This is a genomic window from Novosphingobium kunmingense (assembly GCF_002813245.1).
Classification (GTDB): domain Bacteria; phylum Pseudomonadota; class Alphaproteobacteria; order Sphingomonadales; family Sphingomonadaceae; genus Novosphingobium; species Novosphingobium kunmingense.
Genome location: NZ_PHUF01000004.1, coordinates 362,834 through 586,659, shown reverse-complemented (window position 1 = coordinate 586,659; position 223,826 = coordinate 362,834). Strand labels below are relative to the sequence as shown.

The 223,826-nt window shown below is 66.6% G+C and carries 212 protein-coding genes, 4 tRNA genes and 1 pseudogene (2 of these 217 running past the window's edge); 110 read left to right on the top strand and 107 right to left on the bottom strand.

The features are described from left to right. Positions 1-827, bottom strand: the 5' portion of a protein-coding gene (locus B0I00_RS12215; RefSeq protein ID WP_232730221.1) for a pyridoxal phosphate-dependent aminotransferase. The gene continues 340 nt to the left of window position 1, outside the view; the window shows 827 of its 1,167 coding nt (coding positions 1-827); the start codon lies at positions 825-827; its stop codon lies beyond the left edge, outside the window. Then, a complete protein-coding gene (gene pabB / locus B0I00_RS12210) occupies positions 824-2,608 on the bottom strand; it encodes an aminodeoxychorismate synthase component I (RefSeq protein ID WP_100867642.1) in 1,785 nt (594 codons plus the stop codon). The genes B0I00_RS12215 and pabB overlap by 4 nt, the downstream gene beginning before the upstream one ends. Positions 2,609-2,719: 111 nt before the next feature. Between pabB and B0I00_RS12205 the strand changes: the two genes are divergently transcribed. Both B0I00_RS12205 and B0I00_RS12200 read left to right on the top strand, forming a co-directional pair. Next, positions 2,720-4,294 carry a helicase HerA-like domain-containing protein gene (locus tag B0I00_RS12205; RefSeq protein ID WP_100867641.1) on the top strand — a complete coding sequence of 525 codons (1,575 nt, stop codon included), beginning with the start codon at positions 2,720-2,722 and terminating at the stop codon, positions 4,292-4,294. A gap of 102 nt (positions 4,295-4,396) precedes the next feature. Then, positions 4,397-7,060 carry a M1 family metallopeptidase gene (locus B0I00_RS12200; RefSeq protein ID WP_100867640.1) on the top strand — a complete coding sequence of 888 codons (2,664 nt, stop codon included), beginning with the start codon at positions 4,397-4,399 and terminating at the stop codon, positions 7,058-7,060. 3 nt (positions 7,061-7,063) lie between these two features. On the opposite strand, the gene B0I00_RS12195 is transcribed toward B0I00_RS12200, so the two are convergent. From B0I00_RS12195 to B0I00_RS12175, 5 genes are all read right to left on the bottom strand, one after another. Further along, the gene (locus tag B0I00_RS12195; protein WP_100867639.1) at positions 7,064-8,488 is read right to left on the bottom strand and encodes a sensor histidine kinase; all 1,425 of its coding nucleotides are present in this window, start codon (positions 8,486-8,488) and stop codon (positions 7,064-7,066) included. 7 nt (positions 8,489-8,495) lie between these two features. Further along, the gene (locus B0I00_RS12190) at positions 8,496-9,227 is read right to left on the bottom strand and encodes a response regulator (protein ID WP_100867638.1); all 732 of its coding nucleotides are present in this window, start codon (positions 9,225-9,227) and stop codon (positions 8,496-8,498) included. Between the two features lie 22 nt (positions 9,228-9,249). Then, the gene (locus B0I00_RS12185) at positions 9,250-9,843 is read right to left on the bottom strand and encodes an EF-hand domain-containing protein (protein ID WP_232730220.1); all 594 of its coding nucleotides are present in this window, start codon (positions 9,841-9,843) and stop codon (positions 9,250-9,252) included. Positions 9,844-10,032: 189 nt separating this feature from the next. After that, complete coding sequence (locus B0I00_RS12180; protein WP_100867637.1) at positions 10,033-10,404, bottom strand: VOC family protein; 372 nt, start codon at positions 10,402-10,404, stop codon at positions 10,033-10,035. Positions 10,405-10,456: 52 nt separating this feature from the next. Further along, on the bottom strand, positions 10,457-12,274 hold the full coding sequence (locus B0I00_RS12175; RefSeq protein WP_100867636.1) for an aminopeptidase P family protein: 1,818 nt from the start codon (positions 12,272-12,274) through the stop codon (positions 10,457-10,459). A gap of 38 nt (positions 12,275-12,312) precedes the next feature. On the opposite strand from B0I00_RS12175, the gene B0I00_RS12170 reads away from it, so the two are divergent. Both B0I00_RS12170 and B0I00_RS12165 read left to right on the top strand, forming a co-directional pair. Continuing rightward, positions 12,313-14,370, top strand: coding sequence for a S9 family peptidase (locus B0I00_RS12170; RefSeq protein WP_100867635.1), 2,058 nt, complete (start codon positions 12,313-12,315; stop codon positions 14,368-14,370). Further along, positions 14,363-14,770 (top strand): acyl-CoA thioesterase, encoded by a 408-nt coding sequence (locus B0I00_RS12165; protein ID WP_100867634.1) that lies wholly within the window; start codon positions 14,363-14,365, stop codon positions 14,768-14,770. The genes B0I00_RS12170 and B0I00_RS12165 overlap by 8 nt, the downstream gene beginning before the upstream one ends. Here B0I00_RS12165 and ald read toward each other — a convergent pair. Next, complete coding sequence (ald, locus tag B0I00_RS12160) at positions 14,767-15,882, bottom strand: alanine dehydrogenase (protein WP_100867633.1); 1,116 nt, start codon at positions 15,880-15,882, stop codon at positions 14,767-14,769. The genes B0I00_RS12165 and ald overlap by 4 nt on opposite strands. Positions 15,883-16,017: 135 nt before the next feature. On the opposite strand from ald, the gene B0I00_RS12155 reads away from it, so the two are divergent. Genes B0I00_RS12155 through B0I00_RS12140 form a run of 4 tightly spaced genes read left to right on the top strand, consistent with a single transcriptional unit; the run spans position 16,018 to position 18,895 of the window. Further along, positions 16,018-16,479: an Lrp/AsnC family transcriptional regulator gene (locus B0I00_RS12155; RefSeq protein ID WP_100867632.1), complete on the top strand. Its 462-nt coding sequence runs from the start codon at positions 16,018-16,020 to the stop codon at positions 16,477-16,479. Positions 16,480-16,494: 15 nt separating this feature from the next. Further along, positions 16,495-17,616: a DUF2157 domain-containing protein gene (locus tag B0I00_RS12150; protein ID WP_100867631.1), complete on the top strand. Its 1,122-nt coding sequence runs from the start codon at positions 16,495-16,497 to the stop codon at positions 17,614-17,616. Further along, positions 17,613-18,101 (top strand): GDYXXLXY domain-containing protein, encoded by a 489-nt coding sequence (locus B0I00_RS12145; protein WP_157812554.1) that lies wholly within the window; start codon positions 17,613-17,615, stop codon positions 18,099-18,101. The genes B0I00_RS12150 and B0I00_RS12145 overlap by 4 nt, the downstream gene beginning before the upstream one ends. A gap of 26 nt (positions 18,102-18,127) precedes the next feature. After that, on the top strand, positions 18,128-18,895 hold the full coding sequence (locus tag B0I00_RS12140; RefSeq protein WP_198519242.1) for a kinase: 768 nt from the start codon (positions 18,128-18,130) through the stop codon (positions 18,893-18,895). On the opposite strand, the gene B0I00_RS12135 is transcribed toward B0I00_RS12140, so the two are convergent. Together B0I00_RS12135 and B0I00_RS12130 are read right to left on the bottom strand one after the other, a co-directional pair. Continuing rightward, positions 18,892-21,249: an FtsK/SpoIIIE family DNA translocase gene (locus tag B0I00_RS12135; protein WP_100867628.1), complete on the bottom strand. Its 2,358-nt coding sequence runs from the start codon at positions 21,247-21,249 to the stop codon at positions 18,892-18,894. The genes B0I00_RS12140 and B0I00_RS12135 overlap by 4 nt on opposite strands. Before the next feature lie 80 nt (positions 21,250-21,329). Next, positions 21,330-21,884: a thiamine phosphate synthase gene (locus B0I00_RS12130; RefSeq protein WP_100867627.1), complete on the bottom strand. Its 555-nt coding sequence runs from the start codon at positions 21,882-21,884 to the stop codon at positions 21,330-21,332. On the opposite strand from B0I00_RS12130, the gene B0I00_RS12125 reads away from it, so the two are divergent. Beyond that, positions 21,883-22,545 (top strand): YggS family pyridoxal phosphate-dependent enzyme, encoded by a 663-nt coding sequence (locus tag B0I00_RS12125; protein ID WP_100867626.1) that lies wholly within the window; start codon positions 21,883-21,885, stop codon positions 22,543-22,545. The genes B0I00_RS12130 and B0I00_RS12125 overlap by 2 nt on opposite strands. Here B0I00_RS12125 and pyk read toward each other — a convergent pair. After that, positions 22,542-23,996 carry a pyruvate kinase gene (pyk, locus tag B0I00_RS12120; protein WP_100867788.1) on the bottom strand — a complete coding sequence of 485 codons (1,455 nt, stop codon included), beginning with the start codon at positions 23,994-23,996 and terminating at the stop codon, positions 22,542-22,544. The genes B0I00_RS12125 and pyk overlap by 4 nt on opposite strands. 65 nt (positions 23,997-24,061) lie before the next feature. Between pyk and B0I00_RS12115 the strand changes: the two genes are divergently transcribed. The 4 genes from B0I00_RS12115 to B0I00_RS12100 all read left to right on the top strand — a co-directional run bounded on the left by B0I00_RS12115 (position 24,062) and on the right by B0I00_RS12100 (position 26,434). Beyond that, on the top strand, positions 24,062-24,397 hold the full coding sequence (locus tag B0I00_RS12115; protein WP_100867625.1) for a DUF1244 domain-containing protein: 336 nt from the start codon (positions 24,062-24,064) through the stop codon (positions 24,395-24,397). A 44-nt stretch (positions 24,398-24,441) separates the two neighbouring features. Continuing rightward, the gene (locus B0I00_RS12110; RefSeq protein WP_100867624.1) at positions 24,442-24,678 is read left to right on the top strand and encodes a DUF2312 domain-containing protein; all 237 of its coding nucleotides are present in this window, start codon (positions 24,442-24,444) and stop codon (positions 24,676-24,678) included. 69 nt (positions 24,679-24,747) lie between these two features. Continuing rightward, positions 24,748-26,052, top strand: a complete 1,305-nt coding sequence (locus B0I00_RS12105; RefSeq protein WP_100867623.1) for a metal-dependent hydrolase family protein — start codon at positions 24,748-24,750, stop codon at positions 26,050-26,052. A 64-nt stretch (positions 26,053-26,116) separates the two neighbouring features. Then, positions 26,117-26,434, top strand: a complete 318-nt coding sequence (locus tag B0I00_RS12100; RefSeq protein ID WP_100867622.1) for a heavy metal-binding domain-containing protein — start codon at positions 26,117-26,119, stop codon at positions 26,432-26,434. Here B0I00_RS12100 and B0I00_RS12095 read toward each other — a convergent pair. Continuing rightward, positions 26,431-27,186, bottom strand: coding sequence for a CPBP family glutamic-type intramembrane protease (locus B0I00_RS12095; RefSeq protein ID WP_157812553.1), 756 nt, complete (start codon positions 27,184-27,186; stop codon positions 26,431-26,433). The genes B0I00_RS12100 and B0I00_RS12095 overlap by 4 nt on opposite strands. A gap of 84 nt (positions 27,187-27,270) precedes the next feature. Between B0I00_RS12095 and B0I00_RS12090 the strand changes: the two genes are divergently transcribed. The 4 genes from B0I00_RS12090 (at position 27,271) to B0I00_RS12075 (ending at position 29,464) form a co-directional block, all read left to right on the top strand. Beyond that, a complete protein-coding gene (locus tag B0I00_RS12090; protein WP_100867620.1) occupies positions 27,271-28,035 on the top strand; it encodes a YebC/PmpR family DNA-binding transcriptional regulator in 765 nt (254 codons plus the stop codon). Continuing rightward, positions 28,032-28,520, top strand: coding sequence for a crossover junction endodeoxyribonuclease RuvC (gene ruvC, locus B0I00_RS12085; RefSeq protein ID WP_100867619.1), 489 nt, complete (start codon positions 28,032-28,034; stop codon positions 28,518-28,520). The genes B0I00_RS12090 and ruvC overlap by 4 nt, the downstream gene beginning before the upstream one ends. Positions 28,521-28,527: 7 nt before the next feature. Next, positions 28,528-29,031 (top strand): nucleoside deaminase, encoded by a 504-nt coding sequence (locus B0I00_RS12080; RefSeq protein ID WP_232730219.1) that lies wholly within the window; start codon positions 28,528-28,530, stop codon positions 29,029-29,031. Positions 29,032-29,125: 94 nt separating this feature from the next. Further along, positions 29,126-29,464 carry a hypothetical protein gene (locus B0I00_RS12075; RefSeq protein WP_100867618.1) on the top strand — a complete coding sequence of 113 codons (339 nt, stop codon included), beginning with the start codon at positions 29,126-29,128 and terminating at the stop codon, positions 29,462-29,464. 60 nt (positions 29,465-29,524) lie between these two features. On the opposite strand, the gene B0I00_RS12070 is transcribed toward B0I00_RS12075, so the two are convergent. After that, a complete protein-coding gene (locus tag B0I00_RS12070; RefSeq protein WP_100867617.1) occupies positions 29,525-30,061 on the bottom strand; it encodes an acyloxyacyl hydrolase in 537 nt (178 codons plus the stop codon). 131 nt (positions 30,062-30,192) lie between these two features. Here B0I00_RS12070 and ruvA point away from each other — a divergent pair, with 131 nt between their 5' ends. The 3 genes from ruvA (at position 30,193) to B0I00_RS12055 (ending at position 32,882) form a co-directional block, all read left to right on the top strand. Next, positions 30,193-30,792, top strand: a complete 600-nt coding sequence (gene ruvA / locus B0I00_RS12065; protein ID WP_100867616.1) for a Holliday junction branch migration protein RuvA — start codon at positions 30,193-30,195, stop codon at positions 30,790-30,792. Continuing rightward, positions 30,789-31,835 (top strand): Holliday junction branch migration DNA helicase RuvB, encoded by a 1,047-nt coding sequence (gene ruvB / locus B0I00_RS12060; RefSeq protein WP_100867615.1) that lies wholly within the window; start codon positions 30,789-30,791, stop codon positions 31,833-31,835. The genes ruvA and ruvB overlap by 4 nt, the downstream gene beginning before the upstream one ends. A gap of 210 nt (positions 31,836-32,045) precedes the next feature. Beyond that, positions 32,046-32,882 (top strand): PEP-CTERM sorting domain-containing protein, encoded by an 837-nt coding sequence (locus B0I00_RS12055; RefSeq protein ID WP_100867614.1) that lies wholly within the window; start codon positions 32,046-32,048, stop codon positions 32,880-32,882. Between the two features lie 45 nt (positions 32,883-32,927). On the opposite strand, the gene acnA is transcribed toward B0I00_RS12055, so the two are convergent. The 10 genes from acnA to B0I00_RS12000 form a co-directional block, all read right to left on the bottom strand. Next, positions 32,928-35,603 carry an aconitate hydratase AcnA gene (gene acnA, locus B0I00_RS12050; RefSeq protein WP_100867613.1) on the bottom strand — a complete coding sequence of 892 codons (2,676 nt, stop codon included), beginning with the start codon at positions 35,601-35,603 and terminating at the stop codon, positions 32,928-32,930. A 131-nt stretch (positions 35,604-35,734) separates the two neighbouring features. Beyond that, the gene (locus B0I00_RS12045; RefSeq protein WP_332870773.1) at positions 35,735-36,628 is read right to left on the bottom strand and encodes a DMT family transporter; all 894 of its coding nucleotides are present in this window, start codon (positions 36,626-36,628) and stop codon (positions 35,735-35,737) included. A 51-nt stretch (positions 36,629-36,679) separates the two neighbouring features. Further along, a complete protein-coding gene (gene mmsB / locus B0I00_RS12040; RefSeq protein ID WP_100867611.1) occupies positions 36,680-37,549 on the bottom strand; it encodes a 3-hydroxyisobutyrate dehydrogenase in 870 nt (289 codons plus the stop codon). Beyond that, a complete protein-coding gene (locus tag B0I00_RS12035; protein WP_100867610.1) occupies positions 37,546-37,803 on the bottom strand; it encodes a hypothetical protein in 258 nt (85 codons plus the stop codon). The genes mmsB and B0I00_RS12035 overlap by 4 nt, the downstream gene beginning before the upstream one ends. Then, positions 37,800-38,582 carry an enoyl-CoA hydratase-related protein gene (locus tag B0I00_RS12030; protein WP_100867609.1) on the bottom strand — a complete coding sequence of 261 codons (783 nt, stop codon included), beginning with the start codon at positions 38,580-38,582 and terminating at the stop codon, positions 37,800-37,802. The genes B0I00_RS12035 and B0I00_RS12030 overlap by 4 nt, the downstream gene beginning before the upstream one ends. Beyond that, positions 38,579-39,622 (bottom strand): enoyl-CoA hydratase/isomerase family protein, encoded by a 1,044-nt coding sequence (locus B0I00_RS12025; RefSeq protein ID WP_100867608.1) that lies wholly within the window; start codon positions 39,620-39,622, stop codon positions 38,579-38,581. Before B0I00_RS12025 ends, B0I00_RS12030 begins: the two co-directional genes overlap by 4 nt. Further along, on the bottom strand, positions 39,619-40,764 hold the full coding sequence (locus B0I00_RS12020; protein WP_100867607.1) for an acyl-CoA dehydrogenase family protein: 1,146 nt from the start codon (positions 40,762-40,764) through the stop codon (positions 39,619-39,621). The genes B0I00_RS12025 and B0I00_RS12020 overlap by 4 nt, the downstream gene beginning before the upstream one ends. A gap of 26 nt (positions 40,765-40,790) precedes the next feature. Further along, the gene (locus tag B0I00_RS12015; RefSeq protein ID WP_100867606.1) at positions 40,791-41,102 is read right to left on the bottom strand and encodes an I78 family peptidase inhibitor; all 312 of its coding nucleotides are present in this window, start codon (positions 41,100-41,102) and stop codon (positions 40,791-40,793) included. 16 nt (positions 41,103-41,118) lie between these two features. Further along, positions 41,119-41,622: a hypothetical protein gene (locus tag B0I00_RS17065; RefSeq protein ID WP_157812552.1), complete on the bottom strand. Its 504-nt coding sequence runs from the start codon at positions 41,620-41,622 to the stop codon at positions 41,119-41,121. A 66-nt stretch (positions 41,623-41,688) separates the two neighbouring features. Beyond that, on the bottom strand, positions 41,689-43,188 hold the full coding sequence (locus tag B0I00_RS12000; RefSeq protein ID WP_100867603.1) for a CoA-acylating methylmalonate-semialdehyde dehydrogenase: 1,500 nt from the start codon (positions 43,186-43,188) through the stop codon (positions 41,689-41,691). 92 nt (positions 43,189-43,280) lie between these two features. Here B0I00_RS12000 and B0I00_RS11995 point away from each other — a divergent pair, with 92 nt between their 5' ends. The 3 genes from B0I00_RS11995 to B0I00_RS11985 are packed head-to-tail and all read left to right on the top strand — an operon-like array spanning position 43,281 to position 45,771. Next, positions 43,281-44,177, top strand: a complete 897-nt coding sequence (locus B0I00_RS11995) for a LysR family transcriptional regulator (RefSeq protein ID WP_100867602.1) — start codon at positions 43,281-43,283, stop codon at positions 44,175-44,177. A gap of 47 nt (positions 44,178-44,224) precedes the next feature. Further along, positions 44,225-45,007, top strand: a complete 783-nt coding sequence (locus B0I00_RS11990; protein ID WP_100867601.1) for a cytochrome b/b6 domain-containing protein — start codon at positions 44,225-44,227, stop codon at positions 45,005-45,007. After that, complete coding sequence (locus B0I00_RS11985; RefSeq protein ID WP_100867600.1) at positions 45,004-45,771, top strand: molybdopterin-dependent oxidoreductase; 768 nt, start codon at positions 45,004-45,006, stop codon at positions 45,769-45,771. The genes B0I00_RS11990 and B0I00_RS11985 overlap by 4 nt, the downstream gene beginning before the upstream one ends. Here the strand turns inward: B0I00_RS11985 and B0I00_RS11980 are convergent, their stop codons facing one another. The 3 genes from B0I00_RS11980 to B0I00_RS11970 form a co-directional block, all read right to left on the bottom strand. Continuing rightward, entirely contained in the window at positions 45,772-46,365 is a 594-nt protein-coding gene (locus B0I00_RS11980; RefSeq protein WP_100867599.1) for a thermonuclease family protein, read from the bottom strand. 19 nt (positions 46,366-46,384) lie between these two features. Then, positions 46,385-46,768, bottom strand: a complete 384-nt coding sequence (locus B0I00_RS11975) for a thermonuclease family protein (protein WP_100867598.1) — start codon at positions 46,766-46,768, stop codon at positions 46,385-46,387. Positions 46,769-46,855: 87 nt separating this feature from the next. Next, positions 46,856-48,193: a NupC/NupG family nucleoside CNT transporter gene (locus B0I00_RS11970; protein ID WP_100867597.1), complete on the bottom strand. Its 1,338-nt coding sequence runs from the start codon at positions 48,191-48,193 to the stop codon at positions 46,856-46,858. A gap of 147 nt (positions 48,194-48,340) precedes the next feature. Between B0I00_RS11970 and B0I00_RS11965 the strand changes: the two genes are divergently transcribed. From B0I00_RS11965 to B0I00_RS11935, 7 genes are read left to right on the top strand one after another with little or no spacing between them, the layout of a single operon-like run. Continuing rightward, a complete protein-coding gene (locus B0I00_RS11965) occupies positions 48,341-49,012 on the top strand; it encodes a queuosine precursor transporter (RefSeq protein WP_100867596.1) in 672 nt (223 codons plus the stop codon). Between the two features lie 57 nt (positions 49,013-49,069). Next, entirely contained in the window at positions 49,070-49,981 is a 912-nt protein-coding gene (gene argB, locus B0I00_RS11960) for an acetylglutamate kinase (RefSeq protein ID WP_232730218.1), read from the top strand. 35 nt (positions 49,982-50,016) lie between these two features. After that, the gene (locus tag B0I00_RS11955) at positions 50,017-50,535 is read left to right on the top strand and encodes a hypothetical protein (RefSeq protein ID WP_157812551.1); all 519 of its coding nucleotides are present in this window, start codon (positions 50,017-50,019) and stop codon (positions 50,533-50,535) included. Positions 50,536-50,568: 33 nt separating this feature from the next. Then, positions 50,569-50,856 carry a YggT family protein gene (locus B0I00_RS11950; protein WP_100867594.1) on the top strand — a complete coding sequence of 96 codons (288 nt, stop codon included), beginning with the start codon at positions 50,569-50,571 and terminating at the stop codon, positions 50,854-50,856. Continuing rightward, complete coding sequence (gene folD / locus B0I00_RS11945; RefSeq protein ID WP_100867593.1) at positions 50,853-51,749, top strand: bifunctional methylenetetrahydrofolate dehydrogenase/methenyltetrahydrofolate cyclohydrolase FolD; 897 nt, start codon at positions 50,853-50,855, stop codon at positions 51,747-51,749. The genes B0I00_RS11950 and folD overlap by 4 nt, the downstream gene beginning before the upstream one ends. A gap of 9 nt (positions 51,750-51,758) precedes the next feature. After that, positions 51,759-52,451: a Cif family virulence factor gene (locus B0I00_RS11940; RefSeq protein WP_100867592.1), complete on the top strand. Its 693-nt coding sequence runs from the start codon at positions 51,759-51,761 to the stop codon at positions 52,449-52,451. Position 52,452: 1 nt separating this feature from the next. After that, on the top strand, positions 52,453-53,073 hold the full coding sequence (locus B0I00_RS11935) for a MarC family protein (protein WP_100867591.1): 621 nt from the start codon (positions 52,453-52,455) through the stop codon (positions 53,071-53,073). 6 nt (positions 53,074-53,079) lie between these two features. Here B0I00_RS11935 and B0I00_RS11930 read toward each other — a convergent pair whose 3' ends face one another. Then, on the bottom strand, positions 53,080-53,685 hold the full coding sequence (locus tag B0I00_RS11930; protein WP_100867590.1) for an LON peptidase substrate-binding domain-containing protein: 606 nt from the start codon (positions 53,683-53,685) through the stop codon (positions 53,080-53,082). A gap of 12 nt (positions 53,686-53,697) precedes the next feature. Then, positions 53,698-54,594, bottom strand: coding sequence for a tetratricopeptide repeat protein (locus tag B0I00_RS11925; RefSeq protein ID WP_100867589.1), 897 nt, complete (start codon positions 54,592-54,594; stop codon positions 53,698-53,700). 193 nt (positions 54,595-54,787) lie between these two features. Between B0I00_RS11925 and B0I00_RS11920 the strand changes: the two genes are divergently transcribed. Then, positions 54,788-54,862: transfer RNA gene (locus B0I00_RS11920), tRNA-Gly, on the top strand. A 56-nt stretch (positions 54,863-54,918) separates the two neighbouring features. On the opposite strand, the gene B0I00_RS11915 is transcribed toward B0I00_RS11920, so the two are convergent. Further along, on the bottom strand, positions 54,919-56,109 hold the full coding sequence (locus tag B0I00_RS11915) for a CaiB/BaiF CoA transferase family protein (protein ID WP_232730217.1): 1,191 nt from the start codon (positions 56,107-56,109) through the stop codon (positions 54,919-54,921). Next, positions 56,106-57,593: an aldehyde dehydrogenase gene (locus B0I00_RS11910; RefSeq protein ID WP_100867588.1), complete on the bottom strand. Its 1,488-nt coding sequence runs from the start codon at positions 57,591-57,593 to the stop codon at positions 56,106-56,108. Before B0I00_RS11910 ends, B0I00_RS11915 begins: the two co-directional genes overlap by 4 nt. Positions 57,594-57,918: 325 nt before the next feature. Here B0I00_RS11910 and B0I00_RS11905 point away from each other — a divergent pair, with 325 nt between their 5' ends. Next, entirely contained in the window at positions 57,919-60,339 is a 2,421-nt protein-coding gene (locus B0I00_RS11905) for a TonB-dependent receptor (RefSeq protein WP_100867587.1), read from the top strand. A 53-nt stretch (positions 60,340-60,392) separates the two neighbouring features. Here the strand turns inward: B0I00_RS11905 and B0I00_RS11900 are convergent, their stop codons facing one another. Together B0I00_RS11900 and B0I00_RS11895 are read right to left on the bottom strand one after the other, a co-directional pair. After that, positions 60,393-61,031, bottom strand: coding sequence for a TetR/AcrR family transcriptional regulator (locus B0I00_RS11900; RefSeq protein WP_100867586.1), 639 nt, complete (start codon positions 61,029-61,031; stop codon positions 60,393-60,395). A 15-nt stretch (positions 61,032-61,046) separates the two neighbouring features. Next, complete coding sequence (locus tag B0I00_RS11895) at positions 61,047-62,258, bottom strand: acyl-CoA dehydrogenase family protein (protein ID WP_100867585.1); 1,212 nt, start codon at positions 62,256-62,258, stop codon at positions 61,047-61,049. Between the two features lie 112 nt (positions 62,259-62,370). On the opposite strand from B0I00_RS11895, the gene B0I00_RS11890 reads away from it, so the two are divergent. Next, positions 62,371-63,495 carry an acyl-CoA dehydrogenase family protein gene (locus B0I00_RS11890; RefSeq protein ID WP_100867584.1) on the top strand — a complete coding sequence of 375 codons (1,125 nt, stop codon included), beginning with the start codon at positions 62,371-62,373 and terminating at the stop codon, positions 63,493-63,495. Here B0I00_RS11890 and B0I00_RS11885 read toward each other — a convergent pair whose 3' ends face one another. Continuing rightward, complete coding sequence (locus B0I00_RS11885) at positions 63,496-65,103, bottom strand: GMC family oxidoreductase (protein WP_100867583.1); 1,608 nt, start codon at positions 65,101-65,103, stop codon at positions 63,496-63,498. A gap of 91 nt (positions 65,104-65,194) precedes the next feature. Between B0I00_RS11885 and B0I00_RS11880 the strand changes: the two genes are divergently transcribed. The 7 genes from B0I00_RS11880 to B0I00_RS11850 all read left to right on the top strand — a co-directional run bounded on the left by B0I00_RS11880 (position 65,195) and on the right by B0I00_RS11850 (position 73,063). Continuing rightward, positions 65,195-65,515, top strand: coding sequence for a 2Fe-2S iron-sulfur cluster-binding protein (locus B0I00_RS11880; protein WP_100867582.1), 321 nt, complete (start codon positions 65,195-65,197; stop codon positions 65,513-65,515). Positions 65,516-65,576: 61 nt separating this feature from the next. Then, a complete protein-coding gene (locus B0I00_RS11875; RefSeq protein ID WP_100867581.1) occupies positions 65,577-66,764 on the top strand; it encodes an aromatic ring-hydroxylating oxygenase subunit alpha in 1,188 nt (395 codons plus the stop codon). A gap of 14 nt (positions 66,765-66,778) precedes the next feature. Continuing rightward, positions 66,779-68,275, top strand: coding sequence for a class I adenylate-forming enzyme family protein (locus B0I00_RS11870; protein ID WP_100867580.1), 1,497 nt, complete (start codon positions 66,779-66,781; stop codon positions 68,273-68,275). Between the two features lie 15 nt (positions 68,276-68,290). Continuing rightward, positions 68,291-69,499 (top strand): cytochrome P450, encoded by a 1,209-nt coding sequence (locus B0I00_RS11865; protein ID WP_100867579.1) that lies wholly within the window; start codon positions 68,291-68,293, stop codon positions 69,497-69,499. Further along, positions 69,499-69,921, top strand: a complete 423-nt coding sequence (locus B0I00_RS11860) for a Zn-ribbon domain-containing OB-fold protein (RefSeq protein WP_232730216.1) — start codon at positions 69,499-69,501, stop codon at positions 69,919-69,921. Before B0I00_RS11865 ends, B0I00_RS11860 begins: the two co-directional genes overlap by 1 nt. Then, positions 69,918-71,078: a thiolase C-terminal domain-containing protein gene (locus tag B0I00_RS11855; protein ID WP_100867577.1), complete on the top strand. Its 1,161-nt coding sequence runs from the start codon at positions 69,918-69,920 to the stop codon at positions 71,076-71,078. The genes B0I00_RS11860 and B0I00_RS11855 overlap by 4 nt, the downstream gene beginning before the upstream one ends. A gap of 185 nt (positions 71,079-71,263) precedes the next feature. After that, entirely contained in the window at positions 71,264-73,063 is a 1,800-nt protein-coding gene (locus tag B0I00_RS11850) for an acyclic terpene utilization AtuA family protein (protein ID WP_100867576.1), read from the top strand. A 4-nt stretch (positions 73,064-73,067) separates the two neighbouring features. Here the strand turns inward: B0I00_RS11850 and B0I00_RS17060 are convergent, their stop codons facing one another. Next, the gene (locus B0I00_RS17060; protein ID WP_198519224.1) at positions 73,068-73,907 is read right to left on the bottom strand and encodes a hypothetical protein; all 840 of its coding nucleotides are present in this window, start codon (positions 73,905-73,907) and stop codon (positions 73,068-73,070) included. A 704-nt stretch (positions 73,908-74,611) separates the two neighbouring features. Here B0I00_RS17060 and B0I00_RS11840 point away from each other — a divergent pair. The 6 genes from B0I00_RS11840 to B0I00_RS11815 all read left to right on the top strand — a co-directional run bounded on the left by B0I00_RS11840 (position 74,612) and on the right by B0I00_RS11815 (position 91,682). Further along, the gene (locus tag B0I00_RS11840) at positions 74,612-84,883 is read left to right on the top strand and encodes a DUF5801 repeats-in-toxin domain-containing protein (protein ID WP_100867574.1); all 10,272 of its coding nucleotides are present in this window, start codon (positions 74,612-74,614) and stop codon (positions 84,881-84,883) included. A gap of 73 nt (positions 84,884-84,956) precedes the next feature. Next, positions 84,957-85,640 (top strand): OmpA family protein, encoded by a 684-nt coding sequence (locus tag B0I00_RS11835; protein ID WP_157812549.1) that lies wholly within the window; start codon positions 84,957-84,959, stop codon positions 85,638-85,640. Positions 85,641-85,657: 17 nt separating this feature from the next. Next, a complete protein-coding gene (locus B0I00_RS11830) occupies positions 85,658-87,055 on the top strand; it encodes a TolC family protein (protein WP_100867572.1) in 1,398 nt (465 codons plus the stop codon). Positions 87,056-87,163: 108 nt separating this feature from the next. Further along, positions 87,164-89,296, top strand: coding sequence for an ATP-binding cassette domain-containing protein (locus B0I00_RS11825; protein ID WP_100867571.1), 2,133 nt, complete (start codon positions 87,164-87,166; stop codon positions 89,294-89,296). After that, positions 89,293-90,423, top strand: a complete 1,131-nt coding sequence (locus B0I00_RS11820) for a cell wall hydrolase (RefSeq protein WP_232730215.1) — start codon at positions 89,293-89,295, stop codon at positions 90,421-90,423. The genes B0I00_RS11825 and B0I00_RS11820 overlap by 4 nt, the downstream gene beginning before the upstream one ends. Next, complete coding sequence (locus B0I00_RS11815; protein WP_100867570.1) at positions 90,420-91,682, top strand: HlyD family type I secretion periplasmic adaptor subunit; 1,263 nt, start codon at positions 90,420-90,422, stop codon at positions 91,680-91,682. The genes B0I00_RS11820 and B0I00_RS11815 overlap by 4 nt, the downstream gene beginning before the upstream one ends. An 83-nt stretch (positions 91,683-91,765) precedes the next feature. On the opposite strand, the gene B0I00_RS11810 is transcribed toward B0I00_RS11815, so the two are convergent. Beyond that, on the bottom strand, positions 91,766-92,743 hold the full coding sequence (locus B0I00_RS11810; RefSeq protein WP_198519223.1) for a transglutaminase-like cysteine peptidase: 978 nt from the start codon (positions 92,741-92,743) through the stop codon (positions 91,766-91,768). Positions 92,744-92,876: 133 nt separating this feature from the next. Here B0I00_RS11810 and B0I00_RS11805 point away from each other — a divergent pair, with 133 nt between their 5' ends. The 3 genes from B0I00_RS11805 (at position 92,877) to B0I00_RS11795 (ending at position 94,607) form a co-directional block, all read left to right on the top strand. Then, complete coding sequence (locus tag B0I00_RS11805) at positions 92,877-93,434, top strand: hypothetical protein (protein WP_100867569.1); 558 nt, start codon at positions 92,877-92,879, stop codon at positions 93,432-93,434. 64 nt (positions 93,435-93,498) lie between these two features. Further along, on the top strand, positions 93,499-94,119 hold the full coding sequence (locus B0I00_RS11800; protein ID WP_100867568.1) for a 6-phosphogluconolactonase: 621 nt from the start codon (positions 93,499-93,501) through the stop codon (positions 94,117-94,119). Continuing rightward, entirely contained in the window at positions 94,107-94,607 is a 501-nt protein-coding gene (locus B0I00_RS11795; protein WP_100867567.1) for an NUDIX domain-containing protein, read from the top strand. Before B0I00_RS11800 ends, B0I00_RS11795 begins: the two co-directional genes overlap by 13 nt. On the opposite strand, the gene dinB is transcribed toward B0I00_RS11795, so the two are convergent. Then, positions 94,561-95,694 (bottom strand): DNA polymerase IV, encoded by a 1,134-nt coding sequence (dinB, locus tag B0I00_RS11790; RefSeq protein ID WP_100867566.1) that lies wholly within the window; start codon positions 95,692-95,694, stop codon positions 94,561-94,563. The two genes, B0I00_RS11795 and dinB, sit on opposite strands and share 47 nt — an antisense overlap. A 52-nt stretch (positions 95,695-95,746) precedes the next feature. Between dinB and B0I00_RS11785 the strand changes: the two genes are divergently transcribed. Further along, positions 95,747-97,000, top strand: coding sequence for a multidrug effflux MFS transporter (locus B0I00_RS11785; RefSeq protein WP_100867565.1), 1,254 nt, complete (start codon positions 95,747-95,749; stop codon positions 96,998-97,000). Here B0I00_RS11785 and B0I00_RS11780 read toward each other — a convergent pair. Beyond that, entirely contained in the window at positions 96,970-98,523 is a 1,554-nt protein-coding gene (locus tag B0I00_RS11780; RefSeq protein ID WP_100867564.1) for an acyl-CoA carboxylase subunit beta, read from the bottom strand. The genes B0I00_RS11785 and B0I00_RS11780 overlap by 31 nt on opposite strands. Before the next feature lie 145 nt (positions 98,524-98,668). On the opposite strand from B0I00_RS11780, the pseudogene B0I00_RS17405 reads away from it, so the two are divergent. Both B0I00_RS17405 and B0I00_RS17420 read left to right on the top strand, forming a co-directional pair. Beyond that, positions 98,669-99,256, top strand: a pseudogene (locus B0I00_RS17405) (c-type cytochrome); the annotation flags it as partial. Then, positions 99,230-99,544, top strand: a complete 315-nt coding sequence (locus B0I00_RS17420; protein WP_232730234.1) for a c-type cytochrome — start codon at positions 99,230-99,232, stop codon at positions 99,542-99,544. The pseudogene B0I00_RS17405 and the gene B0I00_RS17420, both read left to right, overlap by 27 nt. 62 nt (positions 99,545-99,606) lie before the next feature. On the opposite strand, the gene B0I00_RS11770 is transcribed toward B0I00_RS17420, so the two are convergent. Together B0I00_RS11770 and B0I00_RS11765 are read right to left on the bottom strand one after the other, a co-directional pair. Continuing rightward, the gene (locus B0I00_RS11770) at positions 99,607-100,272 is read right to left on the bottom strand and encodes an RlmE family RNA methyltransferase (protein WP_100867562.1); all 666 of its coding nucleotides are present in this window, start codon (positions 100,270-100,272) and stop codon (positions 99,607-99,609) included. Next, positions 100,269-101,483: a Ppx/GppA phosphatase family protein gene (locus tag B0I00_RS11765; RefSeq protein WP_232730214.1), complete on the bottom strand. Its 1,215-nt coding sequence runs from the start codon at positions 101,481-101,483 to the stop codon at positions 100,269-100,271. The genes B0I00_RS11770 and B0I00_RS11765 overlap by 4 nt, the downstream gene beginning before the upstream one ends. Before the next feature lie 157 nt (positions 101,484-101,640). Between B0I00_RS11765 and B0I00_RS11760 the strand changes: the two genes are divergently transcribed. The 3 genes from B0I00_RS11760 (at position 101,641) to B0I00_RS11750 (ending at position 107,655) form a co-directional block, all read left to right on the top strand. Then, a tRNA-Gln gene (locus B0I00_RS11760) sits at positions 101,641-101,714 on the top strand. A 296-nt stretch (positions 101,715-102,010) separates the two neighbouring features. After that, entirely contained in the window at positions 102,011-106,561 is a 4,551-nt protein-coding gene (locus B0I00_RS11755; protein ID WP_100867561.1) for a beta strand repeat-containing protein, read from the top strand. Between the two features lie 98 nt (positions 106,562-106,659). Beyond that, positions 106,660-107,655, top strand: a complete 996-nt coding sequence (locus tag B0I00_RS11750) for an LOG family protein (protein ID WP_100867560.1) — start codon at positions 106,660-106,662, stop codon at positions 107,653-107,655. On the opposite strand, the gene thiD is transcribed toward B0I00_RS11750, so the two are convergent. From thiD to glmM, 3 genes are read right to left on the bottom strand one after another with little or no spacing between them, the layout of a single operon-like run. Then, entirely contained in the window at positions 107,579-108,433 is an 855-nt protein-coding gene (gene thiD, locus B0I00_RS11745) for a bifunctional hydroxymethylpyrimidine kinase/phosphomethylpyrimidine kinase (protein ID WP_100867559.1), read from the bottom strand. The genes B0I00_RS11750 and thiD overlap by 77 nt on opposite strands. After that, positions 108,433-108,660 (bottom strand): DUF1272 domain-containing protein, encoded by a 228-nt coding sequence (locus tag B0I00_RS11740; RefSeq protein ID WP_100867558.1) that lies wholly within the window; start codon positions 108,658-108,660, stop codon positions 108,433-108,435. Before B0I00_RS11740 ends, thiD begins: the two co-directional genes overlap by 1 nt. Then, the gene (glmM, locus tag B0I00_RS11735; protein WP_100867557.1) at positions 108,657-109,997 is read right to left on the bottom strand and encodes a phosphoglucosamine mutase; all 1,341 of its coding nucleotides are present in this window, start codon (positions 109,995-109,997) and stop codon (positions 108,657-108,659) included. The genes B0I00_RS11740 and glmM overlap by 4 nt, the downstream gene beginning before the upstream one ends. A gap of 103 nt (positions 109,998-110,100) precedes the next feature. Between glmM and B0I00_RS11730 the strand changes: the two genes are divergently transcribed. Then, positions 110,101-111,360: a dicarboxylate/amino acid:cation symporter gene (locus B0I00_RS11730; RefSeq protein ID WP_100867556.1), complete on the top strand. Its 1,260-nt coding sequence runs from the start codon at positions 110,101-110,103 to the stop codon at positions 111,358-111,360. Here the strand turns inward: B0I00_RS11730 and B0I00_RS11725 are convergent. Next, the gene (locus B0I00_RS11725) at positions 111,357-112,484 is read right to left on the bottom strand and encodes an AI-2E family transporter (protein ID WP_100867555.1); all 1,128 of its coding nucleotides are present in this window, start codon (positions 112,482-112,484) and stop codon (positions 111,357-111,359) included. The two genes, B0I00_RS11730 and B0I00_RS11725, sit on opposite strands and share 4 nt — an antisense overlap. A 69-nt stretch (positions 112,485-112,553) precedes the next feature. Further along, the gene (locus B0I00_RS11720) at positions 112,554-113,717 is read right to left on the bottom strand and encodes an N-acetyltransferase (RefSeq protein ID WP_408635235.1); all 1,164 of its coding nucleotides are present in this window, start codon (positions 113,715-113,717) and stop codon (positions 112,554-112,556) included. Between the two features lie 134 nt (positions 113,718-113,851). Between B0I00_RS11720 and B0I00_RS11715 the strand changes: the two genes are divergently transcribed. After that, on the top strand, positions 113,852-114,931 hold the full coding sequence (locus tag B0I00_RS11715) for a fatty acid desaturase family protein (RefSeq protein WP_100867554.1): 1,080 nt from the start codon (positions 113,852-113,854) through the stop codon (positions 114,929-114,931). Positions 114,932-114,935: 4 nt separating this feature from the next. On the opposite strand, the gene lptG is transcribed toward B0I00_RS11715, so the two are convergent. Beyond that, positions 114,936-116,033, bottom strand: a complete 1,098-nt coding sequence (gene lptG / locus B0I00_RS11710; protein ID WP_100867553.1) for an LPS export ABC transporter permease LptG — start codon at positions 116,031-116,033, stop codon at positions 114,936-114,938. Then, entirely contained in the window at positions 116,033-117,247 is a 1,215-nt protein-coding gene (gene lptF, locus B0I00_RS11705; RefSeq protein ID WP_100867552.1) for an LPS export ABC transporter permease LptF, read from the bottom strand. Before lptF ends, lptG begins: the two co-directional genes overlap by 1 nt. Before the next feature lie 137 nt (positions 117,248-117,384). On the opposite strand from lptF, the gene B0I00_RS11700 reads away from it, so the two are divergent. Next, positions 117,385-118,092 (top strand): VIT1/CCC1 transporter family protein, encoded by a 708-nt coding sequence (locus B0I00_RS11700; RefSeq protein ID WP_100867551.1) that lies wholly within the window; start codon positions 117,385-117,387, stop codon positions 118,090-118,092. Positions 118,093-118,096: 4 nt separating this feature from the next. On the opposite strand, the gene clpS is transcribed toward B0I00_RS11700, so the two are convergent. The 3 genes from clpS to B0I00_RS11685 form a co-directional block, all read right to left on the bottom strand. Continuing rightward, entirely contained in the window at positions 118,097-118,489 is a 393-nt protein-coding gene (gene clpS, locus B0I00_RS11695; protein WP_232730213.1) for an ATP-dependent Clp protease adapter ClpS, read from the bottom strand. Positions 118,490-118,632: 143 nt separating this feature from the next. Next, positions 118,633-119,433 carry a phasin family protein gene (locus B0I00_RS11690; RefSeq protein ID WP_100867550.1) on the bottom strand — a complete coding sequence of 267 codons (801 nt, stop codon included), beginning with the start codon at positions 119,431-119,433 and terminating at the stop codon, positions 118,633-118,635. A 136-nt stretch (positions 119,434-119,569) separates the two neighbouring features. After that, positions 119,570-121,438 (bottom strand): PHA/PHB synthase family protein, encoded by a 1,869-nt coding sequence (locus B0I00_RS11685; RefSeq protein ID WP_100867549.1) that lies wholly within the window; start codon positions 121,436-121,438, stop codon positions 119,570-119,572. A 206-nt stretch (positions 121,439-121,644) separates the two neighbouring features. Between B0I00_RS11685 and B0I00_RS11680 the strand changes: the two genes are divergently transcribed. From B0I00_RS11680 to B0I00_RS11665, 4 genes are all read left to right on the top strand, one after another. After that, complete coding sequence (locus B0I00_RS11680) at positions 121,645-122,844, top strand: LL-diaminopimelate aminotransferase (RefSeq protein ID WP_100867548.1); 1,200 nt, start codon at positions 121,645-121,647, stop codon at positions 122,842-122,844. Between the two features lie 112 nt (positions 122,845-122,956). Continuing rightward, entirely contained in the window at positions 122,957-123,664 is a 708-nt protein-coding gene (locus tag B0I00_RS11675; protein ID WP_100867547.1) for a winged helix-turn-helix domain-containing protein, read from the top strand. 20 nt (positions 123,665-123,684) lie between these two features. Then, positions 123,685-124,497, top strand: a complete 813-nt coding sequence (locus B0I00_RS11670) for a crotonase/enoyl-CoA hydratase family protein (protein WP_232730212.1) — start codon at positions 123,685-123,687, stop codon at positions 124,495-124,497. 68 nt (positions 124,498-124,565) lie between these two features. After that, entirely contained in the window at positions 124,566-125,390 is an 825-nt protein-coding gene (locus tag B0I00_RS11665; protein WP_100867546.1) for a hypothetical protein, read from the top strand. 3 nt (positions 125,391-125,393) lie between these two features. Here the strand turns inward: B0I00_RS11665 and mobA are convergent, their stop codons facing one another. The 3 genes from mobA to B0I00_RS11650 are packed head-to-tail and all read right to left on the bottom strand — an operon-like array spanning position 125,394 to position 127,872. After that, the gene (gene mobA, locus B0I00_RS11660; RefSeq protein WP_100867545.1) at positions 125,394-125,921 is read right to left on the bottom strand and encodes a molybdenum cofactor guanylyltransferase; all 528 of its coding nucleotides are present in this window, start codon (positions 125,919-125,921) and stop codon (positions 125,394-125,396) included. Continuing rightward, positions 125,918-126,754, bottom strand: coding sequence for an S-formylglutathione hydrolase (fghA, locus tag B0I00_RS11655; RefSeq protein WP_100867544.1), 837 nt, complete (start codon positions 126,752-126,754; stop codon positions 125,918-125,920). Before fghA ends, mobA begins: the two co-directional genes overlap by 4 nt. Before the next feature lie 5 nt (positions 126,755-126,759). Further along, a complete protein-coding gene (locus tag B0I00_RS11650; RefSeq protein ID WP_100867543.1) occupies positions 126,760-127,872 on the bottom strand; it encodes an S-(hydroxymethyl)glutathione dehydrogenase/class III alcohol dehydrogenase in 1,113 nt (370 codons plus the stop codon). A 94-nt stretch (positions 127,873-127,966) separates the two neighbouring features. Between B0I00_RS11650 and B0I00_RS11645 the strand changes: the two genes are divergently transcribed. From B0I00_RS11645 to B0I00_RS11620, 6 genes are all read left to right on the top strand, one after another. After that, positions 127,967-129,352: an RNB domain-containing ribonuclease gene (locus B0I00_RS11645; protein WP_100867542.1), complete on the top strand. Its 1,386-nt coding sequence runs from the start codon at positions 127,967-127,969 to the stop codon at positions 129,350-129,352. A gap of 77 nt (positions 129,353-129,429) precedes the next feature. Next, a tRNA-Cys gene (locus tag B0I00_RS11640) sits at positions 129,430-129,503 on the top strand. 11 nt (positions 129,504-129,514) lie between these two features. Continuing rightward, a tRNA-Thr gene (locus B0I00_RS11635) sits at positions 129,515-129,590 on the top strand. A 90-nt stretch (positions 129,591-129,680) separates the two neighbouring features. Beyond that, positions 129,681-130,454, top strand: a complete 774-nt coding sequence (locus tag B0I00_RS11630; protein ID WP_100867541.1) for a class II aldolase/adducin family protein — start codon at positions 129,681-129,683, stop codon at positions 130,452-130,454. 13 nt (positions 130,455-130,467) lie between these two features. Further along, a complete protein-coding gene (locus tag B0I00_RS11625) occupies positions 130,468-131,004 on the top strand; it encodes a (2Fe-2S)-binding protein (RefSeq protein WP_100867540.1) in 537 nt (178 codons plus the stop codon). Positions 131,005-131,040: 36 nt separating this feature from the next. Continuing rightward, positions 131,041-132,321: an NADH:flavin oxidoreductase/NADH oxidase family protein gene (locus B0I00_RS11620; RefSeq protein ID WP_100867539.1), complete on the top strand. Its 1,281-nt coding sequence runs from the start codon at positions 131,041-131,043 to the stop codon at positions 132,319-132,321. Here B0I00_RS11620 and B0I00_RS11615 read toward each other — a convergent pair. Further along, complete coding sequence (locus B0I00_RS11615) at positions 132,318-134,420, bottom strand: TonB-dependent receptor (RefSeq protein ID WP_100867538.1); 2,103 nt, start codon at positions 134,418-134,420, stop codon at positions 132,318-132,320. The genes B0I00_RS11620 and B0I00_RS11615 overlap by 4 nt on opposite strands. Before the next feature lie 137 nt (positions 134,421-134,557). Here B0I00_RS11615 and B0I00_RS11610 point away from each other — a divergent pair, with 137 nt between their 5' ends. Continuing rightward, complete coding sequence (locus tag B0I00_RS11610; protein ID WP_100867537.1) at positions 134,558-134,902, top strand: arsenate reductase family protein; 345 nt, start codon at positions 134,558-134,560, stop codon at positions 134,900-134,902. 7 nt (positions 134,903-134,909) lie between these two features. Here B0I00_RS11610 and B0I00_RS11605 read toward each other — a convergent pair whose 3' ends face one another. Next, on the bottom strand, positions 134,910-136,268 hold the full coding sequence (locus B0I00_RS11605; RefSeq protein WP_408635237.1) for an MFS transporter: 1,359 nt from the start codon (positions 136,266-136,268) through the stop codon (positions 134,910-134,912). 130 nt (positions 136,269-136,398) lie between these two features. Here B0I00_RS11605 and B0I00_RS11600 point away from each other — a divergent pair, with 130 nt between their 5' ends. Beyond that, complete coding sequence (locus B0I00_RS11600) at positions 136,399-137,025, top strand: class I SAM-dependent methyltransferase (RefSeq protein ID WP_100867536.1); 627 nt, start codon at positions 136,399-136,401, stop codon at positions 137,023-137,025. Positions 137,026-137,027: 2 nt separating this feature from the next. Here B0I00_RS11600 and B0I00_RS11595 read toward each other — a convergent pair whose 3' ends face one another. Beyond that, positions 137,028-137,834: a glycerophosphoryl diester phosphodiesterase membrane domain-containing protein gene (locus B0I00_RS11595; RefSeq protein ID WP_100867535.1), complete on the bottom strand. Its 807-nt coding sequence runs from the start codon at positions 137,832-137,834 to the stop codon at positions 137,028-137,030. A gap of 64 nt (positions 137,835-137,898) precedes the next feature. Here B0I00_RS11595 and lipB point away from each other — a divergent pair, with 64 nt between their 5' ends. Together lipB and B0I00_RS11585 are read left to right on the top strand one after the other, a co-directional pair. Further along, complete coding sequence (gene lipB / locus B0I00_RS11590; protein ID WP_100867534.1) at positions 137,899-138,567, top strand: lipoyl(octanoyl) transferase LipB; 669 nt, start codon at positions 137,899-137,901, stop codon at positions 138,565-138,567. Between the two features lie 7 nt (positions 138,568-138,574). Then, positions 138,575-138,880, top strand: a complete 306-nt coding sequence (locus B0I00_RS11585; RefSeq protein WP_100867533.1) for a hypothetical protein — start codon at positions 138,575-138,577, stop codon at positions 138,878-138,880. A gap of 51 nt (positions 138,881-138,931) precedes the next feature. Here B0I00_RS11585 and B0I00_RS11580 read toward each other — a convergent pair whose 3' ends face one another. Both B0I00_RS11580 and B0I00_RS11575 read right to left on the bottom strand, forming a co-directional pair. Next, positions 138,932-139,798: an HpcH/HpaI aldolase/citrate lyase family protein gene (locus tag B0I00_RS11580; RefSeq protein WP_100867532.1), complete on the bottom strand. Its 867-nt coding sequence runs from the start codon at positions 139,796-139,798 to the stop codon at positions 138,932-138,934. Between the two features lie 6 nt (positions 139,799-139,804). After that, positions 139,805-140,899 carry an alkene reductase gene (locus B0I00_RS11575; protein WP_100867531.1) on the bottom strand — a complete coding sequence of 365 codons (1,095 nt, stop codon included), beginning with the start codon at positions 140,897-140,899 and terminating at the stop codon, positions 139,805-139,807. 59 nt (positions 140,900-140,958) lie between these two features. Here B0I00_RS11575 and B0I00_RS11570 point away from each other — a divergent pair, with 59 nt between their 5' ends. Continuing rightward, the gene (locus B0I00_RS11570) at positions 140,959-141,846 is read left to right on the top strand and encodes a DMT family transporter (protein WP_100867530.1); all 888 of its coding nucleotides are present in this window, start codon (positions 140,959-140,961) and stop codon (positions 141,844-141,846) included. A 194-nt stretch (positions 141,847-142,040) separates the two neighbouring features. Further along, positions 142,041-143,717 carry a M10 family metallopeptidase C-terminal domain-containing protein gene (locus B0I00_RS17360; protein WP_100867529.1) on the top strand — a complete coding sequence of 559 codons (1,677 nt, stop codon included), beginning with the start codon at positions 142,041-142,043 and terminating at the stop codon, positions 143,715-143,717. 70 nt (positions 143,718-143,787) lie between these two features. On the opposite strand, the gene nadA is transcribed toward B0I00_RS17360, so the two are convergent. The 6 genes from nadA to B0I00_RS11535 all read right to left on the bottom strand — a co-directional run bounded on the left by nadA (position 143,788) and on the right by B0I00_RS11535 (position 148,115). Then, the gene (nadA, locus tag B0I00_RS11560) at positions 143,788-144,774 is read right to left on the bottom strand and encodes a quinolinate synthase NadA (protein WP_100867528.1); all 987 of its coding nucleotides are present in this window, start codon (positions 144,772-144,774) and stop codon (positions 143,788-143,790) included. Positions 144,775-144,791: 17 nt separating this feature from the next. Beyond that, positions 144,792-145,598, bottom strand: a complete 807-nt coding sequence (locus tag B0I00_RS11555) for a hypothetical protein (protein WP_232730211.1) — start codon at positions 145,596-145,598, stop codon at positions 144,792-144,794. A 92-nt stretch (positions 145,599-145,690) separates the two neighbouring features. Beyond that, positions 145,691-146,368 (bottom strand): DUF4230 domain-containing protein, encoded by a 678-nt coding sequence (locus B0I00_RS11550; RefSeq protein ID WP_100867527.1) that lies wholly within the window; start codon positions 146,366-146,368, stop codon positions 145,691-145,693. Beyond that, positions 146,350-147,255 carry an MBL fold metallo-hydrolase gene (locus tag B0I00_RS11545; RefSeq protein ID WP_100867526.1) on the bottom strand — a complete coding sequence of 302 codons (906 nt, stop codon included), beginning with the start codon at positions 147,253-147,255 and terminating at the stop codon, positions 146,350-146,352. Before B0I00_RS11545 ends, B0I00_RS11550 begins: the two co-directional genes overlap by 19 nt. A gap of 61 nt (positions 147,256-147,316) precedes the next feature. Next, positions 147,317-147,778 (bottom strand): DUF1465 family protein, encoded by a 462-nt coding sequence (locus tag B0I00_RS11540; RefSeq protein WP_100867525.1) that lies wholly within the window; start codon positions 147,776-147,778, stop codon positions 147,317-147,319. A gap of 139 nt (positions 147,779-147,917) precedes the next feature. After that, on the bottom strand, positions 147,918-148,115 hold the full coding sequence (locus B0I00_RS11535) for a YdcH family protein (protein WP_100867524.1): 198 nt from the start codon (positions 148,113-148,115) through the stop codon (positions 147,918-147,920). A 204-nt stretch (positions 148,116-148,319) separates the two neighbouring features. On the opposite strand from B0I00_RS11535, the gene B0I00_RS11530 reads away from it, so the two are divergent. The 5 genes from B0I00_RS11530 (at position 148,320) to tilS (ending at position 153,990) form a co-directional block, all read left to right on the top strand. Next, positions 148,320-148,475, top strand: a complete 156-nt coding sequence (locus B0I00_RS11530; protein WP_100867523.1) for a YdcH family protein — start codon at positions 148,320-148,322, stop codon at positions 148,473-148,475. A gap of 113 nt (positions 148,476-148,588) precedes the next feature. Next, complete coding sequence (gene ptsP / locus B0I00_RS11525; protein WP_100867522.1) at positions 148,589-150,868, top strand: phosphoenolpyruvate--protein phosphotransferase; 2,280 nt, start codon at positions 148,589-148,591, stop codon at positions 150,866-150,868. A gap of 149 nt (positions 150,869-151,017) precedes the next feature. Continuing rightward, positions 151,018-151,869 carry a helix-turn-helix domain-containing protein gene (locus tag B0I00_RS11520; protein WP_100867521.1) on the top strand — a complete coding sequence of 284 codons (852 nt, stop codon included), beginning with the start codon at positions 151,018-151,020 and terminating at the stop codon, positions 151,867-151,869. Positions 151,870-152,018: 149 nt separating this feature from the next. Further along, positions 152,019-153,041 (top strand): tetratricopeptide repeat protein, encoded by a 1,023-nt coding sequence (locus B0I00_RS11515; protein WP_198519221.1) that lies wholly within the window; start codon positions 152,019-152,021, stop codon positions 153,039-153,041. Positions 153,042-153,093: 52 nt separating this feature from the next. After that, entirely contained in the window at positions 153,094-153,990 is an 897-nt protein-coding gene (tilS, locus tag B0I00_RS11510) for a tRNA lysidine(34) synthetase TilS (RefSeq protein ID WP_232730209.1), read from the top strand. On the opposite strand, the gene B0I00_RS11505 is transcribed toward tilS, so the two are convergent. Together B0I00_RS11505 and B0I00_RS11500 are read right to left on the bottom strand one after the other, a co-directional pair. Beyond that, entirely contained in the window at positions 153,987-154,637 is a 651-nt protein-coding gene (locus B0I00_RS11505) for a 2-hydroxychromene-2-carboxylate isomerase (RefSeq protein ID WP_100867519.1), read from the bottom strand. The two genes, tilS and B0I00_RS11505, sit on opposite strands and share 4 nt — an antisense overlap. Further along, complete coding sequence (locus B0I00_RS11500; RefSeq protein ID WP_100867518.1) at positions 154,634-155,677, bottom strand: NAD(P)-dependent alcohol dehydrogenase; 1,044 nt, start codon at positions 155,675-155,677, stop codon at positions 154,634-154,636. Before B0I00_RS11500 ends, B0I00_RS11505 begins: the two co-directional genes overlap by 4 nt. A gap of 99 nt (positions 155,678-155,776) precedes the next feature. On the opposite strand from B0I00_RS11500, the gene B0I00_RS11495 reads away from it, so the two are divergent. Further along, entirely contained in the window at positions 155,777-156,559 is a 783-nt protein-coding gene (locus tag B0I00_RS11495) for an SDR family oxidoreductase (protein WP_100867517.1), read from the top strand. Here the strand turns inward: B0I00_RS11495 and B0I00_RS11490 are convergent. Continuing rightward, positions 156,556-157,194: a L,D-transpeptidase family protein gene (locus B0I00_RS11490; RefSeq protein ID WP_100867516.1), complete on the bottom strand. Its 639-nt coding sequence runs from the start codon at positions 157,192-157,194 to the stop codon at positions 156,556-156,558. The genes B0I00_RS11495 and B0I00_RS11490 overlap by 4 nt on opposite strands. Before the next feature lie 139 nt (positions 157,195-157,333). Here B0I00_RS11490 and B0I00_RS11485 point away from each other — a divergent pair, with 139 nt between their 5' ends. Then, positions 157,334-158,443, top strand: coding sequence for a phospholipase D-like domain-containing protein (locus B0I00_RS11485; protein WP_100867515.1), 1,110 nt, complete (start codon positions 157,334-157,336; stop codon positions 158,441-158,443). On the opposite strand, the gene B0I00_RS11480 is transcribed toward B0I00_RS11485, so the two are convergent. The 6 genes from B0I00_RS11480 to B0I00_RS11455 all read right to left on the bottom strand — a co-directional run bounded on the left by B0I00_RS11480 (position 158,440) and on the right by B0I00_RS11455 (position 168,524). After that, entirely contained in the window at positions 158,440-161,211 is a 2,772-nt protein-coding gene (locus tag B0I00_RS11480; protein WP_100867514.1) for a phosphoenolpyruvate carboxylase, read from the bottom strand. The genes B0I00_RS11485 and B0I00_RS11480 overlap by 4 nt on opposite strands. Then, positions 161,208-161,822 carry a bifunctional 4-hydroxy-2-oxoglutarate aldolase/2-dehydro-3-deoxy-phosphogluconate aldolase gene (gene eda, locus B0I00_RS11475; protein ID WP_100867513.1) on the bottom strand — a complete coding sequence of 205 codons (615 nt, stop codon included), beginning with the start codon at positions 161,820-161,822 and terminating at the stop codon, positions 161,208-161,210. Before eda ends, B0I00_RS11480 begins: the two co-directional genes overlap by 4 nt. After that, a complete protein-coding gene (locus B0I00_RS11470; protein ID WP_100867512.1) occupies positions 161,819-162,796 on the bottom strand; it encodes a glucokinase in 978 nt (325 codons plus the stop codon). Before B0I00_RS11470 ends, eda begins: the two co-directional genes overlap by 4 nt. Further along, positions 162,793-164,607 (bottom strand): phosphogluconate dehydratase, encoded by a 1,815-nt coding sequence (gene edd / locus B0I00_RS11465; protein ID WP_100867511.1) that lies wholly within the window; start codon positions 164,605-164,607, stop codon positions 162,793-162,795. The genes B0I00_RS11470 and edd overlap by 4 nt, the downstream gene beginning before the upstream one ends. Further along, the gene (gene zwf / locus B0I00_RS11460) at positions 164,600-166,039 is read right to left on the bottom strand and encodes a glucose-6-phosphate dehydrogenase (RefSeq protein WP_100867510.1); all 1,440 of its coding nucleotides are present in this window, start codon (positions 166,037-166,039) and stop codon (positions 164,600-164,602) included. Before zwf ends, edd begins: the two co-directional genes overlap by 8 nt. A gap of 109 nt (positions 166,040-166,148) precedes the next feature. Beyond that, positions 166,149-168,524, bottom strand: coding sequence for a putative bifunctional diguanylate cyclase/phosphodiesterase (locus B0I00_RS11455; RefSeq protein WP_100867509.1), 2,376 nt, complete (start codon positions 168,522-168,524; stop codon positions 166,149-166,151). Between the two features lie 204 nt (positions 168,525-168,728). Between B0I00_RS11455 and B0I00_RS11450 the strand changes: the two genes are divergently transcribed. After that, a complete protein-coding gene (locus B0I00_RS11450) occupies positions 168,729-169,928 on the top strand; it encodes an aromatic ring-hydroxylating oxygenase subunit alpha (protein ID WP_100867776.1) in 1,200 nt (399 codons plus the stop codon). Then, complete coding sequence (locus B0I00_RS11445) at positions 169,925-171,523, top strand: phytoene desaturase family protein (protein WP_100867508.1); 1,599 nt, start codon at positions 169,925-169,927, stop codon at positions 171,521-171,523. The genes B0I00_RS11450 and B0I00_RS11445 overlap by 4 nt, the downstream gene beginning before the upstream one ends. Here the strand turns inward: B0I00_RS11445 and B0I00_RS11440 are convergent. The 7 genes from B0I00_RS11440 to B0I00_RS11410 form a co-directional block, all read right to left on the bottom strand. Beyond that, positions 171,477-172,784, bottom strand: a complete 1,308-nt coding sequence (locus B0I00_RS11440) for an amino acid permease (RefSeq protein ID WP_100867507.1) — start codon at positions 172,782-172,784, stop codon at positions 171,477-171,479. The genes B0I00_RS11445 and B0I00_RS11440 overlap by 47 nt on opposite strands. Next, entirely contained in the window at positions 172,781-173,260 is a 480-nt protein-coding gene (locus B0I00_RS11435; protein WP_100867506.1) for a YbaK/EbsC family protein, read from the bottom strand. Before B0I00_RS11435 ends, B0I00_RS11440 begins: the two co-directional genes overlap by 4 nt. After that, positions 173,257-173,721 (bottom strand): low molecular weight protein-tyrosine-phosphatase, encoded by a 465-nt coding sequence (locus B0I00_RS11430; RefSeq protein ID WP_100867775.1) that lies wholly within the window; start codon positions 173,719-173,721, stop codon positions 173,257-173,259. The genes B0I00_RS11435 and B0I00_RS11430 overlap by 4 nt, the downstream gene beginning before the upstream one ends. Beyond that, a complete protein-coding gene (locus B0I00_RS11425; protein ID WP_100867505.1) occupies positions 173,714-173,992 on the bottom strand; it encodes a hypothetical protein in 279 nt (92 codons plus the stop codon). The genes B0I00_RS11430 and B0I00_RS11425 overlap by 8 nt, the downstream gene beginning before the upstream one ends. 3 nt (positions 173,993-173,995) lie before the next feature. Continuing rightward, entirely contained in the window at positions 173,996-175,549 is a 1,554-nt protein-coding gene (gene ubiB / locus B0I00_RS11420; RefSeq protein ID WP_100867504.1) for a 2-polyprenylphenol 6-hydroxylase, read from the bottom strand. Between the two features lies 1 nt (position 175,550). Next, entirely contained in the window at positions 175,551-176,282 is a 732-nt protein-coding gene (locus tag B0I00_RS11415; RefSeq protein WP_100867503.1) for a class I SAM-dependent methyltransferase, read from the bottom strand. 66 nt (positions 176,283-176,348) lie between these two features. After that, on the bottom strand, positions 176,349-176,879 hold the full coding sequence (locus B0I00_RS11410; RefSeq protein ID WP_100867502.1) for a DUF1993 domain-containing protein: 531 nt from the start codon (positions 176,877-176,879) through the stop codon (positions 176,349-176,351). A 119-nt stretch (positions 176,880-176,998) separates the two neighbouring features. Here B0I00_RS11410 and mutM point away from each other — a divergent pair, with 119 nt between their 5' ends. From mutM to B0I00_RS11390, 4 genes are all read left to right on the top strand, one after another. Then, complete coding sequence (gene mutM / locus B0I00_RS11405) at positions 176,999-177,814, top strand: bifunctional DNA-formamidopyrimidine glycosylase/DNA-(apurinic or apyrimidinic site) lyase (RefSeq protein WP_100867501.1); 816 nt, start codon at positions 176,999-177,001, stop codon at positions 177,812-177,814. Between the two features lie 105 nt (positions 177,815-177,919). After that, positions 177,920-178,180: a 30S ribosomal protein S20 gene (gene rpsT, locus B0I00_RS11400; protein WP_100867500.1), complete on the top strand. Its 261-nt coding sequence runs from the start codon at positions 177,920-177,922 to the stop codon at positions 178,178-178,180. Positions 178,181-178,700: 520 nt separating this feature from the next. Further along, entirely contained in the window at positions 178,701-180,146 is a 1,446-nt protein-coding gene (gene dnaA / locus B0I00_RS11395; protein ID WP_198519220.1) for a chromosomal replication initiator protein DnaA, read from the top strand. Positions 180,147-180,243: 97 nt separating this feature from the next. Then, positions 180,244-180,864, top strand: coding sequence for a LysE family translocator (locus tag B0I00_RS11390; protein WP_100867498.1), 621 nt, complete (start codon positions 180,244-180,246; stop codon positions 180,862-180,864). A gap of 4 nt (positions 180,865-180,868) precedes the next feature. Here B0I00_RS11390 and B0I00_RS11385 read toward each other — a convergent pair whose 3' ends face one another. Together B0I00_RS11385 and B0I00_RS11380 are read right to left on the bottom strand one after the other, a co-directional pair. Then, positions 180,869-181,639, bottom strand: coding sequence for an SDR family NAD(P)-dependent oxidoreductase (locus B0I00_RS11385; protein ID WP_100867497.1), 771 nt, complete (start codon positions 181,637-181,639; stop codon positions 180,869-180,871). Between the two features lie 3 nt (positions 181,640-181,642). Then, positions 181,643-183,334 carry a class I adenylate-forming enzyme family protein gene (locus B0I00_RS11380; RefSeq protein ID WP_100867496.1) on the bottom strand — a complete coding sequence of 564 codons (1,692 nt, stop codon included), beginning with the start codon at positions 183,332-183,334 and terminating at the stop codon, positions 181,643-181,645. Between the two features lie 108 nt (positions 183,335-183,442). Between B0I00_RS11380 and B0I00_RS11375 the strand changes: the two genes are divergently transcribed. After that, on the top strand, positions 183,443-184,216 hold the full coding sequence (locus B0I00_RS11375; RefSeq protein ID WP_198519219.1) for a HesA/MoeB/ThiF family protein: 774 nt from the start codon (positions 183,443-183,445) through the stop codon (positions 184,214-184,216). Here the strand turns inward: B0I00_RS11375 and B0I00_RS11370 are convergent. After that, positions 184,202-184,918: an NAD-dependent deacylase gene (locus B0I00_RS11370; protein ID WP_100867773.1), complete on the bottom strand. Its 717-nt coding sequence runs from the start codon at positions 184,916-184,918 to the stop codon at positions 184,202-184,204. The two genes, B0I00_RS11375 and B0I00_RS11370, sit on opposite strands and share 15 nt — an antisense overlap. 35 nt (positions 184,919-184,953) lie before the next feature. Here B0I00_RS11370 and dapB point away from each other — a divergent pair, with 35 nt between their 5' ends. From dapB to nth, 3 genes are read left to right on the top strand one after another with little or no spacing between them, the layout of a single operon-like run. Beyond that, positions 184,954-185,682 carry a 4-hydroxy-tetrahydrodipicolinate reductase gene (dapB, locus tag B0I00_RS11365; protein ID WP_100867495.1) on the top strand — a complete coding sequence of 243 codons (729 nt, stop codon included), beginning with the start codon at positions 184,954-184,956 and terminating at the stop codon, positions 185,680-185,682. Further along, a complete protein-coding gene (locus B0I00_RS11360; RefSeq protein WP_157812548.1) occupies positions 185,679-186,455 on the top strand; it encodes a potassium channel family protein in 777 nt (258 codons plus the stop codon). The genes dapB and B0I00_RS11360 overlap by 4 nt, the downstream gene beginning before the upstream one ends. Further along, positions 186,452-187,105 carry an endonuclease III gene (gene nth, locus B0I00_RS11355; protein WP_100867493.1) on the top strand — a complete coding sequence of 218 codons (654 nt, stop codon included), beginning with the start codon at positions 186,452-186,454 and terminating at the stop codon, positions 187,103-187,105. Before B0I00_RS11360 ends, nth begins: the two co-directional genes overlap by 4 nt. Here nth and B0I00_RS11350 read toward each other — a convergent pair. Together B0I00_RS11350 and dapE are read right to left on the bottom strand one after the other, a co-directional pair. Beyond that, entirely contained in the window at positions 187,102-188,469 is a 1,368-nt protein-coding gene (locus B0I00_RS11350) for a dicarboxylate/amino acid:cation symporter (protein WP_408635234.1), read from the bottom strand. The two genes, nth and B0I00_RS11350, sit on opposite strands and share 4 nt — an antisense overlap. Before the next feature lie 66 nt (positions 188,470-188,535). Next, positions 188,536-189,678 (bottom strand): succinyl-diaminopimelate desuccinylase, encoded by a 1,143-nt coding sequence (dapE, locus tag B0I00_RS11345; RefSeq protein ID WP_100867771.1) that lies wholly within the window; start codon positions 189,676-189,678, stop codon positions 188,536-188,538. A gap of 52 nt (positions 189,679-189,730) precedes the next feature. Here dapE and B0I00_RS11340 point away from each other — a divergent pair, with 52 nt between their 5' ends. Then, positions 189,731-190,192, top strand: coding sequence for a cupin domain-containing protein (locus B0I00_RS11340; RefSeq protein WP_100867492.1), 462 nt, complete (start codon positions 189,731-189,733; stop codon positions 190,190-190,192). 7 nt (positions 190,193-190,199) lie between these two features. Here the strand turns inward: B0I00_RS11340 and B0I00_RS11335 are convergent, their stop codons facing one another. Both B0I00_RS11335 and B0I00_RS11330 read right to left on the bottom strand, forming a co-directional pair. Continuing rightward, the gene (locus B0I00_RS11335) at positions 190,200-190,868 is read right to left on the bottom strand and encodes a glutathione S-transferase family protein (protein WP_100867491.1); all 669 of its coding nucleotides are present in this window, start codon (positions 190,866-190,868) and stop codon (positions 190,200-190,202) included. Between the two features lie 47 nt (positions 190,869-190,915). Then, entirely contained in the window at positions 190,916-191,947 is a 1,032-nt protein-coding gene (locus B0I00_RS11330; RefSeq protein ID WP_100867490.1) for a TauD/TfdA family dioxygenase, read from the bottom strand. Between B0I00_RS11330 and B0I00_RS11325 the strand changes: the two genes are divergently transcribed. Genes B0I00_RS11325 through B0I00_RS11315 form a run of 3 tightly spaced genes read left to right on the top strand, consistent with a single transcriptional unit; the run spans position 191,946 to position 194,537 of the window. After that, on the top strand, positions 191,946-192,920 hold the full coding sequence (locus tag B0I00_RS11325; RefSeq protein WP_100867489.1) for a hypothetical protein: 975 nt from the start codon (positions 191,946-191,948) through the stop codon (positions 192,918-192,920). The genes B0I00_RS11330 and B0I00_RS11325 overlap by 2 nt on opposite strands. Continuing rightward, on the top strand, positions 192,917-193,336 hold the full coding sequence (locus tag B0I00_RS11320; protein WP_100867488.1) for a VOC family protein: 420 nt from the start codon (positions 192,917-192,919) through the stop codon (positions 193,334-193,336). Before B0I00_RS11325 ends, B0I00_RS11320 begins: the two co-directional genes overlap by 4 nt. A gap of 16 nt (positions 193,337-193,352) precedes the next feature. Continuing rightward, positions 193,353-194,537, top strand: a complete 1,185-nt coding sequence (locus B0I00_RS11315; protein WP_100867487.1) for an acyl-CoA dehydrogenase family protein — start codon at positions 193,353-193,355, stop codon at positions 194,535-194,537. Positions 194,538-194,545: 8 nt separating this feature from the next. Here the strand turns inward: B0I00_RS11315 and yihA are convergent, their stop codons facing one another. The 6 genes from yihA to B0I00_RS11285 all read right to left on the bottom strand — a co-directional run bounded on the left by yihA (position 194,546) and on the right by B0I00_RS11285 (position 198,531). After that, positions 194,546-195,190: a ribosome biogenesis GTP-binding protein YihA/YsxC gene (gene yihA, locus B0I00_RS11310; RefSeq protein WP_100867486.1), complete on the bottom strand. Its 645-nt coding sequence runs from the start codon at positions 195,188-195,190 to the stop codon at positions 194,546-194,548. A gap of 4 nt (positions 195,191-195,194) precedes the next feature. Further along, complete coding sequence (gene yidC, locus B0I00_RS11305; protein ID WP_269800240.1) at positions 195,195-196,970, bottom strand: membrane protein insertase YidC; 1,776 nt, start codon at positions 196,968-196,970, stop codon at positions 195,195-195,197. Between the two features lie 52 nt (positions 196,971-197,022). Next, complete coding sequence (gene yidD / locus B0I00_RS11300) at positions 197,023-197,232, bottom strand: membrane protein insertion efficiency factor YidD (RefSeq protein ID WP_100867485.1); 210 nt, start codon at positions 197,230-197,232, stop codon at positions 197,023-197,025. After that, the gene (rnpA, locus tag B0I00_RS11295; RefSeq protein ID WP_100867484.1) at positions 197,229-197,597 is read right to left on the bottom strand and encodes a ribonuclease P protein component; all 369 of its coding nucleotides are present in this window, start codon (positions 197,595-197,597) and stop codon (positions 197,229-197,231) included. Before rnpA ends, yidD begins: the two co-directional genes overlap by 4 nt. Before the next feature lie 8 nt (positions 197,598-197,605). Continuing rightward, entirely contained in the window at positions 197,606-197,740 is a 135-nt protein-coding gene (rpmH, locus tag B0I00_RS11290) for a 50S ribosomal protein L34 (protein WP_039388288.1), read from the bottom strand. 107 nt (positions 197,741-197,847) lie between these two features. Then, positions 197,848-198,531, bottom strand: coding sequence for an alpha/beta hydrolase (locus B0I00_RS11285; RefSeq protein ID WP_100867483.1), 684 nt, complete (start codon positions 198,529-198,531; stop codon positions 197,848-197,850). A 151-nt stretch (positions 198,532-198,682) separates the two neighbouring features. On the opposite strand from B0I00_RS11285, the gene B0I00_RS11280 reads away from it, so the two are divergent. Both B0I00_RS11280 and B0I00_RS11275 read left to right on the top strand, forming a co-directional pair. Beyond that, entirely contained in the window at positions 198,683-200,191 is a 1,509-nt protein-coding gene (locus tag B0I00_RS11280; RefSeq protein WP_100867482.1) for a YifB family Mg chelatase-like AAA ATPase, read from the top strand. Between the two features lie 38 nt (positions 200,192-200,229). Next, entirely contained in the window at positions 200,230-201,486 is a 1,257-nt protein-coding gene (locus B0I00_RS11275; protein WP_100867481.1) for a serpin family protein, read from the top strand. Here B0I00_RS11275 and B0I00_RS11270 read toward each other — a convergent pair. Both B0I00_RS11270 and B0I00_RS11265 read right to left on the bottom strand, forming a co-directional pair. Next, positions 201,483-201,803 (bottom strand): WYL domain-containing protein, encoded by a 321-nt coding sequence (locus B0I00_RS11270; protein WP_100867480.1) that lies wholly within the window; start codon positions 201,801-201,803, stop codon positions 201,483-201,485. The two genes, B0I00_RS11275 and B0I00_RS11270, sit on opposite strands and share 4 nt — an antisense overlap. 70 nt (positions 201,804-201,873) lie before the next feature. Continuing rightward, positions 201,874-202,383 carry a winged helix-turn-helix transcriptional regulator gene (locus B0I00_RS11265; RefSeq protein ID WP_198519218.1) on the bottom strand — a complete coding sequence of 170 codons (510 nt, stop codon included), beginning with the start codon at positions 202,381-202,383 and terminating at the stop codon, positions 201,874-201,876. Positions 202,384-202,579: 196 nt separating this feature from the next. Between B0I00_RS11265 and B0I00_RS11260 the strand changes: the two genes are divergently transcribed. Beyond that, entirely contained in the window at positions 202,580-202,924 is a 345-nt protein-coding gene (locus B0I00_RS11260) for a CC_3452 family protein (RefSeq protein ID WP_100867479.1), read from the top strand. A 76-nt stretch (positions 202,925-203,000) separates the two neighbouring features. On the opposite strand, the gene B0I00_RS11255 is transcribed toward B0I00_RS11260, so the two are convergent. The 3 genes from B0I00_RS11255 to galE form a co-directional block, all read right to left on the bottom strand. Continuing rightward, a complete protein-coding gene (locus tag B0I00_RS11255) occupies positions 203,001-203,612 on the bottom strand; it encodes an HAD family hydrolase (protein WP_100867768.1) in 612 nt (203 codons plus the stop codon). Positions 203,613-203,712: 100 nt separating this feature from the next. Next, on the bottom strand, positions 203,713-203,838 hold the full coding sequence (gene ykgO / locus B0I00_RS11250; RefSeq protein WP_003046794.1) for a type B 50S ribosomal protein L36: 126 nt from the start codon (positions 203,836-203,838) through the stop codon (positions 203,713-203,715). A gap of 71 nt (positions 203,839-203,909) precedes the next feature. Next, complete coding sequence (galE, locus tag B0I00_RS11245; protein WP_100867478.1) at positions 203,910-204,917, bottom strand: UDP-glucose 4-epimerase GalE; 1,008 nt, start codon at positions 204,915-204,917, stop codon at positions 203,910-203,912. A 146-nt stretch (positions 204,918-205,063) separates the two neighbouring features. Between galE and B0I00_RS11240 the strand changes: the two genes are divergently transcribed. The 4 genes from B0I00_RS11240 to B0I00_RS11225 all read left to right on the top strand — a co-directional run bounded on the left by B0I00_RS11240 (position 205,064) and on the right by B0I00_RS11225 (position 207,892). Further along, positions 205,064-205,765, top strand: coding sequence for a DUF4136 domain-containing protein (locus B0I00_RS11240; protein WP_100867477.1), 702 nt, complete (start codon positions 205,064-205,066; stop codon positions 205,763-205,765). 63 nt (positions 205,766-205,828) lie between these two features. Further along, positions 205,829-206,422, top strand: a complete 594-nt coding sequence (locus B0I00_RS11235) for a DUF4136 domain-containing protein (protein WP_100867476.1) — start codon at positions 205,829-205,831, stop codon at positions 206,420-206,422. Further along, positions 206,419-207,567, top strand: coding sequence for a M14 family metallopeptidase (locus B0I00_RS11230; RefSeq protein WP_100867475.1), 1,149 nt, complete (start codon positions 206,419-206,421; stop codon positions 207,565-207,567). Before B0I00_RS11235 ends, B0I00_RS11230 begins: the two co-directional genes overlap by 4 nt. Before the next feature lie 82 nt (positions 207,568-207,649). Further along, positions 207,650-207,892, top strand: a complete 243-nt coding sequence (locus B0I00_RS11225) for a hypothetical protein (protein ID WP_100867474.1) — start codon at positions 207,650-207,652, stop codon at positions 207,890-207,892. Positions 207,893-207,933: 41 nt separating this feature from the next. Here B0I00_RS11225 and B0I00_RS11220 read toward each other — a convergent pair whose 3' ends face one another. Genes B0I00_RS11220 through B0I00_RS11210 form a run of 3 tightly spaced genes read right to left on the bottom strand, consistent with a single transcriptional unit; the run spans position 207,934 to position 209,576 of the window. Then, positions 207,934-208,353 (bottom strand): cytidine deaminase, encoded by a 420-nt coding sequence (locus B0I00_RS11220; protein WP_100867473.1) that lies wholly within the window; start codon positions 208,351-208,353, stop codon positions 207,934-207,936. Between the two features lie 13 nt (positions 208,354-208,366). After that, positions 208,367-209,068 carry a glycoside hydrolase family 25 protein gene (locus B0I00_RS11215; RefSeq protein ID WP_100867472.1) on the bottom strand — a complete coding sequence of 234 codons (702 nt, stop codon included), beginning with the start codon at positions 209,066-209,068 and terminating at the stop codon, positions 208,367-208,369. Positions 209,069-209,093: 25 nt separating this feature from the next. Then, positions 209,094-209,576: a UPF0262 family protein gene (locus tag B0I00_RS11210; protein WP_100867471.1), complete on the bottom strand. Its 483-nt coding sequence runs from the start codon at positions 209,574-209,576 to the stop codon at positions 209,094-209,096. 127 nt (positions 209,577-209,703) lie between these two features. Here B0I00_RS11210 and B0I00_RS11205 point away from each other — a divergent pair, with 127 nt between their 5' ends. From B0I00_RS11205 to B0I00_RS11195, 3 genes are all read left to right on the top strand, one after another. Further along, the gene (locus B0I00_RS11205; RefSeq protein WP_100867470.1) at positions 209,704-211,212 is read left to right on the top strand and encodes a replicative DNA helicase; all 1,509 of its coding nucleotides are present in this window, start codon (positions 209,704-209,706) and stop codon (positions 211,210-211,212) included. Between the two features lie 112 nt (positions 211,213-211,324). After that, positions 211,325-211,669, top strand: coding sequence for a DNA-directed RNA polymerase subunit omega (gene rpoZ, locus B0I00_RS11200; protein ID WP_100867469.1), 345 nt, complete (start codon positions 211,325-211,327; stop codon positions 211,667-211,669). A 122-nt stretch (positions 211,670-211,791) separates the two neighbouring features. Then, positions 211,792-212,562, top strand: a complete 771-nt coding sequence (locus B0I00_RS11195) for a hypothetical protein (RefSeq protein WP_198519217.1) — start codon at positions 211,792-211,794, stop codon at positions 212,560-212,562. A 4-nt stretch (positions 212,563-212,566) separates the two neighbouring features. On the opposite strand, the gene B0I00_RS11190 is transcribed toward B0I00_RS11195, so the two are convergent. Continuing rightward, positions 212,567-212,938 carry a hypothetical protein gene (locus B0I00_RS11190; protein WP_157812546.1) on the bottom strand — a complete coding sequence of 124 codons (372 nt, stop codon included), beginning with the start codon at positions 212,936-212,938 and terminating at the stop codon, positions 212,567-212,569. Between the two features lie 94 nt (positions 212,939-213,032). Here B0I00_RS11190 and B0I00_RS11185 point away from each other — a divergent pair, with 94 nt between their 5' ends. Beyond that, entirely contained in the window at positions 213,033-214,076 is a 1,044-nt protein-coding gene (locus B0I00_RS11185) for a DUF3667 domain-containing protein (protein WP_100867466.1), read from the top strand. A 23-nt stretch (positions 214,077-214,099) separates the two neighbouring features. Here the strand turns inward: B0I00_RS11185 and ftsH are convergent, their stop codons facing one another. Together ftsH and B0I00_RS11175 are read right to left on the bottom strand one after the other, a co-directional pair. Then, positions 214,100-216,043 carry an ATP-dependent zinc metalloprotease FtsH gene (gene ftsH / locus B0I00_RS11180; RefSeq protein ID WP_100867465.1) on the bottom strand — a complete coding sequence of 648 codons (1,944 nt, stop codon included), beginning with the start codon at positions 216,041-216,043 and terminating at the stop codon, positions 214,100-214,102. A gap of 89 nt (positions 216,044-216,132) precedes the next feature. Then, positions 216,133-216,531, bottom strand: coding sequence for a DUF4345 family protein (locus tag B0I00_RS11175; RefSeq protein WP_100867464.1), 399 nt, complete (start codon positions 216,529-216,531; stop codon positions 216,133-216,135). Positions 216,532-216,636: 105 nt separating this feature from the next. On the opposite strand from B0I00_RS11175, the gene B0I00_RS11170 reads away from it, so the two are divergent. Next, on the top strand, positions 216,637-218,304 hold the full coding sequence (locus B0I00_RS11170; RefSeq protein ID WP_100867463.1) for a bifunctional phosphopantothenoylcysteine decarboxylase/phosphopantothenate synthase: 1,668 nt from the start codon (positions 216,637-216,639) through the stop codon (positions 218,302-218,304). Then, the gene (gene dut / locus B0I00_RS11165) at positions 218,258-218,740 is read left to right on the top strand and encodes a dUTP diphosphatase (protein ID WP_100867462.1); all 483 of its coding nucleotides are present in this window, start codon (positions 218,258-218,260) and stop codon (positions 218,738-218,740) included. Before B0I00_RS11170 ends, dut begins: the two co-directional genes overlap by 47 nt. A 61-nt stretch (positions 218,741-218,801) precedes the next feature. Here the strand turns inward: dut and B0I00_RS11160 are convergent, their stop codons facing one another. The 4 genes from B0I00_RS11160 to secB all read right to left on the bottom strand — a co-directional run bounded on the left by B0I00_RS11160 (position 218,802) and on the right by secB (position 222,834). After that, positions 218,802-219,506 (bottom strand): DUF4136 domain-containing protein, encoded by a 705-nt coding sequence (locus B0I00_RS11160; protein WP_100867461.1) that lies wholly within the window; start codon positions 219,504-219,506, stop codon positions 218,802-218,804. 159 nt (positions 219,507-219,665) lie between these two features. After that, on the bottom strand, positions 219,666-220,685 hold the full coding sequence (gene trpS / locus B0I00_RS11155; RefSeq protein ID WP_100867460.1) for a tryptophan--tRNA ligase: 1,020 nt from the start codon (positions 220,683-220,685) through the stop codon (positions 219,666-219,668). A 15-nt stretch (positions 220,686-220,700) separates the two neighbouring features. Beyond that, positions 220,701-222,269 (bottom strand): murein biosynthesis integral membrane protein MurJ, encoded by a 1,569-nt coding sequence (gene murJ, locus B0I00_RS11150; RefSeq protein WP_100867459.1) that lies wholly within the window; start codon positions 222,267-222,269, stop codon positions 220,701-220,703. 40 nt (positions 222,270-222,309) lie between these two features. Beyond that, the gene (gene secB, locus B0I00_RS11145) at positions 222,310-222,834 is read right to left on the bottom strand and encodes a protein-export chaperone SecB (protein ID WP_100867458.1); all 525 of its coding nucleotides are present in this window, start codon (positions 222,832-222,834) and stop codon (positions 222,310-222,312) included. A gap of 253 nt (positions 222,835-223,087) precedes the next feature. Here secB and B0I00_RS11140 point away from each other — a divergent pair, with 253 nt between their 5' ends. Both B0I00_RS11140 and mltA read left to right on the top strand, forming a co-directional pair. Beyond that, positions 223,088-223,726 (top strand): Tim44/TimA family putative adaptor protein, encoded by a 639-nt coding sequence (locus B0I00_RS11140; RefSeq protein WP_100867767.1) that lies wholly within the window; start codon positions 223,088-223,090, stop codon positions 223,724-223,726. A gap of 8 nt (positions 223,727-223,734) precedes the next feature. Then, positions 223,735-223,826: the 5' end (the start) of a murein transglycosylase A gene (gene mltA, locus B0I00_RS11135; protein ID WP_100867457.1), read on the top strand. Its footprint extends 1,111 nt past the window's final position; the window shows 92 of its 1,203 coding nt (coding positions 1-92); its start codon is at positions 223,735-223,737; its stop codon lies beyond the right edge, outside the window.

Below are 223,826 nucleotides of genomic sequence, written 5' to 3'. Positions count from 1 at the left end.
TGGCTGATCGAGCAAGGGTTGCCCGAGGAATGCGACTGCAACTTGGCCATGGCCTTGATCAGCCATTCCGGACCAGCGCTGACGCCGATGCGGAAGCCGGTCATGGCGTGGCTTTTCGACACGCCCGATACGGTGAGGATCCGGTCCGCTAGATCGGGACACAGCGCGGCCAGCGTGGCGTGCGCGCCGGGCGTGTAGCGCAGCGGCGCATAGATGTCGTCGCTCATCACCAGAACCTGCGGATGCCGGCGCAGCACCTGGGCGAATGCGGCCAGGTCTTCCGCCGAATAGACCGACCCGGTCGGGTTGCCGGGGCTGTTGAGCAGAAGCCAGCGGGTGCGCGGGGTGATCGCCGCCTCGAGCAGATCAGCCGTGATGCGGAAGCCTCCGGCGGCATCGGTCTGGAGCGGCACGACGGTGGCGCCGGCAAAGCGGACGATCTCGGGATAGCTGACCCACCACGGGGCGGGGATCAGCACCTCTTCGCCCGGATCGAGCGTGGCGAGAAGGGCGTGGAAGATCGCCTGCTTGCCACCCGCGCTGACAATCACCTGCTCGGGCGCCGCGGCAATGCCGAGGTCGCGTTCGAAATGCAGGGTCGCCGCCTTGCGCAGCGCCAGGGTTCCCGCGACAGGGGTGTAGCGGGTCTGCCCTTCGTCGATTGCGCGCTTGGCGGCTTCGGCAACGTGCGGCGGGGTGGCGAAATCGGGCTCGCCCACCGACAGGGAGATGATGTCGCGGCCTTCCGCGCGCAGTTCGCTGGCGCGGTCGGTCATCGCGGTCGTGCGCGAGGGCGCGATGCGCGACAGGGCGGCAGAAGTCCTCAAAGCAGGCGCGCCGGCATCAGGCCGCGCAGCGCGTTGCCGATGAAAAAGCCCTGCTCGAGGTCGGCCAGCGTCAGGTCGTCCTCCACCGCGCGGCCGGCCTCGACCATCGAGCGGCGCAACACGCCGGGCAGCAGGCCGAGGGCGAGCGGCGGGGTGATCAGATGCTCGCCGCGCTGAACGAAGACATTGGTGAAGCAGCCTTCGGTGATCCGGTCGTCATCGCGCAGGAACAGGGCCTCGTCCGCGCCGGCCTGTTGCGCGATGGCCAGGCCGTCCTCGTAGAAACCGCGGTCGCTGGTCTTGTGGCGCAGGCGCCAGTCGCCCGGATCGACCGGCAGGCGCAACACGGCGCAGATCGCGGGTGCGGGCAGTGCGGCGGGCAGGCCCGAAAGGTCGAGCGTATAGGCCCCGCTGCGCGCGACGCTGAGGCGCAGGCGCGAAGGCGCCTCGGCCTCGAAGCACAGCGCCTGGATGGCGTTGCGCACGGCATGCCGATCGAAGGCAAAGCCCAGTTCGGCCGCGCTAGCCTTGATCCGTTCGAGATGCAGTTCAAGCAGCGGGATGCCCTCGTCGGGGGTGAACCGCATCGTCTCGATCAGGTCGGCACCGGTGGCACCCAAACGCACGAACCCCCCTTTGATCAGACATTCGCGCCATTCCGGCAGCATGTCCGAATCCGCCACGATCGCCGAGCCCACGCCCAGCACGGCGCGCCCCCGGCCGTTCTCCTCCGGCGTCAGGCGCAGCGTGCGAATTGCCACATTGAACGCGGTCTCGCCAGAAGGATCGATTCTGCCGATCGCGCCGCAATAGGTGCCGCGCGCGTCGCGCTCGTGCTGCTGGATCAGTTCCATCGCGCGGATCTTGGGCGCGCCGGTGATCGATCCGCAGGGAAACAGCGCGCGGACAACATCGGCGGCGGTGCGGCCCTGCTGCAGCCGGGCAGTCACCGTGGTCACCATCTGGTGGACCGTCGGATAGCTTTCGACCGCGAAGGGCGCATCCACCCGGACGCTGCCGGCTTCGGCGACGCGCGACATGTCGTTGCGCAGCAGATCGACGATCATCAGGTTCTCGGCCCGGTCCTTGACCGAGGCGGCCAGTTCGTCGCGCAGCGCAACGTCTTCGCCCGGTGTGCGGCCGCGCGGGCGGGTGCCTTTCATCGGTTTTACGCGAACGGCACCGTCCTTGACGGCGAAAAACAGCTCGGGCGAGAGGCTGAGCAGCCAGTGCGATCCGTCGAACACCACCCCGCCATAGCCCGCCCCGGCCGCCGGGCGCAGCCGCGCGTAGAGCGCCAATGGATCGCCGCGATAGGATCCCGCCAGCGGAAAGGTGAGGTTCGCCTGGTAGATGTCGCCCGCCGCAATAGCCTCCTCCATTGCGGCGAAGGCGCGGGCGTAGCCGCCCGGTGACAGCGCGTGATCGAGCGGGCCGACGCTCGCCGTACCCGGCGCGCGCGCGGCGAGCCAGGCGGGCACCCGGTCGGCCGGGATCGTTTCGTAGCCGGTAAAGGCGGCAAACCACACGAGCGGGCCGTTGGCGCCGGTGCGCGACGCGGCAAGCGGCTCCAGCCGGGTTTCCAGTGCAAGTCCTGCCTCGTAGGCGAGATAGCCGGCAAGGTGGTGGCCCGCGGCTCGCAGCGCCTCGATCCGTTCGAGTGCAGGCCTCACATCCTCGGCGCGTCGCGCGACGACAACCTCGACCGGATCGGCATAGAAGCGCGCCGCGCTCGCCCCTTCGGAACGTGCATCGTCGAGCAGGATCAAGGGGCTGGCCATTGCGAAGCGGCTTCTAGCGGGGCTTTGCGCCACATGCAAAAACCCTCTCGCGCGGGTTCGCTCACCGGTCTATCCCGATACGTCTTGGCGAGCAGCGGAGCACGATAGGCAATGGATGAAATCTTTCTGGGGCTGGCAGCCAACGGCGAACGGCAGGTTCTCAAGCTGGGCAAGGCCAACCGCCACGGACTGGTCGCCGGCGCGACGGGGACCGGCAAGACCGTGACCCTGCAGACCATGGCCGAGCAGTTCTCTGCCGCCGGCGTCCCGGTGTTCCTGGCCGACGTGAAGGGCGATCTGTCCGGCATTTGCATGGCCGGCAGCGACAGCTTCGCCCACGCCGACAAGATCAAGTCGCGCGCTGCCGAGCTGGGCATCGAGCCCTTCGAATACCATGACAATCCGGCCGTCTTCTGGGATCTTTACGGCAAGAAGGGCCACTCGATCCGCACCACCGTGTCGGAAATGGGGCCGTTGCTGCTGTCGCGGCTGCTTGGTCTCAACGACACGCAGGAAGGCGTGCTGACCATCGCCTTCAAGTGGGCCGACGACAACGGGCTGCTGCTGCTCGACATGAGCGACCTGCAGCAGGTGCTGGTCGCCTGCGCCGAGAACGCGAGCGAGCTTGCGACGACCTATGGCAACATTTCGAAGGCCAGCGTCGGCACGATCCAGCGCCAGCTGCTTGCCTTCGAAAGCCAGGGCGCAGACCTGTTCTTCGGCGAACCCGCGTTCGAGATCAACGACTTCATCCGCGTCGACGACAGTGGCAAGGGGATGGTCAACATCCTGGCCGCCGATCAGCTGATGCAGAGCCCCAAGCTCTACGCCACGTTCCTCCTATGGCTGCTGTCCGAACTGTTCGAGGCGTTGCCCGAAGTCGGCGATCCGGAGAAGCCCAAGCTGGTGTTCTTCTTCGACGAGGCGCACCTTTTGTTCGATGATGCCCCGCAGGCGCTGTTCGACAAGATCGAACAGGTCGTTCGGCTGATCCGCTCGAAAGGTGTTGGCGTCTATTTCATCTCGCAGAATCCGATCGACATCCCCGAAAAGATCGCCGGGCAACTGGGCAACCGGGTCCAGCACGCGCTGCGCGCCTTTACCCCGCGCGACCAGAAGGCGATCCGCGCGGCCTCGGAAACATTCCGCATCAACAAGGACCTCGACGTCGAAACGGCGATAACCGAACTCAAGGTCGGCGAAGCGCTGGTCTCGACGCTTGACGAAGACGGCGCGCCCACGATCGTCCAGCGCACGCTGATCGTCCCGCCGCGCAGCCGTCTGGGGCCAGTGACCGACAAGGAGCGCGCGATCATCCAGTCGATCAGTCCCTTCGACGGCAAGTACGACAATGCCGTGAACCGTGAAAGCGCGGCCGAAGTGCTGAACCAGAAGGCCGCCGATGCCGCCGCCGCCGCCCAGGTGGTCGAGGAACAGGGCGAAGCCGCCCAGCGCGCCCAGCCGCGCGCCACGCCCTCGATGTGGGAAAAGGCCGGCAAGGCCGCGATGGGAGCGGCCGCCGCCTCGGCCGGGACGATGGTCGCCCGGCAAATGACCGGGCGCCGGTCGAGCGGGAACATCGGCGCTTCGGCTGCCAGTGCGGCGGCGAATGCCATCGGCACGGCGATCGGCGGGGCCATGCTTGGCCGTTTCGCGCGCGGACTTCTTGGCGGGCTGCTGCGCTGATCGACGCGCCAATGCCCTTCGTCGAGGGGCATGGTTTCAATTGCAACCCGTTTGGGCAAGGCCGCCGGCTACGTGTTTTGCGTATCCAAGGGGTCTACAAGAATGCGCCGTCTGCTAGTCGCTAGTTCGATCATTGGCCTGGCTTGCGGGGCACCGGCCCTGGCCCAGGCCGCGCCGGCGCCCGTCGCCGAAACCGTTCAGGTCCCGCGCGGCCAATTGAGCGATGCGGTAAGGCCCACCGCCTATCGCCTCGATCTTACGGTCGATCCCGACAAGGAGCGGTTCAGCGGCGCGGTTGAAATCGACGCGACGCTCAAGGCGCCGAGCATGACGATCGATCTTCATGGCCGCGATCTCGCCATGAAGAAGGTCGTCGCGATTGTTGGCGGCAGGACCCTTCCCGGCACCTGGGCGCAGGTCGATCCCACCGGCGTTGCCCGTCTGACCTTTGCCGAACCCCTGCCGGCCGGCCCCGTCACCTTCGCTTTCGCCTATGACGCGCCGTTCAACACCGGCCCCGCCGGGCTGTTCCGCGTCAAGGTGGGCGAGGAGTGGTATTCGTGGTCGCAGTTCCAGTCGATCGACGCGCGCGCAGCCTTCCCCTCGTTCGACGAACCCGGCTTCAAGCAGCCCTTCACCGTGACCCTGCGCACAAGGCCGGGCCAGGTTGCGGTCAGCAACGCGCCCGAGGTGTCGAAGGTTCTGGAAGGCGGGCTCGAGGTCCACCGCTTCGCCCCGACCCTGCCGCTGCCGACCTATCTTGTTGCCATGATGGTCGGGCCTTTCGCCACGGTCGAAGGCACCGTGCCGCCGACCCCGCAGCGCGCGACCCCGCTGCCGTTGCGGATCGTCACGACGCAGCAGAACAAGGACAAGATGGCCTTCGCGCTCGAAGGATCGAAGGGCATCGTCAAGCACCTCGAAGCCTATTTCAACCAGGGCTTCCCCTATCCCAAGCTCGACCAGATCACCTCGCCGATCATGCCCGGCGCGATGGAGAACGCGGGCGCCGACCTTTACGCCGACCCGATCCTGATCATGGACGATGCCGCGCCTACCGTACAGAAGCGGACCTTCGGTATGGTGGTGGCGCATGAACTGGCGCACCAGTGGTTTGGCGATCTCGTCACCCCGGCGTGGTGGGACGACATCTGGCTCAACGAAAGCTTCGCCAACTGGATGGGCTTCCGGATCGGCGGCGAATGGCGGCCCGATCTCAACATCGGCGCGGGCGGTCTTGGCGAGGGCTTTGCCGCGATGAACACCGACGCGCTGCTGGCCGGGCGCGCCATCCACCAGCCGATCCCGACCAATGAGAAGATCGACGAGGCCTTCGATACGATCACCTACGGCAAAGGCGGCCATGTCGTGGCGATGATCGCCGGCTACATGGGCGACGACAAGTTCCGTGACGGGGTGCGACGCTACATGGCAGCGCACCGCTATGGCAACGCCACGAGCAAGGACTTCTTCGCCGCCATGGCCGAGGCCGCGGGCGATCCGCGCATCGTGCCCGCGATGCAGAGCTTTACCGACCAGCAAGGCGTGCCTCTCGTGACTTTCGCCAGGAACAAGGGCGGGCGATACACGGTCACGCAGAGCCGCTATGCGCGGCTCGGCACCACGGCACCCGAGACGATTTGGGGCGTGCCGCTCTGCGTGAGGCCGCTGACCGCGACGACCCAGACCTGCCAGCTGCTGACCGAGAAGAGCGCTCCGCTTGCCTTTACCGGCAAGGGCACGGTCATGCCCAATGCCGGCGGCACCGGCTATTACCGCTTCGAGGTGCCGGCGCAGGACTGGGCGGCGCTGATCGCCAGGGCCGACACGCTTTCGGCCGGGGAAGCGCAGGCGCTCGACGATTCGCTTTTCGCCAGCTTCCGCGCCGGCCGCGCCTCACCCGATCTGCTGATCGCAGCGGCCCAGCAACTGGCCAGGAACAAGGACAGCTATGCCAGCGCCGCCGGCTTCGACACGTTGCAGGCAGTCTATGGCAGCCTGATGGACGAACCCGCCAAGGCTGGATACCGCCGCCTGCTGGAACAGACCTTCAAGCCGCGTCTTGCCGCGATGGGCTTCGACCCGGCGGCCGGTGCCTATGCCGCTGAAGACCCGGAAGTGTCGGAAAAGCGCGCCCAGATCGTGCGGCGCCTGGCCGGCACCGCGCGCGATGCCCAGCTGCGCAAGCAGATCGGCGATGCGGCGCGGGCCTACCTTGGCGGCAACAAGGCGGCGCTCGACCCGCTGTGGCTCGGCACCGGGCTTGGCATCGTGATTGAGGACGGCGGCCTCGCCATGGCCAAGGAAGTCGCGGACAAGGCCCTTGCCTCGCAGGATCCGGTGTTCCGCCCGGTGGCGCTCGGCGCGGTCGGCGGCAGCGGCAAGCCCGAGATCGGCACCTGGGTGCTCAAGGAGTTTTCCGACAAGCGCCTGCGCACCAGCGAACGGCTGGGCCTGATCGGCAACGTCGTGGCGAGCGAAGGCACGCGCGACCTCGGATTCGATTGGCTCAAGACCAACCTCGACGCGCTGCTCGACAGCAAGACAGGCGGCGGGATCTTCTTCGCTTCGCGCATGCCCGGCGTGGTCGGGGGATTCTGCTCGGTCGCCCGCGCCGACGAGATCGCGGCGCTGATGCGGCCCAAGCTTGCCGGCAAGACCGGCGCGCTCGAACTGGAGCGCACGATCGAACGGGTACGCAGTTGCGGCCGTCTGAAGGAGGCGCGCGCAGCCGAGGTATCGCGCGCCTTCGCCGCGTTGAAATAAGGTTCAGGCCGGCGGCAGGACGATCGTCGCGGTCAGGCCGGCGACCGCGCCGGTCGCGTCGCGGCGGTTGGCAAGGTCGAGCCGGCCGCCGTGCTGTTCGGCGATGGCGCGGGCCAGCGCCAGGCCCAGGCCCGCGCCGCCGGTGGCCGAATTGCGCGACGGATCGCCGCGGCGGAACGGCTCCTGCATGGTGGCGATATCGGCATCGGGAATGCCGGGACCGTCGTCCTCGACCGTGATGGCGATCCCGTCCGGGCGCCGCGCGACCGCGATTCGCGCGGCCTTGCCATAGCGCACCGCGTTGGAGACGAGATTGCGCACCGCGCGGCGCAGCCAGGTGGGGCGCAGCGGAACGACGATGCGTTCGCCCTCGGCCAGGGTGACCGGTTCGCCCAGGTCCTCGAACTCGTCGGCGACCTGCGCGATCAGGGCGGAAAGATCGGTCGGCTCGCGAGGGTCGCTGGGCCGGCCGACCCGGGCCAGCGACAGGATGTCGTCCAGCGTGCGAACGATGTCCTCGATCGTCGCTGCCATGCGCTCACGCTCGGCATCGTCGTCGACGCTTTCGATCCGCACCCGCAGGGCCGCAAGCGGGGTCTTGAGGTCGTGGCCGATCGCGCCGAGCATCACGTCCTTTTCGTCGAGCAGCGAGGAAATCCGCCCCTCCATCGCGTTATGCGCGACGATCAGGCGGCGCACGTCGTCGGGGCCTTGCGGTTCGATCTGGCCGTCCGGATCTCGGGTGCGGGCGAAGTGCTCGACCCGCCGGGTCAGCGCCTGCAACGGGCGGGTCAGCCGGCCCAGCACTACCGCGATCACCCCGACCAGCAGGGCGTAGAGGAGAAGAGTCTGGCTGACGAGCGTCAGGCCGGGGCGAAATCCGGCGCGCGGGACAAGCACCCGGCTAACCAGCCATTGCGGCTGGCCTTGCGGCCGCACCGCCGCCAGCATGACGCGTTCGGGTGGAGCCAACTTGCCTTCGCGTTCGGCCTTGCGGCCGCCGCGCTCTCGTTGCACCAGCCGGCGCTGGGCAAGCGGATCGTCGCGCACCCTGCGCTGGACGACGATGATTTCGGCCGCGTCGATTCCTTGCGCGGCGAGCCAGCTGCGCAGCTCGGCCTCGCCATCGGTGTTGCGGCGGTCATCGGGAAGCACGGTGAAGCTGCCGAGTGCCTGTACGCCCATGCCGCGACCGGGGTGGCGGCGTTGCGGCCCGTCGGGGGAGGGCACCGGCTCGTCTCTGCGCGCGACAGGCATAAGGCGCATGGCCGCGGTGTGAATCAGCGCGTCGTTGCGGCGATCGACCTGTGCGGAATAGAGCAGCGCGGCGCTGATCCCCTGGGCCAGCAGCAGCGCCAGGGCGATGGCCAGCAGGAGTTGGCCCTGCAGGCTGCGCGGCCAGATCCGCGAAAGTCCGCGCGCTTCCATGGGGAACTCAACCGACTGCGGCAGTGCGGCGCACGTCGGCGGCCAGCATGTAGCCGCCACCCCAGACCGTCTGGATCAGGGTCGGGTTGCGGCTGTCGACCTCGATCTTGCGGCGCAGGCGGCTGACCTGGTTGTCGACCGCACGGTCGAACAGGTGAGCTTCGCGGCCCTGAACCATGTCGAGCAGCCTGTCGCGGTCGAGCACCTGGCGCGGGTGTTCGACGAAAGCCATGAGCAGGCGGAACTCGACCGACGAAATCGGCACCAGCGCGCCGTCGGGCGCGGTCAGCCGGCGCTTCAACGGGTCCAGCATCCAGCCTTCGAAAGCGAAGACCTCGTCCTCGGCCGCGGCAGGACCACCCTTGGCTGCGCGGCGCAGGACCGAGCGGATCCGGGCGACAAGTTCGCGCGGCTCGAAGGGTTTGACGACATAGTCGTCGGCGCCGATCTCAAGCCCGACGATCCGATCCATCGCCTCGCCCCTGGCGGTCAGCAGGATGGTCGGAATCGCGCGCGATTCGGACAGGTGCCGGCAGAGCGACAGGCCGTCCTCCCCCGGCATCATGATGTCGAGAAGGACGATGTCAGGGTTGGCGTCGCGCAGATGGGTGCGCGCCTCGGCCGCGCTGGCGGCTTCCGTCACGCCGAACCCCTGGCGCGCCAGATAGGCAGCCAGGGGCTGGCGCAGGGCCTCCTCGTCGTCGACGAGGAGGATGCTGGGGTTGGCAGTTTCGTCCATCAGTGCCCCAACCGCCCGTGCCTCAGTTGGCTGCCGGAGCGGCGGCGCGCTTGGCCTGCCATTCGGCGCGCATCTTGGCCATGGCGGACTTGCGCTCGTCCGGGGTGACGCTGCCGTCGCGGTTGGCATCGGCCTTGTCGAAGTGGGCCAGAGCCGCGGCGACGGCCTCGGTCTTGGTGATCGCGCCGTCCTTGTTGGCGTCGGCCATCTTCATCATGCCGCCATGTCCGCCTCCGTGTCCGCCGCGGTGCCCACCGCGCATGCCCATCTTGTGACCGGCATGGTCACCGCCCGTTGCAGCGCCATCGGGGCGCGGCTTCCTCTGGTGGCCGGCCGCCATCTCTTCGGGCGAGATCTGACCGTTCTTGTCGATATCGAGCCTGGCAAAGCGTTCCGCCTGGCGCGCCGCGCGGTCGGCCTGATCGATCTTGCCGTCCTTGTTGGCGTCCATGCGGTCGAACATGGATTCGGCCTTGGTCTGGGCCTGAGCCCGCGTGATCGTGGCATTGGCATCGGGCTTGGCCCAACCGCGCTGATCCTGGGCATGGGCAACACCGGCCAGGGCCAGGGCCACGGCAGCGATCGAAAGGCCTTTGGTCATCGTCTTCATCGTCATCCTCCGAACGGAAAAGGGTGAAGCCGCGGGACCCACAAGGGGAGGGGAAAGAGCCCCGCGACTTCCTGTGCCCCTTCTAGGACCGGTCTGTCGCGACAGTATGCCGCTTTCGGCCCTTTGTGTCGCCAATTGTCGCAGGTTTGCCCGGCCGTTCACCCGCCGGTTATCGAGCCGGCGCCGGGCCGTACCTCAACCCATGACGAAAGCGTTGAGCTTGTTGCCGTCGGGATCGCGGAAATAAGCGGCATAGAACCCACCGTCGCCGCGCGGGCCGGGCGCGCCTTCGTCGCTGCCGCCGTTGTCGAGGGCGATCCGGTAGAGCCGATCGACCTGCTCGGCGTCCTTCGCTTCCAGGGCCGCCATCACGCCATTGCCGACCGTCGCCTCTGCGCCGTCGAACGGCTTGGTCGCGGCGATGCCGCAGCCGCCGCCCGGCGTGCCCCAAGCGATGAAGGTGTCGAACTCCATCATCCGGCCCGTGCCCATCTCCGCGGCAATCGCGTCATAGAACGCGGCCGCGCGGGCCAGGTCGTTGGTTCCAAGCGTCACGTATCCGATCATCGTCCATCTCCTTCCGCGAGTCGAATGGAACATTACGAGAACATGGATCGCCTCACAAGGGCGCGCAGGCGCCTCGCAGCCATTCCAGCGCATCGCCATGCAATTGCGGGGAAAGAATCTGCCAGACCTTGGCGTGATAGGCGTTCCACCATTCGACCTCGTCGCGGGTCAGCATGCTGTCATCGACCAGGCTGCGATCGATCGGCGCGGGGGTCAGCGTTTCGAAGCCGAAGTATTCGCCCTCCTGCCCTGCGATCTCGCGCGGTTCGACCAGTACCAGATTCTCGGTTCGGATCCCGAAATCGCCGGCTTTGTAATAGCCCGGCTCGTTCGACAGGATCATGCCCGGCAGCAGTTCCTGCCCGGTGCCGGCCTGCCCGCCCGCCGCCTTGGCGATGCGCTGCGGCCCTTCGTGGACCGAGAGGAAGCTGCCGACGCCGTGGCCGGTGCCATGGGCGTAATCGACGCCCGCCTGCCACAGCGCATAGCGCGCCAGGCTGTCGAGCTGGCTACCCGCCGTTCCCTTGGGAAAGACGGCGAGGGCCAGCATGATGTGGCCCTTGAGAACGCGAGTGAAGCGGTCCTTGTGCTCGGTGGTCGGCTCGGCCAGGCCATCTTCGCTGCCGATCCACACCGTGCGGGTGATGTCGGTGGTGCCGTCGGCATACTGCCCGCCCGAATCGACCAGATAGACCGAGCCCGGCTCGATCGGAATGTTGGACGCTTCGTCCACCTTGTAGTGCGGGCTGGCGGCATGGGCGCCGGCGGCGCTGATCGTGTCGAACGACAGATCCTTGAGCAGGCCGGTTTCCTCGCGGAAGGCCTGCAGTTTCGCCGCGGCGGACAACTCGTCCTGTCTGCCCTTGGGTGCCTCGACGCTCAGCCAGTGGAGGAAGCGGGCGATTGCTGCGCCGTCGCGGGCCTGGGCGGCGCGCTGGCCGGCCTGTTCGACCTCGTTCTTGACCGCCTTGGCGAGGACGGTCGGGTCGGTCAGTTCGACGACCTGCGCCCCGGCGCCTTCAAGCGCGGCGAAGACCGCCTGGACCGAGCGTTCGGGATCGACCGCGACCTTCTTTCCGGCCAAGGCCTGCAGCTGCGGCACGAAAGCCTCGCGCGGGCGAATCGTCACTGCGTTGCCCAGGTGCGCACGAAGCTCGGGCGTGACCTTTTCCTCGGCGATGAACAGTTCGGCTGTGCCGTCGGCGTGGGCGAGGACGAAGCTCAGCGCCACGGGCGTGCGATCGACGTCGCTGCCGCGGATGTTGAGCAGCCAGGCCACCCCGTCGAGCGCCGAGACCACTGCCGCGTCGAGGCCGCGCGCGGTGAGCCATTCGGCCACCTGGCTCCGCTTGGCCTCGCTCGACTGGCCGGCGTGCTCGGTCGGATGAACCATTGCCGGAGCGAGGCTGGGGGCCGGACGGTCCTGCCAGATCGCGTCGATCGGGTTGCCCTTGGTCGCGACAAGTTCGGCGCCCTTGGCCTTGAGCGCCGCGCCGGTCTGATCGACCCACGGCTTGCCGTGCAGCCAGGCGTCGTAGCCGATCCGTGCACCTGCCGGCGCGTTCGCGGCCAGCCACTCGGCCATAGAGGTGGCCGGCACCGACTGGTATTCGAACAGACGCGCGTCGACCTGCTCGCGCACCTGCAGGGTATATCGTCCGTCGACGAAGACGGCGGCCCTGTCGGCCAACACTGCCGCGCTGCCGGCCGAACCGCCGAAGCCGGTCAGCCAGGCGAGCCGCTGGGCATAGGCGCCGACGTATTCGCTCATGTGTTCATCGGAGATCGGGATCACGAAGCCGTCGAGCCCGCGAGCCTTCAGTTCCTTGCGCAGCGCGTCGAGCCGCGCCTCATGGGTGTTCATCAGCATGTCTTGCAGTCCTTTGGCCCCCACCATAGAGCCAAGCCATGACTCTTGCCACACCCCCCATCGCAGCTAGAAAGCCCTTTGTCCAAACCCACCACGGGATCCAGGTGGCGGACAATTACGCCTGGCTGCGCGATCCCGGCTATCCGGTGGTCAAGGACAAGGAGGTGCTGGCCCACCTCGAGGCCGAGAACGCCTGGTTCGAACAGCGCATGGCGGGACAGAAGGACGCCATCGACGCGCTGTTCAAGGAGATGCGGGCGCGGATCAAGGAGGCCGACAAGTCGGTCCCGCAGAAGGACGGCGACTGGCTCTACTGGATCGAGTTCGAGGAAGGCGCGGAATACAAGAAATGGTGGCGAAGGCCCGTCGCCGGCGGCCCCGACGAACTGATCCTCGACGAGGTCGCGCTGGCCCAAGGACACGACTACTTTCGTCTCGGCGCGATTTCTGTCTCGAACGACGGCAAGCTGCTCGCCTGGTCGGTCGATGACAATGGCTCGGAACGCTTTACCGCTCGGATCAAGGTTATCGCCACGGGCGAAGTACTGGCCGACGAGATTCCCGGCACCCTGTCCAGCCTGGTCTGGGTCGCGCAGGACAAGGGACTGGTCTATTCGCTCGCCAACGACCAATGGCGCACCGACAATGCGCGCCTGCACTGGCTCGGCCAGCCAAGCTCGAGCGATGTCGAGCTTTACCACGAGGACGACGAAGGCTTCCGCGTCGGCTCCTCTCTTTCGGCCAACGAGGAATGGCTGATCATCGGGACGTCCGACCACGAGACGAGCGAAGTGTGGCTGGTCCCCGCCGCCGATCCATTGGCGGCCCCGATCCTGGTCAAGGCGCGCCAGACGGGCGTCGAATACGATGTCGACCTGCGCGAAGGCACGGTCTTCGTCCATGCCAACGACACCCACGAAAACTTCCGCCTCGCCACCGCGCCGCTGTCCGATCCCGGCAACTGGACCACGCTGATCGAGGGCAGCGATGCCTTCTACCTGACCGGCTTCGACCTGTTCCGCGACTTCTACGTGATCGAGGGCCGCCGCGCCGGACTCGACCAGATCGAGGTGCGCTACTACGACGATCCCGCGCGGGTCGAACCGATCGCTTTCCCCGAAGCGAGCTATGTCGCGGGGCTGGGCGACAACCCCGAATGGGCGGTCACCACGCTGCGGCTCAGCTACGAATCGATGGTCAGCCCCGCCTCGGTGCTGGATTACGACGTGGCCGCCCGCACCCTGACCACGCTCAAGGTGCAGGAAATCCCTTCGGGCTACGATGCCTCGCTCTACGCGACCGAGCGGCTGGAAATCGCCGCGTGCGACGGGACGCCGATTCCGGTGTCGATCGTCTACCGCAAGGACCGGGCGCCGGGCGGCCCGCTCCACCTCTACGGTTACGGCGCCTATGGCATCGCCATCGACCCGGGGTTCTCGACCACGCGGCTCAGCCTCGTGGATCGCGGCTTTGCCTATGCCATCGCCCACATCCGGGGAGGCGACGACCTCGGCCGCGCCTGGTACAAGGCGGGCAAGCTGGAGCGGCGCGCCAACACCTTCACCGACTTCGTCGACGTGGCCAGGGGGCTGATCGCGCTCGGTTATACCAAGACGGGCAGGATCAGCATTTCGGGCGGATCGGCGGGGGGCGAACTGATGGGGGCGGTGATCAATTCCGATCCCGACCTGTGGGGCGCGGTCGTGGCCCACGTGCCCTTCGTCGACGTGCTCAACACGATGCTCGATGCCAGCCTGCCGCTGACCCCGGGCGAATGGCCCGAATGGGGCAACCCGATCGAGGACAAGGCCGCCTTCGAGCTGATTCGCAGCTACAGTCCCTACGACCAGGTCAAGGCCCAGGCCTATCCGCCGCTGCTGGTGACCGCCGGGCTCAACGATCCGCGCGTCACCTACTGGGAGCCCGCCAAGTGGGTCGCCCGCCTGCGCGAATTGAAGACCGACGATAACGAGCTGCTTTTGAAGACAAACATGGGTGCGGGCCACGGCGGCAAGTCGGGACGGTTCGAAAGCCTCAAGGAAACGGCAGAGGAGTTCGCCTTCGTGCTGTGGCAGCTGGATCCGGGCCATGCCTGAACGTTTCGGCAAGGCCTTCGCTGCGGACGCATCGCACATCGACGAACTGGGTCACGTCAACAACGCGGTCTGGGTAGAATGGATCCAGGACATCGCGACGTCTCACTGGGCCGCGGTCGCGCCCGAGGCGCTCCGCGAAACCTATATCTGGGTCGTGACAAGGCACGAGATCGACTATCGCGGCAACATCGGTCCGGGCGAGACGGTCAAGGGTGAAACTTTCCTGCCGGCGCCGCCCACCGGCGCGCGGTTTGACCGGCGGGTCGATTTCCGCAACGCCGAGGGCAAGGTCATCGTCAGCGCGCGCACAACCTGGGCGATGATCGACCGCGCCACCGGACGCCTCGCGCGGGTGCGCGAGGACGTCCTGGCGCCGTTCCGCCCCTTCATGGGCGATTAACCGAGCAGGCTTTCGGTCGGGACGTAGTCGTAGCCGAGATCGCCGGCGACCGCTTCGTAGGTGATCTGGCCCTCGTGGACGTTGAGCCCGGCGGCCAGGTGCGGGTTGGCCTTCAAGGCAGCCTTCCAGCCCATGTCGGCAATGCGCAGCGCGTGGGGCAGCGTCACGTTGTTCAGGGCATAGGTGCTGGTCCGCGCCACCGCGCCGGGCATGTTGGCAACGCAGTAGTGGACGATGCCATCGACCACATAGGTCGGTTCGGCATGGGTGGTCGCCTTGCTGGTCTCGAAGCAGCCGCCCTGGTCGATCGCAACGTCGACCAGCACCGCGCCGGGCTTCATCGTCTTCAGCATGTCGCGGGTGACGAGCTTGGGCGCCGCAGCGCCCGGCACCAGCACCGCGCCGATGACGAGATCTGCCTCGGCCACTTCGGCGGCGAGAGCGGCGCGGCCCGAATAGAGCGTGCGGGCGCGGCCTTCGAAATGGCTGTCGAGCCGTTCGAGCACACCCGGATCGCGGTCGAGTATGGTGACGTCGGCGCCAAGGCCCACGGCCATCTGCGCGGCGTTGAAGCCGACCACGCCGCCGCCGATCACCACCACCTTGGCGGGCAGTACGCCCGGCACGCCGCCGAGCAGCACGCCGCGCCCGCCGTTGGCCTTTTCGAGCGCCGTGGCGCCGGCCTGGATGCTCATGCGCCCGGCGACCTGGCTCATCGGCTTCAGCAGCGGCAGCGAATTGTCGACGCCGGTGACCGTTTCATAGGCAATTGCCGTGACGCCCGACCTGACGAGATCGGCGGTCTGTTCGGGATCGGGCGCGAGGTGCAGATAGGTGTAGAGGATCTGGCCCTTGCGCAGCTGGGCGCGTTCGACCGCCTGGGGTTCCTTGACCTTCACCACCATCTCGCATTCGGCGAAGATCTCGGCCGCGGTGGGCTTGATCGTGCCGCCCGCGGCGCGGTAGTCCTCGTCCGACGCGCCGATGCCGCTGCCGGCGCCGGTTTCGACCCAGACTTCGTGGCCATGGGCGACCAGTTCGCGCACGCTCTCGGGCGTCAGGCCGACGCGGTATTCGTGGTTCTTGATTTCCTTGACGGTGCCGACGCGCATCGATGCTCTCCGGTAAAAACGCTGTGCTGCCAGGATACGCCGGTTTGCGGCGAATGTTTCACCGAACTTTGCCTCGACGGGGCGCATTCTTGGCGATAAATCCCGCACTTAAGATAAAAATCGGGATTAAATATCATGGACAGGGCCGACATCGCGATCCTTGAAGCGCTGCAGGATGATTCCTCGCGCTCGGTCGCCCAATTGGCGGACCTTGTCGGCGTGTCGTCGTCGGCCTGTCACCGCCGGATCAAGGCGCTGGAAGAAGGGGGGATCATCACCGGCTATGCCGCGCAGGTCGACAGCGGGCGGCTCGGGCTGAAACTTCAGGCCTTCGTCGAAATCACCCTGACCAGCCAGAGCCGCGAGGCGATGGACCGGTTCGAGCGCGCCGTGGGCGATTTCGACGACATCCTCGAATGCCACCTGATGAGCGGGCAGGCCGACTATCTGTTGCGCGTGGCGGCGATCGATCTCGAACAGTACGACCGCATCCACCGCGATTGCCTGGCGCGGCTGCCGGGAGTCTCCTCGATGCGTTCGGCCTTTGCGATCCGGCGGATCAAGCGCTGGCAGGGCTATCCGGTGCCGAGGGGTTGAGATAGGAACGGCCTTGTGAACGAGCGCAAGTTGAACGCCTGGGTCGAGGCCGGCCTGATCGACGCCGCAGCGGCGGGCCGCATTCGCCAGTTCGAAGACGCGCACAGCCGTCCGCTCGCTCTCTGGGCGGTGATCGGGATCGGCGCGCTGGCGATCGGGCTGGGGCTGATCTCGGTCGTCGCCGCCAACTGGGACGCAATTCCTGCCACCGTGCGCCTCGGCATGCACCTTGCCATCCTGTTCGGTACGGCGGTCGCGCTGTGGTCGTTACGGCTGAACGACAGTTGGACCGAAGAGGCGCTGCTGTTCGTCTTCGGCGCCCTTGGCCTCACTTTCATGGGCCATGTCGGGCAGGCCTATCAGACCACCTCGCCGTTGTGGCAGCCGCTGACGGTGTGGCTGGCGTTGTTCGGCGCGCTGTTTCTGCTGCGCGGGGCTAGCTGGCTGACCGCGCTGGGGCTTGGCGGGACGCTGATTGTGGCGGTGTGGGACTTTGCCCTGCAACAGGAGGCTCGCGACGGCTCGTTCCTGGTCTTCGCGCTGCCGACCGCGCTGCCACTGGTGCTCGCACCGCTGGGAGTGGTCTTGCGCGCTCGCTCGAGCCGGACTGCGTTCTGGCGCCGGATCGAACAGATCGGCTTTGCCTATGCCCTCGTCGGTGCGAGCCTGGTCGCGATCCTCGCCGGGGTGGATCGCTTGTCGCGCGGCGGGGACGGGATCCGCCTGCTGCTCGCCTTCGTGACCTGGGGTGTGGCCGGCCTCGGCGCGGCAGGCTTGGTTTACAGAGCGAGGCCCGACCGGTCGGGCGAGGCGGCGGCGGGAATGGTGGCGGCATCCGGCGTCGTCACCCTGCTGGCGTGGCCTCTATCGGGACAAGCGATCGGCGGCGCGCTGCTGTTCATGGCGCTGTGGGTTGCTGTTGCGGCGCTCGCGCTGCGCGGCGGCTGGCGAAGCTTGTTCCAGATTGCGGTGGGGGCCCTGGCGCTGCGGCTGATCGTGCTGAGTTTCGAGCTGGAGAACGACCTGTTGTCGAGCGGCGCGGGGTTGATCGTCAGCGGGCTGCTGATCCTCGGCATTGCTTGGGTCGCGGTGCGGGTAGCGCGCCGATACGCCCCGCCCCTGGAGGTGGAGGCTTGAACCGCGCGCTGCTTCATGGCGTGGCCCTGTTGCTGCCGCTGCTGGGCCTGGGCGGGATGTGGTTGCAAGAAGAGCGCCTCAGCCGCCAGGGCACCGAGTGGGACGTGCCAATCCAGGGCTATGACCCGCGCGACCTGTTGCAAGGGCACTATGTGCAGTTCCAGTACGATTGGCCCGCCAGCAACCTTGCCGAACCGGAACGGGTCTATGGCGTCAACGCGCTCTGCTTGACCGGGACTGCCCCAACTATCGCCCGTGTGCGGATCAGGCGGGACGACGAGGACTGCACCCCCTTCGTGCGCGAGGGCGAGGGATCGAGCGGACGGCTTTATGCATCGCAGGGCGAGGCGCTGCGCCTGCAAAGGGACCTGCGAGACCCGACCAGGCAAGGCGTGGTCCGCATCCGCCTGCGCCCCGATGGTCACCTCACCCCGCTTCGCATCAGCTTCCGTCCGCGCGCCGCAAGGCAGCCGGCCTCGCCGTGATCGCCGATCCCGACCTTGTCGGCACCCTGCTGGCGCGGATCGCGCATTGGCGGCAACCTGGCCTCTACACCATCGGCATCTGCGGGGCGCAGGGATCGGGCAAGACCACGCTCGTCGCCGCGTTGGCCGAACAGCTGGCCTTGCGCGGGGTGAAGGTGGCGACCCTCTCGCTCGACGATCTCTACCTCGGCCGGGAGGAGCGCCAGGAACTGGCGCGGACGATCCATCCGCTGTTTGCCACCAGGGGCGTGCCGGGGACGCACGATCCCGGGCTTGGCCTTGCCACGGTGGACGCCCTCAAGCGAGGCGAGGCCGCGCCGCTGCCGCGTTTCGACAAGGCCAGCGACGACCCCCTGCCGCGGATCGAATGGCCACCTGCGCCGCCGGGAACTGAGGTGCTGCTGCTTGAAGGTTGGTGCCTTGGCGCCACGCCACAAAACGAGGCGGCCCTGGCCACGCCGGTCAACGCGTTCGAACGCGAGGAGGACCCGGACGGGACCTGGCGGCGTCACGCCAACGCACGGCTGGCAGGCGACTATCAGCCCCTGTTCGCAGCGGTGAACCGGCTGATCCTGCTTGCCGCGCCATCGTGGGAGGTGGTCGCTGCCTGGCGCGAACAGCAGGAAGCGGACCTGCGGATGCGGGGCGGCAGTGCGGTGATGACGCCCGAGCAGATCGTGCGCTTCATCCAGCACTACGAGCGGCTGACCCGGCACGTGCTTGCGACCATGCCGGACCATGCCGACTTGACCGTGCGCCTCGACGAAGGCCGCGCGGTGCGCGCCATCGACTAGAGCGGGCTGCCGTCCTTGTCGCGGTAGATCTCGCGCCGGCCGACGTGGTTGGCAGGCCCGACGAAGCCGTCCGCCTCCATCCGCTCGACCCATTTTGCCGCCGTGTTGTAGCCGACGCCAAGCTGTCGCTGCAGCCACGATGCGCTGGCCTTCTGGCTTTCGAAGACGATCTGGCAGGCCTGGCGGTATTTGCGTTCCTCCGGGCTGTCCGATGCGGTCGCGTCGAGGTCGTCAAAGCCGAAGCCGCCGTCCTCGGGCTCCTCGGTGACCGAATCGACATATTCGGGACTACCCTGGCCGCGCCAGAAATCGGCGATCATCTCGACTTCTTCGTCGGACACGAAGGGGCCGTGGACGCGGCGGATCGGATCGGTGTTGGGCTTGTAAAGCATGTCACCCTTGCCCAGCAGCTGTTCGGCACCCTGTTCGCCCAAGATCGTGCGGCTGTCGATGCGGCTGGTGACGGCAAAGCTTATGCGGGTCGGCAGGTTGGCCTTGATCACACCGGTGATGACGTCGACCGAAGGACGCTGCGTCGCCATGATCAGGTGGATGCCGGCGGCGCGGCTTTTCTGGCTGAGGCGCTGGATCAACACTTCAACTTCCTTGCCGACCGTGACCATCAGGTCAGCCAGTTCGTCGACGATCACCACGATCTGCGGCAACGGCTGGTAATCGAGCTGCTGCTCCTCGAACAATTCCTCTCCTGTCTCGCCATCGAAACCGATCTGGATGCGCCGGCCGAGCGGCTTGCCCTTGGCCTGCGCGGCGCGGACCTTGTCGTTGAAGCCGGCGAGGTTGCGCACCGAAAGCTCGCTCATCTGGCGGTAGCGACGCTCCATTTCCTCGACCGCCCACTTGAGTGCGCGGACCGCCTTGGCCGGTTCGGTCACCACGGGCGAGAGCAGGTGGGGGATGTTGTCGTAGCTTTTCAGCTCGAGCACCTTGGGATCGACCAGGATCATCCGGCACTGCGCGGGGGTCAGCCGGTAGAGCAGCGACAGGAGGATGCAATTGAGGCCGACCGACTTGCCCGACCCGGTCGTGCCCGCGACCAGCAGGTGCGGCATGGCGGCCAGATCGGCCACGATCGGTTCGCCTGCGATATCCTTGCCGAGGATGATCGGCAGCATGCCCTTGGCCTGGGCGAACTGTTCGCAGCCGACCAGTTCCTTGAAGCTGACCATCTGGCGGTCGGCGTTGGGTAGTTCGATGCCCATGACCGTGCGGCCCGGAATCGAGGATACGCGAGCCGAAATCGCGCTCATGTTGCGGGCGATATCGTCGGCGAGGCCAATAACGCGGCTTGCCTTGATGCCGGGCGCCGGCTCCAGTTCGTACATGGTCACGACCGGACCGGTCCGGACGGCGGTGATCTCGCCCTTGACGTTGAAATCGTCGAGCACGGTTTCAAGGAGGCGCGCGTTGCGTTCCAGCGCCAGCTTGTCGATCTTCTGGCCCGATTGCGGCGGCGGATCCTTGAGCAGGTCGAGCCCCGGCAGTTCGAAGGTGTCGAACAGATCGCCCTGACGGCTGGCAGCGCCGATCTGCGCTGGCTTGGCCGGGCGGTTGGGATCGGTGATTTCCGGCGGCTTGCGCGGGGCGGCGAGGGGCACCGGCGCGCTGCCGCGATCGTCGCGGGCCTTGCGGTCGCGGACGACCGGAATCGGGACCGCGGCGCCCAGGCTGTCGAGCCTGGGTCGGCGGGTCAGCGCCAGCGGCAGGGTGAAGAGGCTGCCCCAGTCAATCGCGAAAACGCGGCCGGCCAGCACCGCGCCGCCGGTCAGACAAGCGAGGCCCGCAACCGCGATGGCCCAGAACTGTCCGGCTTCGGGCAATTGCGCGGCCAGCCAGCGGATCCCGCTCGACCCCAGCAGGCCAGAGACGCCGCCGAAGGACGCGGGGAAGGAGCCGCGCGTTTCGGTGACGATCAGCGACAGCACGGACGACAGCATGGCCATGGCGAGGAGCAGGGTCAGGATCGGGCGCCACCAGGCATGGTCGGCGTGGGGCAGGTTGCGGTCCTCTTCCTCGACCAGGCGCAGCAGCTTGCGCGCCATGACGTACATCAGCGGCAGGAACAGCACCGATACCGGGCCGAACAGGAACAGCGCGCGTTCCGCCACCCAGGCGCCGGCGCCGCCCATCCAGTTCTGCGCCGGTCCCGCCGCAGCGGTCGAGGCGCTGGGATCGGTCTGGTGGTAGCTCAGCAGCGCAAGGGCGAAGAACACCATGCCAAGGCCGAGGAGGACCGCCCCGCCGATCTCGGCGCTGCGCCGCACGGCACGCCGCAGCACCGCGCGCCAATCGACCCGCGCGCCGCGCTGTCCCGCAGAAACCGGATGTGTTGCCATGAAGCTCCCCTTGTCAGGCCCGCTTTATGCGCTCTGCACTGACTCCGCGTCAAGAATCCGCGGATTTGCGGCGAGTCGCTTCACCGCAAAAAGGCGTCTATCGCGGCCCAGCGGGGCCACTTCAGACGCTTTGCGGCGTGGCCGTCCATGCCGCCCAGTGCGATGACCGGAACTTGCGAGCGTGCCGCGATCAGCCGGAAGCGCAGCGGGCCAAGGATTGCCTTGCCGGGATGCGAGCGCGTCGGGAAAGCGGGCGAAAGCAATACCGCATCGGCGCGGGCGGCCCGGCGCATTTCGCGCAGCGAATGGATCGCGACCAGCCGGGGCACGGCCGGCCCACCGGCAAGCGTCGCCGGTGAACCATAGGCCGCGTCCGCACCCCAGCGCCGTGCCATGCGCGCATCTCCGGCCAAAGCAACCAGGTGACCGCGCGCCCATGCGAGGCGCTTCAGTCGGTCGAAGCGCTGCCGGCGGTCCGCCTTGGCCAGGTGATAGTGCCTGACGATCATCCCGCTCCCGCGCGGCAACCGGGCGAGCGCCCGTTCGATCGACGCGTCATTGCGCGCATCCGAAACGATCCACACTGTCGGCAGGGGCTTCATTCGCGCCATTGCCCCGCTATAGCAGCGCGCCATGACCGATCCAGCCACACGCCTCTCTGAAATCCAGTCCCGCATCGCGAGCGCGAAAAGGATCGCACGCCGCACGGACGAGGATGTGACGCTCGTTGCCGTCAGCAAGACTCATGCTGCCGAGGCGATCGAACCGCTGATTCTGGCTGGCCAGCACGTTTTCGGCGAAAATCGAGTGCAGGAAGCGCAGGAGAAGTGGCCCGCCCTGCGCGAACGCCATGTGGGGATCGAGCTGCACCTGGTCGGCCAGCTTCAGTCCAACAAGGCCGATGATGCAGTGGCGCTGTTCGACTGCATCCATTCGCTCGACCGTCCTTCGCTGATTGGCGCGCTGGCCAGGGCGATGGACAGGGCGGACCGCCGCGTGCCCTGCTTCGTTCAGGTCAACATCGGCGCTGAAGAGCAGAAGGGCGGCTGCGCCATCGCCGATCTCCCTGCGCTTCTTGCCGAAGCGCGCGGTGCGGACCTGCCGGTAATCGGCCTGATGTGCGTACCCCCGCTTGGAATCGAACCCGCGCCGTTCTTCGCTCTGCTCGACAAGTTGGCGCGCGACAATGGCCTTGCAGGCCGCAGCATGGGGATGAGCGACGACTTCGAAACCGCGATCATGCTGGGCGCGACGCACGTGCGCGTCGGCTCCGCCCTGTTCGGCGCGCGAGGTTAAGCCTCGCGGTTCTTCAATTCGTCGCCGGTCAGGGTCACGACGTGCAGCAGATTGGTCGATCCCGGGGTGCCGAAGGGGACGCCGGCCAGCGCGATCAGCTTGGATCCGGCCGTGCCGAAGCCGTGGCGCAGCGCCATGCGTTTGCCCTTGCCGATCATTTCTTCGAAGCTGCCGATGTCCTTGGTGCTGACAGCGTGCGCGCCCCATAACAGCGCCAAGCGCCGAGCGATCTTTGCCGAAGGGGTCAGAACCAGCATCGGCGCGGCGGGGCGTTCGCGGGCTACGCGGCGGGCCGTGCTGCCAGACCCTGTGAACACGATGATCCCGGCGATCGGCAGGCTCTCGGCAATGCTGGCGCAGGCGTTGCTCAGCGCGTCGGCGGTGGTCGTGTCAGGTTCGACCTCGGCAAAGCTGACCTGGCGGCGATAGCCGGGATCGCTTTCCACCTGGCCGGCAATGCGGTGCATGATCGTCACCGCCTCCTCTGGCCAGGCCCCGCTTGCGGTTTCGGCCGAAAGCATCACCGCGTCGGCCCCGTCATAGACCGCGTTGGCCACGTCCGAAACCTCGGCCCGGGTCGGGGCCGGGCTTTCGATCATCGATTCGAGCATCTGCGTCGCGACGACGACAGGCTTGCCCGAACGGCGCGTCATGGCGACGATGCGCTTCTGGATCGGGGGCACTTCCTCGGGATTCAGTTCAACGCCAAGATCGCCGCGCGCGACCATGATCCCGTCGGCCAGCTCGACGATTTGTTCAAGCCGATCGACTGCGGCCGGCTTTTCGATCTTGGCCATCAGCGCGCCGTAACCGCCCATCAGGCGGCGCGCTTCTGCTACGTCCTCGGGGCGCTGGACGAACGACTGGGCGATCCAGTCGGCCCCATGTTCGATCGCGAAGGCCAGGTCGCGCCGGTCCTTGTCGGTGAGCGCCGGGATCGGCACCACCGCATCGGGCACGTTGACGCCCTTGCGGTCGGAAATGACCCCGCCGACTTCGGCCGAGCACAGGATCGCGTTCGGGCTGGCCTGGATCACGCGCAGCTTCAGCTTGCCGTCGTCGATCAGCAGGCGCTGACCTTTCTTGAGGATGCCGAACAGTTCCGGATGCGGCAGGCAGACGCGGTTTTCATTGCCGGGTGCGGGATCGCGGTCGAAGGTGAAATGGCCCGAATGGCGGATCACCGCCTTGCCGCCGGCAAACTGGCCGACGCGCAGCTTGGGGCCTTGCAGGTCGCACAGCACCGCGACCGGGCGGCCGACCGCCCTTTCGACGTCGCGGATCGCGGAGATAGTGGCAGCGTGGGTCTCGTGATCGCCGTGGCTCATGTTGACGCGGAAAGCGTCGGCGCCGGCGCGCAGCAGCTTCTCGATCATTTCGGGGCTGCGGCTGGCAGGGCCCAGCGTCGCGAGGATCTTCACCTTGCGGCCGCGCGGATCGATCTTGGCCATCATCTTCCTTCCGTTTCAACTGCGCCCTATGGCAAAGGGGCGGTGAAAGACCAAGGACCCATGCCATGAGCTGCTCGGAAAATACGAATGCGACCGCGGGCGATCCGCTCGACGAGCTCGACGATGCCGTAGCCGCCGCCGCGTTCCGCCGCTTGGTGCGCCATTTGCGACACCGTCATGATGCGCAGAACCTGGATCTCATGATCCTGTCGGGCTTCTGCCGCAATTGCCTTGCGGACTGGATCCGCGAGGCTGGCGCGCCCTATGACAAGGAAGGCGCGCGGGCGGTGATTCACGGCATGCCTTCCGCCGACTGGAAAGCACGTTTCCACAGGGAAGCGACGGATGACCAGCTTGCTGCCATGGCCGAGAGCTTGAAGAAGAACGCGCCCGCCTCCTAAGAGCGCGCTCAACCGATTCTCATCTTACTGGAGCACCCCCCACCATGGCCGAAGCCACCGACGACCGCCTGCGCCTTCTGATCGAGCGCATCGAACGCCTCGAGGAAGAGAAGAAGGGCATCGCCGACGACATCAAAGACGTCTACGCAGAAGGCAAGGCGGTCGGCTACGATGGCAAGATCATGCGCCAGATCGTCCGGCTCAGGAAGATGAAGCCCGACGACCGCGCCGAGATGGAAATGCTGCTCGACACCTACAAGGCGGCGCTCGGCATCGGCTGACCGGCGAGCCCCTTGCGCCGCCGGCGCGCGGGGCTAACCTCCCTCCCTGAACGAGAGGGAGGATAAAAGATGCGCGGATTGAAATGGATAGTGGCTGCGGCCGCGGCTTGCGGCGCCGTTGCGGCGCAGGGTCAGGCCGGTGGCTCGGTGGTCTACATCCAGGCCGGCAAGGTGCTCGACCGGCCGGGCCAGCAGCCGCGCGGCGCCTCGACGATCGTGGTGCGTGACGGCAAGGTGGCCGAATTGCGCGATGGGTTCGTGGCGCCTGAAGCCGGGGCGACACTGGTCGATCTCAAGGATCGCTTCGTCCTTCCGGGCCTGATCGACATGCATGTCCACCTGTTCAGCAGCGGCGATCCGTTGACTTCGCGGCTCGAAGCCATGAACCGCGACCGCGAGGACGAGGTGTTGCAAGCCTCGGCCCGTGCCAGAACGACGCTGCTGGCCGGTTTCACCACGGTGCGCGACCTGGGCGGTCCGCCGCGCGGCATTCGCGCGCTCCGCGATGCGATTGCCCGCGGCGAGCTGACCGGGCCGACCGTGGTCAACGCGGGCGAGATGATCTCGATCTCCGGCGGTCATGGCGACATGGGCGGGCTGAGCGAGGAAGCCTACGACGCGTTCCATCCGCGCGATTACAACAATGTCTGCAACGGCCCCGATGATTGCCGCCGCGCCGCGCGCGAACAGGTGCGGCTTGGCGCCGACGTGATCAAGTTCGCCGCGACGGGCGGCGTGCTGTCCAATGTCGCCGGCGGCCTTGGCCAGCAGATGACCGATGCCGAAATGAAGGCGGTGATCGACACGGCCCACGGCTTCGGCCGCAAGGCGGCGGCCCACAGCCATGCCAAGGAAGGCACGCTGGCCGCAGTCAACGCCGGGGTCGATACGATCGACCACGGAACGTTCCTCGATGAAGCGACGGCCAAGGCGATGGTCGCCAGGGGCACCTGGCTGGTCCCGACCATGCTGGCCAGTGCAACCGCCGTGGAGAACGCGCGCAAGGGCGTGCTGCCGGCGGCGGTGCTGCCCAAGGCCGAGGAAGCCGCCGCAGCAGCGCGCGCCAGCCATGTGCTGGCCGTGCGGATGGGGGTCCGGATCGCCTTCGGCACGGACACCGGCGTGTCGAAGCACGGCGACAATGCCAAAGAGTTCGCGCTGATGGTCGATCGCGGGATGACGCCGATGGCGGCGATCGCCGCGGCAACGACTGGCGCGGCCGAAGCGCTGGGCCAGAAGGACAGGCTGGGCCGCATCGCGCCGGGTATGGCGGCGGATATCATCGCGGTTGCCGGCGATCCGCTCGCCGACGTGCGGCGGCTGGAAACGGTCGGCTTCGTGATGAAGCAAGGCAAAGTGATCAAGCAGGACTGATCCCCTTGCGGCGCGGTGGCGGGCCCCTATCTCGGGCGCTCAGTCAACGGGAAGGGAATGACCCATGCTTTCCACCACTACCGCCGTCGTCGAAGGCCGTCCGGTCCAGCAGTATCTCGGCATCGTCACCGGCGAGGTGATCGTTGGCGCGAACCTGTTTCGCGACCTGTTCGCCAGCGTGCGTGACATCGTCGGCGGGCGGTCGGGCAGCTACGAGGACGTGCTGGCCCGCGCGCGCAAGCAGGCGCTCGAGGAAATGGAAGGTCAGGCCTCGGCTTTGGGCGGCAACGCCGTGATCGGCGTCGACATCGACTACGAGGTGCTCGGTTCCAACGGCTCGATGCTGATGGTCAGCGCTTCGGGCACGGCGGTGGTTCTTTAGCCGCCGACCGTCCCCGACATCAGCGCCAGGCCGATCGAGCTGCCGTTGGCCAGCATGTGCGCGAGGATCGCCTGCGCCAGGCCCAGCTTCTGGCGCAGGTAACCCAGCACTAGCGCGGCCCATAGCTGCGGCAGGACCAGCGGCAGCATTGCCAGGCCGAAGGTCGGGTAGTTGGTCAGGTGGAACAGCGCGAAGCCGATGGCGACGCCGTAAAAGATCCATGCAAAGGCGCGCGCGAACCAGCCGAGCGGCGCGGGTCGCTTGCGCAGCAGTGCCCAACCAACCGGCGCGGCGACCATGGCGGCAAGGATCACTCCGCCCGCCAGAACGACGTTGGCGAGAGCCGCGGGCTGCATCAGCACCAGGCCGGCCGCCGCCGCGCAGGCCAAGAGCCACAGCGCGCCGGCGCTGCCGCGCTGCCAACCCCTGAACAGCAGTTCTTCGGCAACCGGGGCGACGATCACTGTCACCGGAACCAGCCATTCCCGCGGAAAGTTGTCGAAGGCGGTCGGCGCGGGCGTGCCCATCAGCTTGTGCCACAGGCCGAGGAACGGCAGCAGTACGGCCAGCAGCCCGAAGATCAGCAGAAAGGTCAGCACGGCCCAGCGTTGCATCCCGCCGTTTCGCCAGCCCTGCGGATCGAGGATCGCAGGCGCGCGCAGAAAGGCGGCGAACTCGGCCAGGATATGGCGGACGGTGGGGGCAGGGGTCGGATCGGTCACGCCGGCCTCGCTACCCTCGAAAGCTTTCACCTTGGTTGCCTCCCCATTCTTGCCCAATGGCCCCCGCCCGGTGTAAGGGCGCGCGCAACTCCCTTCCAGCCGAAACAGGACGCCATGGCCGGCCATTCCAAATTCAAGAACATCATGCACCGCAAGGGCGCGCAGGATAAGAAGCGCGCGGCGCAGTTTTCCAAGCTCTCGCGCGAAATTACCGTCGCCGCCAAGATGGGCATGCCCGATCCGGACATGAACCCGCGCCTGCGCGCCGCGGTGCTTGCCGCGCGCGCCCAGTCGATGCCCAAGGACAACATCCAGCGCGCCATCGAAAAGGCCAGCAAGGGCGACGGCGAGAACTACGAAGAAGTGCGTTACGAAGGCTACGGCCCCGGCGGCGTGGCGATCATCGTCGAGGCGCTCACCGACAACCGCAACCGCACCGCCACCAATGTGCGCACCGCCTTTGCCAAGAACGGCGGCAACCTGGGCGCATCGGGAGCGGTCAGCCACGGCTTCGAGCGCCTTGGCCTGATCGAATACCCGGCCAGCGCAGGCGACGAGGACAAGGTGCTCGAAGCCGCGATCGAGGCCGGCGCCGACGATGTCGAAAGCGACATGGGCGACGGCGACGAGAACCCCGGCGGCCACCAGATCTGGGTCGCGGTCGAGCACCTTCACCCGGTCGCGCGCGAACTGGAAAAGGCGCTGGGCGAAGCCGAAGGCGTCAAGCTCGCCTGGCGGCCCAGCCTGAAGACCGAGGTCGGCGCGGACGATGCGGCGACCCTGCTCAAGCTGATCGACGTGCTCGACGACGACGACGACGTCCAGACCGTCTGGGGCAATTACGAAATCCCCGATTCGGTGATGGAGAAGCTGGCCTGATCATAATCGGCCTCGACCCCAGCCTGTCCTGCACCGGCTGGGGGGTCGTCGCGAAAAGCGGCAACCGGTTGACCCACATTGCCAACGGGCAGGTCAAGACCGATGCCCGCGCCACGCTGCCCGAACGGCTGGTCACGCTCGACCGCGAACTGACCGACGTGATCCTGCGCCACCGTCCCGATTGCGGGGCGGTGGAGGAGGTTTTCGTCAACAAGAACCCGCAATCGACTCTCAAGCTTGGCCAGGCCCGCGGGGTCTGCCTGCTCGCCCTGGCCCGCGCCGGCCTGCCGGTAAGCGAATACGCCACCCGGCTGGTCAAGAAGGCGGTGGTCGGCACCGGCGGCGCGGACAAGGCGCAGGTCCAGGCCATGCTCGGCGTGCTGCTGCCGGGGGCCAAGGTGGCGGGCGCCGATGCTGCCGATGCGCTGGCCGTCGCCATCGCCCACGCGCATCTGGCGGGAACGAGCGCACTCCTCGCCCGTTGATCGGGGCATGAGCACCCCGGCGCGCAGCGACGAAGAGTGGATGGCCCGGGCGATATTGCTCGCCACGCAGGAAAAGGGCACCGATCCGGCGAACACGCCGATTGCCGCCCTGGTGGTGCGCGGTGGGCAGCTTGTCGCCGAGGGCGTCAACCGCACGGCCGAACATTGCGACCCTACCGCTCACGCCGAGATCGAGGCTTTGCGCGCGGCGTGCCGGGCCGTCGGCACCATGCAGGTGCGCGGCGCCACACTGTACACCACGCTTCAGCCCTGCGGCATGTGCACAATGGCGTCGATCTGGGCGGGGGTGGAGCGGATCGTCTTCGGCGCCGGGCGCAGCGACGTGCACCGGATGTATTTCGAGGATCGCCATCTCGACACGGTCGATTTCATCCGGGACGCCTTCAAGAAGGATCTGACGCTCGACGGCGGCGTTTTGCCACACGAGTGCGCGCGGCTGTATTTCGGGCCGGAGGACGACGTGCCCGAAGACCAGCAGGCCAACACGTAGGCGCCTGCCTTGCTGCAGCCTGAACCCGCGCGCCAGTGGTCATTCAGTGTCGGTGGGCTAGGGCGCGCCATTCGAGTTTCAGCGGGAGCAGCCCATGCGATTTGCCAAGTCCCTTACCCTTGCCGCCGTTGCCGGACTGGCGCTGTCGGCCTGCACGGCCAGCCGCTATCAGATCAGCGACGCGCTGATGCGCTATGGCATGAGCGAGAACAAGGCGAGCTGCGCGGCCGAGTTCCTGCGCGGACACCTGTCGACCCGCCAGGTCGATCGCCTGGCCGACGCGGCGCGCTACTATAACGGCAACGGCGCCCTGACCTTCGGCGATCTGGTGCGCGTCGCCGCTTCGCTGCGCGACACCGAAACGGCGGTCCAAGTGGGCGGCGCCGCGCTGGCCTGTGGCCTTGCGGCGGACATGGTCCTGCCGCGCTTCTGACGCCTTTGCCGGCATGTCGATAGAGGGCCTGGAAGCAGCCGCTTCCGGGCCCTTTTCGTGTCAGTTGAGCTTGTAGACCAGCCGCGCGCCGAGGAAATCCATGCCGGGGTTCTGGCCGCTCAGCAGGGTGGCGTGGCTGACGTGGACCCAGCTTGCCTCCAAGGCCACGCGGTCGTTCAGACGCGCGCCCAGCGCCAGTTCGGGCTCGAACAGCACGCGCGAGCCGAGGTCGATCCGCTGGGGCCCCGCGAACTCGCGGATGCGGTCGCTGTGCAGGGCAAGTCCGATTCCAGGCCGGACATAGATCGCGTCGCCCAGCTTCCAGCTCAGTCCCACCGCGCCGAGGCTGGTCGTGCGATCGAGGCCGATCTGGCCGTGTGCATAGATCGACGGCTTGCCGATCACGGCCAGCGCCTCGATCGGATCGCTGCGCAAGCCGAACTGCACATCGTGACCACCCACTTCGCCGTTGTCGAGGCTGGTCGGCAGATCGACGGCATGGAAACTGGCGCCAAGGTAAACCTCCTGCGCCGCGGCAGGCGCGGCGACAAGGGCCAGCGTCACGGCGGCGAGGGGCAGATGGCGGCTGATCGGCATCGCAATTCCCTTGAATGACAGATGTTTGCCAGGCCTTAGCCGATTGGGCTTGCGGCGTCCTGAACAATAAACCTGTTCGCGCCTTGTTCCCGCCCCTTGTGCCCGAGGCGACCGCGCGATAATCCCGGGCCATGATCGCCCGCCTGTCCGGCCTGCTTGACGATTTCGGCCCCGACTGGGCGGTGATCGACGTGAACGGCGTCGGCTATCTCGTCCATTGCAGCGCCAAGACGCTCGACGCGCTCGGCACGCGGGGGGACCGGGTGACGGTCCACACCGAACTGCAGGTCTCGGAAAACGACATGCGCCTGGTCGGCTTCGCCAGCGGCGAGGAACGCGCCTGGTTCCGCCTGCTCACCGCGGTGCAGGGCGTCGGCAGCAAGATGGCGCTGGCGGTCCTTTCCGCGCTTAGCATCGAGGATCTGCAGCGCGCCTGCGCCGCCGGCGACGCCGCCATGATCGCCCGCGCCCAGGGGGTCGGGCCCAAGCTTGCCGGCCGCATCGTCAACGAACTGAAAGACAAGGCCGGCGGACTGGCGACGGTCGCCGGCGTCGCGATGGCCGCCGTCCCCGCCGGATCGGCCAGCGCCGATGCCGTCTCGGCGCTCCAGAACCTTGGTTTCAAGCCCAATGTCGCGACGCTTGCCGTGGCCCGCGCGATCGAAGAACTGGGCGAAGGCGCGGCGCTCAATGACCTGATCCGGGTCGGCCTGAAGCGGGCGGCGGGATGAGCGACAACCCGCTCCTCACCCCCGCGCCGCAGCCAGAGGATGCCGATGCGGCGCTCAGGCCCAAGACGCTTGCCGAATTCGTCGGGCAGGCCGGGGCGAAGGACAACCTCAAGGTGTTCATCGACAGCGCGCGGTCGCGGCGCGAGGCGATGGACCATGTGCTGTTCTACGGCCCGCCCGGGCTGGGCAAGACCACGCTGGCGCAGATCGTCGCGCGCGAACTGGGCGTGGGCTTTCGCGCAACGTCGGGGCCGGTCATCGCCAAGTCTGGCGATCTGGCCGCGCTGCTGACCAATCTCGAAGCCGGCGACGTCCTGTTCATCGATGAAATCCATCGCCTCAATCCGGTGGTCGAAGAGGTGCTCTATCCCGCGATGGAGGATCGCGCACTCGACCTGATCATCGGCGAGGGACCTTCGGCGCGCTCGGTGCGGATCGACCTGCCGCCCTTCACCCTGATCGGCGCGACCACGCGGCAGGGTCTGTTGACCACCCCCTTGCGCGACCGTTTCGGCATTCCGGTGCGATTGAACTTCTACACCGTTGCCGAGCTTGAGCGCGTGGTGACGCGCGGGGCGGGGCTGCTCGGCATCGGCATCGACCCGGGCGGCGCGCAGGAGATCGCCCGTCGCGCCCGCGGTACGCCGCGCGTTGCGGGGCGGCTGCTGCGCCGGGTGCGCGACTTCGCCCACGTCGGCGGCGACGCCGCGATCACGCGCAACCTGGCGGACGGCGCGCTGACGCGGCTCGAGGTCGATTCGCTTGGCCTCGACGCGCAGGACCGGCGCTATCTCCACATGATCGCCGATATCTACAAGGGCGGCCCGGTCGGCGTCGAAACGCTCGCCGCGGGCCTGTCCGAACCGCGCGACACGATCGAGGACGTGATCGAGCCGTACCTGATCCAGCTGGGTCTCGTCGCCCGCACCGCGCGTGGCCGATGCCTAAACGACCGGGGCTGGCAACACCTGGACCTTGCCCCGCCAAGCGGCAGTCAGGTCGGCCTGTTCGATTCGGGCGATCCGGCTGGCACCATGGGCTAAGCCGTTAACCGCACGTCAGTTGACGGTCCCGAAACAGGACACGGCGGCCGAAGCCGCGGTCTGTCGCGCGATTCCGGTCCGATGAGGCAGCGGATTCAAGGTTAATGCGCTAGGCGGTTTACCTTTATTCCTTTCATTTGCGGCAGACCTGTTCCGTTTCCCGGCACTCCCGCCGGTACGCAGGCGCGAAGGGCGTAAAAGGCAGAACCTATGTCCGTCAGGATGGCCATTGCGAAACTTGCAGCCTTCGCGGCCGGCGGCGCCGTGATCGGTGGCGGGGCCGTCCACGTGGCCGAGGCACCCGCCAAGCGCGTCCAGTACGTCAAGCACGCCAAGGCTCCGGCCAAGGCAAAACGCAAGATCGTCCGCCAGGCCAAGCCGGCCCCGCGCCAGACCAAGCGTGCCCGCCGCGTCATCACCCGCACCTATACCTGCGCGCCGGGCGAACCGTCACCGCAGCTGGCCGTGGCCATGCCTTACCTGCCGCCGCTGCCGCCCCAGCCGATGCCCGAAGGTGGCGGCGGCGGGCAGACCGTGGTCATCGGCGGATCGAGCGGTCTGGGCGGCTTCGGTGGCGGCTTTTTCGGCGGCTTCTTCGGCGGAGGCGGCGGGTCGAGCGGCAGCGTCGTCATCACCTCGACCACCACGGGATCGACCTCCAGCTCCACGTCCAGCTCGGGCGGCTCGACCTCGACCACCACCGGCGGGGTGACTTCGAGCTCGACGACTTCGACCGGGGGCGTGACTTCCAGTTCGACGACCTCCACCGGCGGGGTCAGCACCTCGACCTCGACATCGACGTCATCAGGCAATGTAGCGTCGAGCACATCGACGTCGTCATCGACCTCGACCAGCTCGTCGAGCTCGACAAGTTCGTCGACCTCAACCAGCTCTGGCGGCGGTGACGGCGGGGAAGATCCGCCTCCGCCTCCCCCGCCCGAAACCTCGACCAGCAGCGGCACAGAGGTGCCCGAACCGCCGATGCTGGTGCTGTTCGGCGCGGCCGCCGCGGCGATGCTCGGTCGCCGGCGGCGCCGCAAGACCTAGCGGCGACCCAGGCCGGAACTTTCGCTTTGGCTAAGGCAGCCGGACTTAGGAGGCCAGCTTGCGCAGCACGTAGTGCAAGATGCCGCCGTTGTTGAAATACTCGATCTCGTTGGCGGTATCGATGCGGCACAGCGCGGTGAAGGTGAAGGTCGATCCGTCCTTGCGGGTGACTGCGACGGTCACGTCCTGACGCGGGGTCAGGCTGGCAACGCCCAGGATCGTAAAGGTGCAATCGCCGTCGAGGCCCAGGGTCTGCCGGGTCTGGCCGTCCTTGAACTGCAGCGGCAGCACGCCCATGCCGACAAGGTTCGAACGGTGGATGCGCTCGAAGCTTTCGACGATCACCGCGCGCACGCCCAAGAGGTTGGTGCCCTTGGCCGCCCAGTCACGCGACGATCCCGTGCCGTATTCCTTGCCCGCGACGACAACCATCGGCACGCCGTCGGCCTTGTTCTTCATCGCCACATCGTAAACCGGCAGTACCTCGTCGCCGTAGCGGCTCATGCCGCCTTCGATGCCGGGGACCATCTCGTTCTTGATGCGGATGTTGGCGAAGGTGCCGCGCATCATCACGTCGTGGTGGCCGCGGCGCGCGCCGTAGGAGTTGAAGTCGGCCTTGGCGACCTGGTGCTCCATCAGCCACTGGCCGGCGGGGCTGTCGGCCTTGATGTTGCCGGCCGGGCTGATGTGGTCGGTGGTGATGGAATCGCCCAGGATCAGCAGCGGCTTGGCATCGACGATGTCCAGCACCGGGGCCGGGGTCATGGTCATCCCTTCGAAGTAGGGCGGGTTGGCGACGTAGGTGCTGCCGGCGCGCCACTGGTAGGTTTCGCTGCCGGTCACGTCGATCGCCTGCCAGTGCTTGTCGCCCTTGTAGACGTCGGCATAGCGCGCCTGGAACATCTCGCGGGTGACGCACGAGGCCATGGTGCTGGCCACTTCGAGGTTGGTCGGCCAGATGTCCTTGAGGAACACGTCCTGGCCGTCCTTGCTCTTGCCGATCGGGGTCGCGACGAAATCGTCGATCACCGTGCCCTTGAGGGCGTAGGCGACGACCAACGGCGGGCTGGCGAGGAAGTTGGCGCGCACGTCGGGCGACACACGGCCTTCGAAGTTGCGGTTGCCCGAGATCACCGCGGCGGCGACCAGGCCGTTGTCGTTGATCGCCTTGGAGATCGGTTCGGCCAGCGGCCCCGAATTGCCGATGCAGGTGGTGCAGCCGTAGCCGACAAGGTTGAACCCGATGTTGTCGAGATGCTGCTGGAGGCCGGCCTTGACGAGGTAGTCGGTGACGACCTGCGATCCCGGAGCGAGCGACGTCTTGACCCACGGCTTGGGCTTGAGGCCCAGTTCGTCCGCCTTCTTGGCGACGAGGCCGGCGGCGACCAGCACGCTCGGGTTCGAGGTGTTGGTGCAGCTGGTGATGGCCGCGATCATCACGTCGCCATCGCCCACGTCGAAGTCCTTGCCTTCGACCGGAACGCGGGCGTTCACCTTCTTGTAGACCTCGGCCATGTCCTTGGCGAAGACGTCATCGACCTGGGTCAGGTCGACGCGGTCCTGCGGGCGCTTCGGACCGGCAAGGCTGGGGACGACGGTGCCCATGTCGAGTTCGAGAGTCGAGGAGAAGATCGGATCGGCAGCCGATGCGTCGATCCAGAAGCCCTGCTCCTTGGCATAGGCTTCGACCAGGGCGATCTGCGCTTCCTCGCGGCCGGTCAGGCGCATGTAGTCGAGCGTCTTGTCGTCGATGCCGAAGAAGCCGCAGGTCGCGCCGTATTCGGGCGCCATGTTGGCGAGCGTCGCCCGGTCGGCAAGGCTGAGCGAGGCAAGGCCCGGGCCGTAGTATTCGACGAAGCGGCCAACCACGCCGTGCTGGCGCAGCATGTTGGTGCAGGTCAGGACGAGGTCGGTGGCGGTGACGCCTTCCTTCAGTTCGCCAGTGAGCTTGAAGCCGACGACTTCGGGGATCAGCATCGAAACCGGTTGGCCAAGCATCGCCGCTTCAGCCTCGATCCCGCCGACGCCCCAGCCCAGCACGCCCAGACCGTTGATCATCGTGGTGTGGCTGTCGGTGCCGACGCAGGTGTCGGGATAGGCCACGGTCGCGCCGCTCTGGTCCTGGCTGGTCCACACCGCCTGGGCGATGTTTTCAAGGTTGACCTGGTGGCAGATTCCGGTGCCCGGGGGCACGGCGTAGAAATTGTTGAGGCTCTTCGATCCCCACTTGAGGAAGTCGTACCGTTCCATGTTGCGGTGGTATTCGATCTCGACGTTTTCCTCGAAGGCCTTGGGATGGCCGAATTCGTCGACCATGACCGAGTGGTCGATCACCAGGTTGACCGGGACCAGCGGGTTGATCTTGCTGGTGTCGCCGCCCAGCTTGGCGATCGCGTCGCGCATGGCGGCGAGGTCAACCACGCAGGGCACGCCGGTGAAGTCCTGCAGCAGCACGCGGGCCGGGCGGTACTGGATTTCCTCGCTCGATTCGCTGGGGTTCTTCTGCCAGTCGATCACCGCCTGCACGTGGTCGGTCGAAACGGTGAAGCCGCCGTCCTCGAAGCGAAGAAGGTTTTCGAGCAGGACCTTCATCGAGAAGGGCAGGCGGCTGACGTCGCCCAGCTTGGCCGCGGCCTTGCTCAGCGAATAATAGGCGTAGTCCTTGCCGCCGACGGTGAGCGTGCTGCGCGTGCCGAGCGTGTCCTGTCCGACCTGAGTCATCCCGCGTGTTCTCCTGTAGATGTGAAACCTGCGCGCCGAAGCGCCCTTTCGCAGCAGCAGCAGGTCGGTTGTCGGCGCCGCCGATGCGCGCGTTTCGTTTCGAGGTCAAGGGTGGCTGGCGCAATAATCCGTCAAAGTGCGGTCTGTTCGGTGTGCCCGCGCGCGGCGATCCAGCAACCGACCACGATCAGCACCGCGCCGGCCACGGTGGCCGGGGTCAGCGCCTCGCCAAACATCACCCAGCCGGTTACCGCCGCCCAGAGGAAGGCAGTGTATTCCATCGGCAGCAGCACCTGCGTTTCGGCGCGGGCATAGCCCCAGGCGATCAGCATCAGCGAGAGCATGGCGAGGACCGCCGACAGGGCAATCGCGCTCCACTGCGCCACAGGCAGCAGGTGCCCGAACCATGGCGCGAAGGGCAGCAGGGCAAGGCCAGTGAACACCGCCTGGAACAGCGCGATCTCCACCGGATCGGCGATCTGCGCCTGCTGGCGCTGCAGGATCAGGTTCCAGGCGTAGAGCGCGGCGGAGAAAAGGATTGCGGCGATGCCGAGGACCGCGTCGCGATCGTAACCACCTTCGCCCAGCCGCGCCGCGCAGATCACGATCACGCCCGAGAGGCCAAGGAGCGAGGCCAGCACGGCCCGGCGGGCCACCCATTCGCCCAGCAAGATCGCCGCGAGGTAGAGCGCGATGAGCGGCGCGATGAACGAAATGGCGATACCTTCGGCCAGCGGCAGCTTGGTGATGCCGTAGAAGAAGCTCACCGCCATGCCCGCCGTGTTCGCGCCGCGCAGTGCGTGCAGGCGCAGCAGCGCGGCCTGCGGCATGGTTCCGCCGCGCAGTTTCCAGGCCGGCGCCATCAGCACGACGCCCGCTGCCGAGCGCCACAGCATCGCGCTATAGGCGCCGATCGCCAGGCTGGCGCTTTTCATCAGCCCGTCCATCACGGAAAAGCTGGCGATCCCGGCGGCGACCGCCAGGAACGGCATCAGGTGATTGTGACGTTTGTGGCCGGCAGGCACGGCGGATCTCCCCTGCCGGAGCGGTAGGGGAGCCGTGCCGCCGGGGCAAGATCACAGCGTGCGGATGATGCCCGAGAAGTCGGCACCGCCGTTGCCGGACGCCGCAAAGGCTTCATAGAGTTCCTCGGCGCGCTGGCCCATCGGCACCTTGGCTCCGACCGAAGTGGCCGCCTCCATCGCAAGCTTCAGGTCCTTGAGCATCAGCGCCGCGGCGAACCCGCCCTGGTAATCGTTGTCGGCCGGGCTTTGCGGGCCGACGCCTGGGACAGGGCAATAGTAGGTCATCGACCAAGACTGGCCCGAGGCCTTTGACGAGATGTCGAAGAAAGTCTGTAGGTCGAGGCCGAGCTTGTCCGCCAGGGCGAACGCCTCGCAAGTGGCGATCATCGTCGCGCCCAGGATCATGTTGTTGCAGATCTTCGCGGCCTGGCCAGCGCCCGAGGCACCGGCGTGGATCACCGCCTTGCCCATCGCGGCCAGAATCGGCTCGGCGCGGGCAAAGGCTTCGGCCGTGCCGCCGACCATGAAGGTCAGCGTGCCGCCATTGGCCGCGGCGATCCCGCCCGAGACGGGCGCATCGACCATGGCATAACCAGCAGCTTCGGCCGCCGAGGCGACCTTGCGGGCGGTATCGACATCAATGGTTGAGCAATCGAGCAGCAGCGCGCCAGCTGGAGCCTGGCCGATCACATTGGCGGTGTAGAGGCTCTCCACGATCTTGCCGTTGGGCAGCATCGAGACCACGGCATCGACGCCCTGCACGGCCTCGGCCACGGTCGGGAAGACCGCGCAGCCATTGCCCGTGGCGCGCTCGGTCGCTTCGGCGCTGAGATCGAAGGCGTGGACTGTATGCCCGGCCTTGACCAGGTTCGCGGCCATCCCGCCGCCCATGTTGCCGAGGCCGATGAAGGCGATTTTCATAACACACCCAACTCCGAGAGAAATCCAAAGCCGCCAATGAAGATCATCACCGGGCCGAAAAGCGACATCATCACCAATTGGAAACGCTGAAGCCACCGATCGAAACCCGTCACTGGCAGAGGCTCAGCGCCAGTGACCTTCAAAATACCCGCCTCAAGAATGCTGATGTTGTCATCGTCGCGGCGCCGCCAGCCAAGAGCGGCAAGCCAAGTGAAGAGCGCACCAACTCCAAACAAGGCGAGTGCGACGATCACTTACCCTTCCACACCCCGGGGCGCTTCTCGATGAAGGCGCCCATGCCTTCGACCTTGTCCTCTGTCGCGGTGAGGACCTGGAAGATCCGGCGCTCCATGATCAGGCCCTGCTCCAGCGTCATCTCGTAGGCGGCGTTGACGGCTTCCTTGTTGGCGATGACGGCGAGCGGCGGCATGGCGGCAATCTCGGCGGCGAGCTTGACCGCCTCGTCGACCAGGTTGGCGAGCGGCACGACGCGCGAAACGAGGCCCGAACGCTCGGCTTCCTCGGCACCCATCATCCGCCCGGTCAGGCACATTTCCATCGCCTTGGACTTGCCGATGGCGCGGGTCAGCCGCTGGCTGCCGCCCATGCCGGGGCCGACGCCCAGCTTGATCTCGGGCTGGCCGAACTTGGCGTTTTCGCTCGCGATGATGATATCGGCCATCATCGCCAGCTCGCAGCCGCCGCCCAGGGCAAAGCCGTTGACCGCGGCGATCCACGGCTTGCGGGTGGTCTTGACCAGGTGGCTGGTCCAGCGGCTGAAGAAGTCCTGCGCAAAGAATTCGGCGGCTGGCTTCTCGAACATTTCCTTGATGTCGGCGCCGGCGGCAAAGGCCTTTTCGCCCGCGCCGGTGAGAACGGCGCAGCCCTGCGAGGCATCGGCTTCGAACTTGGCGAAGGCGTCGATCAGGTCTTCAAGAACCAGCGAATTGAGGGCGTTGAGCGCCTGCGGACGGTTGAGCGTGATCAGCGTGACCGCGCCGCGCTGTTCGACAAGGATATTTTCATAACTCATAGCGGTTTCCATTCCTCATCGGCGGGGAGGGGGGCGAAGATGCTGTCGATCAGCGCATCGCTCACGCCCTCGGGGGTGGCGGGGTCCCACTGGGGGGCATTGTCCTTGTCGACGATCACTGCGCGGACGCCCTCGGCAAAGTCGGGCAGGGTCAGGACGCGGCTGGCCACGCGGTATTCCATGGCCATGTTCGCGGCAAAGTCGGCGCATTTCAGGCTGTCGGCCAACTGGCGCAGCGCGACCTTGCAGGTCTGGGGCGATTTGGTGCGCAGGGTTGCGAGTTCCTTGGCCGCCCATTCGCTGTCGTCGGCTTCGAGGCCGGCGAGAATGTCCTCATAGCGGTCCGAGGCGAAGTGCCGGGCGATGGCCATGGCGTTGCCTTCGATCCGCGCCGGCGGCGGGGTCACGGCAAGGGCGGCGAGCACCTGCGCCGGATCGTGCCCGTGGGTCAGCCGCTCCTTGGCTTCGGCCAGCGCGTCGTGCGGCAGGTAATGGGTGGCAAGGCCGGCCCATTTGCACTCCGCGCCGTCGAAGCGCGCGCCGGTCAGCGCCAGGAACTGGCCGATCCGCCCCGGCAGCCGCGACAGGTACCAGCCGCCGCCGACGTCGGGGAACAGGCCGATCCCGGTTTCGGGCATGGCATAGCGGGTGTTCTCGGTCGCGACGTGGAACTTGGCGGGCTGGGAGATCCCGACCCCGCCGCCCATCGTGATCCCGTCCATGAAGGCGACCACCGGCTTGGGGTAGGTGAAGATCAGGTGGTTGAGCTGGTATTCGTCGTGGAAGAACTTGCGGCCCGACACACCATCATCGTTCAGGGCCGAATTGCGCAGGAAGGCGATATCGCCGCCCGAACAGAAACCGCGACCCTCGGCATGGTCGATGATCACGACCTGCACCGCCGGATCGTCCCGCCATTCGAGCAGTGCCGCCGTCATGGCGTGGACCATGTCGAGCGTCAGGGCGTGGATCGCCTTGGGCCGATTGAGCGACAGGAACCCGGCGGCGCCGTCGCGGCGGATCAGGACCTCGTCAGTCATTGGCGCAGCAGGTCCCGGCCGACGATCATGCGCATCACCTGGTTGGTCCCTTCAAGAATCGAATGGACGCGCAGGTCGCGCCAGAAGCGCTCGATAGGATAGTCGCGCAGATAGCCGTAGCCGCCGAACAATTGCAGCGCATCGTTGACGATCTTCGATCCGCTGTCGGTCGCCAGCCGCTTGGCCATGGCGGAAAACCGGCTCTTGTCGGGCGCGCCTTCGCTGACCTTGCAGGCGGCAAGGTAGAGGAGCGCGCGCGCGGCCTCGAGATCGGTCGCCATGTCGGCCAGCATGAACTGGGTGTTCTGGAAGTCCGAGATCGGCTGGCCGAACTGCTGGCGGTCCTTGGTATAGGCGATCGCCTCGTCGAGGCAGCGCTGCGCCCCGCCGAGCGAGCAGGCCCCGATGTTGAGCCGGCCGCCGTCGAGCCCCGCCATGGCGAAGCGGAAGCCCTCGCCTTCGGCGCCGACGCGGTTGGCCACCGGCACGCGGCAGTCCTCGAAAATCACCTGCGCGGTCGGACTGGCGTTCCAGCCGAGTTTCCTTTCGGGCGCGCCGAACGACAGGCCGGGCGTGTCCTTTTCGATGACGAGGCAGGTGATCCCGCCCGACTTGTGCTCGCCGGTACGGACCATGGCGACGTAGATGTCGTTGTAACCCGCGCCCGAGATGAACTGCTTGGTGCCGTTGAGGACATAGTGGTCGCCGTCGATCCGGGCGCTGGCCTTGAGCGCGGCGGCATCGCTGCCCGAACCCGGTTCGGTCAGGCAGTAGCTGGCGATCTTGTCCATGCTGACCAGATCGGCAAGGAACCGCGCCTTCAGTTCCGCCGAACCGAAGCTGTCGATCATCCAGGCGGCCATGTTGTGGATCGAGATGTAGGCGCTGGTCGCCGGGCAGCCATAGGCCATGGCTTCCATGATGAGCGCCGCATCCAGCCGGCCCAGCCCGATGCCGCCCGATTCCTCGGACACGTAGATCGCGCCGAAGCCCAGTTCGCCGGCGGCCTTCCAAACCTCGACCGGATAGTGGCTCTTCTCGTCCCACTCGGCGGCAAACGGCGTGATGCGGTCGGCGGTGAACTTGCGCGCCATGTCCTGGATCGCAAGCTGGTCTTCGGTCAGCGCAAACTGGTTATGCATTTCTCTATCGTTCCCCCCGGCGGCGATCAGCTGCAGGCGACGCTGGCGATCGTCATAGCGTCGTCATAGCCGACGGTCAGCCGTCCGTACTTGAATTCCATCGTTACCATTGTCCGGGGCGGAACCCAGCGGATTTCGGCGGCGTTCGTCGCCCGCAACATCGCGGCGCCCGTCTGGGTGCTGGCGGTTTGGCCGATGAAGGCCTGTCCCGGCGCGGCCTGGCAGTGGTTGACCTGGCTCGTCGGTCCGGGCGCAGCATCGCTGGCGGTCGTGGCACAGGCCGACAGCGCGGGAACGGCGGCAAGGACCAGAATGATGCCGGCAGTCCTGGCAGTCATCGACGTCTCTCCTTCCTCACTTGCAACGCGCGTAGGTGCGCGCACCCGGCACGGCATCGCTGCCGAACTCTTCCATCACCAGCTGGTTCGCGGCGGGCCGCACTTCCAGCAGGGCGTCGCGGTTCCATTGCATGCCTTCGCCCTCGTAGGCGAGCGTGGCGCGAAGCCGGGTGGCACTGCTTTCCTTGACCGTGCGGATCGTGGCAACCGATTCGTAGAAGCGGATATCCTTAGCGCCGATGGTGAGAAGCGTGCGGGTGTCGCCGGGCCGGGCGGTGCAATCCGCCGCGGTCAGGCCCCAGCGCCCCTGCATCGCTGCCGGGAAGTTGGTGCCAGCCGGCGGCGTGGCCGGGCTGCTTGGCGTCGGCGAAGGGGATGGCGATCCGGTTTCGATCGGCGAAGAAGAGGCATCCGACGAACCGGTCGCCTCGTCGGACGGGGCCGGCACCGGCGCCGTGCTGTCACAGGCGGACAGGGCAGCCAGCGCTATGAGTGCGGCGGGCAAGGCGATCTTGGGCATCGGGCTCTCCATCGGATGCAGCTGATATTCGACACGAAACGTGCGATCTTCAGCAGCAGTTCCCCCTCATCCCATGGTCGGGATGACGAAAGCGTTCGATCCGTCGCCGCCGCCGTCGGGCCAGCGCGCGGTGACCTTCTTGGCCTTGGTCCAGAACTTGAGCCCCTCCATGCCGTACTGGTCGGTGTCGCCGAAGCCCGAACGCTTCCAGCCGCCGAAGCTGTGGTAGGCGACCGGCACCGGGATCGGCACGTTGATGCCGACCATGCCGACATTGACGCGGGCGGCAAACTCGCGGGCGGCGTGGCCGTTGCGGGTGAAGATCGCCACGCCGTTGCCGTACTGATGCTTGCTCGGCAGCGCGAGCGCTTCCTCGAAATCCTTGGCCCGGACCATCTGCAGCACGGGGCCGAAGATCTCGTTCTGGTAGCTGGTCATCTCGGGCGTGACGCGGTCGAGCAGGGTCGGGCCGACGAAGTAACCGTCCTCGTGCCCCTGCAGGCTGAAGCCGCGGCCGTCGATCACCAGTTCGCTGCCTTCGTCGACCGCGGTCTGGATCCAGCGCTCGATGCTCGCCTTGTGCTGGGCCGTGACGACCGGGCCGTACTGCGCCTCGGGATCGCTCGATATGCCAATCTTCAGCGCGTGGATCGCCGGGATCAGCTTGGCCTTGAGGCGTTCGGCCGTATCCTCGCCCACCGGCACCACGACGGGCAGCGCCATGCAGCGTTCGCCTGCCGAACCGAAGGCCGCGCCGCACAAGTCGTTGACCACCATGTCGAGATCGGCGTCGGGCATGACGATGCCGTGGTTCTTGGCCCCGCCCATCGCCTGGACGCGCTTGCCCGCCGCGACTCCGCGCGAATAGACGTACTGCGCGATGTCCGACGAACCGACGAAGCTGACCGCGCCGATCGCCGGGTGATCGAGGATCAGGTCGACCATTTCCTTGTCGCCGTGGACCACCTGGAACACACCCTCGGGCAGGCCCGCCTCGACGAACAGTTCTGCTATCCTCACCGGAACCGAGGGATCGCGTTCGCTGGGCTTGAGGATGAAGGCGTTGCCCACCGATACCGCCATGGCGCCCATCCACAGAGGGATCATCGCCGGGAAGTTGAACGGGGTGATGCCGGCGCCGATGCCGATCGGCTGGCGCATCGAATAGACGTCAATGCCGGGGCCGGCGCCCTGGGTGTATTCGCCCTTAAGCACGTGGGGCAGGCCGCAGCAGAACTCCACCACCTCGAGCCCGCGCTGGATGTCGCCCTTCGAATCGGCAATCACCTTGCCGTGTTCGGCCGAAAGTAGCGCGGCCAGTTCGTCCATGTCGCGTTCGATCAGAGCCTTGAACTGGAACATCACGCGGGCGCGGCGCTGCGGGTTCCAGGCGGCCCAGCCGGGCTGCGCAGCCTGGGCGGCGGCGACCGCGCGGTCGAGCGCGTCGGCGCTGCCGAGAACGACCTCGGCCTGCTGTCCGCCGTTGTTGGGGTCCATCACCGGGGCCTTCCGCGCCTGCGCCAGGCCGCCCGTGCCGCCGACAATGTGATGATCGATCGTGCGCATGCCAGTATCCTCTCGAGTCCTGTCTTGGCAAAGGCCCTGCACCCTGCGCGCGATGCAGACAAGTCGCAATTTTGCGGCTATGACCTGCAATCATGCAGGCACGTGACTGGAGTGACTATCAGGCCTTCCTCGCCATCGCGCGGGCCGGGCAACTGGCCAAGGCCGCGCAGGCCCTGGGCGTCGATGCGACGACCATGGGCCGCCGCCTGCGCCGGCTCGAGGCGCGGCTCGGCGCGACACTGTTCGAACAGAGCCGCGAGGGCCAGGTCCCGACCGAGGCGGGCGAAGCCCTGCTGGTCCAGGTCGAAGCCATGGCCCGCGCCGCTGCGGCGATCGGCGAAGGCGGCGGCACGGCGGCACTGGCGGGAGCCGTGCGGATCAGCGTACCCGAGGGGCTGGGCGGCTGGTTCCTCCCGCCCCGCGTTCCGGCTTTTGCCCAGGCCTACCCGTACCTGACGCTCGATCTTGTCGCCAACAGCGGCCTCCTCAGCCTGACCAAGCGAGAGGCCGACGTTGCCGTCACCCTGTCGCGGCCCAAGGCTGGCCCGGTGATCGCGCGCAAGCTGGCGGACTATGCCCTCCGTCTCTACGCCAGTCCGGCCTACCTTGCCCAACGCGGCCAGCCCCGCCGCGCGGTGGACCTGGCGCTGGGGCACCGGCTGATCGGCTATATTCCCGACCTGCTCTACGATCCGGCGCTGAACTACCTGGGAGAGATCCATCCCGGGCTGGAGGTGCGGCTGCGGTCTTCGAGCATCAACGCCCAGCACCGGCTGATTGCGGCCGGGGCCGGGATCGGCGTGCTGCCCTGCTTCATCGGCGATGCCGACGGCTCGCTCGTCACCGTCCTGCCCGAGCGGCGCATCACCCGCAGCTTCTGGCTGGTCACGCACAAGGACACCCACAACCTGGCGCGGGTCCGCGCCGCGCGCGACTGGCTGGGCGATGCGGTGCAGCAGGGCCGCGATGTGCTGCTGCCGGGGACCTGACCCAAGGGACGTTGGCCCGGGCTGCGCGCGTGGTATATCGTTGCGGGATGGATGGCCCGACCGAAACACCCGAACCCGGCACTGGTCCACGGGGCGGCGACCTTGTGCGCCGGCACGGCTGGCCGACGCGTGTCTGGCACTGGATCAATCTCGCCGCGGTGACCGTCATGCTGATGAGCGGGCTGATGATCTTCAACGCCCACCCGAGGCTGTACTGGGGCGAATACGGCTCGAACGCGCGCGAATACAGCGATCCGGCCTGGCTCGACTTGACGGGGCTGAGCGGGCGCACGGCCTTTCCCGGCTGGGCGACGATCCCGACCGATTACAGTCTGGCCGATGCGCGGCTGTGGCATCTGGCCTTTGCCTGGGTACTGGCGCTGGCTTTCACCGCCTACCTGTTGTGGCTGCTGATCGGCGGCCGCGCGCGGCGCGACCTGACGCCCAGCCGGTCCGAATTGGCCCCGGGCCACCTGCTGTCCGACATCGCCCAGCACGCCCGGCTCCGTTTCCCCAAGGGAGCGGCGGCGCTGCGCTACAACGTCCTGCAGAAGCTGGCCTACTTTGCTGTCCTGTTCGTACTCCTGCCGGGGGTGATAATGACCGGCCTGACCATGTCGCCCGGCCTCAACGCCGCGTGGCCGCTGCTGCTCGACCTGTTCGGCGGGCGGCAATCGGCCCGCTCGCTGCACTTCCTGTTCGCGGGCGGCCTCGTCGTCTTCTTCGTCGTTCACGTGGCTATGGTGGTGCTGGCGGGGCCGTTCAACGAGGTGCGTTCTATGATCACCGGCTGGTACCGGCTGCCGCGCGAACGGGGCGAGGAGGCATGAGGGACGACAGCGGACTCTCGCGTCGCCGCCTGCTCGGCCTTGCCGCGGCCGGCACTGGCGGGTTGCTCCTCGGCGGGTGCGACCAGCTCAATCGGTCACCGGGCTTCCGCAGCCTTCTCGAAGGGGCGGAAGGGCTCACAATGCGCAGCCAGCGCCTGCTGATGGGCGATGCCCTGGCGCGCGAATACGGTGCGGCGGACATCTCCCCGGCGTTCAAGGCCAACGGCAGCCTGGGCGTGACCGACGCGGCCTATCGCGCGCATCTGGCCCAGGGTTTTGCAGGCTGGGCGCTGAGGGTCGACGGGCTGGTACGACAGCCGCTCCTGCTGCCGCTGGCCGCGCTGAAGGGCTTGCCGCAACGCACCCAGATCACCCGGCACGACTGTGTCGAAGGGTGGAGCGCGATCGGCAAGTGGCAGGGGCCGCAGCTGGCCGCCGTGCTGGCCCGCGCCGGACTTCTGCCAGAAGCGCGCTATGCCGTGTTCCACTGCGCCGACGTGCTGGGCGGCGCGCCCTATTACGAATCGATCGACCTCATCGATGCCTTCCATCCGCAGACGATCCTGGCCTGGCGGATGAACGACGCCCCCCTGACCGAGCGCCACGGCGCGCCCCTGCGGCTGCGTGTCGAACGCCAGCTTGGCTACAAACACGCCAAGTTCGTCATGCGGATCGAACTGCGCGCCGCGCTGGCCGGGCTCTACAAAGGCAATGGCGGCTTCTGGGAGGATCGCAGCGGCTATGCCTGGTACGCCGGGATCTGATCAGCACCACGGCCGGCGCGCGCCGCCAGCATAGGGCCGGGCGAAGCCGCCGTCGATCATCTCCTGCGCCAGGCTCTGCAGCGAATTGTCGGAGCGCACCCGGACCAGATTGAACAGTTCACGGGAATATTCGTCCACTTCGCCCGTGCCGGTGAGGAAGAACGGGCCCTGGTTGGCCAGCGCCACCAGCCGGTCGCGCGCGGCAAGGCCCTTGGCGGCTTCCTCGACGCAGCGCGGCGGAGAGATCTCGGGCGCGTCGATCCCGATCACGCGGATGGTGCGGGCGCCGACCTTGATCGTGTCGCCATCGATCACGCAGGTTTGCGCCGGCCCCGCGCCGCAAGCGGTGACCGGCGGATCTATGCGCTGGCTGCGGGCATCGGGTGCCGTCGCCCGTTGGGGCAGTGCCGACCAGTAGGTCCAGGCCAGGATCGCAACGAACAGGATCGGCAGGATCCACAGCTGCAGCCGCTTCTTCAGCGGTTTGCCCGGCTTCGCTCCCCGCCATGCATTGGTCGGCAGGACGTGGCCGTAATCATCGGGTTTGGTCCAGGTCTTGCGCTTCTTGCGGCGGAAGGGAATGAGATCGCCCATCGCCCTATCTATGGCGGGATCACTCGCGCGCGGCAAGCCGCACGCACCAGTCCGACCGGCGTCCGCGCCACGGTTCGGCGAGTCCTTCGGCGACGAGCTGCGCGCCGAGCGAACGGCCCTCTCGCCGCGCCACCCGCAGCAAGCGGCCGTAGCGGTCGGTCGCGCGGCCCTCGACCGACAAGGCAAAACCGCCGCCCAGAAGCTGTGCCAGACGCGCCTTGGCCCGTTCGCCCAGCGCGCGTTCGGCGGCGCAGGCGGCCTGGTGCGTTTCGGGCGCGTTGATATCGGCCAGGCGGATCTTCTCGCCTGCCAGCCAGAAGGTGTCGCCATCGACGACGCAGGTGTCGCGCGGGGCACTGGTGCAGAGGGCGAAGGCCGCGACGGCACCGGTGATGGTCTCCATCCCCGCGACCTCGCGCAGGGACGGGGCATCGCACTATCCGGGAAACTGCGTGGTTTCGCTCCGGTACGGAGGTAAGGACCCCGCGTTTCAGCCCGCGGCGAGCATCAGGAACAGCCCGGCGAGCGCCGCGCTCATCAGATTGGACAGGCTGCCAGCGGCAAGCGCCTTCAGTCCCAGCCGGGCGATGACCGGGCGCTGGTTGGGCGCAAGCCCGCCGGCAACGGCCATCTGGATCGCGATCGAGCTGAAGTTGGCGAAACCGCAAAGCGCGAAAGTGACGATCGCCTGGGTCTGCGGCGAGAGGTCGGTGGCACCGCCCAGATCGATGAATGCGACGAATTCGTTCAGCACCACCTTGGTGCCGAAAAAGCCCCCGGCGCGCATCGCTTCGGCCCAGTCGGGCGCGCCCAGGAGGTAGAAGATCGGCGCGAAGACATAGCCAAGCACCTGCTGAAACGAGAGGTCGGGCTGACCGAACCAGCTTCCCGCCCAGCCGAAGATGCCGTTGGCCAGCGCCACCAGCGCGACGAAGGCCAGGACCATGGCGCCCACCGCCACCGCCAGCTTGACCCCGGTCTGCGCGCCCTGGGCTGCGGCCATGATGATGTTGGCGGGGCGTTCCTCGTCGTGATCGACCGCGACGGGTTCGTCGGCATGGACGCCGGGCTGCGCGGCAACGTCCTCGCGGTTGAGCGCGGCGGCGGCAAGTCCGGCCGGCGGCGGGGCCACCTCGACCGCGTTGCCCGCACCGGCGCTGCCCACGGCGGGGCGCGAATCGGGCATGATGATCTTGGCCATGACGATCCCGCCGGGAGCCGACATGAAGGCGGCGGCCACCAGATAGTCGATGCGGATGCCCATCGAGGCGTAGGCGGCCAGAATCGTGCCCGCGACGCCGGCCATGCCGACGCTCATCAGGCAGAACATCTGCGACTGGGTCAACGATGCGAGGTAAGGGCGGATCACCAGCGGGCTTTCCGATTGCCCGACGAAGATGTTGGCCGCCGCCGACAGGCTTTCCACCCGCGATATACCGGTGATCTTTTCCAGTCCGCCGCCGATCCACTTGATGATCAGCTGCATGATGCCGAGGTAATAGAGGATCGAGATCAGCGCCGCGAAGAAGATGATCACCGGCAGGGCGGCGATGGCAAAGCTCTGCCCGCCGATTTCTGGCTTGGCCAGCGGGCCGAAAACGAACTCGGTCCCGGCGTGGGCATAGCTGAGCAGGGCCGAAACGCCACCAGCGACAGCCTGCAGCACGCGGTTGCCCCACGGCACGTAAAGCACCAGCGCGGCAAACCCGGCCTGCAGCGCAAAGGCCGCGCCGACCACGCGCAGGCGGATCCCGCGCCGATCGGACGAGAGCAGGACGGCAAGGCCGAGGATCAGCGCCATGCCGGCAAGACTGAGGAGGATTTTCATGTCTGGATGCGGTTCCGCTTGAAGTGCCCGTTGCCGGCAGGGTGGTAACGCCTTTGCGGGCCTAGTCAAATTGCGCTCGGCGCGGGTCTGGGGAACAATTGCGCGGGCGCTCTTTTCGGCGGGGCGCACCCTCGCTAAGCCGTCGCGATGGATAGACCCGCCGAGGCCCCCGGGGCCATGATCCCCAAGTCGCTGTTCGTGTTTTCCCTGCTTTACGGCGGCCTCTGCGTGCTGGCCGGCGTCATGGGGGTCAAACTGGCGGCGCTGGGCGACTGGCCGCTTCTCGGCAGTCTCGCCGTGGAAAGCGGGATCTTCGCCTTCCTGTTCCTGGTGATCATCTCCAGCGCGGTCGCCGAACTGTTCGGTCAGGACCGTGCCAACCAGCTTGTCCGTTACGGCTTCGTGCCGCTGATCGTCTCGATGGTCATGCTGACGCTGGTTATCCGCGTCGTGCCGCCGGCGCCGTTCTGGCCCGATCAGGAACCCTTCGCCAAGCTGCTCGGCCAGGGCGTCCGGATGCAGTTTGCGGGCCTGATTTCCTACGGCACCTCGCAGACGCTCAACGTCTACCTGTTCAGCCGAATCGCAGGCGGCCAGGGCAAGGCGCTGGTCCTGCGCGCCTGGCTCGCCTCGATGCTGTCGCAGATCGTCGATACGATCCTGTTCATCACGATCAGCTTCTACGGCCAGGACATGCCGCTGATGGAGATCATGACCGGCCAGATCATCTCCAAGCTGGTCCTCTCGACCATCATGGTCCCGCCGATGATCGTCGTCTTCGTCAAGCTCGGCCAGTGGATGGACGGCCGGAAAGCCTGATCGCGGCGTCCGAAAAGGGTTCAATTCCCGGCAAAGCGGAGTAAAGGGCGCAGCGCTATGTCGCACACGATGGACCCCGCCGCCGAGCGCACGCTCAACCTAGCCAAGGCCGAGACGCTGATCGAGGCGCTGCCCTATCTGCAGCGCTATGCCGGTCGCACCTTCGTGGTGAAATACGGCGGCCACGCGATGGGGGATCCCGAACTGGCGCGCGACTTCGCCGAAGACGTGGTGCTGCTGAAGGCGGTCGGGATCAATCCGGTCGTCGTCCACGGCGGCGGCCCGCAGATCGGCGCGATGCTCAAGAAGCTGGGCGTCGAAAGCCGCTTCGTCGATGGGCTGCGGGTGACCGACAAGGCCACCGCCGACGTCGCCGAAATGGTCCTGTCGGGCGCGATCAACAAGGAACTGGTCGGCTGGATCGCCGGAGCCGGGGGCAGGGCGATCGGCATTTCGGGCAAGGATGGCGGGCTGGTCACGGCAAGCAAGGTGCAGCGCACCACCAAGGACCCGGACAGCAACATCGAACAGGTCGTCGACCTGGGCTTCGTCGGCGAACCGGAAACGGTCGACACGACGATCATCGAGACCTGTTGCCAGGCCGGCATGATCCCGGTGATCGCGCCGATCGCGGCGGGCAGCGACGGCGAAACCTACAACATCAACGCCGATACCATGGCCGGGGCGATCGCCGCGGCGCTGGGTGCGGCCCGGCTGTTCCTGCTGACCGACGTCGCCGGCGTGCTCGACAAGGACAAGCAGCTCCTGACCGACCTCACCCCCGCCGATATCGAGCGTTTGCAGCAAGACGGCACGATCAGCGGCGGGATGATCCCCAAGCTCGAGACCTGCGTTCACGCGGTCGAGGCCGGATGCGAGGCGGCGGTCGTTCTCGACGGGCGTGTGCCGCACGCGATGCTGCTCGAATTCTTTACCTCTCGCGGTGCAGGAACGCTGATCCGGGCCTGACCGTCAGGCTTCTTGTGGAACCGAAAGGCATGCTCATGGGTCTAAGGACCATGCTGTCGCGCATGTTCGCCATCACCGTGATGTCCGCCGTTTCGTTCCACCTGTCGGGCTGCGACCGGGTGGTGAAGGAAGGCGGCCAGGCAGAAGCCGGAGCCTCCGCCGCGCCGACCTCGTCGACCGACATCCTGCCCAGGGCCGTACCGCCATCGACCTCGCGCGACCCGCAGGAAGTGCTGCTGTCCTGGGCCAAGGCGGTCAGCCTCAAGGACTGGCCCACGGTCTACGGGTACTGGGGCGACAAGGGTGCGAAAAGCGGCATGACGGTCGATCAGTTCACCGCCGCTTGGAGCAAGCTTCAGCAACCCGACCTCGAGATCGGCCAGGGGCGGCAGGAAGGCGCGGCGGGATCGCTGTTCTATTCGGTGCCCGTCACCATTGTCGATGGCGGTCGCCGCATCCCGGGCGAAGTGGTCCTGCGCCGGGTCAATGACGTCGATGGCGCAACGCCGGAACAACTGCGCTGGCATATTGAAAGCACGACGCTCAGGCCCTAGTGCGGGGCCCGAAGGGAAAACGCCTTGCTTCTGATGTCGATCCTGTCGGCGCTGAGCTATCTGATCTTCATTGTTCGGATGGTGCTCATCTGCCAGTTCATTCTCTACCTGCTCATCGCGTTCAACGTCATCGACCTGCGCAACCGGTTCATCGCCGGGCTGTGGGAAGCGCTGAACGCCGTGCTCGAACCGATGCTTGGACCGATCCGGCGGCGCATGCCGGCAGTTGGCGGCATGGACTTCTCCTACATGGTCCTGCTGTTCGGGCTGTGGATCCTGCAGACGATCATCGGGACGATCGCCGCCTCGGTCGTCGTATGACCGCCAGCGTCATCGACGGTAAGGCTTTTGCCGCCGGACTGCGCGCCCGCGTGGCAGACCAGGCGGCCCGGTTTGAACAGGCTGCGGGCCGCAAGGCCGGCCTGGCCGTGGTGCTGGTGGGGGAGGATCCGGCCAGCCAGGTCTATGTCGCATCGAAGGCGAAGCAGACCGCCGAATGCGGCATGGCCAGCTTCGAGCACCGCCTGCCGGAAGACACTACGCAGGCCGATCTGCTCGCCCTGGTCGATGCGCTCAACGCCAATCCGGCGGTCGACGGTATCCTTGTGCAATTGCCCTTGCCCCGGCACCTCGACGAACAGCAGGTCGTCGCCCGGATCGATCCCGACAAAGACGTCGACGGGCTGACACCCCTCAGTTCGGGTCGTCTCGCCCTGGGGCAGCCCGGGCTGGTGCCCTGCACGCCACTTGGCAGCCTGATGCTGCTCAAGGACCGGCTCGGCGACCTGTCGGGGCTGGACGCGGTGGTGATCGGGCGCTCGATCCTGGTCGGCAAGCCAATGGCGCAGCTGCTCCTTGCTGAAAACTGCACCGTCACCGTGGCGCACAGTCGCACTCGCGATCTTGCCGAGGTGGTGCGTCGCGCCGATATCGTGGTCGCTGCGGTTGGTCGTCCGGAAATGATCAAGGGTTCCTGGATCAAGCCCGGCGCGACGGTGATAGACGTTGGCATCAACCGCCTGCCGCCCGAAGAGGGCAAGACCAAGGGGCGCCTTGTGGGCGATGTCGCCTATGCCGAAGCGGCCGAGGTCGCCGGTGCGATCACCCCGGTACCGGGCGGGGTCGGCCCCATGACCATTGCGGTTCTGCTGCGCAACGCGCTGGTCGCCGCGCACCGCAACGCTGGTGTGGCGCTCGACGACAAGGCGTTGTAAAAGCGCGCCATGACGCGCGCACTCATGGGCCTTGCCGCCCTTTCACTTTGTCTTTCCGCGACTTCGACGCAGGCGCAGAATCGCGGCCCCGCGCGCGGCTATGCCAATCCCAGCGCGGTCGTCGCCGCCGAGATCGCCTTTGCAAAGCTGGCCCAGGAGAAGGGTCAGTGGACCGCCTTCCGCGCGACCGCGACCAAGGACGCGATCATGTTCGTGCCGCAGATCGTGGCGGCGCAGGCCTGGCTGAAGGGCAAGGCCGATCCGGCAAGGACGGTCACCTGGCAGCCGCACCAGGTGTGGTCGAGCTGCGACGGCAGCCTCGCGGTGACGCGCGGCGCCTGGCAGGGTGAAAACGATACGGCCGGCTATTTCACCACGGTCTGGCAGCAGCAGAAGGACGGCAGGTACAAGTGGGTCGTCGACATGGGCGAACCGCTGCCCATGGCGCTCGACGCGCCCGAAATGATCAACGCCAAGGTTGCCGATTGCCCGCCGGGCTATCGTGGCAAGCCGCCCAAGGCCAGCAAGGCGCCGGCCGCGCCGCTCGATCCGTTCAAGCGCGGCGGAAAGTCGCTCGACGGTACGCTGGCCTGGGACGTCGCGGTCGAAACCGACGGCGCGCGCCGCTTCGTCGTGGCCATGGCCAGCGCCGGACAGATGGTCACGGTTCAGGACCTGCAGGTCGAAGCGCCCGCGAAATAACATGGCCGAACTGTTCCTGTCCGCTTTCGTCACGCTGTTCGTGGTGATCGATCCGCCCGGCTGCGCGCCGATCTATGCCGGTCTGGTATCGGGCGCGACGCAGCGCCAGGCCACTGTCATGGCGGTGCGCGCCTGCCTGATCGCGACGTTGATCCTGATTGTCTTTGCCCTGTTCGGCGAAGACCTGCTCCACGCACTCCATATAGAACTCAATTCGTTCCGGCTTGCCGGCGGCATCATGCTGTTCCTGATCGCGCTCGACATGGTGTTCGAGAAGCGCACCCAGCGGCGCGAGGAACGGGCCGAAAAGATCAAGTCCACGCCGGAAGTGGAGGACGTTTCGGTCTTCCCCATGGCCATGCCGATGATCGCCGGGCCGGGCTCGATCGCCACGATCATGCTGTTGATGGGCCGCGCGCAGGGCAGCGAGCAGACGGTGGCTATCCTCGGCGCGCTGATCGCGGTGATGGTTCTGACCGTCGCAGCGCTGATCGCGGCCAAGCCGCTGATGCGCCTGCTCGGATCGCAGGTCGAAGCGGTGATAACCCGCCTGCTCGGCGTGCTGCTGGCCGCGCTCGCTGCGCAGTATGTGATTGACGGGCTGAAAGCGGTGATGGGCTGAACCGGCCTATTGCAGCGTAACCTCTCCGTCGTCGCTGTCGCGGCGGCCGAAGAACTGCATCAACTGGATGAGCAGCTCGCAACGGGTGGCAAGGTCCGGTGCCTCAAGCAGGGCTTGCTTGGCGGCGGCGTCGAAGGGGGCGATCTGGCTGACTCCGTCGATCAGCGAGCGATCGTCGAGCCGTGTGACAGCGTCCCAGTCAACCGAATAGCCCTGGGCATCGGCAAAGCGGTGCGCTTCGCGCTCGAACCCGGCGCGCTCGACCGGAGACAGGGCAGCGTCTTCATCCTCGGCAATCAATTCGCCCTCGATCTGGCGGAAAGGTGTGGCGGCATCCAGCTCGCGCAGGATTCGGAAGCGCGATTCGCCTTCCAGCACGATGTTGAAGCGACCGTCCTCCAGCGCCTCGACCTCGCCGATCCGGCCGAGGCAGCCCACCTCGAACAGCGGCGCGCCTTCGACGGGGCGTTGCGGCTGGATCATCCCTATGCGACGGTCGCGGGCCAGCGCGTCCTTGATCATTGCCCGGTATCGCGGCTCGAAGATGTGCAGCGGCAGTTGCAGGCCTGGAAACAGGATCGCGCCGGGCAGGGGAAAGATCGAGATGCGCAAGGCTGAAGGCCCCTATCCGAACAGGATCAGCGACAGCTTGCGCCGAGTGGCGGCGACCCACGGATCCTCCAGCCCGACGGCTTCGAAGATCTGCAGCAGCTTCGCCTTGGCCGCGCCCTCGTTCCATTCGCGGTCGGCGGCGATCGAATCGAGCAGGCGCTGGGCCGCGCCATCGCGGTCGCCTGCGGCAAAGGCCGCTTCGGCATAGGCGATCTGCGCCGCATGATCGTCTGGCGCGGCATCGGCCGTAGCCTTGAGCGGCGCCAGTTCGCTGTCGTCGGGCTTGCTGCGGGCCAGTTCGAGGGCGGCCAGCGCGCGGTGCATTTCCGCATCGCCGCGCAGGCTGTCGGGGATCGCTGCCAGCACCATGTCGGCCTGGTCGAGTTCCCCCGCCAGGACCAGCGCGCGCACCTGCCCGCCGATCGCCGCGCCGCTGTCGGGCGCGATTTCGGCGATCTGGGCAAAGATGTTCGCTGCCCGCGCGCCGTCGCCCTCGGCCAGCGCCGCCTCGCCCATGTCCAGCAGCGGTTCGATGTCCTGCGCCGGGGCGCCACCCTTGACCGGGAGCTGCGAGAGGAGCTGGTCGAGCATCTGTTTCAGCTGGCTCTCGGTTCGCGCGCTGGTCAGGTCGGCCACCGGCTGGCCCTGGAACAGGGCATAGACCGTGGGGATCGAGCGCACCTGGAACTGCGCGGCGATAAACTGTTCCTCGTCGACATTGACCTTGGCCAGGATCACGCCCTTGTCGGCGTAATCGGCTGCGACCTTTTCCAGCACCGGGGTCAACGCCTTGCACGGCCCGCACCACTCGGCCCAGAAGTCTAGAATCACCAGCGAGTGCATCGACGGTTCGACCACCGCCTTGCGGAACCGGTCGACGGCCTTCTGTTCTTCGAGGTTGAGGCCCATGCTCGCCAAGGGGGTTCTCCGTCTGCAGGTTTCGGTGATGCGCCAATGTGGGGCTTTGCGTGCGTTTGTGAAGGGACAAAGCGCGATTGACCCTCGTTGCAACTTTTTGGCTTGGCAAGGCAATAGGGCAATGCTAACGGCGCGCCTCACCCCGAACCCATGGCCGTTCCGGCAAGGGTTTGCAGGCGTTCGAGCGGGCGTAGCTCAGGGGTAGAGCACAACCTTGCCAAGGTTGGGGTCGAGGGTTCGAATCCCTTCGCCCGCTCCAGTTTTTCCATGCATCGCGATAGTGGCGGGCTATCTCCAGGCGGGCCAGCGTGCGGCTCAGCCGGATGGCTGGCCGTTCCATCGGGCATCAGCGTGTTCGCCCAGCCGCGGCGGGGGCAATGGGTCGATTCCGGGCCGTGCCGAAAAGGCGACGGGGGCACGCATTTCCACATAGCCGCCTTCGCTGGGATGCTGGCGGCGGCGAAAGAAATCGACCCCGTTCAGATGCGGGTCGTCCAGCATGGCATCAAGATCGCGCACCGCCTGGGCGGGGATCTGGGCCGCGGCGCAGCGGCCAAGCAGGTCTTCGGTCGTGAAGCGGGGGGTCAGCGCCGCCATCCCCTGGTAGAGCGCGGCCTGATTGCGCACGCGGTCCCGCGCGGTGGCGAAACGGGGCTCGGCCAGGAAGTCAGGCTCGTCCAGCAGCGCGAAGATCCGGCTCCAGGCGTCGTCGGTATAGGCGACGATGCTGATGTGCCCGTCGCTGGTCGGAAAGGGCTGGCGGTCGGGGTCGAGTTGGCGGGCATAGCCCGCAGGGCCGAGCGCGGGCGTGAAGCTGCGCCCTCCCAGGTGCTCGCTGAGCATGAAGTGCGAGAACGCTTCGAACATCGGGACCTCGACCCGCTGCCCTTCGCCGGTGCGCTGGCGATGTAACAGCGCGGCCAGCGAGGCATAGGCGGCATGGAGCCCGGCCACCTTGTCGGCGATCAGCGAGGGCAAATAGCGCGGGCGGGCGTCGCCGTCGACGCGCGGCAGCAGCGTGGCCGTGCCCGTTGCGGCCTGGATCACGTCGTCATAGGCCTGCAGGTCCGCATAGGGGCCGTCCTGTCCGAATCCGACGCAGTGGACGTAGACGATATCGGGATTGATCGCGCGCACCGCTTCGTAATCGAGACCGAGCCGCTCGAGCGCCTTGCCGCGCACGTTGACGACGAACACGTCGGCCTTGACCAGAAGGTCCTTCATCCGGGCGAGGTCGTCTTCCTGCTTGAGGTCGAGCGCGAGCGATCGCTTGCCCCGGTTGAAGGCCATGAAGCCCGGCGACATGCCCGGCGTGGCCGCGGCCCTGGCCGACCAGCGAAAGGCGTCACCCGATCCGGGGCTTTCCACCTTGATCACGTCGGCGCCAAGGTCGGCCAGCGTCTGCGTGCAGTAGGGTCCGAACACGACCGTTGTCAGGTCGAGGACGCGGATGCCCTCGAGCATGGCAGGAGCCCCGTCGCCCGCGACGTTCGCGGCGCTGGTCATTGCGCCAGCGCGGACGGCACGTGGGGCAGGAAGACGGTCTTGACCTCGGTAAAGGCTTCGAGGCCCTCGCGCGCGCCTTCGCGCCCGACGCCGGATTTCTTGAAGCCGCCGAACGGGTTGGTGAGATCGTATTCCCGCCCGTTCTGGGTGAAGGTGCCGGTCCGTATGCGCCGCGCGATCGCATAGGCGCGATCGGTGTCGTGGGTGTAGACGCCGCCCGACAGGCCGAAGTCGCTCGCGTTGGCGATGGCGATCGCCTCTTCCTCGGTGTCGTAGGGGATGACCGCCGTGACCGGGCCGAAGATCTCCTCCTGGGCGATGGTCATGGCGTTGTCGACGCGGTCGAACACGGTGGGCTGGATGAAGTAGCCGCGATCGAGGCCGCCAGGTCGCTCGCCGCCGGTCACGATCCGCGCGCCTTCGGCCCTGCCGCGGGCAACATAGTCCATGACCTTGGCATGGTGGCGCTCCATCGCAAGTGGCCCCATCTGCGTATCGGCGGCCAGCGGATCGCCGACCCGTGTGGCTGCCATCGCCGCTGCCAGACTTTCGACATAGTCGTCGTGCCGCGAGCGAGGCACCAGGATGCGGCTGAAGTTGATGCAGGCCTGCCCGCACAGCAGGGTGACCAGCGGGGCGAGCGCCGGGCCGAGGCCCGCCGGGTCGTAGTCATCGAGGACGATGGCGGCCGATTTGCCGCCAAGTTCCATCGTGTAGCGCGCCATGCGCGAGGCGCAGATCTGGGCGATGTGCATGCCGACGCTGCTCGATCCGGTAAAGGCCACCTTGTCCACTCCGGGGTGGCGAACGAGCAGGTCCGAAACCTCGCGGTCGGCGGGAAGCAGGTTGACCACGCCGGGAGGCAGGTCCGCTTCTTCCGCCGCCTCGGCCAGCAGGAAGGCTTCGAGCGGCGTTTCGGGCGAGGGCTTGAGGATGACCGTGCAACCGGCGGCGAGCGCCGGGGCCAGCTTGACCAGCAGGGACGCCAGCGGCCCATTCCACGGCGCGATGGCGGCGACCACGCCGACCGGTTCGTTCACCACGACGGCGGTCTTGCAGACCATGCCCTGCGCGGGCCGAACGTCTTCGAACGGATAGCTCTCCGCCATGGCGGCGTAGTAGTCGAGCAGGCCGGCCGCGCCGGCGCTGGCCCCTGTGGCCATCCAGGCGGGGACGCCGACCTGGCTCAACCAGCAACTGTCAAGTGCGGTCCCCCGCCGCACCAGCGCGGCCGAAAGCTTGCGCATCGCCTCTGCGCGCGCCGATGCCGGCAGCCGGGGCCAGGGGCCGTCGTCGAAGGCTTTCCGCGCTGCCGCGACTGCCGCCTCGACCTCGACCGGCCCGGCCGCGACGATGTCCTGCAAGGGCGCTTCGGTAGCCGGGTTGACCGGGCGAAGGCGGCTGGTTCCGGCAACCGTCTGCCACCGCCCCCCGATGAACAGGCGGTCGGGATGGGCCGTTACGGCCAATGACGAGTCGAGCATGGGGTTCCTCTTCCGATTCTTCTCACGGTTCACGTGCCGACACTTATTCTAATGAACGTAGATAATCGTGCAAGGGGTGATCGGGGTTGTCGTGAGGCTGCGCAAAACTAGGGTTAGTTGATAATTGGACGAGTAAAAAAATGACGCCAAATCATATACAAACGTCCTCGCCAGTCCCTTCGTCGAGGCAGTGTCGTTCATTATCTATTGACATTAGAAAACGATCGGTGAAATTTGCCGCCGAACGATGAGATCGGATCGACCGGATCGCACAAGGCGAACGGCGATTGTCGGCTGCCACAGGCGCCGGAATTGGGAGGAAGCTATGTCGTCGCGTCTGAAGATCGCGCTGTTTGCACTGTCAACGTCGCTGTTCACCCCGGTTGCGGCCTGGGCCCAGTCGGCGGAACCGCAGCCGGCCGACGAGACCACCGCCTCGAGCGAGACCGAGATCATCGTCAGCGCCCGCCGCCGCGACGAGCGATTGGTCGACGCGCCTGTCGCGATTACCGCGCTGAGCGGTGCGGAGCTTCAGGACAAGTCGATGACGCGCTTTGCCGACATCGCGACGCAGGTGCCTACCCTCATCGCGGGGCGCGCGGCCTCGGGTTCGTCGGCCAGCATCTTCCTGCGCGGCGTCGGTTCGACCGCACTGAGCGCCGGCTTCGACCAGTCGGTATCCTTCGTCGTCGATGGCATGCCGATGAGCCGCGGGCGCGAAATCAACCTCAGCCAGTATGATCTGCAGCAGGTCGAAGTGCTCAAGGGTCCGCAGGCGCTGTTCTTCGGCAAGAACACAACCGGCGGCCTGATCAACGTCATCACGGCCGGTCCCGGCAACCGGTTCGAGGCGGCGCTGCGCGGCGGTTATGGCTTCGAGGCGCGCGAGAAGTACGCCGAAGGCTATGTTTCCGGTCCTGTCAGCGACACGTTGGGCGCGCGCCTCGCGTTTCGCGCCTCGGACAGCGAAGGCGCGCTAACCAACACCGCGGCCAAGACCTATCTCGATCCGCTTGGCATGGCGCGGCACCGCAATGCGGAACGCCGCGGCGGCGGACGCACCCTGAGCGGCCGACTGACGCTCGACTGGCATCCCAGCGATACGGTCAACTTCGTCCTGAAGACAGGCTACACCGACCAGAAGGATGGCGGACCGACCGACATCCTGGAACGTATCTGCGGCGGTGGGCGGACCACGCCGGCAACCATGAACGGCGTTCCGCCGAGCCCCAACGCGGACTGCAAGGTCGATGGCCGGTCCGACAGTTCGACAATCCCGACCCAGGTCGCGGCGGCCAATTATCGCTATGCGGGCGATGGCCACATGTACGCCCGGCTCAAGTCCGGCTTCGGAATCCTGACCGGCACGATCAACACCGAAGTGATGGATGTGACCTCGATCACCTCCTATTACCGCTTCCGCCAGACCGACCTCAACAACGTCGCGGGCGAAGCCTATCCGGCGACCTTCAGCCAGCTTGCCGATTACGAACAGTACGGTGAGGAGCTGCGCTTTCAGACCAAGTTCGATGCACCCATAAACGCGCTGTTCGGGATGTTCTATTCACACGGCAAGTTCGTGTTCAACACCGATGCCTATATCTTCCCGGTGCCGATCAGCCCGGTCACCAACACCTATACGACCTTCAAGCGCGACGATGGCTTTTCCTCGGATTCGATGTCGGCCTTCCTCCAGGTGACGGCGAACCTCGGCGAACAGTTCGAGCTATCCGGGGGCGCGCGTTACAGCTTCGAAGCGCGCGATTCCTATCAGGTGTCGCTGCCGGCCCATCTGGGCTTCGCGGCGTTCTTCCCGAGTGGCATCCGCCTCGACGACCGCTTCCGCGACAACAATTTGTCGCCCGAAGTCACCCTGCGCTACAAGCCGTCGCGCGACCTGACCTTCTACGCGGCCTACAAGCAGGGCTTCAAGTCGGGCGGCTTCAACATTTCGCAGACGCTGACCCCCGCGGCCACCGTTGCCGCCGGCAGCTATGGCTCTGAAACCGCGAAGGGCGGCGAAGTGGGGATGCGGGCGATCCTGCTGGACGGCGACCTGTCGTTCAACACGACTGCCTACTATTATGACTACAACGACCTTCAGGTGCAGAACTTCGATCCGGTCACGATCGGCCAGGTCGTGGCCAACGCCGGCACGCTGCGCACCAAGGGCATCGAAGCCGACTTCACCTGGCGCGTTTTGTCGTTGCCCGGTTTCAGCCTCCGCGGTGCCGCAGCCTACAACCACGCCCAGTTCTACGACTACGTCGGGCAGTGCTACGGCGGTCAGACCGTGGCCCAGGGTTGCAACCTGCTGCTGGCAGCCGGCGCCTATACCAGCCAGGATTACGGCGGTCGCACGCCGCCCAAGGCACCGCGTTTCGGCGGCTCGCTCGGCTTCACGTATGAAATGCCGATTTCGTCGAGCGATATCCGGCTGGTGCTGTCGGGCGACATGGCCCACACCTCGAGCTACAACTACACCGATACGCTGCGGCCGGATTCGATCCAGCCGGCCTTTACCAAGTTCGACGCCAGCATCCGCCTGAAGGGACCCGAGGATCGCTGGAGCGTCGCGGTCATCGGCCGAAATCTGACCAACAAGCTGATCGTGACGGCCGCCAACGACATTCCCTTCGCCGGCGGTACCGGAACGGGGACGACGGGCACCGGACTGCTGGCCGACATGTCGGCCTTCGTCGAAAATCCGCGCGAAGTGTTCGTGGAAGTCGGCTTCAAGTTCTGATCGGTCTCTCCCGATCCGCAAACCGGACGGGCGGCCAGCAATGGCCGCCCGTTCTATTTGGGGCCGTAGCGGGCGCGAAAGCCGTCGATCAGGCTGCGCAGCGATTCGACGAAGATCGCCTCCTCGTCCCCCGGGCCGCTTGAGATGGCGCGGGCGAACAAGGGAAAGCGCTCGACATCGAAGGCGGGGATGGCCGGGGTGTGATAGGTCGCGGCAGCAGCCGCGAACAGCGACGAGCCATAGGTCAGCTTCTCGATCGCCTCGCTGATGACGATGTGATGCTGGGCCGGGAACGGGCAATCGGCCAGCGCGTGTTCGTAGGCCGACAGCATCAGCCGGCGCGGGAAGAAGCGCAGCATCAACGGCGCGGCGTTGGCGTGGCGCAGGATCACGCGGCGGGTCGCCAACGAAAGCCCGACCATGCGGTCTTCCCAGCACGCGTCCTTGTCGGCATTGGCACCCACTTCGCGCAGCAGTTCGAGCGCGACGAGTTCGAGCAGCTCGTCCTTGTCCTTGAAGTGATAGTAGAGCGAGGGTGCAGACACCTTCATCGCCCGCGCGACCGCCTGAACGCTCAGCGCCTCGAGCCCGTCGCGATCGATCACCTTGATCGCGGCGCGCACCGCAGCATCGCGGGTGATCAGGGGCTTGAGCGGCCGTCCCGCGCGGGTCTTGGTCTTGCTTTCGGGCACGGCTTGTCCTGTCGGTTAGAGCCCCAACTGGGCCTTTGCGATGATGTTGCGCTGGATCTCGTTCGAACCGGCATAGATTGAACCGGCCCGGTCGTTCAAGTACTTGAGCGGCGCGATCGCGGCTTCGCGCGGGCCCTGCCAGCCGGCCTGGTGGGGTATCCGGTTGGGACCGCCAGCCGCACCCGCGTCGGGCTGGAACGTCAGTGCGTAGGGACCTGCTGCCTCGATGGCGAGTTCGGTCAGATGCTGGCTCAATTCGGTTCCGAAGATCTTCATTGCCGAGCCGCCGATCCCCGGTCGGCCACCCCGCGCGGCGGCGGTCAGCATCCGGAACTCGTAGACTTCGAGGATATCGATTCGCACCTGTGCGGCGGCCAACCTCGCAGCGAAAACGGGGTCGTTGCCCGGCGGATCGGCTCCTTCGGCCGCCAGCTGCCGGATGCGGTCGAGCCGCACCTGAAGTCCGGGAGCATAGGCGCTGCCGCCACGCTCGAACTCGAGCAGGTACTTGGCGACCGTCCAGCCGTCGTCGATCGCGCCGACCGCATTGGCAACCGGCACCCGCACCTCGTCGAAGAAGATCTGGTTCTGGATATGCTCGCCCGACGTCATGATGATCGGCTGCACGGTTACGCCGGGGCTATCCATCGGGATGAGCAGGAACGTTATGCCCAACTGCGGCCGGTCGAACTGGCCCGTACGCACCAGACAGAAGATCCAGTTCGCAACATTGGCATGGGTCGTCCAGATCTTGGTGCCGGTGCAGACGAAGTGATCGCCGTCGCGCACTGCCCGCATCTTGAGCGGGGCGAGATCCGATCCCGCATGGGGTTCGGAATAGCCCTGGCACCAGAAGTGTTCGCCGGTGAGGATGCGGGGCAGGAAGTGCGCCTTCTGTTCGTCGGTGCCGTGCCCGATCAGCGCCGGGCCGCACATCGCGATGCCCATGGGCGAGGTCGGCGGTGCGCCGGCCCGGGCCGATTCGCGCGCAAAGATGTAGCGCTGGGTTACGCTGAACCCGCCGCCGCCGTATTCGACCGGCCACGAAGGCGCCGCCCATCCCCTGGCATGGAGCCGACGCTGCCATTCCAGCGACGCGTCGTGATCGGCGTAGACGCTGGTCATCCAGCGACCCGCGGCGCGCAGGTCGTCGTCGAGGTTGTCGTCAAGGAAACGGCGGACGTCGTCGGTAAACTCCAGGTCGGCCTTGCTCCACGACAGTTCCATTGCAGCACCCTCTCTTCGCTTGCCAGTTTATCTTATACCATTAGATAATGAGGTCAAACCCGGCGAACCCTTTGCGCTTGATCCGGGAAACGGAAGGGATGCAAACGAGGCCATGGAATTCGAACTGAACGATGAGCAGCGCCAGTTCAAGGCGTCTCTCGACCGCTTCCTCGAGACCGGTCGGGCCTTCGGCGCGGACAAGCTCGACCTGCGCCAGGGCGACGGCTGGCGGCCGCAGGTCTGGCAGGACCTGGCGTCGCAACTTGGGGTGCTGGCGGTCGGACTGCCCGATCGCCTGGGCGGCTTCGGCGGCGGCGTTGAGCAAATGGTGGTGATGGAATCTGTCGGCCGCGCACTGGCGCCCGAACCGGTGGCGGAAACGCTCTTACAGGCCGCGCCGTTGCTCGCGCAAAGCGAATCCCCGGCGGCAGACGCCCTGCTGCAGGGGATCGCAGCCGGTTCGGTGCGCATCGCGCTCGCCATTGGCGAGGACGGCGTGCGCGACGACTTTCGCGCCATCGCCTGCTCTGCGCGCGATACCGACGCCGGCTGGCAGATCGACGGCGCCAAGCAGATCGTGGTCGGCGCGCCCTGGGCCACGCACCTGCTGGTTGCCGCTCGGCACGCGGGACAGGCGGGCGACGCGACGGGCCTGTCGCTGTTCGTGGTTGCGGCTGATGTTCAGGGGCTGGAGCTTCGGCCTTACCGGATGCTCGACGAACGCTGGGCCGCCGATGTTTCCCTGGACGGGGTCGAAGTGCCGCGCGAAGCCCTGATCGGGGTGGAGGGCGACGGTCTCGCCTTGCTCGAGGAGTGGCGTGACCGCGCGATTGCCGCGGCCAGCGCCGAAGCCTGCGGCATTCTTGAAAGGCTGGTCGAGGAGACTGTGGCCTATGCCAGACAGCGCGAGCAGTTCGGCCAGACGATCGGCTCGTTCCAGGCCCTGCAGCACCGGATGGTCGACATGCACCTGCAGCTCGAACTCGCGCGATCGGCGGCACTTCTTGCGTGCCAGACGCTGGACGAACCGGCCGACGTGAGAGGAAGGGCGGCCAGCGCGGCCAGGCTGACCGTGGCGCAGGCGTGCCGCTTTGTCGGGCAGAATGCGGTTCAGATCCACGGCGGCATGGGCATGACCGACGAGCTGGCGATCGGGCATTTTTTCAAGCGCGCGACGGTGATCGAGCATTCGTTCGGCAGCGAGGGGTTCCACCTTCGCCGGCGCGCGGCGGGTTGATCACCCGCGCGCGGTGCGGTCGCGCAGGATGATGTCGGCGGCGCGCCAGGCCATGGCCATGGTCGGGCCGTTGGTGTTGCCGGAAGGAATGACCGGCATGATCGCCGTGTCCATGACGCGCAGGTTCTCAACGCCCCGGACCCGAAGTTGCGGGTCGACGACCGAATCCGGGTCATTGCCCATGCGGCAGCTGCCGACCGCGTGATAGCCGCAGGTGCCGAACCGGTCGTAGGCCGCAAGGATTTCCTTGTCGGTGCGATATTGCGGCCCGGGCGAGGTTTCCTCTGCGATCAGCGAGGCCAGCGGTTCGGTTGCCAAATAGGTGCGAACCGCGCGAACCAGCGCGACCATCTCGGCGCGGTCCCTTTCGGTGGCGTGGTGGTTGGCGGACAGGCCGGCGGGTGCATCGGGATCGGTCGTCGTTATGTGGATCGCACCGCGCGAAGTCGGGCGCAGGGTGTAGGCGGTGACGTGCATTCCCGGCACCTTCTCCACCTGGGTGCGATCGTCCATGTTGAAGCTGAAGGGCGCGACCAGGATCTGGGCGTTGGGCCGATTCTGGCCCGGATCGGTCTTGAGCCAGCCGACGATCTCGTAGGATGCGGCCGACATCAGGCCGTCCATGCCGAGGAAGTACTTCAGCGCGTTCTTGACCAGACGCCAGCCCCCGTACTCGCGGTTGTGCGAAATGTCCTGCCTGAGCCGGCTCTGGATCAGTATCGCGCGATGTTCGATCAGGTTTTCGCCGACCTGTGCATTGGCCTGGACAACGGGAATGCCAAGCCCGGACAAGAGCGCCGGATCGCCCACGCCGGAGCGTTCGAGGATGGCAGGGCTGGCCAGGGCGCCGCCGCACAGGATCACTTCGCCGTCGGTCAGGATGTCCCGCACCGCGCCATCGGCGACGACGCGGACGCCTATGGCGCGTTTGCCTTCGAACAGCACCTTGTCGGCCACGGCATTGGTCATCACGGTCAGGTTGGGGCGGCGCATGGCCGGCTTCAGGAACGCCTTCGCCGCGCTTTCGCGCTTGCCCTTGTAGACCGTGCGCGGGGCATAGCCGATCGCCACGGCATCGTCGGGCTCGTTCATGTCGCGCTTGCTGCCCCAGCCGAGCGCGTGACCGGCGGCAACCTGCGCATCGCTGAGCCGGTCGCGGTGCGTTGGCAAGGTGATGTGGATCGGACCCGAATTGCCGCGCGTCGCGGCAGCACCCAGTTCGTGATTCTCCAGCGCGGCATAGGCCCTGCCGATGTGCTCCCACGACCAGTCGTCGCTCGACAGTTCGGCGATCCCGTCGAAATCGGCCGGCATGCCGCGAACGTACATCATGCCGTTGATCGAGGTCGACCCTCCCAGGACACGCCCGCGGACCCAGTATTCGGGCTTGTTGGCCGTCGAAGCTTCGGGCCGGCTCTCGTGCGCCCAGACGTGTGAGGGGTCGGCCATGACCTTGGCGATACCCTTGGGCATGTGGATCAGCGGATGGCGATCGGCCGGGCCGGCCTCGAGAACGAGTACGCGGTTCGCCGGATCCTCGGACAGGCGATAGGCCAGAACCGATCCCGCCGCGCCAGAACCTACGATGATATAATCGAAACCGGCCATTCCGCTCTCCACCCGCCGTCTTGTTGCGGCATTATCTAATTGACATAGATAATCGGCCTGCGCAACTGTCCCGGTAACGGGAGATGGCAGGATGGTTCGCGTAAGATATCGCACGGCAGACGGGATCGAAGGGGCGTTCGACGCATCGCCGGGCCTGTCCCTGATGGCGAGCGCCAAGGCCGCCGGTATAGACGGGATCGAGGCTGAATGCGGCGGCTCGATGGTTTGCGCCACCTGTCAGGTCTACGTAGCCGAGGCGTGGCTCTCCACACTCGAACCCCCCAGTGAAATGGAAGCGGAGATGGTCGAATACACGCGCCATCCCCGGCCCAATTCGCGCCTGTCGTGCCAGATCGTGATGAGCGAGGCGCTTGACGGCATCGAAATCGAGCTGCCGCCGTCGCAGCGATAAATCTATTGGCAATAGATAAAAGGGCTGATAGATTCGCCCGCAGGGAAAGAGGATCGATTCCATGAACGCCACAGCCACCGCTGCACCGACCGAACGAGCCCTTCTGCAAACGCTCGACATGTTGAGCGAAAGCCAGCAGCGCGCGATCCGGCGCATCGCCCCGCATGACGCGGCGACGGTCCCGACCATCGAGGCGCGGCGACCGGTCTCGACCTTTACCGGGGAGGATTTCTTCCAGCTCGAGCAGCAACGGCTGTTCCGCAAACAGGCCGTGCCGATCACGGTTTCGGCCCGCATCGCCGATCCCGGCAGCGCGGTCGCCCATGACGGCTACGGGATTCCCTTGCTGGTGACCCGCGACAAGAACGGCGTGTCGCACGTGTTCCTCAACGCCTGCACCCACAAGGGCGCCAAGCTGATCGACGGCTGCGATGTTGCCAAGGGCAACAGGTTGACCTGCCCCTATCACGCGTGGACCTTCTCGACCGACGGCAAGCTGATCGGCGCGGCGCGCCCGGAAACCTTTGCCAATCTCGACAAGTCGTCGCGCGGCCTTGCCGAACTGCCTTCGCGCGAAGCGGGCGGGATCATCTGGGCCATGCTCGACCGCCATGCCGCGCCCGACTTTTCAGGCGTCGACGATCAGCTGGCGGCCGATTTCGATGCGTTCGAACTGCCCGGCCTGCACGTTTACGGGCACAAGCAGTTTCACCTCGACGCCAACTGGAAGCTGGTCCTCGAACCATTCCTCGAAGGCTATCACGTGCAGCGCCTCCACGCGAGCACGGTGGGCCCGCTGTTTGCCGACGTCCCCAACGTGGTGGATACGCTGGGGCTCAACATCCGGCAGATTTCCGGGAAGATGAACTTTACTCCGGACTGCCTCGATATCCCGGGCGAGAACATTCACGCGTCGGTGACCCACGCCTACAACGTGTTCCCGAACTGCGTCGTGGTCACCAGCCCCTATTACATCTCGGTGATGTTCCTGATGCCGACGGCAGTGGACAAGACGACGGTCGACTACTTCATGCTGACCCGTCGCCCGCCCGACAATCCGAAGGGCGCCGAACTCTACCGCAAAAGTTACGAGATGATTGTCTCGGTCTTTGGCGGAGAGGATTTCTACGCAGCGCAGTTGTCGCACGCCGGTCTTGCCACCGGAGCGATCGACGACGTCGTCTACTCCGGGCTCGAGGCGACGATCCCGCTGTACAACGAGATCCTGGATCGCGTGCTGGCGAACTGAACGGACCACCGGACGTGCTGACAATCCACAGTGCCCTTTCGTGGTGGGCCAAGAGCCGGCCCGATACGCCCGCGCTCGTCCTCGGAGGCGACCGCGTGACCTATGGCCAACTCGTGCCCTGGATCGACCGGGTGGCGGCACGCCTGATCGACCTTGGGGTCGAGCGCGGCGACCGGGTCAACGCCTGCGCCGCCAACGGGATCGACTATTGCGTCCTCGCCTTTGCGGCCATGCGCGCAGGCGCGGTCATCGCCCCGCTCAACACCCGCTTCACCGCACACGAACTGGCGGAGATCGTGCAGGATCATGCCCCGCGCCTCATTTTCGCAGGCGACGATCAGGCAAGCAAGTTCACCGGTTGCGGGGTGCCCGTTCACGCCATGGCGGAGGTCGACGGCCTTCGCGGCGGCGCGTCCGTCGCTCCACCGCGTGAGCCCTACCCGGACGACTGCGTCGTGATCATTTCGACCAGCGGTTCGACGGCCAAGCCCAAGGGCGTGATGTTCTCCAACCGGTCGATGTGCGACTACGCCATGGCCGCGGCGATGGAGGACGGCGTCCTTCGCGACGGAGGCGGCGTGATCATCGTCGCGCCGCTCGCCACTTCGGCCGGCATGGTGCAGGTCGTCCACTATTCGGTGCTGGGCTGCACGCTTTACCTCGAGCCTGTCTTCGTGGCCGAACGTTTCCTCCAGATCCTGGTCGAGGAGCCGATCGTCAGCTTTGCCGGCGCACCCGCATTCTTCGAACGAATCGCGGCCTGCGAAGGGTTTGCCGAGGCCGACCTGTCGCACATCCGCATGGTGACCGCGGGCGGCGCGCGGGTCACGCCCAGATTGTTCCAGACCTGGGCCGCCAAGGGCCTCCATATCCGCCAGACCTATGGCCAGACCGAGGCCGGCGGCAATTCCACTGTCATGCCCGAACGCTTTGCGGCCGAGTTTCCGGAAAAGGTCGGCTGGGGCGGAATGTTCACCCATCACCGCGTGGTCGATGCGAGGGGCAACGACGTGCCCCCGGGGGTCGAGGGCGAGATCCTGATCCGCGGGCCGGGCATGATGATCGGTTACTGGAACAACCCCGCGGCCACGGCGGAAACAATCCGCGACGGTTGGCTGCACAGCGGCGATATCGGAGTGATGGACGAACGCGGTCTCCTGACCTTCATCGACCGGATCAAGGACATCATCGTATCGGGCGGTCTCAACATCTCCGCCGCCGAGATCGAACGCGCCGTGCTCGAGTTTCCCGGCGTGGAGGAAGTCGCGGTGATTGCCGCGCACGACGACCGGTTCCAGGAAACACCCATGGTGGCGCTCTATCCGAATGCGCCGATCGATGTTGCGGCGCTGATCGCGCACTGCAACGGCCGCCTCGCCGACTACAAGGTGCCCCGTTACGTCGCCGTTCGCGACGAGCCGCTGCCGCGCCTTGCGACCGGCAAGATTTCCAAACCCGCGTTGCGCGACGAATACCGCGACGCACACCTGACCCTTCCGCGGGTCCGCTGAGCGAAAGTCCCGATCATGGCCACACTGGCACGCGTCATTCCGCCCAACGTTCGTCCCGAACAGGTGTTCGATTTCGACATTTATGCCGATCCGCGCATCGATGACGATGTCCAGGGCAGCTATTCGGCTGTCCTCAAGGCGGCTCCGGACATCTTCTGGTCGCCGCTTAACGGTGGACACTGGGTGGTACAGCGCCACGACCTGATTGCCGAAATCGTCAAGAACCCGACGGTCTTTTCAGCGCGCGAGATGCAGATCCCGCGGGTTGAGAATCCGCCGTTCTTTATCCCTCTCAGCGTCGATCCCCCTGAAAACGTGCCGTATCGCCACGTCCTCATGCCCAAGTTCTCGCCGCGCGCGGTCTCCGAAATGGAGCCCAGGATGCGCGCCATGGCGGCCGAGATCGTCGCCGAGGTCGCGGACAAGGGAAAATGCGATTTCATCCACGACGTGGCCGCACGCTTTCCGGTGTCGGTGTTCATGGAGGTCATGGGCCTGCCGCTCGAACGGCTGCACGATTTCCGCAGTATTGCCGACACCTATTTCAAGGCGCGTACGAGCGAGCAAATCCAGGCGAGTTCGCAGCAGATCTTCGGGATCTTCAACGAGCTGCTGGACTACCGGCGCGACAATCCGGGGACGGACCTGCTGACGCATTTCCTTACCGTCGACATGGGCGAAGGACGGCGGCTGAGCCACGAGGAAATCCTCGCGATGTGCTTCGTCCTGTTCCTGGGCGGCATGGACACGGTCACGAATGTCACCGGTTTTTCGGTGCAGCACCTTGCCGGCGACCCGGCCTTGCAGGCCCGCCTCGCCGCCGATCCCTCCCTTGCGGGCAAATTTGCCGAAGAAGGTCTGCGGATGTTCGGCGTCATCGGGACGCCTCGCCTTGTCGTGAAGGATTTCGATGATCACGGCGTCGCCTTCCGCAAAGGCGAAATGGTGCTGTGCGCCCTGTGGCAAAGCGGCCGGGACCCGGCCAAGCTGGACGATCCCGACCGCTTCGATATCGATCGCGGCGCCATGCCGCACTACAATTTCAGCACGGGTCCCCACCTGTGCCTGGGCCACGCGCTGGCGCGCACCGAAATGCGCATCCTGGTCGAGGAATGGATCAAGCGCGTGCCTTCGTTCCGGGCCGTGGAAGGCGCGCATCACGGGTTCCGGATCGGGACCGTGATCGCCCTGGAATCGCTCCCCCTCGAATGGACCGTCGCCTGATGGCCGCTTTCTCCTATGCGACGGCGACGGGTCCGCTGGGCGCCGAAGGGCCCTATTGGGATGCTCTGCTCGACGGTCACCTGAAGCTGCCGCGCTGCCGGGGGTGCGGGGCGTGGCACTGGCCCGCTGTCTGGCGCTGCGGCGAGTGCGGTTCGTGGGACCACGAATGGGTCGAACGAGCGCTGACCGGCACCGTTTTCAGCCATACTCGAACCCACCATGCCTTTGCCGGGACCGAAGCCTTTGACCGTCCGTTCACGACCGTGCTGGTTTCGCTGACCGAGGTGCCGATCCGTCTTATCGGCGTCCTGGAAGGGTCCGAAGAGGGCTTGCGCATCGGGGCCGAGGTAGAGGGCCGGATCGACCGGACACGTTTCGGCACCCATGACATTCCCGCGCTGCGGTGGAGACTGGTGGCATGATCAATCCCAGCGGGCTGACGGCCGTGGCCGGGATCGGCTATCGCCAGTACAAGCGCGGGACGGCCCCGCTGCCCGAACGCGGCGTTCTGGTCAGCGCGATCGTCGATGCCTGCAACGACGCCGGTTTCGACCCGGCGCTGATCGATGGTTTCGTTTCCTACGGCGACGACAAGAACGAACCGGTGCGCCTGATGCCTGACCTGGGCATGAAGCACCTGAACTGGTCGGCGCAGGTCTGGGGCGGCGGCGGCGGCGGCGTTGCCGGGGCGTTCGGCCTGGCCTCGGCTGCGATCCTCACCGGGCAGGCCAGGGCCGTCGTCGTGTTCCGCGCCCTCGTCGAGGGCAACAGCGGGCGCCTCTCGACTGCGGTGATGGCGCATCACCTCAACGATCACATGGTCTCGGCCGGCATGGTCGCGCCGGCACAGTTGTGCGCCATGCGCGCCCAGCGCCTGTTCGAGCATCACGGCGTTCCGACCTCCGTGTGCGAGGAGCTTGTCCGCGCGTCCTACCATCACGGCAGCCGCAACCCCGAAGCCGTTGCCTTCGGGCACGAATACGACGCTGCCGAGGCGCGCACGTCGCGCTGGATCGCAGAGCCTTTCCGCCTGTTCGACTGCAGCCGCGAAAACGACGGCGCGGGAGCCTTGCTGCTCGTTTCGAGCGAGCTGGCCAGGGACCTGCGCAAGCCGCCCGTGACCTTGCTTTCGGTGGCCCAGGGCGCCGAAAGGGGCTGGGGCGACCTGCTCGAGAACGACCGCGAAGACCTTTACCCGACAGCCGGGTTCGGCGCGATCCGCCAGCGGCTCTACGACCAGGCCGGACTGACCCCGGCGGATATCGACGTCGTCCAGCTTTACGAGAACTTCAGCGCCCAGGGCGTCGCCTCGCTGATCGACCACGGCTTCTGCACCTACGAGAACGTGACGGAGGTCGTGCGCTTCGAAAACCTGATCGCCGATGGAGGCAGGCTGCCGGTCAACACGTCGGGGGGCAATTTCGCGCACGGTTTCGTGCATGGCATCGGCTGCGCGATCGAAGCGATCCGCGTGCTCAGGGGGGAAACGGCCAATCCCGTTGCCGGGGCGAAGACCTGCCTCCTTGCCGGTGGTCCGGGCTCTCCCACCGTCAGTTCAGCGATCTTCGGCATCGGATAGTCCCTGGCGTCTGACGGAATGGCCCGTCCTGGCCGCCGGGCGCCCAACCAGCTCCACGCCGGAGAAGGTCCGTCTGCTGACCGAGCCAGGCGCGCGGAGCGTTCTTTTTTGTATGTTCGGTACGCTCACGGGTTGATCCGGCGCCCTTAGGCAGCAAGACTGACCGGGATCGGGAGAGCGAACAAATGACACGAACGGTACGGATCGGCGGCGCATGCGGGTTCTTCGGCGATTCCAGCCTGGCGCCACGCCAGCTGATCGACGCCGGGGTCGATTACCTGATCCTCGATTATCTGGCAGAAGCGACGATGTCGCAGCTCGGCATGATGAAGCGGCACCGTGCCGACCTCGGCTATGCTACCGATTTCACCGAATGGGTGTGGAAGGACAACCTCCAGATCCTCAAGCAGACGGGCACGAAGATCGTTACCAATGCCGGCGGGGTGAATCCGGCGGCCTGCGTCGCTCGCATGCGCCATTTCGGGCAGGAAGCCGGGCTCGATTTTCGCATCGCCTTTGTCGAAGGCGACGACCTGCTCGACCGGATCGACGAACTCGCCGACCAGACCGAGATGTTCGTCGGCTCTCCCTTTCCGCCGCGCGAGCACATCCTGACCGCCAACGCCTATCTCGGCGGCGGGCCGATCGCCCGGGCGCTGGCGGCCGGAGCGGACGTCGTGATTACAGGGCGCTGCGTCGATTCCGCGCTGACCCTGGGTATCCTGATGCACGAGTTCGGCTGGACCGGCGCCGATCTCGACAAGCTCTCGCAAGGGTCTCTGGCGGGTCACGTCATCGAATGCGGGGCGCAAGGGTCGGGCGGGCTATTCACCGATTGGGAGGACGTCCCCGACTGGAGCAATATCGGCTATCCGATCATCGAATGCGCCGCCGATGGCAGTTTCGTGGTGACCAAGCCGGCTGGAACGGGCGGCCTCGTGACGCCGGCCGTGGTGGCCGAGCAGATCCTTTACGAGGTTGGCGATCCGCAGGCCTACATGCTGCCCGACGTGGTCTGCGATTTCGCGCAGGTCAAAGTCGAACCGGCCGGGCCGGATCGCGTTCGTGTGACGGGGGCCACCGGATACCCGCCGACCGGCTGCTACAAGGTCTGCGTCACCTGGGCCGACGGGTTTCGCAGCATGGCCTTCATGCCGGTCGTCGGGCGCGACGCGGCGCGCAAGGCGCAGCGCCAGGCCGAAGCCGTGCTCGAACGGGTCAACCGGATGCTGCGCGATCGCAATCTCGGGCCGTTCCGGGCCTCGCGGATCGAACTGCTCGGCACTGAATCGAGCTATGGCGCCAATGCCCGCGCGCTCGGCACGCGCGAGGTGATCTACAAGCTTGCGGTCGAGCATGACGATGCCGAGGCCTTCAAGCCGTTCTTGCGCGAATTCGACAGCCCGACGACATCGATGTCGGTCGGCACAACCGGCTGGTTCGGCGCCCGAGCCGAGGTCAAGCCGGTCATGCGCGTCTTCTCGGCCACGATTCCGCGCGAGGCGGTAGCGGTGCACGTGCAGTTCGAAGGGCAGACGCTTGATGCAGGCGAGGGCCGACCGGCTGCAACCTTCGATCCGGCCCTGATCGAGCGGCCAGCGCCTGGCCATGCAGCGGAAGGCGGAGAAAATCAGGCGCTAAGCGAGGTCCCGCTGATCGATCTCGCCTGGGCACGCAGCGGGGACAAAGGCGATGCCTTCAACGTCGGGGTGATTGCGCGGCGGCCCGAATACCTGCCGTGGATTCGCGCGGCGCTGGACCCGGCCGCTATGCTCGACTGGTTCGCGCACGAATTCGAACGCGCCAGCGACAGCGCCGTCCACCGTTACGAGGTGCCCGGCATGAATGCCATCAACCTCCATTTCCTCAATTCGCTGGGCGGCGGCCAGTTCGCCAGCTTGCGCCTCGACCCGCTGGCCAAAGGCAAGGCACAGCAACTGCTCGACATGCCGGTCAAGGTGCCGAGCGCGCTGGTCGGCCGCTAGGTCGTCAGGGCGCGACGCTGATCGCGATGCTGTTGGCGCCGGCGTTGTACTGAACTTCGAACCCGGCGCTGCGCAGGTCGGCGAAGCTGACATAGTCCTGAGCGCCGCTGGCGAGCGAAAAGCGCGCCAGGGCGTCGGGATCCATCTGCGCCGAGACCAGGCTCAGCAGGTCGCCGACTTTGACCGAGGGCTTCATGTCCGGCCCGATGCGCACGGCGATGTCGCCGCCGGACTGCCCGCCGACACTGATCGCGGTCTGGTGGTACAACACTTCGTCGATCAGCCGGGTCGTGGTGCGCGCCTTGCTGGCGGCAGGAGCGGTCCTGCCTGCCACGGGCGTGACCTTGCGGGCGGCGGCGAACCGTCCCTCGCGCGGCACCGACTTGTGATAGTCGGCCAGATCGAACTTCCGCAATTCGGGCGAGCTGACCAGTTGAAGCGCCGGAGAGGTGGACGCTGGCGCCGGCGCCACGGCGGTCTCGACCAGCGGCTGGACGACCGGTACGGCGGCGAAGTTGACGGTTTCGGTTGCCGGGACAGACTCGGGAGCCGCTTCGAGCACCGCCGTCGGCACCGAGCCAAGGGGCGCGGGCCGAGCCGTTGCAGCAAGCAACGGTGCTGAGACGGGAGCCTCCCACACTTCGAGCGGCTGCTCGACATCAAGTGGCACTCTTGCCGGGGATGGCGCGACGGCCATTGCAACGCTCTGGCGGGCAGGGGTGGCTTCGGGGCCCCGGGTCGCCGTGGCAAGTGCCAGAGGTCGGACCGGAGCGGCCGGTGGAGCGAACCGGATCGACGCGTCGATCCGCTCTGCGCCCAATGACATTGCCGGAATGGCGGTCATGCTCTGGGTGGACGTGCCCCCTGCCAGGCAAGCAGCAAGGGCTACCGCTCCGAATATCGGGCGGTCATACGGCAGCGCGAGCGAAGGGCTGATCGAATGCATTTCGGGGTCCCCTGAGCCGAAATCGGCCGCCAAATTGTCCGTCGAATCGGCAAAAGGAGTCAAATGCCAAACGCAAGGCGCCACTTCTGCGGTGCAAAGTTCTGTAATTTAAGGATAGTGTGGAAACTCGTCAGTTAACGAACTGGTCCTGCGGCGGCAATTTGCGTCACTTTGGAACGACTTTCGCTTCGGCTTTGCGAATCGTGGTTAACGGTGCCTGGACACATTCTTCTACATCTAAGATATTGTATTAACATGATAAAATGTCTGACATGTCCGACGGTCACAAGTCACACGACGTTTTTTCGGGCATGCTGACCGCGTGGAGTCGCGGTCACGCAGGCATCCCAATGGTTTCCAAACCCGGTTAACGATCTTGCAAGGATTGGGGGTGGGTGTTCTAACCGGATCAAGGCGTAGGGCGCGCCACCCGATTCGGATTAAAAATCCGGCAGATAAGCGCCGCACGCCACCTACAGGTCGCAGAACGTCTTGGTTGGCTCAGGCCAGCGGCTCAGTGCTGCGTCCGCGATCATGTCGTCCTGCGTCCTTCATCGGCTCCCGACCCTTCGGCCGGCAGCGTGTAGAGAGTGACGACGGCCATGGACTTCGAAGGCACGCGCAACACCGAGACCGAAACCGCGCTGGACAGCGCCGCGCTGGCGCAGGCCTTGCCCGAGCTGGCAGTTGCAGCCGCAGCCGTCGCGCGAAGCGGAGCAACCGCCCTGGTTCCCGATGCGAACAACACCGTCGTCCTGCCCGAAGGTGCCAGCCTCGACGACATCACTGTTCGCGGCCGCGATCTGATCATCCAGACCGACGACGGACGCGTCTACATTATCGTCGACGGCGCGGTTTTCGTGCCGCAGGTGATCGCCCAGGGCGTGACCGTGCCGCCGCTCAACCTGGCTGCGCTGCTGATCGGAAACGAGCCCGAACCTGCTGCGGGCCCGGTGCGCAGCTCGGGCGGCAACTTCGCCGTCCCGGTTGGATCGATCCAGGACGCTTACAAGATCGGCGACCTGCTGCCCTATACCGAACTGCGCTTTCCCGAGCCGCAGGATCGCGAAATTTTCCCGGCGCCCGATGCCGAGCCGGAAACTGGCCCCAACCCGGACGTCCTGCTTGACGACGACGCTCTGACTGGCGGCAATCCGGGCGGCGCCGGCGATGATGCCGACAACGCCAACACATCGGGCATCCTGTCCGCTTCGGGCGGCAGCGGCGCGCTGACCTGGACCCTGTCGACCGCAGGTGCGCCATCGGGCTTCAGCTATGTCGCCAACGGCGACGGCGTGGATGTGTTCCAGGGCGCGGTGAAGGTGCTGGCGATCACGTTGAACCCGGCCACTGGTGCCTACTCGGTCGCGCAGCTCGCGCCGATCGTCCACCCCTCGGCCGAGGGCGAAAACAACCAGCTGTTCACGCTGACCTATTCGGTCACCGATATCGACGGCGATACCGCCTCGGGCACGTTGGGCATCAACGTCGATGACGATAGCCCGGTCGCCGGTCCCGATACCGACACGATTGCAGCTGGCACCTTTGGTCCGGCTACCGGCAACATCCTGACTGACGCCGCAGCCGGCGATTCCGGCGATGGCGACAACGGTCGCGATTCGGTTGGCGCCGATGGCGGGCTCGTCATCACTGCGATCTCGGGCTTCGGCGGCGCGGGCAGCGTGACCGGGCTGACGACCGGACAGTACGGGAAGCTCACGCTCGATGCGGCCGGCAATTACAGCTATATCCGCAATCCCGGCACGCCGGGCGGCGTAACCGATACCTTCACCTACACGATCCGCGACGCCGATGGCGATACCGCCACGACGACGCTGACCATCACCATTGCCGACGCCGCGCCGCAGACCGGCGCCAACGCTGCAGTCCTGCTCGACGACGATGCGTTCCCCGGCGGCAATGCCGGCGGCACGGGCGATGACGCCGATTCCGCCAACACCACCGGCACGCTGGCCGCCAGCGGCGGCGACGGTACGCTGACCTGGGCCCTCTCGGCCGCCGGCGCGCCGGCCGGCTTCAGCTATGCCGCGAACGGAACCGGCATCGACGTGTTCCAGGGCTCGACCAAGGTCCTAGCGGTCACGCTTAACACCGCGACCGGCGGCTATACGGTCACGCAGCTTGCGCCGATCGTCCACGCCGCGGGTTCCGACGAGAACAACGCCGCCTTCACCATCGGCTATACCGTGACCGACATCGACGGCGATCCCGCTACGGGCTCGCTGACGATCAATGTCGACGACGACACTCCGGTCGTGACGGCCACCGGCCGCGCCCCCGCGCTGGTCGTCGATGAGACCGATTTCGGCGTCAACGCATCGCGGGATCTCAGCACGCTCTTCACGCACGCCTTCGGCGCCGATGGCGCGGCTGCAAGCGGCAGCATCGGCTATGCGCTGGGCGTCGTCGCCGGGCCGAGCGGCCTCGTCGACACGCTGACCGGCCTGCCAGTCGTGCTGGCGATGAACGGCGCGGTGGTCGAAGGGCGCACCACGGGCGGGCTGCTGGTGTTCACCGCGACGGTCGATGCGAACGGCGTCGTCACGCTCGACCAGAGCCGCGCCGTGGTTCACACCCCGAATGCGGGTCCGGACGATATCGCCGCCCTGGCCGCGAACCTCGTCACCCTGACCAAGACGGTGACCGACCGCGATGGCGACAGCGCCTCGGCAACGGCCGGCATCGGCGGTCTGCTGCAGTTCGTCGACGACGCACCGGCGGCGGCGAACGATACGGATGCGCTGCTGGCCGGGGCGATGGGCCCGGCGACCGGAAACGTGCTGACCGATGCCGAAGGCGACGGCGGCAAGGATTCGCCGAACGCGGACGGCGGTTCGGTCACCGCTGTGACGGGTGCGAACGGTGCCGGGACGATCGGCGGCACGACCACTGGCCAGCACGGCACGTTGACCTTGGGCGCCAACGGCGAATACAGCTACGTGCGCACCACCAGCGGACCGATCGACGCGACCGACACGTTCACCTACACGCTCACCGATGGCGATGGGGACGCTGTCACCGCCACGCTGACGATCACGCTCAGGGATGCCGGTCCGATGACCGGCGAGAACGCCACGGTCCTGCTCGATGACGACGCGCTTGCCGGCGGCAACGCGGGCGGCACGGGTGACGATGTCAATGCGGCGAACACCAGCGGCTCGCTGGCCGGATCGGGCGGCGATGGCGCGCTGACCTGGGCACTGACCGGCGCGACCGTGCCGGCGGGCTTCACCACCTCGGTGGTCAATCCGGGCCTGGTCGAGATCAGCCAGAACGGCACCTTGGTGCTGACCGTCACGCTGAACGCCGCGACCGGCGCCTACAGCGTCACCCAGAACGCCGCGATCGACCATCCGGCGGGCGCGGGCGAGAACAACCTGCCGTTCACCCTGGCCTATACGGTGACCGATGCCGACGGCGACAGTGCCGCAGGCTCGCTCGGCATCAACGTGGACGACGATACCCCGCTGGCCGCGAACGATACCGACGCGGTTGTGCTGGGCAACGACGAGACCTCGGGCAATGTCCTGACCGGCGTGGGCGGCGACGGCAATCCGGCCGGGGCGGACTCGATCGGCGCGGACGGCGCAGCCCAGGGCGGCGCTGTCACCGCTGTGAGCGGGTTCGGCGGTGCCGGGACGATCGGCGGGACGACCACTGGCCAGCACGGCACGTTGACCTTGGGCGCCAACGGCGAATACAGCTACGTGCGCACCACCAGCGGACCGATCGACGCGATCGACACGTTCACCTACACGCTCACCGATGGCGATGGGGACGCTGTCACCGCCACGCTGACGATCACGCTCAGGGATGCCGGTCCGATGACCGGCGAGAACGCCACGGTCCTGCTCGATGACGACGCGCTTGCCGGCGGCAACGCGGGCGGCACGGGTGACGATGTCAATGCGGCGAACACCAGCGGCTCGCTGGCCGGATCGGGCGGCGATGGCGCGCTGACCTGGGCACTGACCGGCGCGACCGTGCCGGCGGGCTTCACCACCTCGGTGGTCAATCCGGGCCTGGTCGAGATCAGCCAGAACGGCACCTTGGTGCTGACCGTCACGCTGAACGCCGCGACCGGCGCCTACAGCGTCACCCAGAACGCCGCGATCGACCATCCGGCGGGCGCGGGCGAGAACAACCTGCCGTTCACCCTGGCCTATACGGTGACCGATGCCGACGGCGACAGTGCCGCAGGCTCGCTCGGCATCAACGTGGACGACGATACCCCGCTGGCCGCGAACGATACCGACGCGGTTGTGCTGGGCAACGACGAGACCTCGGGCAATGTCCTGACCGGCGTGGGCGGCGACGGCAATCCGGCCGGGGCGGACTCGATCGGCGCGGACGGCGCAGCCCAGGGCGGCGCTGTCACCGCTGTGTCGGGTGCGAACGGCGCCGGCACGATCGACGGCAGCACGCAGGGTCTTTACGGTACGCTCAAGCTCAACGCGGACGGCAGCTACACCTATACCCGTGCGTCGGGGGCTCCGGGCAATTCGGAAGACATTTTCACCTACACGATCACCGATGCCGACGGCGACACCGCGACGGCGACGCTGATCATCACCATCGAAGACGCGCGCCCCTTCACCGAGCCCAACCCGCCCGTCCAGCTTGATGACGACGCCAAGACCGGCGGCAATCCGGGCGGCGTGGGCGATGTCGATCCCGATACCGCCAACACCAGCGGCACCCTGTCCGGAGCGGGCGGCGATGGTGCGCTGACCTGGGCCTTCGGGACGCTGATTGCTCCGGCCGGGTTCACGGTCACGCAGGTCAATTCCGGGCTTATCGAGGTTGCCCAGGGCAACACCCTGGTGATGACGATTACGCTCAACAGCGCGACGGGCGCCTATACGGTAACCCAGGTCGCGGCGATCGATCACGCGGCAGGCGGCGCCGAGAACGACTTGTCGTTCACGCTCGGCTACACCGTCACGGACAGCGACGGCGACAGCGCGCCGGGTTCGATCGTCATCAATATCGATGACGATACGCCGACCGTGACTGCCGCCGGCACCGCGCCGAACCTGTCGGTCGACGAAACCAACTTCACGCCGAACAGCACCGCCGACCTCAGCACCCTGTTCTCGCACAGCTTCGGCGCCGATGGCGCCGCGGCTTCCGACAGCGAGGGCTATGCGCTGGGCGTAGTTGCCGGGCCGAGCGGTCTGGTCGATACCCTTTCCGGGCAGCCGGTCGTGCTGTCGATGAACGGCAGCGTGGTCGAAGGCCGCACCACTGGCGGCCTCCTGGTCTTCACCGTGTCGGTCGACGGATCGGGCAACGTCACGCTCGATCAGAGCCGCGCCGTGGTCCACGACCCGAACCTGGGTGCCAACGACGTCGAGACCATCGCGGCCGATCTCGTCACCCTGACCAAGACGGTGACCGATGGCGACGGGGACAGCGCCTCGGCGACGGCGGGCATCGGCGATCACCTGCGCTTCGTCGATGATGGACCGAGTGCGGGCGGCAACGCTGTCGCCACGCTGAACGACGACCTGCTGTCGGGCGGAAACGCCGGCGGCACGGGCGACACCGGCGCCGCTTCGAACGTCGGGGGCACGCTGTCGCACAGCTTCGGCAATGACGGCGGGTCTATCGCGTTCCTGACGACGGGCGCTCCCGCCACGTTCCAGTATGTCGCTTCGGGCTCGAACATACTGGTCCAGCAGAACCAGGGCGGCAGCTTCGTCACGGTCGTGACCGTAACGCTCAACAGCGCGACCGGCGCCTATACGGTCAGCCAGAACGCGCCGATCCTCCATCCGACCAGCGGCGCAACCGAGGAAAGCAGCTCGTTCACGCTGAACTACGTCGTGACCGACGGAGACGGCGACACCGCCCCCAGCACGCTGGTGATCGTGGTCAACGACGATACGCCGACCGCCGTCAACGACATCGACTCGGTCACCGAAGACGGGGCGCTCGTTGCCGACGGCAACGTGTTTACCGGCGTTGGTGGCAGCGATGCCAACGGCACCGACGGCGCGAAGGATTCGATCGGGGCCGATGGCGCGGCGCTGGGCGGTGCCGTGACCGCAATCAGCTTCGGGGTCACCGCCGGCACGCTTGGGGCGCCGCTCCAGGGAACCTATGGCTCGCTGACGATCGATGCGCAGGGCAACTATTCCTACGCGCTCGACAACGGCAACATCCTGGTCCAGAGCCTCGACGACGGCGAAACCCGCACCGACGAGTTCACCTACACGATCACCGATCGCGACGGCGATACCACCACGGCGAAGCTGACGATCACGATCAACGGCGCCAACGACGCCCCGGTCGTGACCCCGTCGACCACGGCGGTTTCGGAAGAAGGTCTCCCGCTCGGTAACCAGGACACGACCGGCAACACCGACACGACCAACAGCGCGACGTCCGGCGGTCAGATCGTTGCAACCGATGTCGATGGCGAGACGCTGACCTTCACCCTCGGTCAGCCGCAGCCCGGCCTGACCTCGGGCGGCGTGCCGATCATCTGGACCGGTGTCGGGACTTCGACGCTGACCGGCACTGCCGGTGGCATTCCGGTGATCACCGTAACCATTGACGGCAACGGCAATTACACCGTCACCCTGCTTGACGCGATCGACCAGCCCGATGCGACGGTCGAGGACAGCATTGGCCTGACCATCCCGGTCAACGTGTCCGACGGAACGACGTCCACCGGCACGACCATCGTTGTCTCGATCGAGGACGACAGCCCGGTTCCGGTGGAGTTCGCCTCGACCTCGGGCGCGGTGGACGAAGACGGTCTTGGCGGCGGAATCGCCGGCGGCACGGGCGACATCGCCGGCGAAGCGACGGTTGCGACCGGTTCGGTGGCCGGCCTGTTCAAGGGCGGCGCCGACACCGCGCCGCAGTACCTGCTGACCACCGTTACGGGCCTGCCATCGCTCACCTCGGGCGGCGTGGCAGTGGTCTATTCGCTCAACACCACGACCAACGTGCTCACCGCGACCGCCGGGGGCAATCCGGTGTTCACGCTGGCGATCGACAAGAACACCGGCGCCTGGACCTTTACCCTGCAGGGGCCGGTCGACCAGGCGAGCGGCAACGCCGAGAACAACCTCGTGCTCGACTTCGCGGCGATCGTCCAGGCGGTCGACGTCGACGGGGACCGCGCCAGCGTCGCAGGCACGTTCCAGGTCACGATCAACGACGACACGCCGACCGCGCTCAACGACAGCAAGGTCCAGACGGCCGAGAACCAGCCGGTGACGATCGATGTCTTCACCAACGACCTCGGCGGCGCCGATGGCAAGGTGCTGGCGTCGGTAACCCTGGTCGCCGGATCGCTGACCAACGGCGGCAACCCGGCAACGGGGTCGCTCGTCAACCATGGCGACGGCACCTTCACCTATGCGCCAGGACCGGGCGAAGAAGGCACGATCACCTTCCAGTACACGATCACCGACAAGGACGGTGACGTTTCCCAGGCAACTGCAACCATCACGCTGCTGGCGGATTCGGTACCCAATCCGATCGACGTTGGCGCGGCGGTTGACGACGATGGGCTGAACGGCGGGAATCCGGGTTCGACCACGGGTGACATCGACGCTAACTCGAACGATCTTGACGGGGCACTGTCGAGCGAAGCGAGCTTCCGCGGCCAGATCAACATGAGCTTCGGCAACGATACCGGCACCGTAAGTTTCGCCAATCTCAACGGTACGTTGGGCACGATCGGCACCGAAACGGTCAGCTACAGCTGGAACGCAGCCACCTTCACGCTGACGGCGACCGTCACCGGCGGTGTCCGTTCGGGTACCGACCTGTTCACCGTGAAACTCACCCCCGCAGGCGAATACACGGTGACCCTGCTCGACAACGTGATCCACGCCGCCGGGCTGAACGAGACGAGCACTTCGACCGCGCTGAATTATCGTGCAGCGGACAGCGACGGCGACAGCTCAACCGCTGGACGGCTTGTGATCCTGTTCAATGACGATGCGCCGACCGCTACGGCCTCGGCCACGCAGCCCACGTTGACGGTCGATGAAACGGTTCTTGCCACCAATGCATCGGCAAGCTTCGCTTCGGTCTTCACGCCCAACTTCGGCGCTGACGGAGCGGCCGTGGGCGGCGGCGCGGCCTACACCCTTGGCGTTGTTGCCGGGGCCAGCGGGCTGGTCGACACGCTGAGCGGCCAGAATGTAAACCTGGTCATGAACGGCAATGTCGTCGAAGGACGCACTGCGACCAGCAACCTGCTTGTATTCACCGTTTCGGTCGACGGTTCGGGCAATGTGACGCTCGACCAGATCCGCGCGGTGGTTCACACGCCCAACAATGGGCCGAACGACACCGCGTCCTTGTCTGCCGATACTCTTGTCACGCTGACCGGCACCTTTACCGATGCAGACGGCGACGTGGCGACCGCGACGGCCAACATCGGCCAGAACCTGGTGTTCACCGACGACGCGCCGACGCTTGCAATCGGCCCGACCGACCCGGTCATCTCGCGGACGGCGACTGGCGACTTCACGCTCAACATCGGCGCCGATGCTCGCGCGGCCTCGGCGCTGGTCGACAGCTACGTCAATGTCGTATTGAGCAGCGGCAGCGTCAACGGTCAGCCGATCACGGTGACCAGCATCGGCGAATTGACTCCGACGACCAATACTTCGTCGCTTGTAACCTATGCGTTCGCGTTCACCTATGATCGCGATCCGGTGGCAGCCGGCTACCAGACAGCCACCAACGGCGGGACGATCTCGCTAAACACCCAGACGGGCGATTACACCGTCACGCTCGACAGCGCGGTGGCGACATCGCTGACGGTGCAGACCAACGCCGGGAGCGTCATTCGCACCACGTTCGACAACGAGGACAATCCTGGCGTCAGCTCGGGTCCTGAAGTCACGGTCGCGCAGCTGCTGCCCAACTTCTTCGTCCAGTTCAGCGGCGAACACTCCAACCTCGAATCCGGCTTCACCTATTCGGGCGGATCGAACGGGACGTTCAGCGCGCCGGAAAGCTATGTCACGATCAGCGGATCGTCGAACGGTGTGGCCAGCGACACCATCGCGCAGAACGACGTGCTCGAGCTGAACTTCTTCACGCAGAATCCCGGCGGTGACCTGTCTTCGCCGACGGAACCCAAGGCCATGGCCGACGCCATGTTCCTCCAGATCGACCAGTTCGGGAACACCGAGGATATGGTCGTGGTGCTGAAGCTGGTCGATCCCGCCAATCCGAACACGATCATCACGCGGACATTCGTGGCGGACAATTCCGATTTCTACACCAAGGCCACCGGTTCGCCTGCCGGGTACAGCTTCACTTTCGACAACGACGATGCAGTGCTCGTGATCGAAAGCAACGACTATCGCCTGCCGGGCGATCCGGCCGTTTACCAGATCGTCGGGATGCAGGTTGTGACCTCGACCCAGCTGACCAGCGGCCTGGCCTACGATCTCAACGGCGCGGTCGGGACGAACGGCGGCATCGTTGACCTGTCGCCCAATGCCTTTGCCGATGGCGGGGTGACCGACGACAACGACGTGACCAAGATCGTCAACATCGGCTTCATCCTGACGCAGAGCAATCCGCAGCCGCTCACTCTGAACTTCACGGTCGAAGCGACCGATGCCGACGGCGACTCGACCGGTGCGGTCCCCTTGACCGTCACCTTCCCGGCAAGCGTGATGCCGATTGCAGTCGATCTCGATGGCGGCGGCGTCCAGTACCTGTCGACCGCCGACGGCGTCGCCTTCGACTACAACGGCGACGGCGCGGCCGAACAGACTGCCTGGGTTGCGGCTGGCGACGGCCTGCTGGCGATCGACGCGAACGGCTCGGGCACGGTCGATGCCGGAAGCGAGATCGTGTTCGGCGGGAACGGCCTGACCGACCTTCAGGGTGTCGCCGCGACCTATGACAGCAACGGCGACGGCCTGCTCGACACACAGGATGCGGCTTACGCCCAGTTCGGCGTGTGGCAGGATGCCAACAGCAATGGCGTCAGCGAGGCGGGTGAGTTCAAGACGCTTGCCGAACTCGGCATCGCCAGCCTCGACCTGACCAGCGACGGCAAGGCGGACGCGGCCGCGGGCGGCGACGTCACGATCTTCGGGACGACGACCTACACCCGCGCCGACGGCACCACCGGCATTGCCACCGACGTGGCTTTCGCAACGACCACCGCAAACACCCTCCAGCGGCAGGCCCAGCCCGCCGAACTGGCAGCGATGAGCGCGGCGGCCACTGCCCTTCTCGCGGCAATGGCGATGGACCACGCCAATGCCGCGGCAGCGCCGGGCGTTGAAAAGGCTGCAACACACGGTGCCGACCTGCCGGCCGCTCCGGCTGCTGCGGCAGCCGACCTGCCTGCGCAAGCAGCCCCGTCCGCCTTCGCCCAGTTCGCAGCCCACGCGGCTGACAAGGTCGCGGCGGCCGATGGGGCTACCGGTTCCGCCGACCGTGGAACCACGGGCCAGGACCACGCGTCGCTCGGCACGCTGGCCGATCGCGGCGCCGACAAGGCGGACGCGCCGGCCGACGCCGGCAAGAGCGCCCTGTTCGGCGGCAACGACGGGCACGCGGCGATGGACGCACTGCTGGCGGTGGCGGCTCCTGCCGCGGCCAAGGGCACTGCAACGCTGCCGGGCGTGACCGACGCACTGGCCGACGCCGCAGGCAACCACGCGGTCGACAGCATCGTCGATCACTTCGCCGCCCATTCGGGCGTGGAACTGGGCGCCATGTCCAAGGCCGGCGACTTTGCACTCCAGGGACTGCTCGACAGCAGTGTGCAGGGTTCCGGTTACGATGCGGGGGCAGCGCATTTCGCACCGCTTCCCGCACTCGATCACGAACAGGCCGCTGCCTTGGCGTGATCTACGGTCATTGAGTTGAGAGACTGCAGCGAAATTGGGGAATATCGCGATGCCTAAAAAAACTAGACTGACGATGGCGCTCTTTGCCGCCGTGGCCCTCCCGGCCGCGGCGCAGGCGCAGACCGCCGAGGAGCTGCTGGGACTGTCGGTGTCAGACCTGCGCGGCGAAATGACCAAGCGCTACGATGCCGCGCTGGCGCTGACCCGCGACGGCACCACCGCCGCGACCGACGACCCGCGCTATCTGTGGGCGCTGCAGGCCAAGGCGCAGTGCGGCATCGCGCTCGGCTTCCTGAAAAGCAGCACCAAGGATCCGGTCTCGGTCGGCAAGTGCGTCGATGCGTACAACCGCATGCTGATGCAGCCGGCTCCCCCGGTGGTTCTGCCGCCGCCTGCGCCTGTCGAAAACCCGGCCTGCCGCGAGACCATCGCCGGCATCGTCTTCTTCGAATGGGACAGCGCCGTCCCGCCCGAAAGCGCGCTGCCGATCATCCAGGCTGCTGCGCAGAACCTCAAGGCCTGCGGCTGGAAGGGGCTGACCGTCACCGGTCACACCGACCGTTCGGGCAGCGACGCCTACAACAATGGGTTGTCGGTCAAGCGTGCCCAGGCCGTGTCGCAGATGCTGGGCATGCAGGGCGCCGATCCGGCCCTGCTGAACGTATCCGGCCAGGGCGAAAGCTCGCCCAAGGTTCCGACTGTCGACGGGGAGCGCAATCCGCAGAACCGCCGCGTCGAAATCACGGTCCAGAATTGAGAGCAGGGGGCACGATCATGACCTTTCGCAAATCGCTCGCCGCTGGCCTCGCCACGCTGCTGGCTTCCGCCGCCACTCCCGCACTCGCGCAGTCGGCGCCGGTATCCATGCAGGACGTCATTGCCGTCGCGGTGAATTCCAATCCGGAAATCGCCCAGGCGCAGTACAACAAGGAAGCGATCCAGTTCGAACGCAAGCAGGCCCAGGGGCTCTATGCGCCGCGCGTCGACATCGAAGGATCGGCCGGCATCCGCCATCTCGACAACCCGACCCGGCGCCTGACCGGCATCCACAACAACGAGCTCTATCCGGTAACCGGCGAAGCCCGCGCGGACTGGACCATTATCGACTTCGGTCGCCGCCGCGGCGAACTGCTGCGCCAAGCTGCGCGTGTCGACGGGGCCTCGCTCCGCGTCGTCGAACGGTCCGAGTTCATCGGCCTGCAGGTTGCGCGCCAGTACCTCGACGTTCTGCTCCAGCAGCGCGTCGTGGCCGCCTCGATGGACAACGCCGCCTTCCACGAAGCCCTGGTCAACGACCTTGGATCTGGGGTCGAACAGGGTTCGATCTCGATCGCCGACCAGCAGCAGGCGCAGGAACGCCTGCAGGCCGCGCGGGTGCGCGCGATCGAGGCCCAGCAGGCGCTGACCGAGGCGAAGATCCAGCTGCGCACGCTGTCCGGGCTCGATGTCGATGCCGTCGTCCAGCCGCCGACGCTGGCCGAAGCCATGCCGGGGTCGGTTGCCGAGGCGATCGGCCTCGCCCGCACGCAGAACCCGCGGGTCCGTGAAGCCGAAGCCGATGTCGATGCGAGCCACGCCCTGGCGAGCAGCGTGAAGGCCGAGCAACTGCCCAAGATCGGCGTCGACGTGGTGGGCCGGATCGGCCACGACATCGACGGGGTCGACGGCGCGACCCGCGACGTCCAGGCCCGCGCCTATCTGCGCTGGAACATCTTCGATGGCGGGATCAATCGCGCCAACTACCAGGAAATGGTCCGCCGCGCGAGCGAGAGCCGCTACCGGCTCTACACCGTTGTGCGCCAGTCGGAAGAGGACGTGCGCACCGCCTGGTCGAAGCTCGACAGTCAGAACCGCATCACCACCGACCTCGAGGCGCAAAGCCGCGTCAGCGACGATCTGCTGCTGTCCTACCGCAGCCAGTTCAACGTTGGCCGGCGCTCGCTGCTCGACGTGCTCGATGCGCAGAACGCGCGCTACAACACCCAGGTCCGCCTGGAGACGGCCCGCTTCTCGGCCATCTTCGCGCGCTACCAGACGTTGGCCGCCACCAACCGCTTCCTGTCGGCGATGAATGTCGCCCCGGGTGCCGGTGCCGGCGAGAAGGAGCGTGAACGCTTCAACTATGGTCCGCCCAAGCCTGCGGAACTGGAATACCGCACCATGCCCAAGTAAGGGCGATGGAGCGAGGGGAGAGCGGCCCGTGCCGCTTTCCCGTGACTTGGGAAGGTCCCTGCCGCCGCTCTGGCGCGCGGGGACCACCCGCAAGAGGACGTGTGATCTATGGCCGAAGGGCCTTCCGTTTCAGTTCCCCAGGCCGACCCGCTGGTTGCCGCGCTTGCGCAATTGGCCGAACGCTTCGGCGTGCCGTTTTCGCCGGCGATGCTGGCGGGGCTGGCCCTCGATGCCACGGGCCGCCTGCCGCTTCACCAGGCCGAACCGGCGCTGGAAGTGCTCGGTCTCAACAGCGATCCGCAGGCGCTGAAGCGCCTGCCGCACCGCGCTGCCAGTTATCCGGCGCTCGTTTCGCTGGACGGCGGCGGGATCGCCGTGATCCACGAACTGCGCGACGGCGATGCGCTGGTCTGGCGGCCGGAAACCGCAGAAGCGCGGTGGGAGCCGCTGGCGGGCCTCGAAGCCGAGTACGCCGGCTGGTTCTCGACTGTGTTCGGCGATCCTTCTGCCATCCGCGCCGAGGGTCAGCCATGGGAAGTCGGCGCGCGCACGCACTGGTTCTGGTCCGAAGTGGCCAAGCTGCGCCGCCGCTTTGCGCCGGTCTGGGTGTCGACGCTGATCATCAACATGCTGGCGCTGGCGCTGCCACTGTTCTCGATGAACGTCTACGACCGCGTCATTCCCAACCGCACCCAGGCAACGCTGTGGGTGCTGGCGATCGGCGTGCTCGGCGCCTTTGCCATCGAATACGCGCTGCGCCGCGCGCGCTCGGCCGTGCTGGACGAGATCGGGCACGATCTCGACATGAAGCTGTCGCAGAAGATCTATTCCAAGATCCTTGCCGCGCCGCTGGCCGACCGCAAGGGCCACACCGGCAATCTTGTCGCTCGCGTTTCCGAATACTCGATCGTCCGCGATTTCTACGCCTCGACCACGGTGATGCTGGTCATCGATCTGGTCTTCCTGGTGCTGTTCGTGGCGCTGATCGCGTGGATCGCCGGCTGGCTGGCGCTGGTTCCGCTGATTGCCATGGCGATCATGGCGCTGATCGGGCTGCGGCTGCGCGGTCAGGTGATCCACGCCGCGCGCGAGGCGCAGGCCGATCACGGACTGCAGCAGACCCTGCTGGTCGAATCGATCGCCGGGCTCGAAACCCTTAAGTCCATCGCCGGCGAAGGCGCGATGCTGGGACGGTGGCGCAAGCTGGCCGAACTGGGCGCCCATTCGCAGCAGCGGCTGAAGGATGTCAGCACCGCGGCCATCGGCATGGCCAGCACGTTCCAGCAGGTGTCCAACATCGCGCTGATCGTCGGCGGCTATTACCTGTTCGATGCGGGCAAGATCACGATGGGCGCGATTGTCGCCATCGTCATGCTCTCGTCGCGCTCGCTCGCGCCGGCCGGGCAGCTCGCTTTCCTGCTGACCCGCGGCCAGCAGGCGCAGCAGACGCTCGATTCGATCCAGAAGCTGTGGGACGCGCCCGACGAACGCCGCATGGGCAGCGCTTCGCTCACCCCGTCGGTGCGCACGGCCAGCATCCGCACCGAGGATCTCGAGTTCACCTATCCCGATGCCTCGGGCGAATCGCTCAAGGCGATCAACCTTGTCATCAGTCCCGGTGACCGGATCGCTCTGGTCGGGCGGGTCGCCTCGGGCAAGTCGACGCTGGGCCGGGTGCTGTGCGGCCTCTACCAGCCGACCGGCGGCTCGCTGCTGATTGATGGGATCGACAGCCGACAGTATCGCCCGCAAGAGCTGCGCGACGCCTTCCGCTTCGTCGGGCAGGATGCCAGCCTGTTTTCGGGGACGATCAAGGACAACCTCGCGCTCGGCGCCGGCGTCGTCCGCGACGAAGCGATGATCGATGCGCTTCGCTTCGTCGGCGCCGACCAGTTCCTAAGTCAGGACGCGGGCGGGTTCGATCGCGGCGTGGGAGAGGCGGGCAGCCGCCTTTCCGGCGGGCAGCGCAGCTTCCTGACCCTGGCGCGCGCCTTCGTTCGCCCGTCGAAGCTGCTGTTCCTCGACGAGCCGACGGGGGCGATGGACAGCCAGACCGAGAAACTCTTTGTCGACCGGTTGTCCCAATCGCTGACACCCGAACAGACACTGGTTATTTCGACCCATCGTCCGGCACTTTTTGCCATCTGCAACCGCCTGATCGTACTCGACAAGGGGCGCGTTGTGGCCGACGGACCGCGGGATGAAATCATTGCCTCGGCAGGAGTGGGATTGAAACCATGACCACGCGCACCACCCCGGTACTCGACCTTGCCCTGCCGCTCGACCTGGCCGAGGCCGGCACCTTCGTGCGCCGCTGGAAGGCGGAGCATTGGCTGCTCGCGGCGATCGTCTCGATGGCCGTGCTGCTCGGCCTGTCGTTTGCCGTGCCGTCGCTGACCAGCGCCTTCGCCGAGGCCGAGGCCGCGCCGCAGGCAAGTGTCAGGCTGGCCGAGGTCGGCAACGTCGCCAACATCTCGGTCGACGACAAGGAGCAGATCGTCGTCGAGGGTCAGGCCGCGCAGGACCAGAACGCCGCGATCCCGACGCTCAATCTTCCGCTCGAACACCTGAAGGCCTTCGGCATCACGGCGGCGAAGAACGAGACCTATGCGACCGCGCTCAAGTGCCTGACCCAGGCGGTATATTACGAAGCGGCTGTCGAACCGCTCCAGGGCCGCCGCGCGGTAGCGCAGGTCGTGCTCAACCGCATGCGCCACCCGGCCTATCCCAAGAGTGTCTGCGGCGTCGTCTACCAGGGCGCGGAACGCCGCACAGGCTGCCAGTTCAGCTTTACCTGCGACGGCGCGCTGCTGCGTACGCCTTCCGCCGGGCCTTGGCGCGAGGCGGAGATCGTCGCCAAGGCCGCGCTGGCCGGCACGGTCGAGCCGAGCGTTGGCACCGCGACCTTCTATCACGCCGACTACGTCCTGCCGAAGTGGGCCTTCCAGCTTGGCAAGATCGGCCAGATCGGCCGCCACATCTTCTACCGCTTCGGCGGTGCCTGGGGCGCGGCGGCGACCTTTACCGGCCGCTACGCCGGGACGGAGCGGATCCCGGCACTCGACTTTGCCGCGCTGCGCGACCGCGCGCTGGCCGACGGTATGGCGATTGACGGGGCGCTGGTCGCCGAACAGGCCTTCACGCCGGGTCTGACGGTGACGCCCGACGTCAAGGATCGCCACGCCGCCAATGACGTCGGCGGGCGGATCGACATGACGAAAGCCTGGCGCCCGTCGATGCCCGATCCGGTAGCGATGGGCAGCCGCTATCAGGACACTGTCGCGGCAACCACCACGCCCGCACTCGCGGCCATGCCTCATGGCAAGGTGGCGGTCAGCGACACGGCGGGAGCCTCGACCGCGCAATGAGCCTTTCCGATTTCCGCACCCGCTGGCACGGCTGGGATGCCAACCGCCGCCTGATCGCCGTCTGCGCCGCAGGGCTGGCGCTGCTGATCGCCTGGGCCGCGATCGCCCGGGTCGATGAAGTCACGCGCGGGATGGGCAAGGTCATCCCGTCGAGCAAGGTTCAGCTGATCCAGGCGAGCGAGCCGAGTACGGTGGCATCGATCATGGTCCGGCCCGGCCAGTTGGTGAAGCAAGGGCAATTGCTGGTCCAGCTCGAGAGCGCGCAGTCGCAGTCGCAGATGGGCCAGTTGCAGGCCGAGAACGAACGTCTGTCGGCCCGAGCGGCACGTCTGCAGGGCGAAGGCAGCGGCACCGCTGCAGCAGCCTGCGGCGAAGGCACGATCTGCGCCGAGGAAGCCCAGCTTGCCGCTGTGCGCCGCGCGACGGCCGCCAGCAAGCAGTCGGCGCTTGCCGCGCAGATCGAACAGCGCCGCCGCGACCTGTCGGAAGGCCAGGCGACCGTCGCCAGCCTCGAATGGAGCGTGCGGCTGGCCCAGCAGCAGGTCGACACCCTGGCCCCAATGGTGGCGAAGAAGGTGATCCCGCAGACCGAATTGCTGTCCGCGCAGCGCGAGTTGGTCGACGTCCAGGGGCGGCTGTCGGCCGCGCGCCAGGGGATGGCCCGTGCCTCGGCCTCGATCCGCGAAGCCCAGGCTCAGTACAGCGAATCGCAGCTCGACTTCCGCCAGCAAGCGCTGAGCGAGCGGAGCGAGGTGGCGACCAAGCTTGCGGTCAACGAACAGACAATCAAGGCCGGCGCAACTGAACTGCGCGCGCCGGTGACGGGCTTCGTCAACGACGTGACCGTCAACACCGTCGGCGGCTTCGTCGGCGCGGGCGAAAAGGTCATGCAGATCGTTCCGCAGGGCGACAAGCTGCTGATCGAGACCCGCGTGACGCCCAAGGACATCGCATTCATCAAGGTCGGCGACCGCGCGGTGGTCAAGGTCACGGCCTACGATTTCTCGATCTACGGCGGGCTGACCGGGCAGGTGCGCAACATCAGCGCCGATTCGATCTACGACGAGGCCGAGCGCCAAGCCTACTACATCGTGGTTATCGAAACCGAGCGCGCCTATATCGAGAAGAACGGTCGCCGCCTGCCGATCATGCCGGGCATGATCTGCGATGCCGAGATCATCACCGGGCGCAAATCGATCCTCAGCTACCTGTTCAAGCCGGTGCTGAAGGCCTTCGACGAGGCCCTGACAGAGCGCTGATTTTCAGGGATAAGGTGGAACGAAGCAGGCCAGGGGGCTCTAAATTCCCTGATCTGCTCCGCCCCGTTAGCGCGGTTAGCGCGTCAGTAGCCGTGGATCCAGCGCTTGTTCGCGCTGAACGAAACGATGGGCCGGTAATCATAGGACTGTTCGGCATCGAGCACGCGGTCGGTCGCGTTGTCGAGCAGCCAGGCCTTGTCGCCCATGCGCACGACCAGCACCGCGTGGTCGCTGGCGCGCACGGTGTCGCGGGCGATCGTCAGGTACATTGCATCGCGCGGCATGCCGAGCGCGGCGAGAAGCTGCATCTTGGCGATGGCGATATCCTCGCAGTCGCCGGCGCGGCGGCGCAGCGTTTCGCCTGCCGTGGCCCAGTAGTCTGCCTTGCCGTAAAGCTCGCGGTCCTCGACATAGCGGATCCGCGCGTTGGCCCAGGCGTTGACCGCGCCCAGTTCGGCGAGACCCGGCGCGCCGCGGTCGAGCGCAATGAGGCGCGTGACGGCTGATCCCGAAAAGCCGCGGCCGCTGACCCGGGCCCAGTCCTTGTCGAAGCCGGTATGGCGGATCGCAAGGCGCTTGCTGGCCAGGAAATTGTCGGGCGACGTCGGTGCCACCGGCTGGACGACGCTTGGAACAAGCGCCGGGGCGGGGGCGACCACCGCGGGGCGCATCGATGCCGCAAAGCCGGCCGTATTGCAGGAATTGCTCTGGCCAAGCGGGGCGAACGCCGGGCCGGCGGCCGGCTCAAGCGTGCGAACCAGGGCCAGCGTCGCTGGCGCAGCGGACAACGCGCCTGCCTGCTGCTGGCGGATCAGGTCGAGTTGGCTGACCGCGCCGCCGAGGATCGCCGCAGCCTTGCTTTGCACCGGCACGTTCGTCACCGGGGCTACGCCGGCGGCGGGCGCGATGACGGCGCGGCAAGCGGCGGAATTGGCAAAGGCCGAAGCAGCGACAGCCATCGGCAGGGTCGCGACACCCAGCGAGGCGGCGGCGGGCTGCGCCAGCACGGCCAGGCCCGAAAGGGCAAGCGCGGTGGCGACAAGGGTCCGGTTGCGGCTCATGCTGCGGGCATGGGGCCATGCGGCTCAAGGTTGCGTGTAGGGCTGTGGTTAATGCGCCGTTAGCTTGTCGCACCGGGGACGGGTTCGGCGCGGGTCTTGACGGTAACGCGGCGCGCGGCGCAACCACGCCTGCATGGCCGCGCTTCTCTTCAGCCTGATGTCCGTATTGCTGGTCGGACTAGGCGCGCGCGACCAGTTGACGCTGGCGGCCTTGACGGCGCGGCATGGCGCAAGGCCTGCCTTGTTGATCGCCGCCCTGACGAGCGCCGCAGCCACCATCGCCATTGCGATCTGGGCGTCGGATATCGTCGCAACCAGCCTGACCGCGCCGGCGCGCACATTGTTCCTGGCGATCGCGCTGGGGTTGGCAGGGGCGGAAATGCTGGTGCTGCGCCGCGCCAGCATGCCGCTTGAGCCGACCAACTCGCTCGGCGCCTTCGCCGTGGTCCTGCTGGCCCAGCAACTGACCGACGCGGCGCGGTTCGTGGTCCTGGGGCTGGCGGTCTACACCCGCGCGCCGCTACCCGTGGCGATGGGGGCGGGGGTAGCCGCCGCAGTACTGGCGGTGGTCGCATGGTTGGCGGCCGAGAAAATGGTCTCGACGCGCTGGACGGTCCCCCGGCGCGTTCTCGGGATCGCCTTGCTTGCCATTGCCGCGGGACTTGCCTTTGTGGGGTTGGGCCGAGTCTGATCGCTGCTGATCACCGCGCAGATGCCGTTGCGTTGGCACGCCGCCCTGCCTAACGCTGGCGGGCATGACCGACGTTACGATCATCGCCGATGCCGACGATGCGGCCGTTGCTGCCTGGCTCGAACAAGTGCTGGTCCGCGCGCTGGCCGCGCACAAGGGACCAGTGGCCATCACCATTCCCGGCGGATCGACGCCGTTTCCGATTCTCGCCCGGATGGACGCCGAACGGGTCGACTGGTCGCGCATCGCGGTCTGGCCGGGTGACGACCGCGACGTGCCCGAGGATCATCCGGCGAGCAACGCCGGCCGGATCCGGGCTGCGCTCGAACCGCTTGGCGCCAAGGTCATTGCCCTGTCCGGGGGAGCCCGCCCGCCGCACTTCGCGCTGACCTGGCTGGGGATGGGCGCCGATGGGCACGTCGCCTCGCTGTTCCCCAACACCGATCCCCGCGCCGACGATGACCCGGCCGTGCGCCGGCTCGTTCCCGATCCGCTGCCGCCCGAGGCGCCCTTCGCGCGGCTCAGCCTGACCATCCCGGCGCTGCTCGACAGCGATGCGCTGGTATTCGTGATCCGCGGGGCCGAAAAGCGCGCGGTGTTCGACGCGGCGGTCGCGGGCAAGCACGACCTGCCGGTCGCGCGCCTGCTCAAGGCCGCACACCAGCCGGTGACATGCTTCGCCTGATCCCGGCGCCGCTGCACCGCGGCGGACTGATCGTGGCGCACCGGCTGCGGCTGGTGTGGTGGCGGATCGTGCGACCCACGCTCAACGGCTGCCGCGTCATTGCCTTCGATCTGGACGGGCGCGTCCTGCTCGTGCGCCACTCCTACGGAAGCGGACGCTGGATGCTGCCCGGCGGCGGATTCGGACGCCACGAAGATGTCATCGCCGCGGCCCGTCGCGAGCTGAAGGAGGAGGTCCATTGCGACCTTGCCCATCCGGTTGTTGTGGCGGTGGTCGAAGAGCCGCTCTCAGGCGCGATCAACCGCGTCCACCTGATCGCCGGCCGGACGCAGGGCGTGCCGCGCGCCGACGGGCGCGAGATCATCGCCGCTGCATACTTTTCGCCGGACGACCTTCCTGTCGCCCTGGCGACAAGCGTCGCTGCAGGGTTGCCGCAGTGGGTCACAGCAGCGGAAGCTGCGCTGTCCCGCCCACCGGTGGACCGCTAGGCTCGGCTTCCTCGCCTTCGAGCTGGCTCAGCGTCAGGCCCATCAGTCGGACCGGCTGGGCAAGCGGCAGCACTTCGTCGAGCAGGGCATGGCCGATCGCGGAAAACTCGTCGCGTGTCGCAACCGGCCGGGCGAGTGATCGGGCCCGGGTCAGCTGGGTGAAATCGGCGTGCTTGAGCTTCAAGGTCACCGTGCGCCCCTGGGCCTTGGCCTTGGCAATCCGTTCCCACGACAGAGCGATGATCCGTTCGAGCACCTCGCGCAGCGCCGATCCGGACGAGATGTCCTTGTCGAAGGTGCGTTCCGTTCCCAGCGACTTGCGCGCTCGGTTGGCTTTGACCCGGCGCAGGTCGATCCCGCGCGCGGCGCGGTACAGGTAGTCGGCCTGCGACCCGAAATGACGACGCAGCCAGTCGATGTCCCTGGCCGCGAGTTCGGCCCCGGTTTCGATCCCGAGGCCGGCCATCTTTTCCGCTCCGCGCGGTCCGATCCCGAAGAACCGGCGCACCGGCAGGCCGGCGACGAACCGTGCGCCTTCGCCCGGTCGGATCACGCAGATCCCGTCGGGCTTGTTCTGGTCGCTGGCCAGCTTGGCGAGGAACTTGTTGTAGCTGACCCCGGCGCTGGCGGTGAGGCCGGTCTCGTCGCGGATACGCTGGCGGATCAGTTCGGCGATGCGGGTGGCGGAGCCGATCCCCCTATCGTCGTCGGTCACGTCAAGGAACGCCTCGTCGAGGCTGAGCGGTTCGACCAGCGGGGTGTAGTCGAGGAATATCTCGCGCACTTGCCGCGAAATTGCCGAATAGACGTCGAAACGTGGACGGCGGAAGATAAGGTCGGGGCACAGCCGCTTTGCCGTCACCGAGGGCATGGCCGAACGGCAGCCGAACCGGCGCGCCTCGTACGAACAGGTGGTCAGGACCCCGCGCAAACCGTCGCCGCCGACTGCCACAGGCTTTCCGCGCAGGCTGGGATCGTCGCGCTGTTCGACACTGGCATAGAAGGCGTCCATGTCGACATGGATGATCTTGCGCAGGCCTGGTGCCGGCTCGTCGCCGTCGTCGTCAGGGCTGGCGGAATCGCTCATGGCAGCATTAATAGGCTGGCCTGCCCGCCCAAGAAAGGCCAAGGGACGCCCCATGACCGCGGCTGCATCGCCCCCCTCAATCCAGCGTAGCATTGGCGAGCGCGAGCTTATCGTGATGATGGCAACGCTGATGGCGCTGCAAGCGCTGTCGATCGATTCGATGTTGCCGGCACTTCCGAACATCGCCGGGGACCTGGGCGCCGGCGACGCAAACCGGCGGCAGCTGGTGATCGGCGTCTACCTCATCGGCACGGCGCTGGGCGCGCTGGTTCCCGGCGCGCTGGCCGACCGGTTCGGGCGGCGGCCGGTGGTGTTCGGCAGCATTGCGGCCTATTGCCTTCTTTCCCTGGTCTGCGCCCTGGCGCCCGATTTCTCGGTCATGCTCGCCGCGCGCAGCCTGCAGGGGTTCCTCAGCGCTGGGCTGACCGTGCTGCCAAGCGCTATCGTGCGCGACCGCTATTCGGGTGACCGCATGGCGCGGATGCAATCGACCATCGCCCTCGTCTTCATGGCGGTGCCGATGATGGCGCCTTCGTTCGGGCAGGCGGTCTTGCTGGTTGCCGGGTGGCGCTGGATCTTCGGGACGACCGCGGCGATGAGCCTGCTGGTCATGGCCTGGGCCTGGCTGCGGCTGCCCGAAACGCTCGATCCGGCGGACGTGCAGCCCATCCGGTTGAGCCCGATCATCACCAACATGGGCGCTTCGCTGCTTGATCGCAGCGCGATCGGCTATGTCATCGGAGCGGGTGTGCTGTGGTCCGGCCTGTTCGGCTATCTCAATTCCTCGCAGCAACTGATCGCCGAACAGTTCGGCGGCGGTGACAAGTTTCCGCTGATCTTTGCCGGGATGGCCGGCGGCATGGCGCTGGCCAACCTGACCAATTCGCGGATCGTCGAGCGCTTCGGCGCTCGCCGCGTGTCGCAGGTCGCGCTGTTCGCCTACATCGCGGTGGCCGTGCTGCAGGTGTGGCGGGCTTTCGGCGGCAATGAGGGGCTGTGGGATTTCGTCGCGCTGATGGGCGCGCAGATGTGCCTGATCGCCTTCATGGGCGCGAACTTCAGCTCGGTCGCGCTGCAACCGTTCGGGCGCACGGCAGGTGCTGCGGCGTCGGCGCAGATGTTCGTGCGTTCTAGCCTGTCCTCGCTGCTCGGCATCGCGATCGGCATGTCCTACGATGGCTCGGCCCGCAACCTGTCGGTCGCGCTTCTGACCGGCGGGCTGCTGACCTTGGGGCTCGTTCTTTACAGCGAGCGGGGCAAGCTGTTCCGCCGCCTCTACGCGCCGGGCGCCGAACGCCCCGCCTGAGGGTCCGCGCCCAGCGCGCGCCAGGCAAGGTCGGCGAACTCGCAAAGCAGGGGCCGGGTGTCGCGCGGGTCGATGATGTCCTCGATCCCGAAGATCTCGGCGGTGCGAAACGGACTACGCACCCGGTTCAGCCGCTCGCGAATGGCCGCAAGGTGGGCCTGCGGATCCTCAGCAGCCTCGATTTCGGCCTTGTAGGCGACCTCGATCCCGCCTTCGATCGGCAGGCTGCCCCAGTCCCCGCTGGGCCAGGCGAAGCGGTACTGGAAGGTTTCGGCGTTGCTCATCGCGCTGCCGGCGATGCCGTAGGCGCGGCGGATCACCATGCTCGCCAGCGGAACGGTGGCCTTGTAGACCGCGTTCATCGCCTGCACGCCATAGCGGATCGTACCAGCCATCTCCGCCTCGCGCCCGATCATGAAGCCCGGATTGTCGACCAGGTGGACCACCGGCAGGCGGAACTGGTCGGCCAGCTTGATGAACCGTTCGACCTTTTCGCTGGTCCGCGCTTCCCACGATCCGCCGAGAAAGCTGGGGTCGCTGGCCAGCACAGCGACCGGCCAGCCATCAAGCCGGGCAAAGGCGGTGATCGCCGCACGGCCCCACATCCGCCCCATCTCGAACACCGACCCGGCATCGAACACCATGTCAAGCAGCCGGCGCATCGAATAGACCTGCTTGGCCTCGCGCGGGACAAGGTCGACCAGCGCCTGTTCACGCCGGTCGGCGGGATCGAGGCTGGCCGTGCGCGGAGCCAGTTGGCCGACGTGGCTCGGCAGATAGGACAGGAAGCGGCGGGCGCGGCGAAACGCCTCGGCCTCGCTCGCGACCTCCTCGTCGACGACACCGTTTCGGGTGTGGATGATCGAGCCGCCAAGCGACTCCTTGTCCGATGGTTCGCCGATCGCCTCGACCACGGCAGGACCTGCGGCGAACAGCTGGCTCAGACCCTTGACCATCAGTGAGTAATGGCTGGCGACGACCCGCGCCGCGCCGAGGCCCGCCGTCGGACCCAGCGCCAGCGCGACCACCGGCACCGTGTCCAGGTTCCTCACCACGTCGCCCCAGCCGGGCACGGCGGGGACATAGGTTGCGCCGATGGTCTCCAGCGTCTTGACCGAGCCGCCACCGCCGGTTCCGTCGATCATCCGGATCAGCGGGATCTTGAGGCTGTGGGCCATCGCCTCGCACTGCTCGAACTTGCGCTTGATCGCCGCATCCGCCGCCCCTCCGCGCACGGTGAAATCGTCGGCGCTGGCCACGACCGGGCGGCCCTCGATGTTAGCCCGTCCGAAAATCAGGTTCGATGGCGCCAGGTCCTCAAGCAGGCCGTCGGCATCGTAGCGGCCGCGCCCCGCGATCTTGCCGATTTCGCGAAAACTGCCTGGATCGACCAGGCCCCTGATGCGGGCACGGGCATCCAGCTTTCCGCGCGAATGCTGGCGTTCGACCTTGTCGGGGCCGCCCATCTGTTCGGCCAGCTTGCGGCGGCGGCGCAGTTCCTCGACTTCGGGTTTCCAGGACATCGGCTCTCCCTGCGGCTGATCGACCAGCGGATTGTCGCGGTCTCTGGCTAGGCCGTGCGGCCCGGTGCCGCAATGCCCCTTGCACTACGCGTGAGCCGACACTAGAGCGGCGCGCAATTGCAGGGTTTCCCAACGGGGCTTTTCCATGGCTGAATCGGATCGTTTCAATACTGCGGCTGGCTGGGTGCTGTTTTCGGGCATCGTCGCGCTGGGGCTCTCAGCCGTGTCGAGCGGCTATTTCGCGGCCGACAAGGTGCATTCGCCCAAGGCCGAAGAAGGCGCGGCAGGCGAAGCCAAGGGCGCCGTCGCGATCGAAACCTTGCTGGCCAGCGCCGATGTCGCCAAGGGCGAGGCGGTCTTCAAGAAGTGCGCCAGCTGCCACACCGCCAACCAGGGCGGACCGAACGGCATCGGTCCCAACCTCTACGGCGTCATGGGTGAAGCCATTGCAGCTGGCCGTGGCGGCTTTGCGTTCTCCGACGCGCTCAAGGGCAAGGGCGGCAAGTGGGACTTCACCACCATGAACGAGTGGCTGACCAGCCCGAAGGCGTTCGCTCCCGGCACCAAGATGAGCTTCGCGGGTCTGCCCGACGCAGCCGAACGCGCCAACCTGATGGTCTACCTCAACTCGCTGGGTTCGAACCTGCCGCTGCCCGCCGCCCCGGCCGCCGCAGCCGAGGGTGAGGGCGCTGCCGCTCCTGCCGCCGTGGTCGGCGATGCCGCTGCCGGCGAAAAGAGCTTCGCCAAGTGTAAGGCTTGCCACACCATCAATCCCGGCGGGGCCAACGGCATCGGCCCGAACCTGGCTGGCGTCGCCGGCGAGGCGGTCGCCACCGGGCGCGGCGGGTTTGCCTTCTCGGACGCGCTCAAGACCAAGGGCGGGACCTGGGACGATGCCACGCTCGACGCGTGGCTGACCAATCCCAAGGCTTTTGCGCCGGGAACCAAGATGACCTTCGCGGGCATCGCCGACGCCCAGGAACGCGCCAATATCATCGCCTACATGAAGACCGCCAAGTAAAGCGGTTCACCAGGTGGAAACGCAAGGGGCGGGGCCGCAAGGCTCCGCCCTTTTCGCTGCACCTAGGCTGCGCCCTTGAATCCCTGGGCAATCACGTACCATTCCGAACTGTCCTTGCGGCTGGCCGGCGGCTTGGCGTGCTTGACGGTGGTGAAATGCTGCTTGAGCAGGGCGAGCAGATCGGCATCGGTCCCGCCCGCGAGTACCTTCGCGACGAAGGCACCGCCCGGCGCCAGATGCTCGATCGCGAAATCTGCGGCGGTCTCGACCAGACCCATGGTGCGCAGGTGATCGGTCTGCTTGTGGCCTACGGTATTGGCGGCCATGTCCGAGATCACCAGGTCGGGCGCTCCGTCCAAGGCGCCGGCTAGCGCCGCGGGGGCTTCATCGGCCATGAAGTCCATCTGGAAAATCGTCACGCCTTCGATCGGATCGGTCGGCAAAAGGTCGATGCCGACGACGCGCGCCATCGGGCTGCGCTGGCGTACCACCTGGCTCCACCCGCCCGGCGCGATGCCGAGATCGACGACGCGGCGCGATTGCTTGACCAGCCCGAACTTGTCGTCGAGCTCGATCAGCTTGAACGCCGCGCGGCTGCGCCAGCCCTGCGCCTTGGCCGCCTTGACGTAAGGGTCGTTGAGCTGGCGCTGCAGCCATTTGGTCGAGCTTTGCGTGCGCTTCCTCGCAGTCTTGACCCGAACGCCAGGATCCTTGCCCGACCGGCTCATCGCAGCGCGCTTTCGCGCCGGGCGCGGCGCAGCGCCGCCCGGCTTTTCTCTGCCGCGCCGTTCGCCGCCATCAGGCTGCGCAGGATGCCTTCGCGGATGCCGCGGTCGGCCACGCCCAGCCGGTCGGCCGGCCAGATGTCGAGGATGGTTTCGAGGATGGCGCAGCCGGCGATCACCAGGTCGGATCGCTCGCGCCCGATGCAGGGCTGGCCGCGGCGCTGTGCCGGTTCCATGCCCGACAGGCGCGAGGCAATCCCGCGCATCGATTCGGCCGGGACAATCAGCCCGTCGACCGCGCGGCGGTCGTACTGCGGCAGGTCGAGGTGGACGCTGGCCAGCGTCGTCACCGTGCCGCTGGTGCCAAGCAGGCGGAGCGGCACGTCGCGTTTGCGCTCGGCTTCCAGCCGGTCCCACACCCGCACCGTGAAGGGGGCCAGGCTGTCGCGCACCAGTTCGCGCATCCGGGCATAGCGCGCCGCGCGCGCCTCGGCGCTGTCGGGTTCGGGACCGCAGGTCTCGGTCAGCGACACGACGCCCCAGGGCACCGATTGCCAGTCGTGGATCCGCGGCACTTCGCCGCGTACGCTTTCGACCAGAACCATCTCGGTCGATCCGCCACCGATGTCGAAGATCATCGCCGGGCCTTCGCCCTGTTCGAGCAGCAGGTGGCAGCCCAGCACGGCCAGCCGCGCCTCTTCCTTGGCGCTGATGATGTCGAGCCGGATGCCGGTCTCGCGGTGGACGCGCTCGATGAAGGCCTCGCCGTTGCTGGCGCGGCGGCAGGCTTCGGTCGCGACCGAGCGCGCCAGGTGCACGTTGCGGCGACGCAGCTTGTCGGCGCAAACCGTCAGCGCACCCAGGGCCCGGTCCATCGCCGCGTCGCTGAGCCGGCCGGCCTGGGCCAGCCCTTCGCCCAGCCGCACGACGCGGCTGAAGGCGTCGATCACGACGAAATTCTCGCCCTGCGGCCGCGCGATCAGCAGGCGGCAGTTGTTGGTGCCAAGATCGATCGCGGCAAAGGCCTGGCGGTGAAAGGGCAGGGTCCCGCCTTGCGCATCGCCGCGCAGCTGGGAAATCGGATGATGGCCGCCCGGGCGGGAGGCAGAACTGTCGGCTGGCGCGTTACCGGTCGCTTCGTCGCGTCCGTCCGGTTGATCGTCAGGCCCGGTGTCGTTCTCCTCGCGCATGGCCGGCGGAAGCGTGTCCGCCATGATACTGCACTCTTTATCGTTTTCCCGCCAAGCCGTGGCGAGTACCTGAGGGTGATGGTAGCGGGGCGATCGGCGGCGGGCAAGGCTTGGGTGCGAAAGTGCCCGTTCGCGCGGGCTTGACCTTCGCTCCGCGCGCTTCTAGAGGCACCCGCCTGATTGCCCGATCCTCTAATGGTAAGAGAGCGGACTCTGACTCCGTCAATCAAGGTTCGAATCCTTGTCGGGCATCCAGCTTCTCCTGAACAATCCGATTCGCGAGCAGCCCGATGGCCTTGGCGAGGCGCCATTTTCGCCAATCGCCGGGAGAACTGTTGAAAACGTTTGAAGGGACTCTGTCCCGAAATGGCGCATTTCCGCGCTGGGGCGTTAATTCGGCAACGATCGCAGAGGCTTATTAGCTAACGAATGTGGTTAAGGGGCTTGTTGCGCCGCTGCGCGAGGGGCATTCGTGTCAGTCAATAAGCTGAAAAACCAACCAGGGCCGCACCTCTTTCAACCTACCGATCGTCGGGGGAGTGCAGTCTATTATGGGTACGCAGATCACGGGTGCCGGCGGCACCACCACGTCGTTCTCGAACACGCCGCAGGCCACTTGCGATAGTTACACCTATTCCGAGGACGATCTCCTCGATCGTCCCGAGCTGTACAACCAGACGTTCGATATCCTGACACTTGACGTCATGGCGAATGATCTGGGCGGAAAGGCCAAGACGCTGTTCTCCATCGACGATGGTTTTGGCAACGCGCTCGACGTTTCGCAGACCGACTTGCTGTCCAAGGATACCAACAGCTGCTGGGAAAAGACGGCGCTCGGCAACCAAATCCGCATCATCAACGGCAAGGTGGAGTTCCAGCTGCGCGACAGCGCCGGCAACGTGGTTGACGTCAACTCGCTTAGCGCCGGGCAAACGATCAGCGACTCGTTCACTTATGCGATCAAGCTCGGCAACGGCACGCTCAGCTGGGCGCGGGTCAACGTGACGTTGACCGGCAGCAACGACGGTCCGGACATCGAACTGGTGGGCAGCGATAGCGCTGTGGCAAACCTGGCCGAAACGAATGCCGGCTTGTCCACGTCTGGCACGCTGACGGTCAAGGATCCTGATACCGGTGACACGGTGACGGCCGCTGTCGACAGCGTGACCGCGAGCGGAACCGGGGGGACCAACTTTACCAATGCCGCGCTCAAGGCAATGCTCTCCGTCACAGCCGGCCCGGTCGCAGCAGACGGCGAACTGCACAATCTGACCTGGACTTTCAATTCCGGAGGAGAGGCTTTCAATTACCTCGCCGCTGGCGAATCTCTCGTCCTGACCTACTCCATCAAGGCGTCCGACAGCGCGCCAGGTGATCTCAAGAAGAGTGATGTCCAGACCGTCGCGGTCACGATAAACGGCACGAACGATGCGCCCGACATTGCCGTCCAGTCCGGCGACAGCGCCTCTGCCGGCCTGACCGAAGGCAACGCCGGCCTGTCCACCTCGGGCACGCTCACCGTGATCGATCCCGACACCAGCGACAGCGTCAGCGCCACCGTGCAAAGCGTGTCGGCTGATGGACCCGGGGCTGCCGGTCTCGACAACGCTGCGCTGAAGGCCATGCTGTCGGTCACCGCGGGGCCGATCGCCGCCGATGCGGGCAGCAGCCACAACCTGGGCTGGAGCTTCGCTTCAGGCGGCCAGGCGTTCAACTTCCTTGCCGCCGGCGAGCAGCTGGTCCTGACCTACACCATCGCGGTCGGCGACGGCCACGGCGGCAGCGACACCCAGACCGTCACCGTCACCATCACAGGCACCAACGATGCGGCGACGATCACCGGCGATACCGGCGGCAACGTCGTCGAGGATACCGCACTCTCGACCGCGGTGTCCGGGACCCTGACGGTTGCCGATGTCGACAACGGCGAAGCGGTGTTCCAGGTTCCGGCGGCGGCGGCGCTCGCGGGCGACTATGGCGCGTTCACCTTCGTGCCGGCGACGGGGGCATGGACCTTCACGCTCGACAACACCAAGCCGGCAACCCAGGCGCTGGCCAAGGACCAGATCGCGACGCAATCGCTGACCGTGACCTCGTTCGACGGCACCGCCAGCGAAACGATCGCGGTCACGATAACCGGCACCAACGATAGCCCGGTGATCGGCGTGGCAAGCGATTCGGTCGCCGCTGTTTCAGAGGGCGATGACGGTTCGTCGCAGAGCGATTCCGGGCAGATGACGGCAACCGATGTCGACCACGGAGCGACGCAGGCCTGGTCGATCAGCGCACAGGCCGCCCTCGGAACGGCAACGATCGATGCCGATGGTTACTGGACCTACGCGACCGTCGATAGCGGCGTGGTCGATGCCCTGGCCGTGGGCCAGACATTGGGCGACGTCTTCACCGTCCAGGTTGCCGACGGCAAGGGCGGCTTCGATACCAAACAGGTCCAGGTCACCATTGCCGGCACCAACGATGGCCCCGAAATAAGGCAGTTGGGCGGCGATACCGTCGCCGATACAGTTGCAGAGACCAACGCCGGCCTGAACGTCACGGGCAAAGTCAGCGTGATCGACGTCGATACGCTCGACACGGTGACGGCCTCGGTCACCGCGGTGTCGCTGACGGGCGACAAGACCGACAAGGTTGCGGCCACCGCAGCGCTGGACATGATGACCGTTACCGATGGTACGATCGCCGCCAATGCAGGCGACAGCAACAACCTGACCTGGACCTTCAATTCGGGCACCCAGGCGTTCGATTTCCTTGCTGTCGGCCAGTCGCTTACGCTCACCTATACCATTCGGGTCGAAGACGGCCACGGCGGCTTCGACGAGCAGCTCGTTTCGGTGACGGTCACGGGCACCAACGACGGGCCGGTCGGTTCGGCCAGCGAGATCCTTGCGCTCGGAACCGAGGACACGCCTTATGTCGTGACCGCAGCGCAGCTGCTTCAGGGCTTCGGCGACGTCGATGGCGATAGCCTGACGGTTGCCAACCTCGTTGCCGATCACGGCAGCGTCACCGCAAACCCTGACGGCAGCTTCACCATCACGCCGACCGCGAACTACAATGGTCCGGTTATCCTCACCTATACCGTAAGCGACGGGCACGGCGCTTCGATCGGCGGCACGCAGAACTTCTCGCTGACGGCGGTGACCGACCTTTCGGCTGGCCATGACAGCTTCTCGGGCACGGAGGACACGCAGCTCAGCGGATCGGTCGCGGGCAACGACAGCACGACATCGGGCGGTATGCTGACCTATGCCGTGGCGACCGGTCCAGCGAACGGCACCCTGAGCTTCAACACCGACGGCAGCTTCACCTACAATCCGGCGCCCAACAGCAGCGGGCCGGACAGCTTCACCTACACCGTGACAGACGCCGCTGCGGACGAAAGCGCCACGCGCACAGTCGACCTGTCGATCGCTGCGGTCAACGATCCGGCGGTGATCGGCGGCAACACGGCCCGCGCGATCGTCGAGGATGCGGTGCCCAACACCGTCAGCGGCGACCTCGATTCGGCGGACGTCGACAATCCGTCCGACAGCTGGACCGTGGTGTCGAGCCCGACCGTCTCGGTCAACGGCTATGGCACCTATACGATCGATGCCACGGGGCACTGGACCTTCACGCTCGACAATACGTCCACTCAAGTCCAGCAGTTGACGGCGACCCAGTCGTTGACCGACACCTTTACCGTCGCAACCGTGGACGGCACCCAGCAACAGGTGACGGTGACGATCAAGGGTGCCAACGATCCGGCGACGATTGGCGGCACTCTAACCGATAGCGTGGCAGAGGCCGGCGCACTGTCGGCTGGAAATTCTACGGCTGGCGGAACGTTGACGATCGCAGACGTTGATAGCGGCGAGGCGAAATTCGCAGCCCCGGCGACACTTGTCGGATCCTATGGCACCTTCACGTTCAACACTGCGTCGGGCGCGTGGACCTACCAGCTCGATAACGCGCGCGCGGCAACGCAGGCCCTGACTCAGGGCCAGATCGTTTACGACTATCTGAATGTCGGCTCGTTTGATGGAACCGCAAACGACCAAGTCTATGTAAAGATCCTGGGCGCGAACGACGCGGCGGTGATCGGGGGCGCATTGACCGGCTCTGTGACCGAGGCAACGCCATCGAACACAGGAGTGCCGACTGCAACCGGCGACCTCAATTCAACCGACGTCGATGGCGCGAACGATGCCTGGACTGCGATCGCGGTCCCGGTCACGACGGCCACCGGATATGGCAGTTATGTCATCGATTCGACCGGGCACTGGACCTATACGCTGAACAACGCCAACCCTGTCATCGAGGCGCTGAATACCGGCGACACCCGCTTTGACAGCTTCACCGTGACGACGGCCGACGGGACTAGTGCCACGATTGCGATCACGATCAACGGGCGGACCGATGTCAGTGCTATTCCGCCGCCAACTGTCTACTCCGGCATCGGAGATAGTAACGACAAGGACGGCTTTACCACCGGCGCCGTTCCCTACTCTACGCTTGGCAATAATGACCTCGGCGGCAACAACGTCGTCTATGGGACGGCTGGAAACGATGTCATCGATGTGAAGGCAGGCACCGACACCGTGTACTCCTGGGGCGGAACCGACACAGTCATAGGCGGTTCCGGGGGTGATACGATCTATGGCGGGACGGGCGACGATACGATCTTTGGCGATGCCGGCTCGGATAAACTTTACGGTGGATCCGGCAACGATACGGTCATCGGCGATCAGGACGATGATCTAATTCTTGGCGGTTTCGGGGCAGACACACTGACCGGCAACCAAGGCAACGATATCTTCCAGTTCATCGATCTACACGACACCAACGATACAATCACCGATTTCAACCACGCCAACGATACGCTGAACTTCGCACTTTTGGATATCAACGATGGTCAGGCGGGCGTGCAGAAGTTCGCCTACCACGGCACCACGGCGACGGCTTATGGTTTGTGGCATCAGGTGATCGGGGGCAACACGGTCATCTACGGCGATACTGACGGAATTCTGACCACAGCCGAGTTCATGATAACGTTGACGGGCAACAATCTGGGCCTCGACGCCACCGACTTCGCGTTCGTCTGATCGCATATTCACTATTGATGCTTCCGCCCGCGGTTTCCCCTCGGAACCGCGGGCGGCTTCCTTTTGACAGGGGCGCGGTTTGGGGCGATTGGGGGGTAATGGCAAAGCAACCCAAGAAACCGACCAATCCCCCCAAGACCACCGTCAAACCCGAAGACAAGCGGCTGCACCGGCGGCGCTTCTACAAGGCCGAGCAGGAAGCAAGTTTCGTCGAGGCGCACGGGCATACCACCCCGCAGACCCGCGATCCGGCCTACCGCCTCGCCTTCCGCGACACCGACTTCCTGCTGCGCGAGGAGCTGCGTCCGGTCCGCTTCCAGCTCGAACTGCTGAAGTGCGAGATGCTGCTCGAGGAGGCGAAGATCGGCTCCACGCTGGTGTGCTATGGTTCGGCCCGAATTCCCGCGCCTGAAATGGCCGAGGAAGCCCTCAAGTCGGCCACCACGCCGGAACGCAAGGCCGTGGTCGAACGGCTGGTGGCGAACTCGAAATACTATGAGGAAGCGCGCCAGCTGGCGAACATCGCGGCGAGCAAGCGGATCGTCGAGGAAGGGATGCAGCAGTTCGTCGTCTGCTCGGGCGGCGGCCCCTCGATCATGGAGGCGGCGAACCGCGGCGCGGTGGAGGCCGGTGCGGAGACGATCGGCCTCAACATCGTGCTGCCGCACGAACAGGCGCCCAACGAATATGTGACGCCGCACCTCGCATTTCAGTTCCACTACTTCGCGCTGCGCAAGATGCATTTCCTGCTGCGCGCCAAGGCGGTGGCGGTGTTCCCCGGCGGCTTCGGCACGCTGGACGAGTTCATGGAGCTGCTGACCCTGATCCAGACCGGCAAGATGAAGCCGATCCCGATCCTGCTGTTCGGGCGCGAGTTCTGGAGCAAGGTGATCAACTTCGACGCCCTTGCCGAGGAAGGCGTGATCAACCCTGCCGATCTCGACCTGTTCCACTGGGTGGAGCGGGCCGAGGACGGCTGGAAGATCATCTGCGATTTCTACGACCTGGGCGCCAAGGTCAGCCGCGTGCCTCCGCGTGTCCAAGCGGACCGTGGCCAGACCCGAACCCCGGCGCAGCGCGCAAAGCGGACCTGACGTAGAGCCGGGCGCGGTCGATCGCCTCGGCGAGTGGCAGGCCCCTGCCGAGGTGGGTGGCGATCGCGCTCGAGAGGGTGCAACCGGTGCCGTGGGTGTGCGGCGTGTCGATCCGCGTGCCTTCGAAAGCCAGGCTGTGGCCGTCCGGCTGAACGAGCAAGTCGACCAACCGGTCCCCCTCCAGGTGCCCGCCCTTGGCCAGCACCGCCACGCTGTACTGCCCGGCCAAGCTTGCCGCAGCAGCCTGCATTTCAGCCAGCGTTCGCGGCTCGGTGCCGGTCAGCACGCCCAGTTCGGGCAGGTTCGGCGTTAGCAGCGTGGCGATGGGGAACAGGCGGCTCTTCATCGCTTCGATCGTGTCGCTGGAGGTCAGCAGCGACCCCGACGTCGCAACCATGACCGGATCGAGCACGATGGGAAACCGTTCCAGCCCGGGCGGCTTCGATCCCTTTGCAAACCCGGCAGCGGACCGCGCGCCGACTTCAGGGAGAAGCACGAGCGCGGCCGCGACGTGGCGGACCATCTCCTCGGTGCCCAGCATGCCGATCTTGATTGCATCGCAGCCGATATCCTCGACGCAGCTCGCGATCTGCTGGAGGATGAAATCGCCGTCGATATGGCGCACGGCCTGGACGCCCAGCGTGTTCTGCGCTGTCAGGGCGGTGATCGCGGTCATGGCATAGCCGCCCAGAACCGTGATCGTCTTGATATCGGCCTGGATCCCGGCGCCGCCCGAGCTGTCAGATCCGGCAATGGAGAGGATGCGGGGCGGGGACATCAGCCCGTGAACTTGCGCACGATGGAAGGTGGGTGCTTGGCGTGGAGCGCCTTGGCACGGGTTGGCCGGTCGAGCAATTCGCCGCCGCAATTCGGGCAGCGTTCGTCCATCGCGTCGGCGCATTCGGTGCAGAAGGTGCATTCGAACGAGCATATGAAGGCGCCGGGCAGATCGGCCGGTAGGTCGGTGCCGCAGCGTTCGCAATCGGGGCGCATTTCAAGGGTCATGCCGCAGCCTCCTTCACCGCTTCGCAGATCCTGTCGACCACGCGCTCGACCTCTCCGGCATCGTCCCCTTCGGCCATCACGCGGATGACCGGCTCGGTGCCCGAGGGCCTTATGACGAGGCGGCCCTGGCCGGCAAGCTGCGCTTCGGCGTCCGCGATCACCGCCTTGACCCGCGCATCGTCGAGCGGCTTGCCGCCGCCGAAGCGCACGTTCTTGAGCAGTTGCGGCACCGGATCGAACAGGTGGAGAAGGTCGCTCGCCTTCTTCCCCGACTGGACCAGCGCGGCCAGTACCTGCAGCGCGGCAACCGTGCCGTCGCCGGTGGTGCCGTGGTCAAGCAGGATCATGTGGCCCGACTGCTCGCCGCCAAGGTTGTAGCCTTCGGCCTTCATCTTTTCGAGCACGTGCCGGTCGCCCACCCTGGTACGCTCGAGCGTCAGCCCCTGCCCGGCGAGGTAGCGTTCGAGGCCGAGGTTCGACATCACCGTCGCCACCACGCCGCCGCCGCGCAATTCGCCGCGTGCGGCCAGCCGGGTGCCGATCAGCGCCATGATCTGGTCGCCGTCGACGGTCTGGCCCTTCTCGTCTACCACGATCAGGCGGTCGGCATCGCCATCCAGCGCAATGCCGATATCGGCGCCGCTGGCGACGACCGTTTCCTTGATCAGGTCGAGATGGGTCGAACCGCACTTGGCGTTGATGTTGGTGCCGTTGGGACTGACCCCGATCGAGATGACGTCCGCACCCAGTTCCCACATCGCCGACGGCGCGACCTGGTAGGCGGCGCCGTTGGCGCAATCGACCACGATCTTGAGCCCGTCGAGCCGGACGTCGTCGGGCAGCGATCCCTTGACCGCGTGGATATAGCGTCCGCGCGCGTCCTCGATCCGGCGCGCGCGGCCGATATCGGTGGCCGGCGCCAGCGGCAGGTCCTGCTCGAGCATGGCCTCGATCGCCAGTTCGTCCTCGTCAGACAGCTTGAAGCCGTCTGGCCCGAACAGCTTGATGCCGTTGTCCTCGTAGGGGTTGTGGCTGGCCGAGATCATCACGCCCACGTCGGCGCGCAGCTCGCGCGTCAACATGGCGATGGCGGGCGTGGGCAGCGGGCCGGTCAGCACAACGTCCATGCCGACGCTGGTGAAGCCCGCGACCAGCGCGTTCTCGATCATGTAGCCCGACAGGCGGGTGTCCTTGCCGATCACCACGCGGTGGCGGTGGCTGCCGCGCAGGAAGCGGGTTCCGGCCGCCTGGCCGACTTTCATGGCTACCGCCGCAGTCATCACCCCCGCGTTGGTCAGCCCGCGGATTCCGTCTGTTCCGAAATAGTTGCGTCCCATGCCCTTATCCGTGCAAACCGCCTCACTCGCGGGAAATTGCTATGTCCCCGCGCGCCGTTAATGTCACGTGACGATACCGTCATATTCCCCGGAGCCAAGCTGCATGACGACCCGAACCGAAGCCGCCAAGTTTCCGGAAATACGGGTCCCGGCGGGCCTGACCTTCGCCGGACTGGCGCTGGGCTTCGCGGTCGGGGTGATGCTGGCAGGGACACCGGCGCTGGACATCTTGCTCCGCTTTGCCGAGCCGGCAGGAACCCTGTGGCTGCGGGCGCTGCAACTGACTATCCTCCCGCTGGTCATCGGGCTCGTCTACACCGGCATCTCGCAAACGCTCGAGGCGGCGGGCGGCGGGGCGTTGGCGCGCCGCGCGGTTATCACCTTCTGCGTGATCCTGCTCGCTTCGGGAACGGTATCGGCCATCTTGGTCCCCGGGCTCCTGACCGCGTTCCCGATCCCCGAACGCGCCGCCGCCGCGCTAAGCGGCGGGGCGGCCGAAGCGGGCACCGTGCCGGGCTTCGCCGAGATCCTCAAGGCGATGATGCCGAGCAACATCTTCGAGGCGGCGAGCACCGGGGCCATGCTGCCGATCGTGCTGTTCGTGGCCGTTCTTGCCGTGGCGGCGACCCGCATCGCGAGCGAACCCCGGCGCCAGCTGGGGCTGCTGTTCGAAGGCGTGGCGGCGGCGATGATGGTGGTGATCGGCTGGGTGCTGATGCTGGCGCCGATCGGCGTGTTCGGCCTTGCCGTGACCCTGGCCGCGGCGAGCGGCGCCGAGGCCATCGCAGCGCTGGCGCACTACATCGTGATCGTGGTCGCCGCCGGGACGGTCGTGCTGCTCGGCTGTTTCCTGTTCGGCGTCATTGCCGGCAAGCGATCCCCCTTCGCCTTCGCCAGAGCACTGGTGCCGGTTTATGCCGTTGCGATCTCGACCCAGTCGTCGCTGGCCAGCCTGCCAGCCATGCTCGGGGCCACCCGCCGGCTTGGCGTGCGCGAATCGACCGCCGATTTCGTCTTGCCACTGGCGGTCGCGATCTTCCGCGCGACCAGCCCGGCGATGAACATGGGCGTGGCGATCTACTGCGCCTACCTGACGGGAACCACTCTGGGCCCACTGGCCCTGGTAGCCGGCGTGCTGGTGGCCTTCCTTGTCTCGCTCAGTTCGGTCTCGCTGCCCGGCACGCTCAGCTTCGTCATCTCGGTCGGGCCGATCGCCCAGGCCATGGGCGTGCCGATCGGGCCGCTTGCCCTGCTGGTGGCGGTCGAGGTGCTGCCCGACATCATGCGCACATTGGGCAACGTCACCGGCGACGTCGCGGTGACAGCCGTGGTGGATCGCGAGCCGCAGGCGGATCCTGCCTAGATCTCTTCCGGCTCACTTTCCGGGAACAGCGGTTCGCCGAAGATGAAGCCGATCAGGTTGGGCTGGCCCACGTGGTGGAACAGCGCGGTCAGCACCAGCAGCATCGGCATGGCCAGCAGGGCCCCTGTAACGCCCCAAATCCAGTAGAAGAAGCTGATTGCGGCAAGGATCATCACCGGGTTCAGGGTAAAGCGCCGACCCAGCACGGCGGGCGTCACCAGGTTCGCCTCGACCGCGTGCAGGCCAAGGTAGAGCAGCGCCGGGACCAGGCCTTCGAACACCGTATCGGCATTGCCGAGCCCGAACAGAGCCAGCAACACCATCATTACCAGAGGGCCGAGGTAGGGCAGGAAGTTGAGCATGGCGGCCAGCGCGCCCCACATCAGCGGCGCATCGAGCCCAAGCGCCGCCGCGCCCAGCGTAACGATCGCGCCGACGCCCAGGTTGATGAGCCCGACCGTCGCCATGTACGAGGCGACCAGATCCTGCACCTCGCGCAGCACCCGCGCCGCCTTGAGGCCGGCGTAGCCGTGGATGCGATCGTGAAGCAGGCGCTCGCGCATCCGCACGCGCGATTCGATCATGAAGAAGCTCATCAGCACGGTGACCAGCACCTCGATCACCACGGCAGGGGTCGCGAAGACGAATTGTTCGACCACGTTCGGCCCGGCCAGCACCACCTCGCGCGCCTTGTTGTGGCCGCCCAGGCGATCGAGTGTGGCACTGATGTCGTTCAGCCAGCCAAGGTTCCCGCGGAGTTGCGACAGGCGCTGGGTCACCTTCTGGGTCATCGACGGCAACTGGTCGAAGGTTTCGACCATCGGCTGCATGATCGCCGACAGAAGCACGCCGAACAGGCCCAGCGCGAGGACCAGCGCCAGGAACGAGGCAAGCGCATTGGGCAGGCTCAGCCTGGAAAGCTGGTCGGCCAGGGGCGAGACGAGGATCGACAGGATCAAGGCGGCGGTCAGCGGCAGGAACACCACCGATCCGATCATCAACACGAAGGGCAACGCCAGAAGCACGCCGACCGCCAGCAACAGCATGATCGCCGACAGCATGCGCACCTGCTGCTCGGCGCGGTCGTGAACCGGCTCGGGTGGGGTCTCGCTCTGCTTGTCCATGACCCGTCCGCCTCCCGAAATTGCATTGCCCTGGCAGGGGCTTAACGCTCGTTCGCGGCGAAGGCTCCGCTACAGCGCCTTTTCATAGATGGTGTATTCCTTGTTGACGTTGCTGTCGATTGCCTCGGCGATGGCGTTCATCCCCTGGTTGTCGTCAAGGATCCAGCCGATCTCGCCGCGGGTCGCGCCATAGTTGGCCAGCGCGTTGCGGCGGATGAACTCGATCATCATGAAGGCGAGCTGGCTGGCCAGCCGGCTCGACTGGTATTTCCTGACCACGCCCATCAGCGGTACGCGCATGGTCCGCACCCTGGGCGCGCGCAGCCAGGCCAGGAGCTTGATCCAGCCGAACGGAAACAGCTTGCCGTGCATCGGCTTGACCACTTCATTGAGGTCGGGCAGGGTCATCATGAAGGCGACCGGTTCGCCCTCGTACTCCGCGACCATGATCAGATCCTCGCGCACGATCGGTTTGAACTTCTTGCCGGCATAGGCGATCTCGCGGTCGGTGAAGGGCACGAAGCCCCAGTTGTCCGACCACGCATCGTTGAGGATCGACAGGATCAGCGCGGCTTCCTCGTCGAAGCGGCTCTTGTCGACGTTGCGGATGCGGATCTTGGCGTTCTTCTCGCCGGACTGCACGATCCGCTGGATCAGCGGCGGGAAGGTCTGCGTGATGTCCAGTTCGTAGGTCTTGAGGACCTTGGCCGGCGTATAGGCCAGCGCCTCGATGTAATGCTGGTAGCGTTCGGGCTGGTGTCCCATCATCACCGTCGGCGAATGGTCGAAGCCTTTGGTCAGCTGGCCCGGTTCCTCCCAGATCGACATCGACAGCGGCGCCAGCACGCGGGTCATGCCCTTGTCGCGCAGCCAGTCCTCGGCCCGGGCGATGAGGGCCTGGGCGGCCGCCTCATCTTCGGCTTCGAGCAGGCCCCAGTTGCCGGTGCCCGGGCCCATGCCCTGCGCCGCCGGCTGGGCAAGCGCCAGCCGGTCGATATGGGCCGAGATCCGGCCGACGATCGCCTCGCCCCGCTTGGCCAGGAACAGCTGGACGTCGGCATGGTCGAAAAACGGGTTTTTGCCCGGCGTGACCAGTTCCAGCGCCTCCATCCGCAGCGGCGCCACCCAGGCCGGATCACCCGCGTTCAAGCGATAGGCCAGATCGACGAAGGCAGCCCGTTCAGCCTTGGTTTGGACCGGAATGATAAAAAGGTCTGCTTTTGCCACGATCATGCCTTTGTTGGGGTGCAGGGGGCGCTTGCGATTGGGCCGACTGGATTGTCAAGCTCGCCTTGGCGACCCATTTCGGCAGAAATGTGAACAGGGTGGTCACGGCTGCCCCGGATCAATGCGGAATCGATAGACGAATGAGCGTACACCAACCCATTACCGCGAAAAGCGGCGCTTCGGCGGCCGAACGGTTTGCCGCCATTCCCGACGACATGGCGATGCTGCGCGCCGCGGTGGAGCTGACGCGCGACATTTCTGCCGCGCGGGGCAGTATCTACTGGACCGACATGCTGGTTTCGGCGGCGGTCGGCTATGCCGGGATTGCCGGCGCGATCCTGTTCGACGACGGTTGGGCCGCGCTCGCCAGCGCCGCGGTGGCAGTGGTTGCTCTGTACCGCGCGTTGTTGTTCATCCACGAATTGACCCACATCCACCGCACCGCCCTTCCGGGGTTCCGCTTCGGCTGGAATCTCCTGGTCGGCATTCCGATGTTGACGCCGTCGTTCATGTACGAAGGCGTGCACACCCTGCACCACGCGCGGACCCGCTATGGCACCAAGGAAGACCCCGAATACCTGCCGCTCGCGCTGATGAAGCCGTGGAGCTTGCCGGTCTTCGCACTTGTCGCCCTGTTGCTGCCGGTCGGCCTGCTGATCCGCTCGGCCGTGCTGGTGCCGCTGGGCGCGATCGTCCCGCCGCTGCGCACGCTGGTCTGGGAACGCGCCAGCGCGCTGTCGATCAACCCCGATTTCCGCCGCCGCGCGCCCGAGGGCGACTTTGCCCGGATGGTGTTCTGGCAGGAACTGGGTGCTTCGGTCTGGGCCTGGTGCCTCCTTGCCAGCACGCTGTGGCTGGGCTGGCGCCCGCTGCTGATCGCGCTGGCGATCGTGTCGGTCACCGCGCTGTTCAACCAGGTGCGCACCCTGGTTGCCCACCTGTGGGAGAACGAGGGCGATCCGATGACGGTGACCGCGCAATACCTCGATTCGGTCAACGTTCCGCCGCCGGGCCTCTGGGCCGAGGTCTGGGCCCCGGTCGGCCTGCGCTATCATGCGCTGCACCACCTGCTGCCCTCGATGCCGTATCATTCGCTGCCCGAGGCGCACCGCCGCCTGCGCGACCAGCTTGGCGAGGCGTCGACCTACCGCAAGGCGAACTATCCGGGGCTGTTCCCGCTGATGGCACGGCTGGCGCGGAGCACGATGCTGCCGCGCTGAGGGGTCATTCCTCGGTGCGGACCAAGACGGTTTCGCCGACCAGGGCAAACAGCAGAAAGGGCGCCCAGGCCGCGATCAACGGCGGGTAGCCGCCGAAGTTGCCCATGGCGAGTGCGGCGTTGTCGACCACGAAATAGGCAAAGCCCAGCGCCATGCCGACGATCGCGCGAACCAGCAATTGGCCCGACCGCGCGAGGCCGAAGGCCGCGACCGAGCCGAGCAGCGGCATCAGCAGCGCCGAAAGCGGGCCCGAGATCTTGTGCCACCACTTCCCGTCGAGCGCGTCGGTGCGGCGTCCGGCATCGCGCAGCGCACCGATCTGCTGACCCAGCGTCACGATGTTCTCGCCATCGGGATCGACCCGGCTGATCGCGACCTGCGCCGGGGTAAGCGTCGGCGCGACGACCGTGTTGCCGAGCTTCTGCGTCGCGGTCTGCGCGACGTCGAAGGCGGTCGGGGCCTGGAGCGTCCAGCCGGGGTTGGCATAGGTTGCTCGCGCGCTGCGCAGCTGCTGCAGGACCATACCGCCCGAATCGCGGCGGTAGAAGGTGACGTCTTCCATCACCGTCGCCGCGCCGCTGCCCGAAACGGTCCGCGCAGCCAGGATATCGTTCCCGTCGCGCAGGTAGACGTTGGACCGCGTGCCGGTTTCGGCGGGAATCGGGTAATAGTTGAGCTCGCCCCAGGTCTTGAGGGTCCCGGTGCTCTTGGCGACGACCGTCTCGTTGAACACGAAACTGACCAGCGACACGGCCCCTGCCACCAGCAGCAGCGGCGCCAGCACCTGGTGTGCCGACAGGCCGGCGGCGCGCATGGCGATCACCTCGCTGTTCTGGTTCAGCGGCCAGAAGGTGAACAGCGTCGCCAGCAGCACCGAATAAGGCAGGAATCGTGCGATCAGCTGCGGCACGTTCAATTGCACGAAGCGCCAGATTTCGGCCTGGCCGTTGCCGGGCACAGCCAGGATATCGCCGCTTTCGGACAGGAGCTGCAACGCCTGCAGCACGATCACCAGCAGCACCAGCACGCCCAGAATGCGGCCGATGAACAGCTTGGCGAGGTAGGACGTCAGCGTGCGCGAAGGGAACATCGAGGCGAGCATCACGCCGTCTCCACGGACGGCAGGCCGCGCTGCCGCCGGATCAGCTTGCCGATGCGCTTGCCCAGCGTGCTGGCGAACTTCTCGAGCGCGCCGATCGGCTGGCCGCCCGGCACGTAGGCGACGCGCCAGTACATCCACAGGATCAGTGCGGCAAACAGCACGAAGGGCCCCCACAGGATAAGGATCGGCGACAAGCGCCCGAGCGCGGCCACGGCCTGGCCATATTCGTTGATCTTGTGATAGGCGACGACCATCACGATCGATACGAACAACCCAAGCGATGAGGTCGACCGCTTGGGCGGGATCGCCAGAGCGACCGCCAGCAGCGGCAGCAGCAGCATCATCGCCACCTCGACAAGGCGGTAGGACAGGCTGGCCCGCGTCTCGTCCTTCATCTGCTTGGTGGCGTCCTGGCTCCACCCGATTTTCATCAGTTCGGGCAGGATGTATTCGCGTTCCTTCCCGCCGCGTTCGCGGAAGCGCTCGATCGCGGGCAGGTCGATCGGCAGGTCGTGGCGGGTGAAGGTCAGCACGCGGGCGCTCTGCTTGGGGTCGTCCTGGATGATCTGCCCGTCGGTCAGCCTCAGGATGATGGTGTTGGGGTTTTCCTTGAGCGCCAGGAACCGCCCCTCGCGCGCACTGATCGTCAGGACCTCGCCACGTTGGCTGTTTACGCGCGCGAAGATGCCGATCAGGCGGCGGCCTTCCTCGCGGCTCTGCTCGATGCGCAGGGCCATCTTGTCCTGCAGCGTGGTGAATTCACCCACCTTGATCGAGGCGCCAAGCGCGCCCGAGCGGAGTTCGAAGTCGAGCTGTTCGTACCAGTAGCGCGACAGCGGCTGGAGGTAGCCGACGATGACCAGGTTGACCGCGGCAAGCAGGATGGTCAGCGCATAGGGCATCCGCAGCAGGCGCGTGTAGCTGAGGCCGAGCGCGCGCATCACGTCGAGTTCGCTGCTGGTGGCAAGCTTGCGAAAGGCCATCAGGATGCCCAGCATCAGCCCCAGCGGGATCGCAAGGCTGGCATATTCGGGAAGCAGGTTGGCCAGCATCCGGAAGACCACGCCCACCGGTCCGCCCTCGCTCGCGACGAAGTCGAACAGCTTGAGCATCTTGTCGAGGATCAGCAGCGAGGCGGCGATCAGGAACACGGCCACCATCGGCCCCAGCGTCAGGCGCAGGATGTAGCGATCGATGGCGGGAAGGAACGTCAAGTGTTGCGGGCAATCGCTGCTTGGGGGACTGGCCTTCCATAACCATCCGGCGCGGTGGGCGAAAGCGCGAAAAGTGCCGCTGGCGCGATGCTTCGCCCCGGCATAAGGACAAGGCGTTGCGACAATCGGGGCAGGTCATGGACGGACAGCAGAAGACGACGACGGAAAACCATGCAGTGGCGCGGATCGGCTGGTTGCGCGCGGCCGTACTGGGCGCGAACGACGGCATCGTCTCGACCGCGAGCCTGATGGTCGGCGTCTCGGCCGCGGCGAGCGCCAAGCCCGAAGTGCTGGTCGCCGGCGTGGCCGGGCTGGTCGCCGGGGCGATGTCGATGGCCGCGGGCGAATATGTCTCTGTGTCGAGCCAGGCCGATACCGAGGCGGCGGACCTCGCGCGCGAACGCGGCGAACTGGCTACCAGACCCGAGCAGGAGCGCGAGGAACTGGCCACGATCTACCGCGAGCGCGGGCTGTCCGATGCCCTCGCGCTCGAGGTTGCCGATGCGCTGATGGCGAAAGACGCGCTGGCGGCCCATTCGCGCGACGAACTGGGCCTGTCGGAGACGACCCGCGCGCGGCCGTTGCAAGCCGCCTTCACTTCGGCGCTGACCTTCGCGGCCGGCGCGGCGTTGCCGCTGCTTGCCGCCTGGCTGCTGCCCTTGACGGAGATCCCGCTCTACGTCTCGCTTGCCGCGCTGGTCTTCCTGATGTTCCTCGGCGCGGTCGGCGCGGCTGCGGGAGGGGCGCCGGTCGGGCGCGCGGTACTGCGGGTTGCGTTCTGGGGCGCGCTGGCGATGGCTGCGACTTACGGGATCGGGCGGCTGTTCGGGACGAGTGTCGCCTGAGCGGTCAGGCCTTTTCCAGCGTGCATTGCAGCGGGTGCTGGTTCTGCCGGGCGAAGTCCATCACCTGGTTCACCTTGGTTTCAGCGATTTCGTAGGGGAAGATCCCGCAGACGCCGACGCCCTTCTGGTGGACGTGGAGCATGACCCGGGTCGCCTGCTCGAGGTCCATCGCGAAGAACCGCTTGAGGCACATCACGACGAATTCCATCGGCGTGTAGTCGTCGTTCAGCATCAGCACCTTGAACTGGCTGGGTTTCTTGGGCTTGACCCGCGTCTTGGTCGCGATACCGACCTGGTTCTGCCCACCCGCATCGCTCCCGTTGTCGGGTTCGTCGGCGGCGCGCGGCGGCGTCGGAGTCAGGTATCGGTCGAACTGCATCATCGCAAAATATCGCATCGGCGGGGGGGACTACAACCCTTTGCGGCAAAAGCCTTGCCAAAAGCCGAACGGGCCGGACAGCGCGGCGGCTGTCCGGCCCGGTCAGGTAACCCGCAGCGGCGGCGGGGAGAGGGACCGCCGCGCTGCAGGCAGAGGCTGCCTTAGGCGGCCTGCTTGACCTTTTCGATCGCCAGGCTGACGCGCGTCGACAGCGGGGCGAAGGCTTCGTTGGCCAGCTTGACGACGGCTTCCGAATGCTTCGAACCCGAGGCAACGGCAGCATCGAAGTTGCGGCGCATGATCTCACCCTGCAGCTTGAAGAAGTCGGCGGGGGTCTTCACTGCAGCCAGGTCCTTGATGTCGGCCTGGACGGTTTCGATCGCGCTCTTGCCTTCGGCGACATAGTCCTTGCCCATGTCCTGCAGGCCGGCAGCCAGGATCTTGGTCGATTCGACCATGGCTTCGACGTTGCCCTTGGTGAACTCGCCGGCTTCGCCCATCAGCGCCTTGCTCTTTTCGAAAGCAACCTTGGCGCGGTCCTGCGCTTCGGCAACGGCGTCGTTGATCTTGGCGGTGAAATCTTCGGCGGTGGTCTTGGTCTTGGTCATGACAGTTTCCTTGAGCGTGTTCAGGGTGGGCACCTTGACGGCGGGCTTGGCAGCCTTGGTCACGGCGGGCTTCACAATCTTCTTGGGGGCCGGCTTGATGGCGGCCTTCTTGAGGGCAGGCTTCTTCGCTGCCGGCTTGACCTTCGCCGTCTTGGCGACGGGCGGCTTGGCCGCAGCAGGCTTTGCTACCGCAGCCTTGGGCGCCGCGGGCTGTGCAGCCGGAGCAGGTGCCGGTTCGGCCTTGGCTTCGACAACCGGCTTCGCTTCGACCTTTTCGGCAGCGGCGGCATAGGCCTTTTCCGCAGCAGCTTCGGCCTTTGCGGCGTCGATCTTTGCTTCAGTGGCATCGGCCATCTGTCACATCCTTGTCCTGCCGCAATCGGAAGACGCGGCTTATGTTGCAGTGCACAATCTAGGCATTGCACATGCGAAGTCAAGGATTTTTTGTGCAGTGCAGCATAACTGTAACAGTGGCTGCAAAATGATGGACTTACCGCGCCTTGACGTAGCTGCCTGGCGCATCTTCGATCGCGGTGTCGCCCTTGCCGCCAGGCACGCGCTTGCCCTTGGCCGCGAGCTCCGCATCGTCGCAGGCGCGGATCCATTCGATCCAGTGCGGCCACCAGCTTCCCGGCGACTCGGTCGCGCCGGCAATGAACTGGTCGAAGGTGTCGGCCGGGGCCTCGTTGGTCCAGTACTGGTACTTCCTCGCCGACGGCGGGTTGACCACGCCGGCGATATGCCCTGACCCGGCGAGAAGGAAGGTCTTCGGCCCGCGCAGGTGGTGCATCAGCTTCCACACGCTGGCCGCCGGCGCGATGTGATCTTCGCGCCCGGCCTGGATGTAGGCGGGCGTCTCGATCCGGGTAAGATCGATCGGGGTCCCGTCCGCGATCATCGCGTCGGGCACGACCAGCTTGTTGTCGCGGTAGAGGTCCTTGAGATAGGCCTTGTGCCACTTTGCCGGGAGGTTGGTCACATCGCCGTTCCAGTGGAGCAGGTCGAACGCCGGATAGTCCTCGCCGAGCAGGTAGTTCTTGACGACGTAGTTCCAGATCAGGTCGTTGCCGCGCAACAGGTTGAACGTCGCCGCCATGTAGCGGCCATCGAGATAGCCGGTCTGTTCCGACAGCCTGTCGAGGCTTGCCAGCTGCTTGTCGTCGATGAAGACCTTCAGTTCGCCGCTGTTCTCGAAATCGACCTGGGCAGTGAAGAAGGTCGCGCTCTTCACCTTCTTCGCCTCGCCCCGCCGCGCCATCAGGGCAAGCGTTGCCGCCAGCGTGGTTCCCGCCACGCAATAGCCGATGGTGTGCACGCTCTTGACGCCGAGCCGCTCGCGAACGGTGTCGATCGCCTCGATCTGTGCGCGGATGTAATCGTCCCAGACCACGTCGGCCATGCTCTCGTCGGCCGATTTCCACGACACGACAAACACGGTCAGGCCCTGTTCCACCGCCCAGCGGATGAAGCTTTTCTGGGGGCTGAGATCGAGAATGTAGAACCGGTTGATCCACGGTGGGAAGATCACCAGCGGCACCTCGAGCACCTTGTCGGTGGTCGGGCTGTACTGGATCAGCTGGTATAGCGGGGTCTGGTGGACGACCTTGCCCGGGGTGGTGGCGATGTTCTCGCCGAGCTTGAACGCCTCGGGATCGACGTGAGTCAACTGGCCGCGCTGGAGATCGCCCAGCAGGTGCTCCATGCCCGAGACCAGGTTCTCGCCGCGGGTCGCCAAGGTCTTTTCGACGACCAGCGGGTTGGTCAGCGGGAAGTGCGCCGGGCTCAACGCCTCGACCAGGGTCCGGGCCGCGAACCTGAGCTGCTCGGTTCGGGCTGGATCGTTGGTTTCCAGCGCATCGACCATCGCCATGACCTGTTCGGCCAGCATAAGGTAGGTCTGGTGAACCAGGGCGTAGAACGGCTGGTCGCGCCACTTGGGATCGGCAAAGCGCCGGTCCTTGAGCGGCAAATCGGGCGCTCCTTCGCCGGCCTGGCCAGCCTTGGGACCAATGCCGTACTGGCCCAGCACACCTTCCCACAGCGCCAGGCTGTCTTCCCACATCTTCTTCTGCGTATCGGGGCTGGAAAGCGGCAGCGCCTTTACCCAGCCCTGCATGATGCCCAGCCAGTTGCCCGGATCGCCAAGCATCGATGGCATCTTCTGCGCGTTTGCCGCAATCTGTTCGCGCTGGAAGTCGAACCACAGCATCTGCATCCGCTGGGCTACGCTGGTCCATTGCGCCAGATCCTGCGCCTTCGGCGCTGGATCGGCGGCCGCACCGATCGGCGCGAACAGCGTCTGCGGCATCTTGAACAGTTCGACGATGAAGGATCCCGGATCGGAGGGCTTTTCGTTCATAGGTAAAGGCTCCGTCCCGAACAGCCGTGCGGCACCGGGTTGCATGCCGCTCCTCCGCCTTTCTCCTGCCAGTATTACCGTAGCGTTGCAATTGCCTGCAATTCGACTGGCCCAAGGTAGGACGAAAACAACTGGCGCATTGCCGTGCTATTCCCGATAAGGCGCCCCGCGCGCCGCAAGTGGCGCGAGCACAGTGGAAAGGCCCCATGGAAGACGAGTTCTACCGCATCAAGCGACTGCCGCCCTATGTCATCGCCGAAGTCAACGGCATGCGGGCCGCAGCACGCGCCGCGGGCAAGGACATCATCGACCTGGGAATGGGCAACCCTGATCTGCCTCCGCCAAGCCACGTCATCGACAAGCTGTGTGAGGTGGCGCAAAAGCCCGACGCTCACGGCTATTCCGCGTCGAAGGGCATTCCCGGCATCCGCAAGGCCCAGGCCAACTACTACGGTCGCCGCTTCGGGGTCGATCTCGATCCCGAGAGCGAAGTGGTCATGACCATGGGCTCCAAGGAAGGGCTGGCCAGCCTGGCGACCGCGATCACCGCGCCGGGCGACGTCGTGCTGGCGCCCAACCCCAGCTACCCGATCCACACCTTCGGTTTCATCATCGCCGGTGCGACGATCCGTTCGGTTCCGACCACCCCGGACGAGAACTACTGGCGCTCACTGGAACGGGCGATGGCTTTCACCGTGCCGCGCCCGTCGATCCTGATCGTCAACTATCCCTCGAACCCGACCGCCGAAACGGTCGACCTTGCTTTCTACGAGCGGCTGGTCGCCTGGGCGAAGGAGAACAAGGTCTGGGTTCTGTCGGACCTCGCCTATTCCGAGCTTTATTACGACGGCAATCCGACGGTTTCGATCCTCCAGGTGCCCGGCGCCAAGGATGTGGCGGTCGAGTTCACCTCGATGTCCAAGACCTTTTCGATGGCCGGCTGGCGAGTCGGTTTTGCGGTCGGCAACAAAGGGCTGATCGCCGCGCTGACCCGGGTGAAGAGTTACCTCGATTACGGTGCCTTTACCCCGATCCAGGCGGCGGCCTGCGCCGCGCTCAATGGGCCACAGGACATCGTCGAGATGAACCGCAATCTCTACCAGAAGCGCCGCGACGTGCTGGTCGAAAGCTTCGGCCGCGCCGGATGGGAAATCCCCAGCCCCAAGGCCTCGATGTTCGCCTGGGCGCCGCTGCCCCCGGCGCTGCAACACATGGGCAGCCTCGAGTTTTCGAAGCAACTCCTGACCCATGCCGAGGTCGCGGTCGCTCCCGGCGTTGGCTACGGCGAGGAAGGCGAAGGCTTTGTCCGGATCGCCATGGTCGAAAACGAGCAGCGCCTGCGCCAGGCGGCTCGCAACGTGCGCCGTTATCTGGCCAGCATGGGCGTCAACACCACCGCGGCCTGAGCGCGGCCGCCTGCGATGTGGTTCCTGTAAGCCGATTGGGTTTGCGTCCCAGCCTGCTCTTGCCGAGCAGGTGGGCTTGCCCTGACGAAGGGCGGCCAGGGGACTGTTTGCCTTGCGTAATTTCTGCTGGATCGCGGCGGGCGCAATACCCGCCGCGCTCGATCTGCGCCGGCTGGGCTGGCGGCTGCGTCCCGCCCTGCCACAACCGGGGCAGGACAATCCGTGCCCGATCCTGGCGCTGCCGCACGACTTGCCGTTTCATCGCTGGCTGGCGCTCACTCGGGGCAGGCTCGCGCCGCGCCCGCTGACGCTGGTGCTGGGTATCGACGACCCACTGGAACGTGCGCGGCTGCTGCGGTTGGGCTTTGGCGAAGCCTTGGGCTGGGCATTGTCGCTCGAGGAGCTGGAGGTGCGGGCCGAACAGGTGCTCGAGCGGGCTCAGGCGCTAAACCGCCGGCGGCGCGCGGGGGCGTTGACGCTGGACCTCGTGATGCGCGAGGGTTTCGTCGCGGATCGCCCCTTGCGGTTGTTCCCGCGCGAGTTCGCCCTGCTCTGGCGGCTGAGCGAGGTACCCGGGTTCGGCGTCGCGCAGGATGTGTTGCTGCGCGACGTCTGGGGCCTGTCGTTCCGGCCGGAAACCAACAGTCTGGCTGTCCACGTCAGCCGCCTGCGCGCAAAGCTTCGCCTGGCCGGGATGGAGGGACTGGTCGAAACCCTGGCGGACGGAGGATACCGGCTGGCCGTGACAGTCATGCCGCGCGATTTCACGCTGGACGGCACTACCCGTTTGGGCAAGGAACGGCTGCGACAAGACATCTGAACGGACTAGGGAGAGACCCGATGCGGCAGGAAATGAACCCCGGCGGACGCGTGGCCATCGAGCTGGAGGACAGCGGCGTCGCCCAGGTCCGCCTGATCCGTGCCGACAAGATGAACGCGCTCGATCCCGACATGTTTGCCGCCCTGATCGATGCCGGACACGTCTTGCACGAGATGAAGGGCCTGCGCGCGGTGGTTCTTGCGGGTGAGGGGCGCAGCTTCTGCGCCGGGCTCGACCTCACCAGCATGGCCAATACCGGCCGGCACGAACGCACCCCGCTGACCGAGCGGACCTATGGCAACGCCAACCACGCCCAGCAGGTCGCGATGCTGTGGCGCAAGCTACCGGTGCCGGTGATTGCCGCCGTCCACGGCGTCTGCTTCGGCGGCGGGCTGCAGGTGGCCAGCGGCGCCGATATCCGGGTGGTCGACCCGGCCGCGCGAATGGCGGTGATGGAGATGAAGTGGGGCCTGGTCCCAGACATGGCGGGTTATGCGCTGTGGAAGGGCCTGGTGCGCGACGACGTTCTGCGCGAGCTGACCTTCACCAACCGCGAGTTCACCGGCCAGCAGGCCGGCGAATATGGCTTTGCCACCATCGTCGACGCCAACCCCGTCGCCCGCGCCAGCGCTATCGCGGCCGAGATCGCGGACCGCAACCCCCACGCCCAGCGCGCCGCGAAGCGCCTGTTCAACCGCTACCTCGAGGCCACGACCGACGAGATCCTGATGGCCGAAAGCGTCGAACAGCAGGCGCTTATCGGTTCGAAGAATCAGATCGAGGCGGTGATGAGCCAGATGGAAAAGCGCCAGGCCGCCTACGTCGATCCGTGACCGATTTGGCGATCAGGCCCGATCGGTGTTAAGCTCTGGTCAACAGGGTCGCATCGGGAGGGAACTCGATGCCGTATCGTCACTCGCACTATTATGTCGGATTCGTCCTGGCGGTGATCATGCTGGGCTTCTGGGCCAGCTACTGGTCGATTGCCGCCTCCGTTCGCAACGCATTCCATGTCCATGCGATCAGCGCGATGGCCTGGCTCGGCCTGTTGATCGTCCAGAACCTGTCGATCCAGCGGCGCCATAACGCCCTTCACAAGCGGATGGGCATGGCCAGCCTGGTGCTGTTCCCGTTCCTGATCCTGGGTCTGGTCATGATCATGGACGTCGCGGGCCAGCGTTATGCGGCACAGGAAAGTGCCTTCACGATGCACAACGGCCCGTCGTTCGGGATCGGTACGGGCATCGCCATCGCGGCCTACCTCACGCTCTTCTACCAGGCGCTCAAGAACCGCCGGCGCGTCAAGCTCCACGCCGGTTACATGCTGGCGACCCCGTTGATCCTGTTCGAATCGCCGTTCTCGCGGGTGATGGAGGCTTACCTGCCGTGGATGAACGTGATCGGCAGCGACGATATTCACATCGTTCAGGACACCATCGCCATAAGCGACGGGCTCGTCGCCCTCTTCGCGCTTGTACTCTATTCCCGCGATCGCAGGAACGGCGCGCCGTGGCTCGTCGCGGCCGGCTTCTGTCTGTTTCAGGCGGTTGTGATGTGGTTCGGGCCCTATATCCCGCTGATGGGAACGCTGTTCGGCGCCTATGCGACGATCCCGCTGCCCGTCACTGCCGCCGCCGGGATGGCCGCCGGCATCCTGGCCGGCTGGCTTGGTTGGAAGGCAGGGGCGGCGCCTGTCCGGTCTGCCGCGACGGTAGCCGCCGCCTGACGATCAACCGCGCGGGGCGATCCGGGCGAGATCGCCGGGGGTGTTGATGTTCGCCGTGCCCCCCGGCAGGCGGACCGCGCGGGCGCCGACGCGCTCGGCCAGCGCGATCATCGAATGGCGGCCATCGCCTTCAAGGATCGCCGTTACCGCTTCGGCGGCGTTGACCGGCCACAGGGCAATGACCGGCTGGTCGGCAACATAGGCCGGAGCCGGGGCAAGGCGTTCGGGCAGATCGTCCGGCAGACCCGGCGAATCTACGCCAATGGTCAGCACTTCGGCAAAGCCGTGATCGGAAGCATGGCGCAGCGCGGCAGCTATGCCGCCGAGAGGACCCATGCCGGGACGCGGCCAGTCGGGCAGGGTGGGGACCGAGGCCGCTTCGCGTCCGACCACCACCACGCTGTCGCACCAGACCGCGAGCCGCTCGACTGCCCGGTCCAGCAAGGTCTGCCCATCGAGGGCAGCCAGCGCCTTGTCGCTGCCGAAGCGGGAGGACAGCCCCCCTGCCAGGACCGCGCCCAGCAGCCTCACGCCGTCAGCCGCTCGGCATGCCAGGCGACATGCTCGGCCATGAAGGTCGAGATGAAGAAGTACGAATGGTCGTAACCCGGCTGCATCCGAATCGTCGCCGCGATCCCGGCCTTGCGGCAGGCCATGACCAGCAATCCGGTCTTGAGCTGTTCGTGCAGGAAGTTGTCGGCATCGCCCTGATCGACCAGCAGCGAGGGCAGGCGTGCGCCATCCTCGATCAGGGCGCAGGCGTCGTATGGCCGCCAGGCTGCGCGGTCCTTGCCAAGGTAGCCGCCCAGCGCCTTTTCGCCCCAGGGGCAGTTGATCGGGCTGACGATCGGGGAAAAGGCGCTCACCGAACGGAACCGGCCGGGGTTGCGCAAGGCCACCGTCAGCGCGCCATGCCCGCCCATCGAATGGCCGGTGATGCCCTGGCGCGTCATGTCGGCCATCGGGAATTGCGCGCCGATCAGCGCCGGCAACTCGTCCTCGACATAGCTGCGCATCCGGAAATTGGCCGCCCAGGGCGACTCGGTCGCATCGACGTAGAAACCCGCGCCCATGCCGAAATCGTAGCCTTCGTCGTCGGGCACCGCATCGCCGCGCGGGCTGGTATCGGGGGCGATGAAGATCACCCCGGCCTTCGCGCAGGCGGCGCGGTATTCGCCTTTCTCGGTCACGTTGGCGTGGGTGCAGGTCAGCCCCGACAGGTACCACAGCACCGGCAGCTTCGCGCCTTCGGCATGACCGGGGACGAAGACCGAGAAGGTCATCGCCGTGCGGGTTGTCCGGCTCTGGTGCGTATAGACGCCCTGGGTGCCGCCGTGGCTGCGGTTGCTGCTGACCTGTTCCACGCCGGTCAGAACACCACCACGCTGCGGATCGACTTGCCGGCGTGCATCAGGTCGAAGGCGGTGTTGATCTCCTCCAGCCCCATGACGTGGGTGATCATCGGATCGATCTCGATCTTGCCGGTCATGTACATGTCGACGATCTTGGGTACGTCGGTACGGCCCTTGGCCCCGCCGAAGGCCGTGCCGCGCCAGTTGCGCCCGGTGACGAGCTGGAACGGGCGGGTCGCTATCTCCTTGCCCGCTTCGGCCACGCCGATGATGATCGAGGTGCCCCAGCCGCGGTGGCAGGCTTCCAGCGCGGTGCGCATCACCTCGGTGTTGCCGGTCGCATCGAAGGTGTAGTCGGCCCCGCCGTCGGTCATCTCGACGATCTTCGCAACCACTTCCTCGCGGCTCATGCCCTTGGAATTGAGGAATTGGGTCATGCCGAACTTGCGGCCCCATTCCTCGCGGTCGGGGTTGATATCGACGCCGATGATCGCGTTCGCGCCGGCCAGCCGGGCGCCCTGGATCACGTTGAGGCCGATCCCGCCCAGACCGAAGACTGCCACGTTGTCGCCGACCTGGACCCTGGCGGTGTTTATCACCGCGCCGACGCCCGTGGTCACCCCGCAGCCGATGTAGCAGCTCGACTGGAACGGCGCATCCTCGCGGATTTTGGCCACGGCGATTTCCGGCAGCACGGTGAAGTTCGAGAAGGTCGAACAACCCATGTAGTGAAAGATTGTCTGGCCCTTGTAGGAAAAGCGACTGGTCCCGTCGGGCATCAGCCCCTTGCCCTGGGTGGCGCGGATCGCGGTGCAAAGGTTGGTCTTCCCGCTGAGGCACGATTTGCACTGGCGGCATTCGGGGGTGTAGAGCGGGATTACGTGATCGCCCGGCTTCACGCTGGACGCGCCCGGACCGACCTCGCGCACGATTCCGGCGCCTTCGTGGCCCAGCACCGAAGGGAAGATCCCCTCGCTGTCCAGCCCGTCGAGCGTGTAGGCATCGGTGTGGCAAACGCCCGTCGCCATGATTTCGACCAGCACTTCGCCGGCCTTCGGACCTTCGAGGTCGAGCTCGACAATCTCGAGCGGCTTCTTCGCCTCGAAGGCAACGGCGGCGCGGGTCTTCATGGGATCGGTCTCCGGCAAAAATCGGTGAAGCGGCTCTCTCGCGCATTCGGGTTGCCCTTGGCAAGCCGCGACCGGCAGTCTAGCCCTCCCTGCGATGAAGGCGTTGCGCGATCCCGACCTGCTGCTTGGCGAAGGGCTCGCCGCGATCCGTGCCCAGTTCAAGGTCCCCGCCGGGTTTCCGCCCGCCGTCGATGCCGCGGCAGCCGAAGCGGCCAGGCGCGCGCCGACCGACCATGCCGATCGCACCGGGCTGGCCTTCGTCACGCTCGATCCCGCGACCTCGACCGACCTCGACCAGGCCTTCACGATCGAGGAGGCGGGGGCGGACCTGCTGCTCCACTATGCCATCGCCGATGTCGCCTGGTTCGTCGATGACGGCGACGTCATCGATGCCGAGGCCTGGGCCAGGGGCGAGACATTCTACCTGCCCGACGGGAAGGCCGGGCTCTATCCCCGCGTGCTCGCCGAAGGGGCGGCCAGCCTCCTGCCTGACGGCCCGCGTCCGGCGGTGATCTTAACCACCCGCGTCGCGCCCGATGGTTCGGTGAAACTGGCCGGCGCCGAACGCGCGGTGATCCGCAGCCGCGCCAAATTGGCCTACGATACGGTCCGCGACGATCAGCTGCCCGTTGGCTTCGTCGATCTGGCGGCGCGCATGGCCCGCGCCGAACTGGCCCGCGGCGCCGCGCGCGTCGATCCTCCGGAACAGGAGGTGGAGCAGGACGCCGAGGGTCGGTTCACCCTGCGGATGCGCCCGCTGGCCCTGTCCGAAACGCGCAACGCCGCGCTGTCGCTGGCGACCAACATGGCGGTGGCCGACGCGCTCTACGCGGCGGGCACCGGCCTGTTCCGGGTCATGGCCGAACCCGACGCGGCAGCGGTTGCACGGCTCCGCCACACCGCGCGCGCCTTCGGTCTCGACTGGCCCGCAGACCAGGCCCTCGAACAGTTCGAAGCCGGGCTTGACCAGACCAACCGGGCCGACGCGGCCTTCATGCTGGCGATCCGCCGTGCCGGTAACGGGGCCTCCTACGTGCCCTACGCGCCGGGGGTGAAGCCGTGGCACGCGGCGATGGCGGCCACTTATGCCCATGCCACCGCCCCCTTGCGCCGGCTGGCCGATCGCTACGTCGTCCGCGCCGCGCTTGCGGTGGCCAACGCGCAGGCCGTGCCAGACGCGGTACAGGTTGCCTTCGCCAAACTCGGCCCGGTCATGGCCAGGGCCGATGCCCGCGCCGGCCAGATCGAACGCGCGGTGATCGACCTTGCCGAAGCCGCGATGCTGTCCGGACACGAAGGCAAGAGCTTTTCTGCGATGGTCACCGACCTTGGCGAAGCCGGCGCCCGGATCCAGCTCTGCGATCACCCGATCGTCGCGCGCACCGTCGCCCGCTCGGTCACGCCAGGGGAGAAGATCACCGTCCGCCTCGACCGCGCCGACCCTGCCCGCCGCGAACTGGCCTTCAGCCGCATCGCCTGATCGCGCGCGATGCAAACCGGGTTGCGCGCCCCTTCCGCCTCGGCTAGTGGCGCCTTTCCCGCTTCGGCGGGTTGGATGGCCCGATGGCGGAGTGGTTACGCACCGGACTGCAAATCCGTTTACGCCGGTTCGATTCCGGCTCGGGCCTCCAAGACCGGGAATGCCGCTTTAGCTCAGTCGGTAGAGCACATCATTCGTAATGATGGGGTCACGTGTTCGAGTCACGTAAGCGGCACCACCTTTGTCCTCTTCCGCCAATCCACATTCGCTCATTGCCCTGTGCGGCTCAGGGACTACAACGGTTGCAAATGCAGACCGGAGTGGGACCATGGCAACCAGACTGAGCGCGCACAGCCGCAATCTCGATTGCAGCGAAGCGGAATGGCAGGCGCGGCTGGAACTCGCGGCGTGCTATCGGGTGTTCGATCACCTTGGCTGGTCGGAATCGATCTACAACCACATCTCGGCCAAGGTCCCGGACGAGGATGGCGCGTTCCTGATCAACCCCTTCGGGCTGCTCTATTGCGAGGTCACCGCCTCGAACCTGGTCAAGATCGACATCGACGGCAACACGCTCGACGGCAGCGAATACCCGGTCAACAAGGCGGGCTTCGTCCAGCACTCCTACTTCCACCGCCACGTGCCCTGGGCCCATGCCATCGCCCATTTGCACACAACGGCGACAATGGCGGTGTGCAGCCTCGACGGCGGGCTGCAACCGACCAATTTCTACGCCTGCAACTTTGCCGGGCGGCTCGCCTATCACGATTTCGAGGGGATCACCGTGCGGCCCGAGGAGGGTCAGCGGCTGCTGGCCAATCTTGGCGATCGGCGCATCCTGATGCTGCGGAACCATGGCCCGGTCATTCTCGGCCGGTCGCTGCCCGAGGTGTTCATCCAGCATTGGAGCCTGCAGCGCGCCTGCGAGATCCAGCTGGCGACCATGGCGGCAGGCAAACCGCTGGTCGTCCCCGACGAGGTCGTCGCCGTGCACCAACGCGATCTGTCGCAGGGCGGAGTGCCCGGAACCCAGCCCGGCCGGGCCGATTTCGATGCCTGGGTCCGCAAGATCGACAAGATCGATCGTTCGTGGCGCGACTGAGGATTTCGCCCGCTTGCCCAGCCTGACCGTCAACGACCGCCCGGTCGATTTTCAGCTCGATCCGCAGACCCCGCTGCTGTGGGCGCTGCGCGATGCGGCGAACCTGACCGGCACCAAGTATGGCTGCGGGGTGGGCGATTGCGGCGCCTGCATGGTGCTGGTCGACGGGCAGGCGCTGCGCTCGTGCCTGATCAGCCTGGCCGAGGCCGAAGGGCGCAGCGTGACCACTATCGAAGGACTGTCGGCCGACCGCTCGCACCCGGTGCAGCAGGCCTTCGTCGCCGAGCAGGCGATCCAGTGCGGGTTCTGCACGCCGGGCATGGTGATCGCGGCGGCAGCCTTGCTGGCGCGCAACGCCGACCCGTCGCCCGAAGACATCAAGGCAGCCGTGCCCAACCTGTGCCGCTGCGGAGTCTATCCGCGACTGGTCCGCGCGATCCAGCGCGCCGGGCGGGTGGCGCGCCGGGTCGAGACGATCAGTGCGGCGCCAGCGCCGGGGATCACGCCCGAGGATGCCGCCCGCGCCGTCCCGGCGATGAAGGGTCCATAACGCCGACGAAGCAAAAGCGTGAGGGGGATACTGCCGATGATCGAAGCGCCATTGACCCTGTCCTGCGGCGCCGTTCTGCCCAACCGGCTGGCCAAGGCGGCAATGACCGAGGGGCTGGCCGATCCGTCGGGCCGGCCGACCGCGGCGCTCGAACGGCTCTATGCGGTCTGGGGGAAGGGCGGCTGCGGGCTTTTGCTGTCGGGCAACGTGCTGATCGATGGCGATCATCTCGAACGACCGGGCAACGTGATCATCGATGCTGCTCCCGACGGGGCGATGATCGACGCGCTGCGCCGCTGGACAGCGGCGGCCAAGGCGGACGGCGCGCAGTTCTGGGCGCAGATCAACCACGCCGGGCGCCAGACTACCAAGGTCGTCAATCCCCGCCCCAAGTCGTCCTCGGCGGTCAAGCTGGGGCTGCCGGGGGGCCAGTTCGGCGAGCCGGTGGCGCTGACCGGGGGTGAGATCGAGGACCTGGTCGAACGTTTTGTCCGGGCTTCGCTCGCCTGCCAGGATGGCGGGTTCGACGGGATGCAGGTCCACGCGGCGCATGGTTACCTGATGTCGCAGTTCCTCTCGCCGCGGGTCAACCAGCGAACCGACGAATATGGCGGCAGTCTGGAGAACCGGGCGCGGTTCCTGCTCGACGTGGTGCGGGCGATCCGCGCCGCGGTGCGGCCGGGGTTCGCGGTATCGGTCAAGCTCAACAGCGCCGACTTCCAGAAGGGCGGCTTTGCCTTCGAGGACAGCTTGCAGGTGGCCCAGTGGCTTGAGGCCGAGGGCGTCGACCTTATCGAGATATCGGGCGGAACCTACGAACAGCCGCGGCTCCTTGGCATCGAGGGGATGGAGCCGGTCGAGCAGCCCGGGGTGGCGGCGTCGACCCTGGCGCGCGAGGCCTATTTCGTCGACTTCGCCAAGGCGATGCACGGATCGCTCAAGGTGCCGCTGATGGTCACCGGCGGCTTTCGCACCCGCGCGGCGATGGAAGAGGCCTTGCGCCAGGGCGCGGCCGAGGTGATCGGCCTTGCCCGGCCGCTGTGCGGCCAGCCCGATGGCGCGGCGCGGTTGCTATCCGGGAATGACGCCTTGCCGCGCTACGAAGCCGATCTGCACCTGTTCCCGCCAGCGCTGCGCTTTCTGACCAGGATCAAGCTGCTGCGCGCGCTGGACGGCTTTTCGGGCCAGAACTGGTACTACCGCCAGATCGCCGCGCTGGGCGAGACCGGACAAACCGATCTCGCCGCCAGCGTCATGGACTCGACAAGCTTCGTCAATGCGCACGCCAAGGCCTGGCTCAAGGCCCGGCGTGGCTAGAACTTCACCCGCGCCGTGATCCGCGCGTTGATCGGTTCGCCTGTCGCGATGTTGTTGTCGGTGTGGGCGCTCGGGTAATAGCGCGTGTCGGTCAGGTTCTCGACATTGAGCTGCACCGCGAAACGTTCGCTGACGTCGTAATAGACCGCCGCGTCGAGCCGGGTGAAGGCGGGCAGGGTGACCGCATTGCTGATCGTCGCGTACTGGCTCGACTGGTGGACCACGCCAAGCCCCAGGCCCAGCCGGTCGCTCACGTCATAGCGGGTCCAGGCGCTGGCCTGGTGGCGGGGCAGCTTGTCGAGCTGGCGACCGGCCGGGGCGGCGCTGGTCGCCGAACGGATCTCGCCTTCCTGGTAGGTGTAGGCCAGGGTTGCCGACCAGCTGGGCAGGATCCGGCCCGAAAGCGCGGCCTCCAGGCCCTTGACCCGGCTCGCGCCGGTCAGGACGAAATAGCCTGGGTTGGCTGGATCGGCGACGCGGGTGTTCGACCGGTCGACCTGGAAGGCGGCGGCGGTCAACGCGAGGCCCGGCGCGGCGTCCCACTTGATCCCGAATTCAAGGTTGCGGAAGGCTTCGGGGTCGAGCGTCTGGTAGGCGGCGTCCAGGGTGGAGAACTGGTCACCGGTCTGCGGCAGGAAGCTTTTCGCATAGCTGGCATAGAGCGACAGGTTGGCCTGCGGCTTTACGACCACGCCGAAACGCGGCGACCACTTGCCGTCCTGGCGGGTGGTGGCCAGCGCGGTCAGGCGGTTGAAGGCATCGATCTCGAACCGGTCGTAACGCACGCCGGCGATCACCTGCAGGTAGTCGGTCAGTTCGACCTGGTCCTGGAAATAGGCCGAAAGCGTCGCAACGGAGGATCGCGCGTTGGTGACAAGCCCGGTCCAGCTGGTGCCGGGGATCGTGAGGCTTTGCGCAAGCGGCACGGTGGCGCTCGCTGCGGTGCCCCCGGCCGCCGTCGTGAACAGCACGTTCCGGCGGGTCGATTCGCTGATCTGGCTGCCGCCTTCGATACCCGCCAGCAGCGTGTGGCCGATGCCGGCGGTTTCGCCCTTCCAGACGAGGTTGGCCTGGCCGATCCAGTTGATGCGCTTGCTGCCGCTTTCATAGCCGCTCAGCGTTACCGTGGTGGCGGTGGCCGACGAGGGCAGGATGTTGGCGTAGAGCTTGTCGTAGCTGGCGAACAGGCCCGCGACCGACAGGGTCAGCCCGTCGGCCAGTTCGTGGTCGATCCGGGCCCGGGCGATGTGGGCATCGACCGTGCCCTGGTTGACTTCGGCCGTGCCGAAGAAGGTTTCATCGTAGCCGCGGATCGGGTTGCCGCCGAGCGAGGGTATCCCGCGTTCGATCACGCGGTCGTCGCGGTCGTACTCGTAGGCAAGGGTCAGCGTGGTCGCTTCGCCGAGGCGCGCGCCAAGGGTGGGGGCGACCCCGATGAACTCTCCTTCATAAACGTCGCGGTGATTGGCGAGTTCTTCGTAGGTGCCGTTGAGACGCAGGGCGAGCGTGTCGTTCATCACCAGGTTGGCGTCGGCCGCCACGGACCAGGCGCCGAAGGTATCGACACCGCCCGACAGACCGACGGCATCCGCTTCGAACCCGGCGGACTTGGACACGCGGTTGATGATCCCGCCGCCGCCGCCGCGCCCGAACAGCAGGGCATTGGCGCCTTTCAGGACTTCCACCCGTTCGGTGTTGAACAGCGGGCGATAGTACTGGGCATCGTCGCGCAGCCCGTCGAGGAAGAAATCGGCGGTGCTGCTCTGGCCGCGCAGGACGATCTGGTCACGGTGCCCTTCGCCCTGGCCAAGGACTACGCCGGGAACGTAGCGCAGCGCGTCGTTGAGCGCTTCGACCGCCTGGTCGTTCAGCTGCTCACGCCCGATCGTCGTGACGCTTTGCGGGGTGTCGAGAAGCGGCGTCCCGGTCTTGGTCGCATCGACGTCGTCGATCGCATAGCCTTCGCGCTGGCCATTGACGATGATCGGTGCCTGGCCCGATTCCATTTCGGCGAGGGTCGCGGTATTCGCCATGGTGGCGGTAGGCAGGGCAAGACCAAGGACGGCAGACGACAGCAGGAAACGGCAAGCAGTTTTCATGATTTCCCCGAACACTTATTGCGAGTAATTCTCAATAACGACATTGCCGCTAATGCGAATCGTTCGCATTGGCAAGCGGGAAAATTGCCCGCCCGTCGATTTGCCGATAGGGCGGCCCGAAACGTTCAGGAGGATCCATGAAAGCGACGATCTGGCACAACCAGTCTTGCGGCACGTCCCGCAAGACGCTGGCCATTCTGGAGGAAACGCCCGGGCTTGCCGTGACGGTGATCGAATATCTCAAGACCCCGCCGAGCGCGGACAAGCTGGCGCAGCTCTATCGTGACGCCGGGATCACGCCCCAGCAGGGGCTGCGCCTGCGCGGCACCGACGCCGAAGAACGCGGGCTTCCCCAGGCCGGCGATGCCGAGGTGCTGGCGGCCATGGCGGCGGACCCCAAGCTGGTCGAGCGGCCGCTGGTCGAAACCGACAAGGGCGTGCGGCTGTGCCGGCCCCAGGACCGGGTGCGCGAAATCCTTTGAGAGCCGATCAGCGCGGCTTGATCAGCACTTCGTCGCGGCTCATCCCGCGCAGGCCAAGCACGATCACCGCCGCGCAGAGCAATTCGATCACGGCGAAACCGACCGCGGGCGAATGGCCGTAAAGCCAGACGCCAAGCGCCGGCGCGACGATATAGGCGGCGCCGTTGACCGACGCGACGATGCCGGCGGACTGCCCCTGTTCTGCCCGCGTGACGGCAAGGGAAGCGCCAGCGGTAAAGCCCGGGCGGAACAGCCCGAAGCCCATCGAGGCCAGCGCCACGCCCAGCGTAATCGTGTGAAGATCGCCCGCGACAGCCAGCAGCGCCGTGCCGATGGCGGCTATCACCATGCCTGACAGGCAGGAGGAACGCGGGCCAAGCTGGAACAAGGGAATTACCCCCCATTGCGCCAGCAGCGTCGCCATGGCGCCGGCCATCAAGACCAGGCCGATCGGGCCTGCTCCTGCCGCCGGATCGGCGCGCAGGCCAAGCCGGTCGAGTATGAGGAAGCCGACGATCCCCATCACCGCCGCCTGGGCGTGGCCGCCGACCAGGCCCGCAACCAGCCACGGGCGCAGGCGGTGATCGAACCACGAAAGCTTGGCGACATCGGTGGGCAAGGCGCCCGTTTCGGCATCGCCATGCGCTTCGTCCGGATCGCCGCGTTCGCGCGCGCTGCTGTTCGAATTGGCGCTGAAGGGCGCGGCCATGATGTCGCCGCGCCCGGCAAAGGCCGGCGTATCGTCGGGCAGGCGCAGGCGCAGCGCGACAAGTACGGCAACCCCGATCAGGGCAAAGGCGAGGAACGGACTGACCAGGCCCAGGGCGGGCAGGATCAGCAGTGGCGCAAGCGCTGGGCCGAGTACGGTGCCGAGCCCGAAGCTCGACGAGATCAGCGACAAGGCCTTGGTCCGCTCGGCCCGGCTGGTACGGCTGGCGACATAGGCCTGGACCGCCGGCGGAGCGGCCGATCCGAACCCGCCGTAGAGCGATCGGCACAGCGCGAACGTCAGCAGCGTGGCTGCTCCGCCAAGGAAACCGTGCAGGCCGAGGTAGAGCGTCAGCCCACACAGCGCGAAGCTGGAAATGAAGCCGATCAGCCCGATCGCCATCATCGCCTTGCGGCCGCGCCGGTCGGAGCGACGCGCCCACATCGGCGCACAGGTCATCCACAGCAGCGCCGACCAGGTGTAGGCCAGGCTGATCCAGAAATCCTCGACCTTCAGGGCCGTGCCGATCGAGGGCATGACCGATTGCATCGCGGTGTTGCCTGCCGCCGTCACCAGCATCACCAGGTAAAGCAGCACCAGGCGCCCCGTGGGGAGCGTCGTCGTGGTCACCGGCGCGCTGGCCGCTGGCTGGGCCATCGCGTCCGGAGAGGGCGGGTCGGCGCGATTCATCGCATCTGCGCTAGTCCTGTCTCTCTTGCCTTGCAATGGGCGGTTAAATTTGTGAAATGCGCGGGCCGTTACCCCCTTTCAGGATACCCTTCCCAGCATGACCAGCACCGAGCTTGCCCAGGAGGCATTGCCGCAACGGCTGAAGCGCCGGATCATGCGGAAGCTGGGACCCTGGGGCGTGTTCCTGGAAGGGTTCATCGAACACCCGGTGATGGTCGGATCGATCATTCCGTCCTCGCGCTTCACCATCGCCAAGATGCTGGGGCCGGTGAACTGGAACGAATGCAAGCTGTTCGTCGAATACGGCCCCGGAGTCGGCACCTTCTGCCGCCCGGTGCTGGAGCGGCTGCCGCGTGACGGTTCGCTGATCGTTATCGACACCAACCCGCGCTATATCGAATATCTCAAGGCGACGATCGCCGACAGCCGCTTCACCGCCGTGCTCGGATCGGCGGCCGACGTGGAAGCCATCATCCGCGCCCACGGCCATGCCCATGCCGACTACGTCCTGTCGGGCCTGCCCTTCTCGACCCTGCCTGACGGGGTCGGCGCGGAAATTGCCGCGGCCACGCACCGTGTGCTGCGCCCGGGCGGCGCCTTTCTGGTCTATCAGTTTACAGCGGCTGCGCGCGATTTCATGGCGCGCCATTTCCGCCACATCGATTCGGGCTTCGAACTGCTGAACGTCCTGCCCTGCAAGCTGTTCTGGGGCTGGAAGGAATAGGCCTATTCGAAGGCCCGCGCCGCCGCCTCTGCGCTGGGTCCGGCGAGTTGGCGGTGGCACGCGGCGATGATCGCGACCGAATAGACCGTTGCTATCGCCTGCAGGAAGGCGGCGATCAGATCCTTGACCGCGACCTCTGCTGCGCCCGAGGCGACGAACGACACCAGCAGCCCCAGCACCCCGCCGATCAGCACGTAAAGCACCACGGCGACCACCACCAGCAGCACGAAGAACAGCAGCAGCCGTCCGGCCGATCCCCTGGTCAGCGCCCAGGACCGCGCAATGGCCTTGATCGGATTTCGCTGGTCTTCCACCACCACGACCGGCGTGACCAGAGACGTGCGCAAGAACACCCAGGCGACTCCGGCAATCAGCACCACCGCGACGATCGCCCGCGCCGCCGCCGACACGGCCAGCGCGCCGCCCAGCACCATCAGCGCGGCAATGCCCAGCGCGATGAGTAGTTGCGCGGCGAGTACCGGCAGCACGCTTTGCACGGCGCGCTTCATCGCTTCGCCGACGGTCGGGCGGCTACGGTCGGTAAACAGGGTCAGCATGGTCAGCGTGCAGAGCAGCTGCAGGAGCGCCATGACGACCAGGGCCGGCCAGGCCTTGGTGTAATATTCTCCGAGCAGGGCGAAGGCCGCCTCCGGCGCGGTTCCGCTGGGCGCTTCGGGCGGGGGGAGAAAGGTGGCGAGGGCAAGGTTGGGCAGGGCAACGAAGACCCCGGCCAGGGCCATCAGCACGTCGCGGTTGGCCAGCACCGAAGCGTTGGCGTCCTTCCAGGCCTGGTTGCTGTCGAACTTCACGGCGCGCCCCTTCCAATTGTTGGCTCTTGATAACCACAGCGTTTGTCGCCACGCAACCAGCGCCATGGCCGAAACCCCCCGCGACGATATCGAACTGCGCATCGACCGCGACCAGGTACCCTATCGTGCCGCCCTGGACGCGATGACCGAGCGCAACGCCGCGATCGCCGAAGGGAATGCCCGCGAGTTGGTCTGGCTGCTGGAGCACCCGCCGGTCTACACCGCCGGAACCAGCGCTGCCGCCGACGAACTGCTCGACCCCCGGTTCGAGGTGGTCGAAGCCGGGCGGGGCGGGCGCTATACCTATCATGGTCCGGGCCAGCGGGTCGGCTATGTGCTGCTCGACCTGCGCAAGCGCGCGCGCGACGTGCGCGGCTTCGTTCATGCGCTGGAAGGCTGGGTCATCGCGACGCTTGGCGATTTCGGCGTCGAAAGCTGGCGTGCGGACGGGCGGATCGGAATCTGGACTCGCGACGTCGACGGGCGCGAGGCGAAGATTGGCGCGATCGGCGTGCGGATCCGGCGCTGGGTCACGATGCACGGCTTTTCGGTCAACCTGTCGCCCGACCTGTCGCATTTCGGCGGGATCGTGCCCTGCGGGATCGATGAATTCGGCGTCACCAGCCTTGAGCGGCTGGGGGTGCAGCTTGATTTTGCAGCCTGGGATCGGGCATTGCTGGCGCGCATGGACGATTTCCTCGCCCTGCTAGACAGCCCCTGTCCAAAGGAATGATCCACCCATGAACCGTGCCGCAGCCGCCAGCCTCGCCGTCGTCCTGGCGCTTTCCGGCTGCGGCAAGAGCGAACGCGAAGCCGGCGGCAAGGCCGAGGGCGAGGTTCTGCCCGGATCGGTCAGCGACGCCATGCTGCCTTACGATCAGGTCAAGTCGCAGCCGCCGCTCGCCCCCGCGACCGGCACAGCGCGGACCAAGGGCCAGGACCCGTCTGCCAGCAGTCGCGACGATAGCCCTGCGGCCGCCGCATCGGAGGCAGCGCCCAGCCCGTCGGCATCGGCCAGCCCGACACCGGCAGCGACCGCCGAATAGGGCCTTCCCGGGCAACCCTCCGGGTCGCGCAGCCGGACGGCGGACGAGCAGCTATTCGGCGCTTGCCAGCACGCGCAGCGCCAGTTGCAGATGCGGCCGGTCGATCATCTTTCCACCGATCTGCAAGGCGCCCGCATCGGGGCTCTCGGCAAAGGCCGAAACGATCGCCTGCGCCTCGGCCAGTTCGGCCGTCGAGGGGGTAAAGGCGGCGTTGATCACCGCGACCTGCGCGGGATGGATAGCGAGCATTCCGGCAAACCCGTCGGCCCGCGCCGCTTCGGCCGCGGCCTGCAATCCCGCCGCATCGCCAAAGTCGGCGTGGAGCGTGTCGATCGCTGCAACGCCCAGCGCATGGGCAGCGAGCAGGGCCTGGCTGCGCACCATCCTGAAGGTGTCGGTCCACGCCCCTCCCGCGTCGCGCTTGCGGGTCGCGCCGATGGCGGCCGAGAGGTCTTCGGCGCCCCAGGTCAGGCCGGCCAGGCGGGGCAGGGTCGATCCGACATAGGCCGGGATGGTCAGCGCCGCCGCGGCGGTTTCGCTGACCAGCGGCATGATGCGGGTCGATCCGATGGCCAGGCCGTGCCGGGCTTCAAGCGCATCGAGTTCGGCAGAGACCAGCGCCACGGTGTCGGGACCTGCCGACTTGGGCACCACGATCCCATCGGGCGCGCCGGGCAGGACGGCGGCCAGATCCTCGCGCCACCAGTCGGTGTCGAGGGCGTTGATCCGCACCCAGCGTCCGGCCCGTTCGCCATGCTCCTTCAGCCAGGCACAGGTCAGCTCGCGGGCGGCGGGTTTGCGCTCCGGCACCACCGAGTCCTCGAGATCGACGATCAGCACGTCGGCACCGGCGGACGGCGCCTTGCCCAGCTTCTTTGCGCTGTCGCCCGGCACGAACAGCCAGGATCGGATAGCCATGCCCCCTCAGCCGACCGGTTCGAGCACGGGGTAGTCGACGTAGCCCTGCGGCCCGGGCAGGTACCAGCTGCGCGGCACGTCGACGTTGGGCGCCCATTCGGCGCCGTTGCGGATGCGCCAGGCAAGGTCGGGATTGGAGATGTAGGGCCGCCCGAAGCTGATCGCATCGCAGCGCCCGGATTCGACGTCGGCCGCGGCCTGTTCGGCGGTGTAGTCGGAATTGAGCACCAGCGGACCGGTGTAGATCGAACGGATCAGGGCGTCCTGCTGCGGCACGTCGGTCCGCCCGAAGGTGCCATCGGGACCGGGCTGGCGCAGTTCCACGAAGCCGAGCCCGGCATCCTGGCAGGCGCGCGCCGCAGCAGCGAAGATCGAAGCGGGATCGGGATCGTCGCAGCCCTGGGTCTCGCCGTTGGGCGAAAGCCGCACCGAGACGCGTTCCTTGCCCCAGACGGCGACCAGCCGCGCCAGCACTTCGCGCAGGAAGCGCGCGCGGTTTTCGGGGCTGCCGCCGTAATCGTCGTCGCGCAGGTTGGTGCCGGCGCGCAGGAACTGGTCGACCAGGTAGCCGTTGGCGCCGTGCAGCTGCACCCCGTCGAAGCCGGCCGCCTTCGCGTTTTCGGCCGCCTTGCCATAATCGTCGACGATCCGGGCGATGTCGTCCAGCGTCGCCGCGCGGGCCTGTTCGTAGGGCTTGCGGCCCGTCGGCGTGTGCGCATGATCGGGCGCGGTCGTGGCGCTGGCCGATACCGGCGGTGCGCCGTCGAGGAAGTCGGGATGGACGATCCGGCCCATGTGCCACAGCTGCAGGACGATCCGTCCGCCGGACTGGTGTACGGCCTCTGTCACCGGTTTCCACGCTTCGGTCTGCTCGACGCTCCAGATGCCGGGGGCGGCGGGCCAGCCCAGACCTTCGCGGCTGATGCCGGTCGCTTCGCTGATGATGAGCCCGGCCCCGGCGCGCTGGCGGTAATATTCGGCCATCATCGCGTTGGGCACCGATCCCGGGTCCGATCGTCCGCGCGTCAAGGGAGCCATAAGGATCCGGTTGGGCGCCTCGATCGCGCCAAGGCGCAGCGGCTGGAACAGGGAATCGTGCATCGGCGGGGCGGTCCTTCAATTTCGTTTTGCAATCGACCCGGTGGAGCTAAGGCGTGTCCATGGGGAATGCAACGGGGCCGGCTCGAAACTGGAATGGATGGCACTTTGCCGCGCTGATCGGCGGCAACGCCGCGCTGTCGCTGGGGCCGTGGTTCGTCCGGCTGGCCGATACAGGGCCTGTTGCGGCCGGCTTCTGGCGCCTGCTGTTGCCCTTGCCGCTGCTCGCCGGGATCGCGCTGGCCAGCCGGCAGAGGCTGATCGGCTTTGCTCCGGGCGTGTGGTGGGCCATTGCCGGGGCAGGCACGTTCTTCGCTCTCGACCTTGCGGCCTGGCATGTCGGCATCCTTTATACCCGGTTGGGCAATGCGACGCTGTTCGGCAATGCGGGTAGCCTGGTGGTCATGGCCTGGGGCATGGTAGCGCTGCGGCGCTGGCCCTATCGCGGTGAGTGGCTGGCCTTCGGCCTTGCCCTGCTGGGGGCCGCGATCCTGTTCGGCCGTTCGCTCGAGATCGACCGGACGACGCTGATCGGGGACCTGTTCTGCGTTCTCGCCGGCTTGCTTTACGCCGGTTACATCATCCTGCTTCAGCGCCCGCGGGCCAGTGCGGGCAATTGGGCCCTGGTGTTCTGGTCAAGCCTGGTCGGGGTGCCGGTGCTGCTCGCCGTGGCCACGGCCCTGGGCGAGACGGTGATGCCCAATCGGTGGTGGCCGCTGATCGGACTGGCGCTGTGCAGCCAGGTGATCGGGCAGGGATTGCTGATCTTCGCCTTGCGGCATTTCTCGCCGCTCGTGTTCGGCCTCGCGCTGCTGTGCCAGCCGGTCGTCGCCGTCGCGCTTGGCTGGCTGGCCTTTGGCGAGGTGCTGGGCGTGGTCGACCTGGTGGGAATGATTCTGGTGGCGAGCGCGCTCGTCATGGCCCGGAATAGCGCCCGCGACGAGGCCTGACATTTTCTTCCAGATGGTGCTGGAATTGCGCATCTAAGTTGCCTAACGCGTTCCGAAATAGCACGTTTTCTCTGGCTTCCCGGCCTTGCCAAGCGCGTTTCGCGGCCTAAGCTCTGACCTATTCCGCAGAGCTACAATGCGGGTCGCAATCGCACCGGAACACCCCCTTAAACGCTGTTTACGAGGATGCACCCATGGCCAAACAGGCTGTCAAAACCTATCTCGAACCCGATACCGTCGATCTGGCTGTCAATGGCGAGATCGCCGACGCGTCGGCCTTTAACCTCAGCAACCCGTCCGTATACAGGGACTTCGGCTTGCCCGACCTCGCCACGCCCGGTGAAGTGATCCGCGGCAAGACCGTTTACGATCTGACTGGCGATTGGGATTCGACGCGTCCTGGCGCCAACAACATCATGACGCAGCTCGACAGCGGGCTGAAACAGGACACCAGCGACGGCGTCATCACTTTTGCGTTTTACAACGGAAAGCACGCGCTGGGGCTGAACAACAATCCCTCGTTCGGCGAAGGCGGAGGTTATACGCCGTTCTCGTCTGCGCAAAAAGCGGCCGCGCGGATAGCGATGACCAACTGGGACGACCTTATCGCAGCCAGGATCGTCGAGGTGACCAACGGCCCCGGTGCCAAGTCCTGGGCCCAGAACACGGTCGATATCTTCTTGGCAAACACGACGACCGGTCCGGCACAGGCCTGGGCCTATTATCCGGGTTACGGCAACCAGTACACGCGCGTTGCGGGCGACGTGTGGATCGCCTCGCCCAGTGTCAACGGGTCCAACGCCCAGCTCGATCCGGGCTTCTACGGACTGCAGACCCTGAACCACGAAATCGGCCACGCGCTCGGCCTCAGCCATCCGGGCGACTACAATTTCGGCGACGACAGCGACGGCGACGGACAGCCCGATCCGATCACCTACGAAGGCGACGCCTTCTACTTCCAGGACAATGGCCAGTATACGGTGATGTCCTATTTCGATGCCTATGAAGCCGGCAACAACCAGGTCGACTGGAACCTGATGCGCTTCATCTATCCGTCGACGCCCATGGTCGACGATATCGCGGTGATCCAGGAGAAGTATGGCGCCGATTACTCGACCCGCGCTGGCGACACGACCTATGGCTTCAACGCCACGGCCGATGTGACCAACGCGGCAATGAAGTTCGTCAGCGGCGAGATGCTGACCATCTTCACGATCTGGGACGGCGGCGGGACCGATACGCTCGACCTGTCGGGCTATCACACCAACTCGGTGATCGACTTGCGCGAAGGGGCCTATAGCAGCGCGGGCGGCTTCGGCGCCTACAACGCGGCGCTGGCCGATACCGACCCCTCGGCGATGTCGAAGGCTGATTACTTGGCCTTCGTCAACGCCAACAACTCGGCCTTGGGACTGGGTACTCGCACGGCAGCCTATGATCTCTACTTCGGCGGTCGCGCCGGAGCGAACGAAGATACGCCGTGGTTCGAGATCATGGGCAAGGAAACACTGATGGAGAACAACATCGGTATCGCCCGCGGCGCGGTCATCGAAAACGCCATCGGCGGTTCCGGGGACGACCGGATCAACGGCAACCAGGCGAACAACAACCTGACCGGCGGTGCCGGGGCGGACACCTTCGTGATCGCCAAATATGGCGCGACCGATACGTCGACCGATACGATCACCGACTTCAAGTCGGGCGAGGACAAGCTGGATTTCACCAGTTTTGCCGGGCTGACGATCGCTGACGTCCAGATCGACAACGCCAACGACATGGTCAAGATCGACACCGACGGCAACGGATCGTTGGACATGACCCTTATCGTCAAGGGTGACGACGTGGTCGCAACTGACTTCATCTTCGGCTGATTTGTCGAACTTAAAAAAGGGCCGCCGCGTCACCCGACGCGGCGGCCCCTTTTTTTGCGCGAAGCTGGCCTCAGCGCGCGCCGAGATCGCCCAGGCCGACCGTGCCGCTGGCCATGTCCAGCATGCGGTCGAGGCTCTTCTTCGCCTGGACGCGCAGGCCTTCCTCGATCTCGATCCGCGGGGTCAGGTCGCGCAGCGCGGTGTAGAGCTTCTCCAGCGTGTTTAGCGCCATGTAGGGGCATACGTTGCAGCTGCACTGGCCGTCCGCACCCGGCGCACCGATGAAGGTCTTTTCGGGCAGCGCCTTTTCCATCTGGTGGATGATGTGCGGCTCGGTCGCCACGATCAGCGTATCGCCCGGGAAGGTCTTGGCATAGCTCAGGATGCCGCTGGTCGAGCCGACGTAGTCGGCATGGTCGATGATCGATGGCGGACATTCCGGGTGCGCTGCCACTGGCGCACCGGGGTGCTGCGCCTTGAGCTTGAGCAGCTCGGTTTCGCTGAAGGCTTCGTGCACGATGCACACGCCGGGCCAGAGCAGCATTTCGCGGTTGAACTTGCGCGACAGGTAACCGCCCAGGTGACGGTCCGGGCCGAAGATGATTTTCTGGTCGGCCGGAATCTGCGCCAGGATCGATTCCGCACTGGAACTGGTGACAATGATGTCGGACAGCGCCTTCACCTCGGTCGAACAGTTGATGTAGGTGAGCGCCATGTGATCCGGGTGCGCTTCGCGAAACGCCTTGAACTTCTCGGGCGGGCACGAATCCTCAAGGCTGCACCCGGCGTTGAGGTCTGGCAGCACCACGATCTTTTCGGGAGCAAGTATCTTGGCCGTCTCGGCCATGAACTTGACCCCGCAGAAGGCGATCACGTCGGCGCTGGAATTGGCGGCCTTGCGGCTCAATTCCAGCGAATCCCCCACGAAATCGGCCAGGTCCTGAATCTCCGGCTTCTGATAGTAATGCGCCAGGATCACCGCGTTGCGCTCTTTGCGCAAGGCATCGATTTCGGCGCGCAGATCAAGGCCGGCGAGCGATTGGGGCTGGTCCGTCATGCCGCCTAAGTGGCGTCTTACTGCCCCGTGCGCAAGGGCGTTCCCGGCGGCGCGGGATATTCCAGTCCCGGAATGTCAGCCCCCGGATAGCCGGCCACGGCCGCTTGGTAGATCGCATCGCCGACCGGGCTGTTGGCCAGGACCCGCGCGAACACCAACGTGCCGACCAGCACGGCCATGCCGATCCACCACGCGGGGTGAACTGCGCCCGACCTGCGCTTGTCGCGGACCATGCCGGCAACCAGGAACAACGCCGACCCGACGCCCGCGGCTTCGAACGCATAGGGAACCAGCAGCGGCATCGGAATCAGTCGCCCGAATGCAGGCCCGGTCAGCACGGCCATGCCGCCGACGTGCAGGCGGGCGTGCCAGTCCGTGTCGCGGCGCAGGGCCACAGCCGCGCCGGTCAATCCCATGAAGCCCAACAGCGTGAAAGGATCGGCGATCAGGAAGTGCTGCGGCGTGAAGAAGAACGGCACGGTGCCGTTGCGCGCCATGGCGACGATCACAACCATCGCGGCGGTCAGCATGGCGAACATCCAGCCGACCGCCAGCCAGCCGAGCTTGCGGTGCAGGGCGATCGGCCCGCGTGTGGCGAACTGGCTTTGCAGCACGAAGATCGCGACCCAGCCCATGAACAGCACGGCGTGGATGTGGACCCTGAGCGGCGAAGCAAAGGTCGATCGGCCCATGGCCAACTGGAAGGAAAAACCGGCCACGACGGTCAGCGCCATGACAATCGCCATCCTGGCGAAGAAGGCATCGCCGCGCGGCTCGACGGTGGTATCGGGTCCCGCAAGAGCGGAACCGGCAAGTGTCGCCATTGTGAATCTCCCCACTGGTGCGCGACCCTGCTCTTCGATCAGGTGTTGTATTGGGTTACTACACTTTCCTTGCCGGGCGCGCAAGGGCGAGCCTATTGCGGCACTGGCTCGCCCTCGAAGCGGACCTCGACGGTCACGTCGCCATAGCCCGCCACTTGCAGCGGGATGGCCAGGTTCTGCCGGATCGCGTCCTTCGCGGCGCTCCGCGCCAGTTGCATCAGCACCGGGTTGGCGGCGGCACGCATGGCCTGCTGCTCGGCCAGCTGGGTGGTGTTGCGGTTGAGCTTGTCCTGCGCCTCGCGGGTAATGAACACTCCCTCGCGCAGATACTGGGCGCGCGCTTCATCGAGATTGGGGCGCGACAGCTGCAGCGGCGGCAGCAGCACGTCGAGCCGCCGCTTGTCTTGGTCCCATTTCAGCCGGTCGCGATTCATCGCCGAAAGGTCCATCGTGAAATCGACCCGCGCCGGGATCACCGCGACCTGCCGGGTCTTGAGCATACCGAAATAGCGGCTGTCGTCGCTCGCGACGACGGGTGCGAGTTCGGCGCTGAACACGGTCAGGCGGTTCTGCTTTTCGAAGGCGACGAGGCTGGTGGCCAGCGGGTCGCCCAGTTTCTCGGGCTTGAACACGTGCCAGCCAAGCACGCCAAGGGTGGCAATGAACAGCAGCCAGGGCAGCGAGGCTCGCACCAGACCGCCGGAGCGCGCGAGCGATACCGCAGGCCCGGCGGTGCGCGAAGGCGCCTCGGTCAGGCGGTGATCGTCCATAGGTCTCCCTCGCTGGCCACGCGCCCCTGGTGGCGCAAGTCCACCAGGTGGGCGAGGACCGAACGCCCCGCCGCTCCGGTCAGCCTGGGGTCGAGCCCCTTGTACATTGCCGGCACCATGTCGGTGATCGCCTGCGGCCTTTCACCCAGGAGGCGCAATATCTGCGCCTCGCGCTGGCGGCGATGGCCCAGCATTCCGCGCACCAGCTGGCGCGGCTTGTCCACTGCGGGGCCGTGGGCGGGGTAATAGACCCGGTCGTCACGATCATGCAGCTTCTGCAGGCTTTTCATGTAGGCGCTCATGTCGCCGTCAGGCGGCGAAACCACGCTGGTCGACCAGGCCATGACGTGGTCGCCGGTGAACAGCGCGCCGCTTTCCAGCAAGGCGTAGCACAGATGGTTGCTGGTGTGGCCGGGGGTGGCCACCGCCTCGATCGTCCAGCCATCGCCGCTTACCCTGTCGCCGTCGGCCAGCACCCTGTCGGGAGCGTAGTCGGGATCGAAGGCGGCATCGGCGCGGGGGCCATCGTCTTCCATCGCCAGGGCCGCGCAGCCGATGATCGGGGCGCCGGTCCGCGCCTTCAGTTCGACCGAGGCGGGCGAATGGTCGCGGTGGGTGTGGGTGCACAGGATGGCGGACAACCGCGCCGCCCCGATTGCCGCCAGGATCGCCTCGACGTGGCCTTCGCCGTGGGTATCGGCGTGGCCTGCTACCCCGGTGCCCGCGGGGCCGGGGTCGATCACCGCGACCTGGTCGCCCGCACCGACCAGGTAGGTCTGCGTGCCGGTAAAGGTGTAGGGCGAGGCGTTTGGCGCCAGGACGCGGCGCACCAGCGGCTCGCACTGTTCGGCAAGGCCGGTCGGCCAGGGTTTGGGCGGAATGCTCATCGCCTGACGATATGGCGCTTGTTGGCCGCCAATCCAAGCGTTTGCCGGTTGACGGCCTGTCTCAGGCGGCGCTGACGGCCTGCAGGTTCAGCCGTTCGCGCAGGCAGGCGATCGCGGTCGGCGCTCCGGCCGCGCGTTCGCGCCAGCCGTTGTCGAGCCGTTTGAGCCGGGCGTGGAACTGCTCGGTTGCGTGGACCAGCTCGCGCATGTCGGGGCCAAGGCGGGCCAGGTGCCCGGCATCGCCGTCGGGAAACTCGACAAGCTTGCCATAGCGGCGCAACTGGAACTCGCTCAGGTCACCGGCGAAAAAGGCCCGATGGTTGAGCAGCCAGGCGATCGCGTGCATCATCCGCGTGGTGGTGCGCAGTGCCTCGCACGACAGGGCGACCCTGACGAGATCGGCATCTTCGCCGTCCGCTGCACCCTCGCGCGCGAAAGCTGCGCGGACTTCGTCCGACAGGACCAATGCTTCGCCGTAGAGCGCTTCGACAATCCGCGGATTGATGTTCGACGGGGTCGTCATGGACCCCAGATAGGAACGGCGAATCGCCTCTCGCAATGGTGTAGATTCGGTTACGCACACCCGATTCGAGACTGTGCCAGCACGGGACGATTTTGCCGCTAAACCCGCGGAAAAGCGTCAGTTTACGGGCTAACCGGATTTAGGCAATGATATCAGGGATAAGGTAGTCCTCGATCATCGCGATCTGATCCTTGAGCTTGAGCTTCCGCTTCTTGAGGCGCGCGATCTGGAGTTGGTCGGAACTGCCCCCGCCGCTCAGCGCGTCGATCGCCGCATCGAGATCGCGGTGCTCGATCCGCAAGGCTTCCAGGCGCTTGCGCATTTCCTCTTCGTTCAAGGCGGGAGGCCTTTCGTGCTGCCGGTTCGTCGCAGTCCCGGCTGCGCTTGCCGCATCGGGTTATCAAGACACTTCGCAAGATAGGCTTAATATGATTTCATGACAATTGCAGGTCCCGCCGGCTTCAAGCGAGTCGGGGTGTCCGACATGGAAACCAGGCGGATTCCTGCGTCCCTCGGGGGGCTAGCAAAAGGAGATTCCCGTATGGAACAGTCGCACGTCAGCGCATTGCAGATGAAGCACGCCGGCATCGAACGGCAGCTTCGGGATGAAATGAGCCGACCACTGCCTGACCTTTCGCTCGTCCAGACCCTCAAGAAGCGCAAGTTGCGCATCAAGGAAGAACTTTCCACCGCCTGACCTTTCGGAATTTCGGCTCGCGTCTTTCCGCGCCGTGAGGCCGGAAGGCGCGGTCCGGATATTTTCGGGCAGGCGCGTTTTCTTGGAAACCGCTTTCGGATAGTGTCGGCCGCATGACCGTCACCAGCGCCGTTTCCGCCGCACGCACCATCCTGACCCGCCTGCACGACGTGATGGCCTCGCGCAATCACGCCCAGGCCAAGCTCAACACCGTGGTCGAGATCATCGGCGAGGGCCTCGATAGCGAGGTCTGCTCGATCTACCTGTTGCGCGAAGGGATGCTGGAACTCTTCGCCACGCGCGGCTTGGCTCAGGAAGCCGTCCACGTCACCCGCATGGCGATCGGCGAGGGCCTGGTCGGCACTATCGCCGAGAACATCGACACCCTGAACCTTGCCGAGGCGACCGCTCATCCGGACTTTTCCTACCGCCCCGAAACGGGCGAGGACAAATACCATTCGTTTGCCGGCGTGCCGATCGTGCGGCGCGAGCGCGCGGTCGGCGTGCTCTGCGTCCAGCACGTCGATCCGCGCCGCTACGAAGAGGTCGAGATCGAGGCGCTGCAGACCACCGCCATGGTGCTGTCCGAACTGATCGCCAACGCCGACCTGGTAGACGAGGAGGAGGTCGCAAGCCTGTCTCCGCAGCTGACCGGTCCTCAGCGGTTGCAGGGACTGTCGCTGGTCAAGGGCCTGGCGGCGGGCGTCGCGGTGTTCCACCAGCCGCGCATCACCATCGACCAGGTCATGGCCGATGACCGCGATGCCGAACTGCAGCGGGTCTACCTCGCCTTCGACAAGATGCGCGAGCAGATCGACCGCATGGCCGCCCAGGCCGAATTCGGTGTCGGCGGCGAGCACGAGGAGGTGCTCGAGACCTACAAGATGTTCGCCTATGACGAAGGGTGGAGCCGCCGGATCATCGAGGCGATCGACAGCGGCCTGACCGCGGAGGCCGCGATCGAACGGGTCCAGCAGCGCACCCGGATGCGGATGCGCCAGATCGACGATCCGCTGCTGGCCGACCGGATGCACGATCTGGAAGACCTGTCGAACCGCCTCTTGCGGATCGTGTCCGGCCAGATGGGCACCGCAGCCTCGATGGGCCTAAGACAGGATTCGATCCTGATCGCGCGCAACCTGGGTCCTGCCGAACTGCTGGAATACGACAAGCGTCGCCTCAAGGGCGTGGTGCTGGAGGAAGGCTCGCTCACCGCCCACGTGGTGATCGTGGCGCGGGCCATGGGTATCCCGGTGCTGGGCCGGGTCCGGGGCTTGCGCGGCGTGATCCGCGACGGCGATCCGCTGCTGCTGGACGGGGATCAGGGCAACGTCGTCGCCCGCCCCCAGCCGGCCGTCGCCGAAGCCTTCGAGGCGCGCTTTGCGAAGAGCAAGGAGCGCGCCGCTGGCTATGCCGCGCTGCGCGACGTCGAACCCTTTACCCGCGACGGCACCCGCATCACGGTGATGATGAATGCCGGCCTGCGCGACGACATGCCCAATCTGGCGCTCGCCGGTGCTGACGGGGTCGGGCTGTTCCGCACCGAATTCCAGTTCCTGGTCAGCGCCACCCTGCCGCAGCGCGAGCGCCAGACCCGCCTGTACCGCGACGTGATGGATGCGGCCGGCGACAAGCCGGTGGTGTTTCGCACCGTCGACATCGGCGGCGACAAGGTGCTGCCCTACCTGCGCCACAACGACGGCGAGCACGAGGAGAACCCCGCAATGGGCTGGCGCGCGCTGCGCGTGGCGCTCGAACGCGAAGGCTTGCTCAAGGTCCAGGCGCGGGCTCTGCTCGAGGCGGCGGCAGGCCGCACGCTCAACGTCATGTTCCCGATGGTCAGCGAACCGTGGGAATTCGACGCCGCGCGCGACGTGTTCGAAAGCCAGCTCGCCTACCTCAAGGGTCAGAAGAAGATACTTCCGGAAGCTGTGCGCTATGGCGCGATGCTCGAAGTGCCGGCGCTGGCCGAACAGCTCGACGTGCTGGCGCCGCGCCTCTCGTTCCTGTCGATCGGTACCAACGATCTCACTCAGTTCCTGTTCGCCGCCGACCGCTCGAATCCCAAGCTGGCCGAACGTTATGACTGGCTCAGCCCGTCGATCATGCGCTTCCTGCGGCGAGTCTTGCAGGGGGTGGCGGGCCATTCGGTCGATGTCACGGTCTGCGGCGAAATGGGCGGACGCCGCCTCGAAGCACTGGCCCTGCTGGGCATCGGCATCCGCCGGCTCTCGATCACCCCGGCCGCGGTCGGCCCGATCAAGGAGCTGGTCCGCAAGGTCGATCTCGACGAGATCGGCAAGGCCATGAACGGCTGGATGTCGACTCCGCCGCGTGACCTGCGCGCCGCCCTGACCGGGTGGGCGCAGGAGCGCGGGATCGAGGTGGACTGATCCGATGCCGGCCCTGCTACCGGCCTGTCACATTTCCCGCGCATCCTGTCGCCCGCGGCGCTCGATTGCACGCATTAACGTTGACTCGCAGAACCTTGGTCGATGTTGTTCGCCACGGGGGCGTGGTTGCATAATGGTTCGGGATCGAAATGGCGGAGACTTTGGTGGCTGAGGGGCAATTGCCTCTGGATAATGTTGGCGCGCGCCTGGCGCGGGCGCGCGAAGCGTCCGGGATGAGCCGGGCGCAACTTTCAAACGTGACGAAGATTCCCGAGCGGCACCTGGCCGCGATCGAGGCCAGCGATTTTTCCGCCTTGCCCGCGCGCACCTATGCCGTCGGCTTCTCGCGCAGCGTCGCCAAGGCGCTGGGGCTCGATGATCGCGAAGTCGTCGACGCGGTGCGGGTCGAACTGGCGAACCAGGAGCCGCCGCCGCTGCGCGGCATCCCCGCCTTTGAACCGGGCGATCCGGCCCGCGTGCCGGGCGCGCGTTTCGCCTGGATCGCGGCGCTGGCGGCGCTGGTGGTTATCGTCGCGGGCGTCGCCTTCGCCTGGCGCAGCTACTACGCCCCTGCAGGCGAATTGCCCTCGATCCTGTCCGAGCCCAACGCCGCCGCGCCGGCCGCGGCGCCGCCGCCCGTCGCGGTGGCCGCCCCGGCGCCCGCCAACGGGCCGGTGGTGTTCACCGCGCAGGCGCCGGCCGTCTGGGTCAAGTTCACCGACGGAAGCGGCAAGCAGCTTCTGCAGAAGGAACTCCAGCAGGGCGAGGCTTGGACCGTGCCGCAGGACGTCGCCGACGTGAAGCTGTGGACCGCCCATCCCGAAGCTCTGGCCATTACCATCGGCGGTCAGCCGGTGCCCAAGCTGTCCGACGTGCAGAAGACCGTGCGCGACGTGCCGGTCACGGCTTCGGCCTTGCTGGCCCGTGCCGCCGTGCCGGCTGCGACCGTGGTTCCCGCAAGCGCGCAGGCGCTGCCGGTGCCGACGCCCGCCGGTACCTGACCGGACAGCCTTAAAACCTGCGCAAAAGCGCTTGCCCGCCGCTCGACACGGCGGTTGACGCGCGTCTAACACAGATGCGGTTCATCGCAGGTTTGGTCGTCTCGCTGCATAGGCGGCACCTGCGTATCTTCGAGGTGGGATAGACTGACATGACCCGTATGCTCCGCTCTGCGAAGCCGATCCTGGTGACGCTGGCCCTGGCCCTTGCCGCACCGGCCTTGGCGCAAAGCGCGCCGGCCAACGCCGATGCGCGGCTGCGCCAGCTCGAGGCCGAGGTGAAGGCGCTGCAGCGACAGGTCTTCCCGGGCGGCGACGGCAAGTATTTCCCGCCGCAGGTCCAGCCCGGCCAACCCTCGACCACCCCGGTCGGCACTCCGGCCAGCAGCGCGGTCAGCGACCTGCTCACGCGGATGGATTCGGTCGAACGGCAGATGGCCCGCCTGACCGCCCAGGGCGAGGAGAACGCAAACCGCCTCGCCAAGCTGGAAGCCCGCTTTGCCGCCACCGCAGCCGAGGCGGCCCCGGCGACGCCGGGCATGACGGGCTCTCCGGACGCGGCGGCTCCTGCCACGTCGACGGCGCCTGCGGCGATCACGCCGATCGCGGCGAACGCCAATGGCGCGGTGGCCAGCGCGAACCTGGCCGCGATGACCGGCGGCGCTTCGGCGCCCAAGCCGGCAAGTCCTGCGCCTGCCGCAGCCAAGCCTGCTGCGACCAAGCCCGCGATCAGCGGCAGCGCCCGCCTCGCCGCCGTCAAGGCGGTCGAGAAACCATCGACCGGCGACGCCGGCGACGACGAATACAGCTATGGTTTCCGACTCTACGACGCCAAGTTCTATCCCGAGGCGCAGCAGCAGCTGAAGCTGTTCCTGCAGAAGTACCCCAAGCACGCCCGCGCCAGCTATGCGCGAAACCTGTTGGGCCGCGCCTATCTCGACGACGCCAACCCGCGCGAGGCGGCCAGCTGGTTCCTGCAGAACTACCAGGCGAACAAGCGCGGCGATCGTGCGCCGGACAGCCTGCTTTACCTCGCCGAAGCGATGCGACAGCTCAAGGATACGACGCGGGCCTGCGTCGCACTGGCCCAGTTCGGCGACGAGTACGCCGCCGAAGCTTCGGGCCGCCTCAAGGTGTCGTACGACACCATTCGCAAAGAGGTGAAGTGCAATTGAGGTTTCGCCAGCCGCTGACCTGACCCGGCGTTTCGCCGCCGATCTCGCCGCCTTGTGGACTGGCGAGGGGCGGCTGGGCCTGGCCGTGTCGGGCGGGCCCGACAGCCTGGCGCTCCTGCTTCTGGCCCGCGCGGTGCGGCCGGACCGCATTGCCGCCGCCACGGTCGATCACGGCCTGCGCGCAGCCAGCACTGACGAAGCGGCGATGGTCGCCACGCTTTGCGCCGATCTCGGCGTTGCGCACCAGACGCTGCGCGTCACGGTCGATCCGGGCAACGTCCAGGCCGAGGCGCGCGGTGCCCGCTATGGCGCTCTGGCCGACTGGGCGCAACGCGAAGGGCTGGCGGCCATCGCCACCGCGCACCACGCCGACGACCAGGCCGAGACCCTGCTCGCCCGGCTCAACCGGGGAAGCGGCGTTGCCGGTCTGGCCGGGGTGCGTGCGCGGGGCGTGGTTCCTGACACCCGCCTGCCGCTGCTGCGCCCGTTGCTCGGCTGGCGCAGGGGCGAACTGACGAGCGTTGTGGCGGCGGCCGGGATTGCAGCGGTCGACGATCCGTCCAACAGCGACGATCGCTTCGATCGCGTGCGGATCCGCAAGGCCCTTGCCAGAGCGGACTGGATCGACGTTCCCGCGCTGGCGGCCAGTGCCGCGAACCTTGCCGATGCCGACGCCGCGCTGGATTGGATGGCGGGTGCCGAATGGGATAGCTGCGTGTCAGCTGTGCCGATGGGGCTGACCTACCGCCCGCGCGCTCCGCGCGCCGTCGCGCTGCGAATCATCGCGCGGATCGTGAGCGAACTGGATGGCAGCCCGCCGCGCGGCAGCGCCGTGGCCCGGGTGTTCGATGCGCTCGTCGCGCGCCAGCCGGCGTCGATCGGCAATCTCGTCGCGCGCGCCATGCCCGATGGGTGGACCTTCACCACGGCACCACGGCGGCGGTCCTAACGCCGCTTCAGGCCGTTCTGCCGCATCCGCCAGAGCAGCTGGTCGAAGCGGTCCTGCCCGAAAAAGGGCTCGCCCTCGTACACCATCAGCGGAACGCCATAGTGACCGCCCAGGCGCTGGTCGGCCTCGTTCGCCTTGATCGCCGAGTCGAGCCGCGCGGCTTCGGCGTGCTGCGCGGCGTCCATCTCGGCCAGATCGCCCCCGGCCCGGTCAACTGCGCGGGCCAGGTGATCGCCCTCGTGCCAGCCGTCGGTCTCGCCCGACCAGATCAGGTGGCTGACCTCGCGCAGCAGGGGCAGGCCAAAGCCGCGCTCGCTGGCCAATTGGCCCAGCCGGGTCAGGCGGTGAATATGAGGCTGCTCGGTCGGGTAGGTGCGCGTGGCCATGTCCATCACCACCGGATCGGGACGCGGCCAGCGCAGCGTCATGCCGGCATATTCGGCGCTGCGTACGCAGTCGCGCATCAGGTAGCTGGTCCACAGCGGATCGGCATGAGCGAAAAATTCGGGCTGGCGCACCGCAATGGGCAGGACCGGCCGGACGTTCACCGCCGCGTCCCAGTCCCGCTCAAGTTCCATCAGTCGCGGCACAACCAGGTAGGAATAGGGACTGCGGAAAGACCAGAACAGGTCGACGGCGTGGGTCACAGAGAGGCCATGTCAATGACGAAGCGGTACTTCACGTCGGCCTTTTCCATCCGCTCCCAGGCATGGTTGATCTCGTCCATGCGGATCATCTCGATCTCGGCGACGATGCCCTTGTCGGCACAGAAATCGAGCATTTCCTGCGTCTGAGCGATCCCGCCGACTCCCGATCCGGATACCGCCTTCTGCCCGCCGAGCAGCAGCCCGGTGTGGAACGTGGGCATCTTGTCGATCATGCCGACCAGGCACAGCGTGCCCTTGCGGTCGAGCAGCATCAGGTAGGGCGTCACGTCGTGCTGGACCGGGATCGTGTCGAGCAGGAAGTCGAAGCTCCGATTCGCCGCCGTCATGGCCGCCTTGTCGGTCGAAACCAGGACATGATCGGCGCCCAGCAGCCGCGCATCCTCCCCCTTGGCCGGGGAAGTGGTGATCATCGTCACCTCCGCCCCAAGTGCCTTGGCGAACTTGACCCCCATGTGCCCCAGCCCGCCGAGCCCGATCACGCCGACATTGGATCCTGGTCCGACGTTCCAGTTCCTGAGCGGCGAGTAGGTCGTGATCCCCGCGCAGAGCAGGGGCGCGGCGGCCGCCATGTCGAGCGCGTCTGGAACTTTCAGCACATAGGGCTCGGCCACCACGATCGCGGCGGAATAGCCACCATAGGTCGGCGTGCCGTCGATCCGGTCTTTCGCGTTGTAGGTGCCGGTAACCCCTTCGCGGCAGTAGTTTTCCTCATGGTCGAGGCAGGCGTCGCAGCGCCGGCAACTGTCGACCACGGTGCCGATCGCTACCCGGTCGCCGACCTTGAACCGCGTCACGCCCGCGCCCACCTCGCGCACGGTACCGACGATCTCGTGCCCCGGAACGAACGGATAGTTCGACCGTCCCCAGTCGTTGCGTGCCACGTGCAGGTCGGAATGGCACACCCCGCAATAGGCGATGTCGATCGCCACATCCTCGTCGCGCAGGGCACGTCGGTCGATGGTCAGGGGATTGAGACCCGAATCCGGGGCGGTCGCACCCCATGCGGCGGTTGCAGTCATGGCGTTCTCCTCTGCGCGCTGCGCCCATGCTGGAATTGCGCTTGCGGCGCGTCAAGCGGCACGGCATTAATCGGGCGATTAAGAACGGGAGAGCAAGCGATGCGGATCGATTCCAGTACGGCGGCGGTGGTGACCGGCGGTGCCTCGGGCCTTGGCGAGGCGACGGCCCATGCTTTGGCCGGTGCCGGGGTCAAGGTCGCAATCTTCGACGTCAACGAGGAGAAGGGCGAGGCCGTGGCCAAGGCCATCGGCGGGCTGTTCTGCCGGGTCGACATCACCGACGAGCAATCGGTGATCGATGGATTCGCCAAGGCCCGCGCCGCCCACGGCCAGGAACGCATCACCGTTCATTGCGCGATGACCAGCCGCCGCGGCAAGACGCTGGCCTACGACAAGGACGCCGGCAAGCTGAAGCGCCTGTCGACCGACGATTACATCTATGGCGTCAATGGCATCCTGGTGGCGAGCTACCGCATCGCCTCGCTCTCGGCCGAAGGCATGGCCGCACTGGAACCACTTGAGGATGGCGAGCGCGGCTGCATCACGCTGACCGCTTCGGTCGCGGCGCAGGACGGGCAGATCGGCCAGGTGATCTATGGCTCTGCCAAGGCGGGGGTCAACGGTCTGGTCCTGCCGATGGCGCGCGACCTGTCGGACATCGGCATCCGGGTCAATTCGATCATGCCGGGCATTTTCGCGACGCCCCTGATGCTTGGCGCCCGGCCGCAGGTTCTGGAAAGCCTTGCCGCCTCGGTGCCGTTCCCCAAGCGCCTCGGCAAGCCCGAGGAGTTCGGCAGCCTGGCGCTCGAACTGGCGCGCAACAGCTATTTCAACGGCCAGTGCATCCGCCTCGACGGCGCGATCCGCATGGCGCCGCGCTAGGTCAGGCTGTCGCCCAGCTTCGCCATCATGCCCTTGGTGATGTAGACGGGCGTACCCACCGGCGTGACCGCGAAAAGCCGGGCGGCAAATGCATCGGGCACCCCGATGCAGCCGTGGCTGGCATAGCCCTTTTCAACCTTGGTTCCGTGGATCGCTACGCCATCGGGGGTGAGGTTCATGGTATGGGGCATCGGCGCGCCGTCGTAAGTGGATGAATAGTGGTCCTGCTTCTTCCACTTGACCGGGAACAGGCCGAGCGGGGTCGGCTTCTCGGCCGTGCCGAGGAGGACCGCGGTGGCCCCGATCTCGTAGCCGCCCTGGAACACCGAGAGAACCCGCGCCTCGAGATCGACCGTGATCACGACCGACCCTTGCGGTACGTTCTTGGCGTCCCAGTGCCATTCGCCGTACTTGATCGGCCCGGCGATCGGCAGGATGCGCTTGATGACAAGGCTGTCGTTCCTTGCGGCAGCGCTTGGCGGAGCGAGCGGTTCGGCAAAGGCACCCTCGTTCGTCGGCGGGAGCGGCTCTCGGGAGGCCGGCGCCCGCGGCGACAGGGCTAGCCAAGCAAAGGCCAGCAAGGCAAGGCCAAGACCGGTGAGAAGCATCAGGCGGAACGTCGGCTTGAACGGCATGAAGCCTGTCTAGCCCGCACCGCGCGGTAAAGACCAGCGGGCGGTTGTCCGCGTTCCGGTGCGGGACCGGAAGCGGGCCAAAGGTTAAGGCGCGCGCCATGCTTGCCTGGTGCGACCAGCCCTGCCATTGGCGCCGACAATGAAGGAACCGCGTTTCGAACTGCTGGTCGGCTCCGCCGCGTTCTGGGAGCGCGCGCGTGCCGATATGGCCGCCGCGACCAGCCGCGTGCTGGTTCAGGCCATGACCTTCGAAGGCGATGCGGCCGGACGCGGCGTGGCCGATGCGATCGCCAACAGCGCGGCCGCCGACCGCCGCGTGCTGGTCGACGATTACACTCGCCACGTGATCAACGACCGCTTCCTGGCGCTCAGCCGCGACCCCGCGCTCAAGGCGGAGGCCGGGGCGACCTGGGCAATGTTCGATGGCCTGAAGGCCGCCGGCGTCGGGCTGCGCCTGACCAATCCGGTCGGCCGCAATCCGCTTCGCTATGCCACCCGCAACCACAAGAAGCTGCTGGTGATCGACGATGCGGTGTGGATCGGCGGGGTCAATTTTTCCGACCACAACTTCGCCTGGCACGACATGATGGTGCGGATCGAGCATCCCGAAGTTGCCGCCTGGGCCCGCGCCGAATTCGAACGCGACTGGAGCGGGAGGACCGCGACCAGCGCCGTGACCGCCGCCGGGGTCGATCTGGTCAGCCTCGACGGGCAGGCGAACGAGGCGGGCTTCACGCCGCTTCTGGAAACATTCGCGGCAGCGCGAAGTTCGATCGACATGGTCAGCGCCTATCCGACCTTCCCTTTCGTCGACGCTCTGGCAATGGCCGCAGCGCGCGGGGTAGCGGTGCGACTCTACACTCCCAGGCCCAACAACAAGCCGGTGATTCGCGACTACCTGATGGGGGTGGCGCAGCGTTCGGGGCTCGACATCCGGCTGACCCCGATGATGACCCATGCCAAGGCCGCGCTGGTCGATGGCGAGGCGCTGGTGATCGGATCGTCCAACTTCGACTTCGTCAGCCACCGCGCCAACGCCGAATATGTCGCCACGGTGCGCGATACGGGGCTTATCGCTGCCTTTGCCGAACAGGTGCTGGAACCACTGCGCGAAGGCGCCAGCGTTCCTGAACCGGGCGACTTCTCACGCTGGCGGTCAGGCAGGGCCACGGCCGCGCTGAAGGCTGCCGATGCACTGGTCAGCTTGCTCGACCACGGCCCGCGCATTGCGGAGTGGCGCGGACCTTAACCGTGCGCGCCGAAGACGTTGGCGATCGCCGTCGTGATCCGCAATGACAACGCCTGCGCGCGCCCGATCGGTTCGATGAAATCGCGGTGGATCGCCTCGTAACCAACGGCCGCATCGTCCGGATAATCGCTCGGCTCGGCCACGGTAAAGTCGCCGATGTTGGGGAAATGCACGGGGAAGGCGCGGCGCAACTGGGCCAGCGCCTCGTCCACGCGCAGGGTAAAGACCATTTCCAGCACGTCGTCGCGGCTGATGTCGTTGGCGCGGCTGAAGGCGGGCACCGACACGGCCTTGATGAACATGTGCTGGAACAGCGCCAGGCGCAGCGCCTGCAGGACACCAAGGGTGCGGCGGGTGTGTTCGCGGTCGTCCAGCGGGGCTTCGTCCGGGATCAAGTCGAGCAGACGGTGCAGCTTGAGCGCATCGACCCGCAGGCGCGAGGCCAGGCGGCGGAATACCCCGACCCGGTCGTCGGTCGTCAGATATTCGGCCAGCGCCAGGCAGGCCTCGGCAATGTGGTTCTCGTTGCCGCGATAGGGCCGGCTCGACCAGTAGGCCGAATTGAACAGTTCGCCATAGGCGGCGACCGTCTTGATGCTGGCCAAGGCGTTTGCGGCGCGGACCAGGCGGACCATCTGCCGGCCGCGCGGGCTTTCGCGCAGCAGACCGGCCAGCGCTTCGTAGTTTCCGTCCGCCGCCGTCCCGAACCCGGCGATGACGTTTACCGGATAGCCGAGTTGCTGCAGTACCGCGTTGTGCGGAATCGCGCGGATCTGGCGCAGGCTCATCTCGCGATCGGCGGCAAGGTCGGACTGGCGGCGGCTCTTGCGGCTGCCGGTATCGTTGAGCAGGCCAAGCCCGAAGGCGGTGACCGCGCGCGGATAGGTCCGGCTGGTCAGGTAGCCGTTCTGGACGCGGCGGATCGCCCGGTAGAAATCGAGCGAAAGGTCGGTGCGGCGATAGAACGGGTCGGTCGGCACCTCGGGGTCGGTTTCGGCCGGGGCCGCCTCGGCAAAGCGGGTGAGGGTGGCCAGCGCCAGCTCTGGCGTGCCGAAGAAAAGATAGCCGTCACCCCCCTGGAAGCTGACTTCGGGTTCCAGCCGGATGCCTGCGCGGGCGAAGCGGCGCCGCGACCAGGGCGACAGCGGCCACTCGACCCGGTCTGAAAACGACGACGGATGCGCGCCGCGGCCCATGCTTTCGCCATGGGTGTTGAAGACCAGCGCAGCGACATCGGTCAGGCCGTTGGCGGCCATGGCTTCGGACAGCCGGCCTTGCAGGCGCTCGATTGCCAGCGAGGCAGGGATTTGCCCGACGAAGCGCCCCGCGTCGGAGAACCCGGTCTGGATCGACACGCGGCCGCGCCTGCGGGCGTAGGTGCGGTATGCCTCTTCGGCGAGAAGCGCATCGAGAAAGCGGCCGCCGTGTTCGAGCGCGCTTTCCGTCTCGAACAGGGGCGAGACATCGACCTTGTCGTCGATCCCGAACAGCCGCGCGAAATAGAGTGCGGCCAGCACTGTGGTCGGCTGCTCGCATTCGGCCACCAGCATGCGGATCGGCGTATCGGAGTCGATGTGGTGAAGGATCTGCGCCATGGCGAGGAACTGGCGGACGGCGGTGCTGTTCTCGATCGCAAGCGCGGCGAAATTGGTGCGCAGCGGGTGAGCTTCGGCCAGAAGTTCGCGCATCCGCACCAACGCGGCCTGGCTCGAAAGATCGAGCTTGCCGTCTGGATCGATGCGCCGGCGGATCGCGTTCTGCAATTGGCTGGAGTTTACGCGGAAGTGGATCCAGCCCATGCCGAGCCCGTCTGCGCGCATCGCGGCCGCCACCACCAGAAGCGCCTGCGCCGCGGCTTCGTCGGCAGCGCCGGCAAGGCGTTCCAGTTCGGCGATCGTAGCTGCCAGACTGGTCAGCTTGTCGGGGTGCTCGGCGGTCAGACTGTCGGCCGCGGCGGACAGTGCGGCAGGCGCGGACAGGTCCTGCGCGAAAAGCACGGCCATCTCGCCGGCGCGCTCGGCAGCGCGGGCAAGAGACGCCGAAACCGCTGGAGCGAGATCGCGCAGCTGGGCGGCATAGCGGACCAGCCGCTCGGCCTTCTCCGACAAGCGATAGCGCAGCGATGTCGCCCAGGAAATGTCGGTGCGCCCGTCCATGTCGTAGCCGACCCAGCTGGCGAAGCGCAGTGGCACCGGGGCAAGGCTGCGCCATTGCTCCGGCCAGGCGTCACGGGCGCCCGCCAGCAGCGTCGCGGTGATGGTGTCGCGCGCGTCCTGCGCCCGGGCCAGCGCGGCCATGGCTGCGGCGTGTTCGCTGTCGAGCGTGATCGTGTCGCGATCGTGGGGAGCAACGCAGGCGGCGTGGGCGCCGATCTGCCCGGACGAGGCAGCGCCGGCGACCGCTTCGGCCTGGCGCTGCGTCATCAGGAAGGTCGGATGCGCGGTGAAGACCACGTGGACCAGAGGCCGGCTCCACCGCGCGGCAAACGCATCGAAGCTGTCGGACGTCGCCAGGGCCGCAAGGCGCGCGCGGTTCTCGACCGTGTCGATCGGGGCGAGCAGCCGCTCGAGGCGCGCGGCCCGTGCGATCAGGCCGTCGCATTCCAGTTCGGCGACCAGTGCTTCGAGTGCATCGAGGCTGGTCTCGCCGCTTTCAAGCTCGCGCGACAGTTCGAGGCCAAGCTGGAAGACCGGGTTGAAAAGCGGCGTTTCGGCCGTGTGCGGATGGAGCGCCTGGAGCCGCGCGTCGAGCCGGGCGCTCAGGCTCATTGCGCCAGCGCCGCCGCCGCGCGGGCCGCTGCCTCGATGGCAGCTACGTCAGGAGGGCCCTTGGGAACGAGCCACGATCCTCCGCAACACAGCACCGCGTCGAGCGCGAGCCAGTCGGGCGCCGTAGCTGCGGTGATTCCACCGGTCGGGCAGAACTTGACGGATCCGAAGGGTGCAGCGATCGCCTTGAGGGCGGGGATCCCGCCGTTGGCTTCGGCCGGGAAGAACTTGAACCGGTCGATCCCCAGGTCCAGCCCGCGCATAATGTCGGACGATGTCGCCGTGCCGGGAAGAAAGGGCACGTTGGCGGCCAGCGCGGCCTTGGCCAGGCTGTCGGTCAGGCCGGGGGAGACGATGAATTCCGAGCCCGCGCCCAGTGCGTCTGCGAGGGCGTGTTCGTTCAGCACGGTACCTGCGCCGACGATCGCGCCTTCGACCTGCTTCATCTCGCGGATCACGTCGAGCGCCGAGGCGGTGCGCAGCGTGACTTCGAGCACGGGCAGACCGCCCGCCACCAAGGCTTCCGCGATGGGGCGGGCATGAGCCACCTCGTCGATCACCAGCACGGGTATGACCGGCGCCTTGCGCATTATGGCTTCGATCGGGCTCACGACAGGTGCTCCTTGGCAAAGGCGGCCGCGGCGCCGAACAAGCCCGGCTGCGGATGGGTGATCAGGCGCACCGGCAAGGCCGCCATAAGAGCCTCGAAACGCCCCTTGGCTATGAAGCGGTTGGCAAAGCCCGAACGCAGCAGGGTATCCTTGATCCGCAGGCCGAGGCCCCCGGCGATGGCGACGCCGGCCGCGCCCTGGGCGAGCGCAATGTCACCCGCGAAGGAACCGAGCGAGAGGCAGAACCGATCGACTGCGGCGGCGGCCAGGCTGTCTTCGCCGCTGGTGCCCAGCTGCCACAGGCTGCGATCGTCGATCGGCTGGATGGCGCGGCCTTCCATCTGGGCGAGGGCTTCGTAGATGTCGACGAGGCCCGGGCCGGAGACCACCCGCTCGGCCGAGACACGGCGGTAGCGCAGCCGAAGTCGGGCGAGGATCGCATCCTCGATCGTATCGAGCGGCGCATAGTCGATATGCCCGCCCTCGGTCGCCTGGACGCGGTAACCGCCTGCACCGTCGCGCCAGATGTGGGCAACGCCAAGGCCGGTGCCGGGTCCGACGATGGAGATCGTCCCGGCGGCCGGTAGCGGCTCGTCCGGTCCTGCCAAGTGGAGGAAATGATCGGCATCGGCGCGGGCGACCGCATGGCCTACCGCGCCGAAGTCGTTGATCACCGTGTAGCGGTCCGCGCCCAGCTTTTCCGGGATCAGCGCCGGGCGAATGATCCACGGGTTGTTGGTGAAGCGGATGATGTCACCGCCTACCGGCCCGGCAATGGCGATTGCCACGCATTCGGGCACCTTGCCGCCCTGCATGTCAGCGAAGTGTTCCCAGGCGGTCTGGAAGCTGGCGTGATCGCTGGTGTGGAGCGTGACGGGGTCGCCCAGCAGGATCGTCCCGTCGTCGGCGATCTCGGCCATGGCGAAACGGGCGTGGGTGCCGCCGATGTCGACCGTGACCAGCCGGGTCGTCACAGTCCTGCCTCCGCAAGCATGGCCGATCCCCCCAGTTCGGCGCCGTCGGCATGGCGGCGCAGCATGGCAAACAGTTCGCGGCCCATGCCCATCTGTTCGGCTGGCGCTTGAGCGGGTTCGCGCCCGGCTAGATCGGCCTTGACCGCCAGTAGACCGTCATGGCCGCACAGCTTGATGACATCGCCATCGCGCAGCCGGGCAAGCGGGCCGCCGGCCAGCGCTTCGGGCGTCACGTGGATCGCAGCGGGAACCTTGCCCGAAGCGCCGCTCATTCGCCCATCGGTAACGAGCGCGACCTTGTGCCCTCGGTCCTGCAGGACGCCGAGCGGCGGGGTCAGCTTGTGCAGTTCGGGCATGCCGTTGGCGCGCGGCCCCTGGAAGCGGACGACGACGATCACGTCGCGGTCGAGTTCGCCGGCCTTGAACGCGGCCTGGACGGCTTCCTGTGTCTCGAACACGCGGCACGGCGCCTCGATCGTCCAGCGGCTGGAATCGACCGCGCTGGTCTTGAAGGTGCCGCGGCCGAGATTGCCCTGGACCAGCCGCATGCCGCCATCGGGCAGGAAGGCCGCTGAAACCGGGCGGAGCATCGCATCGTCGCCGCTCGTCTCGGGCGCCGGCTTCCATGCCAGCGCTTCGCCATCGAGGTGCGGTTCTTCGGCATAGGCGGCCATGCCGCCCGTGGCCACTGTCAGCACATCGGCATGGGCGAGTCCTGCCCCCAGCAGTTCCTTGACGACGAAGCCCATGCCGCCGGCGGCGTGGAAGTGGTTCACGTCGCCCGCGCCGTTGGGATAGACCCGCGCGATCAACGGCACGACGGCGGAAAGCTCGTCGATGTCCTGCCAGTCGAGCAGCACCCCGGCGGCGCGCGCCATGGCCGGAATGTGGATTGCGTGATTGGTCGATCCGCCAGTGGCGAGCAGGCCGACCACGGCGTTGACGATGGCCTTTTCATCGACCACGCGGGCCATCGGGCGAAAGTCCCCGCCGTCGCGGCCGATTTGCGCCAGGCGGTGCACGGCGGCGCGTGTGAGTGCCGATCGCAGCGGAGTGCCCGGCGGAATGAACGAGGCGCCGGGAATGTGCAGCCCCATCATCTCCATCATCATCTGGTTGGAATTGGCCGTTCCGTAGAAGGTGCAGGTGCCCGCCGAGTGATAGCTGGCGCTTTCGCTGGCCAGCAGGTCGTCGCGCGTAGCCTTGCCCTCGGCGTAGAGCTGGCGGACCTTCTGCTTCTCGCGGTTGCCAAGGCCCGTGGGCATTGGCCCCGAGGGCACGAAGATCGCCGGCAGGTGGCCAAAGCGCAGTGCGCCGATGACCAGGCCCGGCACGATCTTGTCGCAGATGCCGAGCAGGGCCATGCCGTCGAACATGGCGTGGCTCATCGCGATGGCCGTGCCAAGCGCAATGGTATCGCGGCTGAACAGCGACAGTTCCATGCCGTCCTGGCCCTGGGTGACACCGTCGCACATGGCCGGCACGCCGCCCGCGACCTGTGCCGTGGCGCCAACTTCGCGGGCATAAAGCTTCATCGCCTCGGGATAGCGGGCATAGGGCTGATGCGCCGACAACATGTCGTTGTAGGCGGTGACGATGGCCAGGTTCGGCCCGCGGCCGCTGGCGATCGCCGGCTTGTCGCCCTCCGATGCGGCAAAGCCGTGGGCCAGGTTCGAACACGACAGCGCGCCGCGCCCCGGAAAGCGCTCGGCCTCGCGGTCCATCAGGTCGAGGTAGCGGCGGCGGCTGGCTTTCGACTTGTCGATGATGCGCTGGGTGACGCGCTCGACCGTGGGATGAAGCTTACTCATGCCAAGTCACCCCGTCGCGTTCGGCCAGCGCGATGGCGGCGCTCGGCCCCCAGTTGCCCGCCGAATAGGCCTTGGGCGTATGGCCGTGTTCGGCCCAGGTGCTGCGCACCTCGTCGATCCAGGTCCACTGCGCCTCGACCTCGTCGCGGCGGACGAACAGGGTCTGGTCGCCCTCGATCAGGTCGAGCAGCAGCCGTTCGTAGGCGATGCGCTTGGTCGGTCCGGCAAAGGCGTCGGGCATCGTGATGTTGAGCGGAACCGCGCGCAGGCGGATGCCTTCGCGGTCCAGTCCCGGCACCTTGGCCATCAGTTGAAGCTGGACGTTTTCTTCGGGCTGGATCCCGATGACCAGCGCGTTGGGCTGGGCCTTGGCCCCGCGCGAGGCAAAGATCGAATGGGGAATGCAGCGGAAGTTGACGACGATTTCGGTCTTGCGTTCGGGCAGGCGCTTGCCGGTGCGCAGGTAGAAGGGCACGCCCTGCCAGCGCCAGTTGTCGACGTGTGCCTTCAGGGCAACGAAGGTCTCGGTGTCGGAATCCTTGCCCAGTTCGTCGTCGTATCCAGGCACCGGCTGTCCTTCGATCGCGCCCTTGCGGTACTGGCCGGTGACGCTTTCGTTCGGCGCGACGGGACGCAGCGCGCGCAGAACCTTGACCTTTTCGTCGCGGATGGCGGTGGCGTCGAAGTTGGAGGGCGGCTCCATCGCCACCAGCGCGAGCAACTGGAGCATGTGGTTCTGGACCATGTCGCGCAACGCCCCGGCGCCGTCGTAGTAGCTGACCCGGCTTTCCAGGCCGACCGTTTCGGCGATGGTGATCTGAACGTGGTCGATGTGCGCCGCATTCCACAGGGGCTCGAACAGGATGTTGGCGAAGCGCAGCGCCAGGAGGTTCTGGACCGTTTCCTTGCCGAGATAGTGGTCGATGCGGAAAATCCGCTCTTCCGGGAAGGCGGCCGAGACCGCATCATTGATCTCGCGGCTGGAAGCCAGGCTGTCGCCCAGCGGCTTTTCGAGGCCGATGCGCACCATGCTTCCCGTAAGCCCCGCATGAGTCAGCCCGGCAATGGTCGGTTCGAACAGGCTGGGGGCGGTCGACAGGAAGATCGCCAGGCCCTTTTCGATCGTGCCGATCTCGTCCGAGAGGTCCTTGAAATGGTCCGCCTCGTTCGCGTCGAGAGACTGGTAGGTCAGGCGCGGCAGGAAGCTGTCGATGGCCGGCTTGCGGAAATCGGGGAGATGCTTCTCCAGCGCCGCTCGCGCAAAGGCGCGATAACTGTCATCGTCGTAATCGGAGCGGGCGGTGCCGATGATGCGCAGTTCGGGCGCGATCAGCTTGTCGTCGTGTAGCGCACACAGCGAAGGCAGCAGCATGCGCTGCGCCAGGTCGCCGGTTGCGCCGAACAGCAGCAAGCGGTCCGCTGTAAAGGTCATCGTCGATTCTCCCGGGGCACGAGCAGCGATCATGCCGCATCGCACCATCGCCAGCTAGCAGTGCCGGGACGCCTGCGCCAGTGCAGCGCAAACCAATTCAGAGGCCCGATCAGGCCCGGGCGCGGCGTGAATACGTCTGCGAAGCGCGGGTCTTGCGGGCGCGGGGAAGTCTTGCCGCCGGGGGTGGAGCCAGCGCGATTTCGCGGCGCGGGTGATATTCCTCGGATGGCAGCGCCTTGCCGAACAGCCAGCCCTGGACCATCCGGCAGCCGTGGCGACGCAGCGTGTCGAGCTGGTCCTGTTCCTCGACGCCTTCGGCCAGCGTGCACATGCCGAGCTGGTTGGCGAGCGCGATGACCGCGCCGACGATGGCCTGCGATTCCTCGCGCGTGGCGAGGTCCGAGATGAAGCGGCGGTCGATCTTGATCTTGTCGAACGGGAAGGTCAGCAGATAGGTCAGCGAGGCATAGCCGGTGCCGAAATCGTCGAGCGCGATCTTAACGCCCAGGGTGTGCAGCCGGTTGAGCACTTCGATGTTCGTTTCCGAATTGTCGAGCAGCACGCTTTCGGTGATCTCGAACTCGACGCGGGCAGGGTCGAGTCCGGTCTCGGCCAGCGCGTTGACGATCACCGGCAAAAGGTTGGCATGGCCCACCTGGACCGCCGACAGGTTGATGGCGATCGTCTCGCCGCCCTCCCAGGTGGCTGCTTCGGCGAAGGCGGAGCGGATCACCCATTCGCCGATAGGGACGATCAGGCCGGTCTCCTCGGCGATCGGGATGAATTGATCGGGAGCGACAAGGCCGCGGGTCGGGTGCTGCCAGCGCAGCAGCGCCTCGTAGCCGGTCTTGGCCTCGCTCGCGACATCGACCAGCGGCTGGATGAACAGCCGCAGTTCGCCGCGCGCAACCGCATGGCGCAGGTCGAGCGCCAGCGCGTGACGTTCGTGCAGGACCGCGTCCATGCCGGGCTCGAACATCTCCCACATGCTGCGGCCACCCTGCTTGGCGGCTTGCAGGCTGATGCCGGCGTAAGACTGCAGCTGGTCCTTCTGGTCGGTGTGGAACGGGGCAAGGGCGATGCCGACCGAAACCGAGACGGCGAGGTCCCGGCCGTCGATGACCACCGGCTGGGCCAGCACGTCGATGAGCAGTTCGGACAGGCGGATGGCATGATCGCAGGCGTCGTGGCCGGTGACGAGGATCGCGAACTCGTCGCTGGCGAGCCGGGCGACGATCGGCGTCGTGCCACCAAGCCCGCTGTCCTCGACGCAGCCGGCCATGGCTTCGGCCTGGATGCGCAGCAGGGCGTCGCCAACCGGGTGACCGTGAACGTCGTTGACATGCTTGAAGTGGTCGATGTCGACCAGCAGGAGCGCGACCCGGTCGCTCGCTTCGCGGCCATCCAGCACCTGTTCGAGCACGCGGTCGAAACTGACGCGGTTTGGCAGCCCGGTGAGGGTGTCGAAGCTGGCCATGCGCTGGGCCCGGCTTTCGGCGATGCGTTGCGACGTGACGTCGGTAATCACGCCGCGGAAGGTGGTGCGCTCCCCATCCACAGGGAAGCACGGGCGGCCGGTGACCGACCACCACAGAGTGTGGCCATCGGCGCCCTCGCACGAAACGATCAGGTTGCTCACCCGCTTGCGCTCGGCAATGGCCCGCGCAAGGCTGTCGCGTTCGTCGGACGGCGCCAGCAGATCGGTCAGCGTTCTGCCTTCAAGCTCTCCGGTCGAAAGGCCGAGAGCCGACGACAGACGGCGGGAGACGCCAGCCAGACGGTGATCGCGGTCGAGTTCGAACAGCATGTCCGATCCGCTTTCCTCGTACTCGTTGAGCAGAAGCTTTACCGTGCGGGCGCTGGCGGCGAGATCGCGGTCCGACAGGATGCGGGTGACGAACAGGTCGCGCGCGGTAAAGGCCATGCGGACCAGCAACGCGCTGGCCAGCATCAGCACGACAATGGCGCAGAGCGCGGTCGCCGTGCCGATCCGTGCCAGCCCGATGGCGAGGCCTATCGCCTGGCAGGCGACGTAGATGGTCGCCGACTTGGGCAGCGTGCGCACGGTATAGGCGGCCGACGCGATCTGCGTCGTGGCGCAGACCGCAAGCAGAAGCTGCACGTCCGCCGGCATGCCAGGAAACCAGAGCGCCAGCAGGATGCCGAAGGTCAGGCCCATCCACAGGCTGTTGAGACGGAAGGCGAGCGCAATCTTCTGCGGGCGCTTCTGGCGGCGACCACGGGCGATCCCGTCGGCCAGCCAGACCCGGTGCCAGGCCGCGCCGAAGGTGAAGCCGACGAACATGGCGATATCGAGCCAGGGTATCCGCCCGATCAGCGCCGCGCAGACCACCACCGCGTTGAGCACGGTTCCCGCCACCATCGGTTTGACGATTCGAATGTGCGCGCTGATGAGCCGGTTATCGGCCCAGTCGCGCAATTCGGGCGCCACCGCGGTGCGAAGCACGGCCTGCCTGCTAACCATCTCTTACACTTGCGCCCCTGATTTGTTACCGTTGCCAATTATCCGGCAGAGGTAAACGCTTCGATAAGGCTGAAAAATCGGCCAGGTAGCGTGGCGGGGCGGGAAGCGAGGTCAAAATGCATCCGATTGCCGAAATGGCTTTGATTGCTTGCCGCTACGGCATCGCGGCTGGCGACGATTGATGCGCGGATCGCGCAAACCTGCATGAGCCCCGTCAAGCGTGCCTTGTCCTTGCTGGCGCAGGACCTTCCCGATCCCGATGCCGACGTGAGCCTGCCGGGATGGACCTATTCCGACGCGGAATTCCATGCACTGGAACAGGAGCGAATCTTCCGGCCCAGCTGGCAGATCGTCTGCCACATCAGCGAACTGGCGCAGCCCGGCGCCTACCGCACGATCGACTTTTGCGGCGAAAGCGTGATCGTGATTCGCGGGGAAGACGGCGCGGTGCGCGCCTTCACCAACGTCTGCCGGCACCGCGCCATGCGGCTGGTCGAAGGGCCGGCCGGCTGCGCGCGCAAGCTGGTCTGCCCCTATCATGCGTGGACCTACGAAACCGACGGACGCCTCACCGGCGTGCCGATGAGGGGCGACTATCCGGCCCTGCGGCTGGAGGACAGCGGGTTGACCCCTGTTGCCATCGAACTGTGGCACGGCTTCGTCTTCGTCAGGCTGAAGGATGCCGGCTATCCGACGGTGGCCGAGATGATGGCCCCGTTCGAGGACGAGGTGGCACCCTACCGTTTTGCCGAGATGCAGCCCATGGGTTCGGTTCGCCTGCGCCCGCGTGCAGTCAACTGGAAGACCGTGGGCGACAACTATTCCGATAACCTCCACATCCCGGTAGCGCATGCCGGCCTGACCCGGCTGGTTGGCGCCAGTTATCGAAGCCAGGCGCACGGCTGGGCCGATCGGCTCTATGGCGATATCCAGACCACAGGCCGCCAGTCCTTCTGGGAACGCTTCTATTCCGCCCGCCTGCCGCGCCTGGATCACTTGCCTGCCGAGGCGCACGGCCGTTGGCTCTATTACAAGCTCTGGCCCAACATGGCCTTCGACATCTACGCCGATCAGATCGACTTCATGCAATGGCTGCCGACCGGCCCGACAACCTGCCTGCTGCGCGAGGTGGCCTATTGCCTTCCCGATTCGTTCACGCCGAACGGCAAGAAGCGGGAGATGAAGCTGGTCCGCTATGCCAACTGGCGGATCAACCGCGTCGTCAATGCCGAGGATACCTGGTTGATCACCCGCGTCCAGCAGGGCATGGCCAGCCGCAGCTATGGCACCGGACCGATTGCGACAAGCGAGGTCTGTCTGCGCAGTTTTGCGAAGAAGATCCGCACGCTCATTCCCGAATCGCGCCAACCCTTTGCGCCCGCACCGGGCTGGAGCAGCAAATGACAAAGACTTACGATGCCCTGATCATCGGCGGCGGCCATAACGGCCTCGTCTGTGCGTTCTACCTGGCCAAGGCGGGGATGCGGGTGCGCGTCCTCGAGCGCCGCCACGTGATTGGCGGCGCGGCGGTGACCGAGGAGTTCCATCCCGGTTTCCGCAACTCGACCGCCAGCTACACCGTAAGCCTGCTGCGGCCCAAGGTTATCGCCGACATGAAACTGGCGGATTACGGCTACCGTGTGATCGAGCGGACGATCAGCAACTTCTTCCCGTTTTCCGATACCTATCTCAAGCTGGGCGGCGGTGCGGGGCGGACGGAGGCCGAGTTCGCGCGCTTTTCAGCCAAGGATGCCGCCGCATATCCGGCCTATGACGCGGCACTGGAAAAGGTCGCCAACGTGCTGCGCGACCTGGCCTTGCAGGCGCCGCCCAACGTCGGCGGGGGCCTCACCGCTCTGCTGGCCGCGGCAAAACAGGGCTGGCCGATGGCGAAGCTCGACATGGCCACCCAGCGTGACCTCCTGGCGATCTTCACCAAGTCGGCGCGCGATTTCCTCGACGGCTGGTTCGAGGACGATCACGTCAAATCGGCCTTCGCCTTCGACGCGGTGGTCGGCAACTATGCCGGGGTCTCGACGCCGGGCAGCGCATATGTGCTGCTTCACCATGTCTTTGGCGAAGTGAACGGCAAGCTCGGCGCCTGGGGTCACGCGGTCGGCGGCATGGGCGCGATCACCCAGGCCATGGCCCGCGCCTGCATGGATGCGGGCGTCGAAATCACCCTGGAAGCGCCGGTCGCGAAGCTGCTGGTCGACGGCGGCAAGGCGACCGGCGTGCGGCTGGACAGCGGCGAGGAGCTGATCGCGCCGATCGTCGCCGCCAATGTCGGGCCTGCGCTGCTCTATCGCCAGATGGTCGATCCGTCCGACCTCGACGACGATTTCAAGCGGCGGATGAAGTCCTACAAGACGGGATCGGGCACCTTCCGCATGAATGTGGCGCTGTCCGAATTGCCGAGTTTTTCGGTGCTTCCGGGCAAGGCGCAGGCCGAGCACCATACCGCCGGGATCATCGTCGCGCCGGGCATGGACTATATGGACCAGGCCTTCATCGACGCGCAGCAATATGGCTGGTCGAAGAAGCCGATCGTCGAGATGAAGATCCCGAGCACGGTCGACGACAGCCTGGCCCCGCCCGGGAGCCACGTCGCCAGCCTGTTCTGCCAGCAATTCGATCCGACGCTCGACTGGGACGCGCACCGCGAAGAGGTGGCCGACCTGATTATCGATACGGTCACCGATCACGCCCCCAACTTCAAGGCCAGCGTGATCGCCCGGCAGATCCATTCGCCGCTCGACCTCGAACGCAAGTTCGGGCTGGTCGGCGGCGATATCTTCCACGGAACGATGGGGATCGACCAGTTGTGGGCGGCGCGCCCGATCCTGGGCCACGGCGACTATCGCGGGCCGATCAAGGGGCTCTACATGTGCGGATCGGGCACCCATCCCGGCGGCGGGGTAACCGGCGCGCCGGGACACAACGCGGCGCAGGCTATTCTTGCCGACCGGCCGCTGATCCGGAAGCTGCTCCGCTCCTGACCATGGCATAGACCGGCAGGCCCGCGGCAACCAGCAGCGCGCCGTAGCCGATCGCGCGAAGGCCAAGGCCCCATTCCGCCCAGACGGTGAAGGCGGCGGCAACCAGTGCCGCCAGCAGCGTCGCCCGTTCGTCCCGCAGCAGTCTGAGCGCGGCAAGCGCGCTCATCAGGTAGGCGAGCAGGCCCGCCGCCAGACTGACCGAGGCGACGAATTCGAACAGCTTGCCCATGCCTTTCTGGTAGTTGAGGAGGACGATCCCCGTTACCAGCACACTAGAGAGAACGTGACCGCGCAGCGGCGTGCCGCGCCTGCTTTCCACCGCGAACCATCGGGGGAAGACCCCGCCGCCCGCCATCGCGCGGGGCATCTCGCCCTGGAGCAGGATGAAGCCGTTTAGCGTGCCGAAGGCGCTGATCGCGGCGAACAGCGCCACCGCCCCGGCCACGCCCGGGCCAAGATAGACGCCGAGGAAATCGGCCACGGGCGCGGGCGAGGCGGCGGCCCGCTCCGCCGGCATGAACAGCGCGAAGGCGCCCGAAATGCCGAGATAGACCAGCCCCGTCAGCGCCACGCCGAGCAGCGTCGCACGCGGCACGGTGCGACGGGCATCGGCCACCTTGTCCGCCGGGACGGTCGCCGATTCGAGTCCGAGGAAGCCCCAGAAGGTCAGCCCGACTGCGGCCGCTACGCCGCTCCCCGACACGGCGATGCCGGGATCGGGGGCCCGCGGCGCGGCGGTGACCCACAGCCACAGCGCCAACCCGATCAAGGCCACCAGCGGCACTAGCTTCAGGAGCGTGGTCGCCTCCTGGACCCGGCCCGCCTCACGAACACCGAGGATGTTGATACCGGTCAGCATCCAGATGAAGGCCAGGCACAGCAGGGCCGGCAGGCCCGCAATCCCGCCGATCACCGGGAACAGCAGGCTGAGGTTGCTGACAACCGCGACGGCCACGGCGCCGTTGCCGACCCAGGTCATCACCCAGTAGGCCCAGGCCGTAATGAAGCCTGGCAGCGGACCGAAGGCCGCCTGGGCATAGGCATATGGCCCGCCCGCGAGCGGCACCCGCGCGCCGAGCCGGGCGAAGACCACCGCCAGGGCCAGGGCCCCGCCGATCGTGACCAGCCAGCCGAGCATCTGGTTCCAGCCGAGCGGCGCCAGCGTGGCGGGGAGCAGATAGATCCCGGAGCCGATCATGTTGCCGACGACCAGCGCCAGGACGGCCCAGAACCCGAGCTGGCGTGTGGTCGCTTCGGTCATGATCCCACTTCTGACGGCACATTGCAGATCGCGACCCAGCGCGCGCCAACGAGGTCGGCCAGCCGCTCCGGCTCGACTTCGACCGAGCTGGTCCGCGATCCGGCGGCGGGGAAGACGGTCGGGTAGGCCAGCAGCGAGCGGTCGGCCAGGACAGGAAGATCGCTCGCAAGGCCGAAAGGGCAGACCCCGCCCACCGCATGGCCGGTCAGAGCCAGAGTGGCCTCGGCGTCCAGCATCCGCGGGCGCCCGCCCAGCTCTGCCTTGCAGCGCGCATTGTCCAGCCGGGCATCTCCGCGCGCGATCAGCAGCATCGGCGTGTCGCCGACGCGGAAGGCCAGGGTCTTCGCGATGCGGCCGGGTTCGGTGCCGAGGACGGCCGCGGCTTCGGCGACGGTTGCCGTGCTGACGGCGTGATCGATCAGGGCAAGGTCGGGAGCGTGCTTTTCCAGCCAGGCCAGGACGCTCGCGGCGCTCATCGCGGCAGCTTTGCCAGGAAGCCGCGCGCTGCCGCGGTCACGTCGGCCCAGGTGTCGAGGAAGCCGTCTTCGTTGCCGTACCACGGATCGGTCAGGCCCTCGCCCGCGCGTCCCGCGACGAGGTCAAGCAGCAGGGCCAGTTCGGCGCCCGGACTGTGCGGCGCCAGGCGTTGCAGGTTGCGCAGGTTGGCGTGGTCGGCGGCGTAGATGTGGGTGAAGCGGGTGAAATCCGCCGCCTCGACCTGGCGTCCGCGATAGTTTGCGATGTCGATGCCAAACCTCGCGGCGGTGCGGATCGCGCGCGGATCGGGCGGTTCGCCGACATGGTAATCGGCGGTCCCGGCGCTATCGACGGTCAGGGTAAGGCCGGCCTTCGCCGCCTCGTGCCGCAGCGCCGCCTCGGCCAGCGGCGAACGACAGATGTTGCCAAGGCAGACGAACAGCACCGCCGGTTCAGCCATCGGCATCGCCCCAACGCTCGAGCCGGAAGGCGGCGGAGAGGTATTCCTCTGCGGCCTCCTTCAGTTGGGGTTCCTTGGCAAAGGCCTCGGCCGGAAGCGGGGCCATGTCGAAGGCGTGAAGCAGCGTCCACAGCGCGAACTTGCGGCCCGGTTCGCGCTCCACCCCGAAGGCAATCTTCATCCGTTCGGCCGCACGGTCGAACTCGACTTCGGTCAGGGTGGCGGGGTCGTCGGTGCCGAAGAAATGGCGGAGCAGCGCATCGAGGTCCATGGCTCAGCCCAACAGGTGGAGCGCCTGCGCGCCCCACAGGGCAAGCCCGCCCGCCAGTGCTGCGGCGACATATCCCGGCCAGCGGCGTTCGCCGCGGCGGCGGTCCAAGATCAGTTCGACCTCCGGCAGCGGCGGCGGTTCCGGCGCGCCGCCCTTGGGTGGATACTTCTCTTCAAGACGCCGCAACAGGTCCGGCAGGCGCAGCAGCGTTTCGGCATCGCGCCGCACGCGGTCGGCAATCGCCGCTTCGGGACCAAGCTCGTCGCGGATCCATTCGCGCACATAGGGCGCGGCGACATCCCACATGTTGATCCTGGGATTGAGCTGGGTCGCCAGCCCCTCGACCATGACCATCGTCTTCTGCAGCAACAGCAGGTGCGGCTGGGTCTGCATATCGAATTCGCGGGTGATGGCGAACAGGCTGTCGAGCATTTGCCCGACCGACAATTCGCTGACCGGGCGCCCGCGCGTCGGCTCGCCCACGGCGCGCAACGCGGTCGCGAACTCGTCGACGGAGTGGTAGCTCGGCACGTACTGCGCCTCGAAATGGATCTCGGCCACGCGGCGGTAATTTCCGGTGGTCAGGCCATAGAGGATTTCGGCCAGCCACAGCCGCGCGCGTCGGTCTATCCGCCCCATGATGCCGAAATCGATCGCGGCGATCGTGCCGTCGGCTTCGACGAACAGGTTGCCCTGGTGCATGTCGGCATGGAAATAGCCCATGCTGATCGCCTGCTTAAGGAACGTCAGCACCAGATGCTCGGCCAGCGCGTCAAGGTCGTGGCCGGCGGCGCGCAGGGCCTCGGTCTCGCTGATCTTGATGCCATCGATCCAGTCGATCGTCATCACCCGGCCGTTGGTGCGGTCCCAGTCAATTCCGGGCACGCGATAGCCCTCGGTCGCGGCCATTTTTTCGGCGAGTTCGGAAGCTGAGGCCGCCTCGCGCCGCAGGTCCAGTTCGCGCAGGGTCCAGCGCTTGAAATTGGCGATAACCAATCGCGGGCGCAGCCGGGCCGCTTCGCCGCCCAGCGCCTCGAGATGCGCGGCGGCCCATTCGTAGGTCAGGATATCCTCGGCAAACTTTTCGCGGATGCCGGGGCGCAGGACCTTGACCGCAACGGTCTTGCCCTCGGTCGTGACGGCGCGGTGGACCTGCGCGATTGAAGCCGCGCCCACCGGTTCTTCCTCGATGCTGGCGAACAGGCTTTCGATCGGCCTCGCAAAGCTGCGCTCGATCTCGGCCTTGATCGCCGCGAAGGGGACCGGCGGGAGACTGTCCTGCAAGGAAAGGAGGTTTTGCGCGGCCTCGTCGCCGACAATGTCGGGGCGGGTGGCGAGGGTTTGGCCGAGCTTGATCGCCGCGGGGCCGATGTCCTGGAAAGCGCCCGCATAGTCGGGCAGGCGCGGTTGCACCGTGCCGAAGCGCGCGATGCGGGTCAGGCGGCGGACCTGCGGCGGGGTGTTGGGATCGCTCTCGATGCCGCGCAGCGCGCCGTGCCGGGCAAGCGTCCGGCCCCAGCGCAGCAGCCGCCAGATGTGCGTCGACGGGCGCGTCACTTCAGATCTTCCACCCCGAATGGATGGCGACCAGGCCGCCCAGGATCGGTTCGACCCGGGTGCGGACGAAGCCTGCCTCGCGGATCATGCGCTCGAACTCGGGCATGGTGGGGAAGCGGCGGATCGATTCGACCAGGTAGCGATAGCTGTCGGCGTCCCCGGCGATCGCGCTGCCGATCTTGGGTACCAGCTTGTGCGAATAGAAGTCGTATATGTCCTTGAAGCCCGGCCATTCGGTGGTCGAGAATTCCAGACAATAGAACCGTCCGCCATGCTTGAGCACGCGGTGCGCTTCAGCGAGGGCCTGATCGATGCGGGTGACGTTGCGGATCCCGAAGGCGATCGTGTAGGCGTCGAAGAAGCGGTCGGGGAAGGTCAGTTCCTCGGCATTCTGCCGCGACCAGACGAGGGTATCGAGGCCCTTGTCCATCGCCCGCTCGATCCCGACGTCGAGCATGTCCTGGTTGATGTCGGAGACAGTAACGGCTGCGCCCGCCGCGGCGAGGCGGAACGCGATGTCCCCGGTGCCGCCCGCCATGTCGAGGATCTGCTCGTGCGGCTGCGGCTTGACCCGCCGCACGAACTTGTCCTTCCACAGCCGGTGCAGCCCGCCCGACATGGCATCGTTCATGACATCGTATTTCTTCGCGACACTGGAAAAGACCGCGCCGACTCGCTCGGTCTTTTCCTCGGGGCTTACGCTTTCGTAGCCGAAGGACACACTATCGTTCATGGCTGCGGGCCTTAGCCGCTCGCCGTGCCCGGTGCCAGTGAAAGCGTCCCGCGAATCGCGCCTCGTTCAGGCGGGCTGCGGCGGGGCGAACATGAACGGGGCAAGGTGCATCAGGAAGTCAGCCTTGCCGACGTCGATCCCCTGCTGGCGCAACAGGCCATAGGTCATCGCGGCGTGAAAATAGAAGTTGGGCAGCGCGAAGCCGTTGAGGAAACGCTCAGCCGAATCGAACCGGATCCCCGCGCCGTTGGGAAAGGTCAGGACGATGTCGCGGCTCGCGCCGGCGTTGAACGCATCGGCATCGATCGACTGGAGGTAGGCAATGGTCTTGTCGCACCGCGCCTTGAGCTCGGCGAAGCTCGCTTCGGTATCCGGCATCGACGGCGCATCGGCTCCGGTCATCCGGGCGGCCGCTCCCTTGGCGGCGTCCGAGGCCATCTGGATCTGGCGCGAGAGGGGATGCATGTCGGGAGCGAGGCGCGCTTCGAGCAGCGCCGCTTCGTTGCCCTGCGCGGCGGCCTTGTCGAGCCAGACCTTGATATTGCCGAGCATCGTGATGGCGGGCGGCACGAAGCTGTCGTGGAGCGTGGCAGGCATAGTCTTCTCTCCCTGGGTTCGGTGTCTATCCCTTGACTAGGCCGGGTTGATTTCAGTTTCAATACGAAACTAATATTTCGTGGACAGGTTCGTGGCCTGGACCTAGTCCGGATGCGCCCATGCCCGAGCTTCCCGAAGTCGAAACCACCGTGCGCGGTCTTGAACGCATTCTCGATGGGAAGCGAATTGCCAGCCTGGTGACGCGCCGCGGCGATCTGCGCCGGCCGTTCCCCGACGATCTCGCCCAAGTCATGACCGGTGCCACGGTGACCGGGCTGGGGCGAAGGGCCAAGTATGGACTGATCCACATCGACCGCGGGCAGACAATGATATTTCATCTTGGCATGTCGGGACGGTGGCGGATCGAGCCGGACGAGCTTGGCCCGCACGACCACCTGGTGATCGAAACGGCAGGCGGTCACCGGCTGGCTCTGTGCGATCCGCGTCGGTTCGGATCGGTCGACCTTGTCGCCACCGCATCGCTCGACGTCTGGCCGGCCTTTGCCGCGCTCGGACCCGAACCGCTGGGCGACGGACTGTCGACGGGGCAGCTCGGAACGGCGCTGGCCGGGCGCAGCGCGGCGATCAAGCTGATGCTGCTCGACCAGCGCATCGTCGCGGGCCTTGGCAACATTTATGTCTGCGAAGCGCTGTTCCGCGCGCGAATCGATCCACGCAAGGCTGCGGGCAAGGTCAGTCGTGCCGGCCTGGGCCGGCTGGTCCCGGCGATCAAAGCGGTGCTTGCCGAGGCGATCGAGGCCGGCGGTTCGACCTTGCGCGACTACGCCCGGCCAGATGGCGAACTGGGCTATTTCTCGAAGCGCTTCGATGTCTACGACCGCGAAGGCAAACCCTGCGTGCGGGACGGCGCGTCGATCAGGCGGATCGTCCAGGGCGGACGCAGCACCTGGTATTGTAGCCGCTGCCAAAAATAGCCGGCCGTGCTTGACGATTCGGCCACCCGCCGGTAAGGGCCGCGCTTCCCGTGGGGCCGATTCCGTTCGGCGCCCCGTTTTTGCACGAGTTTTACAAGGACGAACATGGCCAATACGCCGCAAGCCCGCAAGCGCATCCGCCGCAACGAACGCCGCGCCGAAGTCAACGGCAACCGCCTCGGCCGCATCCGCACCTTCGTCAAGAAGGTCGAATCGGCGATCGCCGGTGGCGACAAGACTGCAGCGTCTGAAGCGCTCAAGGCGGCGCAGCCGGAACTGGCACGCGGCGTGGCTCGCGGTGTCCTTCACAAGAACACCGCGTCGCGCAAGCTGTCGCGCCTGACCAAGCGGGTTTCGGCTCTCTGATTCGTTCGGCCAGGTGATTCGTCCCGTTCAGGGACGACTTGGCCGGGACGAAAATAGAACATCGTGCTTTAAGGGCCGGCGGAATTTCCGCCGGCTTTTTCTATGCTGGCGCAGGCGTGGTCCAACTGTGCCGCATAAGCCTAAGAAAACGCGCGATTCGCAAATCGGTCACAATTCAAAGTTCTGAAATATTTAGCTAAATTTCCTATTCGCCGGATTCTGCAAGGCAGACCGGCGTCAAGGCGATTTATTTCATTTTTTTTACGGGCGACGCCTTGCTCTGGCCGATACCTCGTTCATAACAACCCAACTGACCGGCACGGAATCACCTGCGTCGGGCATCACAGAAAATCAGTGGTTTCAGCACTGGCCTGGGCAGCCGGTGAGGGGATGTTTTCGCGCAGCATCGCTGCGCGGAATGGGCCATTGTGCAAAGTCGGGGGCATACCGGGTGACAAGCACTGGTATTGGTGGGCCGCGCGGCAACGCGTTGGCCGGTAACAGGAATGATGCAGAGCGCATGATCGAAGAACAGGAAGCGCTCGACCTTGCGGCGGATTGGGCTGACATCAGCCAGGGCCTCCGCAAGGACCTTGGGCATCAACTACACGGCCAGTGGATCAAGCCGATCCAGCTCGGCACCTTCTGCAAGGAAACCGGCACGCTGGACCTGTTCCTGCCGACCGAGTTTTCGGCCAACTGGGTGGCCGACCGGTTTTCCGACCGGCTCTCGCTGGCCTGGAAGATCGCCCGCCCCGACGTGCGCCATGTGCGCGTCTCGGTCCTGCCGAGCCGCCGCGCTCTGGGTGGTCTGCGACTGGGGCGTGAGGACGGCCTGCGCCGTCCGGCCAACGACGGCGCGATCCCCTCGCAGCCTGGCGATGCGCTGGGCATGGGTGCGGCCGAGATGGGTGGCATCGGCGCGGGCGGCCTCGGCATGGCCTCGATCGGCCTCGATCCGTCGCTGACCTTCAACACCTTCGTGACCGGTTCCGCCAACGTACTGGCCAGCAACGCCGCCCAGCGCATGGCGGCGATGGAAGCCCCGCAGTTTGCCCCGCTCTATCTCAAGGCGGCAACAGGGCAGGGCAAGACTCACCTGCTTCACGCAATCGGCCACGCCTATCTGGTGGCGCATCCGCGCGCGCGCATCTTCTACTGCTCGGCCGAACGGTTCATGGTCGAATTCGTGCAGGCGCTGCGCCAGAACCAGACGATCGAGTTCAAGGCCCGCCTGCGCGGCTTCGACCTGCTTCTGGTCGACGACATCCAGTTCATCATCGGCAAGGCCAGCGCCCAGGAAGAGCTGCTCTACACGATCGACGCGCTGCTGGCCGAGGGCAAGCGGCTGGTCTTTGCCGCCGATCGCGCGCCCCAGGCTCTCGACGGGGTGGAACAGCGCCTGCTGTCGCGCCTGTCGATGGGCCTTGTCGCCGACATCCAGCCCGCCGATATCGAGCTGCGCCGTTCGATCCTCGAACATCGTCTTCAGCGTTTCAGCCCGACTCACGTTCCGGCCGACGTGATCGAGTTCCTGGCCCGGACCATCAACCGCAACGTGCGCGAGCTGGTCGGCGGCCTCAACAAGCTGATCGCCTATGCCCAGCTGACCGGCCAGGCCGTGTCGCTGCAGCTGGCCGAGGAACAGCTGACCGACATCCTCTCGGCCAACCGCCGCCGGATCACCATCGACGAGATCCAGCGCACCGTCTGCCAGTTCTACCGCGTCGACCGCACCGAAATGGCGTCGAAGCGCCGCGCTCGCGCCGTGGTTCGTCCACGCCAGGTCGCCATGTACCTTGCGAAGGTGCTTACCCCGCGCTCCTACCCGGAAATCGGCCGCAAGTTCGGTGGGCGCGATCATTCGACCGTGATCCACGCGGTGCGCCTGATCGAGGATCTGCGCACCCGCGACGCCGACATGGACGGAGACGTGCGCAGCCTGTTGCGCCAGCTGGAAAGCTGATCGGCTTCCACAGCCGGCACACCGCTTATCCAGCCGCGCTGCACAGCCTTGTGAACAGAGCTGTGCACAAGGCGATGCGTGATGCTAGGCTGGCTCCGTGTTCGACCCTGCCCTTCTCGCAGCATTCCTTTTTGCCGCCACGATCCTGACACTGACGCCGGGCGTGGACACGGCGATGGTGCTGCGCGCGGCGACGGTCGAGGGGCGCAGACCCGCTATGCAGGCCGCCCTGGGTATCGCGCTGGGCTGCCTCATCTGGGGCGCGGCAGTTGCCATGGGGCTGGGCACGCTGCTGCGTGCCTCGGAACTGGCCTATACGATTGTGAAGATAGCGGGTGCCGCCTATCTTGTCTGGCTTGGCATAGGACTGATGCTGCGCCCACGCCGCAAAATCGCGGCAGATGATCCGCAGGTCAAGGCGGGGCAAGGCAACGCCTTCTGCCGGGGCTTGCTGACCAACCTGCTCAATCCCAAGATCGGCGTGTTCTATGTAACTTTCCTGCCGCAGTTCGTACCGCCGGGCGCACCGGTCGGTGCGCCGATATTCCTGCTCGCGTCGATCCACGTCGTGCTGGGGCTGGTGTGGTTCGCGGTCCTGATCGCCGCGACCGTCCCGCTTGGCCGAGCGCTGCGTCGCCCAAGTACGGTTGCGATGCTCGACCGGCTGACCGGGGCGGTCTTCGTGGCCTTCGGGGCGAAGCTCGCCCTGTCGCGCTAGTCCGTCAGGCCGAAAGCCCGCCGTCGACCACCACCTCGCTCCCGGTGCTGAACGCGGCGCGGTCGGAAGCAAGGAACACCACCGCATCGGCGACGTTCTGCGGCTCGCCAAGGTGGCCGAGCGGATGCATGGCGGACACCTGCGCCAGCACCTCGTTGTTGCCAATCTGCTGGGCGGCGGCGAAATCGTCGACCAGGTGGCGCCCCATGTCGGTATCGATGACCCCGGGATGGACCGAGTTGACGCGAATCCGCGCGGCCGCAAGCTCCTTGGCGCAGCCCTTGGTGAACAAGCGCACCGCGCCCTTGGTGGAATTGTAGCAGGTTGCGCCTGCCGCGCCCTCGATTCCGGCGACCGACGACAGGTTCACGATCGCGGTCCCGCCGCGCCACAGGTGGGCGCGCTCCGCCAGCAACGGCACTGCGGCCCGGGTGCCGAGGAACACCCCTTCGACATTGACCGCGTGGAGCCGCCGCCAGTCGTCCAGGGTGGTCTCGGTGATCGGCTTGAACAGCCAAAGGCCGGCGTTGTTGACGAGAATGTCGAGACCGCCCGCCTCGGCCTTGATCCAGGCCATCGTCGCGGCCCAATCGTCCTCGCTGGTCACGTCGAGCGCGCGGGCCAGGCCGCCGATTTCGCTGGCCAGCGCTTCGGGCGCCGCGATGTCGGTCACCGCGACCTTCGCGCCGGCCGCCGCCAGTGCGCGTGCCGCAGCCGCGCCAAGCCCCCGCGAGGCGCCTGTTACCAGCGCGATGCGCCCATCAAGATCGGCCATGGTTCAAGCCTCCGTGGTTTCGGCAGCATAGGCGTCTCGCAGGTCGCGGCGCAGGAACTTGCCGCTGGCGTTGCGCGGCAAGGGTTCGGCAAAGAAACGGACGTAGCGCGGCACCTTGTGCTTTGCGACATGGGCTGCGACGTGATCGCGCACCGCGTCCTCGCTCAGGGATGCTCCGGTCTTGAGCACGATCGCCGCGGCGATCTCTTCGCCCAGGCGCTGGTCGGGCACGCCGAAGACGCAGCATTCGGCAATCTCGGGCATGCGGTAGAGCAAGGCTTCGACTTCGGTGCAGGATACGTTTTCGCCGCCGCGGATGATGATGTCCTTCTTGCGGTCGACTATGAAGATGAAGCCCTCTTCATCGATCCGCGCGACGTCGCCGGTGTGCAGCCAGCCGTCGGTGATCGACGCGGCAGTCGCTTCGGGGCGGTTGATATAGCCGCGGATCACGCTCGACCCCTTGACCCACAGCTCGCCCGCCTCGCCCTGGGGCAGCGTGTTGCCGTCGTCGTCGACGCATTTGACCTCGAAGTTGGGCATGTAGGGGCCCGCGCTGTCCGGCTTGTCGACAAAGAAGTCGCCGCTGATCGAGGTGATGATGCCGCAGGTCTCGGTCATGCCATAGCCGGTGCCGGGGCGGGCGGTGGTCACCCCGTCCTCGATCTTCTGGACCAGATCGGGTGGAACCTGCGCGCCGCCGCCCGCCAGCCCGGTGAGGCTGGAGGTGTCGGTCGTGGCAAACGACGGATGGTTGATCACCTCGCGGGCCATGGTCGGCACGCCGCTCATGTTCGTGACGCCCTCGCGTTCGATCAGGCGCAACGCTTCGCCCGCGTCCCACTTGTACATCAGCACCATCGCCCCGCCGAGCGCGGTGCAGGCATAGGCTCCGCAATTGTTGGCGGTGACGTGGAACAGCGGCGTCGTGATGAGGGTGACCGGGATTGGCGGATCTGCCGGCGGCGCGACCCCAGTGGCGCGTTCGACGGCCAGCGCGCTCGACGCGCCGGCGTAGAGCATGTTCATCAGGTTCGCGACGCAGCCCCGGTGGGTCAGTTGCGCGCCCTTGGGAAAGCCGGTCGTGCCCGAAGTGTAGAAAATGCAGGCATCGCTGTCGGGATCGACCGCGACCTCTGGCATCGCGCCGGGATGCGCGATAACCGTTTCCCACGGCACGGTCCCGTCCGACGCCGGGGTGCGGACGGCGACGACGGTCATCGGTGGCACGTCGCTTGCGGCGCGCCAGCGTTCGATCCGCTCGGCGTCGGCGAACAGCACCGTGGGGGCTGCGTCGCGCAGGCCGTAGGCCATCTCCTCGCTGGTCCACCACGCGTTCATACCGACGGCGGCTGCGCCGATGCAGGCGCTGGCCCAGTAGATGAGCATCCATTCGGGATAGTTGCGCATCGCGATCGCCACGCGGTCCCCAGGGCGCACCCCCTGATCGTGCAGCCAGGCCGCAACTGCAGTGACCTGCGCGTGCGACTGCGCATAGGTCAGCCGCTCATCCTCGTAGACGAGGTAGGTTCGTTCGGCGAAGACGGCGGAGGCCAACCACACCTCCCGCACGCTGGGCGGAGCGTTCTTGTAGGTGCGCAGCCGATGGCCGAGGATCTCCTGCTCGACGATCTCGAACTGGCCGCCCGGGCCGGTCAGTTCCTCGCGCGCCCGGCGCAACTCGGCATAGTGCATCTATCTCTACCCATCAGCCCGTTTTTAATTGTGCGATTAAGGTGCCCCACTAACGAGCGCGCGGCAAGCACCTTTCGGTTCTTCAGCTTGGCGGCTAGGGCTTTGGCCATGAGCCTGCCGCCCGACCGCCTCGACCGCTTTGCCCGCCATATCGTGTTGCCGGAAGTGGGCGGGGCCGGCCAGGTGGCGCTGGCCGGGGCCTGCGTCGTAATTATCGGATGCGGGGGGATCGGCTCGCCGGCGCTCCAATATCTCGCCGGCGCCGGGATCGGCAGCCTCGTCCTGGTCGACGACGACCGGGTCGATGCCAGCAATCTCCAGCGTCAGACGATCTTTGCCGAGGCCGATATTGGTCGCCCCAAGGCGGAGGCGGCGGCGGATTGGGTCGGGCGGTTCGACGGGGTCCTCAAGGTCCGCGCGCACGCCGGGAGGATCGATGGCGAAAACGCGGCGCAGATCCTTGAGGGTGCCGATCTTGTCCTCGACGGATGTGACAACTTCGCGACGCGGCTGGCCGTTTCCGACGCGTGCGTGCGCGCCGGGGTGCCGCTGACCAGCGCGGCGATCGGCCGCTTTCAGGGTCAGGTCGCCAACTTCGCCGGGCATTTGCCGGGCGAAAGCTGCTATCGCTGCTTCGTGGGCGATGCTTTCGACGCCGACGATTGCGACACTTGTGCCGCGGACGGCGTGCTGGGCGCGATGGCAGGCATGGTAGGCGCCTTTGCTGCGATGCAGGCGATCCGGGTGTTGTTGACCGGAAAGGCCACGCTTGGCGATCCGCAGTGGGGCCGGCTGCACCTTGTCGACGGTTTTGCCCCGTCGATGCGGACCATGCGCATTGCCAAGGACGCGCAGTGCAGGGGCTGTTCAGGCGCCGGCTAGAACCTCGTCGACCCAGGACGGGACCGTCTGGCTGGCCGGGCCGAGACGGGATTCGTGGAACAGGTGCGATCCCTGGCTGCGTTCGAGATTGAGTTCCAGCGTGTGGGCGCCAAGCTCGCGCGCATCGCGCACGAACCCGGCGGCGGGATAGACCGCGCCCGATGTGCCGATCGAAACGAACAGGTCGGCGCGGCGCAGCGCGGCATAGATCCGGTTCATCTCGTAAGGCATCTCGCCGAACCAGACCACGTCGGGCCGCAGGCTGCGCGCCTGGCAGGCCGGGCAGGGCGGATAGTCGGCCAAGGAGCCGCGCCACGGCGAACGCACGTCGCAGGCGGTGCACCAGGCCTTCAGGTGCTCGCCGTGCATGTGCAGCACGCGGCGCGCGCCGGCGCGCTCGTGCAGGTCGTCGACGTTCTGGGTGACGATCAGCAGGTCGCCGCCCCAGGCCGCGTCGAGCCGCGCCAGCGCGTCGTGGGCGGGATTGGGCAGCTTGGTCTGGATCGCGGCGCGCCGCATGTCGTAGAAGCGCTGCACCAGCTCCGGATCGCGCGCGAAGCCTTCGGGCGTGGCAACGTCCTCGACGTCGTGCTGTTCCCACAGGCTCGGCTGACCGTCGGTTCCGGCGCGGAACGTGTCGATCCCGCTTTCTGCGGAAACCCCGGCGCCGGTCAGGATCACGATATTGCGGTATTGGCCCATCGCGGCCATGAAGCACGCAAGACAGGGGATAGGCAATGGTCAGAATCGGTATCGTCGGCAGCGCGGGACGCATGGGCCAGGCCCTGGTCGATGCGATTGCGGATGCCGGCGAAGCACTGGCCGGCGGAGCCGACAAGGGCGATGACGTGGCCGCGCTGGCGCAGCGCAGCGACGTGCTGGTCGATTTTTCCAGCCCCCATGCCCTCGAGGCGAATCTCGACGCGGCCGCGGCGGCCGGGGTGCCGATCGTCGTCGGCACTACGGGGCTGGAAGAACGCCACCACTACCTGTGCGACAACGCCGCCGATCGCATCGCCGTGCTGCAGACCGGCAACACCTCGCTCGGCGTCACGCTGCTGGCGCACCTGGTGCGCGAGGCGGCGAGCCGGCTGGGTGAGGACTGGGACATCGAGATCGTCGAAAGCCATCACCGGATGAAGGTCGACGCGCCCTCGGGCACTGCGCTGCTACTTGGCCAGGCGGCGGCCGAAGGGCGTCAGATCGACCTTTCCGCTCATAGCGAGCGCGGCCGCGACGGCATCACCGGCGCCCGCGCGCGCGGCGCCATCGGCTTTGCCGCGCTGCGCGGAGGCAGCGTCGCGGGGGATCATTCGGTGCTGTTCCTGGGCGAAAGCGAGCGCGTCACCCTGTCGCACCTCGCCGAGAACCGTTCGATCTTCGCTCGCGGCGCGGTGCGCGCGGCGCAGTGGCTGAGCGGCAGGTCCGCGGGCCGCTATACCATGGCCGAGGTGCTCGACCTGTGAGGCTGCCCTTGCGCAACCGGGTCTGGCTGCAACTGACTGGCGACGCCAAGGGGGGTGGCAGGCTGACGGGGGCAAACTGGGCGCTGGCGACGGTCATCATCCTTGCCGTGCTCAGTTCGATCCTGGCGACCGAGCCGGAACTGCACAAACGCTTCGAGCACGAGTTTCGCCTGGTCGAGATCCTGTTCGGCCTATGTTTCCTGGTCGAATACGCGGCTCGCATCTGGACCGCGCCCGAAGCGCCTGGGCCTGGAACCGACTGGGAAAAGCGCTGGGCATTCCTGAAATCCGGCCTCGGCCTCATTGAATTGGTCGTGCTGATCGTGACCTTTCTGCCGATGTTCATCCCCGAAGTGGCGGTGCTGCGCCTGATCCGGCTGCTGCGGCTGATGATGATCGCGCGGATGGGGCGCTTTTCGAGCGCTTTCAACGAGGTGCTGAGCGCGATCAACGAACGCCGCTTCGAACTCTACGTCACGATTGCCCTTGCCTCGTTCCTGGTCCTGTTCGGCGCGACGGCGCTCTATCTGGCCGAAGGGCACGTCCAGCCCGACAAGTTCGGATCGATACCGCGCGCGCTGTGGTGGGCGGTGATCACCCTGACCACGGTCGGCTATGGCGATGTGTCGCCGATAACGCCGCTCGGCAAGATGATGGCCTCGGTCATCGCCCTGGCCGGCGTCGGACTTGTCGCCATGCCCACCGGGATCATGGCCGCGGCCTTTTCCGAGGCGATGCAGAACCACCGCAAACGGCGGGGCAAGGGCGAATGACCAAGGCTGAGGTGTTCGAGTTCTTCCGCCGCCTTGCCGAAGACAACCCGTCACCCGAAACCGAACTGGCCTTCGGCAACACCTACCAGCTTCTGGTGGCGGTGGTGCTGTCGGCCCAATCGACCGACGTCGGCGTCAACAAGGCGACCCGCGAGCTGTTCAAGACAGTGACGACGCCCGCGCAGATGGTCGCCCTTGGCGAGGAAGGGCTCAAGGAGCACATCAAGACGATCGGGCTGTTCAACGGCAAGGCCAAGAACGTCATCGCCCTGTCCGAAATTCTCGTGCGCGACCATGGCGGCGATGTACCGCAGGATCGCGACGCGTTGACCGCGCTGCCCGGCGTGGGGCGCAAGACCGCCAACGTGGTGATGAACTGCGCCTTCGGGGCCGAGACCTTCGCGGTCGACACCCACATATTCCGCGTCGGCAACCGTACGGGCCTGGCTAAGGGGAAGTCCCCGCTGGCGGTCGAAAGGCAGCTTGAGAAGAAGGTGCCCGCGCCGTTCCGCGTCGGCGCCCACCACTGGTTGATCCTGCACGGCCGCTACATCTGCAAGGCGCGCACGCCCGAATGCTGGCGCTGCCCGGTCGCGGACCTCTGCGCCTTCAAGCCCAAGACCGCCGCGCCGAAAAGCAAGCGCGCCTAGCCGGCACCCTTGTCGAAGTTGTCGGGATCGAGGTTGAGGCCCGACCGACCGTGGGCAGACCCCTGCGATGGCGCGATATCCGGGTCGAAATCGGGATCGAGCGGGGGCTGCAGCATGCCTTCCCACTTGGTAATCACCGCGGTTGCAACCGAGTTGCCCAACACGTTCGTGGCGGTGCGGCCCATGTCGAGGAACTGGTCGATCGCCAGCACCAGGGCAATCCCTTCGACCGGCAGGTTGAACATCGCGAGCGTCGCGGCAATGACGACCAGACTGGCGCGCGGCACCGCGGCGATGCCCTTGGAGCTGATCATCAGCGTCAAGAGGATCAGGATCTGCGTGCCGATGTCGGGCACGACGTTGTAGGCCTGCGCGATGAAGATCGTCGCGAAGCTGGCGTACATCATCGACCCGTCAAGGTTGAAGCTGTAGCCGAGCGGCAGCATCAGGCCCGAAACGCGGCGCGGCACGCCGAAGCGGTCGAGCTGCTCGAACAGCTTGGGCATGGCCGCCTCGCTGCTTGCGGTCGAGAAGGCGATCAGCACCGGTTCGCGCACATAGCGCACCAGCATGAGGATGCGGGTGCCCAGGAAGACGAAGCCGATGCCCAGCAGCAGCGCCCACAGCAGACCCAGCGAGAGATAGAACTCGGTCAGCAGTTCGGCATAGACGAGCAGGATGCCGAGGCCGTTTTCGGAAACCACCTTGGCCAGCGCGCCGAACACCGCGAAGGGGGCGAACCGCATCACGTAGCCGGTGACCTGCAGCATCAGTTCGGCCAGCGATTCCGCGGCCTTGACCAGCGGCTTGCCCTTTTCGCCGATGGCGGTGAGGCCGATCCCGGCGAACAGCGCGAAGACCAGCACCTGCAGGACATTGTTTTCGCCCATCGCAGTGATGATGTTCTTGGGAAAGACGTGTTCGATGAACTCGAACATGTCGAGCTTCTTGACCTCGCCCACGGCCTTCGTCGGCGCGCTGAGATCGACGCCGAAGCCGGGCTGGAACAGGTTGACCATCAACAGGCCGAGACTGATCGAGATGAAGCTGGCGATGATGAACCACACGATCGCGCGGAACCCGATCCGGCCCACCGCCGCGCTGTCGCCCATGTGGGCCAGACCCGAAATGATCGTCGCCAGCACAAGCGGGGCGACCAGCATCTTGATCAGGTTGAGGAAGATCGTCGACAGCACCTGAAAGCTGCGCGCCCAGGTTTCGGTGCTGGCAATCCCGGCCAGCAGCCCCGCGTTGACCATCCAGCCGACCACGATGCCCAGGACCAGCCCGATCATGATGCAGCGCGTCAGGTGAACGCTCAGCACATGAAGCAGCCAGCCAAAGATCGATCGCCGTTCAGCCATGGTGCTGCGTCCCTGTCGTTGTAACAATATTGCAGGCGATGGTAACGCCTGTCACGGCGCGGTCAATCAGCCAGCCAGGGCGGCGGTCGCAATCCGGGCATAAATCCGTGCCAGCGCGTCGAGATCGGCGATGGCCACCGCCTCGTCGCGCTTGTGCATGGTCGCGTTCGTCAGGCCGAACTCGATCACCGGACACAGGTTCTTGAGGAACCGCGCGTCGCTGGTCCCGCCGGTCGTGCTGGCTTCGGGCACCAGGCCGGTTTCCGCTTCGACTGCCGCCGCGATCAAATCGCTGAAAGCGCCGGGCGGGGTGATGAACGCCTCGCCCGAGATGACCGGGCGCGCGCTGCCGCCGTGCCTTTCGGCAATCGCGATCACGCGGTCGGCCAGGGCCTGGCCGGTGTGCTCGTCGTTGAAGCGGATCGAGAGGCGCGCGGTGGCGCGGCTCGGGATTACGTTGGTGGCCGGATTGCCGACGGCAAGGTCGGTAATCTCGAGGTTCGACGGCTGGAACCAGGCGTTTCCGCTGTCCAGCGGCATGGCCTTCAACTCGGCCAGCATGTGTACCAGCCGCGTGATAGGGTTGTCGGCCAGGTGCGGATAGGCGACGTGGCCTTCCTTGCCCTCGACCTCGAGCCAGATGTTGACCGAGCCGCGCCGTCCGACCTTCATCATGTCGCCCAGGCGGTTGACGCTGGTCGGCTCGCCCACCAGGCACAGGTCGGGGATTGCGCCCGCTTCGCGCATATGGTCGATCAGCGCGACCGTGCCGAAGCGGGCCGGGCCTTCCTCGTCCCCGGTGATGACGAAGCTCATCGTGCCGGCGTCCGGCGGTACGGCGGCGGCAGCGGCGACCATTGCCGCGATCGATCCCTTCATGTCGACCGCACCGCGGCCATAGAGCAGATCGCCCCGCACCTCGGGTGCAAAGGGCGCGCTGGCCCAGCCATCGCCCGGCGGCACCACGTCGACGTGGCCGGCGAAGGCGAAATGGCGGCTGCCGTCGGGGCCGGGGCGGATCGCAAACAGGTTCTCGACCGGCCCGTCCGGCGCCTCGCCCGCCGTAAAGCGGTGGACCGCAAAGCCCAGCGGGGCAAGCTGGCCTTCGAGGCAGTCGAACACCAGGCCCGCAGCCGGGGTGACGCTGGGGCAGGCGATCAGCGCTTCGGCGAGCGGCAAAACCGGTGGAGGAGCGGCGGGGCTGGTCATGTCAATGTCCCGCATATGGGCTATGCAGTCACCCTGCAAGCCGGAGCGCCCCATGCCCAGGATCGATATCGACGCCATCCCCCAGAGCAACGCCACCGGCTATCCCGAACCCTACGACCGCGCGGTCGAGGGGCGGCTGTGGCGCCGGCTGGCCCCTGCGGGAGGGCTGACGGCGATGGGGGCAAGCCACGTCGTCCTGAAACCCGGCGCCTGGTCCAGCCAGCGGCACTGGCACCGGGGCGAGGACGAATTGCTGATCATGCTATCGGGCGAGGCTGTCCTGGTCGAAGACGATGGGCGAACGGTCCTGCGTCCGGGGGACGTCTGCGCCTGGGCCGAAGGGGTCGCCAACGGTCATCACCTGATCAACGAGAGCGACACCGATTGCAGCTTCGTCGCGATCAGCGCTGGGCCGGATCTCGGCGGCGAATATTCGGACATCGACATGGTCTTCACCGAGGCGGGCTACTTCCGCAAGGATGGTTCCGCCTATGCGGCAAAGCGGATGAAATAGCGGCGGCTCAGCGTCGCGTTTCGGTCTCGAACTGTTCTATTGTCCAGTCCTCTGCCTCGGCGGCGCGGACCCAGGCCTGCAACCATTCGTGTTCCCACACCGCTTCCATATAGGCGAGCGCAAAGCCGGGCACCCCGATGCCATAGCTGATGAAGCGGCTGACGACGGGAGCATAGATGATGTCCGCGGCGCAAAAGGTGCCGAACAGGAACGGTCCGCCTTGGCCGAAGCGGGCGCGCGCCTCGGCCCACAGGGTCAATATGCGCACGATGTCGGCCTTGGTCGCCTCACTGATCTCCGCGCCTTCGACCCGGCGGCGCACGTTCATCGGGCATTCGCGGCGCAGCGACAGGTACGAACTGTGCATTTCGGCGACCATCGACCGGGCCATGGCGCGGGCATCGTCGGCCTTGGGCCAGAACCGTTCGCGACCGACCTTGTCGGCCAGGTATTCGATGATCGCCAGGCTGTCCCAGACCACGGCATCGCCATCCCACAGCACCGGTACCTTGCCGGAAGAGGGTGCGATCTCGTCGTTGTCGTGTTTGCGCTGGTCCCAGTCGTCGCCATAGATCGGAACCATGATCTCCTCGAACGGCAGGCCCGATTGCTTGGCCGCCAGCCAGCCGCGCAGCGACCAGCTCGAATAGTTCTTGTTGCCGAGGATGAGTTTCATGGCCCTTCCGGTATCTGTTCAGGCAAATGTTGTCGAGTGTGAACGGCCTATCGATGCGTGACGAGCGCAGGATTGAGCGGCGGAGCGAAATCGCCCGCGCGCCACGGCGGCAGCGGCGGCTCTTCGGGGTTGCGCGGTGCGCCGGAAAGATAGCCGAAATAGGTGGCGATGCGGCGTTCGGCGGTGTCGCGGATCGCCCGGCGACCATGCATGAAGCGCGTGTTGTCGAGCATCAGGATGTCGCCCTGGTGCCAGGCCACTTCGACCTCGACTGTCTGCGCGGCCGAGCGCACCGCGTCGACCCAGGCCTCAGGCACCTCGCTGCCATCGTCGAGCAGCGGGAAATCGCGCCGCCCGACATAGTCCCTGGCAAACAGCAGGAAATTGCCGAACGCGAGTTCGCCTGCGAACATCGGGCGATGCAGCAAGGGCCGCGTGAACAGCCGCACCAGCCGGCCGTCGGACAGGCGCCGGAACCGGTAGGGACAAGTGGGCGGCGGCGCGTCCAGCAACGCTGGATCGGGCTGCACAGTGCCAAGCCAGAACTCGAGCAGGCCCGGCCAGGTCGGGAAGACGTGGAGCAGGCGGCGCGCGGCAAGGTCATCGCGCAGCGTGCAAGGCAGGCGGCGCACCAGTTCGACGCCGTCGCAGATCGTCGTCTGGCCGCCGGCTCCTGGCGGTGACAGGCAGGCGAAGAAGGCCGTGTCGGGCTTCCACGCCTCGCGCGCAAGTTCGGGATGGAGCGGGAAGGGATCGGCGCCAGTGTTGACAGTCTGGATCGCGTGATCGCCGTCGAGCACCTCGCGTCCGGGCGATTCGTTGATCGCGGCGGTCGGGCAGAGCGCGCGGCAGAACCGGCCGAAGGCGGCAAGGTCGAAGGCGAAGCCGCGCAGCAGGATCGCGCCATGGTCCCTGTAGAGCGCGAGCAACGCGTCGGTGTCGATGCTCTCCAGCCCGCAAGCGTCCTTGGCATCCGGCGAAAGGACGACCAGCGGATCGGGGGCATGAGGCAGCACGACGCGGACCATGGCAAGCGCATAGCCGAGGCCCCGAGCACAGGCTATAGCCTGCCCGGTCATGTCGCTGACCCTTGCCGAACTGTTCGCTTCCCCCGACCACTACCTGCACTCGTTCGCGGACGGCGCGGCGGTGTTCGTGCCGATGGACCGCGACGCCTATCGCCGCTCGGTGTTCCTCGACGACCGGATCGATCCCGCTGGGAACGGCGCGATGCGGGTGCCGCTCGGCATGCTGGTCGGTCAGGCACCGGCCCCGCGCCCCATCGGCTGGATATTCCACGTGGCGCACTGCGGATCGACGCTGCTGGCGAACGCGCTCGACGCGCTGGGTCCGAACCTTGTCCTGCGCGAACCGTTGGCGCTGCGCCAGCTGGGTGTCGCCCGAGAGGTGGACGACGCGCTGATGGCGGTCGAACTGGCGATGCTCGGCAAGGCTTACGATGCGGACGCCCCGACGCTGGTAAAGGCCAATGTGCCGGTGAACTTCGTTCTGAATGCCATCGCCGCGGCACGGCCCGATGCGCCCGCGATCATGCTCTATCTGGGCCTCGAGGATTACCTTTGCGCGATCCTGCGCAGCGCGAATCACCGCCACTGGCTGCGCGGCGTCTCGGCGCAGCTTGCCCACCATCTCGGGCCAGCGGACGGGCGAAGCGATGCGGCCTGCGCCGCCGCGTTGTGGCAGGCGCAGATGACGCGGTTCGGCGCGGCGATGAAGGCCATGCCGGCGGCGCGGGCGCTGGACGCCGAGGCGTTCTATGCCGATACCTTTGGCACCTTGCTGGCGACCGCGCTGCATTTCGGGATGGACGTCGATACCGCTGCGATTGCCGCTCTCATCGCAGGGCCCGTCTTCCAGACCTATTCGAAGCGGCCCGGCGTCGCGTTCAGCAACGCGGACCGGCTGGAGCGGCAGGCCGCGACGCGTGATTCGCTGGCCGAGGAGATCGAAGAGGCACACCAATGGCTTGACGGGCAGGGCCATGATGCGGAAGCCTTGGCCCGAACCTTAGAGGAATCCTCCCTGAGATGACGCTACGCCCGTTCCACCTTGCCTTTCCCGTCCGCGATCTGGCCGAGGCGCGCGCTTTCTGGGGTGGAGTGATGGGCTGTCCGGAAGGACGCAGCAGCGATTCGTGGATCGATTTCGACTTTTACGGCCACCAGATCGTGGCCCACTGCACCGGGAGCGAAGCCGCCGACGCCGGCAACAACCCGGTCGACGGGCACGGCGTACCCGTGCCGCATTTCGGCATCGTGCTGGAACTGAAGGACTGGGAAGAGCTAGCCGCGCGGCTCACGGCGGCGGGCACCCGCTTCGAGATCGAACCCTATGTGCGGTTTCGCGGCGAACCGGGCGAACAGGCGACCATGTTCTTCCGCGATCCCAGCGGCAACGCGATAGAGATGAAGGCCTTTGCCGACCTGGGGCAACTGTTCGCGACGTAAGATAAGGGAGAGAGACATGCGGCTGGATCCGAGTGTGGAGGACGAGGCGTTCCGAACGGAGGTGCGCGACTGGATTGCCGCGAACCTAAGCGAGGATCTCAAGGTCGCGGCGCGCAAGACCGGCAGCGTCTTTACCGACAAGGAGCCGGCGCTGGCCTGGCAGGCCAGACTTCATGCCAAGGGCTGGGCCGCGCCGTCCTGGCCGCGCGAATACGGCGGGACCGGCTGGACCGAGGCGCAGCGCCATATCTTTGCCGCCGAATGCCGCCGCGCAGGGGCGCCCAACCTGTCGCCGATGGGGCTGCGCATGGTCGCCCCCTGTATCATGCGCTACGGTACAAGCGAACAGAAGGCGCACTACCTGCCGCGCATCCTGGCGGGCGAGGATTACTGGTGCCAGGGCTATTCGGAGCCCCAGGCCGGGTCGGACCTTGCCGCCCTGCAGTTGCGCGCCGATGCCGATGGCGGCGACTACGTGCTCAACGGATCGAAAATCTGGACCACCCACGCCCACCTCGCCAACAAGATGTTCTGCCTGGTGCGCACCTCGCGCGAAGCGACACGGCAGGCCGGCATCACGTTCCTGCTGCTCGACATGGTGCTGCCCGGGATCACGGTCAGCCCGATCCGTTCGATGGCCGGCGACCATGATTTCAACCAGGTGTTCTTCGACAACGTCCGCGTCGCCCAGTCGGGCCGGCTTGGCGAGGAGGGCGAGGGCTGGACCGTGGCCAAGTACCTGCTCGAATTCGAACGCGGAGGTGCCTACGCCAGCGGCCTGTTCGCAGCGCTCGACGAGGTGCGCTCCGCTGCCGCCGCTGCGGGCTTGCTGGGCAGCGCCGCCTTCCGGCGCAAGCTGGCAACGGTTACGGCGCAGGTTGCCGCGATCGAGGCGGTGGAAGGCGTCGTCCTGTCGCAGATGGCCAGCCGCGGCAGCCCCGGACCGGGCTCCTCGATCCTCAAGCTGCAGGGGACCGAAGCCGAACAGATGATCCACGAGTTGGCGGTGGAGGTCGCCGGGACTTATGCCGCCGCCGACCAGATCGACGCGCGCCAGCACGGCAGCAACGCCGCCCCGCTGACCGATATCTTCGCGATGATGGCGGTACCACGCTACCTCAACGGCCGGGCCGCCTCGATCTATGGCGGATCGAACGAGGTCCAGCGCGGGATCGTGGCCAAGGCCGTCCTCGGCCTCTAGGCCAGGGGTCAATCCGTGCCGAGCGCATCCTCGTAGATCGCCGCGCGCAGTTCGGCGATGCCCATGCCCTTTTCCGAACTGGTCACGTGGACCACCGGGAAGGCAGCAGAATGCTTGCGCGCCTCGGCCTGGGTCGCGGCCAGCACGGCCTCAAGCTCGCTCGCCTTTATCTTGTCCGCCTTGGTCAGGACGAGGCGATAGCCGACGGCTGCCTCGTCGAGCATCTTCATCATGTCGCGGTCGACGTCCTTTACCCCGTGGCGGCTGTCGATCAGCACCAAGGTGCGCTTCAGCACCACCCGCCCGCGCAGGAAATCGCGCACCAGCCGTTTCCACGCATCGACGATCTTGATCGGCGCCTTGGCAAAGCCATAGCCCGGCATGTCGACCAGGCGCAGTTTGGTCGGCTCGCCCACCTCGAAGAAGTTCAGCTCCTGCGTCCGGCCCGGGGTCACCGAGGCGCGGGCGATTGCCTTGCGCCCGGTCACCGCGTTGATCAGGCTCGACTTTCCGACGTTGGAGCGCCCAGCAAAGGCCAGCTCCGGAAAGTCCGGATCGGGCAGGAACTTGAGCGACGGCGCGCTCTTGAGGAACTCGACCCGCCCCGCGAACAGGCGGCGCGCCTGTTCGGCGAGGACTTCTGCTTCGTCCATCGCGTCAGGCCTTGGCCTTCGCGGCCTTGACCCGCTTGGCGTCGGCCGCGTCCTTGTCGGCCTGGGCCTTCATCTGCGGATGCTTCGAATAGAGGTAGGCCTGCTGGGCGATGGTCAGCACGTTGTTGGTAATCCAGTAAAGCAGGAGGCCGGCCGCGAAGGGGGCCATGATGAACATCATCACCCACGGCATGATGGCGAACATCTGCTGCTGGACGGGGTCGAGCTGCGCCGGGTTCAGCTTGAACTGGAAGTGCATGGTGATGCCCAGCAGCAGGGCCAGCACGCCGATCGCCAGGAACGATGGCGGCGTGAAATCGAGCAGGCCGAACAGGTTCAGGAGGTGCGCCGGATCGGGCGCGGAGAGATCCTTGATCCACAGCACGAAAGGCTGGTGTCGCATCTCGACCGCCAGGATCAGGGTCTTGTACAGCGCGAAGAACACCGGGATCTGCAGAAAGATCGGCAAGCACCCGGCAAGCGGGTTGACGCCCTCCTGCTTGTAGAGCTTCATGATTTCTTCCTGCTGCTTGGGCCGATCGTCCTTGTAGCGATCCTGGATGGCCTTCATCTTCGGCTGGATCGCCTTCATCGCCGCCATGCTGGCGAACTGCCGCTGCGAGACGGGGAACATGATGCCCTTGACGATCAGGGTCAGCAGCATGATCGCGAGTCCGAAGTTGCCGACCGCGCTGAACAGCGCCTTCAGCAGCCAGAAAATCGGCCGCGCGAACCAGCTGAACCAGCCCCAGTCGATCGCCAGGCCGAAATTGGTGACGCCGGCATCCTCGTACTTGTCGAGGACGGTCGATTCCTTGGCGCCGGCGTAAAGCCGGGTGGTGCGGGTCACTTGCTGCCCGGGGGCGACGGTGACATCGCCATAGACCAGGTCAGCGCGGAACTGGCTGTTGCCGAGGCTGCGGAAATCGCTCGCCGCGCCGGCCGCATCGGGAATCAGCACCGACATCCAGTAGATGTCCGTAAATCCGACCCAGTCGGTCCTGCCGGCGTTGGGCTGGACCTGCACGTCGGCGACGTCGCTGTAGTCAGGCTCGAAGCTGACCTTGCCGTCGAAGGTGCCGAAGGGCCCGGAATGGACGTTGAAGCTGTCGACGCTGGCGGTCTTGTCGGTGCGGCTCAGCAGGGCGTAAGGCTTGAGCACCACGGGCGTCGCGCCGGCGTTGGCGGCGGTCTGCTTCACCGTGATCATGTAGTCGGCGTCGATGGCGTAGGTCAGGGTATAGGTCTGGCCGGTGCTGTTGCTGGCGGTCAGCGTGACCGGGGTCTGCGGGGTCAGCTTGGCTCCGGGCTGAGCGGCCCAGACCGTGCCCGCGTTCGGCGCGCCCACGCCCTGTCCCAGGAAGCCGAACTGCGCGTATTCCTGCGCCGGAGTGCCCGCCGGCGAATAGATCCGCTGCGGCCCGCTATCCCGGTCGATCGTCGCCGTATGGTGGTTGAGGACGAGGTCGTCGACCACGCCGCCGGTCAGGTTGATCGAGCCCGACAGGCCCGGCGCGGCAATCGGCACGCGCCCGGCGGGGTTGAGCGCGGTCTTGAGGTCGCGCGCTTCGAGCGCGATGTCGGCGGCACTGGTCAACCCGCCTTCGCGCGTCGGTCGGGCTGGGGCGGCTGCGTTTGGCGCGGCCACTGTGGCAACAGGCGCCGGTGCGGGCTTGCTGGCCTGCGGATAGAAGTAGCGCACACCGGCGTCCCAGCCGAACAGCAGCAGCGCGGTCAGCGCCAGTGCCAGGATCATGTTGCGCGAATTGGTCTTGTCCACGAGGCGTCCCTGTAAAATCGTCAGTCGTTCGGATGGAAGTGCGTGTCCGGCGTCAGGGCACCGGATCGTGGCCGTGCCCACCCCACGGGTGGCAGCGCAATATACGCTTCAACGCCAGCCAGCTACCCTTAATCGCCCCGTGTTTCTGCCACGCAATGATCGCGTACTGCGAGCAGGAAGGGCTGAATCGGCACGTCGGCGGGAGGATGCGCGACGGACCAAGCTGCCAGCCGCGCGCGATCAGGATCAGCAGCTGCTTCATCGCCGCTCTCCCCGCGGGCGGCGTGGCGGATCGCCCTTGCCCTGCGCGGCGCGGGACAGCGCCATGGCCAGCTCCTCGCGCAGCTTGGCAAAGTCGCGCTCGACCCCGCCATCGCGTCCGATCAGCACGTGATCGTGAGCGGGAAGCCCCGCTTCGGGCAACATTTCGCGCAGGAGAGCGCGGAACCGCCGCTTCATCCGGTTGCGCACCACGGCGTTGCCGATCTTCTTGGTGACGGTGATGCCGAACCGCATCGCACCGGCATCGTTCGGGCTCACCAGCAACACAAAACCGGGACGTGCTACGCGCAGGCCCCGGTTAGCGGCTAGGAAATCCGCCCGCCGCGAAAGGACGGACAGGTTCAAGGGTTAGCTCAGGCGGACAGCTTCTTGCGGCCGCGGGCGCGGCGCGCGCGCAGCACCTTGCGGCCTCCGACAGTGGCCGTGCGGGCGCGGAAGCCGTGGCGGCGGGCGCGGACGAGGCGGCTGGGCTGGAAAGTGCGCTTCATGACAGAACCTTCGAATCTCTAAAACAAGAACGCCGCCCGCGAAGGCGACCGAATAACAGAGGCGCGCCGTTACGTGAGGCGCCCCGTCGAGTCAAGCGTCGAACGGCCTAGTTGAGACCGGCCCACCCGCGCATGTCGGCGGCGGTGAGCCACTTGGCCTGCTCGAACGGAACCGAGTTGGTCATGGCGTAGAACGCGGCGGCGCGCTGCGCGGTCATGCCCATCTCGCGGTAATAATCAAGATAGGCGCGGTTCTGCGGCGCGTCGGCGCCATAGTCGGTCGCTTCGCGGCCGTCCTCGTCCTCCCAGGCGTGGACAGCGAATTCGGCCCCGTCCTCGGCGGTGCGGCGCGCGCCCGCAAGGAACAGCTCGACCCCGCCCGAGCGGACCGATCCGCTCGCAGGCACATGGGTGGCGATGCCGCGGGCATGGATCAGTCGGCCGAGCGCGAGATTGGCGCGGTCGTCCTCGGTGCCGGGGCAATCCAGCATTTCGAGCATCGCGATTCCCGGATGCGCTGCCAGCATCGCGGCGAACTGCGCGGGGCTCGCGCTGTCGGTCACATCGACCAGGGCGGCGCGAGCGGCATCCAGAACCCGGAACGGACCGTAGGCGGCGATCCCGCGCGGCAAGGCCGGCGGCGCTGCGGCCACGGTCCGTTCCGAGCCCCCCTGGGTCTCGTCGCCGGATTCGTAGACGAGGCTCACGCTGTCACGCGAACTCTCGTTCGCCGCGGCGGGAGCCGCTCCGAAGGCCAGCAGAATCGGCAGGATCAGGGCGGACTTTCGCATGGTCGCAGGATCGCAGGGCCTCCCTTGCCGCTTTGCCAAGCAGGGCGGTTAAGAACTCCTTACCCGCCGTTTTCGACGCGGTTTGGCTCGACAGACCAGTGCCGCACGGGCATCACGCGAAGGAATAGCTAAAGATCAAAGGGAGTTACGCTTGGTCGCGCTGGTTACGACGGTTGCCTATCTTGGGCTTGAGGCGCGCAGCGTCGAAGTCCAATGCCAGATCGCGCCGGGTCTGCCTCGCTTCAATCTGGTCGGCCTGCCCGACAAGGCGGTGAACGAAAGCCGCGAGCGGGTTCACGCGGCGCTTGCCGCCATGGGGCTGTCGCTGCCGCCCAAGCGGATCACGATCAACCTCTCGCCGGCCGACCTGCCCAAGGAAGGCTCGCACTACGACCTGCCGATCGCCCTGGCGCTGCTCGCCGCAATGGGGGTGACCGACGCCGAGCAATTGGCCGATTTCGTCGCTGTGGGCGAACTCGCGCTTGATGGACGGATTGTGCCGACCCCGGGCGTGCTGCTCGCCGCAATTCATGCCGCCGGAGCGGGCAAGGCGCTGGTCTGCCCCGCCGCACAAGGGCCAGAAGCAAGTTGGGCGGGCGGCCTGTCGGTTGTCGCCGCGCCCGATCTGGTCAGCCTGCTCAACCATCTCAAAGGCACGCAGCAGCTGCCCGCGCCGCAAAGGGGAGAGGCCGAGGTGCCGGGCTTCGGGCCCGACCTTCGGCAGGTCAAAGGCCAGGAAGTGGCCAAGCGCGCGCTGGAAATCGCCGCAGCCGGTGGGCACAACCTGTTGCTGATTGGCCCGCCGGGCGCCGGCAAGTCGCTGCTTGCCTCGTGCCTTCCCGGGATCCTCCCCGACCTGTCGCCGGCCGAAGCGCTCGAGGTTTCGATGGTCGCGTCGGTCGCGGGCACACTTGAGGACGGGCGAATCAGCCGCGCCCGGCCGTTCCGTTCGCCGCACCATTCCGCCTCGATGGCGGCGCTGACCGGCGGAGGGCTGCGCGTGCGTCCGGGCGAGGTCAGCCTTGCGCACCTCGGTGTCCTGTTCCTCGACGAATTGCCCGAATTCCAGCGCGCCGTGCTCGATTCGCTGCGCCAGCCGCTCGAAACCGGCGTGGTCGACGTGGCCCGCGCAAATGCCCATGTGACCTTCCCGGCGCGGGTCCAGCTTGTCGCCGCTATGAACCCGTGCCGCTGCGGCCATCTCGGCGATCCGGCGCTGGCCTGCAGCCGTGCACCGCGCTGCGCCGCCGACTACCAGAGCAAGGTTTCCGGCCCGTTGCTCGATCGGATCGACCTTCATGTCGAGGTCGACCCGGTCAGCGCCGCCGACCTCGCCCTGCCGCCACCGGCCGAGGGCAGCGCCGAGGTGGCCGCGCGCGTTGCGGCGGCGCGCGGCATCCAGCAGCACAGGCTTGAGGGCACGGCCAGGCGCAGCAACGCCGAACTCGACGGCGATCTCCTCGATCGTCACGCCACCCCGGACGAGGCCGGGCGCAAGCTGCTGCTCCAGGCGGCCGAGGCCATGCGCCTGTCGGCGCGCGGCTATACCCGCATGCTGCGTGTCGCCCGCACCGTTGCCGATCTGGCGGGCAGCGAAGCGGTCGGTCGCATTCACGTGGCCGAGGCGCTGAGTTACCGTCGCAGCGCGCCGCGCGCCTGATCGGGGAACCTGCGCCTGCCGCTGCCGTTGGAGAAACCATGATTGGCCGATTGACCGTGCTCGCGCTTTCCGCCTCGCTTGCCGCCTGCGCCGCTCTGCCGGGGGGCGAGGATGCCAGCTTCCCGGCGGCCGAGCCGGACCAGGCCGCGTTGGAAAAGTCGGGCTTCCGCCTTTTCGAGCTCGAACGCGGAAAGGTCGGTCCGGCCGAGAACACGTTCGTATCCCCGCTCAGCGTGCAGCAGGCGATGGGCCTGGTTCATGCTGGCACGAAGGGCACCGCTGCGCGCGAGATCGAAAGCGCGCTCGGCCTTGCGGCGGGCTCTGCCACCGACGCGGCGCTCGCCGCGCAGCGCAAGGCGGTGACGCAGGATACCGGCGCGGCCGAGGTTCGGCTCGCCAACGCTTTGTGGCTGTCGCAGGACTTGCGCTTCCGGCCCGAATACCTGGTCGCCACCCGCGACAGCTATGCGGCCAAGGCGGCGCGGCTCGACTTCGCGGATGCGCCGCAGCAGTCGGCCGATACGATCAACGCCTGGGCCAGTGCGGAGACCAAGGGGCTGATCCGTTCTATCGTTGCGCCAAGTTCGTTCAACGCGGCGACTGTTGCCGTGCTCAGCAACGCGGTGTTCTTCGAAGGCAAATGGGTAGTCGAGTTCGGTCAGGCCTATCCGCAGCCGTTCCTGTTCGGCGACGGCCGGGAAGCGCCGTTTCCGCTGATGAGCGAGACCGCGCTTTACTCCTATGCCGAAAGCGGCGGGTGGAAGGCGGTCCGCCTGCCCTACAAGGCGAGCGAGAACGGAAGCGCGACCCCGCGCTTCGTCATGGACGTGTTCGTTCCCCTGAAACGAAATGCCGACGCGATGCTGGGCGCGGCGGCCTATGCCGGGCTGACCGCAGCGCTGGACAATTCAGCACCTGAGCGCGTCACTGTGACCCTGCCGCGCTTCGAGATCGGCTGGAAGGAGACCCTCAACGATTCGCTGATCGGCCTGGGGATTCGCGCCGCGTTCCAGCCGGGCGTGGGCGACTTCGGCGCGATGTTCGATCCTGGCGGCAAACGGATGGTCATCAGCCGCGTCAGTCACGCGTCGAAACTGCAGGTCTTTGAAGCCGGGACCAGGGCGGCGGCGGTCACCGCAGTTGAAATGGTGACCACCGGGGCACGGATCGACGTGAAGAAACCCAAGGTGTTCCGCGCCGACCAACCGTTTCACCTGGTGATTCGCGACACGGCCAGCAATACGGTGCTGTTCGTCGGGCGGATCGCCCGGCCCGAGGTCTACGACGGCAATTAGACCGCGAACAACAGTCGGTCTTCAGGGCGGGGCAGGGAACTGTCCTCAAGCTCCAGCGGCTCGAAGCTGTCGTCGGTGAGGGCGACCTCGGTCAGGCCCTTCAGCTTGAAATAGCCGAGCCGACGTTCGTCGTCGCTGCGCCAGGCCTTGCCGGTGTTGAGCGCGCCGACGTAGAGTTCGTCGTGGCGTTCGAACAGGTGGTGCGGCGCCAGGACAAGCTCCGTGCCGTTGTACGAGGCTCGGATCAGGATGCGCCGGGCAATGGCCTCGAGAAACTTGCGTTCGTCGGTTTCGGTCGGATTCTTGGCATGCTGCATTGCAGCGTAATGCACCAGAATGGCTGCGGATTGCAAACCCGGAATACGTAAGCGTAGCCTGGTCTTATGGTCAGCGCAGGACGTTCAGCACCGGGCGCTTGAGCGAATCGTCGCCTTTTTCCGTCACGCCCACGTCGCTGCGATCGCGCCATTCCAGGTCCTTGGGACCAAGCGCGCGGCCGTCATGGGCGCGGATGCCGATGGCCGCGATCGGCACGCCATCGCGCGAATCGCACAGCACAGGATTGCTCGGCACGCCTTCGCCGTACTTTTCGCCCCACTGGCGCAGCGCGAGCATAGCGGGGAGCAGGTCCAGACCCTTTTCGGTCAAACGGTATTCGATCTTGCGGCGATCGTCGGGCAGCGGTTCGCGCTTCATGATTCCGTGTTCGACCAGGCGGGCCAGCCGGTTCGAAAGAATGTTGCGGGCGATGCCCAGCGCGCCCAGGAACTCCTCGAAGTGGTGGAGGCCGTTGAAGGCGGCGCGCAGGATCATGAACGACCAGCGTTCCCCCATCACTTCAAGCGCCGCGGGCAGGCCGCAATTGTGGCTGTCGAGCGGTTCTCTGAGCTTTCCCATTGGCGATCCTTATGCTTGGGGCAACCCTAGACCAATCCGGCTTCAGGTTGCACAAAAAAATCTTTGCTGCGTTGCACGATTGCAGGTTGCAACTGAAAACCTATCTTGGTAAGTAGCAATTCGCAACGCAAATCGACGCTACCTCCCTCCCAGGAAATGCCGGTCCCTGCGTGCTGACACGACAAGGGGAAATGCCATGATCACCTATAACCAGACCGCCATGCCGCGCTTCGTGCTTGCCGCTGGACTAGCCCTGCTCGGAACGGTCGCCAGCTTTGGCGTCACCACCACCCCGGCACGGGCCGGCACCAGCACCAACGCCGCGACCCTGGCAACCGGCCTTGAAAGCCCGGCCAAGAAGGTCGTCAACGGCGCGCTGTGGAAGTGCACGGGCGATGCCTGCGTCGGCCAGATCGATGGCTCGCGTCCGGTCAACACCTGCCGCCAGGTCGTCAAGACCTTCGGCGCCGTCACCAAATTCGCCACCCCCAAGGGCGAACTCAGCGCCGAGGATCTTCAGCGCTGCAACGCTGCCGCCTGAAGCGTACATCCAGGCATCCTGACAGCCCAACCCTGAAAATGCCCCCGGTCTTCGTGCCGGGGGTCTTTTTTTGTGCTCAGTCCAGCAGGCCGTGGCGCTGAAGTTCGCGTTCCAGCCCGCCGGCATCGGTAAAATGGTGGCCATGCCAGCCGCGCGCGCGCGCCGCATCGACGTTGGGCTGGCTGTCATCGACGAATAGCAGCGTCTCCGGTCGCCGGGCGAACCGCTGCTCGGCCAGGGCGTAGATCGCCGCATCGGGCTTGGCCAGTTTCTCCACCCCCGAAACGACGATGTCGATGAAGCGGTCCTTGAGCAGGAATGTGGGGGCAAAGCCGGCCCAGGTATCGGCGCCGAAATTGGTGATCGCATAGAGCGGCACCCCGCGCGCATGGAGCCCCTCGACCAGTTCGGGGCTGCCGGGCACCGAGCCGGGAATCGATTCGTTGAAGCGGCCGAACCAGTCCGCGATCAGAGAGGCGTGGTCGGGGTACAGCGCGCTGCGTTCGGCGACCATTTCGGCGGCGGGCCGGCCGGCATCGTGTTCGGCGTGCCACGAGAGCGGAATGACCTCGTCAAGAAAGCGGTCCAGTTCGGCCGGGTCGGCGAAGCGATCGACGAATGGCAAGCGGCGATCCCAACGGACCAGCACATTGCCGACATCGAACACCACCGCTTCGACCTGCGCCATGATCACGCGAACTCCTGCGTCAGAAACGGCAGCGGCCCGCCCTCCGGGTACGGAGGCGGGCCGTCAGCAACCGGCGGACGATGCCGCCACCCGGGGCTGCTTAGCCCTGGCGCGCCTTGAAACGACGGTTGGTCTTGTTGATCACATAGGTCCGGCCACGGCGGCGAATCACGCGGTTGTCCCGGTGGCGGTCCTTGAGCGACTTGAGGCTGTTGCGAATCTTCATGGTTTCTCTCGGCTGCGGGCTCGGCCCGCGAAAATCGGAAGTGGCGCCGTTACGGGCGAGCGGCCCGCAAGTCAAGCTTCGCCGCGCATCGCGGTCAGTTTTCGCTCCCACGCGAGGGCATGGGTAACGATCGTGTCGAGGTTGGCGTATTGCGGGCGCCAGGGCAGGGTCGCCAGTATGCGGCTGTTGTCCGAAACGAGCGAATCGGGATCGCCGGGCCGGCGCGCGGAGAAGGCGCGGCGAATCGGCACATTCGTCGCCCGGTCGACCGCGTCGAGCACCTCGAGGACCGAGAACCCCCGGCCGTAGCCGGCGTTCAGGGTCAGCGAGCGGCCGGGATCGGCGATCAGGGCTGCCAGCGCCAGGACATGCGCGCTGGCGAGGTCGGAGACATGGATATAGTCGCGCACACCGGTGCCGTCCGGTGTCGCATAGTCGGTGCCGAACACCTCGACCTGGCCGCGCTTGCCGAGCGCCGCTTCGACCGCGACCTTGATCAGGTGGGTCGCCCCCGCGGTCGACTGGCCGCTGCGCGCGCGGGGATCCGCCCCGGCGACATTGAAATAGCGCAGCGCGCAGAAATTGAGCGGATGGGCGCGGGCGACGTCGGCCAGCATCGCCTCGGTCATCAGCTTCGACATGCCGTAGGGATTGATCGGGGCCTTGTCGCTGTCCTCGCCCACCGGCGACACGCGCGGCACGCCGTACGTAGCCGCTGTCGAACTGAAGATGAAATGCGGCACCCCGGCGGCTACAGCGGCGGCAATCAGCGTGCGGCTCTTCGCGGTGTTGTTGTGATAGTACTTCAGCGGGTTTTCGACCGATTCGGGCACTATGATCGAGCCGGCGAAGTGCATGATCGCGCCGATCCTCTGCTCGGCGAAGATCCGTGCGAGGAGCCCCGCATCCTCGATGTCCCCTTCGTAGAACGGAACGCCGTCGGGCACCGCCCAGCGAAATCCGGTTGTCAGGTTGTCGATCACGGCGACAGGCCAGCCGGCATCGAGCAGGGCAAGGACGGCGTGGCTGCCGATATAGCCGGCGCCGCCGGTGACGAGAACGGGATGGGTAGGGACCATGATGTCGCGCTGCTAGCATGGCCGCGAATGAAAGTGGTTAATTTGTCGCGCGGACGGGGCTGTTCATCGCTCGGCAAGGGGCGGCGACGGTATGCGGACTTGGCGCAACAGCTTTGTGCCCGACCGTGCTGTACAGGAGTTGCTTCATGCCCCGTTCCCGCAATGCCCGCCTTGCCGTTCTGGCGCTGCTCTCCGCCGCGTCGGCTAGCGCCGCCAGCGCGCGGCCGGGACCCTGGGATCGCGGCAAGGAGCTGGGGAGTCAATCCTATGAATCGGACTGGCGCTCGCGGGGGCGCACCAGCGGCGAAGGGCGGATCGACGTCGCCCGCTTCATCGCGGAAGGCGATGCTGCGGAAGCCCTGCGTCACGGCACCATCGCCGTCGTAGCCATGCCGGGCGGTGCGGGGGGAGCGGACCTGCGCCAGGATGCGACCTTCCAGGCGGCGGTAGAAAGCGAACTTCTCGCATCGGGCTACCAGGCTGCAACCAGCGCCGCCAGCGGACAGATTGCCGAAGTGCGCATCAAGCGTAGCGAACTGGTCCCGGCCGAGGCGAAGCGCCATCCGGTCAGCGGCGAAAGGAGCGTCGGCCTCTCCAACCGCGGATCGATGATCGGCCTTGGCCTCAACATCGATGCCACGAAGCCGCTGAAGGCGCTGATCGGCACCACGCTCGAAGCACGGATCCTCGACCGCGCGACCAACGCGGTTCTGTGGGAAGGCCGCGCGGCCATCGCAACGCGCGACGGCGACGACAAGTGGACCGACGCTGCGATCGCCACGCGGCTCGCCCATGCCCTGTTCGACGGATTTCCGACTGCAGCGGGAGAGGTCAGCGTGAAGCGCTAAGATCCTTGCGCGAAACGACTTTCCGGCACAAACTGGGTCATCCCCCGGTAGGAGCCCTGGTCGATGAACGTTGTCCGCTTTGCCGCCGCCACCCTCGGTCTGGCCATGTTGTCTGGCTGCGTCGCTCCGGTCGGTCCGGTCCAGGTAACCCGCTTCCACGCGCCCGAGCTTGCGTCTGCCCCGCGCGGGACGATCGCGGTCGAACCGGCGCCGGGCACCGATGGGCGCTCGCTCGAATGGCAGACCTACAGCCTCGCGGTGCAGCGGCAGTTGACCCTCCTGGGTTATCGCGAAGTTCCCTCCGGGCAAGGCAGCCAGGTCGCGCAGATGCGGGTCAGCCGCGCGATCAGCGATCCATCGCGGCGCTCGGGCCCGGTCAGTGTCGGCGTGGGCGGATCGACCGGCAGTTATGGTAGCGGGATCGGCCTCGGGCTGGGCATCAACCTTGGCGGCGGCTCGGGCCAGCAGGTCGTGACAGAACTGGGCGTGATGATCCGCGACCGCGCCAGCGCGCGCAGCCTGTGGGAAGGCCGCGCAAGCTTTGCGGTCGATGCCAAGTCGCCCCTCGCCTCGACCGACCTTGCCGCGCCGAAAATGGCCGAGGCGCTGTTCGGGGGCTTCCCCGGCCAATCGGGTGAGACTATCGAGGTTAAATGACCTCCAGCATCATTGCCATCGACGCCGCCTTCGACAGCGGCAACATCGAAGTCCTGTCCATTGCCGGTGCCACGGCGCGATTGAAGATCCGCAAGGACAAGCATTCGGACTTCTTCCAATGGTTTCATTTCCGCGTTTCAGGCGCGGCCGGCCAGGCCCTCGAACTCAAGATCACCGGTCTCGGAACCTCGGCCTATCCTGATGGCTGGCCCAGCTACAACGCGGCGGTCAGCGAGGATCGCCAGTTCTGGGCCCGCGCCGCCAGTAGCTTCGACAAGGCCGAGGATGGCGGCACCCTGACCGTTCGCTACACACCCGACAGCGCGGTGTGCTGGTTCGCCTATTTCGCGCCCTATTCGATGGAGCGGCACCACGACCTCATCGCCCAGACCGCGACGGCAGAGGGAGTGACATACCGTTGCCTCGGCCACAGCCTCGAGGGCCAGCCGATCGACTGCCTCGAACTGGGGAGCGGGGAGCGACAGGTGTGGCTCTACGCCCGCCAGCATCCGGGCGAATCGATGGCCGAATGGTGGATGGAAGGCGCGCTCGACTGCCTCACCGATCCGGCCGATCCGGTGGCGCGCAGGCTGCGCCAGCTGTGCCGCTTCCACGTGGTGCCCAACGCCAATCCCGACGGTTCGCGGCGCGGTCATCTGCGCACCAATTTCGCCGGCGTGAACCTCAACCGCGAGTGGGCCGATCCAAGCGCCGAGCGTTCGCCCGAGGTCCTGGCGATTCGGAACGCGATGGACGAAACCGGGGTCGATTTCGCCATGGACGTCCACGGCGACGAAGCGATCCCGGCCGTGTTCCTGGCAGGCTTCGAAGGCATCCCTTCATGGAACGAGGCCCAGCAGGCTGGGTTCGACGGCTACAAGGCGATCCTTGCCCGGCGCACGCCCGACTTCCAGACAAGGCGCGGTTATCCGGTTGCCCCGGCTGGCAAGGCCAACCTGACGATGTCGACCAACCAGCTGGCCGAGCGTTTCGGCGCGGTGGCCATGACGCTGGAGATGCCGTTCAAGGACAACGACGACCTACCGTGCACGGTGCAGAACTGGTCGCCCGAACGATCGGCCCAGCTCGGCCGCGACTGCCTTGGCGCGCTGCTCGAATGGCTCGACGCGCAGCCTTCGGCCTGACCTTCCAGTGTGCCCTGGTTCGCAGAGCCGGGAACCTAATCGCACCGACGCCGTTTCGCTTCCCGTAAAACAGGAGGTGACCATGTCTGACGAACCCAATGTGACGATCATCAAGGACGGCGAACCGCGGAGCAGCGGCGGCACCTGGGTGATCGCGATCGTACTGGTGATTGCGCTGATCGTCGGCGTCATGTTCTTCATGAATCGCTCCGAAAGCAGCAATGCCAAGGACAACGCCATTGCCGAAGCCGCCAAGGACGTCGGCAACGCGGCGCAGGACGTTGGCGACGCAGCCCAGAAGGCGGCCAAAGACGCGACCAAGTAACGTAGTGTTCCGGGCGGCTGGCAGCGCCGCCGCCCGGTATTTCAGACCAGGCTGCCCGGCCCGAAGGCATTGGGCAGCAGGTCCGACAGCCGGTATTCGCCGACTGCTTCGGCGCCGACGCACCACACCACGGGGTCGGTACCGCCGAGCTGCGCCAGTTCGCTCAACACCTGGCGGCAGCGCCCGCACGGCGCAACCGGAGCGGCAAGCACGCCCTCGATCCCTCCGGTCACCGCTATTGCGACCAGTTCGCTGCGCCAGCCGTCGTTCATGGCCCGAGCGACAGCGGCGGTTTCGGCGCAAAGCGTCAGGCCAAAACTGGCATTCTCGACATTTGCGCCGGTGACGACCGTGCCATCGGCAAAGCCTAGCGCTGCGCCGACATGAAACCGGCTGTACGGAGCATAGGCCCTGGCCACCGCATCTTTTGCGGCGGAGATCAAGGTGTCGCGATCGATCATCGGCTTGCCTCCTTCATGGCTGCACCACCACCCAGCGCAGCCCGTCCCTGGTCGCTTCGTTGCTGAGATCGCCATTTGCTGTCCAAAGCATCCACGGGCGGCCCGCATAGTCGGGCACGAAGCGCGTGCGCACCAGCCACAGGTTCCGGTCGATCCGCGCCGCGATCCTGTAGCGCGACTGGAAGCGCGAGGTGATCTTGAGGATCGCCGCCTTGCCGGTATGCATCTCGATCTGGTTGAGGAAGGTGGTCAGTTCGCTTTCGATACCCTGGTCGCTGACCGGGTTGGGACATTCGTCGCCCAGCATGTCGAGTTCGACCGCGGGCGGCAGCATTCTGGCGTCGCGGGGGACGACCGTGACGAAGTTCGCCGCCTGGCGTTCAGCCGGCTGGCACGGATCGTAACGGTGCAGCGCACCGATCTGGACCTTGGCCGCTTTCGCATCTTCGAGGTTGCGGGTGAAGCTGTCGTCGCGGGCAAACGCGCTGGCCGAGGCGTCGATATAGGCGAAGTTCGCGCCGATTGCCTTCAGCGCGACCCAGTCGACCGTGCCGTCGTGAGTCCCGATCTCGACCCCCTGGACGGGAAAGTCGGCGCGGTCGGGGCGCCAGTGCCGGACCTGCCACCAGCTATAGGCGCCGGCGACCATGGCCAGCAGCCACACAGCGCCGAACAGGCGCAGCCGCAGGCGGCTGGACGAAGATTTGCGTGCCATGATTGTCGGTTGCGCCCTGTCTGATCTACCCCCTGATATGCAGCACGCAGATCAGGGTAAAGAGGCGCCGTGCGGTGGCGAAGTCGGTTTCGACCTTGCCCTCCAGCCGCTCGAGCAACAGCTCGGCCGCTTCGTTGTGAACGCCGCGGCGGGCCATGTCGATCGTCTCGATCTCGGCTGCGGTGGCGCGGCGGATCGCCTGGTAGTAGCTGTCGCAGATCGCGAAGTATTCGCGGATCGGGCGGCGGAACCGGCCAAGGCCAAGGATCAGCGTTTCAAGCAGCAGGCCGGACTCGTCGCTCGCTTCGAGGATCAGCCGGCCATCGTCGACTGACAGCTTCAGCCGATATGGGCCTTGGTGACCCGCTTCCCAGCTGCGCAGCGGCTTGAAGGTGTTCTCCTCGATCAGGTCGAAGATCGCGATCCGCCGTTCCTGTTCGATATCGGCGTTGCGCCACAGGATCGTCGCTTCGTCGAGCGCGATGTCGATGATCCGGGGATCGGCCATGGGGGGCGCTTCTCGCAGATGCAAAATTGCTGGGCAAGGGGCTGGTGACCGTCCACAGGCTGTGGAGTAATTTGCCCGCGCCGCCTGCTTGCGCGCCGCGGCGAGCGCTATCAAAGAACCGTCAACCATGGCCGACCTCGATCTGATCTCCCGACCTGAAGAAACCGCCGCGCGCGCGCTGCCCAGCAACGTCGAAGCCGAAGCCGCGTTCCTTGGCGCCGTGTTGATCGACAACCGGGTGATCGAGGAACTGACCACACCGGTCCTGCCGCAGCACTTCTTCGAGCCGGTCCACGCCCGCATCTACGAGCGTATCCTGCAATTGCTCGATCGCAAGGCGGTGGTCACCCCGATCACGCTCAAACCCTATTTCGAGGCGGACGAGGCGCTGAAGGACCTGGGCGGAGCGGCCTATCTGGCGCGGCTGACGGCCGACGGGCAGGGACTTCTCGCTCCGCGCGAACTGGCCGGGCAGATCTATGACCTGGCGCTGCTGCGCGAACTGATCTCGGTCGGCCGCAACCTGGTCAATTCGGCGCTCGACACCTCCGAACGGGTGGAGCCGATGGAGCAGGTCGCCGAAGCCGAGGCCGCGCTCTACAAGGTCGCCGAAGGCGCCAGCACCGGCAGCGAGGCGCAGGGCTTTGCCACAGCGACGCGCACCGCGCTCGGCATGATCGAGCAGGCTTTGCTGTCGGGTGGGCACATCTCGGGCACGACCACGGGGCTGACCTCGGTCAACGAGAAGATCGGCGGCCTGCACGACTCCGACCTGATCATCCTCGCGGGCCGCCCTGGCATGGGCAAGACGTCGCTTGCCACGAACATCGCCTTCAACGCGGCCGATCGCCTGCGCCGCGACATGGCCGACGGGATCGATCCGGAAAAGTCGGTCGGCGCCGCCACCGCCTTCTTCAGTCTCGAAATGAGCGCCGACCAGCTTGCCACGCGTATCCTGGCCGAACAGTCGGGGATCAGCTCCGAAGCGCTGCGCATGGGCAAGATCAGCCGCGACGATTTCCAGCAGCTGTCCTATGCCAGCCAGCGCCTTGCCGAACTGCCGCTTTATATCGACGATACTCCGGCGCTGACCATCGCCGCGCTGCGCACCAGAGCGCGCCGGCTGAAGCGCCGTCACGACATCGGCCTCGTCGTGATCGACTACCTTCAGCTGCTGCAAGGTTCGGGCCGCGCCAACGACAACCGCGTCAACGAGATTTCGGAAATCAGCCGCGGGCTGAAGACCCTGGCCAAGGAATTGCACGTCCCGGTGATCGCGCTGTCGCAGCTCAGCCGTGCGGTGGAACAGCGCGAGGACAAGCGCCCGATGCTGTCGGACCTGCGCGAATCGGGCTCGATCGAACAGGACGCCGACATGGTCTGGTTCGTCTTCCGCGAGGACTATTACGTCGCCGCGCGCGAACCCAAGGTCCCGCAGGACAACGACGATGCCAAGACCCACGATGCTCACACCGCCTGGCAGGCCGAGATGGAACGCGTCTTCGGCACCGCCGAATTGATCGTCGCGAAGCAGCGCCACGGCTCCACCGGCAAGGTCCGCCTGCGCTTCGAAAGCCGCATCACGCGCTTTAGCGATCTGGCCGATGATTCGCTGGGTGCGCACAGTTACGACTGATCGAAATATCTATTTAAAAACAGATATTTATACGATTTTTTCTTGACTTGCGAATCGCGCAAGGCCTAACACCGACCATTCCCGCACGTTTTGTACGAATTGGAGTGCCCTGATGGCGCGCGTTACCGTTGAAGATTGCGTAGACAAGATCCCCAACCGGTTCGACCTGGTCCTGCTGGCCGCTCAGCGCGCGCGCGAGATTTCGGGCGGCGCCGAACTGACCATTGACCGCGACCGCGACAAGAACCCGGTCGTCGCTCTGCGCGAGATCGCCGAACAGACCGTGCGGCCCGACAACCTCAAGGAATCGGTCGTCAACTCGCTGCAGCGCGTCCTGCCCGACGACGATGACGAGGTCGATGACATCGGCTCGCTCAGCCAGCAGGCCGAAGCACTGCGCATCACCGCTGCGGCCCCGGTGCGCAACACCTCGCTGGGCGGTGACTACGACGGCTGATCTACCGCGAGATAGACAAATGCAGCCCGCGCGCCGATCCTGGCGCGCGGGCTTTTTCGTGCGATATCAGACTGTCGCGCGGTCCGGTTTGACGCGGCCGCAATAACCTGTTTCCCTTTGCGATGGGCAAGAGGGGGATGGTCATGGAAGCGACCGGTTTCGCATCTCGTCACCGCTGGGACAGCGCGTTCTGGCTGCTGTTTGCCGCAACCTCGTGGCTCGCCGTCGCGATGGGCTTCAGCGAACCGGTCAGGCAACGCTTTGCAGGCGAGGCGCCGTACGTCGCCCCACCAATCCTGGTTGCGCACGTCTTCGTCTATTTCGGCTGGCTGGTGCTGCTGTCCCTGCAGGTCAGCCTGATCGCACGGCGCCGGCCCGACCTTCATGGAATTGTCGGAGTGGCTGGGGCCATGCTGGCCGTCCTGGTCGTGATTACCGGCTTCGGCGCCGAGGTCTACAGCCAGCGTTTCTGGGCGCAGACCGACCCCGAGAACGTCCGCTTCTTCACCTTCCCGCTCTACGTCCTTATCGCCTTCGCGATCTGCGCGGCGCTCGCCATCCGCGCCCGGGCCGATTCGCCTTCGCACAAGCGGCTGATGTTCATGGCGACCACCGCGATCATGGGCGGGCCCTATCAGCGCTGGTGGGGCGGCGGCCTCGACGCCGTGACTGGCACAGGGCCGTTCAACACCTGGGTGCATTACTATTTCGCGGTCAACCTGCTGCTGGCGATCGCCGCGCTCTACGACCGCGTGACGCGCGGCGCGGTGCACCGGGTCTTGCGGATCGGCATCCCCTTGCTGGTCGCAGGCCAGGTCGTCGCCGTCGCGGTGTGGTACAGCGATTGGTGGCCGCCGTTCACCCGCGCAGCGCTCGGCATAGCGACGCCCTAGGCGGTCAGCGGCAAGGGTATCTCGTCTGGAGCACGCGCAACATGCCCTGACTGAGCGATAGCCTGCGCCGTTCGTCCGCAGGGATTTTGCCCAGCCCGTCGAGCATGTCCTGCTGCCCCATCCGGCCGCCTTCGGGCGGACAATAGCTCGGCGCCTCGCCGCGCTTCAATGCGGCCAGACGTTGCTGGCGGAGCGCTTCGCCGGCAGCCTTGCCTTCGGCCATCAGCGGCTTGAGCTTTCCTGAGAACAGCGCCATCGGCCCCTTCGCCTTGAGCGCTAGCGCATCGGAATAGAACGCCTCGGTCGTGCGTTCGGCGGCGTACGCCGGGGCGGCGAGCACCAGAGATACCGCAGCGGCTGTCAGAACCATTCGCATCGCACGACTTCTCCTTCGGTGGCGGCAGATTGGTGGCTTGACCGGGCGAAGCTGACAAGACCATGAATGGCACCGTTCACAGGGGAGCACGGACGTGACGGGTGGCGATGACGTTGTCGGCAGCATTGCCGAAGGGGCCCTGGCGGCGCGTGCGGTTGAGCCGGATCATGGCGAGGCGGTTGACGGCCATACCCACGAGACCGCCTGCCTCAACTGCGGCACCCCGCTGATCGGCAGCCATTGCCACGGCTGCGGCCAGGCGGCGCATGTCCATAAGACGCTGGGTGCGTTCTTCCATGATCTGTTGCACGGCGTGTTCCATTTCGAAGGAAAGATCTGGCGGACCCTGCCGCTGCTGGTCTGGCGACCGGGCAGGCTGACCCGCGAATACATCGACGGCCGCCGCGCCAGTTATGTCAGCCCGATCGCGCTGTTCCTGTTCAGCGTGTTCCTGATGTTCGCGGTGGTGCGATCGGTGATCGGCGGTTCGACCCTGGCGCCCAACATGAACGTCGCGCTGGCGCAGCAGCGCACCACGGTTGCCGAACTGGAGGCAAAGCGCGGCCGGCTTGTCAAAGCTGGTGCGGACACGGCCGATGTCGATCGCAGGCTCGCCTCGGAACGCGACGATCTCGCCGTGCTCGAACGGCTCAAGGCTGGCGGTGCGTCGAGCGCGCCGCTGGTCATCAATGACAAGGAAGCGATCAAGACGGACATTCCGTGGCTGGCCAACGCGGTCAGGAAGGCGACCGCCAACCCAGAACTCCTGCTCTACAAGCTGCAGACCGGCGCCTACAAATATTCCTGGGCGCTGATCCCGCTGTCGGTTCCGTTCGTGTGGCTTCTGTTCGCCTGGCGGCGCCGTTTCGGCCTCTACGACCACACTGTATTCGTGACCTATTCGCTGTGCTTCATGACGTTGCTCGTCGTCGTGCTCAGCCTGTGGGGCTTGATCGGCCTGCCCGGCATCGCCGTCGCCGCGACGGCGATACCGCCGCTGCACATGTACCGGCAGCTCAAGGATACCTACGGACTGACGCGGCCGGGTGCGCTGTGGCGCACCGCAGCCCTGTCGGTCATTGCCTTCACCGCCCTGACCCTGTTCGCCCTGGCCCTGGTGGCGCTCGAAGTTGCCTGACGGCCGCCTCCATCGCCCACCCGTCAGTCGTTGTGGGCGCTCCGTGCTGCTTCGGTGAAGCGTTTGCCCGCCTTGGGGATAGCCGAACCGCGCACCGGGACCGGCCGCACGCCCTTGCCCTTGGGGGCATCGGGACGGTCGATCTTGCCGGTGCTGATCAGTTCGTCGATTTCTTCGCCGGTCAGGGTCTCGTACTCGAGCAGGGCCTGGGCCAGCTGGTGCAGTTTTTCGGCGTTGCCCTTGAGGATGTCGAGCGCGCGCTTGTGTCCGCCTTCGACGAGGCTGCGTATTTCCGCGTCGATCAGCTTGTTCGTCTCGGCCGACTGCATGGTCCGCTGCGAGGAGCCATAGCCGAGGTAGCCTTCCGACTGTTCCTCGTACTGTAGCGGTCCCAGCTTGTCCGACATGCCCCAGCGGGTCACCATGTTGCGTGCCAGGCTGGTCGCCTGCTGGATGTCGGACGAGGCGCCCGACGAGACCTTGTCGTGTCCGAAGATGATCTCTTCCGCCACGCGGCCGCCCATCGCGACGGCCAGCTGCGCGTGCATCTGGTCGCGATGGTAGGAATAGCGGTCGCGCTCCGGCAGTCGCACGACCATGCCCAGCGCGCCGCCGCGCGGGATGATGGTCGCCTTGTGGATCGGATCCGACGCCGGTTCGAACACCGAAACCAGCGCGTGGCCGGCCTCGTGATAGGCCGTCATCTTCTTTTCGTCATCGGTCATGACCATCGAGCGGCGTTCGCTGCCCATCATGACCTTGTCCTTGGCGTCCTCGAACTCCTGCCGGGCGACGAGGCGCTTGCTGCGCCGCGCGGCGAGCAGGGCGGCCTCGTTAACGAGGTTGGCAAGGTCGGCGCCCGAGAAGCCGGGCGTGCCGCGGGCGATGGTGCGCGCCTCGACATCGGGAGCCAGCGGCACCTTCTTCATGTGCACTTCGAGGATCTTTTCGCGCCCTTCGATGTCGGGGAGCGGCACCACGACCTGGCGGTCGAAGCGGCCCGGGCGCAGCAGCGCCGGGTCGAGCACGTCGGGGCGGTTGGTCGCGGCGATGATGATGATGCCTTCGTTCGCCTCGAACCCGTCCATTTCGACGAGAAGCTGGTTCAATGTCTGCTCGCGCTCGTCGTTCGAATTGCCGAGACCATGGCCGCGGTGACGGCCGACGGCGTCGATTTCGTCGATGAAGACGATGCACGGCGCGTTCTTCTTGGCCTGTTCGAACATGTCGCGCACGCGGCTTGCGCCGACGCCGACGAACATCTCGACGAAGTCCGAACCCGATATGGTGAAGAACGGCACGCCCGCCTCGCCCGCGATGGCGCGGGCCAGCAAGGTCTTGCCGGTGCCGGGCGAGCCGACCAGCAGCGCGCCCTTGGGGATCTGGCCGCCGAGCTTGGAAAAGCGGTGGGGGTCCTTGAGGAAGTCGACGATTTCTTCCAGCTCCTCGCGCGCTTCGTCGATGCCGGCAACGTCGGCAAAGGTCACGCGGCCCTGCTTTTCGGTCAACATCTTGGCCTTGGACTTGCCAAAGCCCATAGCCCCGCCGGCGCCGCCGCCCTTCTGCAACTGGCGCATGGCGAAGAAAGCCAGTGCGATCAGCAGGACGAAGGGCAGGATGTTGAACAGCAGCGCGACCAGGATGTTGCCCTGTTCGGGCGCCTTGCCTTCGTACTTCACGCCCTTGTCCTGCAGTAGCGGGACAAGGCTTTCATCGCCGGGCAGGGTAACGGTGGAGAAGGTTTCCCCGGTCTTCAGCTTGCCGGTGATCTTGTTTTCACCGACCTCGACCGAGGCGACTGCGCCTTCGTTCACCTTCGTGCGGAAATCCGAATAGGCGAGCTGCTGCTGGGCCACCTCGCCGCGCGCGTTGAACAGCGAGACCACCGACAGGAGAACCAGGAAGACACCACCCCAGATCAGCAGGTTCTTGACCCACGGGTTGGGGGGAGGCGGTTGGTCGTTCATGCGCGCAAATCCTTTCGTGCCCGCCAATGTAGGCCTGCACGGGTGAAGCGCAAGTTTACGGTCGTGGAATCACTGATCGACGGAAGCGATCAGGACGTCAGTTCCTCGATGCGGTGATGCGGCAGGACGCGCCAGGCAGCGAGCATCAGGACCACGTGAACGGCTTCCACCGCCATCGGCACCGGCCAGCCGGGATAGGCCCCGTCGAGCGCCAGGCTGACCGCGCGGCCGGTGAAGGCGGTGCCCATCAGCGCGGCAGGGACCAGCAGCAGGTCGGCGTTGCGGCGCCAAGCCCCCAGCATCATGCAACCGGCGATGACCAGGAAGAAGGCGGTGAAGTCGGCCCGGATCGCCGACCAGCCCGCCGCGCCATCGGCGGTGATACCGAAGCCGGGCGCGGTGCCCTGCGGATTGAACAGGAAATTGAGCCCCATGAACAGGTCGAACAGGCCGACCAGAAAGACCAGGATCGTCAGGATCAGACGCATTGCCACTCCCCTTGCATTAACGCGCTCTTATCCTTTGTGGCGCAGGGAAACCCGGATGCAAAGCCTGTTGCGTGAAGGGCTGGGGAATTGCACAAGCTGGTGGCCATGACCGGGCCTAGAATACTTTTGATCGTCGGGGGCGGAATCGCCGCCTACAAGGCATGCGAACTGGTTCGCCTGATCCGCCGCAACGGCGGCGAAGTGACCTGTGTGCTGACCGAGGGTGGCTCGCACTTCGTCACCGCGATGACGCTGGCTGCCTTGTCGGAAAATCCCGTCCACACCACGCTGTGGGACCTCACCGCCGAGATCGAGATGGGCCATATCCAGCTCAGCCGCGCGGCCGATCTGGTGGTGGTCTGCCCGGCGACGGCCAACATGATGGCCAAGATGGTCCAGGGCATTGCTGACGATCTGGCCACCACGCTGCTGCTCGCCACCGACAAGCCGGTGCTGGCCGTGCCGGCGATGAACGTGAAGATGTGGGAACACGCCGCCACGCAAGACAACGTGCGCACCCTGATGGAGCGCGGAGTGGCGGTACTCGATCCCGATGAGGGGCCGATGGCCTGCGGCGAATACGGTGCGGGGCGCCTGCCCGAACCGGTCGCGGTGTGGAACGCGATCTGCCAGATGCTCAGCCTCGAGGCGCTGGCAATGCCGGCGGTCGAACCGCAGCTCGCGCTGGAAGGCCCGCTCGATTTCGACGCCGCGTCGCAGTCGATCGACATAGGCCTTGGCGGGCTGGCCTCCAGCCTGATCAAGCGCACCACCAAGTCGCGCCGCGTCTTCGGCGAGGACGATCCTGTCGAAGGCGAGGCGATACCCTCGATCACTTTCGAGGACGTTCCCGCGCCCGAGGAAACGCCGTCCGACGAAGTGCTGCTGGCCGCGCCGATCCTGTCGAAGAAGGGCCGCGCCAAATCGGCCCCGCCAACCGATCCCGATGCGATCAACCACGAGGTCACCGGCCAGGCCGCGCCGCAGCCGATCAGGGGCGACAGCTTCGAAGGGAGCAAGCTTGCCGATGCCCTGATCGACGATCCGCTGTTCGGCCAGCCCGATTTCGCCGGGGACGAGGCTTTCGCCCCGGTCAGCGACCAGCTTGCAGGCAAGCACGTACTGGTCACCGCCGGCCCAACGCACGAGCCGATCGATCCGGTGCGCTACATCGCCAACCGGTCCAGCGGCAAGCAGGGCTATGCCATCGCCGCGGCCCTGGCGCGGCTGGGGGCAACGGTCACATTGGTCTCGGGGCCCGTTGCGCTGGAATGCCCGCCGGGGGTGGACCGCGTTTTCGTCGAGACCGCGCTGGAAATGGCCGAAGCGGTGAAGGCCGCGCTCCCCGTGGATGCAGCGGTCATGGTCGCCGCCGTGGCCGACTGGCGCACCACCGAGGTCTCGGGCGAAAAGATGAAGAAGCGCGGCAGCGCCCCTCCGGCGTTGCGCCTGACCGAAAACCCCGACATCCTCGCCTCGGTCGCGGCCAGTGCCAAGCGGCCCAAGCTGGTCGTCGGCTTTGCCGCCGAAACCGAGAAGGTGATCGACCACGCCAAGGACAAGCGCAAGCGCAAGGGGGCTGACTGGATCGTCGCCAACGACGTGTCGGGCGATGTCATGGGGGGCGAAGTCAACGCCGTGCATATCATTAGCGATGCGGGTGTCGAAAGCCTGCCGGAAATGGCAAAGGATGCGGTAGCCCAGATCCTTGCCGAGAGAATTGCCGATGCCCTCAACCCCGTCACCGAACCCGTCGATTCCGATCCCGGTTAAGCGCCTGCCTCATTTCGAGGGGCTGGAACTGCCCGCCTATGCCACCGACGGCGCCGCCGGCATGGACGTGCTGGCGGCCGAAGACGTGACCCTTGCTCCGGGCGCGCGCCATGCGGTGGCGACCGGCATCGCCGTGGCGATCCCGCATGGCTTCGAGATCCAGGTGCGGCCGCGTTCGGGCCTGGCGCTGAAGCACGGGATCACCGTGCCCAACACGCCAGGCACGATCGACAGCGACTATCGCGGCGAAGTGAAGGTGATCCTGATCAACCACGGCGTCGAGGCGTTCGACGTCCGCCGCGGCGATCGGATCGCCCAGTTGGTCGTCGCCCAGGTTACCAAGGGCACCTGGCTCAAGGTCGATGAACTGGACGAGACGCAGCGCGGCGAAGGCGGCTTCGGTTCCACCGGTGGAGTCGTCGCGCTGGGCAACTGACGCGAAAAGGGCGGGCCCGTTGCCGGACCCGCCCCTTTGGTGATTTCACGCAATCAGGTGCCTAGCGCTTGGTCGTCTTCTTTTCGGGGGCGACCGAGATACGCACCGTTTCGCCCGAGTTTCCGGGGAAGTCGGTGAACATGGCCTCGACCAGGTTCGGCACCAAGTAGCCCAGGCGGTTCGACAGCGAGGCGGCTTCGGCCTTGCCCTCGAACAGGCGCGCGCCGTCGGCCTTGCGGTCGATCTTCATCTCGATGCCGCTGGTGTAGACCGTGTAGCTGTCATAGCCGTCATCGAAGAACGGATCGTACCAGCCATAGCCCCACGGCCGCCCGAAGGCCCCGTAGCCGCCATAGCCGAAGCCGGGACGGCCATAGCCATAGCCGAAGCGGCTGTAGCCATACCACGGGCTGTAGAACGGATCGCGATAGAAGCCGGCGCTGCGGCGGACCTTTTCGCGACCCTTGTCCACGCCATAGTCGAAGCGCACCAGCATGGTGGCGCTTTCGGGGCTGGCGGGGGTGTAGCCGAGCTTGGTCATCTGTGCTTCGACCAGGCGGGCGTACTGCGAGAATTCCAGACCACCGGCCAGCGCGGGATCGTCGGCGACGACCGCAAAGCTCTGCCCCTGGGGGGCGGGGAGCTGGCTCTGGAACCGGGAAACCTTGGCATTGAAGGGCTGTGCGCAGGCGGCCAGCGCCGCAATCACCAGCGGCACGATCGCGCGCTTGGCCCAACGTGCCACTCTGCTGCTATCGTAAGACATCGTCAGATTCCTCCGTGGCCGTTTACTCGCGAATCGTCTGCGAACGGCGAAAAGTGTAGAATTGACGATGGTTTGCGCCAAGACGGCTTAATCGCTGTTGAATGGTTTCCTGCGTGCGACAGTGCGAAAGTGGACACCACCAGGATTGCACGATCGCCTTTAAAAGCGGACCAATCCCAGCGCCTGGTAAGCGGCGGTCAGCGTCGGCGCGGCCAGCTCGCGCGCCTTGTACGCCCCCTTGACCAAAATCGTGTCGAGCGCCTCGCGGTCGTTCTGCAGCGCCAGGAACCGCGCGTTGATCGGGGCCAGCCCCTCGACCAGCAGCTCGCCCAACGCCGGCTTGAAAGCGCCGAAGCCCTGACCGCCGAAGCGGCCCAGCACGGCATCGACCGTTTCGCCCGCCATCACGGCATAGATCGCGACGAGGTTCGCCGCCTCGGACCGACCGTTCAGCCCGCCCTTGTCGGAGGGCAGGGGTTCGGGATCGGTCTTGGCCTTCCTGACCTTGGCCATGATCGTGTCGGCATCGTCGGTCAGATTGATGCGGCTCATGTCCGAAGGATCGGACTTGCTCATCTTGGCGGTGCCGTCACGCAGGGACATGATCCGCGCGGCTTCGGGCGGGATTGTCGGTTCGGGCAGGGCGAAGACCGGCTGGCCCTCGGGGGCGAAGTCGTTGTTGAACTTCTGCGCAATGTCGCGCGCCAGTTCGAGGTGCTGCTTCTGGTCGTCGCCCACCGGGACATGGGTCGCCTGGTAGAGCAGGACGTCGGCGGCCTGCAGCACCGGATAGGTGAACAGCGCGACGCTGGCTCCTTCGCGGTTCTTGCCGGCCTTGTCCTTCCACTGGGTCATGCGATTGAGCCAGCCCATGCGGGCGGTGCCGTTCAAAAGCCACTGCAGCTCGGCGTGCGCGGGGACCTGCGTCTGGTTGAACAGGATCGAGCGGTCGGGATCGATCCCGCAGGCGACCAGCGCCGCGACCATCTCGCGCGTGTTGGCGCCCAGCTGCGCCGGATCGTGCGGCATCGAGATGGCATGCAGATCGGCCAGGAAATAGAGGCACTGCCCGCCGGCTGCGGTCACTTCGTCCTGCATCTTCACCCAGTTGCGGATCGCGCCCAGATAATTGCCCAGGTGCAGGTTGCCGGTCGGCTGGATGCCGGAAACGATACGCATCGAAAGTCCCTGTCGTCAGGCGGCCTTGCGCCGCAAAAGCAGTTTGATGTCGTCGCGGGTGAAGGCCCCCAGCACGAGCGTCGCGAGCGCATAGACCAGCGCGCCCGCGCTGACCAGCGCCGCCAGCGCCAGGACCCGGCTCCACCAGACGCCGTGGGTGAACGGCATGATCCAGGCCTGCGCCGCCCAGAGCAGCCCGCCCATGAGGAGCGCGGCCAAGAGCAGGCGCGGGGCGCGCCGCTTCAACCGCGCATCGGCGGCAAACTGTCCGCGCTTCTTCAGCGTCGCGTAAAGCATCCAGACGTTGACGGTCGAGGCGATCGCGGTGGCGAGCGGCGGACCCATGTGCTGCAGCGGCATGATCAGCGCAAGGTTGAGCACGAGGTTCACCGCCATGGAGATCATCGCATAGCGCACCGGTGTCTTCGTATCGTGGCGCGCATAATAGCCCGGCGTCAGCACCTTGATCAGGATGTAGCTGGGCAGGCCGACCGAGAACGCGGCCAGAGCCTGGGCTGTGAAATGGACGTCCTGCGCCGTGAAGCGGCCGTAGCCGAACAGCGCGGCGGCGATCGGCTCGCCCGACAGGACCAGCGCCGTTGTTGCCGGCAGGGTCAACAGCAGCGCCAGTTCCATGCCGCGGTTCTGCGTTTCGAGCGCGCCGGCTTCGTTGCCTTCGCCAAGCTGCCGCGAGACCAGCGGGAGCAACACGGTCCCAAGGCCGATCCCGATCAGTCCCAGCGGCAGCTGGTTCAGCCGGTCGGCCATGTAGATGTAGGTGACCGAACCGCTGGCCAGCAATGATGCGGCCAGCGCGGTCGAAATGACGAGGTTGATCTGCACTGCCCCGGCGCCGGCCGCAGCGGGCCAGATCAGCTTGAGCAGGTGCCTGACCTCGGGCGTCAGGCGCGGGCGGCGCAGTTTGAGACTGACCCCGTTGGCGCGGCAGGCCCAGGCCAGCCAGAGCAGTTGCAGCAGGCCCGCAACCGACACGGCAATCGCCTGATTGCGCGCGGTAAACAGTGGGTCGTGGCTGTTGAAGGCCAGCAGGGCGGCGATCAGCGTCAGGTTCAGAAGGATCGGCGCGGCCGCGTTGATCCAGAATTTGTGCAGCGAATTGAGGATGCCGCCAAGCAGCGAGACGAGGCTGATGAACAGGAGGTAGGGGATCGTCCAGCGCGACAGTTCGACCGCGAAAGCGAACTGCTCTGGTGTCACGCCGTTGAACCTGCCCGACAGCGCGAGGGTGACCGGCCAGGCGAAGATCTCCAGCAGCAAGGTCATGACGATCAGGACCGGCAGCAGCACCGCCAGCGCCGCTTCGGCAAAGGCGATCCCGTCCTTCAGGCCCTGACCGTCGGGATTGGCGACCTTCTTGTTGAACAGCGGGATGAAGGCCGAGGAGAACGCCCCTTCAGCGAACAGCGCCCGGAACATGTTGGGCAGTCGGAAGGCGACCAGAAACGCGTCCGAGGCAAAGCCCGCCCCAAGATAACGGGTAAACAGGGCATCGCGGGCAAGGCCCAGGACGCGGCTGGCCAGCGTCAGGCCGCCGATCGAACCCAGTGCCTTGGCAAGGTTCATCGCTCAGCCCGCGCCGACAGCCTGGCGACCGGTGCCGGGATCAATTGGTCGAAACGCCTTCCGCCGCTTCGCTTTCGGCGTCCTGCTGCGCCTGCAGTTGCTGGACGTAGAGGCCGTTGAAATCGATCGGTTCGAGCAGCAGCGGCGGGAAGCCCGCATCGCGCACGGCATCGGCCACCACGCGGCGGGCGAAGGGGAACAGGATGCGCGGCGCTTCGGCATAGGTGAAGGCGTGCATCGAGGCTTCGTCGAGGTTGCGCATGCCGACAAGGCCGGCATAGGTCAGGTCGACGATAAAGGCGGTGCCGGTCTGGCACTTCGACGTGATCTCGATCTTCAGGGCGATCTCGCTCACCTCGTCGCTCAGCGGACGGGCGCTGATGTTGAACTGCACGTCGATCTGCGGCGGATCCTGCCACTGGAAGCTGTCCGGCGCGTTGGGATTCTCCACCGAAAGGTCGCGCACGTACTGCGAGATTATGCCCGCGGCCGGCGAGGTATCGGCGCCATTGGGCACCGGGGTTTCAAGGCCAAGGTCGGTGATGATGCTGCCGTCGTCGGACATGTCGGATGCTTTCCAGGTCAGGGTAAAAACGCGAAACGTGGCCGCGCGCCTAGCACCGCGCCGGGAAGGCGGCAACGCCTAAGCCGCGGCGTTTGCACCGCCGCATACGCCGCAATTAATGCACGTCCGGAACCCATCCACGCGTTGTTCATTTGTCATTGATACCTATTTCTGGCTAAAGTGGCGCATTGGGCCGCGTTTGGCGGCAAGGACTGGATTCGTGGACAAGACCGTAGAGATCGTCATCCTGGCCATGGTCGCCGCCTTCCTCGGGCTGCGGCTTTACTCCGTGCTCGGCCGCCGTGCCGAACATGAAGAGCGCCCGGTGCAGCCGCGGTTCGAGCCCAAGGGCGATGGCGCCAAGCGGCCGGTTGCGCCCGAAATTCCCAACAGCCAGTCCGGCGCCGTGCCGCCGCGCGTTATGGTCCCAGGGGTTACCCCGGCGATCGAGCGGGGGCTCAAGGAAATTGCCGCTATCGACAAGCGGTTCGATACGCTGGCCTTTCTCGATAGCGCCAAGGCGGCGTACCGGATGGTGCTTGAGGCGTTCTGGAAGGGCGATCGCGACGCGCTGGCCCACCTGTGCGACCGCGATGTGCTCGAAGGCTTCAACGCCGCCATCGATGCGCGCGAAGCCGCCGGCGAGCGGGTCGCAAACCGCCTGATCCGGATCGAGGAGGCGACCATTGTCGCCGCGGCCCTTCAGGGCACGACTGCGCGCATCACCGTGCGTTTCCTGGCCGATATCGCTGCCGTCACGCGCGACGCGGACGGCGTCATGATCGCCGGCTCGCTCGACGACGCCGTCGAAGCCCATGACCTGTGGACTTTCAGCCGCGATACCGGCTCGTCCAGCCCGGACTGGCTGCTCGACGAAACCGACGAAGGGTAGGCCCTCGCATGACGCGGTCGCCCCCGCGCCATCTGGCCGCGCTGTTTCTTGTCGTGCTGCTGAGCGCCTGCGGGCGCCTGATCCCCGAAACGCGCATTCC

What these genes read in the sequence shown, in the direction of transcription:
- pabB (WP_100867642.1), bottom strand. Translation starts at nt 2,608, where the DNA reads ATGGCCAGCCCCTTGATCCTGCTCGACGATGCACGTTCCGAAGGGGCG.
- B0I00_RS12205 (WP_100867641.1), top strand. Translation starts at nt 2,720, where the DNA reads ATGGATGAAATCTTTCTGGGGCTGGCAGCCAACGGCGAACGGCAGGTT.
- B0I00_RS12200 (WP_100867640.1), top strand. Translation starts at nt 4,397, where the DNA reads ATGCGCCGTCTGCTAGTCGCTAGTTCGATCATTGGCCTGGCTTGCGGG.
- B0I00_RS12195 (WP_100867639.1), bottom strand. Translation starts at nt 8,488, where the DNA reads ATGGAAGCGCGCGGACTTTCGCGGATCTGGCCGCGCAGCCTGCAGGGC.
- B0I00_RS12190 (WP_100867638.1), bottom strand. Translation starts at nt 9,227, where the DNA reads ATGGACGAAACTGCCAACCCCAGCATCCTCCTCGTCGACGACGAGGAG.
- B0I00_RS12185 (WP_232730220.1), bottom strand. Translation starts at nt 9,843, where the DNA reads ATGACGATGAAGACGATGACCAAAGGCCTTTCGATCGCTGCCGTGGCC.
- B0I00_RS12180 (WP_100867637.1), bottom strand. Translation starts at nt 10,404, where the DNA reads ATGATCGGATACGTGACGCTTGGAACCAACGACCTGGCCCGCGCGGCC.
- B0I00_RS12175 (WP_100867636.1), bottom strand. Translation starts at nt 12,274, where the DNA reads ATGCTGATGAACACCCATGAGGCGCGGCTCGACGCGCTGCGCAAGGAA.
- B0I00_RS12170 (WP_100867635.1), top strand. Translation starts at nt 12,313, where the DNA reads ATGACTCTTGCCACACCCCCCATCGCAGCTAGAAAGCCCTTTGTCCAA.
- B0I00_RS12165 (WP_100867634.1), top strand. Translation starts at nt 14,363, where the DNA reads ATGCCTGAACGTTTCGGCAAGGCCTTCGCTGCGGACGCATCGCACATC.
- ald (WP_100867633.1), bottom strand. Translation starts at nt 15,882, where the DNA reads ATGCGCGTCGGCACCGTCAAGGAAATCAAGAACCACGAATACCGCGTC.
- B0I00_RS12155 (WP_100867632.1), top strand. Translation starts at nt 16,018, where the DNA reads ATGGACAGGGCCGACATCGCGATCCTTGAAGCGCTGCAGGATGATTCC.
- B0I00_RS12135 (WP_100867628.1), bottom strand. Translation starts at nt 21,249, where the DNA reads ATGGCAACACATCCGGTTTCTGCGGGACAGCGCGGCGCGCGGGTCGAT.
- B0I00_RS12125 (WP_100867626.1), top strand. Translation starts at nt 21,883, where the DNA reads ATGACCGATCCAGCCACACGCCTCTCTGAAATCCAGTCCCGCATCGCG.
- B0I00_RS12130 (WP_100867627.1), bottom strand. Translation starts at nt 21,884, where the DNA reads ATGGCGCGCTGCTATAGCGGGGCAATGGCGCGAATGAAGCCCCTGCCG.
- pyk (WP_100867788.1), bottom strand. Translation starts at nt 23,996, where the DNA reads ATGGCCAAGATCGATCCGCGCGGCCGCAAGGTGAAGATCCTCGCGACG.
- B0I00_RS12115 (WP_100867625.1), top strand. Translation starts at nt 24,062, where the DNA reads ATGAGCTGCTCGGAAAATACGAATGCGACCGCGGGCGATCCGCTCGAC.
- B0I00_RS12110 (WP_100867624.1), top strand. Translation starts at nt 24,442, where the DNA reads ATGGCCGAAGCCACCGACGACCGCCTGCGCCTTCTGATCGAGCGCATC.
- B0I00_RS12105 (WP_100867623.1), top strand. Translation starts at nt 24,748, where the DNA reads ATGCGCGGATTGAAATGGATAGTGGCTGCGGCCGCGGCTTGCGGCGCC.
- B0I00_RS12100 (WP_100867622.1), top strand. Translation starts at nt 26,117, where the DNA reads ATGCTTTCCACCACTACCGCCGTCGTCGAAGGCCGTCCGGTCCAGCAG.
- B0I00_RS12090 (WP_100867620.1), top strand. Translation starts at nt 27,271, where the DNA reads ATGGCCGGCCATTCCAAATTCAAGAACATCATGCACCGCAAGGGCGCG.
- B0I00_RS12080 (WP_232730219.1), top strand. Translation starts at nt 28,528, where the DNA reads ATGAGCACCCCGGCGCGCAGCGACGAAGAGTGGATGGCCCGGGCGATA.
- B0I00_RS12075 (WP_100867618.1), top strand. Translation starts at nt 29,126, where the DNA reads ATGCGATTTGCCAAGTCCCTTACCCTTGCCGCCGTTGCCGGACTGGCG.
- B0I00_RS12070 (WP_100867617.1), bottom strand. Translation starts at nt 30,061, where the DNA reads ATGCCGATCAGCCGCCATCTGCCCCTCGCCGCCGTGACGCTGGCCCTT.
- ruvA (WP_100867616.1), top strand. Translation starts at nt 30,193, where the DNA reads ATGATCGCCCGCCTGTCCGGCCTGCTTGACGATTTCGGCCCCGACTGG.
- ruvB (WP_100867615.1), top strand. Translation starts at nt 30,789, where the DNA reads ATGAGCGACAACCCGCTCCTCACCCCCGCGCCGCAGCCAGAGGATGCC.
- B0I00_RS12055 (WP_100867614.1), top strand. Translation starts at nt 32,046, where the DNA reads ATGTCCGTCAGGATGGCCATTGCGAAACTTGCAGCCTTCGCGGCCGGC.
- acnA (WP_100867613.1), bottom strand. Translation starts at nt 35,603, where the DNA reads ATGACTCAGGTCGGACAGGACACGCTCGGCACGCGCAGCACGCTCACC.
- mmsB (WP_100867611.1), bottom strand. Translation starts at nt 37,549, where the DNA reads ATGAAAATCGCCTTCATCGGCCTCGGCAACATGGGCGGCGGGATGGCC.
- B0I00_RS12030 (WP_100867609.1), bottom strand. Translation starts at nt 38,582, where the DNA reads ATGAGTTATGAAAATATCCTTGTCGAACAGCGCGGCGCGGTCACGCTG.
- B0I00_RS12025 (WP_100867608.1), bottom strand. Translation starts at nt 39,622, where the DNA reads ATGACTGACGAGGTCCTGATCCGCCGCGACGGCGCCGCCGGGTTCCTG.
- B0I00_RS12020 (WP_100867607.1), bottom strand. Translation starts at nt 40,764, where the DNA reads ATGCATAACCAGTTTGCGCTGACCGAAGACCAGCTTGCGATCCAGGAC.
- B0I00_RS12015 (WP_100867606.1), bottom strand. Translation starts at nt 41,102, where the DNA reads ATGACTGCCAGGACTGCCGGCATCATTCTGGTCCTTGCCGCCGTTCCC.
- B0I00_RS17065 (WP_157812552.1), bottom strand. Translation starts at nt 41,622, where the DNA reads ATGCCCAAGATCGCCTTGCCCGCCGCACTCATAGCGCTGGCTGCCCTG.
- B0I00_RS12000 (WP_100867603.1), bottom strand. Translation starts at nt 43,188, where the DNA reads ATGCGCACGATCGATCATCACATTGTCGGCGGCACGGGCGGCCTGGCG.
- B0I00_RS11995 (WP_100867602.1), top strand. Translation starts at nt 43,281, where the DNA reads ATGCAGGCACGTGACTGGAGTGACTATCAGGCCTTCCTCGCCATCGCG.
- B0I00_RS11990 (WP_100867601.1), top strand. Translation starts at nt 44,225, where the DNA reads ATGGATGGCCCGACCGAAACACCCGAACCCGGCACTGGTCCACGGGGC.
- B0I00_RS11985 (WP_100867600.1), top strand. Translation starts at nt 45,004, where the DNA reads ATGAGGGACGACAGCGGACTCTCGCGTCGCCGCCTGCTCGGCCTTGCC.
- B0I00_RS11980 (WP_100867599.1), bottom strand. Translation starts at nt 46,365, where the DNA reads ATGGGCGATCTCATTCCCTTCCGCCGCAAGAAGCGCAAGACCTGGACC.
- B0I00_RS11975 (WP_100867598.1), bottom strand. Translation starts at nt 46,768, where the DNA reads ATGGAGACCATCACCGGTGCCGTCGCGGCCTTCGCCCTCTGCACCAGT.
- B0I00_RS11970 (WP_100867597.1), bottom strand. Translation starts at nt 48,193, where the DNA reads ATGAAAATCCTCCTCAGTCTTGCCGGCATGGCGCTGATCCTCGGCCTT.
- B0I00_RS11965 (WP_100867596.1), top strand. Translation starts at nt 48,341, where the DNA reads ATGGATAGACCCGCCGAGGCCCCCGGGGCCATGATCCCCAAGTCGCTG.
- argB (WP_232730218.1), top strand. Translation starts at nt 49,070, where the DNA reads ATGTCGCACACGATGGACCCCGCCGCCGAGCGCACGCTCAACCTAGCC.
- B0I00_RS11955 (WP_157812551.1), top strand. Translation starts at nt 50,017, where the DNA reads ATGGGTCTAAGGACCATGCTGTCGCGCATGTTCGCCATCACCGTGATG.
- B0I00_RS11950 (WP_100867594.1), top strand. Translation starts at nt 50,569, where the DNA reads ATGTCGATCCTGTCGGCGCTGAGCTATCTGATCTTCATTGTTCGGATG.
- folD (WP_100867593.1), top strand. Translation starts at nt 50,853, where the DNA reads ATGACCGCCAGCGTCATCGACGGTAAGGCTTTTGCCGCCGGACTGCGC.
- B0I00_RS11940 (WP_100867592.1), top strand. Translation starts at nt 51,759, where the DNA reads ATGACGCGCGCACTCATGGGCCTTGCCGCCCTTTCACTTTGTCTTTCC.
- B0I00_RS11935 (WP_100867591.1), top strand. Translation starts at nt 52,453, where the DNA reads ATGGCCGAACTGTTCCTGTCCGCTTTCGTCACGCTGTTCGTGGTGATC.
- B0I00_RS11925 (WP_100867589.1), bottom strand. Translation starts at nt 54,594, where the DNA reads ATGGGCCTCAACCTCGAAGAACAGAAGGCCGTCGACCGGTTCCGCAAG.
- B0I00_RS11915 (WP_232730217.1), bottom strand. Translation starts at nt 56,109, where the DNA reads ATGACCAGCGCCGCGAACGTCGCGGGCGACGGGGCTCCTGCCATGCTC.
- B0I00_RS11910 (WP_100867588.1), bottom strand. Translation starts at nt 57,593, where the DNA reads ATGCTCGACTCGTCATTGGCCGTAACGGCCCATCCCGACCGCCTGTTC.
- B0I00_RS11905 (WP_100867587.1), top strand. Translation starts at nt 57,919, where the DNA reads ATGTCGTCGCGTCTGAAGATCGCGCTGTTTGCACTGTCAACGTCGCTG.
- B0I00_RS11895 (WP_100867585.1), bottom strand. Translation starts at nt 62,258, where the DNA reads ATGGAACTGTCGTGGAGCAAGGCCGACCTGGAGTTTACCGACGACGTC.
- B0I00_RS11890 (WP_100867584.1), top strand. Translation starts at nt 62,371, where the DNA reads ATGGAATTCGAACTGAACGATGAGCAGCGCCAGTTCAAGGCGTCTCTC.
- B0I00_RS11885 (WP_100867583.1), bottom strand. Translation starts at nt 65,103, where the DNA reads ATGGCCGGTTTCGATTATATCATCGTAGGTTCTGGCGCGGCGGGATCG.
- B0I00_RS11880 (WP_100867582.1), top strand. Translation starts at nt 65,195, where the DNA reads ATGGTTCGCGTAAGATATCGCACGGCAGACGGGATCGAAGGGGCGTTC.
- B0I00_RS11875 (WP_100867581.1), top strand. Translation starts at nt 65,577, where the DNA reads ATGAACGCCACAGCCACCGCTGCACCGACCGAACGAGCCCTTCTGCAA.
- B0I00_RS11865 (WP_100867579.1), top strand. Translation starts at nt 68,291, where the DNA reads ATGGCCACACTGGCACGCGTCATTCCGCCCAACGTTCGTCCCGAACAG.
- B0I00_RS11860 (WP_232730216.1), top strand. Translation starts at nt 69,499, where the DNA reads ATGGCCGCTTTCTCCTATGCGACGGCGACGGGTCCGCTGGGCGCCGAA.
- B0I00_RS11855 (WP_100867577.1), top strand. Translation starts at nt 69,918, where the DNA reads ATGATCAATCCCAGCGGGCTGACGGCCGTGGCCGGGATCGGCTATCGC.
- B0I00_RS11850 (WP_100867576.1), top strand. Translation starts at nt 71,264, where the DNA reads ATGACACGAACGGTACGGATCGGCGGCGCATGCGGGTTCTTCGGCGAT.
- B0I00_RS17060 (WP_198519224.1), bottom strand. Translation starts at nt 73,907, where the DNA reads ATGACCGCCATTCCGGCAATGTCATTGGGCGCAGAGCGGATCGACGCG.
- B0I00_RS11840 (WP_100867574.1), top strand. Translation starts at nt 74,612, where the DNA reads ATGGACTTCGAAGGCACGCGCAACACCGAGACCGAAACCGCGCTGGAC.
- B0I00_RS11835 (WP_157812549.1), top strand. Translation starts at nt 84,957, where the DNA reads ATGGCGCTCTTTGCCGCCGTGGCCCTCCCGGCCGCGGCGCAGGCGCAG.
- B0I00_RS11830 (WP_100867572.1), top strand. Translation starts at nt 85,658, where the DNA reads ATGACCTTTCGCAAATCGCTCGCCGCTGGCCTCGCCACGCTGCTGGCT.
- B0I00_RS11825 (WP_100867571.1), top strand. Translation starts at nt 87,164, where the DNA reads ATGGCCGAAGGGCCTTCCGTTTCAGTTCCCCAGGCCGACCCGCTGGTT.
- B0I00_RS11820 (WP_232730215.1), top strand. Translation starts at nt 89,293, where the DNA reads ATGACCACGCGCACCACCCCGGTACTCGACCTTGCCCTGCCGCTCGAC.
- B0I00_RS11815 (WP_100867570.1), top strand. Translation starts at nt 90,420, where the DNA reads ATGAGCCTTTCCGATTTCCGCACCCGCTGGCACGGCTGGGATGCCAAC.
- B0I00_RS11810 (WP_198519223.1), bottom strand. Translation starts at nt 92,743, where the DNA reads ATGAGCCGCAACCGGACCCTTGTCGCCACCGCGCTTGCCCTTTCGGGC.
- B0I00_RS11805 (WP_100867569.1), top strand. Translation starts at nt 92,877, where the DNA reads ATGGCCGCGCTTCTCTTCAGCCTGATGTCCGTATTGCTGGTCGGACTA.
- B0I00_RS11800 (WP_100867568.1), top strand. Translation starts at nt 93,499, where the DNA reads ATGACCGACGTTACGATCATCGCCGATGCCGACGATGCGGCCGTTGCT.
- B0I00_RS11795 (WP_100867567.1), top strand. Translation starts at nt 94,107, where the DNA reads ATGCTTCGCCTGATCCCGGCGCCGCTGCACCGCGGCGGACTGATCGTG.
- dinB (WP_100867566.1), bottom strand. Translation starts at nt 95,694, where the DNA reads ATGAGCGATTCCGCCAGCCCTGACGACGACGGCGACGAGCCGGCACCA.
- B0I00_RS11785 (WP_100867565.1), top strand. Translation starts at nt 95,747, where the DNA reads ATGACCGCGGCTGCATCGCCCCCCTCAATCCAGCGTAGCATTGGCGAG.
- B0I00_RS11780 (WP_100867564.1), bottom strand. Translation starts at nt 98,523, where the DNA reads ATGTCCTGGAAACCCGAAGTCGAGGAACTGCGCCGCCGCCGCAAGCTG.
- B0I00_RS11770 (WP_100867562.1), bottom strand. Translation starts at nt 100,272, where the DNA reads ATGAGCCGGTCGGGCAAGGATCCTGGCGTTCGGGTCAAGACTGCGAGG.
- B0I00_RS11765 (WP_232730214.1), bottom strand. Translation starts at nt 101,483, where the DNA reads ATGGCGGACACGCTTCCGCCGGCCATGCGCGAGGAGAACGACACCGGG.
- B0I00_RS11755 (WP_100867561.1), top strand. Translation starts at nt 102,011, where the DNA reads ATGGGTACGCAGATCACGGGTGCCGGCGGCACCACCACGTCGTTCTCG.
- B0I00_RS11750 (WP_100867560.1), top strand. Translation starts at nt 106,660, where the DNA reads ATGGCAAAGCAACCCAAGAAACCGACCAATCCCCCCAAGACCACCGTC.
- thiD (WP_100867559.1), bottom strand. Translation starts at nt 108,433, where the DNA reads ATGTCCCCGCCCCGCATCCTCTCCATTGCCGGATCTGACAGCTCGGGC.
- B0I00_RS11740 (WP_100867558.1), bottom strand. Translation starts at nt 108,660, where the DNA reads ATGACCCTTGAAATGCGCCCCGATTGCGAACGCTGCGGCACCGACCTA.
- glmM (WP_100867557.1), bottom strand. Translation starts at nt 109,997, where the DNA reads ATGGGACGCAACTATTTCGGAACAGACGGAATCCGCGGGCTGACCAAC.
- B0I00_RS11730 (WP_100867556.1), top strand. Translation starts at nt 110,101, where the DNA reads ATGACGACCCGAACCGAAGCCGCCAAGTTTCCGGAAATACGGGTCCCG.
- B0I00_RS11725 (WP_100867555.1), bottom strand. Translation starts at nt 112,484, where the DNA reads ATGGACAAGCAGAGCGAGACCCCACCCGAGCCGGTTCACGACCGCGCC.
- B0I00_RS11720 (WP_408635235.1), bottom strand. Translation starts at nt 113,717, where the DNA reads ATGATCGTGGCAAAAGCAGACCTTTTTATCATTCCGGTCCAAACCAAG.
- B0I00_RS11715 (WP_100867554.1), top strand. Translation starts at nt 113,852, where the DNA reads ATGAGCGTACACCAACCCATTACCGCGAAAAGCGGCGCTTCGGCGGCC.
- lptG (WP_100867553.1), bottom strand. Translation starts at nt 116,033, where the DNA reads ATGCTCGCCTCGATGTTCCCTTCGCGCACGCTGACGTCCTACCTCGCC.
- B0I00_RS11700 (WP_100867551.1), top strand. Translation starts at nt 117,385, where the DNA reads ATGGACGGACAGCAGAAGACGACGACGGAAAACCATGCAGTGGCGCGG.
- clpS (WP_232730213.1), bottom strand. Translation starts at nt 118,489, where the DNA reads ATGCGATATTTTGCGATGATGCAGTTCGACCGATACCTGACTCCGACG.
- B0I00_RS11690 (WP_100867550.1), bottom strand. Translation starts at nt 119,433, where the DNA reads ATGGCCGATGCCACTGAAGCAAAGATCGACGCCGCAAAGGCCGAAGCT.
- B0I00_RS11685 (WP_100867549.1), bottom strand. Translation starts at nt 121,438, where the DNA reads ATGAACGAAAAGCCCTCCGATCCGGGATCCTTCATCGTCGAACTGTTC.
- B0I00_RS11680 (WP_100867548.1), top strand. Translation starts at nt 121,645, where the DNA reads ATGGAAGACGAGTTCTACCGCATCAAGCGACTGCCGCCCTATGTCATC.
- B0I00_RS11670 (WP_232730212.1), top strand. Translation starts at nt 123,685, where the DNA reads ATGCGGCAGGAAATGAACCCCGGCGGACGCGTGGCCATCGAGCTGGAG.
- B0I00_RS11665 (WP_100867546.1), top strand. Translation starts at nt 124,566, where the DNA reads ATGCCGTATCGTCACTCGCACTATTATGTCGGATTCGTCCTGGCGGTG.
- B0I00_RS11650 (WP_100867543.1), bottom strand. Translation starts at nt 127,872, where the DNA reads ATGAAGACCCGCGCCGCCGTTGCCTTCGAGGCGAAGAAGCCGCTCGAG.
- B0I00_RS11645 (WP_100867542.1), top strand. Translation starts at nt 127,967, where the DNA reads ATGAAGGCGTTGCGCGATCCCGACCTGCTGCTTGGCGAAGGGCTCGCC.
- B0I00_RS11630 (WP_100867541.1), top strand. Translation starts at nt 129,681, where the DNA reads ATGGCAACCAGACTGAGCGCGCACAGCCGCAATCTCGATTGCAGCGAA.
- B0I00_RS11620 (WP_100867539.1), top strand. Translation starts at nt 131,041, where the DNA reads ATGATCGAAGCGCCATTGACCCTGTCCTGCGGCGCCGTTCTGCCCAAC.
- B0I00_RS11615 (WP_100867538.1), bottom strand. Translation starts at nt 134,420, where the DNA reads ATGAAAACTGCTTGCCGTTTCCTGCTGTCGTCTGCCGTCCTTGGTCTT.
- B0I00_RS11610 (WP_100867537.1), top strand. Translation starts at nt 134,558, where the DNA reads ATGAAAGCGACGATCTGGCACAACCAGTCTTGCGGCACGTCCCGCAAG.
- B0I00_RS11605 (WP_408635237.1), bottom strand. Translation starts at nt 136,268, where the DNA reads ATGGCCCAGCCAGCGGCCAGCGCGCCGGTGACCACGACGACGCTCCCC.
- B0I00_RS11600 (WP_100867536.1), top strand. Translation starts at nt 136,399, where the DNA reads ATGACCAGCACCGAGCTTGCCCAGGAGGCATTGCCGCAACGGCTGAAG.
- lipB (WP_100867534.1), top strand. Translation starts at nt 137,899, where the DNA reads ATGGCCGAAACCCCCCGCGACGATATCGAACTGCGCATCGACCGCGAC.
- B0I00_RS11585 (WP_100867533.1), top strand. Translation starts at nt 138,575, where the DNA reads ATGAACCGTGCCGCAGCCGCCAGCCTCGCCGTCGTCCTGGCGCTTTCC.
- B0I00_RS11580 (WP_100867532.1), bottom strand. Translation starts at nt 139,798, where the DNA reads ATGGCTATCCGATCCTGGCTGTTCGTGCCGGGCGACAGCGCAAAGAAG.
- B0I00_RS11575 (WP_100867531.1), bottom strand. Translation starts at nt 140,899, where the DNA reads ATGCACGATTCCCTGTTCCAGCCGCTGCGCCTTGGCGCGATCGAGGCG.
- B0I00_RS11570 (WP_100867530.1), top strand. Translation starts at nt 140,959, where the DNA reads ATGGGGAATGCAACGGGGCCGGCTCGAAACTGGAATGGATGGCACTTT.
- B0I00_RS17360 (WP_100867529.1), top strand. Translation starts at nt 142,041, where the DNA reads ATGGCCAAACAGGCTGTCAAAACCTATCTCGAACCCGATACCGTCGAT.
- nadA (WP_100867528.1), bottom strand. Translation starts at nt 144,774, where the DNA reads ATGACGGACCAGCCCCAATCGCTCGCCGGCCTTGATCTGCGCGCCGAA.
- B0I00_RS11555 (WP_232730211.1), bottom strand. Translation starts at nt 145,598, where the DNA reads ATGGCGACACTTGCCGGTTCCGCTCTTGCGGGACCCGATACCACCGTC.
- B0I00_RS11550 (WP_100867527.1), bottom strand. Translation starts at nt 146,368, where the DNA reads ATGGACGATCACCGCCTGACCGAGGCGCCTTCGCGCACCGCCGGGCCT.
- B0I00_RS11545 (WP_100867526.1), bottom strand. Translation starts at nt 147,255, where the DNA reads ATGAGCATTCCGCCCAAACCCTGGCCGACCGGCCTTGCCGAACAGTGC.
- B0I00_RS11540 (WP_100867525.1), bottom strand. Translation starts at nt 147,778, where the DNA reads ATGACGACCCCGTCGAACATCAATCCGCGGATTGTCGAAGCGCTCTAC.
- B0I00_RS11530 (WP_100867523.1), top strand. Translation starts at nt 148,320, where the DNA reads ATGGAACAGTCGCACGTCAGCGCATTGCAGATGAAGCACGCCGGCATC.
- ptsP (WP_100867522.1), top strand. Translation starts at nt 148,589, where the DNA reads ATGACCGTCACCAGCGCCGTTTCCGCCGCACGCACCATCCTGACCCGC.
- B0I00_RS11520 (WP_100867521.1), top strand. Translation starts at nt 151,018, where the DNA reads ATGGCGGAGACTTTGGTGGCTGAGGGGCAATTGCCTCTGGATAATGTT.
- B0I00_RS11515 (WP_198519221.1), top strand. Translation starts at nt 152,019, where the DNA reads ATGACCCGTATGCTCCGCTCTGCGAAGCCGATCCTGGTGACGCTGGCC.
- B0I00_RS11500 (WP_100867518.1), bottom strand. Translation starts at nt 155,677, where the DNA reads ATGACTGCAACCGCCGCATGGGGTGCGACCGCCCCGGATTCGGGTCTC.
- B0I00_RS11495 (WP_100867517.1), top strand. Translation starts at nt 155,777, where the DNA reads ATGCGGATCGATTCCAGTACGGCGGCGGTGGTGACCGGCGGTGCCTCG.
- B0I00_RS11490 (WP_100867516.1), bottom strand. Translation starts at nt 157,194, where the DNA reads ATGCCGTTCAAGCCGACGTTCCGCCTGATGCTTCTCACCGGTCTTGGC.
- B0I00_RS11485 (WP_100867515.1), top strand. Translation starts at nt 157,334, where the DNA reads ATGAAGGAACCGCGTTTCGAACTGCTGGTCGGCTCCGCCGCGTTCTGG.
- B0I00_RS11480 (WP_100867514.1), bottom strand. Translation starts at nt 161,211, where the DNA reads ATGAGCCTGAGCGCCCGGCTCGACGCGCGGCTCCAGGCGCTCCATCCG.
- edd (WP_100867511.1), bottom strand. Translation starts at nt 164,607, where the DNA reads ATGAGTAAGCTTCATCCCACGGTCGAGCGCGTCACCCAGCGCATCATC.
- zwf (WP_100867510.1), bottom strand. Translation starts at nt 166,039, where the DNA reads ATGACCTTTACAGCGGACCGCTTGCTGCTGTTCGGCGCAACCGGCGAC.
- B0I00_RS11455 (WP_100867509.1), bottom strand. Translation starts at nt 168,524, where the DNA reads ATGGTTAGCAGGCAGGCCGTGCTTCGCACCGCGGTGGCGCCCGAATTG.
- B0I00_RS11450 (WP_100867776.1), top strand. Translation starts at nt 168,729, where the DNA reads ATGAGCCCCGTCAAGCGTGCCTTGTCCTTGCTGGCGCAGGACCTTCCC.
- B0I00_RS11445 (WP_100867508.1), top strand. Translation starts at nt 169,925, where the DNA reads ATGACAAAGACTTACGATGCCCTGATCATCGGCGGCGGCCATAACGGC.
- B0I00_RS11440 (WP_100867507.1), bottom strand. Translation starts at nt 172,784, where the DNA reads ATGACCGAAGCGACCACACGCCAGCTCGGGTTCTGGGCCGTCCTGGCG.
- B0I00_RS11435 (WP_100867506.1), bottom strand. Translation starts at nt 173,260, where the DNA reads ATGAGCGCCGCGAGCGTCCTGGCCTGGCTGGAAAAGCACGCTCCCGAC.
- B0I00_RS11430 (WP_100867775.1), bottom strand. Translation starts at nt 173,721, where the DNA reads ATGGCTGAACCGGCGGTGCTGTTCGTCTGCCTTGGCAACATCTGTCGT.
- B0I00_RS11425 (WP_100867505.1), bottom strand. Translation starts at nt 173,992, where the DNA reads ATGGACCTCGATGCGCTGCTCCGCCATTTCTTCGGCACCGACGACCCC.
- B0I00_RS11415 (WP_100867503.1), bottom strand. Translation starts at nt 176,282, where the DNA reads ATGAACGATAGTGTGTCCTTCGGCTACGAAAGCGTAAGCCCCGAGGAA.
- B0I00_RS11410 (WP_100867502.1), bottom strand. Translation starts at nt 176,879, where the DNA reads ATGCCTGCCACGCTCCACGACAGCTTCGTGCCGCCCGCCATCACGATG.
- mutM (WP_100867501.1), top strand. Translation starts at nt 176,999, where the DNA reads ATGCCCGAGCTTCCCGAAGTCGAAACCACCGTGCGCGGTCTTGAACGC.
- rpsT (WP_100867500.1), top strand. Translation starts at nt 177,920, where the DNA reads ATGGCCAATACGCCGCAAGCCCGCAAGCGCATCCGCCGCAACGAACGC.
- dnaA (WP_198519220.1), top strand. Translation starts at nt 178,701, where the DNA reads ATGATCGAAGAACAGGAAGCGCTCGACCTTGCGGCGGATTGGGCTGAC.
- B0I00_RS11385 (WP_100867497.1), bottom strand. Translation starts at nt 181,639, where the DNA reads ATGGCCGATCTTGATGGGCGCATCGCGCTGGTAACAGGCGCCTCGCGG.
- B0I00_RS11380 (WP_100867496.1), bottom strand. Translation starts at nt 183,334, where the DNA reads ATGCACTATGCCGAGTTGCGCCGGGCGCGCGAGGAACTGACCGGCCCG.
- B0I00_RS11375 (WP_198519219.1), top strand. Translation starts at nt 183,443, where the DNA reads ATGAGCCTGCCGCCCGACCGCCTCGACCGCTTTGCCCGCCATATCGTG.
- B0I00_RS11370 (WP_100867773.1), bottom strand. Translation starts at nt 184,918, where the DNA reads ATGGGCCAATACCGCAATATCGTGATCCTGACCGGCGCCGGGGTTTCC.
- dapB (WP_100867495.1), top strand. Translation starts at nt 184,954, where the DNA reads ATGGTCAGAATCGGTATCGTCGGCAGCGCGGGACGCATGGGCCAGGCC.
- nth (WP_100867493.1), top strand. Translation starts at nt 186,452, where the DNA reads ATGACCAAGGCTGAGGTGTTCGAGTTCTTCCGCCGCCTTGCCGAAGAC.
- B0I00_RS11350 (WP_408635234.1), bottom strand. Translation starts at nt 188,469, where the DNA reads ATGGCTGAACGGCGATCGATCTTTGGCTGGCTGCTTCATGTGCTGAGC.
- dapE (WP_100867771.1), bottom strand. Translation starts at nt 189,678, where the DNA reads ATGACCAGCCCCGCCGCTCCTCCACCGGTTTTGCCGCTCGCCGAAGCG.
- B0I00_RS11340 (WP_100867492.1), top strand. Translation starts at nt 189,731, where the DNA reads ATGCCCAGGATCGATATCGACGCCATCCCCCAGAGCAACGCCACCGGC.
- B0I00_RS11335 (WP_100867491.1), bottom strand. Translation starts at nt 190,868, where the DNA reads ATGAAACTCATCCTCGGCAACAAGAACTATTCGAGCTGGTCGCTGCGC.
- B0I00_RS11325 (WP_100867489.1), top strand. Translation starts at nt 191,946, where the DNA reads ATGTCGCTGACCCTTGCCGAACTGTTCGCTTCCCCCGACCACTACCTG.
- B0I00_RS11330 (WP_100867490.1), bottom strand. Translation starts at nt 191,947, where the DNA reads ATGACCGGGCAGGCTATAGCCTGTGCTCGGGGCCTCGGCTATGCGCTT.
- B0I00_RS11320 (WP_100867488.1), top strand. Translation starts at nt 192,917, where the DNA reads ATGACGCTACGCCCGTTCCACCTTGCCTTTCCCGTCCGCGATCTGGCC.
- B0I00_RS11315 (WP_100867487.1), top strand. Translation starts at nt 193,353, where the DNA reads ATGCGGCTGGATCCGAGTGTGGAGGACGAGGCGTTCCGAACGGAGGTG.
- yihA (WP_100867486.1), bottom strand. Translation starts at nt 195,190, where the DNA reads ATGGACGAAGCAGAAGTCCTCGCCGAACAGGCGCGCCGCCTGTTCGCG.
- yidD (WP_100867485.1), bottom strand. Translation starts at nt 197,232, where the DNA reads ATGAAGCAGCTGCTGATCCTGATCGCGCGCGGCTGGCAGCTTGGTCCG.
- rpmH (WP_039388288.1), bottom strand. Translation starts at nt 197,740, where the DNA reads ATGAAGCGCACTTTCCAGCCCAGCCGCCTCGTCCGCGCCCGCCGCCAC.
- B0I00_RS11285 (WP_100867483.1), bottom strand. Translation starts at nt 198,531, where the DNA reads ATGCGAAAGTCCGCCCTGATCCTGCCGATTCTGCTGGCCTTCGGAGCG.
- B0I00_RS11275 (WP_100867481.1), top strand. Translation starts at nt 200,230, where the DNA reads ATGATTGGCCGATTGACCGTGCTCGCGCTTTCCGCCTCGCTTGCCGCC.
- B0I00_RS11270 (WP_100867480.1), bottom strand. Translation starts at nt 201,803, where the DNA reads ATGCAGCATGCCAAGAATCCGACCGAAACCGACGAACGCAAGTTTCTC.
- B0I00_RS11265 (WP_198519218.1), bottom strand. Translation starts at nt 202,383, where the DNA reads ATGGGAAAGCTCAGAGAACCGCTCGACAGCCACAATTGCGGCCTGCCC.
- B0I00_RS11260 (WP_100867479.1), top strand. Translation starts at nt 202,580, where the DNA reads ATGATCACCTATAACCAGACCGCCATGCCGCGCTTCGTGCTTGCCGCT.
- B0I00_RS11255 (WP_100867768.1), bottom strand. Translation starts at nt 203,612, where the DNA reads ATGGCGCAGGTCGAAGCGGTGGTGTTCGATGTCGGCAATGTGCTGGTC.
- ykgO (WP_003046794.1), bottom strand. Translation starts at nt 203,838, where the DNA reads ATGAAGATTCGCAACAGCCTCAAGTCGCTCAAGGACCGCCACCGGGAC.
- galE (WP_100867478.1), bottom strand. Translation starts at nt 204,917, where the DNA reads ATGGTCCCTACCCATCCCGTTCTCGTCACCGGCGGCGCCGGCTATATC.
- B0I00_RS11240 (WP_100867477.1), top strand. Translation starts at nt 205,064, where the DNA reads ATGCCCCGTTCCCGCAATGCCCGCCTTGCCGTTCTGGCGCTGCTCTCC.
- B0I00_RS11235 (WP_100867476.1), top strand. Translation starts at nt 205,829, where the DNA reads ATGAACGTTGTCCGCTTTGCCGCCGCCACCCTCGGTCTGGCCATGTTG.
- B0I00_RS11230 (WP_100867475.1), top strand. Translation starts at nt 206,419, where the DNA reads ATGACCTCCAGCATCATTGCCATCGACGCCGCCTTCGACAGCGGCAAC.
- B0I00_RS11225 (WP_100867474.1), top strand. Translation starts at nt 207,650, where the DNA reads ATGTCTGACGAACCCAATGTGACGATCATCAAGGACGGCGAACCGCGG.
- B0I00_RS11220 (WP_100867473.1), bottom strand. Translation starts at nt 208,353, where the DNA reads ATGATCGATCGCGACACCTTGATCTCCGCCGCAAAAGATGCGGTGGCC.
- B0I00_RS11215 (WP_100867472.1), bottom strand. Translation starts at nt 209,068, where the DNA reads ATGGCACGCAAATCTTCGTCCAGCCGCCTGCGGCTGCGCCTGTTCGGC.
- B0I00_RS11210 (WP_100867471.1), bottom strand. Translation starts at nt 209,576, where the DNA reads ATGGCCGATCCCCGGATCATCGACATCGCGCTCGACGAAGCGACGATC.
- B0I00_RS11205 (WP_100867470.1), top strand. Translation starts at nt 209,704, where the DNA reads ATGGCCGACCTCGATCTGATCTCCCGACCTGAAGAAACCGCCGCGCGC.
- rpoZ (WP_100867469.1), top strand. Translation starts at nt 211,325, where the DNA reads ATGGCGCGCGTTACCGTTGAAGATTGCGTAGACAAGATCCCCAACCGG.
- B0I00_RS11195 (WP_198519217.1), top strand. Translation starts at nt 211,792, where the DNA reads ATGGGCAAGAGGGGGATGGTCATGGAAGCGACCGGTTTCGCATCTCGT.
- B0I00_RS11190 (WP_157812546.1), bottom strand. Translation starts at nt 212,938, where the DNA reads ATGCGAATGGTTCTGACAGCCGCTGCGGTATCTCTGGTGCTCGCCGCC.
- ftsH (WP_100867465.1), bottom strand. Translation starts at nt 216,043, where the DNA reads ATGAACGACCAACCGCCTCCCCCCAACCCGTGGGTCAAGAACCTGCTG.
- B0I00_RS11175 (WP_100867464.1), bottom strand. Translation starts at nt 216,531, where the DNA reads ATGCGTCTGATCCTGACGATCCTGGTCTTTCTGGTCGGCCTGTTCGAC.
- B0I00_RS11170 (WP_100867463.1), top strand. Translation starts at nt 216,637, where the DNA reads ATGACCGGGCCTAGAATACTTTTGATCGTCGGGGGCGGAATCGCCGCC.
- dut (WP_100867462.1), top strand. Translation starts at nt 218,258, where the DNA reads ATGCCCTCAACCCCGTCACCGAACCCGTCGATTCCGATCCCGGTTAAG.
- B0I00_RS11160 (WP_100867461.1), bottom strand. Translation starts at nt 219,506, where the DNA reads ATGTCTTACGATAGCAGCAGAGTGGCACGTTGGGCCAAGCGCGCGATC.
- trpS (WP_100867460.1), bottom strand. Translation starts at nt 220,685, where the DNA reads ATGCGTATCGTTTCCGGCATCCAGCCGACCGGCAACCTGCACCTGGGC.
- murJ (WP_100867459.1), bottom strand. Translation starts at nt 222,269, where the DNA reads ATGAACCTTGCCAAGGCACTGGGTTCGATCGGCGGCCTGACGCTGGCC.
- secB (WP_100867458.1), bottom strand. Translation starts at nt 222,834, where the DNA reads ATGTCCGACGACGGCAGCATCATCACCGACCTTGGCCTTGAAACCCCG.
- B0I00_RS11140 (WP_100867767.1), top strand. Translation starts at nt 223,088, where the DNA reads ATGGTCGCCGCCTTCCTCGGGCTGCGGCTTTACTCCGTGCTCGGCCGC.